The sequence below is a fragment of the Actinomadura rupiterrae genome, from assembly GCF_024172125.1.
Lineage (GTDB): Bacteria > Actinomycetota > Actinomycetes > Streptosporangiales > Streptosporangiaceae > Spirillospora > Spirillospora rupiterrae.
The window spans coordinates 1-230,686 of the sequence record NZ_JAMZEA010000009.1 but is presented as its reverse complement, the minus strand read 5'-3'; the positions used below and the strand labels follow the sequence as shown (position 1 = coordinate 230,686).

At 72.5% G+C, this 230,686-nt stretch carries 190 protein-coding genes, 6 rRNA genes and 3 pseudogenes; 123 read left to right on the top strand and 76 right to left on the bottom strand.

The features are described 5' to 3' along the window. Nucleotides 1-1,611: 1,611 nt before the first annotated feature. On the bottom strand, nt 1,612-2,607 hold the full coding sequence (locus FHU30_RS31225; RefSeq protein ID WP_253880549.1) for a hypothetical protein: 996 nt from the start codon (nt 2,605-2,607) through the stop codon (nt 1,612-1,614). A 304-nt stretch (nt 2,608-2,911) separates the two neighbouring features. On the opposite strand from FHU30_RS31225, the gene FHU30_RS31220 reads away from it, so the two are divergent. Then, nucleotides 2,912-3,127, top strand: coding sequence for a helix-turn-helix domain-containing protein (locus FHU30_RS31220; RefSeq protein ID WP_253880548.1), 216 nt, complete (start codon nt 2,912-2,914; stop codon nt 3,125-3,127). Between the two features lie 655 nt (nt 3,128-3,782). Here the strand turns inward: FHU30_RS31220 and FHU30_RS47315 are convergent. The 4 genes from FHU30_RS47315 to FHU30_RS31200 all read right to left on the bottom strand — a co-directional run bounded on the left by FHU30_RS47315 (nt 3,783) and on the right by FHU30_RS31200 (nt 8,186). Further along, on the bottom strand, nt 3,783-5,087 hold the full coding sequence (locus tag FHU30_RS47315) for a DUF2786 domain-containing protein (protein WP_253880547.1): 1,305 nt from the start codon (nt 5,085-5,087) through the stop codon (nt 3,783-3,785). A gap of 219 nt (nt 5,088-5,306) precedes the next feature. After that, complete coding sequence (locus FHU30_RS31210) at nt 5,307-5,579, bottom strand: hypothetical protein (RefSeq protein WP_253880546.1); 273 nt, start codon at nt 5,577-5,579, stop codon at nt 5,307-5,309. A 319-nt stretch (nt 5,580-5,898) separates the two neighbouring features. After that, a complete protein-coding gene (locus FHU30_RS31205; protein ID WP_253880545.1) occupies nt 5,899-6,990 on the bottom strand; it encodes a winged helix DNA-binding domain-containing protein in 1,092 nt (363 codons plus the stop codon). Further along, nucleotides 6,987-8,186 carry a low temperature requirement protein A gene (locus tag FHU30_RS31200; RefSeq protein WP_253880544.1) on the bottom strand — a complete coding sequence of 400 codons (1,200 nt, stop codon included), beginning with the start codon at nt 8,184-8,186 and terminating at the stop codon, nt 6,987-6,989. The genes FHU30_RS31205 and FHU30_RS31200 overlap by 4 nt, the downstream gene beginning before the upstream one ends. A 355-nt stretch (nt 8,187-8,541) precedes the next feature. Here FHU30_RS31200 and FHU30_RS31195 point away from each other — a divergent pair, with 355 nt between their 5' ends. From FHU30_RS31195 to FHU30_RS31175, 5 genes are all read left to right on the top strand, one after another. Next, a complete protein-coding gene (locus FHU30_RS31195) occupies nt 8,542-9,162 on the top strand; it encodes a hypothetical protein (protein WP_253880543.1) in 621 nt (206 codons plus the stop codon). 1,100 nt (nt 9,163-10,262) lie between these two features. Continuing rightward, complete coding sequence (locus FHU30_RS31190) at nt 10,263-10,892, top strand: RlpA-like double-psi beta-barrel domain-containing protein (RefSeq protein ID WP_253880542.1); 630 nt, start codon at nt 10,263-10,265, stop codon at nt 10,890-10,892. A gap of 322 nt (nt 10,893-11,214) precedes the next feature. Then, nucleotides 11,215-11,538 (top strand): DUF3311 domain-containing protein, encoded by a 324-nt coding sequence (locus FHU30_RS47310; protein ID WP_253880541.1) that lies wholly within the window; start codon nt 11,215-11,217, stop codon nt 11,536-11,538. Continuing rightward, on the top strand, nt 11,535-13,169 hold the full coding sequence (gene mctP / locus FHU30_RS31180) for a monocarboxylate uptake permease MctP (RefSeq protein WP_253880540.1): 1,635 nt from the start codon (nt 11,535-11,537) through the stop codon (nt 13,167-13,169). Before FHU30_RS47310 ends, mctP begins: the two co-directional genes overlap by 4 nt. Before the next feature lie 95 nt (nt 13,170-13,264). Then, nucleotides 13,265-14,161: an oxygenase MpaB family protein gene (locus tag FHU30_RS31175; protein ID WP_253880539.1), complete on the top strand. Its 897-nt coding sequence runs from the start codon at nt 13,265-13,267 to the stop codon at nt 14,159-14,161. Between the two features lie 30 nt (nt 14,162-14,191). Here the strand turns inward: FHU30_RS31175 and FHU30_RS31170 are convergent, their stop codons facing one another. Continuing rightward, on the bottom strand, nt 14,192-15,265 hold the full coding sequence (locus FHU30_RS31170; protein ID WP_253880538.1) for a phosphotransferase family protein: 1,074 nt from the start codon (nt 15,263-15,265) through the stop codon (nt 14,192-14,194). A 241-nt stretch (nt 15,266-15,506) separates the two neighbouring features. Between FHU30_RS31170 and FHU30_RS31165 the strand changes: the two genes are divergently transcribed. Next, entirely contained in the window at nt 15,507-17,102 is a 1,596-nt protein-coding gene (locus FHU30_RS31165) for a hypothetical protein (protein ID WP_253880537.1), read from the top strand. Next, complete coding sequence (locus FHU30_RS31160; RefSeq protein WP_253880536.1) at nt 17,099-18,307, top strand: ARPP-2 domain-containing protein; 1,209 nt, start codon at nt 17,099-17,101, stop codon at nt 18,305-18,307. Before FHU30_RS31165 ends, FHU30_RS31160 begins: the two co-directional genes overlap by 4 nt. 104 nt (nt 18,308-18,411) lie before the next feature. Here the strand turns inward: FHU30_RS31160 and FHU30_RS31155 are convergent, their stop codons facing one another. Further along, nucleotides 18,412-19,230: a PIG-L family deacetylase gene (locus FHU30_RS31155; protein ID WP_253880535.1), complete on the bottom strand. Its 819-nt coding sequence runs from the start codon at nt 19,228-19,230 to the stop codon at nt 18,412-18,414. Nucleotides 19,231-19,440: 210 nt separating this feature from the next. After that, nucleotides 19,441-20,919, bottom strand: a complete 1,479-nt coding sequence (locus FHU30_RS31150; protein ID WP_253880534.1) for an amino acid permease — start codon at nt 20,917-20,919, stop codon at nt 19,441-19,443. Between the two features lie 148 nt (nt 20,920-21,067). Here FHU30_RS31150 and FHU30_RS31145 point away from each other — a divergent pair, with 148 nt between their 5' ends. The 3 genes from FHU30_RS31145 (at nt 21,068) to gltX (ending at nt 23,993) form a co-directional block, all read left to right on the top strand. Next, nucleotides 21,068-21,562, top strand: a complete 495-nt coding sequence (locus tag FHU30_RS31145; RefSeq protein WP_253880533.1) for an HAD domain-containing protein — start codon at nt 21,068-21,070, stop codon at nt 21,560-21,562. A gap of 126 nt (nt 21,563-21,688) precedes the next feature. Next, complete coding sequence (locus tag FHU30_RS31140) at nt 21,689-22,450, top strand: SDR family NAD(P)-dependent oxidoreductase (protein ID WP_253880532.1); 762 nt, start codon at nt 21,689-21,691, stop codon at nt 22,448-22,450. Nucleotides 22,451-22,580: 130 nt separating this feature from the next. Continuing rightward, entirely contained in the window at nt 22,581-23,993 is a 1,413-nt protein-coding gene (gltX, locus tag FHU30_RS31135; protein WP_301323895.1) for a glutamate--tRNA ligase, read from the top strand. Between the two features lie 25 nt (nt 23,994-24,018). Here the strand turns inward: gltX and FHU30_RS31130 are convergent, their stop codons facing one another. The 3 genes and pseudogenes from FHU30_RS31130 to FHU30_RS31120 form a co-directional block, all read right to left on the bottom strand. Next, on the bottom strand, nt 24,019-25,002 hold the full coding sequence (locus tag FHU30_RS31130) for an urease accessory protein UreH domain-containing protein (protein WP_253880531.1): 984 nt from the start codon (nt 25,000-25,002) through the stop codon (nt 24,019-24,021). 629 nt (nt 25,003-25,631) lie between these two features. Further along, nucleotides 25,632-26,057, bottom strand: a pseudogene (locus FHU30_RS47760) (response regulator); the annotation flags it as partial. Nucleotides 26,058-26,191: 134 nt separating this feature from the next. Further along, nucleotides 26,192-30,466, bottom strand: a complete 4,275-nt coding sequence (locus FHU30_RS31120) for a hybrid sensor histidine kinase/response regulator (RefSeq protein ID WP_253880529.1) — start codon at nt 30,464-30,466, stop codon at nt 26,192-26,194. A 280-nt stretch (nt 30,467-30,746) separates the two neighbouring features. Between FHU30_RS31120 and FHU30_RS31115 the strand changes: the two genes are divergently transcribed. Genes FHU30_RS31115 through FHU30_RS31105 form a run of 3 tightly spaced genes read left to right on the top strand, consistent with a single transcriptional unit; the run spans nt 30,747 to nt 33,850 of the window. Next, nucleotides 30,747-33,113, top strand: a complete 2,367-nt coding sequence (locus tag FHU30_RS31115; protein WP_253880528.1) for a SpoIIE family protein phosphatase — start codon at nt 30,747-30,749, stop codon at nt 33,111-33,113. A gap of 30 nt (nt 33,114-33,143) precedes the next feature. Then, on the top strand, nt 33,144-33,473 hold the full coding sequence (locus FHU30_RS31110; protein ID WP_253880527.1) for an STAS domain-containing protein: 330 nt from the start codon (nt 33,144-33,146) through the stop codon (nt 33,471-33,473). Further along, nucleotides 33,470-33,850: an ATP-binding protein gene (locus tag FHU30_RS31105; RefSeq protein ID WP_253880526.1), complete on the top strand. Its 381-nt coding sequence runs from the start codon at nt 33,470-33,472 to the stop codon at nt 33,848-33,850. The genes FHU30_RS31110 and FHU30_RS31105 overlap by 4 nt, the downstream gene beginning before the upstream one ends. 55 nt (nt 33,851-33,905) lie before the next feature. Here FHU30_RS31105 and FHU30_RS31100 read toward each other — a convergent pair whose 3' ends face one another. Together FHU30_RS31100 and FHU30_RS31095 are read right to left on the bottom strand one after the other, a co-directional pair. Further along, the gene (locus FHU30_RS31100; protein WP_253880525.1) at nt 33,906-35,255 is read right to left on the bottom strand and encodes a class II 3-deoxy-7-phosphoheptulonate synthase; all 1,350 of its coding nucleotides are present in this window, start codon (nt 35,253-35,255) and stop codon (nt 33,906-33,908) included. 204 nt (nt 35,256-35,459) lie between these two features. Beyond that, on the bottom strand, nt 35,460-36,473 hold the full coding sequence (locus tag FHU30_RS31095) for a sigma-70 family RNA polymerase sigma factor (RefSeq protein ID WP_253880524.1): 1,014 nt from the start codon (nt 36,471-36,473) through the stop codon (nt 35,460-35,462). A gap of 132 nt (nt 36,474-36,605) precedes the next feature. On the opposite strand from FHU30_RS31095, the gene trxA reads away from it, so the two are divergent. After that, a complete protein-coding gene (gene trxA, locus FHU30_RS31090) occupies nt 36,606-36,959 on the top strand; it encodes a thioredoxin (RefSeq protein ID WP_253880523.1) in 354 nt (117 codons plus the stop codon). Nucleotides 36,960-37,110: 151 nt separating this feature from the next. Further along, a complete protein-coding gene (locus FHU30_RS31085) occupies nt 37,111-37,989 on the top strand; it encodes a putative RNA methyltransferase (RefSeq protein WP_253880522.1) in 879 nt (292 codons plus the stop codon). Here FHU30_RS31085 and FHU30_RS31080 read toward each other — a convergent pair. Then, the gene (locus FHU30_RS31080; RefSeq protein ID WP_253880521.1) at nt 37,919-38,692 is read right to left on the bottom strand and encodes a nitroreductase family protein; all 774 of its coding nucleotides are present in this window, start codon (nt 38,690-38,692) and stop codon (nt 37,919-37,921) included. The two genes, FHU30_RS31085 and FHU30_RS31080, sit on opposite strands and share 71 nt — an antisense overlap. Nucleotides 38,693-39,366: 674 nt before the next feature. On the opposite strand from FHU30_RS31080, the gene FHU30_RS31075 reads away from it, so the two are divergent. The 4 genes from FHU30_RS31075 (at nt 39,367) to FHU30_RS31060 (ending at nt 44,988) form a co-directional block, all read left to right on the top strand. After that, a 16S ribosomal RNA gene (locus tag FHU30_RS31075) occupies nt 39,367-40,895 on the top strand. A gap of 402 nt (nt 40,896-41,297) precedes the next feature. Continuing rightward, nucleotides 41,298-44,409 (top strand): 23S ribosomal RNA (locus FHU30_RS31070). 149 nt (nt 44,410-44,558) lie between these two features. Further along, nucleotides 44,559-44,675 (top strand): 5S ribosomal RNA (rrf, locus tag FHU30_RS31065). The 16S, 23S and 5S rRNA genes sit together here, the layout of an rRNA operon. A gap of 73 nt (nt 44,676-44,748) precedes the next feature. Next, on the top strand, nt 44,749-44,988 hold the full coding sequence (locus FHU30_RS31060) for a hypothetical protein (RefSeq protein ID WP_253880520.1): 240 nt from the start codon (nt 44,749-44,751) through the stop codon (nt 44,986-44,988). Between the two features lie 131 nt (nt 44,989-45,119). Here FHU30_RS31060 and FHU30_RS31055 read toward each other — a convergent pair whose 3' ends face one another. Beyond that, nucleotides 45,120-45,857 carry an SDR family NAD(P)-dependent oxidoreductase gene (locus tag FHU30_RS31055; protein ID WP_301323894.1) on the bottom strand — a complete coding sequence of 246 codons (738 nt, stop codon included), beginning with the start codon at nt 45,855-45,857 and terminating at the stop codon, nt 45,120-45,122. A 99-nt stretch (nt 45,858-45,956) separates the two neighbouring features. Here FHU30_RS31055 and FHU30_RS31050 point away from each other — a divergent pair, with 99 nt between their 5' ends. Beyond that, entirely contained in the window at nt 45,957-46,607 is a 651-nt protein-coding gene (locus FHU30_RS31050; RefSeq protein ID WP_253880518.1) for a TetR/AcrR family transcriptional regulator, read from the top strand. A 3-nt stretch (nt 46,608-46,610) separates the two neighbouring features. Here the strand turns inward: FHU30_RS31050 and FHU30_RS31045 are convergent, their stop codons facing one another. After that, nucleotides 46,611-47,408, bottom strand: a complete 798-nt coding sequence (locus FHU30_RS31045; RefSeq protein ID WP_253880517.1) for an SAM-dependent methyltransferase — start codon at nt 47,406-47,408, stop codon at nt 46,611-46,613. A 143-nt stretch (nt 47,409-47,551) separates the two neighbouring features. On the opposite strand from FHU30_RS31045, the gene FHU30_RS31040 reads away from it, so the two are divergent. Continuing rightward, nucleotides 47,552-48,376, top strand: a complete 825-nt coding sequence (locus tag FHU30_RS31040; protein ID WP_253880516.1) for a glutamate ABC transporter substrate-binding protein — start codon at nt 47,552-47,554, stop codon at nt 48,374-48,376. A gap of 6 nt (nt 48,377-48,382) precedes the next feature. Here FHU30_RS31040 and FHU30_RS31035 read toward each other — a convergent pair whose 3' ends face one another. Continuing rightward, nucleotides 48,383-48,904 carry a GNAT family N-acetyltransferase gene (locus FHU30_RS31035; protein WP_253880515.1) on the bottom strand — a complete coding sequence of 174 codons (522 nt, stop codon included), beginning with the start codon at nt 48,902-48,904 and terminating at the stop codon, nt 48,383-48,385. A 69-nt stretch (nt 48,905-48,973) separates the two neighbouring features. On the opposite strand from FHU30_RS31035, the gene murA reads away from it, so the two are divergent. The 3 genes from murA to FHU30_RS31020 all read left to right on the top strand — a co-directional run bounded on the left by murA (nt 48,974) and on the right by FHU30_RS31020 (nt 52,278). After that, nucleotides 48,974-50,281, top strand: a complete 1,308-nt coding sequence (gene murA, locus FHU30_RS31030; protein WP_253880514.1) for a UDP-N-acetylglucosamine 1-carboxyvinyltransferase — start codon at nt 48,974-48,976, stop codon at nt 50,279-50,281. A gap of 130 nt (nt 50,282-50,411) precedes the next feature. Then, on the top strand, nt 50,412-51,962 hold the full coding sequence (locus FHU30_RS31025; protein ID WP_253880513.1) for an FAD-dependent monooxygenase: 1,551 nt from the start codon (nt 50,412-50,414) through the stop codon (nt 51,960-51,962). Nucleotides 51,963-52,092: 130 nt separating this feature from the next. Beyond that, nucleotides 52,093-52,278: a DUF5302 domain-containing protein gene (locus FHU30_RS31020; RefSeq protein WP_253880512.1), complete on the top strand. Its 186-nt coding sequence runs from the start codon at nt 52,093-52,095 to the stop codon at nt 52,276-52,278. Nucleotides 52,279-52,347: 69 nt separating this feature from the next. Here FHU30_RS31020 and FHU30_RS31015 read toward each other — a convergent pair whose 3' ends face one another. Continuing rightward, nucleotides 52,348-52,995, bottom strand: coding sequence for a pyridoxamine 5'-phosphate oxidase family protein (locus FHU30_RS31015; RefSeq protein WP_253880511.1), 648 nt, complete (start codon nt 52,993-52,995; stop codon nt 52,348-52,350). A gap of 195 nt (nt 52,996-53,190) precedes the next feature. On the opposite strand from FHU30_RS31015, the gene FHU30_RS31010 reads away from it, so the two are divergent. Then, nucleotides 53,191-53,811, top strand: coding sequence for a TIGR03086 family metal-binding protein (locus FHU30_RS31010; protein ID WP_253880510.1), 621 nt, complete (start codon nt 53,191-53,193; stop codon nt 53,809-53,811). 53 nt (nt 53,812-53,864) lie between these two features. Here FHU30_RS31010 and FHU30_RS31005 read toward each other — a convergent pair whose 3' ends face one another. The 3 genes from FHU30_RS31005 to FHU30_RS30995 form a co-directional block, all read right to left on the bottom strand. Further along, complete coding sequence (locus tag FHU30_RS31005; protein WP_253880509.1) at nt 53,865-54,899, bottom strand: MBL fold metallo-hydrolase; 1,035 nt, start codon at nt 54,897-54,899, stop codon at nt 53,865-53,867. A gap of 82 nt (nt 54,900-54,981) precedes the next feature. Then, nucleotides 54,982-55,944: a hypothetical protein gene (locus FHU30_RS31000; RefSeq protein WP_253880508.1), complete on the bottom strand. Its 963-nt coding sequence runs from the start codon at nt 55,942-55,944 to the stop codon at nt 54,982-54,984. Nucleotides 55,945-56,042: 98 nt separating this feature from the next. Beyond that, complete coding sequence (locus FHU30_RS30995; RefSeq protein ID WP_308211434.1) at nt 56,043-57,401, bottom strand: M20/M25/M40 family metallo-hydrolase; 1,359 nt, start codon at nt 57,399-57,401, stop codon at nt 56,043-56,045. A 119-nt stretch (nt 57,402-57,520) separates the two neighbouring features. Here FHU30_RS30995 and FHU30_RS30990 point away from each other — a divergent pair, with 119 nt between their 5' ends. The 7 genes from FHU30_RS30990 (at nt 57,521) to FHU30_RS30960 (ending at nt 66,178) form a co-directional block, all read left to right on the top strand. Continuing rightward, the gene (locus FHU30_RS30990; protein WP_253880507.1) at nt 57,521-59,113 is read left to right on the top strand and encodes a peptide ABC transporter substrate-binding protein; all 1,593 of its coding nucleotides are present in this window, start codon (nt 57,521-57,523) and stop codon (nt 59,111-59,113) included. Continuing rightward, nucleotides 59,114-60,043 carry an ABC transporter permease gene (locus FHU30_RS30985; RefSeq protein ID WP_253880506.1) on the top strand — a complete coding sequence of 310 codons (930 nt, stop codon included), beginning with the start codon at nt 59,114-59,116 and terminating at the stop codon, nt 60,041-60,043. It abuts the gene before it with no gap. Further along, nucleotides 60,036-60,950 (top strand): ABC transporter permease, encoded by a 915-nt coding sequence (locus tag FHU30_RS30980; protein ID WP_253880505.1) that lies wholly within the window; start codon nt 60,036-60,038, stop codon nt 60,948-60,950. Before FHU30_RS30985 ends, FHU30_RS30980 begins: the two co-directional genes overlap by 8 nt. 1 nt (nt 60,951) lies before the next feature. Next, the gene (locus FHU30_RS30975; RefSeq protein WP_253880504.1) at nt 60,952-61,986 is read left to right on the top strand and encodes an ABC transporter ATP-binding protein; all 1,035 of its coding nucleotides are present in this window, start codon (nt 60,952-60,954) and stop codon (nt 61,984-61,986) included. Then, complete coding sequence (locus FHU30_RS30970) at nt 61,976-62,989, top strand: ABC transporter ATP-binding protein (protein ID WP_253880503.1); 1,014 nt, start codon at nt 61,976-61,978, stop codon at nt 62,987-62,989. The genes FHU30_RS30975 and FHU30_RS30970 overlap by 11 nt, the downstream gene beginning before the upstream one ends. A 70-nt stretch (nt 62,990-63,059) precedes the next feature. Next, a complete protein-coding gene (locus FHU30_RS30965) occupies nt 63,060-63,929 on the top strand; it encodes a spermidine synthase (RefSeq protein ID WP_253880502.1) in 870 nt (289 codons plus the stop codon). 209 nt (nt 63,930-64,138) lie between these two features. Further along, nucleotides 64,139-66,178, top strand: a complete 2,040-nt coding sequence (locus FHU30_RS30960) for an ATP-binding SpoIIE family protein phosphatase (protein WP_253880501.1) — start codon at nt 64,139-64,141, stop codon at nt 66,176-66,178. Nucleotides 66,179-66,250: 72 nt separating this feature from the next. On the opposite strand, the gene FHU30_RS30955 is transcribed toward FHU30_RS30960, so the two are convergent. The 5 genes from FHU30_RS30955 to FHU30_RS30935 form a co-directional block, all read right to left on the bottom strand. Further along, nucleotides 66,251-67,435 (bottom strand): VldE C-terminal domain-containing protein, encoded by a 1,185-nt coding sequence (locus FHU30_RS30955; protein WP_253880500.1) that lies wholly within the window; start codon nt 67,433-67,435, stop codon nt 66,251-66,253. Between the two features lie 111 nt (nt 67,436-67,546). Next, nucleotides 67,547-68,383 (bottom strand): DUF4253 domain-containing protein, encoded by an 837-nt coding sequence (locus FHU30_RS30950; RefSeq protein WP_253880499.1) that lies wholly within the window; start codon nt 68,381-68,383, stop codon nt 67,547-67,549. An 85-nt stretch (nt 68,384-68,468) separates the two neighbouring features. Further along, nucleotides 68,469-68,639: a hypothetical protein gene (locus FHU30_RS30945; RefSeq protein WP_253880498.1), complete on the bottom strand. Its 171-nt coding sequence runs from the start codon at nt 68,637-68,639 to the stop codon at nt 68,469-68,471. Nucleotides 68,640-68,664: 25 nt separating this feature from the next. After that, nucleotides 68,665-71,037, bottom strand: a complete 2,373-nt coding sequence (locus FHU30_RS30940) for an ABC transporter permease (protein ID WP_253880497.1) — start codon at nt 71,035-71,037, stop codon at nt 68,665-68,667. After that, on the bottom strand, nt 71,034-71,774 hold the full coding sequence (locus FHU30_RS30935; RefSeq protein WP_372503986.1) for an ABC transporter ATP-binding protein: 741 nt from the start codon (nt 71,772-71,774) through the stop codon (nt 71,034-71,036). Before FHU30_RS30935 ends, FHU30_RS30940 begins: the two co-directional genes overlap by 4 nt. Before the next feature lie 133 nt (nt 71,775-71,907). Between FHU30_RS30935 and FHU30_RS30930 the strand changes: the two genes are divergently transcribed. Together FHU30_RS30930 and FHU30_RS30925 are read left to right on the top strand one after the other, a co-directional pair. Next, a complete protein-coding gene (locus FHU30_RS30930) occupies nt 71,908-73,146 on the top strand; it encodes a sensor histidine kinase (RefSeq protein ID WP_253880496.1) in 1,239 nt (412 codons plus the stop codon). Further along, the gene (locus FHU30_RS30925) at nt 73,134-73,772 is read left to right on the top strand and encodes a response regulator (protein WP_253880495.1); all 639 of its coding nucleotides are present in this window, start codon (nt 73,134-73,136) and stop codon (nt 73,770-73,772) included. The genes FHU30_RS30930 and FHU30_RS30925 overlap by 13 nt, the downstream gene beginning before the upstream one ends. Nucleotides 73,773-73,832: 60 nt before the next feature. Here FHU30_RS30925 and FHU30_RS30920 read toward each other — a convergent pair whose 3' ends face one another. After that, the gene (locus FHU30_RS30920; protein ID WP_253880494.1) at nt 73,833-74,765 is read right to left on the bottom strand and encodes a LysR substrate-binding domain-containing protein; all 933 of its coding nucleotides are present in this window, start codon (nt 74,763-74,765) and stop codon (nt 73,833-73,835) included. A gap of 100 nt (nt 74,766-74,865) precedes the next feature. Between FHU30_RS30920 and FHU30_RS30915 the strand changes: the two genes are divergently transcribed. The 11 genes from FHU30_RS30915 to FHU30_RS30865 all read left to right on the top strand — a co-directional run bounded on the left by FHU30_RS30915 (nt 74,866) and on the right by FHU30_RS30865 (nt 86,416). Then, nucleotides 74,866-76,320 carry a 2-hydroxymuconic semialdehyde dehydrogenase gene (locus FHU30_RS30915; protein ID WP_253880493.1) on the top strand — a complete coding sequence of 485 codons (1,455 nt, stop codon included), beginning with the start codon at nt 74,866-74,868 and terminating at the stop codon, nt 76,318-76,320. Nucleotides 76,321-76,329: 9 nt separating this feature from the next. After that, the gene (locus FHU30_RS30910) at nt 76,330-77,136 is read left to right on the top strand and encodes a 2-keto-4-pentenoate hydratase (protein WP_253880492.1); all 807 of its coding nucleotides are present in this window, start codon (nt 76,330-76,332) and stop codon (nt 77,134-77,136) included. Continuing rightward, a complete protein-coding gene (locus FHU30_RS30905; RefSeq protein ID WP_253880491.1) occupies nt 77,133-77,882 on the top strand; it encodes a 2-keto-4-pentenoate hydratase in 750 nt (249 codons plus the stop codon). Before FHU30_RS30910 ends, FHU30_RS30905 begins: the two co-directional genes overlap by 4 nt. Continuing rightward, nucleotides 77,879-78,322: a RidA family protein gene (locus FHU30_RS30900; protein ID WP_253880490.1), complete on the top strand. Its 444-nt coding sequence runs from the start codon at nt 77,879-77,881 to the stop codon at nt 78,320-78,322. Before FHU30_RS30905 ends, FHU30_RS30900 begins: the two co-directional genes overlap by 4 nt. Beyond that, nucleotides 78,319-78,891: a 3-hydroxyanthranilate 3,4-dioxygenase gene (locus tag FHU30_RS30895; protein ID WP_253880489.1), complete on the top strand. Its 573-nt coding sequence runs from the start codon at nt 78,319-78,321 to the stop codon at nt 78,889-78,891. Before FHU30_RS30900 ends, FHU30_RS30895 begins: the two co-directional genes overlap by 4 nt. Before the next feature lie 76 nt (nt 78,892-78,967). Beyond that, nucleotides 78,968-80,020 (top strand): amidohydrolase family protein, encoded by a 1,053-nt coding sequence (locus FHU30_RS30890; RefSeq protein WP_253880488.1) that lies wholly within the window; start codon nt 78,968-78,970, stop codon nt 80,018-80,020. After that, on the top strand, nt 80,017-81,375 hold the full coding sequence (locus FHU30_RS30885) for a carboxylesterase/lipase family protein (protein ID WP_253880487.1): 1,359 nt from the start codon (nt 80,017-80,019) through the stop codon (nt 81,373-81,375). The genes FHU30_RS30890 and FHU30_RS30885 overlap by 4 nt, the downstream gene beginning before the upstream one ends. Beyond that, on the top strand, nt 81,318-82,235 hold the full coding sequence (locus FHU30_RS30880) for an acetaldehyde dehydrogenase (acetylating) (protein WP_253880486.1): 918 nt from the start codon (nt 81,318-81,320) through the stop codon (nt 82,233-82,235). Before FHU30_RS30885 ends, FHU30_RS30880 begins: the two co-directional genes overlap by 58 nt. Then, entirely contained in the window at nt 82,232-83,248 is a 1,017-nt protein-coding gene (gene dmpG / locus FHU30_RS30875) for a 4-hydroxy-2-oxovalerate aldolase (RefSeq protein ID WP_253880485.1), read from the top strand. The genes FHU30_RS30880 and dmpG overlap by 4 nt, the downstream gene beginning before the upstream one ends. Next, nucleotides 83,245-84,510: a kynureninase gene (gene kynU / locus FHU30_RS30870; RefSeq protein WP_253880484.1), complete on the top strand. Its 1,266-nt coding sequence runs from the start codon at nt 83,245-83,247 to the stop codon at nt 84,508-84,510. Before dmpG ends, kynU begins: the two co-directional genes overlap by 4 nt. Before the next feature lie 127 nt (nt 84,511-84,637). After that, nucleotides 84,638-86,416 carry an LVIVD repeat-containing protein gene (locus FHU30_RS30865; RefSeq protein WP_253880483.1) on the top strand — a complete coding sequence of 593 codons (1,779 nt, stop codon included), beginning with the start codon at nt 84,638-84,640 and terminating at the stop codon, nt 86,414-86,416. Between the two features lie 42 nt (nt 86,417-86,458). On the opposite strand, the gene FHU30_RS30860 is transcribed toward FHU30_RS30865, so the two are convergent. The 3 genes from FHU30_RS30860 to FHU30_RS30850 form a co-directional block, all read right to left on the bottom strand. Beyond that, nucleotides 86,459-86,884: a luciferase domain-containing protein gene (locus FHU30_RS30860; protein ID WP_253880482.1), complete on the bottom strand. Its 426-nt coding sequence runs from the start codon at nt 86,882-86,884 to the stop codon at nt 86,459-86,461. Between the two features lie 107 nt (nt 86,885-86,991). Then, the gene (locus FHU30_RS30855; protein WP_253880481.1) at nt 86,992-88,437 is read right to left on the bottom strand and encodes a threonine/serine exporter family protein; all 1,446 of its coding nucleotides are present in this window, start codon (nt 88,435-88,437) and stop codon (nt 86,992-86,994) included. A gap of 146 nt (nt 88,438-88,583) precedes the next feature. Further along, nucleotides 88,584-89,273 (bottom strand): PH domain-containing protein, encoded by a 690-nt coding sequence (locus tag FHU30_RS30850; RefSeq protein WP_253880480.1) that lies wholly within the window; start codon nt 89,271-89,273, stop codon nt 88,584-88,586. Between the two features lie 120 nt (nt 89,274-89,393). Between FHU30_RS30850 and FHU30_RS30845 the strand changes: the two genes are divergently transcribed. Beyond that, the gene (locus FHU30_RS30845) at nt 89,394-90,899 is read left to right on the top strand and encodes an alpha/beta hydrolase family protein (protein ID WP_253880479.1); all 1,506 of its coding nucleotides are present in this window, start codon (nt 89,394-89,396) and stop codon (nt 90,897-90,899) included. Between the two features lie 240 nt (nt 90,900-91,139). On the opposite strand, the gene FHU30_RS30840 is transcribed toward FHU30_RS30845, so the two are convergent. Both FHU30_RS30840 and FHU30_RS30835 read right to left on the bottom strand, forming a co-directional pair. Beyond that, a complete protein-coding gene (locus tag FHU30_RS30840; protein ID WP_253880478.1) occupies nt 91,140-91,811 on the bottom strand; it encodes a TetR/AcrR family transcriptional regulator in 672 nt (223 codons plus the stop codon). After that, nucleotides 91,808-93,031 carry an acyl-CoA dehydrogenase family protein gene (locus FHU30_RS30835; protein WP_253880477.1) on the bottom strand — a complete coding sequence of 408 codons (1,224 nt, stop codon included), beginning with the start codon at nt 93,029-93,031 and terminating at the stop codon, nt 91,808-91,810. Before FHU30_RS30835 ends, FHU30_RS30840 begins: the two co-directional genes overlap by 4 nt. 48 nt (nt 93,032-93,079) lie before the next feature. Here FHU30_RS30835 and FHU30_RS30830 point away from each other — a divergent pair, with 48 nt between their 5' ends. After that, nucleotides 93,080-93,838, top strand: a complete 759-nt coding sequence (locus tag FHU30_RS30830) for an SDR family oxidoreductase (RefSeq protein ID WP_253880476.1) — start codon at nt 93,080-93,082, stop codon at nt 93,836-93,838. 32 nt (nt 93,839-93,870) lie between these two features. Further along, nucleotides 93,871-94,827, top strand: a complete 957-nt coding sequence (locus tag FHU30_RS30825) for a quinone oxidoreductase family protein (protein ID WP_253880475.1) — start codon at nt 93,871-93,873, stop codon at nt 94,825-94,827. Nucleotides 94,828-94,904: 77 nt separating this feature from the next. Here FHU30_RS30825 and FHU30_RS30820 read toward each other — a convergent pair whose 3' ends face one another. Both FHU30_RS30820 and FHU30_RS30815 read right to left on the bottom strand, forming a co-directional pair. Continuing rightward, nucleotides 94,905-95,564, bottom strand: a complete 660-nt coding sequence (locus FHU30_RS30820) for a response regulator (RefSeq protein ID WP_308211432.1) — start codon at nt 95,562-95,564, stop codon at nt 94,905-94,907. Nucleotides 95,565-95,611: 47 nt separating this feature from the next. After that, entirely contained in the window at nt 95,612-96,880 is a 1,269-nt protein-coding gene (locus FHU30_RS30815; protein WP_253880474.1) for a sensor histidine kinase, read from the bottom strand. A 188-nt stretch (nt 96,881-97,068) separates the two neighbouring features. Here FHU30_RS30815 and FHU30_RS30810 point away from each other — a divergent pair, with 188 nt between their 5' ends. The 4 genes from FHU30_RS30810 to FHU30_RS30795 all read left to right on the top strand — a co-directional run bounded on the left by FHU30_RS30810 (nt 97,069) and on the right by FHU30_RS30795 (nt 102,242). Further along, nucleotides 97,069-98,547: a sugar porter family MFS transporter gene (locus FHU30_RS30810; protein ID WP_253880473.1), complete on the top strand. Its 1,479-nt coding sequence runs from the start codon at nt 97,069-97,071 to the stop codon at nt 98,545-98,547. A 272-nt stretch (nt 98,548-98,819) separates the two neighbouring features. Then, complete coding sequence (gene thrS / locus FHU30_RS30805; protein ID WP_253880472.1) at nt 98,820-100,802, top strand: threonine--tRNA ligase; 1,983 nt, start codon at nt 98,820-98,822, stop codon at nt 100,800-100,802. Nucleotides 100,803-100,936: 134 nt separating this feature from the next. Beyond that, nucleotides 100,937-101,542 (top strand): hypothetical protein, encoded by a 606-nt coding sequence (locus tag FHU30_RS30800; protein WP_253880471.1) that lies wholly within the window; start codon nt 100,937-100,939, stop codon nt 101,540-101,542. Nucleotides 101,543-101,648: 106 nt separating this feature from the next. After that, a complete protein-coding gene (locus FHU30_RS30795) occupies nt 101,649-102,242 on the top strand; it encodes an HIT family protein (protein ID WP_253880470.1) in 594 nt (197 codons plus the stop codon). A gap of 16 nt (nt 102,243-102,258) precedes the next feature. Here FHU30_RS30795 and FHU30_RS30790 read toward each other — a convergent pair whose 3' ends face one another. Next, nucleotides 102,259-103,125, bottom strand: a complete 867-nt coding sequence (locus tag FHU30_RS30790) for a polysaccharide deacetylase family protein (protein ID WP_253880469.1) — start codon at nt 103,123-103,125, stop codon at nt 102,259-102,261. A 112-nt stretch (nt 103,126-103,237) separates the two neighbouring features. After that, complete coding sequence (locus tag FHU30_RS30785) at nt 103,238-105,406, bottom strand: elongation factor G-like protein EF-G2 (RefSeq protein ID WP_253880468.1); 2,169 nt, start codon at nt 105,404-105,406, stop codon at nt 103,238-103,240. Nucleotides 105,407-105,643: 237 nt separating this feature from the next. Between FHU30_RS30785 and pgsA the strand changes: the two genes are divergently transcribed. The 18 genes from pgsA (at nt 105,644) to FHU30_RS30695 (ending at nt 124,843) form a co-directional block, all read left to right on the top strand. After that, on the top strand, nt 105,644-106,396 hold the full coding sequence (pgsA, locus tag FHU30_RS30780; RefSeq protein ID WP_253880467.1) for a phosphatidylinositol phosphate synthase: 753 nt from the start codon (nt 105,644-105,646) through the stop codon (nt 106,394-106,396). Between the two features lie 173 nt (nt 106,397-106,569). After that, complete coding sequence (locus FHU30_RS30775; RefSeq protein ID WP_308211431.1) at nt 106,570-107,499, top strand: phosphatidylinositol mannoside acyltransferase; 930 nt, start codon at nt 106,570-106,572, stop codon at nt 107,497-107,499. Beyond that, nucleotides 107,496-108,737, top strand: coding sequence for a glycosyltransferase family 4 protein (locus tag FHU30_RS30770; RefSeq protein ID WP_253880466.1), 1,242 nt, complete (start codon nt 107,496-107,498; stop codon nt 108,735-108,737). The genes FHU30_RS30775 and FHU30_RS30770 overlap by 4 nt, the downstream gene beginning before the upstream one ends. An 8-nt stretch (nt 108,738-108,745) precedes the next feature. Then, a complete protein-coding gene (locus tag FHU30_RS30765) occupies nt 108,746-109,282 on the top strand; it encodes a LemA family protein (RefSeq protein WP_253880465.1) in 537 nt (178 codons plus the stop codon). A 121-nt stretch (nt 109,283-109,403) separates the two neighbouring features. Next, nucleotides 109,404-110,435, top strand: coding sequence for a DUF3048 domain-containing protein (locus FHU30_RS30760; protein ID WP_253880464.1), 1,032 nt, complete (start codon nt 109,404-109,406; stop codon nt 110,433-110,435). Between the two features lie 251 nt (nt 110,436-110,686). Further along, entirely contained in the window at nt 110,687-111,610 is a 924-nt protein-coding gene (gene pdxS, locus FHU30_RS30755) for a pyridoxal 5'-phosphate synthase lyase subunit PdxS (protein WP_253880463.1), read from the top strand. A 136-nt stretch (nt 111,611-111,746) separates the two neighbouring features. Continuing rightward, entirely contained in the window at nt 111,747-112,361 is a 615-nt protein-coding gene (locus FHU30_RS30750) for a DUF6928 family protein (RefSeq protein ID WP_253880462.1), read from the top strand. A gap of 115 nt (nt 112,362-112,476) precedes the next feature. Then, complete coding sequence (pdxT, locus tag FHU30_RS30745; RefSeq protein WP_308211430.1) at nt 112,477-113,094, top strand: pyridoxal 5'-phosphate synthase glutaminase subunit PdxT; 618 nt, start codon at nt 112,477-112,479, stop codon at nt 113,092-113,094. Between the two features lie 2 nt (nt 113,095-113,096). Continuing rightward, a complete protein-coding gene (locus tag FHU30_RS30740) occupies nt 113,097-113,849 on the top strand; it encodes a YebC/PmpR family DNA-binding transcriptional regulator (RefSeq protein WP_253880461.1) in 753 nt (250 codons plus the stop codon). An 86-nt stretch (nt 113,850-113,935) separates the two neighbouring features. After that, the gene (locus FHU30_RS30735) at nt 113,936-115,093 is read left to right on the top strand and encodes a GNAT family N-acetyltransferase (RefSeq protein WP_253880460.1); all 1,158 of its coding nucleotides are present in this window, start codon (nt 113,936-113,938) and stop codon (nt 115,091-115,093) included. A 153-nt stretch (nt 115,094-115,246) separates the two neighbouring features. After that, nucleotides 115,247-115,858, top strand: coding sequence for a crossover junction endodeoxyribonuclease RuvC (gene ruvC, locus FHU30_RS30730; RefSeq protein WP_253880459.1), 612 nt, complete (start codon nt 115,247-115,249; stop codon nt 115,856-115,858). Beyond that, the gene (gene ruvA / locus FHU30_RS30725; protein WP_253880458.1) at nt 115,855-116,460 is read left to right on the top strand and encodes a Holliday junction branch migration protein RuvA; all 606 of its coding nucleotides are present in this window, start codon (nt 115,855-115,857) and stop codon (nt 116,458-116,460) included. The genes ruvC and ruvA overlap by 4 nt, the downstream gene beginning before the upstream one ends. Nucleotides 116,461-116,477: 17 nt before the next feature. Beyond that, nucleotides 116,478-117,527, top strand: a complete 1,050-nt coding sequence (gene ruvB, locus FHU30_RS30720; RefSeq protein ID WP_253880889.1) for a Holliday junction branch migration DNA helicase RuvB — start codon at nt 116,478-116,480, stop codon at nt 117,525-117,527. Nucleotides 117,528-117,760: 233 nt separating this feature from the next. Continuing rightward, nucleotides 117,761-118,324, top strand: coding sequence for a preprotein translocase subunit YajC (gene yajC, locus FHU30_RS30715; protein WP_253880457.1), 564 nt, complete (start codon nt 117,761-117,763; stop codon nt 118,322-118,324). A gap of 96 nt (nt 118,325-118,420) precedes the next feature. After that, complete coding sequence (secD, locus tag FHU30_RS30710; protein ID WP_308211429.1) at nt 118,421-120,187, top strand: protein translocase subunit SecD; 1,767 nt, start codon at nt 118,421-118,423, stop codon at nt 120,185-120,187. Between the two features lie 2 nt (nt 120,188-120,189). Further along, on the top strand, nt 120,190-121,362 hold the full coding sequence (gene secF, locus FHU30_RS30705) for a protein translocase subunit SecF (RefSeq protein ID WP_253880456.1): 1,173 nt from the start codon (nt 120,190-120,192) through the stop codon (nt 121,360-121,362). Nucleotides 121,363-121,582: 220 nt separating this feature from the next. Next, nucleotides 121,583-122,107, top strand: a complete 525-nt coding sequence (locus FHU30_RS30700; protein ID WP_253880455.1) for an adenine phosphoribosyltransferase — start codon at nt 121,583-121,585, stop codon at nt 122,105-122,107. Between the two features lie 561 nt (nt 122,108-122,668). Further along, the gene (locus FHU30_RS30695) at nt 122,669-124,843 is read left to right on the top strand and encodes a RelA/SpoT family protein (RefSeq protein WP_253880886.1); all 2,175 of its coding nucleotides are present in this window, start codon (nt 122,669-122,671) and stop codon (nt 124,841-124,843) included. Nucleotides 124,844-124,923: 80 nt separating this feature from the next. Here the strand turns inward: FHU30_RS30695 and aspS are convergent, their stop codons facing one another. Genes aspS through FHU30_RS30680 form a run of 3 tightly spaced genes read right to left on the bottom strand, consistent with a single transcriptional unit; the run spans nt 124,924 to nt 128,663 of the window. Then, a complete protein-coding gene (aspS, locus tag FHU30_RS30690; protein ID WP_253880454.1) occupies nt 124,924-126,693 on the bottom strand; it encodes an aspartate--tRNA ligase in 1,770 nt (589 codons plus the stop codon). Next, nucleotides 126,690-127,958 carry a histidine--tRNA ligase gene (gene hisS / locus FHU30_RS30685; RefSeq protein ID WP_253880453.1) on the bottom strand — a complete coding sequence of 423 codons (1,269 nt, stop codon included), beginning with the start codon at nt 127,956-127,958 and terminating at the stop codon, nt 126,690-126,692. The genes aspS and hisS overlap by 4 nt, the downstream gene beginning before the upstream one ends. A gap of 9 nt (nt 127,959-127,967) precedes the next feature. Continuing rightward, complete coding sequence (locus FHU30_RS30680; RefSeq protein WP_253880452.1) at nt 127,968-128,663, bottom strand: MBL fold metallo-hydrolase; 696 nt, start codon at nt 128,661-128,663, stop codon at nt 127,968-127,970. 316 nt (nt 128,664-128,979) lie between these two features. On the opposite strand from FHU30_RS30680, the gene FHU30_RS30675 reads away from it, so the two are divergent. Both FHU30_RS30675 and FHU30_RS30670 read left to right on the top strand, forming a co-directional pair. Continuing rightward, complete coding sequence (locus tag FHU30_RS30675) at nt 128,980-129,777, top strand: peptidylprolyl isomerase (protein ID WP_253880451.1); 798 nt, start codon at nt 128,980-128,982, stop codon at nt 129,775-129,777. 31 nt (nt 129,778-129,808) lie between these two features. Then, nucleotides 129,809-131,110, top strand: coding sequence for a DUF349 domain-containing protein (locus FHU30_RS30670; RefSeq protein WP_253880450.1), 1,302 nt, complete (start codon nt 129,809-129,811; stop codon nt 131,108-131,110). A 70-nt stretch (nt 131,111-131,180) separates the two neighbouring features. Here the strand turns inward: FHU30_RS30670 and FHU30_RS30665 are convergent, their stop codons facing one another. The 4 genes from FHU30_RS30665 to FHU30_RS30650 all read right to left on the bottom strand — a co-directional run bounded on the left by FHU30_RS30665 (nt 131,181) and on the right by FHU30_RS30650 (nt 133,969). Continuing rightward, entirely contained in the window at nt 131,181-131,840 is a 660-nt protein-coding gene (locus FHU30_RS30665) for a TIGR03086 family metal-binding protein (RefSeq protein WP_253880449.1), read from the bottom strand. 149 nt (nt 131,841-131,989) lie between these two features. Then, complete coding sequence (locus FHU30_RS30660; RefSeq protein WP_253880448.1) at nt 131,990-132,676, bottom strand: DUF305 domain-containing protein; 687 nt, start codon at nt 132,674-132,676, stop codon at nt 131,990-131,992. Next, nucleotides 132,673-133,389 carry a thioredoxin-like domain-containing protein gene (locus FHU30_RS30655; RefSeq protein ID WP_253880447.1) on the bottom strand — a complete coding sequence of 239 codons (717 nt, stop codon included), beginning with the start codon at nt 133,387-133,389 and terminating at the stop codon, nt 132,673-132,675. The genes FHU30_RS30660 and FHU30_RS30655 overlap by 4 nt, the downstream gene beginning before the upstream one ends. Before the next feature lie 100 nt (nt 133,390-133,489). Beyond that, entirely contained in the window at nt 133,490-133,969 is a 480-nt protein-coding gene (locus tag FHU30_RS30650) for a hypothetical protein (RefSeq protein ID WP_253880446.1), read from the bottom strand. 261 nt (nt 133,970-134,230) lie between these two features. Here FHU30_RS30650 and FHU30_RS30645 point away from each other — a divergent pair, with 261 nt between their 5' ends. The 7 genes from FHU30_RS30645 (at nt 134,231) to FHU30_RS30615 (ending at nt 142,077) form a co-directional block, all read left to right on the top strand. After that, the gene (locus FHU30_RS30645; protein ID WP_253880885.1) at nt 134,231-135,499 is read left to right on the top strand and encodes a replication-associated recombination protein A; all 1,269 of its coding nucleotides are present in this window, start codon (nt 134,231-134,233) and stop codon (nt 135,497-135,499) included. A gap of 191 nt (nt 135,500-135,690) precedes the next feature. After that, complete coding sequence (locus tag FHU30_RS30640; protein ID WP_253880445.1) at nt 135,691-136,149, top strand: DUF948 domain-containing protein; 459 nt, start codon at nt 135,691-135,693, stop codon at nt 136,147-136,149. Next, nucleotides 136,146-136,466 carry a hypothetical protein gene (locus FHU30_RS30635; protein WP_253880444.1) on the top strand — a complete coding sequence of 107 codons (321 nt, stop codon included), beginning with the start codon at nt 136,146-136,148 and terminating at the stop codon, nt 136,464-136,466. The genes FHU30_RS30640 and FHU30_RS30635 overlap by 4 nt, the downstream gene beginning before the upstream one ends. A gap of 1 nt (nt 136,467) precedes the next feature. Continuing rightward, nucleotides 136,468-139,137 carry an alanine--tRNA ligase gene (gene alaS, locus FHU30_RS30630; protein ID WP_253880443.1) on the top strand — a complete coding sequence of 890 codons (2,670 nt, stop codon included), beginning with the start codon at nt 136,468-136,470 and terminating at the stop codon, nt 139,135-139,137. Continuing rightward, on the top strand, nt 139,134-139,592 hold the full coding sequence (gene ruvX, locus FHU30_RS30625) for a Holliday junction resolvase RuvX (RefSeq protein WP_253880442.1): 459 nt from the start codon (nt 139,134-139,136) through the stop codon (nt 139,590-139,592). Before alaS ends, ruvX begins: the two co-directional genes overlap by 4 nt. Then, entirely contained in the window at nt 139,589-141,259 is a 1,671-nt protein-coding gene (gene mltG / locus FHU30_RS30620) for an endolytic transglycosylase MltG (RefSeq protein ID WP_253880441.1), read from the top strand. The genes ruvX and mltG overlap by 4 nt, the downstream gene beginning before the upstream one ends. Continuing rightward, complete coding sequence (locus tag FHU30_RS30615) at nt 141,256-142,077, top strand: shikimate dehydrogenase (RefSeq protein ID WP_253880440.1); 822 nt, start codon at nt 141,256-141,258, stop codon at nt 142,075-142,077. The genes mltG and FHU30_RS30615 overlap by 4 nt, the downstream gene beginning before the upstream one ends. Before the next feature lie 42 nt (nt 142,078-142,119). Here the strand turns inward: FHU30_RS30615 and FHU30_RS30610 are convergent, their stop codons facing one another. Then, nucleotides 142,120-143,463, bottom strand: a complete 1,344-nt coding sequence (locus FHU30_RS30610; protein ID WP_253880439.1) for a prenyltransferase/squalene oxidase repeat-containing protein — start codon at nt 143,461-143,463, stop codon at nt 142,120-142,122. 131 nt (nt 143,464-143,594) lie between these two features. Here FHU30_RS30610 and FHU30_RS30605 point away from each other — a divergent pair, with 131 nt between their 5' ends. Beyond that, the gene (locus tag FHU30_RS30605; RefSeq protein WP_253880438.1) at nt 143,595-144,275 is read left to right on the top strand and encodes an HIT family protein; all 681 of its coding nucleotides are present in this window, start codon (nt 143,595-143,597) and stop codon (nt 144,273-144,275) included. Nucleotides 144,276-144,342: 67 nt separating this feature from the next. Here FHU30_RS30605 and FHU30_RS30600 read toward each other — a convergent pair whose 3' ends face one another. Further along, nucleotides 144,343-145,350, bottom strand: a complete 1,008-nt coding sequence (locus tag FHU30_RS30600; RefSeq protein WP_301323892.1) for a carbohydrate kinase family protein — start codon at nt 145,348-145,350, stop codon at nt 144,343-144,345. Further along, nucleotides 145,350-145,868: an NUDIX domain-containing protein gene (locus FHU30_RS30595; protein WP_301323891.1), complete on the bottom strand. Its 519-nt coding sequence runs from the start codon at nt 145,866-145,868 to the stop codon at nt 145,350-145,352. The genes FHU30_RS30600 and FHU30_RS30595 overlap by 1 nt, the downstream gene beginning before the upstream one ends. A gap of 515 nt (nt 145,869-146,383) precedes the next feature. Here FHU30_RS30595 and infC point away from each other — a divergent pair. The 8 genes from infC (at nt 146,384) to pheT (ending at nt 154,670) form a co-directional block, all read left to right on the top strand. Continuing rightward, nucleotides 146,384-147,043, top strand: a complete 660-nt coding sequence (gene infC / locus FHU30_RS30590) for a translation initiation factor IF-3 (protein WP_301323915.1) — start codon at nt 146,384-146,386, stop codon at nt 147,041-147,043. Between the two features lie 183 nt (nt 147,044-147,226). Continuing rightward, nucleotides 147,227-147,421 (top strand): 50S ribosomal protein L35, encoded by a 195-nt coding sequence (gene rpmI / locus FHU30_RS30585; protein ID WP_026415009.1) that lies wholly within the window; start codon nt 147,227-147,229, stop codon nt 147,419-147,421. 73 nt (nt 147,422-147,494) lie between these two features. Beyond that, the gene (gene rplT, locus FHU30_RS30580; protein ID WP_026415008.1) at nt 147,495-147,872 is read left to right on the top strand and encodes a 50S ribosomal protein L20; all 378 of its coding nucleotides are present in this window, start codon (nt 147,495-147,497) and stop codon (nt 147,870-147,872) included. 44 nt (nt 147,873-147,916) lie between these two features. Next, a complete protein-coding gene (locus FHU30_RS30575; protein ID WP_253880882.1) occupies nt 147,917-148,729 on the top strand; it encodes a TrmH family RNA methyltransferase in 813 nt (270 codons plus the stop codon). Nucleotides 148,730-149,079: 350 nt separating this feature from the next. Then, nucleotides 149,080-149,631, top strand: a complete 552-nt coding sequence (locus FHU30_RS30570; protein ID WP_253880436.1) for an STAS domain-containing protein — start codon at nt 149,080-149,082, stop codon at nt 149,629-149,631. A 230-nt stretch (nt 149,632-149,861) separates the two neighbouring features. After that, nucleotides 149,862-150,953: a sensor histidine kinase gene (locus tag FHU30_RS30565; RefSeq protein WP_253880435.1), complete on the top strand. Its 1,092-nt coding sequence runs from the start codon at nt 149,862-149,864 to the stop codon at nt 150,951-150,953. 130 nt (nt 150,954-151,083) lie between these two features. Next, nucleotides 151,084-152,193, top strand: a complete 1,110-nt coding sequence (gene pheS, locus FHU30_RS30560) for a phenylalanine--tRNA ligase subunit alpha (protein WP_253880434.1) — start codon at nt 151,084-151,086, stop codon at nt 152,191-152,193. Further along, nucleotides 152,193-154,670, top strand: a complete 2,478-nt coding sequence (gene pheT, locus FHU30_RS30555) for a phenylalanine--tRNA ligase subunit beta (RefSeq protein ID WP_253880433.1) — start codon at nt 152,193-152,195, stop codon at nt 154,668-154,670. The genes pheS and pheT overlap by 1 nt, the downstream gene beginning before the upstream one ends. Nucleotides 154,671-154,737: 67 nt before the next feature. Here the strand turns inward: pheT and FHU30_RS30550 are convergent, their stop codons facing one another. The 5 genes from FHU30_RS30550 to FHU30_RS30525 all read right to left on the bottom strand — a co-directional run bounded on the left by FHU30_RS30550 (nt 154,738) and on the right by FHU30_RS30525 (nt 160,626). After that, nucleotides 154,738-155,532, bottom strand: a complete 795-nt coding sequence (locus tag FHU30_RS30550) for a hypothetical protein (RefSeq protein ID WP_253880432.1) — start codon at nt 155,530-155,532, stop codon at nt 154,738-154,740. Continuing rightward, on the bottom strand, nt 155,529-156,302 hold the full coding sequence (locus FHU30_RS30545) for an ABC transporter permease (RefSeq protein WP_253880431.1): 774 nt from the start codon (nt 156,300-156,302) through the stop codon (nt 155,529-155,531). Before FHU30_RS30545 ends, FHU30_RS30550 begins: the two co-directional genes overlap by 4 nt. Next, a complete protein-coding gene (locus tag FHU30_RS30540; RefSeq protein WP_253880430.1) occupies nt 156,299-157,243 on the bottom strand; it encodes an ABC transporter ATP-binding protein in 945 nt (314 codons plus the stop codon). Before FHU30_RS30540 ends, FHU30_RS30545 begins: the two co-directional genes overlap by 4 nt. A 77-nt stretch (nt 157,244-157,320) precedes the next feature. Then, nucleotides 157,321-160,023 carry an ATP-binding protein gene (locus tag FHU30_RS46455; protein ID WP_301323890.1) on the bottom strand — a complete coding sequence of 901 codons (2,703 nt, stop codon included), beginning with the start codon at nt 160,021-160,023 and terminating at the stop codon, nt 157,321-157,323. Between the two features lie 39 nt (nt 160,024-160,062). Further along, nucleotides 160,063-160,626, bottom strand: a complete 564-nt coding sequence (locus FHU30_RS30525) for a TetR/AcrR family transcriptional regulator (RefSeq protein ID WP_253880429.1) — start codon at nt 160,624-160,626, stop codon at nt 160,063-160,065. A 75-nt stretch (nt 160,627-160,701) separates the two neighbouring features. Between FHU30_RS30525 and FHU30_RS30520 the strand changes: the two genes are divergently transcribed. Continuing rightward, the gene (locus FHU30_RS30520; protein WP_253880428.1) at nt 160,702-161,643 is read left to right on the top strand and encodes a TIGR03620 family F420-dependent LLM class oxidoreductase; all 942 of its coding nucleotides are present in this window, start codon (nt 160,702-160,704) and stop codon (nt 161,641-161,643) included. 254 nt (nt 161,644-161,897) lie between these two features. Next, the gene (locus tag FHU30_RS30515; protein WP_253880427.1) at nt 161,898-163,514 is read left to right on the top strand and encodes an ABC-F family ATP-binding cassette domain-containing protein; all 1,617 of its coding nucleotides are present in this window, start codon (nt 161,898-161,900) and stop codon (nt 163,512-163,514) included. A 94-nt stretch (nt 163,515-163,608) separates the two neighbouring features. Here the strand turns inward: FHU30_RS30515 and FHU30_RS30510 are convergent, their stop codons facing one another. Genes FHU30_RS30510 through FHU30_RS30500 form a run of 3 tightly spaced genes read right to left on the bottom strand, consistent with a single transcriptional unit; the run spans nt 163,609 to nt 165,976 of the window. After that, a complete protein-coding gene (locus FHU30_RS30510) occupies nt 163,609-164,493 on the bottom strand; it encodes an ABC transporter permease (RefSeq protein ID WP_253880426.1) in 885 nt (294 codons plus the stop codon). Then, nucleotides 164,490-165,461 carry an ABC transporter ATP-binding protein gene (locus FHU30_RS30505; RefSeq protein WP_253880425.1) on the bottom strand — a complete coding sequence of 324 codons (972 nt, stop codon included), beginning with the start codon at nt 165,459-165,461 and terminating at the stop codon, nt 164,490-164,492. Before FHU30_RS30505 ends, FHU30_RS30510 begins: the two co-directional genes overlap by 4 nt. Nucleotides 165,462-165,481: 20 nt before the next feature. Continuing rightward, nucleotides 165,482-165,976, bottom strand: a complete 495-nt coding sequence (locus FHU30_RS30500; protein ID WP_253880424.1) for a MarR family winged helix-turn-helix transcriptional regulator — start codon at nt 165,974-165,976, stop codon at nt 165,482-165,484. 157 nt (nt 165,977-166,133) lie between these two features. Here FHU30_RS30500 and argC point away from each other — a divergent pair, with 157 nt between their 5' ends. From argC to rrf (FHU30_RS30440), 12 genes are all read left to right on the top strand, one after another. After that, on the top strand, nt 166,134-167,162 hold the full coding sequence (argC, locus tag FHU30_RS30495; RefSeq protein WP_253880423.1) for an N-acetyl-gamma-glutamyl-phosphate reductase: 1,029 nt from the start codon (nt 166,134-166,136) through the stop codon (nt 167,160-167,162). Beyond that, entirely contained in the window at nt 167,159-168,313 is a 1,155-nt protein-coding gene (gene argJ / locus FHU30_RS30490; RefSeq protein ID WP_253880422.1) for a bifunctional glutamate N-acetyltransferase/amino-acid acetyltransferase ArgJ, read from the top strand. The genes argC and argJ overlap by 4 nt, the downstream gene beginning before the upstream one ends. Nucleotides 168,314-168,336: 23 nt before the next feature. Continuing rightward, nucleotides 168,337-169,299 (top strand): acetylglutamate kinase, encoded by a 963-nt coding sequence (gene argB, locus FHU30_RS30485; protein WP_253880880.1) that lies wholly within the window; start codon nt 168,337-168,339, stop codon nt 169,297-169,299. A gap of 77 nt (nt 169,300-169,376) precedes the next feature. Continuing rightward, nucleotides 169,377-170,522, top strand: coding sequence for an acetylornithine transaminase (locus FHU30_RS30480; RefSeq protein ID WP_253880879.1), 1,146 nt, complete (start codon nt 169,377-169,379; stop codon nt 170,520-170,522). Continuing rightward, the gene (gene argF, locus FHU30_RS30475) at nt 170,519-171,439 is read left to right on the top strand and encodes an ornithine carbamoyltransferase (RefSeq protein ID WP_253880421.1); all 921 of its coding nucleotides are present in this window, start codon (nt 170,519-170,521) and stop codon (nt 171,437-171,439) included. Before FHU30_RS30480 ends, argF begins: the two co-directional genes overlap by 4 nt. Before the next feature lie 8 nt (nt 171,440-171,447). After that, nucleotides 171,448-171,951, top strand: a complete 504-nt coding sequence (locus FHU30_RS30470; protein WP_253880878.1) for an arginine repressor — start codon at nt 171,448-171,450, stop codon at nt 171,949-171,951. Between the two features lie 97 nt (nt 171,952-172,048). After that, the gene (gene argH / locus FHU30_RS30465; protein ID WP_253880420.1) at nt 172,049-173,467 is read left to right on the top strand and encodes an argininosuccinate lyase; all 1,419 of its coding nucleotides are present in this window, start codon (nt 172,049-172,051) and stop codon (nt 173,465-173,467) included. 151 nt (nt 173,468-173,618) lie between these two features. After that, entirely contained in the window at nt 173,619-174,248 is a 630-nt protein-coding gene (locus FHU30_RS30460) for a DNA-3-methyladenine glycosylase (RefSeq protein ID WP_253880419.1), read from the top strand. A gap of 203 nt (nt 174,249-174,451) precedes the next feature. After that, entirely contained in the window at nt 174,452-175,729 is a 1,278-nt protein-coding gene (gene tyrS / locus FHU30_RS30455; RefSeq protein ID WP_253880418.1) for a tyrosine--tRNA ligase, read from the top strand. A 631-nt stretch (nt 175,730-176,360) separates the two neighbouring features. Then, nucleotides 176,361-177,890: ribosomal RNA gene (locus FHU30_RS30450) — 16S ribosomal RNA — on the top strand. A 403-nt stretch (nt 177,891-178,293) separates the two neighbouring features. Then, nucleotides 178,294-181,403 (top strand): 23S ribosomal RNA (locus FHU30_RS30445). A gap of 154 nt (nt 181,404-181,557) precedes the next feature. Then, nucleotides 181,558-181,674: ribosomal RNA gene (gene rrf / locus FHU30_RS30440) — 5S ribosomal RNA — on the top strand. Between the two features lie 59 nt (nt 181,675-181,733). Here the strand turns inward: rrf (FHU30_RS30440) and FHU30_RS30435 are convergent. Continuing rightward, nucleotides 181,734-182,207 carry a hypothetical protein gene (locus FHU30_RS30435; protein WP_253880417.1) on the bottom strand — a complete coding sequence of 158 codons (474 nt, stop codon included), beginning with the start codon at nt 182,205-182,207 and terminating at the stop codon, nt 181,734-181,736. 173 nt (nt 182,208-182,380) lie between these two features. Here FHU30_RS30435 and FHU30_RS30430 point away from each other — a divergent pair, with 173 nt between their 5' ends. The 5 genes and pseudogenes from FHU30_RS30430 to FHU30_RS30415 all read left to right on the top strand — a co-directional run bounded on the left by FHU30_RS30430 (nt 182,381) and on the right by FHU30_RS30415 (nt 185,827). Further along, the gene (locus FHU30_RS30430) at nt 182,381-183,352 is read left to right on the top strand and encodes a hypothetical protein (RefSeq protein WP_253880416.1); all 972 of its coding nucleotides are present in this window, start codon (nt 182,381-182,383) and stop codon (nt 183,350-183,352) included. Nucleotides 183,353-183,502: 150 nt separating this feature from the next. Continuing rightward, nucleotides 183,503-184,174, top strand: coding sequence for a class I SAM-dependent methyltransferase (locus tag FHU30_RS30425; protein WP_253880415.1), 672 nt, complete (start codon nt 183,503-183,505; stop codon nt 184,172-184,174). Next, nucleotides 184,071-184,631 (top strand): annotated as a pseudogene (locus FHU30_RS47755) (fibronectin type III domain-containing protein); the annotation flags it as partial. The gene FHU30_RS30425 and the pseudogene FHU30_RS47755, both read left to right, overlap by 104 nt. A 584-nt stretch (nt 184,632-185,215) precedes the next feature. Then, a pseudogene (locus tag FHU30_RS47750) lies at nt 185,216-185,332 on the top strand (hypothetical protein); the annotation flags it as partial. Between the two features lie 165 nt (nt 185,333-185,497). Continuing rightward, the gene (locus FHU30_RS30415; RefSeq protein ID WP_253880413.1) at nt 185,498-185,827 is read left to right on the top strand and encodes a hypothetical protein; all 330 of its coding nucleotides are present in this window, start codon (nt 185,498-185,500) and stop codon (nt 185,825-185,827) included. Between the two features lie 10 nt (nt 185,828-185,837). Here FHU30_RS30415 and FHU30_RS30410 read toward each other — a convergent pair whose 3' ends face one another. Next, nucleotides 185,838-186,155: a YciI family protein gene (locus FHU30_RS30410; protein WP_253880412.1), complete on the bottom strand. Its 318-nt coding sequence runs from the start codon at nt 186,153-186,155 to the stop codon at nt 185,838-185,840. Nucleotides 186,156-186,162: 7 nt separating this feature from the next. Further along, nucleotides 186,163-186,771 (bottom strand): TetR/AcrR family transcriptional regulator, encoded by a 609-nt coding sequence (locus FHU30_RS30405; protein WP_253880877.1) that lies wholly within the window; start codon nt 186,769-186,771, stop codon nt 186,163-186,165. 132 nt (nt 186,772-186,903) lie between these two features. Between FHU30_RS30405 and FHU30_RS30400 the strand changes: the two genes are divergently transcribed. The 4 genes from FHU30_RS30400 to FHU30_RS30385 are packed head-to-tail and all read left to right on the top strand — an operon-like array spanning nt 186,904 to nt 193,482. Then, on the top strand, nt 186,904-188,787 hold the full coding sequence (locus tag FHU30_RS30400; protein ID WP_253880411.1) for an acyclic terpene utilization AtuA family protein: 1,884 nt from the start codon (nt 186,904-186,906) through the stop codon (nt 188,785-188,787). 56 nt (nt 188,788-188,843) lie between these two features. Next, complete coding sequence (locus tag FHU30_RS30395; RefSeq protein WP_253880876.1) at nt 188,844-190,376, top strand: acyl-CoA carboxylase subunit beta; 1,533 nt, start codon at nt 188,844-188,846, stop codon at nt 190,374-190,376. A gap of 2 nt (nt 190,377-190,378) precedes the next feature. Beyond that, complete coding sequence (locus FHU30_RS30390; protein WP_253880875.1) at nt 190,379-192,331, top strand: ATP-binding protein; 1,953 nt, start codon at nt 190,379-190,381, stop codon at nt 192,329-192,331. Then, on the top strand, nt 192,328-193,482 hold the full coding sequence (locus tag FHU30_RS30385; protein ID WP_253880410.1) for an acyl-CoA dehydrogenase family protein: 1,155 nt from the start codon (nt 192,328-192,330) through the stop codon (nt 193,480-193,482). Before FHU30_RS30390 ends, FHU30_RS30385 begins: the two co-directional genes overlap by 4 nt. 39 nt (nt 193,483-193,521) lie before the next feature. On the opposite strand, the gene FHU30_RS30380 is transcribed toward FHU30_RS30385, so the two are convergent. From FHU30_RS30380 to FHU30_RS30355, 6 genes are all read right to left on the bottom strand, one after another. Continuing rightward, entirely contained in the window at nt 193,522-195,528 is a 2,007-nt protein-coding gene (locus tag FHU30_RS30380; protein ID WP_253880409.1) for a sensor histidine kinase, read from the bottom strand. Nucleotides 195,529-195,581: 53 nt separating this feature from the next. Further along, on the bottom strand, nt 195,582-196,154 hold the full coding sequence (locus FHU30_RS30375; protein WP_253880408.1) for a P-loop nucleotide/nucleoside kinase family protein: 573 nt from the start codon (nt 196,152-196,154) through the stop codon (nt 195,582-195,584). Then, a complete protein-coding gene (locus FHU30_RS30370) occupies nt 196,151-197,212 on the bottom strand; it encodes an enolase C-terminal domain-like protein (protein WP_253880407.1) in 1,062 nt (353 codons plus the stop codon). Before FHU30_RS30370 ends, FHU30_RS30375 begins: the two co-directional genes overlap by 4 nt. Before the next feature lie 88 nt (nt 197,213-197,300). Further along, on the bottom strand, nt 197,301-197,747 hold the full coding sequence (locus FHU30_RS30365) for a hypothetical protein (RefSeq protein ID WP_253880406.1): 447 nt from the start codon (nt 197,745-197,747) through the stop codon (nt 197,301-197,303). Nucleotides 197,748-197,766: 19 nt separating this feature from the next. Continuing rightward, on the bottom strand, nt 197,767-199,371 hold the full coding sequence (locus FHU30_RS30360) for an LCP family glycopolymer transferase (RefSeq protein ID WP_253880405.1): 1,605 nt from the start codon (nt 199,369-199,371) through the stop codon (nt 197,767-197,769). Nucleotides 199,372-199,634: 263 nt separating this feature from the next. Continuing rightward, on the bottom strand, nt 199,635-201,071 hold the full coding sequence (locus tag FHU30_RS30355) for a GuaB1 family IMP dehydrogenase-related protein (RefSeq protein ID WP_253880404.1): 1,437 nt from the start codon (nt 201,069-201,071) through the stop codon (nt 199,635-199,637). 797 nt (nt 201,072-201,868) lie between these two features. Between FHU30_RS30355 and FHU30_RS30350 the strand changes: the two genes are divergently transcribed. Then, nucleotides 201,869-202,789 carry an Lrp/AsnC family transcriptional regulator gene (locus FHU30_RS30350; protein WP_253880403.1) on the top strand — a complete coding sequence of 307 codons (921 nt, stop codon included), beginning with the start codon at nt 201,869-201,871 and terminating at the stop codon, nt 202,787-202,789. A gap of 106 nt (nt 202,790-202,895) precedes the next feature. Here the strand turns inward: FHU30_RS30350 and FHU30_RS30345 are convergent, their stop codons facing one another. The 6 genes from FHU30_RS30345 to FHU30_RS30320 all read right to left on the bottom strand — a co-directional run bounded on the left by FHU30_RS30345 (nt 202,896) and on the right by FHU30_RS30320 (nt 209,200). Further along, nucleotides 202,896-204,497 carry a Na+/H+ antiporter gene (locus FHU30_RS30345; protein WP_253880402.1) on the bottom strand — a complete coding sequence of 534 codons (1,602 nt, stop codon included), beginning with the start codon at nt 204,495-204,497 and terminating at the stop codon, nt 202,896-202,898. A gap of 64 nt (nt 204,498-204,561) precedes the next feature. Further along, complete coding sequence (locus tag FHU30_RS30340; protein WP_253880401.1) at nt 204,562-205,440, bottom strand: LysR family transcriptional regulator; 879 nt, start codon at nt 205,438-205,440, stop codon at nt 204,562-204,564. Nucleotides 205,441-205,545: 105 nt separating this feature from the next. Next, nucleotides 205,546-207,072, bottom strand: coding sequence for an MFS transporter (locus tag FHU30_RS30335; RefSeq protein WP_253880400.1), 1,527 nt, complete (start codon nt 207,070-207,072; stop codon nt 205,546-205,548). Then, nucleotides 207,072-207,335, bottom strand: a complete 264-nt coding sequence (locus FHU30_RS30330) for a UBP-type zinc finger domain-containing protein (RefSeq protein WP_253880399.1) — start codon at nt 207,333-207,335, stop codon at nt 207,072-207,074. Before FHU30_RS30330 ends, FHU30_RS30335 begins: the two co-directional genes overlap by 1 nt. A gap of 152 nt (nt 207,336-207,487) precedes the next feature. Beyond that, nucleotides 207,488-208,525, bottom strand: a complete 1,038-nt coding sequence (locus tag FHU30_RS30325; RefSeq protein WP_253880874.1) for a GDP-mannose 4,6-dehydratase — start codon at nt 208,523-208,525, stop codon at nt 207,488-207,490. Between the two features lie 108 nt (nt 208,526-208,633). After that, nucleotides 208,634-209,200, bottom strand: coding sequence for a CGNR zinc finger domain-containing protein (locus FHU30_RS30320; RefSeq protein ID WP_253880398.1), 567 nt, complete (start codon nt 209,198-209,200; stop codon nt 208,634-208,636). Between the two features lie 379 nt (nt 209,201-209,579). On the opposite strand from FHU30_RS30320, the gene FHU30_RS30315 reads away from it, so the two are divergent. Next, a complete protein-coding gene (locus FHU30_RS30315) occupies nt 209,580-211,181 on the top strand; it encodes a Na+/H+ antiporter (protein WP_253880397.1) in 1,602 nt (533 codons plus the stop codon). A 45-nt stretch (nt 211,182-211,226) separates the two neighbouring features. Here the strand turns inward: FHU30_RS30315 and FHU30_RS30310 are convergent, their stop codons facing one another. Then, nucleotides 211,227-211,799: a hypothetical protein gene (locus tag FHU30_RS30310; protein ID WP_253880396.1), complete on the bottom strand. Its 573-nt coding sequence runs from the start codon at nt 211,797-211,799 to the stop codon at nt 211,227-211,229. A gap of 216 nt (nt 211,800-212,015) precedes the next feature. After that, nucleotides 212,016-213,350 carry a pyridoxal phosphate-dependent aminotransferase gene (locus FHU30_RS30305; protein ID WP_253880395.1) on the bottom strand — a complete coding sequence of 445 codons (1,335 nt, stop codon included), beginning with the start codon at nt 213,348-213,350 and terminating at the stop codon, nt 212,016-212,018. Between the two features lie 165 nt (nt 213,351-213,515). On the opposite strand from FHU30_RS30305, the gene FHU30_RS30300 reads away from it, so the two are divergent. Next, nucleotides 213,516-214,442, top strand: coding sequence for a LysR family transcriptional regulator (locus FHU30_RS30300; protein ID WP_253880394.1), 927 nt, complete (start codon nt 213,516-213,518; stop codon nt 214,440-214,442). A gap of 133 nt (nt 214,443-214,575) precedes the next feature. On the opposite strand, the gene FHU30_RS30295 is transcribed toward FHU30_RS30300, so the two are convergent. Beyond that, nucleotides 214,576-215,046, bottom strand: a complete 471-nt coding sequence (locus FHU30_RS30295) for an SCP2 sterol-binding domain-containing protein (RefSeq protein ID WP_253880393.1) — start codon at nt 215,044-215,046, stop codon at nt 214,576-214,578. Between the two features lie 214 nt (nt 215,047-215,260). On the opposite strand from FHU30_RS30295, the gene FHU30_RS30290 reads away from it, so the two are divergent. The 3 genes from FHU30_RS30290 to FHU30_RS46450 all read left to right on the top strand — a co-directional run bounded on the left by FHU30_RS30290 (nt 215,261) and on the right by FHU30_RS46450 (nt 219,300). Beyond that, nucleotides 215,261-216,448 carry a L,D-transpeptidase gene (locus tag FHU30_RS30290; RefSeq protein ID WP_253880392.1) on the top strand — a complete coding sequence of 396 codons (1,188 nt, stop codon included), beginning with the start codon at nt 215,261-215,263 and terminating at the stop codon, nt 216,446-216,448. A 107-nt stretch (nt 216,449-216,555) separates the two neighbouring features. Next, nucleotides 216,556-217,803, top strand: a complete 1,248-nt coding sequence (locus FHU30_RS30285; RefSeq protein WP_253880391.1) for a L,D-transpeptidase — start codon at nt 216,556-216,558, stop codon at nt 217,801-217,803. A 162-nt stretch (nt 217,804-217,965) separates the two neighbouring features. Then, a complete protein-coding gene (locus tag FHU30_RS46450) occupies nt 217,966-219,300 on the top strand; it encodes a glycosyltransferase family 4 protein (RefSeq protein ID WP_301323888.1) in 1,335 nt (444 codons plus the stop codon). Between the two features lie 148 nt (nt 219,301-219,448). On the opposite strand, the gene FHU30_RS30270 is transcribed toward FHU30_RS46450, so the two are convergent. Genes FHU30_RS30270 through FHU30_RS30260 form a run of 3 tightly spaced genes read right to left on the bottom strand, consistent with a single transcriptional unit; the run spans nt 219,449 to nt 222,626 of the window. Continuing rightward, nucleotides 219,449-220,657 carry an alpha/beta hydrolase gene (locus FHU30_RS30270; protein ID WP_253880390.1) on the bottom strand — a complete coding sequence of 403 codons (1,209 nt, stop codon included), beginning with the start codon at nt 220,655-220,657 and terminating at the stop codon, nt 219,449-219,451. Nucleotides 220,658-220,683: 26 nt separating this feature from the next. Next, complete coding sequence (locus tag FHU30_RS30265; RefSeq protein WP_253880389.1) at nt 220,684-221,850, bottom strand: YncE family protein; 1,167 nt, start codon at nt 221,848-221,850, stop codon at nt 220,684-220,686. Continuing rightward, a complete protein-coding gene (locus FHU30_RS30260) occupies nt 221,847-222,626 on the bottom strand; it encodes a polysaccharide deacetylase family protein (RefSeq protein ID WP_253880388.1) in 780 nt (259 codons plus the stop codon). The genes FHU30_RS30265 and FHU30_RS30260 overlap by 4 nt, the downstream gene beginning before the upstream one ends. 208 nt (nt 222,627-222,834) lie before the next feature. On the opposite strand from FHU30_RS30260, the gene FHU30_RS30255 reads away from it, so the two are divergent. Then, entirely contained in the window at nt 222,835-223,257 is a 423-nt protein-coding gene (locus FHU30_RS30255; RefSeq protein WP_253880387.1) for a hypothetical protein, read from the top strand. 157 nt (nt 223,258-223,414) lie between these two features. Here the strand turns inward: FHU30_RS30255 and FHU30_RS30250 are convergent, their stop codons facing one another. Further along, the gene (locus tag FHU30_RS30250) at nt 223,415-224,518 is read right to left on the bottom strand and encodes a carboxylate-amine ligase (protein WP_253880386.1); all 1,104 of its coding nucleotides are present in this window, start codon (nt 224,516-224,518) and stop codon (nt 223,415-223,417) included. A 243-nt stretch (nt 224,519-224,761) separates the two neighbouring features. On the opposite strand from FHU30_RS30250, the gene FHU30_RS30245 reads away from it, so the two are divergent. The 4 genes from FHU30_RS30245 to FHU30_RS30230 form a co-directional block, all read left to right on the top strand. Continuing rightward, a complete protein-coding gene (locus FHU30_RS30245; protein WP_253880385.1) occupies nt 224,762-226,582 on the top strand; it encodes a methylmalonyl-CoA mutase family protein in 1,821 nt (606 codons plus the stop codon). Then, nucleotides 226,579-228,861 carry a methylmalonyl-CoA mutase gene (scpA, locus tag FHU30_RS30240; protein ID WP_253880384.1) on the top strand — a complete coding sequence of 761 codons (2,283 nt, stop codon included), beginning with the start codon at nt 226,579-226,581 and terminating at the stop codon, nt 228,859-228,861. The genes FHU30_RS30245 and scpA overlap by 4 nt, the downstream gene beginning before the upstream one ends. Continuing rightward, the gene (gene meaB / locus FHU30_RS30235; RefSeq protein ID WP_253880383.1) at nt 228,858-229,838 is read left to right on the top strand and encodes a methylmalonyl Co-A mutase-associated GTPase MeaB; all 981 of its coding nucleotides are present in this window, start codon (nt 228,858-228,860) and stop codon (nt 229,836-229,838) included. The genes scpA and meaB overlap by 4 nt, the downstream gene beginning before the upstream one ends. 256 nt (nt 229,839-230,094) lie before the next feature. After that, the coding region (locus FHU30_RS30230) for a GNAT family N-acetyltransferase (protein WP_253880382.1) at nt 230,095-230,686 on the top strand (592 nt) is incomplete at its 3' end.

The window sequence follows — 230,686 nt, the reverse complement described above, 5'->3', positions numbered from 1 at the left end:
CGGCATGAGTGGGGAGGTAGAGCGCACTTGCCAAGGCCGTGCAACTCAGAAGGCCGCACGTGCAGCGGGGCGGCCCGCCGGGGAGGCGCGCGTGGCCCAGCTTTCCAAGGAAACGGTTCATCTTCGCCCCGGGGGATCGCGGTGGTCACCGTCAGGAAGCCGATCGTAGTCAATTCGGCTACGGAGCGTTGAACATTGGTCACAGTTGATGCCGCCGGAGTTGGCCCGCAGACGAAGGAAGGCCAGCGGTCACCCGCACACAACCTCTTCATTCGCCATAAACCGCCCCGCCACGCCGTCCCCACGGACTCATGCTGCTTCGCCGAGTTCGGTCACTGTGTCCATGGAGTGACGGCCGACGATGACGCGATCATCCCCTGCGGGAGGTGGTGCCTGCGCTGAGAGAGGGCGCATGGGAATAGGGTCCGCCTCTTCCCTTGGGCACCCGTTTCGGGATAGCGGATCCCCAATGCCGTCAGACATCCTCAATGCCGTCAGACGTCCTCAATGCCGTCAGCCTCCCGCGTCGCCAGGCCCGCCTCCTCTCCGCGCCTCCTGCGTGCGCGGAGTGGGTGTTGCGCAAGCTGCTTCACCGTCCTCGGTGACCCCCGTCTCCCGTGCGCGCGGAGTTGGTTGAGAGCGCGCTGTGCTGACGGCACATTCCCGGTGCGCGGGGAGTGTGCCGGAGCAGCCCGTCATCCGGGCCCCTCGCGGACCGTCCTGCCACGCGTAGGGGAGGACGGTTCTGGGGGCGGCATGCCTCTTTCCCCCGCGAGTGTCGCAGCAACAAGATCAACCATGTAGCGGGCAACACGTGCCCTACGCACTCGGGAAGACCCCCGCCGCTGACGGCCCTTCCTCTGGGCCGGTGCGCTCTCTGCATACATCCGCATAGTCCCGCGATGGTCCCGAACACCAGACTTCCTCTGTTGCGCTCCTCGCGCACGTTGTGGACGGTTCGTGAGAACGGCTCGGCGACGCCACAGCGCCCCGTCATTCCCATGCTCCTGGAGGTGGCAGGTTGTCGAGATTGAGGTCTAGGAGTCGCAGTTCGGCACCCCAACGCACCTGGTTGCGGGGCTGTCGAGGGTGGTGGTGAACGAGTAGCCCTCGTGCCCGCGCACGCGACGAAGCTTCCGCCATCAAGCCCGCAATCGGCACAGAGTTCCCGCACTCCCGGTCGCGCGTGGAGGCTGAGGACGCCACGGCACGAGCCGCGCTCCCCCTCGCACGCCGGAACCGCCCCGCGAGGGCTCCGGATACCGGACGACTTCCGTTGCCCGGCACGCGGAGACCGCCCGCGAGGTCGGTCGAATCTGCGGGCATGCGATGTTGCCAGGCGCGCCTGGCGTGAGGTTCGCGGCGTGGAATCTGCGGAGTGGTGGGCTTGTGGGGCATGGAGATGGAGTTGGAGGGACGGCGGGCTTTCGCGTTGGCGGGTCCGAGCGTTTGTGATTGAGGTGATCTTTGTCCTCTCAGCGGTGGCGGGCTGTGGGTTCCAGGTCGGGCGCCTCCGCGTTCGGGTGCTGGCAGGTTCGTAGGTTCGGGCAGGGCGCTGGCGGGGAGTGGGGTGGGCCTGGGGTTTGGGGCGAGGTTAGGCGGCTGGGCGGGTTAGGCGGCTAGGTGGGGGGAGTGGGGGGTTGAGGGGGCTGCTAGGACGGTGCGCATTTCGGGTGGGAGGGCGGGGGAGAGGAGCCAGTCATTGATGGTGCCCTCGTGGGTCGGGGGTGGGCCGACTGCCAGGAGGTGGGCGCTGCGTGGGGTCAGGTGGAGGGGGAAAGCGGTCGTGGGGTTGGCGGAGAGTGATGTGGCGCCCCAGTAGGCGTCGAAGTCGGCCGGGGTGATGGCGAGGTCGGCCGGGAGGGTCCGGGTGCGGTCGGCGGGGCCGGTGGCGAGCCAGGACCAGAGGTCGGTGAGGAGGCGGCGGGCGGTGGTGCGGAGGACGTTGAGGGCGGGGAGGTCGTGCGGGCAGGCGACGTTCGCGATTTCGAGCTCGGGGAGGCCGAAGCGGCGGAGGCCGCGGGTTCTGAGGCGGACGCAGGCGCAGGCGTTGACGCCTTCGGGGTCGAGGCGCGGGTCGGGGGCGGTGCAGCGGCCGTTCGCGCGGTAGGGCGGGAGGACGTCGCCCAGCCAGTGGTCGCCGAGGACGAAGCGGGGGCGCTCGTTGGGGCCGGGGCGCGGGATGGTGCTCGACGTGGGGGCCCAGAGGATGTGGCCGGTGACCATGTCGGCGACGACGCCGCCGGTCAGCCGGGCGAGGGTGTAGGCGGCGGAGCGGGCGACCTGGACGGCGCGGGGCTGGTCGGTGATCGGGGCGCAGGTCGTGACGAGGGCGATGCGGGCGGCGGTGCGCAGGCCGGTTTCGGCCGCGGCGTGCTCGGGGTCCGGCGCCTTGATCTTGGTGGGGTCCCAGCGGTACCAGGTGGCGTCCTCGTTGGTGATCTCCAGCTGCGGGGTGCCGAGGCGGCTGCCGAGGTGGTCGGCGAAGGCGCCGTCCGCCTGCTCCTTGACCAGGTTGACCAGGTCGGCGGGGAGCTTCGCGGCCGCAACGACGAAGCGGGACGTCGTGGTGGCGGGGACGGGCAGGGTGACGACGGTGTCGGTCATGGCGGCTGTCCTTTCGGGAACGGGTGAGCCGCCTCCAGCGTCCTAGCCGGGCCCGCTCCGACGATAGGCGAACGCCGTTCTGTGGATAACTTCGAGAAGGGCCGGGGGATGCTGATCATTGGGGTTCGTCCGACTCCGACACGCCGGGTGCCGTGGAATCGACCACGTGTGGCCGAGAACATGGCGAATCATGCGGAGTGGCGACCGGTTTGCGGGGAATGTGTACGTTGGGGTAGATCATCACTGCTGTGAACTGCGGGGACTTCCCCCGTCGCACGGCACGATCGTCATCCAGGAGGTAACCGTGACCCGCACTCTGTCGAGGGGCACCCGCGTGACCGGTGCCGAGCGCACCAAGCTGGCCGCGGAGCTCGCGCCCCGGTACGCCGGCGGCGAGAGCATCCGTGACCTGGCCGCCGAGACCGGACGGTCCTACGGCTTCATCTACAACGTGCTCAAGGAGGCCGGCGTCCCGCTGCGCGGGCGCGGCGGCAACACCCGGCGCAAGAAGAGCAGCTGACCGAACCGAGCCGACGCGGCCGTCGCCTTCCCTGAGAGGGCGCATCGGCTTCCCGCGACCTGCCGATGGAGCCAGGCGCGTGGAGTCGCCCCAAGTGAAGGCCGGATCCGGGCCATTGGGGCCGAGGTGACGGGCTGATCGTCGGTTGTGGGGGCGTTTCGGGTCTGGGGAGACCGGGAGCGTTGAGGTTCCGCCGCGGGCTCCGGGCGGACGATCACGGGGAGGAGCCGCCGAGAGCGGTTACGGGGAGGAGTCGCCGAAAGGCGGCTGGGCGCGGAGTGAGGCCGCGCGGGGCGAGGAGCATCAGGACGCACAGGTCGACGCGGCGTCCGACCACCGGAGCGTCAGCGCGCACAAGGTGACGCGGCGTGAAGCCGTGGGGGCGTCTGGGCTCGCGGGGTGGCGCGGCGTCAGGCTGCCGGGGGGCAACAGGGCGCACAGGGCGACGTGGCGTCCGGCCGCCGGAGCGTTTGGGCGTGCGGGGTGGCGGATCGTCAAGCTCGCGGAGCGGCGTCAGGGCTCGCGGGCGGTGCGGCGGTAGGCCGCCGGGGATGTCAGGGCGCACGAGGTGGCGCGGCGTGAAGATGTGGGCGCGTCTGGGCGTTCGTGGGGGGATGCGGTGTCGAGGTTGTGCGGTAGTTGTTGTGGGGAGGGGTTAGGACGGGGTGGAGATTTGGTCGTTCGCGTGGAGGGCGGCGAGGTCGGCGGCGGCTCGGCCGGCGACCCAGCCTTCGTAGTTGGTGACGCGGCGGGTGCGGCCTCGGGTGAGGGCGGGGAAGAGGTCGCTCACGGCTTGGTCGACGGCTTCTTCGCGGGCGGACAGGACGGGCAGGAGGTTCTGGTTCGCGGCGGCTTCGCGGGTGGCCCGGGTGCTGGCGGCGTGGAGGCGCTCGCCGATGCGGGCCGCGTAGGCGTTGAGGAAGGCGTGGCGGAAGGAGCGCGTCCGGGAACGGCCCAGGTTGTCCTGGTGGGAGCCGGCCCGAACCATCGCCGAGGTGGCCTGCACCAACAGGGAGGTGAAGAGCATCTCCGTGGCGGCCAGGTCTGCCGAAAATCCCAGGACGGTGGACAGGCCCAGTTCCCGGTGCCATACCGCGCGGCAGCGGTTGGCCTCTGCGACCACCGTCAGTAGGACGGCCTTGGGCGACTCATAGGGGGCGTCTACCGGGATGCGGCAGCCGTCCGGGCCTGTAGGGCCGTCCTCGGAGGCGGCTAGCAGGGCGTGGTCGATCGAGTGTTTCGTGATGAGTTCCTGGGCGCGCGCGCTCAGCGCCTCGGCTTCTTCCGGGAACTCCGTTGACTCGGCCTTGGCCAACAGCGCGCGCACTTTGCTCAGCATCCGCTGGTCCGGTGCGGCAGAAGCGGCTCGCCTACGGGACGCCTCGTTCCGCACAGCAGAACCCGGCGGAGGCCCGATCATCGCCAGCCGCGGTAGGACGGCCAGCAAGCGCAGCAGTTCGAGGACGGACGCCACGCAGACCGAAGCGGAGACGTCCTCGCGGGCGCGCCAGGATTCCAGGCGGTCGTCGTCGGACGCCCACCAGACGTCCGCGCTCAGGGCCTCCAGTTGGGCGCGCCACCGCGAATCCACGGTCGCGGCGCTGTAGGTGCGCATCTCGTCGGCGATGGCGTCCACCAGGAGCGAGCGGTGCCGGACGGTCAGCTCGCGCGCGGAGTGGCGGGCCAGGTCGGACGGCAGCCAGCCGCGCTCCCAGGCCGTCCGGACCGAGCCCCGGAGGGTGCGGATGAGCGCCAGGTCAACGATCCGGGGGTCGTCCTGGACGTCGGAGAGCCGCTCGACGCACCGGGACCAGGTGGACGCGTCGTCCAGGGCGAGGGCGTCGAGCGCGGCGTCGATCAGCCGTTCGGCGGTGTCGCGCGCCGACGCGGCCTGGTCCGGATGGCCCGCCCCGCGCCCGCACGAGTGCGATGCATGCCGCCAGCGCCGCGAATCAGGCACCCTTCGCTCCTCCCCACTCACTCCTCCCGCATCCTGTCACGGAACAACCACAGAACGCGCCCATCCCAGGCAGGAGGCCGGTTTCAGCACCCTCTCGCCTTGATCTTGTGTGGCGCGACCCCGGACAACTGTGGCACCCGTCACGTTCTGGGCGCGGAGTGGCGGGAAAAAGCAGCCGCCCGGGCCGACGGGACCGGGCGGCTGGAAGGGGTGGAAGGGTCAGGAAGCGGCGGAGCCGTCCCCGCGGAGCTCCTCGACGACGACGCTCTGGTACTCGCGGGTCGTGTCGGGCGCGTAGGTGAGCCGGGCGAGGGCGCGGCCGAGCGGGTCGCGGATCTCGAAGCGGTAGTGCTCGCGCGGCTGACCGACGTGGGCGACCGCCTGGTCATGGCGGAGGCGGCACATCGTGTCGACCTTCTCCAGCGCGATCTCGAGACTGCCGGCCTCGGTGATGCGCCGCGGTGGCTCGCCTGTCTCCCAGATCTCGAACATTGTCGCGTCCTGTCGGCGGTACGGGGTGGGGCGTCGGGCCGGGGCAGGCGGCGCGGAGAGGACGGGGTGGGAGTCCGCGCCGGCCACGGCTGCGGGGCCTTGCGGCGCGGACCGCTGTGTTAGGGGCATGTCTGAACTCGCCAGGAGTCATGGGACTGTCGCGGGGTTGACCCAGACAGCTTGCGCCCAATTCGTGGATCTTTCAATCAGCCCAGGTCTCGGCTTGATCACTATTGGAGTCGGGACGCGCGCGGGCGGTGACCGCCCAGGCGCGGTGACCACGCGGGCGGTGGCATCGATGCCGGGCGGCCTCCCGCCCTCATGCGACGTCGATCTGGTGCTCTGTGGCGTCCGGTTCGGCGAAGCGCAGCAGGGATTCGCCTTCGGCGCTCAGGGCGGTGATGGCATCGCGGGGAAGTGGCTCGAAGGGACGCAACCGAAGAGTTGCGGTCTTCCGCTTACGGTCAAGCTCCCAAAGTCCGGCTGCGAAGCCGTCCCATAGGAAGACCGCCCGGACGCGCAGGTTCTTGGTAGTGAGGAGCGGACGGTTCGCATCCGAGATGATGCGCCGCCGGTCGGCATGGGCGAGGACGAGGTTGTCGAACTCGGGAAGGAAACGCGCCGGAGCGGGGACGTCCTCGTGCGGGCGCGGTGCGTCGGGCAGGTCGAACAGCTCGCGTCCACGCTCGTCCTGGAACGTCCGCAGCTTTGGACGCAGCCGCTCCAGCGCCGCCCCGCAGGTCGGAACGCCCGACCAGGTCTGCGCGTCCGTCGCCGTGGCGGGGCCGAAAGCGGCCAGGTACCGCAGGACCAGGGCCTCGTCGTCGGGGACGTCCGAGATCGGCGCGTCGAGCCAGGTGTCCGCGAGGGTGAAGGACGCGGTGCGCGGGAACCCCCAGCGGTCGTCCGTCGGGACCATCGCCAGCGGCAGCCACATCCGGACGGCGTAACCGAGCGCCCGGTCGTTGACCTCCGGGAAGTCCTCCTGGAGGAGGGCGCGGAGCTCGTTGAAGGTGCGCGGGCCGCCGGAGAGGTGGCGGCGCGCCGCGTCCAGGACCGCCGGACGGTCGAGACCCGCCGCGCGGTCGCCGAGGACCTTCAGCGCCCCGTCCAGCATCGGCTGGAGCGTCGTCCGCAAGGCCCGGTAGTCGGCGGCCGACATCAGGTGCAGCGTGCCGCGCAGGGACGTCGCCCGCACCACGGACCGATCATGGACGGCGGCGTGCAGATCCTCGGTTCCGAACCCCTCCACCCGCGACCACAGGCCGAGGAACGGCGGCTTGGGCTCCTGCGCCTGGAGGCCGCCGAGCCGCTCGACCGCCTCGGCCACCGGGACGGCCTCCCGGGCCAGCAGCATCTGGCGCGCGAGCGTGGCCCGGTTCAAGGAGCGCAGGCTGAGGGTTTCGGTCATCCGCGGTCCCCTTCGTTCGGTCGGAGCGGGCCCTTGGTCCCGTGCGCCCAGATGCTCAGCAAGATCAGTAGGGCCATCAGCGCCCCGGTGATCGCGACGGCGTATCCGGTCCAGGACGAGGCTACGGCCAACAGGCCGATCAGGGGCATGCCCCACGCGTAGGGGGCGTTCGCCCCGTGCGGGCGCACGAGCAGCCACCAGACGACCAGTAGATAGAAGAACACCGGAAGCGTCAGCGCCAGTCCTGCCGTTCCGGCCGGGATGTGCGCCTCATGCGTGGCGCGGGCGGCGTTCACCGCGATCCCCGCGCCGACCGCCGCCCCGGACGCGTAGATCACGTAGTGCCCGTAGCCCCAGGCGATCGCCCTGCGCAGGTTCGTGAGCAGGCCGGCCGAGGACATCGAGAAGTACACCCACCACATCCCGAACACGGTCACCAGGCCGCCGGCGGCGATCATGTAGAGCTCCAGCGTGGCCTCGCCGGACAGCGCGTCCCGCACCGCGCCCGTGGACGACAGGACCACCTCGCCCAGCACGATGATCGTCATCAGGCCGTACCGCTCGGTGATGTGGTGCGGGTGCCAGGTCGTCCGGCCGGCGGCCTCGGCCCACGGCGGCACCAGCAGCTCGGCGGCGATCCCGATCACGATCAGCCAGGGCTGCCAGCCCTCCGGGGCGGCGAACGCGAGGACGAGCCAGTAGGCGGCGCAGGCGCTCTCGCCGGCGACGAAGCGCAGCATGGTCGTCCGGTGCGCCGGGTCGCCGCCCGCCGCGCGGAGCCGCTGGGACTCCAGGCCCAGCCGCATGATCGCGTAGCCGACCGCCAGTACCCGCAGGTCCCGGTCGTCGAAGGCCCGCGGGACGCCCGCCGACAGCACCAGCGCGCCCGCCATGACGACCATGGTCGCCAGCCGGTAGTAGGTGTCGTCGGTGTCGTAGGCGGAGGCGAACCAGGCGTAGTTCAGCCAGGACCAGTTGATCGCCGCGAAGATCACCAGGAAGGCGGCGACACCGGACGCCACGTGGCCCTCGGCGAGCGCGTGCTCCAGCCGGGCGGCGTCCGCGCCGACGGCCACCACGAAGCACAGGTCGAAGAACAGCTCCAGCGAGGACGCCACCCGGTGCCGCTCGGCCGGGTCGCGGGCCTCCATCCGCCGCCGCCACGGGCGGCCGACGATCACAGGTCGCTCGGTCATGAGCGCATCGTAGGGAGCCCGTCACGCCCGATCACGGTTCGGGGTCCGTCCGCGCGCCGCCTTCGGGCGCGTCCAGATCTTTCTGGCCCGCCATCGCGCCGGCTCCGGGGCCGCGCGCGTCCCGCCCGGACGAGGCGGGCCGGCCTCCGCATGATCATATCGGCGCTGGTGGCGGACGGTGCGGCACGTTCGAACGGCCCGCCGCGCCCCCTCCGCAGCGGGCTCGAACGAGCCGCGGAGGCGGCGGTGACGCGAAATGTTCCGTGAATCTGCACGTGCATCAGATCTTGCACATGCACGCTATTCCTAGCAGGATTGCCCCGGACCCCCGCACGTGAACTCCCCGGAGATCGCGATGACCGCACACCTGAGCGACAGCGACCGACAGGCGCTCCGCCTCGCCCACGACCTGCGCGAAGAGCTGGCCCGGAACCTTCCGGACCAGGGCGCGGCTCCGTCGATCTCCCCCTACGTCGATCCCGCCGGACGGCCCAGCGTGCTGGTCCGGCTGGACGACGAGACCGCCCGCGCGCTGATCGCGGTGCTGGGCGACCGACGCGTGCCGCTCGCGCCCGAACCACGCCGGACGGACGGGTCCCTCCCCGCACCGCCACCGGCGCCAGGGCCCCAGCAGCCCTATGGCGGACCCGAGCCCCGCTACGGCGGACCGGAGCAGCCCTCGGCGTCGCCGTTCGCGGCCCAGCCGGGCGGGCAGTTCGCGGCGCAGCCCGCCGCGGCCATGCCGTCCGGCTCGCCCTTCGGGGACGCCCCGGCCATGCCGTCGCCGTTCCAGGAGGCTCCGGCGATGCCGTACCACGACGGCCCGGCCGTCCCGGACCCCTTCGCGCCCTCCCCGAGCGTGAACACCGGTGGCTACCCGGCGGTCAACACGGGCGGCTACCCCGCGCCCGCGGTGAACACGGGCGGCTACCCGACGCCGGCCGTGAACACCGGCGGCTACCCCACCTTCCACTAAGCGCCCGACCCGCAGCAATCGGTGGCCCGCCACCCCGCCGCCGGGAACCGCCGCCCGGCGAACGCGAAGCGCGAAGCGCAGAAGCCGCGTTCGGCCGGCCGAGCGCCAGGCCCAGAGGCGGGTTTGGCCCGCCGAGCGCCAGGCCCAGAGGCGGGTTTGGCCCGCCGAGCCCCAAGCCCGAAAGCGGGATTGGCCCGCCGAGCGCCAAGCCCGGTAGCGGGTTCGGTCAGCCGAGCGCCAGGCCCGGAAACGGGGTCGGTCAGCTCAGCGCCAGGCCCGGTAGGCCGGGGGCGAAGCGCGGAAGCGGCGCTTGGCCGTCCTTATGTGCGGCCGGGATGCGGCGCTCCAAAGGCCATTGCGGGCCGCCGAGTCGCGGTGTTCGCCTGGTCGCGGAGGCCCCAGAACGGCGCGGATGACGGGGTGGCAGGGCCTTGCCGAGGGGCCGCGCCACCCCCGCCCGGCCCCGATGATCGCGAAAACTCCGAGCCCGGAAGACGGAAGTCTTCCGGGCTTTCTTGCGTTCACATCCGGGATGCCCTGCTGTCGAGTGCGGCCCTCACCAGGGCCGATGCCGGGCCGAACCGGGCCCCGGCCGGTGTGATCCAGCTGACAGCAAGGCCAAGGTAAAACGCCGGAAACCCTTGTCCAGCAAGGGTTCCGGAAAGAAGATCTACCTTTCGAAAGGTAAAAAAGGCCGAGATTTGGCAGAACCATGGTATTGCCACGTATAGTGGGCCATGGCTTCGGGTCAAGAGCCATTGACCCGAGCCTTTCTGTAGCCGTCACGCCCCGTCCGCCAGTCGGGGCCCCAGGCACCGGCACGCGGCCGTCCATGCAGCGTCCGCCCAGGTAGAGCCAGAGCGCCCCTGGCCGGTGCCCCCCCGCACAGATCCCGTCCCGCCGGAGCGCGGGTCGTCGTCGCGGCCCCTCTATGGGTGCGCGCGGATTCTCCCTCCCTGCCAGTCGCAGGGGCATTCAGCGCGGGTTTCCGTCACCGATGGCTTCCCTCCCGAGCGTCGCCTCGGGGCCGTTTTCCAGTCCCGTCCGGAGTCCACCCCGGCCGGAAACGGCTGCCCCACTCCGCCGAACAAAGGATTTCCATGCAGAAGCGAGCCCTCAACATCGCCATCACCGCCCTGACCGGTTCCACCCTGGCCGGGTTCCTCGTGGCCGGTGTGGCGATGTCCGGGGACGACACCCCCGACCGCGGCAAGCTCACCGCGCAGCAGAGCCGCGCCGAGCTCGACCTCGGCGCCCGCAAGCCGGCCGAGGCCCCGAAGAAGGCCGAGGCCGGCGCGCAGTCGGCCGAGAAGAAGGCCGCCGTCAAGAAGGCGCAGCCGAAGGCGCTGCTGGCCGGTTCCACCATCGCGTCCTACTTCTGGGACGACGGCTCCGGCGTGAACGGCGACACCGGCGCCCCCGCCGGCGGCGAGCCGATGCAGAAGGGCCTGTTCGCCAGCCCGAGCTGGCCGCTCGGCACCAAGGTCAAGGTCAGCTACAACGGCCGCAGCGTCGTCGGCTTCATCGGCGACCGCGGGCCGGGCGAGCCGTCCCGCAGCGGCGTCATGCTCGACCTGGACACCTACACCTTCCGGTACCTGCTCGACGGCGGGAAGCCCGCCAGCAAGTACGAGACCGGCACCGACGCGGGCCACCTGAACGGCGTCAAGTGGGAGGTGCTCTCCTGGGGCACCGGTGCGGGCAGCCGCGGCGCCCCGTCCGCCATGTGACGATCCGCCACGTGACCCACGTGAGGACGTGACGGCAAGGCACGTGACGCCCCACCACGTGACACCCGTCATGTGACGACCGCCGCGAGGCGATCATCGAACGCGCGAAGGGCGTTCCACCGGCATTCGGTCGGCGGAACGCCCTTCGCGCGTCTGCGAACGGACGTCCGGATCGTTCCGGAGCACCGAAAAGGGGGACCGCCGAGGGCTGCGGGGCCGAAAAGGCGCCGCCGAGGGCTGGTTTCGGACGGTCCGAACGATGAGGATGGCGGATGCGCCGTTCCCCCTGACGCGCGCCGTCTCCCAACGGAGGTAGTCACCCGTGACCGAACCGCCGCCCTCCAACGAACCCCCGCTCCCCAACGAGTCCCGGCTCCCCAACGACCCGCCGGTCCCCGGAGAGCCGCCGGTCTCCACCCGACCGCAGCCCTCCGGCGGGCCCGGAACAGCCGCCAAGATCGTCGCGGGCGTCCTGCTGGTCCTGCCGTTCCCCGTGTACCTGGCCGTCCCGTCCTACGCCAAGCTCACCCCGCGCCTCGCGGGCTTCCCGTTCTTCTACTGGTGGCAGCTGCTCTGGGTGGTGCTGACCGCGCTCTGCATCGGCGCGGCCCACCTGCTGACCCGGCGGAGAGGCGGCGCCCGGTGAAGGACGTCAAGGGCATCGAACTGACGATCTTCGTCTTCTTCTTCGTGGCCGTCACCGTGGTCGGGTTCGCCGCCGCGCGCTGGCGCCGCGGCCAGACCCTCATGCACCTGGACGAGTGGGGCCTCGGCGGACGCAGCTTCGGCACGTTCGTCACCTGGTTCCTGCTCGGCGGGGACCTCTACACCGCCTACACCTTCGTCGCCGTGCCCGCCGCCGTGTTCGCGGGCGGCGCGATGGGCTACTGGTCCGTCCCGTACGCCGCGATCGCCTACCCGATCGTGTTCCTCGTCGGGCCGAGGCTGTGGTCGGTGTCGCACCGGCACGGCTACGTGACCACCGCCGACTTCGTGCGCGGACGGTTCGGGTCCAAGGGCCTCGGCCTCGCGATCGCGCTGACCGGCATCCTGGCGATGATGCCGTACATCGCGCTGCAGCTGGTCGGCATCCAGGCCGTGCTGACCGTGATGGGCGTCACCGGGTCCGGCCTGGCCCGGGACCTGCCGCTGTTCATCGCGTTCGCGCTGCTCGCGGCCTACACCTACACCTCCGGGCTGCGCGCCCCGGCGCTGATCTCCTTCGTCAAGGACACGCTGATCTACCTGACGATCATCGTGGCGGTGCTGTACATCCCGTCCAGGATCGGCGGCTGGGGGCACATCTTCGACGCGTCCCAGGCGTCGCTGGCCAAGCCGAACCCGGCGACCGGCAAGCCGTCCGGCTCGCTGGTCACCACGAGCATGACGCACTGGGCGTACGGGACGCTCGCGCTCGGCTCGTCCCTGGCGCTGTTCATCTACCCGCACACCGTCACCGGCGCGCTCGCCGCCGGACGGCGCGACGTGATCCGGCGGAACGCGGCGCTGCTGCCCGCCTACTCGCTCGTGCTGGGCTTCCTGGCCCTGCTCGGCTACATGGCGCGGGCCACGCCCGAGGTGGCGCAGGGCGTGGCCAAGGCGAAGAACCCGCAGCTCGCGGTGCCGCTGCTGTTCGACCACACCTTCCCGCAGTGGCTGACCGGGCTGGCGTTCGCCGCGATCGGCGTCGGCGCGCTGGTGCCGGCGGCGATCATGTCGATCGCCGCGTCCAACCTGTTCACCCGGAACGTCTACACCGCCTTCTTCCGCCCGGACGCCTCGCCGGCGGAGGAGACCCGGGTGTCGCAGCTGGTGTCGCTGCTGGTCAAGGTCGGCGCGCTGGTGTTCGTGCTGGGCTTCGACAAGTCGCTGGCAATCAACCTGCAGCTGCTCGGCGGGATCTGGGTCGTGCAGACCTTCCCGGCGCTCGCGATCGGCGTGTTCACCCGCTGGTTCCACCGGTGGGCGCTGCTCGCCGGGTGGGCGGTCGGGATGGTGTACGGAACCTGGACGGCCTACGGCACCTCATCCCCGACGCAGAAGCACTTCGGCCAGTCGATCGCGGACATCCCGCTCATCGATCACAAGGGCTACATCGCGCTCACCGCGTTCGTGTTCAACATCGCCGTCGCCGTCGTGCTGACGCTGGTGTTCCGGCTGGTCAAGGTCCCGGACGGCCAGGACGAGACCACTCGGGCGGACTACACGGCCGACGCGTCCGAAGCGGCCGCCGAGCCGGGCGACTCCGGCCGGGAGCTGAGCCCCGCCGCCGGCTGACCAAGCGTCCGCTCCGACCAGGCGCCCCGGAGGTCCGCTCCAAGGATCTCCGGGGCTTCCCTTTGCGGGCGTCCTGGGGTAAGTATGTGCTTACCATGGTGGACACCTCGACGCTCATCGTCCGCGGCCCCGAGACCGTCACCTGGCGGGTCGTCCTCGACCCGCTGATGATGGTGGCGGGCGTCCGCGCGCTCATGCTCCAGGCTCTCCAGCCGACCACGATGCGCGGCGTCTGGCAGAACTCCGACTTCCTGGAGAGACCGCTCGAACGGCTCTTCAACACCGCGCACTTCGTGACCGTCACCGCGCTCGGCACGCCCGAGCAGGCCGACGCGCTCGGCGCGCGGGTGCGCGCCGTCCACCGGACGCTGCGGATCAAGGACCCGGAGACCGGCCGCACCCACCGCGTGGACGAACCGGAGCTGCTCCTCTGGGTGCACTGCGCCGAGGTGTCGTCCTACCTGGAGGTCATCGAGCGCGGCGGGCTGCGGCTCACGCCCGCCGAACGCGACCGGTACTACGACGAGCAGCGGCGGACGGCCACCTACGTCGGCCTCCACGCCGAGGACGTCCCGGGCAGCGTGGCGGAGATGGACGGCTACTTCGAGCGCGCCCGCGCCGAGCTGGACCTGCGGGTGACCGACGAGGCGCGGGCCACGATGCGGTTCCTGCTGTGGCCGAAGATGCCGGGCAAGCTGCGCGTCCTGGCCCCGTTCAAGCCCATGTGGCTGCCGATCGGCATGCTCGCCTACTACACGCTCCCGCGCTGGGCACGGGACGAGTACCGGACGCTGCCGGAGGTCCGGGGCGTCCAGCCGGTGGTCACGTTCGGCCTCAAGGTCGGGCGCTTCCTGGTCGGGCTGATCCCGGAGCGGATCGCCGGACGGCCCTTCAAGCCCGAGACCCGCGACCTGATGGCCGACCTGCCGCGCCGCCTGACCGAATCGGGCGTCCGTCCGCACCGCAAGCTGCAGAAGGTCCGCGCCGCCTGACACGCGCCCCTCCTCGGGAGGCCGGGCGGATCAGGTGCGGTCGGCGATGAAGGACTCGGCGCGGCGGAAGAGGCCGAGGGTGATCGAGTGCAGCAGGTCGCCGGTCTCCTTGGGCGCCTTGCCCGCGCAGGCGCGCGCGTGCGTCCCCTCCAGGACGATGCCGAGCTTGAAGCAGGCCAGCACCGCGTACCAGGTGATGGACGCCAGGTCCCGTCCGGCGACGGCCTCGGGGCGCTCGGCGTAGGCGGTGACCAGCTCGGCGGCGGACGGCAGGCCCCCGGCGGCGCCGAGCGGCCCGGCGAGCAGGGCGCTCTCGTCGGCGCCGTCCGGCCAGGTGGCCAGCAGCCAGCCGAGGTCCAGCAGCGGGTCGCCGACGGTGCACATCTCCCAGTCGACGATCGCCGCGACGTCCGGGCCGTCGAAGGAGTACATGAGGTTGGCGAGGTGGTAGTCGCCGTGCATGATCCCGGGACGCCAGGTCTGCGGGCGGTTCGCGTCGAGCCAGCGGGCGACCGCGTCCAGGCCGGGGATCTCCGGGCCAGGGTAGCCCTCCAGGGCCGAATACGACTCCAGTTCGGACGTCCAGCGCGGCACCTGGCGCTCCAGGAAGCCGTCCGGCTTGCCGAAGTCGGCCAGGCCCACGGCCTCGTGGTCGACCGCGCCGAGCGCGGACAGCGACCGCGCGGCCGACAGGCCCATCTCGCGCCGGATCGCGGCGTCGCCCGCGTGCAGGTCGGGCAGGGCGACGGTCGCGTTGAAGCCCTCGACCGGCGTCATCAGGTAGAACACCGCGCCGTCCAGGACGGTCTCGTCCGGGCAGGACGCGATGATCCGCGGCGCGGGGACACCGGTGCCGTCCAGCGCGGTCAGCACCCGGGCCTCCCGGCGCAGCACGTCGTTGGTGCGGGCGCGCAGGTGCTTCGGGCCGCGCCGCAGCACGTAGTCGCGGCCGCCGCGCGCGAACCTGATCAGGATGTTCTGGGTGCCGCCGCTCAGCGGCGCGACGTCCTCGAACGGGCCGCCGGGCAGGCCCTGCCCGTCCATCCACGCGCCGAGGACGTCGAAGTCGACGACGGCGGGGTCGATCTGCTCGGGCTGCGGCACGGTCCGGATCCTTCCCAACGGTCGTCTACCGGAGAGTAACAGCGCGTTCGCCGCGGGCTCGCGGCCGGGTGGCCGGGACGGGGGCGGCAACGGCAAATCGGGGTGAAGCGGGCGGCCCGCCGGTGCTACGTTCACCCTGCCGGCCGCGGGACTCCGGTGCGACTTCCGGAAACCGCCTTTAATGCGATCATTCGCTGCTCGTGCCTCCTTGCCCCGGCCGGCACCCCAGACCTGGAGCACCATGACCGAGACGATCGCCGACCTGGTCGCCTGCGAGGACGTGCTGACCTTCGTCAACGCCGCGATCACCGGGACGGGCCAGCGCGAGTTCCACCACGACGCGGCCGAGCAGACGCTGTCGCTCGGGTTCCTGCACGCCTACATGCGCGAGAACTACCGCGAGCTGTACGCGGCCACGCTCGCGCTGGACGTCAACGACCACAATGCCGCGCTGATCGTCCGCGGCCTGCTGTCCACCGCGCGGGACGCGGACGACGCGCAGCGCCGCCTGGAGGGGAGGCTGGTCGCGCGCAGGCTCGAACTGCTCCCGCCGCAGCGCGTGTACCGGCTGTTCCGCGCGCTGCGCCGCGACGGCGTCAACAACCGGCGCACCCGCGCGATCATGCGCGACTGGCTGCTCGCCCGCCCCGACCTGGCCTTCGACGCGGTCAAGTACCGCGGCGCGCTCAAGGACGCCGTCCGGCACGCCCACCTGAACGTCGAAGACCTCGTCGCGGACGCGCCCGACCACGTCCGGCAGGAGATCGGGCGGATTTTCTACGGCGCGACCGGCCACCCGTTCGTCACGCCGATCTTCGAGACCTGGCGGCAGGCGCACTACGCCCAGGCGGCCGTCTACAAGCTGCCGTTCACCGTCGCCGAGGGCTTCGCCGCCCAGCACGGCATCCCGCGCAAGCGCTTCCTGGAACGCGCCGAGCGGAACATGACCCGGCTGGAGCGGCTGCGGCTCCAGGGGCACGCGGGCGAGAACAAGGCCCGGCTCGACATCGACCTCGCGACGGTGCCGCTGACCCGGCTCGCCACCTACGTCCTGTCCCTGCCGCTGGACGAGCGGTCCGCGCGCCGCGCCGAGCTGACCGGCGCCCTGCGCGCCGCCGCCCGCCGCGCCGCCGGTCCCGACGCCGGACGCTGGGGGCGCGTCGCCGCCGTCCTGGACGACAGCTTCTCCACGATCGGCTCCGCCGAGAAGCGCCGGCGGCCGCTCGCCGTCGCGCTCGGCGGGCACTTCCTCCTGGAGGCCCTCGCGGGCGAGTTCCACCCGTTCTGGACGTCCGGGCGCACCGATCCGCTGCTGCTGTACCCGTTCGGCCCGACCCCGCTCGGCACCCGCCTGCTGGACGCCCTCGACACCGCACCGGACCGCCTCGTGATCGTCTCGGACGGCTTCGACAACGCCCCGCCCGGCCTCGCCGCCGAGGTGCTGCGCGTCTGGCGGTCCCGGCTCGACCCGGACCGGCGCGTCTCGATCACGCACCTCAACCCGGTCTACGACGCCGAGGGCTTCGACGTGCGGCGGCTCGTCCCGACCGTCCCGACGGCGGGTGTCCGCGACGCCGAGGACCTGCTCACCCTCGTCGAGCTGGCCCGCTTCGCCGAGGGCCGCGTCGGCCTGCCCGAACTCCGCGCCCACCTCGACGCCCGCATGGCCCGCTTCCTCACCCCGACCGGCGCCACCGAGCCCCCGACCCCCGAGCCCGAGGACCCCGCATCCGAGGACCCCGCGCTCGACGCCGAGGACTCGACCGCCGACCCCGACGACCCGAGCGGCGACATCCAGGATCCGACTCCCGGCACCGAGCGGACGGAGGCGCCGTGAACACCGACCTTCCGCCCGAGCCGACCTGGGACACCGCGCTCTGGCGCGGGCCGGGCTGGATCCGCGCGTCCGGGCTCATCAGCAAGCCCGCGCAGACCTGGAACTCGGTCCGGCTGGTCCCGCTCGTCCGGGACGAGCCGATCGAGAGCCTTCGGCTCGACCGCCGCGCCTATGACGAGCCGTCCATCGTGGACGTCGGCGACCGCACCTATTACCTCTCCTACATTCCGCACGCCTTCGTCGCCCACTGGGAGGGCGAAGGCGACGCCGCCACCGCCTCCTACGGGACGCGTCTGCTCGCCCGGGACGACAAGGGCATCGGCCCGTCCGGTATGCCGATCCGGGTGCGCCGCCGGATGGCGCGCCGCCTCGCCGGTGACCGGCTCCGGTTCCTGCCGCTGCACCTGGCCGTCGAGGGCTACCTCGCGCTGCATTTCGGCGGTCCGGAGATCGCGTGGGAGGAATGGTCGCGCCGGGCGCTCGCGTCCGGGCTTTCCCCGCGCGAGGAGCGCGCCTACATGGGCGCGTCCGTCCCGGACCTGGCCGACGCGCTGCGGATCTTCGAGATCCACCCCGGCCAGTGCGGCGTGCTCGTCTACGTGGCGGACGCCCTGGCCAGCGCGTTCGTCGTGCCGCACCCGGACGACTACCGGGCGCTGCACCCGACCCTCGTCCAGGACCTGTTCGGCGAGCTGGTCTACCAGTACGGGCTGCTGCGGCTGCCCGTCGAAGACCTGGCCCTGCCGATCGACGAGGGCGCCGTCCGGACGCTGGCCGACCTGCGCACCGAGGCCGAGCGGCGGATGCGCGACTGGGCCGACTTCCACGACGAGGCCATGGCCGAGGAGGTCTTCGCGCCCGGCAGCAGGTTCGAGGACGTCCAGCGCATGCGCGGGGCGCGGCTCTCCCGGTTCCTGCCGCCCTTCACCCCCGGACGGCCCAACCACATCGGCGAGATGATCGACGTGGGGGAGGGGGAGCGCGCCCGGCTCGCCTACCTCAAGACGTTCCGGCTGTCCGAAACCCAGATCCGGCGCGGCTACCTGCTGAAGCGGCTCGCCGCGCACGGCTGGCGGCTCGCCGACACCGCGGCCGAGTTCGGGATCACCGAAGCGGCGTTCGCGCTGCGGCTGGAGCGCGCGGGCTTCGGCCACCTGCTGCGCCAGGACGTCCTCGACCACTACCGCGCGGCCGCCCGCCGCTGATCAAGCGCCGGGCGCCCAGGAGCCCAGCCATCCCGGGCGTCCTGACACCAAGACGGCCCGGACTGCGGGGAGCAGAACCGGGCCAGGCAAGGCGGAGGCAGGGATCAGTCGCGCAGCCCCGCGAACAGGTCGGTCTCCGGGAGGTCGGCGTCCACGCTGCTGGAGCGGCGGACGAACGACTCGGAGCCGAACACCGCGGCCTGCATCTCGTCCGGGAGGCGCAGCAGGAAGATGTTCTCGCCCTGGCTGGCGTGCGCCTCCAGGGCCTTGCGCTTGCGCTCGACGTGCGCCGACACGTCCACTCGGGTCGTGATCAGCTCGTCCGGGGTGCCGAAGTCGTCCGGCAGCTCGGTGTCGTCGAGGTCGAGCCCCGCGTCCTTGGCGGCCTTGAACATCATCTCGATGCCCGAGCGCGGCACGGCCGTCTCGTAGAACTTGCGCGGGATGCCGGTGCTCTCGGACGCCGCGACCGCGATGCGGTGCGCCTGGATGTGGTCCGGGTGGCCGTAGTTGCCGTTCTCGTCGTAGGTGACCACGACGTCCGGACGGTACTGCTCCATCAGCTCGGCGAGCCGGGCCGCCGCGTCCTCGACCGGGATGTTGGAGAACGCGCGCGGGTCGTCGTTGGTGCTCCAGCCCACCATGCCCGAGTCGCGGTAGCCGAGCAGCTCCACGTGCTCGATGCCGAGGATGGAGACGGACTCCTCCAGCTCGGCCAGCCGGACCCGCGCCACGCCCTCGGCGTCGTGCCCCTCGTCCTCCGGCTTCAGCCCGCCGGCGTCGTCGCCCATCTCGCCGTTCGTACAGGTCACCAGGACGGCGCGGTGGCCCTCGGCGACGGCCTGCGCGAGCACGCCGCCCGTCCCGAGGACCTCGTCGTCGGGGTGGGCGTGGACCGCCATCAGGGTCAGTCGTTGCTCCATCGTGCGGATTCTCCTCAGAAGTGGGGGTGCCGCCCTGCCCGGAGGCCGGGCGGCATCCACTCTACGAGCGTCCGGTGACAGAACCCGCTCCGCGCGTCTTGTGACGAAACCCACGCCGGCCGACCGCCGGAAAATCCCCTCCCGGACGGTCGGCCCGCGGACCCCCTAACGGCAGGCCCCCTCGCGGCAGGCCCGCCGAGGCGGGACCCGCTAGAGGCGCTCGTCGGGGGAGCCGCCGCGGGCCTGCGCGGTCGCGCTCACCCGGCCGCGCACGCAGAACCAGCCGATCACCAGGGCCGCGAGGATCACCGGGAAGGCCAGCACCGTCCGGTGCCCCTCGCCGTCGTAGTCGAACCACATCAGCACCACGACCGCGGCGAGGAACGCCAGCGTGACGATCTCGGTGACCGGGGAGCCGGGCAGCCGGTAGGACGGCCGCTCCAGCTCGCCCCGCTTGCACTTCCGGACGAACAGCAGGTGCGACAGCATGATCATCGCCCAGGTGCCGAGGATGCCGATCGCGGCCAGGTTCAGCACGATCTCGAACGCGTTCTTCGGCACCCACGCGTTCAGGCCGACGCCGAGCACGCACACGACCGAGGTCATCAGGATGCCGCCGTAGGGCACGTGGTGCCGGCTCATCCGGGTGGTGAAGCGCGGGGCCGAGCCCGCCGCGCCGAGCGAGCGCAGGATCCGTCCGGTGGAGTACAGCCCGGAGTTCAGGCTGGACAGCGCGGCGGTCAGGACGATCAGGTTCATCACGTCGCCCGCCGCCGGCACGCCCAGCTTGGACAGCACGGTCACGAACGGGCTGACGCCCTCCTGGTACAGGTTGTAGGGCAGCAGCATCGCCAGCAGGACGACCGAGCCGACGTAGAACAGCAGGATCCGCCAGACGATCGAGTTGATCGCCTTCGGCATGATCTTGGCGGGGTTCTCGGTCTCGCCCGCCGCGACGCCGACCAGCTCGGTGGAGGCATAGGCGAACACCACGCCCTGGATGACCACAAGCATCGGCAGCACGCCCTTGGGGAAGATCCCGCCGTGGTCGAGCATCAGGCCCGGCCCGGACGAGTAGCCGCCGACCTTGTGCCCGGTGACCAGCAGCGCGATCCCGATGAGCAGGAACGCGACCAGGGCGGCGACCTTGACCAGGGACGCCCAGAACTCGAACTCGCCGAAGAACCGGACCGAGACGAGGTTGACGGTCAGCACGACCGCGAGGGCGACCAGCGCCAGCACCCACTGCGGGATGGTGGTGAACGCCTTCCAGTAGTGCAGGTAGAGCGCGATCGCGGTGATGTCCACGACGCCGGTGGTGCTCCAGTTGAGGAAGTGCATCCAGCCGGCGACGTACGCGCCCTTCTCGCCCATGAACTCGCGCGAGTAGGACACGAACGAGCCCGAGGACGGCCGGTGCAGCACCAGCTCGCCGAGCGCCCGGACGACCATGAAGGCGAAGAAGCCGCAGACCGCGTAGGCGATGGCCAGGGACGGCCCGGCGCTGTGCAGCCGTCCGCCCGCGCCGAGGAACAGCCCGGTGCCGATCGCGCCGCCGATGGCGATCATGCTGACATGCCGGGTCTTCAGGCTCTTGCTGTAGCCCTCGTCGCCGGCGTCGACCACCGGGACGGCCCCGGAGGGCGACGTGCCGGTGGGCGCGGGCGCCCGGAGATCCTGCTCGCTCACGCTTCGCTGCCGCCTTTCCACGGGGTGTGCTCGGTAACGGCCCGGTGCAGTTTCGGTCAACAGACCGAAACTGTCAAAACGCTGCCCCAAAACTCGGTCACGGAACGAGATCTGGATCACTCCGGCCGCTCCGTCGTACGGTTCGGGCATGGGTGGCCCGCTGGTGCTGGTGGACGTCGACGGAGTCCTGAACCCCTTCCGCAAGCCGCATCGGCGGTTCCGCCGCCACCGCGTGATGCCGGACGGGCGGCTCATCCGGGTCTGGCTGGACGTCCGGCACGGCTCGATGCTGCGCGAGCTGGCCGAAAGGACCGGCGCGGAGCTGGCCTGGGCGACCTACTGGCAGGACGAGGCGAACCAGTGGATCGGTCCGCGCATCGGCCTCCCGGAGCTCCCGTTCGTCCCGCTGCCGCCGTTCCCCGGCATCCAGGAGGGGCGCAGCTTCGGCGCGTGGAAGGCCCGGCACGTCGCCGCCTGGACGCGCGACCGCCCCTTCGTCTGGTTCGAGGACGAGCCCGACGCCGCCGAGTCCGTCGCGGCCGAACCGGGCGTCGGCGACCACCTCCTCGTCGGCGTGGACCCTGTGACCGGACTCACAGAGGAGCACGTCGAGACGGCCGCGTCCTGGCTGACCGGGCGCTGACCTCCGGGCCGCCCGGACCACTGTCACCGGCGGACCATCCGTGAGACGCGGGTTTGCCTCGGCGCGCACTTACGCGGGCGTGCCGATCTGGGCAGGATGAAGGCGCTGTCGAGCTGAAGGAGAACCATGAGTGCTCTCGCCGGACGCGTCGCGCTGGTCACCGGGGGAAGCCGCGGCATCGGCAGGGCCATCGCGCTCGCCCTGGCCGAGGACGGCGCGACCGTGGCCGTCGCCTACCGCCGCGACGAGGACGCCGCGCGCAAGACCCTCGCCGCGCTCGCCGAGCTGGGCGTCGAGGGCCGCGCCTACCAGGCCTCGGTGGACGCCCCGGACGACTGCGACCGCCTGGCGTCCGCCATCGCCGCGGACTTCGGACGGCTCGACATCCTCGTGCACAGCGCCGGGATCGCCAGCCGCGGCCACAGCGTCGCCGACACCGACCCGGCCGAGGTCGTGCGGCTGATGAACGTGCACGCCGTCGGGCCGCACCACCTCACCCGCGTCCTGCTGCCGCTGCTGCGCGGCGCCGACCGCGCCGACGTGGTGTTCGTGTCGAGCGTGATCACCGGCATCCTGCCGCCGTTCAGCGCCCCCTACGCCATGGGCAAGGCCGCCATGGAGGCCCTCGCGCGCACGCTCGCCAAGGAGGAGCGCGCCAACGGCATGCACGTCAACATCGTCGCGCCCGGCCTCGTGGACACCGACATGGGCCAGCGCCTCGTGCGCGCCACGATGGGCGTCGAGGACATCCACCAGCAGGACGCCATGTCCCCCTACGGCCACGTCTGCTCGCCCGAGGAAGTGGCGAGCGTCGTCCGCTTCCTGGTCTCCGACGCCGCGTCCTACCTCACCGACCAGCGCATCGTCGTCGACGGCGGCACCTTCTAGAGCCCGCGGGCGTAGCGGGGGCCCGGCGCGCGAAGGGCGGTCCAGGCACGGAGGTCCCGGCGCGCGAAAGGCGGCCCGGGCGCGCGGGTCCCGGCGCGAGCGGGGGCCGGAGCGCTCTACGCTGGGAGGCATGTCTTCCGCGTCTTCGATCCGAGTACGTTTCGCGCCCTCGCCCACCGGCATGTTCCACGTCGGCGGCGCCCGGTCGGCCCTGTTCAACTGGGTGATGGCCAAGCAGTCCGGGGGGACGCTGGTACTGCGGATCGAGGACACCGACGCCTCGCGCAACAGCCCCGAGTGGACCGAGGGCATCATCCGCGCCCTGGCGTGGCTCGGCATGGACGGCGGCGAGTACGAGGGCCCGTACTTCCAGTCCGCCAACGCCGACAAGCACGCCGAGGCCGCCGCGACGCTCCGCGAGCAGGGTCGCGCCTACTACTGCGACTGCACCCGCGAGCAGATCGTCGAGCGCACCGGCGACTCGCACAAGGGCTACGACGGCTTCTGCCGCGACCGCGGCCTGGAGCCCGGCCCGGGCCGCGCGCTGCGGTTCCGCACGCCGGACGAGGGCGAGACCGTCGTCGTCGACCTGCTGCGCGGCAAGCCGGTGTTCAAGAACTCCGCCCTGGAGGACTTCGTCATCGCCCGCGCCGACGGCTCGGTCACGTTCCTGCTGGCCAACAGCGTGGACGACATGAGCCAGGGCATCACCCACGTCGTCCGCGGCGAGGAGCACCTGTCCAACGCGCCCAAGCAGCAGCTGCTGTGGGAGGCGCTCGGCGGCACCCCGCCGGTGTGGGCGCACGTCCCGGTGATCGTGAACGAGAAGCGGCAGAAGCTGTCCAAGCGCCGCGACAAGGTCGCGCTGGAGGACTACCGCGACGAGGGCTACCTCGCCGAGGCGATGCGCAACTACCTGATGCTGCTCGGCTGGGCCCCGTCCGGCGACCGCGAGATCGTCCCGTGGGACGTGGTGGTCGACGAGTTCCGCATCGAGGACGTGAACACCTCGCCCGCGTTCTTCGACGTGAAGAAGCTGGCCGCGATCAACGGCGACTACATCCGGATGCTGCCGGTGGAGAAGTTCGTCGCCGCGTGCCTGCCGTTCCTGGAGCGCGTCCCGTTCGAGGTCGACATGGCGGTGTTCGACCAGCTCGCGCCGCTCGCGCAGACCCGCCTCACCGTGCTGTCGGAGATCGGCCAGCTGATCGACTTCGCCTTCCTGCCGGAGCCGCCGTTCGACGAGCAGTCCTGGAAGAAGGCGATGAAGGAGCCGGCCGCGCAGATCCTCGCGGACGCGGCGGAGGCCTACCGGGACGCGCCGTGGCGCGCCGACGAGCTGAAGGACCGCCTGGAGGCGGTCGGCGCCGCGCACGGGCTCAAGCTCGGCAAGACCCAGGCGCCGGTCCGCGTCGCGGTCACCGGCCGCACTGTCGGCCTGCCGCTGTTCGAGTCCCTGGAGATCCTCGGCCGCGAGCGCACCCTCCAGCGCATCGAGGCCGCCCGCACCAAGCTGGCCGCGGAGGCCGAGACCGCCGAGTAGCCCGGCCCGCTCCCGCGCGGCGGGGTCACCGGAAGGTGATCTCGCCGGGGGAGTGGCCCGAGGCGCAGACGTAGCGGAGGCGTCCCGGTCCCGGGACGCCGAGGTCGACGCGCGTCTCGCCGGTGACCGGCAGCGCCACGTCCCGGTTCCGGCTGGGGATCGTGAAGGCGCGCGTGTGGCCGTGCGTGTTCCGCGTGCGCAGGACGAGCACGGTGTGCACGCCCGCCCGGGCCGTCAGCGCGGACGGCCGGTACCCCTCGTCCAGTGCCCAGACCATGATCAGCTGCGTCCCGGACGCGTCGGTGGACACGAACCGGGCGGACGCGGCGGCCGTGGCTCCGTCGCCGTTCTCGGGCAGCCAACCGCCCAGGCGCAGCCCGGACAGCAGCGTCCACGCGGCGACCGCGACCAGCGCCACGGCGACCAGCGCGGTGAGCCGCCCGCGCAGGAGCGCCAGCGCGCGGCCGACGGTCACCCCCACCAGCCCGAACAGCGGCGCGGTGCCCAGCACGAACCCGGCCATCCCGGCGGCGCCCGCGAACGGCGACCTGGAGGACACGGCCAGCAGTTCGACCGTCAGCGTCAGAGCGCACGGCACGAGAACCGTCGCCGCCCCCAGCACGACCGGACGCTTCGTCCCGGACCGCTCCGGCGCGCAGTGGGCGTCGCCGTCCTGCCCGGCGTCCGGAGCCCGTCGCAGCAGCTTTCGGGCCGGTCCGAAACCCAGCAGGTCGAGCGCGAAGACCACCATCATCCCCGCCGCCCCGACCAGCAGCACGGCCCGGATCCGCGGCCCCGGCTCGACCGCTGCCCCGGCCAGCCCCAGCATCGCGCCCAGCGCGACATGCGTGACGAGCTTGGCTGAAAGGAACACCGCGACCGGCCGGACGGTCCGCGCCTCGCCGCGCACCGCTTCCGTCAGCAGGCCCAGCTGCACGGCCGCGCAGCTCGTCCCGCCCGCGAGCAGGCCGGTGCCGAATCCCGTGGCGAACAGTGCGGCGGCGTCCATGGGGCATACCTCCGCCGCGTTTCCTTCCCCGGCTCCGGGGACGTCCATACGCGACCAGAAGTGAGCAGACCGTCACCAAACGGCGAACCCGAACCCCCTCACCCGCCTATGGACGCCTGACGCCCCAAGCGTCCCCACAGGTCCAGAGCCCGCGGCGGCCCAGGGCGTCCTGGCCGGTCCAGAATCCCGCGGAGGACTACCGTTCAGCGCGTCCGGAACCTGCGGAGGTCCAGCGTCCCGGCTCGTCGAGAGCCCGCGAAGGCTTACCTACCGTGCTGCACGGCTCATACGCCGGAGTTGGCGCCGTGGTCGGCGTCGGTGTCCGAGTTGGATTCGGAGCCGGTCGAAGTCCGGCCCCCGGCGTCGGCGCCCGCGCCCGGATCCGTGGCGGGCGGTGCGGCGGCCGGGGGCTCGGCCAGGCCCGGGATCGGGGACTGCGGGACGCCTGCGGCGGCCGGCGGCGCGGCGTTGAGGGCGATGGCGGCGTCGGCGAGGTCGCGTTCGAGCTCCTCGACCTCGGGCCGCACCTCGTCCGGGACCTGGTCGCGGACGTGCGCGGCGCGCTCGCGCGCGACGGAGATCCGCTGCGCGGCGGCGCCGGTGGCCGGGGCGGCGCGCAGCAGCGCGGCCTGGTCGCGGAGCAGCGCCGCCTGCTCGCGGAGCTGCCGGTTCTTGTTGTGCAGCTCGACGAACACCGACACCTTCGCGCGCAGCACCCACGGGTCGAACGGCTTGGAGATGAAGTCGACCGCGCCCGCCGCGTAGCCGCGGAAGGCGTAGTCGGGGTCGCTGTCGACCGCGGTCAGGAAGATGATCGGAAGGTCGCGGGTCTTCTTGCGCCGCTTGATGTCCCGGGCGGTCTCGAACCCGTCCATCCCGGGCATGATCACGTCCAGCAGGATCACCGCGTACTCGTCGGTGAGCAGCGCTTTCAGGGCCTCCTCGCCGGAGCGGGCACGGACCAGGTCCTGGTCGAGCGAGCTGAGGATCGCCTCCAGGGCGACCAGGTTCTCGTCCCGGTCGTCCACGAGCAGGATCTTCGCCTTGTCGTCCACGCGTTGCCTTCCCTTTGCGGGGCTGCTTGTGCTGCGGGGCCGCCGTGCGCGGGCACGGCGGGCGCCCGGGGCGTCCGGCGCCGCGCGTTCCCGGCGCCGCGGCCCGCCCGCGGCGGGCCGCTGGGAACGCGGCGTCAGCCGATGACCGAGCGGCCGAGCCAGACCCGCATGACCTCCAGCAGGCGGTCGACGTCCACCGGCTTCGGCACGTAGTCCGACGCGCCCGCGGCGAGGCTCCGCTCCCGGTCGCCCTTCATCACCTTGGCCGTGATCACGATGATCGGCAAGTCGGCGAACTGCGGCATCTCCCGGATCGCGGCCGTGGTGGCGTACCCGTCGAGGCCCGGCATCATCACGTCCATCAGGACGAGCGCGACGTCGGGGTTGCGGTGCAGCAGGTCGATCCCGGCCTGCCCGTCCTCGGCGTAGAACACCTCCATCCCGTACCCTTCCAGCACGCTGGTCAGGGCGAACACGTTCCGCACGTCATCGTCGACGATGAGCACCTTGCGGCCCGCGAGGATGGTGTCGGTGAAGTCGGCGGGCGGTTCGGACATCAGCCCCGAGATCGCCGCGCCGCCCTCGTCGCCGGGCACGCCCTCCGACACGCCGGCCGCCGCGCCGCCGCCCGCCGGTTCGGCCGTGGCGAGCGCGGGCACCAGCAGCTCCGGCGCCGACGCGCCGTCCCCGCCGCCGTTGAGCGGCACCGGGTCGGCCGGGGCCAGCTCGGGCGCGGGCTGCGCCGCGCCCTCCAGCGGGACGGCCGGGCGCCGCCGCCCGTCCGGCTCGGCGTAGTGCGCGGGCAGGTACAGCGTGAACACGCTGCCCTTGCCGGGCTCGCTGCGCACCTGGATCTCGCCGCCGAGCAGCCGCGCGATGTTCCGGCTGATCGACAGGCCGAGGCCGGTGCCGCCGTAGCGCCGGTTGGTGGTGCCGTCCGCCTGGGTGAACGGCTCGAAGATCACCTGGAGCTTGTCCGCGCTCACCCCGATGCCGGTGTCGATCACGCGGAAGGCCAGCACGTCCGGGGTCTGCCACAGGGACGCCAGGGCGAAGTCGGTGTCGCCGGCGGGCTCGATGACCAGCTTCACCTGCCCCTCGGCGGTGAACTTCACCGCGTTGGACAGCAGGTTGCGCAGCACCTGCTGGAGCCGCTGCTCGTCGGTGAACAGCGTCTCGGGGACGCCGTCGGCGACGTCCACGCCGAAGTCGAGGCCCTTGTCGACCGACAGCGGCCGGAACGTCGCCTCCACGTAGTCGACCAGCGCCGACACCGGCAGCCGCTGCGGGTGCAGCTCCATCTTGCCCGCCTCGACCTTGGCGAGGTCGAGGATGTCGTTGATCAGCTCCAGCAGGTCGGTGCCGGAGTCGTGGATCGTGCGGGCGAACTCCACCTGCTTGTCGGTCAGGTTGCCGCCGGGGTTCTCCGACAGCAGCTTGGCGAGGACGAGCAGGCTGTTCAGCGGCGTGCGCAGCTCGTGCGACATGTTCGCCAGGAACTCCGACTTGTACCGCGAGGACACCGCGAGCTGCTCGGCGCGCTCCTCCAGCGTCCGGCGGGCCTGCTCGATCTGGAAGTTCTGGATCTCGATCGCCCGGTTCTGCTGGGCCAGCAGCGCCGCCTTCTCCTCCAGCTCGGTGTTGGAGTGCCGCAGCTCGCCCTGCTGCCGCTGCAGCTCGTCCGAGCGCTCCTGGAGCTCCTGGGCGAGCCGCTGGGACTCGGTGAGCAGCGCCTCGGTGCGGGTGTTGGCCCGGATCGCGTTCAGCGTCACCCCGATCGTCTCGATCAGCTGGGTGAAGAACGCCAGGTGGACGTCGGTGAAGCGGGAGAAGGAGGCCAGCTCGATCGCGCCGAGCACCTCGTCCTCGAACACGATCGGCAGCACGATCACGTTCGCCGGGGACGCCTCGCCGAGCCCTGAACCGATCTTGACGTAGTCGGCCGGGGCACCGGCGATCAGGACTGTACGGCGCTCCAGCGCGGCCTGCCCGACCAGGCCCTCGCCCGGCTGGAAGCGCACCCCGCGCAGCCGGTCGCGGGGGATGCCGTACCCGGCGATCAGCACCAGCTCGCGCTCGCCCGGCTGCCCCTCGGCCAGGTAGAACGCGCCGTACTGGGCGCTGGCGGTCGGGGTCAGCTCGTTCATGATCAGGTTCGCGACCTGGTAGAGGTCGCGGTGGCCCTGCATGAGGCCGCCGATCCGGGCCAGGTTGGTCTTGAGCCAGTCCTGCTCCTCGTTCGCCCGGGTCGTCTCGCGCAGCGTCGCGACCATCAGGTTCACGTTGTCGGACAGCTCGGCGACCTCGCCGCGCGCCTCCACGGTGATCGTCCGGGTCAGGTCGCCGCGGGCGACCGCGCTCGCCACCTCGCCGATCGCGCGGACCTGCGTGGTGAGGTTGGACGCCAGCTCGTTCACGCTCTCGGTGAGCCGCTTCCAGGTGCCGGACACGCCCTCGACCTCGGCCTGGCCGCCGAGGCGTCCCTCGGTGCCGACCTCGCGGGCGACTCGGGTGACCTCCGAGGCGAACGACGACAGCGTGTCGACCATCGTGTTCAGCGTGGTCTTCAGCGACAGGATCTCGCCCTGCGCGTCCACGTCGATCCGCTTGGTCAGGTCGCCGTCGGCCACCGCCGTCGCGACCTGCGCGATGTTGCGGACCTGGTAGGTCAGGTTGGACGCCATGCCGTTGACGTTGTCGGTCAGGTCCTTCCACATGCCGCCCGCGCCGGGCACGCTCGCCTGGCCGCCCAGGCGCCCTTCCGTGCCGACCTCGCGGGCGACTCGGGTCACTTCGTTGGCGAAGGCCGACAGGGTGTCGACCATGGTGTTGATGGTGTCCTTGAGCTGGAGGATCTCGCCCTGCGCGTCGACGCCGATCTTCTTGGTCAGGTCGCCGTGCGCGACCGCCGTGGTGACCTGGGCGATCCCGCGCACCTGGACGGTCAGGTTGTTCGCCATCGAGTTGACGTTGTCGGTGAGGTCCTTCCAGATGCCCGACACGCCGTGCACCTTCGCCTGGCCGCCGAGCCGTCCCTCGGTGCCGACCTCGCGGGCGACGCGGGTGACCTCGTTGGCGAAGGCCGACAGGGTGTCGACCATGGTGTTGATGGTGTCCTTGAGCTGGAGGATCTCGCCCTGCGCGTCAACGGTGATCTTCTTGGTCAGGTCGCCCTCGGCGACCGCCGTCGTCACCTGGGCGATGTTGCGGACCTGGTAGGTCAGGTTGGACGCCATCCCGTTGACGTTGCTGGTCAGGTCCTTCCAGACGCCGCTCACGCCCGGCACCCGCGCCTGGCCGCCGAGGCGTCCTTCCGTGCCGACCTCGCGGGCGACTCGGGTCACCTCGTCGGCGAACGCCGACAGCGTGTCGACCATCTGGTTCACCGTGGACTTGAGCTGCAGGATCTCGCCCTGCGCCCCCGCGGTGACCTTCTTGGTCAGGTCGCCCTCGGCCACCGCCGTGGTGACCTGCGCGATGTTGCGGACCTGGCTGGTCAGGTTGTTCGCCATCGCGTTCACGTTGTCGGTGAGGTCCTTCCAGACCCCGGAGACGCCGTGCACCTTCGCCTGGCCGCCCAGCTGGCCCTCGGTGCCGACCTCGCGGGCGACGCGGGTGACCTCGTCGGCGAACGCCGACAGCGTGTCGACCATCTGGTTCACGGTGAGCTTCAGCTCCTGGAGCTCACCGGCCGCCTCGACGGTCACCTTGCGGGTCAGGTCGCCGCGCGCCACCGCCGTGGTCACCTCGGCGATGTCGCGGACCTGGCTGGTCAGCCGGTCGGCCATCACGTTGACCGCGGCGTTCACGTCGCGCCAGCGGCCGGACATGCCGCGCGCGGACGCCTTGCCGCCCAGCCGCCCCTCGGTGCCGACCTCGCGGGCGAACTGGGTGACCTCCCAGGTGAACTGGTCGAGCAGCTCGACCATCGCGTTCACCGACTTGGCCATCCGCAGCAGCTCGCCGCGCATCGGGCGGCCGCCCGCGCGCAGCTCGACCCGCTGGTTCAGGTCGCCCTTGGCGACCGCCTCCACGACCTTGTACATGCCGGTGGCGAGGTCGGTCAGCTTGTCGAGGATGGCGTTGGAGTCCTCCACGGCGCCCGCCCACGAGCCGCGCAGCGTGCCCGGGGTGAGCCGCCCGCGCAGCTGCCCGTCGCGGCCGATCTCGCGCCGCACCCGGGCCAGCCCCGACGCCACCTGGTGGCCGTTGTCGCGGATCTGGTCCAGCACGCCCAGGGCCTCGGCGACCGCGCCGTCGCCCGCCACCTCGACCGGCGTGCGCAGCCGGCCGTCCCGGACCGCCGTCAGGGCCCGCAGCAGCGGTTCCAGGTCGGCGTCGCTGTATCGCGGGGCGGTGTCTCGGGTGACACCGTCGCCCGGTCGGCTTCGCGTGGCGCTACGGGGCATCAGTCCATCCTCCTGGCCGACGGGCGCCCGCTGGCTCGGGCGCCTCATCAGGCCCGCATCTGTACTCTACGTCGCCACTGGCCCGGCGGCTGCGCGCCAGGGCCCGCCACCCGGCGCGGCACCGCCCGCGATATCGCCGGTGGCGACCTCACCCGCCCCCCGCGGGCTTCGTGTTACGGTCTGTCCCGGCGTGAGCACGGTGGACGGTACCGGCGTCCGGCCGGTTGAGCCAGTCTGTCACGGGGGCAGACTGGGAGATGACGACGAACGAGGGACGGCAGTGGATCGGCAGACGGCGGCGGCCACCTTCCCGTCCGCCGCGGCCTCCGTGGCGGACGCGCGCCGCTTCGTGCAGCACACCCTGCGGGAGTGGGGCATGGCCGAGGCCGTCGACGACGCGGTGCTCGCTACCAGCGAACTCGCCACCAACGCCGTCGCCTACGCGGGCACCGCCTTCGACGTGTCCTGCACCCTCACCGAGGACGAGATCCAGATCGAGGTCCGCGACCGGCACCCCACCCGGACGCCGGTGATGCCCGGTGTTACGGCCGCCAGTGGCCGCGGGCTGCCCTCGATCGCCCGGCTCGCCGCGTCCTGGGGCGTCGACTACGACCACGAGAGCAAGGGCATCTGGTTCCGGCTGCCGCGCCCCGGCGCCGAGCCCGAGGAGCCGCCGACCGACGACTTCGCCCGCCGCCCGGGCTTCCCGGTCCGTCCGGACTCCGGGGGAGCGGAGCCGGCGGCGCCCGGCGCGTCCGGCGGGCGGACCGCCGCCGACCCCGGCTGGGGTGTACCGGAAACCGATTCGGCTTCGGCCGGACGGCCCCGGCCCGACCTCGGCACGTCCAACGGCCGGGCGCACCGCCCCGGCGGCGCCACCCGGCCCGCGGGCGCCAAGACCAGGGCCCGGCCCTCCGGCCTCGGTTCCGGGACGCCCTCTGCGCGGCGCCCAGAGCCTCCCGCGCTGCCCACGGCCAGCGACCGGCTCCTGCGGACCCCCGCCGGTGTCGAGTCGCTTGAGGACGCTCTCACCTCCGTCCGCGACCTGCTGGACGCCGAGGGCGCCGCCATCCTGCTGACCGAGCGCGACGGGACCCTCGTCGTCGCCGCGTCCGCCGGCCTCACCGCCGAACCCGGCCCCGACGAGCTGTCGGTGGTCAACCTCGGCCCCGACGCCCGCGCGGGCGCGCCCTGGATCGCCGCCGACGCGTCCGACCCCGTCGCCGCCGCGCTGCGCGCCCGCTCCATGGCCGCCGCGCCGCTGGAGAGCCAGGGCCGCCTCACCGGCCTGGTCGTCGCCGTCTCCACCGAGCCCGGCCGGTTCGAGCCCGCCGACGCGGCCCGGCTCGGCCGCATCGCCGAAGAGATGGCACTCTCCCTGGAGAAGGCGAGAGTCGGGGAACTGGAACGGTCCTGGCGGGGCTGGCTCAGCTTCGTCGCCGAGGCCAGCGACCTGCTCGCCGGCACCCTGGACCAGGAGCGCACCATGGCCCTGGTCGCCCAGCTCGTCGTCCCCCGCCTGGCCACCTGGTGCGCCGTCTACACCGACACCGACGCCGGACCGCCCGCCCTCGCCTACGTCTGGCACGCCGACGAGACCCGCGCCGACGGCCTGCGCTCCCAGCTCGACCGCGCCGCCCAGGGCCCCCGCCCCGACGTCCCCGGCCCCTGGTACGGCCTCGCCGAGGTCACCGGCCCGGACGCCGCGGGCACCGTCTACGCCTTCCCGCTGGTCGCCCGCGGCCGCCGCATCGGCGCCCTGGTCATCGGCCGCCCGATGGGCGACCGGTTCCCGCGCAGCGCGATCGAGCTCGCCGAGGAGCTGAGCCGCCGCGCCGCCCTCGCCGTCGACAACGCCCGCCTGTACTCCGCGCAGACCGCCATGAGCAGCGCCCTCCAGCGCAGCCTGCTGCCGCCCGGCGTCCCCGACATCCCCGGCCTGGAGGTCGCGGTCGTCTACGAGCCCGCCGGCGAGGGCAGCGAGGTCGGCGGCGACTTCTACGACGTCTTCGAATGCCCGGAGCGGCAGGGCGGCCCCGGCGGACCGCCCGTCCCCGGACCGGTCGACCGCTGGCGCTTCGCGATCGGCGACGTGTGCGGCACCGGCCCGCAGGCCGCCGCCGTCACCGGCCTCGCCCGGCACGCGCTGCGCATCCTCGCCGCCGAGGAGCTGCCGGTGCCCGGCGTGCTGGCCCGGCTCAACCGGCTGATCCTCGGCGAGGGCGAGCGCGGTCGGCTGCTGACCCTGCTGCACGGCGAGATCACCCCGCGCCCGCGCCGGGACGGCGTGACCATCGCGCTGACCAGCGCCGGGCACCCGCCGCCGCTGGTCCTGGACCCCGACGGGAGCGTCCGGGAGGTCGGCACCGCGCAGCCCCTGCTGGGCGTGTTCGACGGCGTCGACTTCCACGCCGACGACGTCGAGCTGCACCGCGGCCAGGTGCTGCTGTGCGTCACCGACGGGGTGACCGAGCGGCGCCACGGGGGCCGGCTGCTCGGCGACGACGGCGGGCTGGAGCGGCTCCTCGCGGGCTGCACCGGGCTGAGCGCAGGCGCCGTCGCCGCGCGGATCCAGCGCGCGGTCCGCGATTTCGGCCCCGAACCCTCCAACGACGACGTCGCGCTCATCGTCCTACGCGCGTCATGATGAGCCCGGCTATCGGTAAGGTGGTGTGGCGTGGGGCTTGCCTTGCACACGACACGAGGTGACGGCCGCGCGACGATCGCCGCGCGCGGCTCCATCGACCTGCACTCCTCCGAGGAGCTGCGGTCCCGGCTGACCGAGCTGCTCGACGCCGGGGAGCGCACCGTGGTGGTCGACCTGACCGCCGTGGACTTCTGCGACTCCTCCGGCCTCAACGTGCTCGTGCGCGCCTACAAGCACGCCCGCGCCCAGAACGCCACCCTCACCCTGACCGGCGCCTACGGCCGGGTCGAGAACGTCCTGCGCACCACCGGGCTCGACCGGTTCCTCCTCGGCGGGGCCGAAGAAGGAGTGGGTTCATGACCGGCGCCGTCACCGAGACGACACTGCGCGCCGCACCGCAGACCGAGGCGGTCGAGTACGCCCGCCGCCTCGCCGCCCGCACGATGCGCACCTGGGCGCTGATGGAGCGCGAGGAGCTCGTCACCGCGATCGTCGCCGAACTGGTCGCCAACGCCGTCCGGCACGCCGGGACGGCCCTGGAGCTGCGGCTCCAGCGCGGCGTCGGGCGCGTCCGGGTCGAGGTCCGCGACCGCGCCAGGCAGCTGCCGCGGCTGACCGTCCCCGGCCCGCTGGACGAGTCGCACCGCGGCCTGTTCATCGTCGACCGCTTCGCCACCGCCTGGGGCGCCGAACCCGTCACCGGCGGCAAGGTCGTCTGGGCCGAGGTTGCGTTGTAGCACTCGGTAAAACGAAGGGGGCGCGGATCTCCGCGCCCCCTTCGTGCTGCCTGGGTCAGGAGCTCTTGCGGTAGAGCTCGGCGACCATGAACGCCAGGTCCAGGGACTGGCCGCGGTTCAGGCGGGGGTCGCAGGCCGTCTCGTAGCGCTGGTGCAGGTCGGCCTCGTCGATCTCGTCGCCGCCGCCGACGCACTCGGTGACGTCGTCGCCGGTGAACTCGATGTGGATGCCGCCCGGGTGGGTGCCGAGCGAGCGGTGCACCGCGAAGAACCCGGCCACCTCGTCCAGCACGTCGGTCACCCGGCGCGTCTTGTGCCCGGACGGCGCCTCGAAGGTGTTGCCGTGCATCGGGTCGCACACCCACGCCACCGGCGAGCCGTTACGGGTCACCTTCTCCACCAGCGGCGGCAGCGCGTCCCTGATCTTGTCCGCGCCCATCCGGGTGATGAACGTCAGCCGGCCGGGCTCGCCGGACGGGTTGAGCTTGTCCATCAGCGCCAGGGCGTCGTCCGCCGACGTCGTCGGGCCGAGCTTCACCCCGATCGGGTTGCGGATGCGGCGCAGGAAGTCCACGTGCGCGCCGTCCAGCTGCCGGGTGCGCTCGCCCAGCCACAGGAAGTGCGCCGACACGTCGTAGGGGGACCCCGTCCGGCTGTCGATGCGGGTCAGCGCCCGCTCGTACTCCAGGATCAGCGCCTCGTGGCTGGAGTAGAACTCCACGCCGTGGAACTCGTCGGGGTTCGCGCCGCACGCCTTCATGAACGTCAGCGCCCGGTCGATCTCGCCCGCGAGCTGCTCGTAGCGGCGCCCCGCGGGGCTCTGCGCCACGAAGTCCTGGTTCCAGGCGTGCACCTGCCGCAGGTCGGCGTAGCCGCCCTTGGTGAACGCCCGGCACAGGTTCAGCGTCACCGAGGACGAGTAGTACGCCTGGAGCAGCCGCCGCGGGTCGTTGCGGCGGGAGACGGCGGTGAAGTCGAGGCCGTTCACCGCGTCCCCGCGGTAGGCGGGCAGCTCCAGCCCGTCGCGGACCTCCACCGGCTTGGACCGGGGCTTGGCGAACTGGCCCGCCATCCGCCCGATCTTCACGACCGGGACGCTGGCGGCGTAGGTGAGCACGACCGCCATCTGGAGCAGGGTCTTCAGCTTGTTGCGGACGTCGTCGGCGGTGGACCCGGCGAAGGTCTCCGCGCAGTCGCCGCCCTGGAGCACGAACGCCCGCCCGTGCGCCACCTCGGCGAGCCTGTCCTTGAGCTGGTCGCACTCGCCCGCGAACACGAGCGGCGGCTGTTTGGCGAGCTCGGCCGTCACGGCCTCGACCTCGGCCCGGTCGTCCCACGTCGGCTGCTGCAGTGCCGGGAGGCCGCGCCAGGCGTCCAGCTCCCCCGTGACGCTAGATGTACTCACGATCGACAAGGCTATGGCACCTCTCGCGTGCGGGCACTAGCAGGACGGCGTACTCGGCATCGTTCCACTGGCCGGTTGGACACCCGCCCGGACCGGACGGGCGCGGAGACGCGGACGCCGCCGCGAGGGGCTCGCGGCGGCGTCCGGCAGGGTCTTCGGGCCTGGGCTGCGGCGTCCGGGCTGCGGGGGACGGCGGCCCGCCGGTCAGGCGGCCCGCACCCGGGAGCGGGGATCGACGGCATGCGGCACCGGACGGTCTCCGGCCGCGGTGAGCGTGCGCGGAGCGGCGTGCTCGTGCTCGCCCGCCATCTGCCGCAGCCGCCGCAGCGACCGGTCGGTGATCTGGCGCACCCGGTTGTGGCTCAGCCCGTAGCGCGCGCCGATCTGCGCGTACGACAGCGGCTGGCCGTTGTCCATGCCGAACCGCGCCCGCAGGATCGCCGACTCGCGCTCCGGCAGCCGTTCCAGCAGGCGGCCGAGGCCCTCCAGATCGTCCAGCGCCATGACCTCCGCCTCCGGCGTCACGGCCTCGGGATCTTCCAACAGGTCACCCATGGCCGTCTCGCCGGCGTCGTCGACGGTCGCGTCCAGGCTGGCCGGGTCGCGGCGCCAGCGCAGCAGCTCGTCCACGTGCTCGGGCTCGGCGCCCACGGCCCCGGCCAGCTCCTCGCGGCTGGGCTCGCGGCCCAGCTCGCGGCTGAGCTGGCGCTCGGCGCGGCGCAGCCGGGACAGCTCCTCCTCCACATGGACGGGGAGCCGGATCGTGCGCGCGGTATGGCTCAGTCCGCGCCCGATGGCCTGCCGGATCCACCAGGTCGCGTACGTCGAGAACTTGAATCCACGTCGGTAGTCGAACTTCTCCACCGCCCGCATCAGCCCGAGGTTGCCCTCCTGGATGAGGTCGATCAGCGGAAGCGAGTCCGTCGGGTACTTGCGGGCTATGGAGACGACAAGGCGCAGGTTGGCCTCGACGAAGCGCTGCTTGGCGCGCAGCCCCGCCTCGACCAGCTCCTCCAGCTCCTCGGGGGAGGCGCCGGAGGGCACGCGGCCCTCTTCGAGCAGCTGCTCGGCGTAGAGCCCGCCCTCGATCGCCTTGGCCAGATCGACCTCCTCCACCGCGTCCAGCAGCGGGGTGCGGCCGATCCGGTCGAGGTACGCCCCGACGAGGTCCTTGTCGGGGGTGTCGACCCTGTCGCCCTTGTTACGGGTTGCAGCCATCCTGACCCTTCTTCGGTGCGATCTCCCTAGGAGGACAACGCTAATTACCGTCCTGTGATTCCCAACTTGGGAATACTTCGGTTGAGTACGCGGCTCTACCTGTCCTGATACCCGTACCGAGGAGAAAACGACATGGCGACGGTCACACTGACCGAGGAGAACTTCGACGAGGTCGCCAAGGGCGACGGCATCGTGCTGGTCGACTTCTGGGCCGCCTGGTGCGGGCCCTGCCGCATGTTCGCCCCGGTCTTCGAGAAGTCGGCCGAGAAGCACGAGGACATCGTCTTCGCCAAGGTCGACACCGAGGCCGAGCCGGGGCTGTCGCAGCGCTTCGGGATCTCCTCGATCCCCACGCTGATGGCCATCCGGGACGGTGTGATCGTCTTCGCCGAGCCGGGCGCCCTGCCGGAGCAGTCGCTGGAAAGCGTCATCCAGCAGGTCGAGGCCCTGGACATGGACGACGTGCGCAGCCGGCTCCAGGCCTGACGCCCCTGCCTGACGCTCCGGCCCGGCGCGCCGGCCTGACGTTTCCGGCAACCCCGGCCCGGGCCTGATCGCGTCGCCTCCACCGGCCGCCCTGAGCGGGGCGGCCGGTCGGTGCGGTCGTGCGTGCCTGGTGGCGCGGTGGCTGAGCGGGATGCACGATGATGGACGGGTGCTCGCCGATGTCGTCCGCTTCCTCACCTGTCCCGTATGCGCCGAACCTCTGGCGCAGGAGGCACGGGAGCTGCGCTGCCCGAACCGGCACGGCTTCGACATCGCGAAGCAGGGTTACGCGAACTTGCTCCCGGGTAACGCCCGTCCCGGCACCGCCGACACGCCCGAAATGGTGAGCGCGCGGGACGTCTTCCTCGCCGCAGGCCACTTCGCGCCCATGGCCGAGGCGCTCGGACACCTCGCTTCGCCATCCCTGGGGGAGGCGCGCCTCGGCTCGGACGGGTGCCTCCTGGACGCGGGGGCCGGCACGGGCTACTACCTGAGCGCCGTCCTGGACCGACCCGAGGCGCAGAAGACCCTCGGCCTCGCGCTCGACATCTCCAAGTACGCCGCCCGGCGCGCCGCTCGTGCGCACCCGCGTATCGGCGCGATCGTCGCCGACCTGTGGCGCCCGCTTCCCGTCGCGGACTCAGCGGCGGTCGCCATCCTCAACGTCTTCGCACCGCGCAACGCCGCCGAGTTCCACCGCGTCCTGCGTCCGGACGGCTCGCTGGTGGTCGTCACGCCGTCCAGCCGCCACCTCGGCTCCCTCGTGGACGTCCTGGGCCTCCTCAAGGTGGACGAGCAGAAGGAAGAACGCACCGACGCGACGCTCGCCGACCATTTCGACCTGGTCAGCAGGGACGAGCTGGAATTCGAGGCCCCCCTCGCGCACGAGGAGATCCTGACGCTCGTGGGCATGGGCCCGAGCGCCCACCACGTCGGAGCCGACACCCTTGCGGCCAGGCTCAGCGAGCTACCCGACCCGCATCCGGTGCCGCTGTCGTTCGTGCTCTCGCACTTCCGCCGCAAGCCCTAGCCCTGCATGCCGGACCCGACGCTTCAAGGAGCACCTGCGGGACGTCCCCGGGGGTCAGCATCGGCCGTACGTCCCGTCCGTCCACGACCTCGTACATGAACGAGACCGACGCCGAACGGACCGACGCCTCCAACAGGATGCGCTGCAGCGCCTGGCCCGCACGCATCCATGATTCAGGCCCGTCGCCACGCGTGCTGAGCACGGCCCTGCGGATGGTCGCGCCCTGGCCGGCCGCGAGCAGGTCCAGTCTCACGCCCTCCAGGCGGGCCGCCTCGGCCAAACCGTTCAGGAACGACGCCGACGGCGCTCTACCAGTACCAGGACGACGCGTGGGTGACGGTCGCATCGTCGCGGCATACACGAGGCGCTCGGCGCGAGACGTGCGATGGCTCCTCGTCAGGCGTACGCGCGCGAGGAGAGTCGGATCCTCGGCATCGGGAAGTAGCCGAACAACCGCGCCGTAGCCGAGCTGCGCGGCCGCCAGCCTGAGATTCGTCAGCGCCGCGCCACTACCGAGATGGAGGCCCCGCCCCCGGGGATCGTCCATGCCGTGGAAACGGGCGGGGTCGGCCTGAACGTCGATCCAGCCGTCCGCGGGCCGGAAGCGCCACGCCTGCACATCGTGGATCGCCGGACCCATGGTCGCGGCGACGACGAGGCGCTCCGCCGACGACCGTCCGCCCGCGGCGAGGGACGGGTACATGCGGCACTCCCTCCAGCCGGCCGGACGAGGTGAGCGGAACCGTACCGCACCCGACCAGCCGTTTCCCAGAGCGGACGCGCAAATCGGCGACCGCCGATTTGACCCTCCCGAACGCTGCTCCTACAGTCGTAGTGCCCCAAGGGGATGCGGGACGCCAAGACCGGCGGACGGCCCCGGGGGGACAGGATCGGAAAATCGGTTCGAGCGCGTCTCGACCTGATGTACGATGGTCCACACAGCCTGAAACGGGATGCAGAACGCCGACACGGCGGCCGGCCCGCCGGGCGAACCTCACAAGGCATCAACGTCAGCCGACTTCGGTCCGGCCGATCTTCGACGCCCGTGAGGCGGTGACAATCACGAGCCGGAAAGTCCGAACGGACCGATTTTGACTCGCGAAAGAAACCGGCTAAGTTTGAAGGGTTGCCCCGGAGCGAGGCCCGCGAGAGCGGGTGGAGCGCGGTGGGTGTCCGTTTCTTGAGAACTCAACAGCGTGTTAAAAGCCAGTGCCTTTATCGATCAGGCAGGTTTGCCTGATCGCCCCGCACTCCGAGCCTCTGGTTCGGGGTGGGGATTTCTTTGAGGCAAGCGATCTTTGGATTGCTTTGCTGGGATCTTCGGATCCTTCATGAGGTTTGGCGGTGCGGGTTCGCCCCCGTGTCCGTCGTTGGACCTTGATGGAGAGTTTGATCCTGGCTCAGGACGAACGCTGGCGGCGTGCTTAACACATGCAAGTCGAGCGGAAAGGCCCCTTCGGGGGTACTCGAGCGGCGAACGGGTGAGTAACACGTGAGCAACCTGCCCCTGACTCTGGGATAAGCCTGGGAAACTGGGTCTAATACCGGATGCGACCGCCCACCGCATGGTGTGGTGGTGGAAAGTTTTTCGGTTGGGGATGGGCTCGCGGCCTATCAGCTTGTTGGTGGGGTGATGGCCTACCAAGGCGACGACGGGTAACCGGCCTGAGAGGGCGACCGGTCACACTGGGACTGAGACACGGCCCAGACTCCTACGGGAGGCAGCAGTGGGGAATATTGCGCAATGGGCGGAAGCCTGACGCAGCGACGCCGCGTGGGGGATGACGGCCTTCGGGTTGTAAACCCCTTTCAGCACCGACGAAGCTAACGTGACGGTAGGTGCAGAAGAAGCGCCGGCTAACTACGTGCCAGCAGCCGCGGTAATACGTAGGGCGCAAGCGTTGTCCGGAATTATTGGGCGTAAAGAGCTCGTAGGCGGCTTGTCGCGTCGGGTGTGAAAGCCCACGGCTTAACCGTGGGTCTGCATTCGATACGGGCAGGCTAGAGGCAGGTAGGGGAGCATGGAATTCCCGGTGTAGCGGTGAAATGCGCAGATATCGGGAGGAACACCGGTGGCGAAGGCGGTGCTCTGGGCCTGTACTGACGCTGAGGAGCGAAAGCGTGGGGAGCGAACAGGATTAGATACCCTGGTAGTCCACGCCGTAAACGTTGGGCGCTAGGTGTGGGGTTCTTCCACGGATTCCGCGCCGTAGCTAACGCATTAAGCGCCCCGCCTGGGGAGTACGGCCGCAAGGCTAAAACTCAAAGGAATTGACGGGGGCCCGCACAAGCGGCGGAGCATGTTGCTTAATTCGACGCAACGCGAAGAACCTTACCAAGGCTTGACATCGCCCATGCCCCCCTGGAGACAGGGGTTCCTTTAGTGGGTGGGTGACAGGTGGTGCATGGCTGTCGTCAGCTCGTGTCGTGAGATGTTGGGTTAAGTCCCGCAACGAGCGCAACCCTCGTTCCATGTTGCCAGCACGCTCCTTCGGGGGTGGTGGGGACTCATGGGAGACCGCCGGGGTCAACTCGGAGGAAGGTGGGGATGACGTCAAGTCATCATGCCCCTTATGTCTTGGGCTGCAAACATGCTACAATGGCCGGTACAGAGGGCAGCGATACCGTGAGGTGGAGCGAATCCCGTAAAGCCGGTCTCAGTTCGGATTGGGGTCTGCAACTCGACCCCATGAAGTCGGAGTCGCTAGTAATCGCAGATCAGCAACGCTGCGGTGAATACGTTCCCGGGCCTTGTACACACCGCCCGTCACGTCACGAAAGTCGGCAACACCCGAAGCCCGTGGCCCAACCCGCAAGGGGGGGAGCGGTCGAAGGTGGGGCCGGCGATTGGGACGAAGTCGTAACAAGGTAGCCGTACCGGAAGGTGCGGCTGGATCACCTCCTTTCTAAGGAGCACATATCAGCCACGACGCCCGCTTCGGCAGGGTCGTGGTTGGTGGCCATCATCAGCGGCGAATGTTCGCTGGGTGGCTGCTCATAGATGTGGAGCACTGGCTACTCAGTCCGCTGGTCATGCGGTCTCGCTAGTACCGCCCCGCAAGGGGAGGGGAACGGGAGTCCCGGGTGGCCGGCAGGCTGGACACGCTGTTGGGTCCTGAAGGAACGGGCACGTTGAGTGTCCGGATCTTCTGGACTGCGGGACCAGACGTCGGCCGGGTGAGTAGTCACCTGGCCGTGCTGGTAGGCCCGGTTGTTTTTTGAGAACTACACAGTGGACGCGAGCATCTCTGAACGAGACTCCTTTGTGAGTTTTGTTCTCTGTTGCGATTTGTTTGATCGTTTTGTGTGTTCAAGTTTTTAAGGGCATACGGTGGATGCCTTGGCATCAGGAGCCGATGAAGGACGTGGGAGCCTGCGATATGCCTCGGGGAGTCGGCAACCAGACTTTGATCCGGGGATTTCCGAATGGGGGAACCTGGCACTCGTCATGGGGTGTCGCCGCCGGTTGAATGTATAGGCCGGTTGGTGGGAACGCGGGGAAGTGAAACATCTCAGTACCCGCAGGAAGAGAAAACAATAGTGATTCCGTGAGTAGTGGTGAGCGAAAGCGGAGGAGCCTAAACCGTGCGCGTGTGATACCTGGCAGGGGTTGCGTGTGCGGGGTTGTGGGACCACCCTGTTGAGACTGCCATCTCGACGAGGAGTTACAAACTGCTGGGATAGTTGAACGGCTTGGGATGGCCGACCGTAGACGGTGAGAGTCCGGTAGACGAAATTCCAGTGGCTTCTGGGTGTGTTCCCGAGTAGCACGAGGCCCGTGAAATCTCGTGTGAATCTGCCACGACCACGTGGTAAGGCTGAATACTTCCTGATGACCGATAGCGGACCAGTACCGTGAGGGAAAGGTGAAAAGTGCCCCGGTGAGGGGTCGTGAAATAGTACCTGAAACCGTGTGCCTACAAGCCGTCAGAGCGTCCTACAGGGAGACTTGTCTTCTTGTTTCGTGATGGCGTGCCTTTTGAAGAATGAGCCTGCGAGTTATGGTGTGTGGCGAGGTTAACCAGTGGTGGGTAGCCGTAGCGAAAGCGAGTCTGAAGAGGGCGTTTGAGTCGCATGCTGTAGACCCGAAGCGGGGTGATCTAGCCATGGGCAGGGTGAAGCGCCGGTAAGACGGTGTGGAGGCCCGAACCCACCAGGGTTGAAAACCTGGGGGATGACCTGTGGTTAGGGGTGAAAGGCCAATCAAACTCCGTGATAGCTGGTTCTCCCCGAAATGCATTTAGGTGCAGCGTTGCGTGTTTCTTGCCGGAGGTAGAGCTACTGGATGGCCGATGGGCCCGACAAGGTTACTGACGTCAGCCAAACTCCGAATGCCGGTAAGTGAGAGCGTGGCAGTGAGACTGCGGGGGATAAGCTTCGTAGTCGAGAGGGAAACAGCCCAGATCATCGGCTAAGGCCCCTAAGCGTGTGCTAAGTGGTAAAGGATGTGGAGTTGCCGTGACAACCAGGAGGTTGGCTTAGAAGCAGCCATCCTTGAAAGAGTGCGTAATAGCTCACTGGTCAAGTGATTCCGCGCCGACAATGTAGCGGGGCTCAAGCACACCGCCGAAGCCGTGGCATTCAAGCGTCTGCTTGGATGGGTAGGGGAGCGTCCTGCATCCTAAGAAGCCGTCGAGTGATCGTGCGGTGGAGGGTGTGGGAGTGAGAATGCAGGCATGAGTAGCGAATCACACGTGAGAAACGTGTGCGCCGGATGACCAAGGGTTCCTGGGGCAGGCTAATCCGCCCAGGGTAAGTCGGGACCTAAGGCGAGGCCGACAGGCGTAGTCGATGGACAACGGGTTGATATTCCCGTACCCGCTGGTACGCGCCAACGCCGAGCCCGTTGATGCTAACCACCCGAACCACCTTACGAGCCTTCGGGCTTGTTCGTGTGGGGAGCGTGGGGCCCGAGACGGTAGTAGGTGAGCGATGGGGTGACGCAGGAGGGTAGCTCAGCCCGGGCGATGGTTGTCCCGGGGTAAGCCTGTAGCCCGGACCGTAGGCAAATCCGCGGTCCATTGAGGGTGAGAGGTGATGCCGAGCCGTTTTTGGTGAAGTGAGTGATCCCATGCTGCCGAGAAAAGCCTCTAGTGAGTGTGCCGGCGGCCCGTACCCTAAACCGACTCAGGTGGTCAGGTAGAGAATACCAAGGCGATCGGGTGAACTGTGGTTAAGGAACTCGGCAAATTGCCCCCGTAACTTTGGGAGAAGGGGGACCATGCCCGGTGACCGGTCTTGCACCGTGAGCTGGGGGTGGTCGCAGAGGCCAGGGGGAAGCGACTGTTTACTAAAAACACAGGTCCGTGCGAAGTCGTAAGACGCTGTATACGGACTGACGCCTGCCCGGTGCCGGAACGTTAAGAGGACCGGTTAGAGCCTTTCGGGGTTCGAGGCTGAGAATCTAAGCGCCGGTAAACGGCGGTGGTAACTATAACCATCCTAAGGTAGCGAAATTCCTTGTCGGGTAAGTTCCGACCTGCACGAATGGCGTAACGACTTCCCCGCTGTCTCAACCACAGGCCCGGCGAAATTGCAGTACGAGTAAAGATGCTCGTTTCGCGCAGCAGGACGGAAAGACCCCGGGACCTTCACTATAGCTTGGCATTGGCGTTTGATGTGTCTTGTGTAGGATAGGTGGGAGACTGTGAAGCGGGCACGCCAGTGTTCGTGGAGTCGTTGGTGAAATACCACTCTGGTCGCCTTAGACGTCTAACCCGCACCCGTGGATCCGGGTGGGGGACAGTGCCTGGTGGGTAGTTTAACTGGGGCGGTTGCCTCCCAAAGAGTAACGGAGGCGCCCAAAGGTTCCCTCAGCCTGGTTGGTCATCAGGTGGTGAGTGCAAGGGCACAAGGGAGCTTGACTGTGAGACCGACAGGTCGAGCAGGTGCGAAAGCAGGGCCTAGTGATCCGGCACCGGCGTGTGGAAGCGGTGTCGCTCAACGGCTAAAAGGTACCCCGGGGATAACAGGCTGATCTTCCCCAAGAGTCCATATCGACGGGATGGTTTGGCACCTCGATGTCGGCTCGTCGCATCCTGGGGCTGGAGTAGGTCCCAAGGGTTGGGCTGTTCGCCCATTAAAGCGGCACGCGAGCTGGGTTTAGAACGTCGCGAGACAGTTCGGTCCCTATCCGCTGTGCGCGTAGGAGAATTGATGAGGGTCTGTCCCTAGTACGAGAGGACCGGGACGGACGAACCTCTGGTGTGCCAGTTGTCCCGCCAGGGGCATGGCTGGTTGGCTACGTTCGGTCGGGATAACCGCTGAAAGCATCTAAGCGGGAAGCCTTCCTCGAGATGAGTTCTCCCACACCTTCGGGTGTGTAAGGCCCCCAAGAGACGATTGGGTTGATAGGCCGGGGATGGAAGCGCGGTAACGTGTGGAGTCGACCGGTACTAATAGGCCGAGTGGCTTGAACACACTGAACGTTCAAACCAATCGCATCTGCTGTGAGATGATTCGCGTCCCTGTGTGGTTCCCAGAAAGCAAACGGGTACCGTACAACAGAATATGCCGAGCCTGGCTCGGACGAGACTTGCCGCACCCTCTTGGGGTGTGTGCGTTGATCGTTCGGTGGTTATGGCGAGGGGGAAACACCCGGTCCCATCCCGAACCCGGTAGTTAAGCCCCTCAGCGCCGATGGTACTGCATGGGAGACTGTGTGGGAGAGTAGGACGCCGCCGGACATTTCTTAGAAAGGCCCCGCCATTTTCATGGCGGGGCCTTTCGCATTTCACGGGCAAGGCATGCTGGTCGGCCTTGTTCGGTGGCATGCTGATCGGCGTGTCCAACTCCTATGCGCAGCCTGTTCTGAGAACAGCGGACCTCTCCGAAGGACTAGCCGTCGTGGAGCGGCTACTGGAGATCGCCGACCTGAGTGGTCTTGAGGTCGACTTCGACGTGCGGGTCACGTCGGTCGAGTCGCTTGCGGCGCTGTCGGCCGTCCTCCCGGAGGCCGAGTGGCACGCGGGATCTCGACCTTATGGAGCCTGCGAATGATCACACGGTGTTCGTCCACGTCAAGCAGGTCGAGGCCGAGCGAGCTCCGTGGCTGGCGGACAAGGTCGGGCTGCAGGTGATCGGCGAGCTGGTGGAGGCGCCGTACTGAGAGCGGCCGCGGGGGTTTCTGCTCAGGGGGTGAGGGCGTTGAAGACGGTCTCGGCGCGGGTTCGGGTGGTGATCATTGACCAGGCCTCGGCCGCGATGTCGTCAGGGCTCAGGGTCTTTGCGGTCAGGTCGCCGTAGCGGTCGGGGTGGGCGGCGACGAAGCGGTGGATGTCGCCGCGCTCGACGAGGCCGCCGATGGTGAGCGTCCCGGCGTACACGCCGTCCTCCGTCAGGGCCGCGTTGAGCGTGAGGGCGTAGTTCCGGAGTGCGGCGAACGAGAGGGCGTATGCGCCCAGGGCTGGAAGTGGCAGTACGGAGCTCAGGCCGCCGGCGAACAGCAGGGCGCCGGACTTGCGGGCCCGCATGCCGGGGAGGACGGCCTGGACGGCTTCCAGGGCCGGGTGGACGAAGGTCATCGCCTCCTCGACGTCCTTGCCGGAGATGTCGGTGATCGGCTTGGGGCGTGCATCGGTGTCGCTGACCGAGCCTGGGCCGTAGTAGAGGACGTTCACCGGTCCCAGCTGGGCGCTGATCGTGGACAGCGTCGCTGCGAGGCGTGCGGTGTCGCGGACGTCCACTGTGAATGAGACGGCCTTGATCCCCGCGCCGGCCAGCTCGTCGATGTACCCGGTGTGGCGCTCAGGGGTGCGGGAGACGAGGGCGAGCGTGTGGCCCCCGCGGCCGAGCCTGTGTGCCATCGACATTCCGAGCCCTGGTCCGACTCCGAGGACGACGGCCGTTCCGTCAACGTGACCTGGCATCCGTGATCCCTTCCAGGCGGCTAACTTGAGGTGAGTCTCAAGTTAGAGAGGACGGTAGCACGAAGTTGAGGGCGGTCTCAGGTTTGTAGGGTGGCCGTCATGACTACGGAATCCCGGCCGCTGCGGGCGGACGCCCGGCGGAATCGCGACAGGCTGGTGGCGGCCGCGGCGGAGGTGTTCGCCGAGCGGGGGCTGGGGGCTCCGCTGGAGGATGTGGCGCGGCGGGCGGGGGTCAGCATCGGGACGCTGTACAACCGGTTCCCGACGCGGGACGACCTGGTCGATGCGGTCTTCCGGGAGCGTCTCGGCGCGCTGGACCGTGTCGCGGCGGAGGCGCTGGCCGATCCGGACCCGTGGAACGGCTTCGTGCTGTTCGTGGAGGGTCTGTTCGAGCTTCAGGCCGCGGATCTGGGGTTGAACGAGGCGCTGGCCTCGATGTTCCCGGCCGCCGCGGGCATGGAGGAGGCGTGCGGGCGGGGGATGCGGGACCTCGGGCTGGTGATCGGGCGGGCGCGGGACGCCGGGGTGCTGCGGGCGGACTTCGAGGCGACCGATGTGGCGCTGCTCGTGCTGGGGATGTCGCGCGTGATCGGGGACAGCCTGGAGGTCGCGCCGGGCGCGTGGCGGCGGTGCCTGGGGTTCGTCCTGGACGGGCTGCGTCCGGAGGCGGCGCGGCCGGGCGGGGTGCCCGCGTTGACCGCCGAGGAGCTCGCGCAGGTCGCGGAGCGGGGGCGCCGGCGCCGGGGGTGAGGGTCAGGGCTTGCGGGCCATGCCCGTGTAGTGCATCTGCTGGGCCAGGGACAGGTCCGCGGGCGGGGGCTCGTCCGGGTGCCAGAGGGGGTTCGGGACGACACCGGGCGGCAGGAGGTCGTAGCCGTCGAAGAAGGCGGTGATCTCGGCGGCGGTGCGGAACCGGCCGGTGCCGAGGAGGTCCAGGAAGCGGCGCTGCAGCTCCTGCGACAGCGGGCCGAAGTCGCAGAAGTGCGAGACGAACAGGTGGCTGCCCGGCGGGACGGCGGACATGTAGGCGTCCACGATGCCCTTGGGGTCCTCGTCGTCGTGCAGGTGGTGCAGGATCGCGACGAACAGCACGCCGACCGGCTCGGAGAAGTCGATCAGGCGGGCGACCTCGGGGTGCCCGAGGACCGCGGCCGGCTCGCGCAGGTCGGCGGTGATCACCGCGGTGTGGTCGTTGTCGGCGAGCAGGGCGCGGCCGTGGGCGAGGACGATCGGGTCCTTGTCGACGTAGACCACGCGGGACTCGGGGACGATCCGCTGGGCGACCTGGTGGGTGTTGTCCGCCGAGGGCAGGCCCGCGCCGAGGTCGAGGAACTGCCGGATGCCGCGCTCGGCCATCAGCCGGACGCCGCGGCCGAGCGTGGCGCGGTTCACCCGGGCCATGCTCATGATCTCCGGGAGGCCCTCCTGGAGGCGGCGGGCGACGGCGCGGTCGACCTCGAAGTTGTCCTTGCCGCCGAGGGCGACGTCGTAGACGCGAGCGACGCTCGGCCTGCTCGTGTCGATGCCCTGGGGCACCCACTCCGCTGACATCGGCCGAACCTCGTTTCCCCGCCACGGACCGTCCGGGAGATCGTATACGCGGAGCCGCCGGGGAGGGTGAGTTTCCGTCGGCAACCCCCACATCTCGCCCGGTGTTCACGGAGTGGACGCGTCCGCCCGTTAGACGTAGGGAGGTGACATCTGTCCTACGGGTCGCCGCCGCGGCGGTGCTCGCAACGGGGTTGGCGGGATGCGCGGCCGACGCGGCGACGGACGGCTCCGTCGCGGCGAAGCGGACGCTGGTCGTCGGGGTGAAGGCGGACCAGCCGGGGCTCGGTCTCGCCGATGCCGGCAGGCGCGTGTTCAGCGGGTTCGAGGTGGAGCTGGGCGGGGAGATCGCCAGGCGGGTCGGGGCGACGCGCGTCCGGTACGCGGAGGTGACCTCCGACGACCGCGAGGCGCTGCTGAACGCGCACAAGGTCGACCTGGTGCTCGCGTCGTACTCGATCACCGCGGAGCGCTCGACGAAGGTGACCTTCGCGGGGCCGTACTACGTGGCGCACCAGGACATCATGGTCAGGTCGGGCGAGCGGCGGATCCGGGGCGTCCGGGACCTGGCCGGGCGGCGGATGTGCGAGGCGAGCGGGTCGGTCTCGACGTCCCGCGTGGTCCGGGGGCTCGGGATCGACGCGACGCTCGTCCGGGAGCGGTCGTACTCGGCGTGCGTGAAGGGGCTGCTGGACGGCTCGCTGGACGCCGTCTCGACAGGTGACCTCGTGCTCGCCGGGTTCGCGGCGCAGAACGGCGGCTCGGTGCGGATCCTGAACCGCCCCTTCACCGAGGAGCCCTACGGGGTCGGCCTGCGCAAGGGCGACGTGGACGGCTGCGAGGCGGTCAACAAGGCGATCACGCGGCTGTACCAGGACGGCACCGCGCCGCGCCTGCTGCGCAAGTGGTTCGGGGCGTCCGGCCTGACGAACCTGGCCGGCACGGTGCCGGAGTTCCAGGGCTGCTCCTGAGAGCCGTCAGGGCTGCGGGTCGGTGCGGAGGATGGCGTAGCGGACCCCGTCGCGCCACGCGCCGTCGCGGAAGGCGACCTGGCGCATGACCCCCTCGCGGGTCAGGCCGAGCTTCTCCAGCGCGCGCTGTTCGGCGACGTTGTCCACCTCGGTGTCGGCCTCCAGCCGGTGCACCTGGCTGTAGGCGAACAGGTAGCGGATCAGCAGCCGCTGGGCCTCGGTGCCGACGCCCTTGCCCCGGTGGCCCGGGTGCAGGCCGATGCCGAAGCTGAAGTGGTGTGTGATCCGGGTCGCGATGACCTTGGACCAGGCGACGAAGCCGAGGCGCTCGTCGCCGCTCACCACCAGCAGGACGCTGCGCTCGTCGTCCAGCAGCCCGGTCTCCTGCCAGAGGCGGCTCCAGCGGCGGCCGTCGGCGAAGCCGTGCCAGCCGAACTCGCCCGCGACCAGCGGATCGGAGAAGAAGGGCTCCAGGAAGGGAAGGTCGTCCTCGCGGACGGGCCGGAGGCGGAGGGACGTGAGATCCATAACGGGACGGTAACCGACCTTCGGTGCGTTCGGGTTGGACGTCCCGGAGGTCGGTCATAGGCTGCTCGGGTGAGCGAGAAGGTATGGGAGATCGAGCCGTCCGGGCCGCTGCGCGGCGACGTCACCGTGCGCGGGGCCAAGAACGCGGTCAGTAAGCACATGGTCGCGGCGATGCTGGGGGAGGGGCCCAGCACCATCACCAACGCGCCCGACGTCGGCGAGGTCGGCATCACCGGCGCGATGCTGGAGGGCCTCGGGATGCGCGTCGAGCGCGCCGACGGGGAGATCACGATCGTGCCCGGGCCGGTCGCGGAGCCGAACGTGCCCAAGGCGTTCACCGGGCTGAACCGGATCCCGATCCTGATGCTCGGCCCGCTGCTGCACCTGGCCGGGGAGGCGTTCGTCCCGCTGGTCGGCGGCGACCCGATCGGCCGCCGGCCGGTGGACTTCCACGTGGACGCGCTGCGCGCGTTCGGCGCCGAGGTGGAGATCGCCGAGGACGGCATCCACGCCCGCGCGAGCCGCCTGGTCGGCACCCGGATCACGCTGCCCTACCCGAGCGTCGGCGCGACCGAGACGGTGCTGCTGGCGGCCGTCCGGGCCGAGGGCAAGACGGTGATCCGCAACGCCGCGACCGAGCCGGAGATCATCGAGCTGGCGCTGTACCTGCAGCGGATGGGCGCGCGGATCTCGTTCGCGCCGGACCGGCGGATCGTGGTGGAGGGCGTGCCGCGGCTGAGCGGCGCCCGCACCCGGCTGGCGGGCGACCGGATCGAGGCGTTCTCCTACCTGGTCGCGGGCCTGGTCACCGGCGGCGAGGTGCGGGTGCACGGCTGCCCGCAGGACCGCCTGGTCACCGCGATCACCACGCTGGACCGGATGGGCGCGCGGTTCGAGATCACCGACGAGTGGATCACCGCGTCCGCGCCGCAGGGGCTGCGGCCCGCCGCGGTGCAGACCGACACCCACCCCGGGTTCGCGACCGACTGGCAGACGCCGCTGATGGTGCTGTTCACCCAGGCGGACGGCATGTCGGTGCTGCACGAGACCGTGTACGAGAACCGGCTGGCCTACGTCCCGGCGCTGCAGAGCATGGGCGCGGAGATCGAGGTCTACGACACCTGCCTCGGCGGCCCGGCCTGCCGGTACCACGACACGGCGGCGCTGCACTCGGCGGTCGTGCGGGGCGTGACCAAGCTGCGCGGCGGCGACGTGACGATGCCCGACATCCGCGCCGGGTTCTCCGCCGTCCTCGCGGCGGCCGTCGCGGAGGGGCCGTCCACGCTGCGCGGCGTCCACCACATCGAGCGCGGCTACCACCACCCGGTCGAGCAGTTCCGCGCCCTGGGCCTCAACCTGCGCGCCCGCGAGGCCTGACGCCGCGCCCGGCCGGCAGGACGGCGGCCGTGTGCGGTCATGGACGGGGTGATCCCTCTCCGGGGCGGTGAGGACGGGCGTTACGGGGAAGGGTCTCCGGCACCGGACTCCACTGGAGAGGGGCGCCGCCATGACCGGCGAAGAGAACGTGGTGATCGTGGGGGCCGGGCCCACCGGGCTGCTGCTCGCCGGGGACCTGGCCGCCGCCGGAGTGGACTGCACGCTGCTGGAGCGGCGCGCGGACGTCCCGAACCTGACGCGCGCGTTCGCCGTCCACGCCCGGACGCTGGAGACGCTGCACCAGCGCGGCGTCGCCGACGAGCTGCTGGCCACCGGCCGCCGGGTCGGGCGGCTGCGGCTGCCCGGCGGCGCCCGGCTCGACCTGTCCGGGCTGCCGACAAGGTTCCCGTTCGTGCTGGTCACGCCGCAGTACGAGACCGAGAAGGTGCTTGAAGAGCGGGCCCTGGCGGCGGGCGCCGAGATCATCCGCGGCGCTGAGGTCGTCGCGCTGTGGCAGGACGGCTTGTCCGTCGAGGTGCGGTACCGGCTGGACGGGCGGGAGCAGAGCATCCGCGGCGCGTACGTGGTCGGCGCGGACGGCGTGCACAGCACCGTCCGCGAGCAGATCGGGATGCTGTTCCCCGGGGAGTCGGCGGTCCGGTCGGTGATGCTCGCGGACGTGCGGCTGGCCGACCCGCCGGACGAGGTGCTGACCGTGGGCGCCTCGGGCGACGCGTTCGGGTTCATCGCGCCTTTCGGGGACGGCTGGTACCGGGTGATCGGCTGGAACCGGGCGCGCCAGCTCCCCGACTCGGCGCCGGTGGACGTCGAGGAGCTGCGCGGGGTGCTCCGCCGCGTCTTCGGCACCGACCACGGGATGGGCGAGCCGCGCTGGACGTCGCGGTTCCACAGCGACGAGCGGCAGGCGCCGCGCTACCGGATGGGCCGGGTGTTCCTCGCCGGGGACGCCGCGCACGTGCACTCCCCGGTCGGCGGCCAGGGCATGAACACCGGGCTGCAGGACGCGGCGAACCTCGGCTGGAAGCTCGCCGCGCAGTTGCGGGGGCACGCGCCGTCCTGGCTGCTGGACAGCTACAACGAGGAGCGGCACCCGGTCGGCCGCCTGGTCCTGCGGGTCAGCGGCACGCTGCTGCGCGGGGTGCTCGTGGAGCGGCGCGCGGTCCGGCTCGGGCGGTCCGTCCTGCTGAGGGCGGTGACCCGGACGCCCCCGGCCGCGCGGCGCATGGCGGGCTTCCTGTCCGGGATCGACATCGCCTACCCCGCGCCGCGCGGTGCGCACCGGCTGATCGGCAAGCGCGCCCCCGACGTCCGGCTGGGCGGCGGCGGACGACTGCACGAGGCGCTCCGGGACGGCCGGTTCGTGCTGGTCGTCGCCGCGAACGACCCGGCGGTCACCTACCTGGCCACCCGGAACTGGGCCGACCGCGTCCGGTGCGTCCCGGCGGGCGGGGCGACGCGCACGACCGCGCTGGTCCGGCCGGACGGCTACGTCGCCTGGGCTACGGACGAGACCGCCCCGGAAAGGCGCGCGCCCGAAATCCGCGAGGCGCTGGAGAAGTGGTGCGGCCCGCCCGCCGAGCACGGGCACGCCCACGGGCCGGCGGACCGCCACGGCGCGCGCGCTCACCTGCACGGGAACGACCAGGGCCGGAACCCCTGAGCGACCCCTGAGCGGGCCTGGAGCGGCCGGGGCGGGAGCGGCCGCTCAGCTGAAAGCGGACGGCCCGGAATCACGGGGAGTCCCCGGACGTGCGAGGCTTGGAACCGCCCTACGAGAGGTGGAGGTCCACATGGCCGACTCGACGGAGTCCGAAGCCGGCGACGACGAGGTCAAGCGCAGGTTCCGGGAGGCCCTGGAGCGCAAGCGCGCCGCGTCCGCGAGCCGGGGTAAGAACGGCGGCGGTGCGGGGTCCAAGGTCAGGGGCGTCCACGAACGCGCCGACCACCAGCGCCAGTTCCGCCGCAAGAGCGGCTGACGACCGGGGCGGCGGCCCCCGCGGACCACGCGGGGGCCGGCGACCACCGGAGCCCGGCGAGGGCCCCCGCTAGCACTTGTAGAGCTGCTCGGCGTAGGACGCCCCGTAGTAGGCCTCCAGCTCCTCCACCGACTCGGGCGTCGCCATGACGTCCTTGGTGATCCGGGCGTGCGACGGCAGCACGCCGGGGTTCCAGGTCCCGGGCGTCCACAGCTCCGAGCGCAGGAACGCCTTCGCGCAGTGGAAGAAGATCGTCTCGATCGCGAGCTCCAGCACCAGGATCGGCCGGTGCCCCTTGACGACCAGGTCGTCGAAGTAGGGCGCGTCGCGCAGCAGCCGCGCCCTGCCGTTGATCCGCAGCGTCTCGTTCCGGCCGGGGATGAGGAACAGCAGGCCCGCGTGCGGGTTGGACAGCACGTTGAAGTAGCCGTCGGCGCGCCGGTTCCCGGGCCGCTCGGCGATCGCGATCGTGGTGTCGTCCAGCACGTGCGCCAGCTGCCCGGCGGGGTCGCCCTTGGGGGAGACGTCGCAGTTGCCCTCGGCGTCGCTGGTCGCGATCAGGCAGAACGGCGAGGCGGCGAGCCAGGCCCGGTCGTGGGGGTGCAGGCGCGGGCGCTCCTTGTCGCGGGCGCGCGGCTTCACCTCCCCGAGCAGTTCGCGCAGCTCGTCCGGGGAGGTGAGCTCGACGCGCGCGGCGGTGTCGGTCTGCTCGGCCATGGGGTGGTCCTTCCTGGAGCCCGGAGGGACCTCCAGCCTAATGAGACGCCCAAGACGTCCCATTCGTCGGGGTGGGGCGGCCAGGGGGCGGTGAGGCACATCGGCCTTCTCCGAGGTTGCGGAGGCGCGCCGAAATCGCGTCAGGTCGATGAATTCCCCGCGTCCCGGCGGTCACATCGGGCGAAGGGGGTGCGCATGGCGGCGAGCGGTGGGCACGGCCGGTTCACGGACACGGCGCGCAGGCAGGGCGCGGACGCCGCGGCGCTGCTGGCGCGCGGCGCGACGTACGCCCTTGCCGTCCTGGACGAGGCCGACTCCGGCATGCTCGGCCGTCCGACACCCTGTGCGGAGTGGGACCTGAGAGCCCTTCTGTGGCATCTGGAGGAGTCGGTGGCGGCGCTCACCGAGGCGCTGATCGGCGGGGTCGTCGCCCCGCCGGGGATGCGGGAGGCGGCGCACGGCACCCCGCTGGAGCGGGCGGACCCGCTCGACGCGGTCCGGGACGGGATCGCGCGGCTGGTGCAGGTGCGCGGGGACGTCGCGGTGGTCGCGATCGGGGACCGCGTGCTGGCGCGGGCCGACCTGGCCGTGGCGGCCGCGATGGAACTGGCCGTGCACGGCTGGGACGTCGGACGGGCGACGGGCGCGCGGCAGCCAATCCCGGCCGGGCTCGCTCTGCGGCTGCTGCGGTACGCGCCGCGCCTCGTCCCGCTGGACGCGCGCGGATCGCTGTTCGCGCCGCCCGTCCCGGTGCCGGACGCCACCGATCCGGGCGACCTGCTCGTCGCCTACCTGGGCCGCGACCCCCGCGCCTGACCGCCCGCGCCCGAACGCCCGCCCGGCGCCTGCTCGGGCGCCTGCCTCGGTGGTCAGGACGCGGCGTACTGGCGGACGCCGTTCGTCTCGTGCGCGACCAGGACGCCCTGGTCGGTGAGGACGTCCAGGTGCGCGTCGATCTCCAGGACGGCCAGCATCCGGCTGAACACGTCCAAGTCGTCCAGCTTCCGCTGCCGCCGCGTCCAGGGCATCGCGGCGGCGACCTCGTAGGCGGTCGCGCAGCCCGCCCGGACGTGCCCGGCGGCGGTGTCGAGGCGCTGCTCGTGGTGGTGCAGCAGCTCGTCCACGCGGGTGTGGACGCTGGCGGTGACCGGGCCGTGCGCGGGCAGCAGGAGCGTGTCCGGCATGTCCCGGACGAGGCGGAGCGAGGCCAGGTAGCTGCGCAGCGGCTTGGGCTCCGGCTCGGTCTCCAGGCCCAGGGACGGGCTGATGTGGGGGAGCACGTGGTCGCCCGCGAACAGCAGCCCGGCGGCGGCGTCGCGGAGCACGATGTGGCCGCGGGTGTGCCCGGGGGTGGCGAAGACGTCGAGCGAGCGGCGGGTCAGCGCGACCTTCTCGCCGTCGTCGAGCCACGCGTCCGGCAGGGTGTGCGGGAGGTCGCGCTCCTCGGTGTTGACGCCGAGCCGCGCGATCTCGTCGGCGATGGCGTCCGCGCCGCAGCGGCGCAGCAGGTCCGCCTGCCGCGGGTGCAGGCCGCGCCGGACGTCGAACGCCTCGATCGAGGTGCGCTCGCCGCGGCCGATCCGGACCCGGCCGCCGAACTCGGCGCGCAGCGCGAGGGCCTGGGAGTAGTGGTCCCAGTGCGCGTGCGTGACCAGGAACTGGGACACGTCCTCGATGCGGTGGCCGAGGGTGCGGAGCGCGCCGGTCAGGGCCGCCCGGCTGTCCGGCATGGCCCAGCCGGAGTCGACCACGACCAGGCCGTCCGGCTCCTCGATCACGTACACGTTGACCGCGTGCAGGGACGCGACGGGCAGCGGCAGGGGGATCCGGTGCACGCCCGCCGCGACCGGATGGGCGCCCGGCTCGGTCCAGTCCGCGGGCTGCTCCGTCAGCGGTTCCGCCACCTGCTCCCCCTCGGGTCCCGAATCTCGTTCGGTCCCGAACCTACTGCATGGTGGCGCCCGGTCCGACCGCCGGGGTAGGTGATTATCCCGAATTGTCCGATGCGGAGCGCGCCCGCGCCGCCGCGCCGGCGGCCTGCGCGCGCCGCTTCTCCGCCCGCTCGGCCCGGCGTCGCAGCTGGTCACGGCGGTGCTCGGCCGCGTCGAGGTCGGCTCGCAGCCGCTCCACCTCGGTCTCGGCCGCGTCCAGCTCCCGGTACGCGTCATCGGCCTCCGCCTCGCGCGACTCCAGCAGCCGCTCGGCCTTCTCCGCGCGCCGCTCGGCCTCCTCGGCCCGCTTCGCCGCCGCGGCCCGCTCCCGGGCCCGCTCCTCCCGCCGCTCGGCGACCCGGGACTTCTCCCGCTCGGCGGACGGGTTGCGCACCGGAGCCGAGTCCGCCCCCGCCGCGCGCTTCCTGCCGGACGAGGCCGCCTCACTCCGCTTCGCAGGCCGTGCCGTCGCGCCCTTCGAGGCCGCCTTCTTTGAAGGTGCGGCGGCCTGGTCGTCCTCGGACGGGACGGGGGCAGCGAGCGCGAAACCCGCCGGGACGAACCCCGAATGGCTCAGCGGACGCGTCAGCGCGCCCTCGCGGACCTGCTCGGCCGAGTCCGGATCCACCGTCGCCGCGTGCAGCGTGTCCTCCACCTCGCGGACGGCCGGGTCGCGCAGCGGCCGACCGGCCTCCGCGGCCAGGCGGCGCGCGGTCCGGACGAGCAGGTCGACCAGCTCGCCTCGGCGCTGCTCCAGCCCGCCGATCGACCGGCCCGCCGACCACGCCTCCCGCAGGTCGGCCCCGGTGTCCAGGAGCCGGTCGAGCTCCGGCGCGGACTCGCGGGACAGCAGGTTCACCGCCCACGCCGACGCGGTCGGACGGCGCAGCGCCCCGACCTGCTTGGCGAGAGCGGCGTCGCCCTCCTGCCGCGCCGCCTTGACGAGTTCCTGGCGCGCGGCCGTGAACTCCTCGGGGGCCACCCCGTAGAGCTTCCGCGCGGCGCTGGTGAGATCCACCCCAGGTCGATACCCCGCCCGGGGCCCGCTCAGCGGCTTCCGGGACGCGGGCTCCGGTCGGCGGCTTCCGGGACGCGGGCTCCGGTCGGCGAGCGCGGTCAGCGCGTGTCGAGGAACCGGTCCAGGACGCGGGTGCCGAACTCCAGCCCCGCCAGCGGGACCCGCTCGTCCACGCCATGGAACATGGCCTGGTAGTCCAGGTCGGACGGCAGCATCAGCGGCGCGAAGCCGAAGCTGCGGATGCCGAGCCGCGCGAACGACTTGCCGTCCGTCCCGCCCGCCATCACGTACGGGACGGGCCGGGCCGCCTCGTCCTCGGCGCGCAGCGCGTCCGCGAGCGCGGTGAAGGTCGGCCCGGACGGGTCGCCCGGCAGCGCCTCCTCGTGGTTGATGAACTCCCGGGTGATCTTGGGGCCGAGCAGCCGGTCCACGGTGTCCAGGAACTCCTCGCCGAGCCCGGGCAGGTACCGGCCGTCCACCTGCGCCGACGCCGAACCGGGGATGACGTTGACCTTGTAGCCGGCGTCCAGCCGGGTCGGGTTCGCCGAGTTGCGGATCGTTCCAGAGAACAGCTTGCCGATCTGCCCGAGCCGCGCCGCCTCGGTCTCCAGCCGGTTCTGGTCGATGGGAGCGCCAAGGATCTCGCCGAGGCTCGCGAGCAGCGCCTGGACGGCCGGGGTCAGCCGCACCGGCCACTCGTACGCGGCCAGCCGCGAGACGGCGTGCGCGATCTCGGCGACGGCGTTGTCAGGGTTGGGCTTGGAACCGTGCCCGGCGGTGCCGCGCGCGGTCAGCCGCATCCATGCCGAGCTGCGCTCGCCGACCGCGACCGGGTAGATCCGGTCGCCCGCCGGGGCGGTGACGCTGTACCCGCCGGACTCGCTGATCGCCTCGGTCACGCCGTCGAACCAGCCGGCGTGCTCGGTCACCACGTACCGCGAGCCGTAGTCGCCGGTGCACTCCTCGTCCGCCAGGAACGCCAGCACCAGGTCGCCGCGCGTCCGGCGGCCCTCGCGGAGCCGCTGCCGGACGACCGCGAGCGTCATGGCGAGCGAGCCCTTCATGTCCACCGCGCCGCGTCCCCACAGGCAGCCGTTCTCGACGTCGCCGGAGAACGGGTGGACCTTCCAGTCGGACGCCTCGGCGGGCACGACGTCCAGGTGCCCGTGGATCAGGAACGCCGGGTGCGAGGGGTCCGTGCCCGGGATGCGGACGAGCGTGCTGGCCCGTCCCGGCGCGGACTCCACCACGGCCGGCTCGGCCCCGGCGTCCGACAGCAGCTCCGCGACGTACTCGGCCGCGGCGCGCTCGCCCTCGGCGTCGCCCTCGCCCCGGTTGGTCGTGTCGATCCGCAGCAGTTCGGCGCAGATGGCGCCCACCTCGGACGACGCGGAAGCGGGGTTTCCGGATGCGGCAGAGGGCGTGGACGCGTTCGTGTCGGTCGCGGATCCTGGCACGAGGCAGACCTTCCGGTGAAGTTGATCTCGAAACGGTGACGAATCCCCCAGGGGACGCGTACCGAGATCGTTCCAACGGTACGAAAGCATCCGCAACACGACGCGCGAGGGAGGGGCACATGACGGGCCTGAGAACGACGGCGACTCTCGCGGCGGTGCTGCTCGCGGTCACGGCCGGCGCCACGGCGTGCGGCGGCGGGGGCAAGTCCGGCGACGGCACCTTCACGATGGGGCACTCCGAACCCGACCACCTCACCCCCGGCAACACCACCAGCAGCTACAGCTTCGACGTCATCACCAACCTGTTCGACAACGTCGAGGGGCTGACCAAGGACGGCAGGCCGTACCCGCTCGCCGCCCAGTCGGTGGACTCCACCGACCAGAAGGTCTGGACGATCAAGCTGCGGCCGGGGCGGAAGTTCCACAACGGCGAGCCGGTGACGGCCGCCAGCTTCGCCGACGCCTGGAACTGGGCCGCCTACGGCCCGAACGCCACCCAGGCGAACGAGTACTTCCAGCACATCGCGGGGTACGCCGACCTGAACCCGGCCGACACCAAGGCCAAGCCGAAGGCCGACAAGCTGTCCGGCCTCCAGGTCGTGGACGACACGACGCTGAAGGTGACGCTCGACGCGCCGTTCAGCCAGTTCCCGTTCCTGCTGACCTACCCGGCGTACGCGCCGATGCCGAAGGCCGCGTTCAAGGACCTGAAGGCCTACGACGACCATCCGATCGGGAACGGCCCGTACGAGATGGACGGCAACTGGCAGCACAACATCGCGATCAAGGCGAAGGCGTACCCGGACTACCAGGGCCAGCGCAAGCCGCACAACAAGGGCATCACCTGGAAGAGCTACTCCAGCGCCGACACCGCCTACACCGACCTGCGCGCGGGCCGCATCGACGTGCTGCAGACGATCCCGGCGGCCAAGGTGCCCGAGGCGAAGCGGCTGCTCGGCGACCGGTTCATCGCGCACAAGAAGAGCACGATCGACTACCTCGGCTTCCCGCTGTGGGACCAGCGCTACGCCAACCCGAAGCTGCGCCAGGCGATCTCGATGGCGATCGACCGGCAGGGCATCAACAAGGCGGTCTACAACGGCGACTACATCCCGGCCGACGGGGTGCTGCCGCCCGCGATCCAGGGCCACCGCGCGGGCGCGTGCGGCGAGCTGTGCACCTTCAACCCGGCCAAGGCCAAGCAGCTGTTCCAGGAGGCCGGCGGGTTCAAGGGCTCGATGGAGCTGTACTTCTCCAACGCGCAGCCGACGTACTACCAGTGGATGCAGATCGTCGCGAACTCGCTGAAGCAGAACCTCGGCATCACCGACGTCCAGTTCCGGCAGGTCCCCGCGTCCGACTACTTCGGGCTGCTGCGCAAGCACCAGGAGAAGGGCCCGTACCGGCAGAACTGGGAGGCCGACTACCCGAGCCCCCAGAACTACCTGGAGAACATGTACGGCCCGGGCAACCGCATGGGCTGGAACAGCCCGCAGTTCAACGCGCTGATCGCCAAGGCCAACGGCGCGGCGAACCAGGACGAGGCACTCAAGTACTACAACCAGGCCGAGGACGTCACGCTCCAGGAGATGCCGCAGATCCCGCTGTGGACCTGGGCGGGCCAGGCCGGGCGGTCGAGCAAGGTGGACAACGTCACCATCACGCCGTTCGCGCTCGGCCTCCTGGTGGACGAGGTCACGGTGAAGAAGTAGATGTGGCGGTACACGCTGCGGCGGCTGCTGCAGGCGATACCGGTCTTCATCGGCACGACCCTGCTGATCTACCTGCTGGTGTTCGCCCTCCCCGGCGACCCCATCCAGGCGATGGCGGGCGACAAGCCGGTCCCGGCGAACGTCCTGCACGAGCTGCGTGAGCGCTACAACCTGAACGACCCGCTGCTGGAGCAGTACGGCAAGTACATGTGGCGGCTGATCGTGCACGGCGACCTCGGCGAGAACTACGACGGGCAGAAGGTCAGCGACATGCTGACCGGCCGCTGGGAGGTGACCGCGAAGCTCGCGGTCACCGCCTGGGTCTTCGAGCTGGTGCTCGGCGTCGCGCTCGGCGTGTGGGCCGGGCTGCGGCGCGGGAAGCTCGCCGACACGCTCGTCCTCGGCGGGACGACGCTGCTCATCGCCGTCCCGGTGTTCGTCGTCGGGTACACCGCGCAGATCCTGTTCGGGGTGCACTGGAAGGTGTTCCCGTCGGCGGGCGTGGACGACGGCTGGCCGTACAGCTACCTGCTGCCCGGCATGGTGCTCGGCTCGTTCGGGCTGTCGTACGTCGCGCGCCTCACCCGGACGAGCCTGGCGGAGAACCTGCGCGCCGACTACGTCCGGACGGCCCGCGCGAAGGGGCTCAGCCGGACGCGGGTGGTCGTCCGGCACGGGCTGCGCACCTCGCTGATCCCCGTCGTGACCTACCTCGGCGTGGACTTCGGGTCGCTGATGGGCGGCGCGATCGTCACCGAGGGCATCTTCAACCTGCCCGGCGTCGGCCAGCAGGTGTTCCAGTCCATCCAGCTGAAGGAGGGGCCGGTCGTCGTCGGCGCGGTCACCCTGCTCGTGCTGGTCTTCATCCTGGTGAATCTCGCCGTGGACCTGCTCTACGGCCTGCTCGACCCGAGGATCCGCTATGACTGACGTGCAGTCCGGGGAGACCGGCGCGGCCGTCGCCGAGGCGGGCGGGCTGGTCGAGGGCCGCGCCGCGTCGCTGTGGCGGGACGCCTGGTACGACCTGCGCCGCCGCCCGATGTTCTGGACCGCGTCGGCGGTGCTGGTGGTGGTCGCGCTGATGGCGGCCGTCCCGCGGCTGTTCACCAGCCGGGGCGTGAACCAGAACTGCGACCCGAACGTGGCCAAGCAGGGTCCGTCCGGCGCGCACTGGTTCGGCACCGACCTCGCCGGGTGCGACTACTACGCGCACGTGGTGCACGGCGCCCGTCCGACGCTGCTGATCGGCCTGGTCGTGACGCTATTCGCGCTGCTCATCGCGCTGGTGTTCGGGCTGCTGTCCGGCTACTACGGCGGCATCGTGGACGCCATCATCGCCCGGCTCACCGACGTGTTCTTCGGGCTGCCGTTCGTGCTCGGCGCGACCGTCGTGCTGGTCGCCTTCCCCGGCCACGGCATCGGCGCGATGACGCTGGTGCTGGTGCTGCTCGGCTGGACGACCATGGTCCGGATCATGCGCGGGCAGGTGATCTCGGTCCGGGACGCCGACTACGTCCGCGCGGCGCGGCTGCTCGGCGCGTCCGACGCGCGGATCATGGCGCGGCACGTGCTGCCGAACGCGATCGCGCCGGTGATCGTGGTCGCGACGCTGAACGTCGGCAACGTCATCGCCGGTGAGGCGACGCTGGACTTCCTCGGCGTCGGGCTGCAGTACCCGAAGGTCTCCTGGGGGCTCCAGCTGAACCTGGCCCAGTCCTACGTCGTGGACCATCCGCACCTGCTGGTGTTCCCGGCGCTGTTCCTGTCCGCCACGGTGCTGTCGTTCCTGCTGCTCGGCGACGCGGTGCGCGACGCCCTGGACCCGAAACTGCGATGACATGACACCAACCGCCGACACACCGGCAGACGGCACGCCGCTCCTTGAGGTCACCGATCTGAGCGTGGCGTTCACCGTGCGCGGGCGCGAGGTGCGCGCGGTGAACGGCCTGAGCTACACCCTGGAGGCGGGGGAGACCCTGGCGATCCTCGGCGAGTCCGGCTCGGGCAAGAGCGTCGCGGCGCAGGCCGTCATGGGGATCCTCGACACCCCGCCCGCGCGGATCACCGGCGGCTCGGTCAGGCTCGACGGGCGCGAGCTGCTCGGCCTGCCCGACCGGGAGCGCCGCCGGATCCGGGGCGACCGGATCGCGATGGTGTTCCAGGACGCGCTGACCGCGCTCAACCCCGTCATCCCGGTCGGCGCGCAGCTCGCCGAGATGTACCGGGCGCACCGCGGCACCGGGCGCAAGGAGGCCCGCGCGAAGGCGGTCGAGCTGCTGGAGCGGGTCGCCATCCCGTCCGCGAGGACGCGGCTCGGCGACTACCCGCACCAGTTCTCCGGCGGGCAGCGGCAGCGCATCATGATCGCGATGGCGCTGGCGCTGGAGCCGGACGTGCTGATCGCCGACGAGCCGACGACCGCGCTGGACGTGACGGTGCAGGCGCAGATCATGCGGCTGCTCGCCCGGCTCCGGGACGAGCTGGGCATGGGCCTGGTGCTGATCACCCACGACCTCGGCGTCGTCGCGGGCATCGCGGACCGGACGGTCGTGATGTACGCGGGGTCGGTGGCCGAGCGCGCGTCCGCGCGGGACCTGTACGCGCGCCCCGCGCACCCCTACACGCACGGGCTGCTCGCCTCGGTGCCCCGGCTCGACCAGGACGCCGGACGGCTCGAACCCGTCCGCGGCGCGCCCCCGGACCCGGCGGCGCTGCCGTCCGGATGCCCGTTCCGGCCGCGCTGCCCGCGCGCCGAGGCGGTCTGCGCGGAGCAGGAGCCGCCGCTGGTGGCCGTCGCGCCGGGGCACGAGGCGGCGTGCCACTTCGCCGCCGAGGTGTTCGCCGGCGAGCTGGAGGTGGACCGTGCCGGATGACCCGATCCTGGACGTGAGCGGGCTGGTCAAGCACTACCCGATCACCCGCGGCGTGGTGGTGAAGCGCCAGGTCGGCACGGTCAAGGCCGTGGACGGCGTGGACCTGTCGCTGCGCCGCGGCGAGACCCTCGGCGTCGTGGGCGAGTCCGGCTGCGGCAAGACCACCCTGGCGCGGCTGCTGCTCGCCGACGAGAAGCCCTCGGCCGGGACGGTGAAGTTCGACGGCCAGGACATCTTCAAGATGCCCCGGGGCGAGCTGCGCGGCCTGCGCCGCCGGATCCAGATGGTGCTGCAGGACCCGTACTCCTCGCTCGACCCGCGCATGACCATCGGCGACATCGTGGGCGAGCCGTTCGCGATCCACTCCGACGTCGCCCCGAAGGGCGAGCGGCGGACGCGCGTCCGCGAGCTGCTGGAGCTGGTCGGCCTCGACCCGAGTCACGTGGACCGGTACCCGCACCAGTTCTCCGGCGGCCAGCGGCAGCGCGTCGGGATCGCCCGCGCGCTCGCGCTGCGCCCCGACGTGGTGGTGTGCGACGAGCCGGTGTCGGCGCTGGACGTGTCGGTGCGCGCGCAGGTGATGAACCTGCTCGCCGACCTGCAGCGCGAACTCGGCCTGTCGTACGTGTTCATCGCGCACGACCTGGCGGCCGTCCGGTACGTGTCGGACCGGGTCGCGGTGATGTACCTGGGGAAGATCGTCGAGACCGGGACCGCGGCGGAGATCTACCGGAACCCGACCCACCCCTACACCCAGGCGCTGCTGTCGGCCGTCCCGGTGCCCGACCCGGAGGCGCCGCCCGCCGGGATCGAGCTGGAGGGCGAGCCGCCGTCGCCGATCGACCCGCCGTCCGGCTGCCGGTTCCGGACCCGCTGCTGGAAGGCCGCCGACGTGTGCGCCGAGCAGGTGCCGGAGCTGGTCGTCCGGGACGGCTCGGACCACCCGAGCGCCTGCCACTTCGCCGCCGCGCCGACCGTCTCGGGCGTCGCCGGGGACGCCTAGCCGAGCCGCCCGGCTGGGGCCGCCCGGCCGCGGGACGCTCTGGTGAGGGGCGGCGCATAGGGTGAGGGGCATGGCGCGCAAGGGCAGCAGGAGCGGGGACGGGCCCCGCGCGGACCGCTACGAGATCACCGGCGGCGAGGCCGAGCTGCTGCGCGACGCCGACCGCGACGGCGGCTGGGTGCTGCTGGTCGGCGGGGTCCCGCAGTCCTACGTCGACCTGGCCGACCCCACCCACCTGGACTTCGAGTACATGCGGCTGCTGGGCGACGCGGTCGACTGCCTCGGCGAGCCCGGCGCGCCGCTCGACGCGGTGCACATCGGCGGCGCGGGCTGCACGCTGCCGCGCTACGTGGCGGCGACCCGGCCCGGCTCCCGTCAGGTGGTGCTGGAACCGGACGGGCGGCTGGTCCAGCTCGTCCGGGAGCAGCTGCCGGTGAAGGACGTGCCCGGCCTCAAGATCAGGATCACCGACGGGCGGTCCGGGCTGGCCGCCGTCCCGGACGGCGCGGACGACCTGGTCGTGCTGGACGCCTTCAGCGAGGCGGCCATCCCGGTCGAGCTGGCGACCGCGGAGTTCACCGCCGAGGTCGCGCGGGTGCTGCGGCCCGGCGGCACCTACCTGCTGAACGTGGCCGACGGCTTCCGGCTGCCGTTCGCGCGCCGCGTCGCGGCGACCCTGCGCTCGGTGTTCCCGCACGCGCTGCTGCTCGGCGACCCCGGGGTGCTGCGCGGGCGCCGGTTCGGCAACCTCATCCTCGCCGCGTCCCGGATGCCGCTGCCGGTGGCGGAGCTGACCCGGCGGGCGGCGGGTGGGGTGTTCCGCGCGCGGCTGCTGGAGGGCGACGACCTGGCCGCCTTCGCCGCGGGCGCGGCCGTGCTGCGCGACGGCGAGGACATCGAGGCGCCCGTCCCGCCGCCGCAGGTCTTCGGCCGCAGCTGACCTCGGGCGCCCGCTGCGCCGGGCCCGAGCGCCGGTCCGCCCAGCCGCCCGGCGCACGACTCCTGGCGCGGTCCATATCGCGGTCCCGTGGCGGTCCGGGCGGAAATGACCGGGTGGCCATTATCGGAGAATGGCCGTGCGGGCGATTTTCAGGAAACTCCAAGGTCATATCGCCGCGCCGGGAAGCGCCAATGTTCCATAATCGAGCGATGGAGTCGTCCACCCGGATTCTGCTGCTCGGCCTGGATTCCGCCGGCAGCGTGATCCAGTCCGACCGGAACGCCGAGGCGCTGTTCGCCGGGCGTCCCGGCGGGCTGCGCGGCGCGCTGCTGGAGGACGTCGTGCCCGGCGGCGCGGCGCCGCTGGCCGAGGCGCTGCGGTCCGGCCGCGAGCGCACGGCCATGCTGCCCGTCGGCTCCCCGGCCGAGCGCGAGGCGGGCGTGGCGCGCGAGGCCGTCGTGACCGTCCACCCGATGAGCCCGGCGGCGCCGGGCGCCACGGCGTGCCCGGCCGCGCTCGCGGTGATCCGGATGCCGACGCCGCTCGCCGACCGGTTCGTCGACCCGGCGCTGACCCGGCGCGCGCTGCTGGAGGACGGCCTGCCCCGGATCGGCGCGACGCTCGACCTGGAGCTGCTCGCGCACGGCCTGATGGACGTGCTGGTCCCGCACTTCTGCAACTCCGGCGCGCTGCTGCTCCTGGACAGCCTGGTCGACGCCGAGGAGCCGCCCGAGTCCGGCACCCCGCCGCTGCGCCGGATGGCGGTCTGCACCGACGACGGCGACTCGGCCTGGGACGCGGCGTTCCCGACCGGCGAGGTGCTGGCCTACCCCGCCGGCACCCCGCACGAGCGGTGCGTGCTGACCGGCGAGCCCGTCCTCACCCTCTACAGCGGCGAGGACGCGACGCTGCTCGCCGAGAAGTGGGGCCGCCCGCCGGTCGCCGACCTGCTCAAGGGCACCTCGATGCTGCTGCTCCCGGTGCGCCTGGACGAGGACGCGCCGGGCGCGGCCGGGTTCTTCGTCTGCACCCGCAACACCGCGCACCGCCCGTTCGACGCCTACGACATCGAGATCGGGATGGAGTTCGCCGCGCGCGCCGCCCGGTTCGTCGACGGCGCGCGCCGCTACGGCCGGGAACGCGCCACCGCGCTCACGCTGCAGCGCAGCCTGCTGCCGACCGGGCTGTCCGCGCCGTCGTCGGTGGAGGTGCACCACCGCTACCTGCCCGGCTCGCGGCTGGTCGAGGTCGGCGGCGACTGGTACGAGTCGATCGCGCTGCCCGGCGGCCGGGTCGCCCTGGTCGTCGGCGACGTCGCCGGGCACGGCGTCCGCGCCGCGGTGACGATGGGCCGGCTGCGCACCGCGATCCACACCCTCGCCGGGCTGGACCTGCCGCCCGCCGAGGCCCTGGAGCGGCTCGACCTGCTGATGTCCACCCTCGGCGAGCGCGAGCCGCACTTCGCCACCTGCGCCTACGTGGTCTACGACGCGGTCACCGGGCGCTGCGAGGTCGCCAGCGCCGGGCACCTGCCGCCGCTGATCGCCCCGCCCGGCGGCGCCGCGACCTACCTGGACGTGCCGCCCGCCCCGCCGCTCGGCGTCGGCGACGGGCCGGTCGCCAGCCGCGAGTTCACCGTCGAGGACGGCACCACCCTGTTCCTCTACACCGACGGGCTGGTGGAGAACCGGGGCCGCGACATCGACGACGGCCTCGCCCGCCTCCAGCGCGTCTTCGACAGGGTGGACGAGCCCACCGTGCCTTCGCTGGAAGACCTGTGCGACGGCGCGCTCGGCGGCGTCTTCGACGACCGGCACCGCGACGACATCGCGATGCTCGTCGCGCGGCTGCGCCGCATCCCGGCGTCCGACCACGTCAGCTGGGAGCTGCCCGCCGAGCCCGCCGCGGTGCGCCGCGCCCGCGGCCTGGTCCGCGACCGGCTGGACCGCTGGGGCCTGCCCGAGCTGGCCGACTCGACGGTGCTGCTGGCGTCGGAGCTGGTCACCAACGCGATCCGGCACGCGGGCGGGCGGGTCACGCTGCGCCTGGTCCGCGAGGGCGGGCTGATGTGCGAGGTGCAGGACTCGTCCGACGGCCGGCCGCGCGTGCACGGCGCGTTCGACCCCGGCGAGCCCGCGCTTGCCGAGACCGGCCGGGGCCTGCACGTGGTCGGACGGCTCGCGCGCCGCTGGGGCGTGCGCCGCACCGCCACCGGCAAGGCCGTCTGGTGCGAGCAGGCCCTCCCGTAGGACCGGTGGTCCGTCCGCGGCAGGGCTCAACGCGGGGCTCGCCGCCGGGTCGGTGCGCGACGCGCGGCCTGGTCAGCGGAGGACGGAGATGTGCACGTGGTCGTAGTGGTTGGCGGTGATGCCGCCGCGGTCGGCCATCGGGCGCCAGCCCTCCGAGGCCCGCGCGATGTTCCAGATGTGCTGCTTCCAGATCACGTACGAGATGCCGAGCCGGGACGCGTTCTGGACGGCGTAGGCGGCCACCTGGTCGCCGTGCCGCTGCGCGGACGCGCTCGGCATCGCGCCGCCGACGCTCTCCATGAAGTCGCAGGCGCGGCCGTCGGCGTGGTCCTGCGCGTCGGCGCCGGAGCGGTAGCAGCCGATCGTCGGGAACGGCCCGAACATGCCGTCGATCTCCAGCACGACGTCCCGCATCGTCGCGGTCATGCGGTTGCCGGTGATCGGGGTGCGGGCCGTGGCGACGCCGTCGGGGCGTCCCGAGACCTCCGGCTGCGAGCGGGGGGTGTCGTCCCTCACGGGTTTGGCCGGTGCATTGAGGACCGCCACCTTCGTGCCCTTGGGCAGGATCTTCTTGAGCTGCTTCTCCAGCTTCGCGGCGTCGAGCTTCGGGGCGCTGAGCAGCAGCGCGTTCCCGTCGGGCATGCCGAGGGCCCGCGCCTGGCCGCGTGAGACGACCGCGTCCACGTCGTCGATGCCGAGCGCGGCGTAGGCCGACACCCGCAGCCGTCCCGGACGCGACGGGCTGCCCGCCGGGACGACCTGCCCGAGCGGCACCGAGCCGTCCTGGGACATCGTGAACGACACGGCGAGCCCGCCGGTCGCGACGGTCTGCCAGAGCTGGTCGGACGCGCCGCTCTGCTTCGGCACGTAGGCGCGGAAGTCGGACGGGTCGACGCCGAGCAGCCCGACCTGGCGTCCGGCGACCTGGGCGCGGGCGGCGTCCACCACGGTCGCCCCGGCGACGCCCTTCATCCGGCGGACCTTCGCCACGGCGTCGGGCGGCAGCGTGCCGGGCCCGGCGACCAGCAGGTGCGGGGTCAGCGTGCGGGTGAGGGGCGCGACGGTCGGCGGCTTGGGGGCGGCCCCGTCGGCGACCGAGACGAGGCGTCCGGTCTTCTTGTCGGACGGGGAGGCGACGCCGGAGACGACCGCTGCGACGTCGGCGGCCAGCGTGGCCAGGACGGCCGCACCCACCACGGCGGGCAGCGCGCGCCGCCGCCTCCGGTCAGGCCCGTGCCCGCGTCCCGTCCAGCGCACCGCGACCGCCGTTCTCCCGTTGATCCCGTCCAGACCGGCATCGTAGACAAACCGGCCACGGGTGATCCAGTGGCGCCCGGCCCGTCCGGACGGGCGGGAAAGGGTGTCCGGTCAGTCCCACCAGAACGACCACCAGGTCTTGCCGCGGATCTCCTCGGCGTATCCGGCCAGCGTGCCGGGCCCCTGGAACAGGATGTCGGGGCAGAACGCCCAGTGCTCGGCGGCGACCTGGACCGCGTGCCGGGTGGTGACCGGGGGAGCCGAGACGCTCAGCTCCAGGGTGTTGAAGCCGAGGCCGACGACCCGGGCGCCGAACCGCTCCTCCCAGCCGCGGACGACGGCGGCGAGCGGCGCGGTCCACTCGTTGTGGTTCAGCGCGCCCTGCCAGCCGATCGCGGCGAGGGCGTCCGCGCCGCGCTCGACCGCGACCAGGCCGAGCGACAGGCCGCGGGCGCTCAGCGCGCGGGCGTGCCGGTCGGCGGCGGCGTCCGGGTCGTCCAGCGGGGTGCCGGGGGCGGCGGGGCCGGGGCAGTGCCGGCCGAAGGGCGCCAGATCCTCGAAGTCGCCGGGCGCGGCCTGCTCGGCGAAGTCGCTCCACACCTCGTACATGAACGCGGCGGGCGCGTAGTTGCCGATGTCGGCGACCGGCTCGGGGGCGACCTGGCCGGCCGCCCACGGCTGGTCCGACTCGTCCAGCAGCACCGGCCATAGCCCGGACCGGTGGTGCTCGGCGCGGACCCGCGACCACACCTCGCCGGTCACCGGGTCGTCGCTGACCCAGAACGCGGGCCGCCGGACGAACTGCCGCTGCGGGTAGCCCGGGTCCGGCCAGACCACGTCCCCGGGCGGGAGCTCCGCCGACAGCGCGCGCTCGGCGCCGCCGTCGGGGAAGAGCTTCGGGAGGTCTCCCGGCAGCCGCTCTCGGAGGTCGAGGTCCACGTCGTCCATATCACGCCGTTCCGGTCCACTTCGTGCCAACACCGATCTTGGCACTCCAGGATCGTAACGGCGACCGCGCGGGCCCGCGCACGGTTCACCGCTCCCGGCGGCCCCGGACCAGATATTCGACGAGGAGGCCGATGATGCCGGCTCCGGTGACGGCGCTGACGACGATCTGGTGCCAGGTTCCGTGGAAGGCGAGCTGGTAGCCGACGTTGACGGCGAGCAGCACGACGAACAGCGTCCAGCGGGTGGTGGAGCTCATGGGAGGGGACCTTTCGTGAGGGTTTTCAGTGGGCGAAGGGCAGGGAGGGGATCGGCTGGCCGCTGACGAACACCGCGAGCGCCGCGGTGGTGACCGCCGCCACGGCCAGCCCGGCCGCCGCGCCGGTGCCGAACACGATCAGGCCCTCCAGCCGGACCGAGCCGCGCACCTGGGCGCGGGTCGCGCCGACCTTGCGCAGCAGCGCCAGCTCGCGGCGGCGGGAGGTGGTCGCGAGCACCCGCGTGGTGACGACGCCGGCCAGCACGAACCCGCCGATGGCGGCGACGATGATCTGGCTGAGCAGCTCCTGGGTGCGCAGCTCGCGCGAGGTCGCCTCGCCGAACGCCGCGTGGTCGACGGCGCGCACGCCGGTGTACCGGGCGGTGACCGCGTCCAGCGCGCGGGACGTCTGCGGGGAGCACGGGCCGGAGCAGCGCACGAGGACGTGGTCGTCCAGCGCCGAGCCGGAGTGCGCGGCGACAAGGTCGCGGGGGAGCAGCACGGAGCCGAGGCCGAGGGCGCGGTCGTAGACGGCGACGACGCGGGCGCTGATCCGGGTGCCGTCGCCGAGCCAGAGCGTCAGGGACGACCCGATCCGCGCTCCGCCCGCGATGTCCTTGCCGAGCGCCACGGACGTGCCGGTCAGGCCGTCCAGGCCGCCCTTGACGAGCTTGGCGTCGACGGTCCTCGCGGCGTCCGCGCCGAGCCCGCGCGCGGGCAGCGAACGCAGCTTCGTGTCGCCCATCTCCTTGCGCGCCATGACCACGGTCGTGCGGCGGACCGGCGTCACGGCCGCCACGCCCGGCACGTTCCGGACCGCCTCGGCGATCTCGGACGGCACGCCCGGCCCGGACGACACGACGACCCGTTCGGCGCGGTCGGCGGCGGACGCCTGCGCGGCCGTCGCGTCCATCGTCGTCGCGACCCCGGACAGCTGCACCAGCGCGAACGCGATCACCAGCGCGACCGGCGTCAGGACCGCTCCGGCGCGCGGCGCGGCGGCCGCGGCGGCATGCCGGGCGAGCCGTCCGGTGGTCGGGGAGAAGCGGACCACGACGCCCCCCAGGATCCGCGCGCCGAACCGGGCGAGTACCGGCGAGAGCAGCGCGACGCCGACCATCAGCGACATGACCATGCTGCTGAGCGAGGCGGCGGCCGCGTCCCCGGACGCCTGCAGCGTCACCCCGAGCGAGGCCAGCCCGCCCGCCAGCATCAGCGCGCCGGCGACGATCCGCCGGCGCCGGGGCTCGACGGGATCGGCGGCGGTCTCGCCGAGCGCCTGCGCCGGGCGGATGCCCGACACGCGCAGCGAGGCGAGCAGTGCCACCACCACGGTCGCCGCGACCGTCAGCGCGAACGAGCCGAGCGCGGGCAGCGGGCTCAGCGCCAGCCCGAGACCGGGCGGCAGCACGCCCTTGCCGTGCATCGCCGCGTGCAGCAGCGCGCCGCCGCCGAGCGACAGCACCCCGCCGATCGCGGCGGCGGGCAGGGCGGTCCGCAGCGCCTCGCGGACGATGGTTCCCCGCACCTGGCCCGGCGTCGCGCCGACCGCGCGCAGCAGCGCGTACTCGCGGGACCTGCGCCGCGCCTGGAGGCCGAGCAGCCCGCCGACCACGATCAGCGCGGTGATCAAAGACGTCCCGCCCACGGCGGCGCCCATCTCGACGACGTCAGGCCGGACGGCCGCGACCGACGGGTCCTCGGCGTCGCCGCGCGCGGACCCGGTCAGAACCGACAGGCCGGGCGCGGCGGCGCGCAGGTCGCCGATCTTGGTGCCGTGGTCGGCGAGCACGCCGAACGCGTTCGCGAAACCGGGGTGCCCGCTCAGCCCGAAGGCGGTGTCCGGGGCGAAGTAGGCGGCCGCCGGGCCGGAGCCCACCAGACCGGTGACCCGGTAGGCCGTCGGCGCGCCGTTCGCCTGGAGCTTGATCGTCTGGCCGACCCGGGCTTCCGTGCCGGCCGGCAGCACGACCTCATCGGACGCCTGCGGAGCCCGTCCCGCGGCGAGCGCGGCCGGTCGCAGCGCCGCCGAGTCCCAGCCGTGCCCGGACAGGACCGCGCCGCCGGACGCCACGACCGGGAACGACACGTCCGGCACGACCGCCCGGACGCCCAGCACCTGGCGCAGCCGGTCGGCGGCGGCGACGGGGATGCGCGGCAGCTCGGTCCGGGGCCGCTTCTGCGTCTTGGGCTTCGCCCCGGGCGACTTCGTCCTGATCTCGACGTTGCCCGGGGCGGTGACGACGGCCTTGGCCGCGCGGTAGCGCTCGACCGGCGCGTGCGCCCGCAGGCCCGATTCCAACAGCACCCCGAACGACCCGACCAGCACGGCCGCCAGCAGAAGGGTCGCGAAGACGCCCAGGGACGCGCCCTGGAAGTCCTCCCGGCGCGGCTTCACGCGGCCACCCCGTCCCAGCGGGCCAGCACGGACGCGACGGTCGGGGAGACCAGCTCGTCCACGATCCGGCCGCCGTCCAGGAACAGCACCGAGTCGGCCCAGGCGGCGGCGACCGGGTCGTGCGTGACCAGCACGACCGTCCGGCCCGCCAGGTCCACCGCCTCGCGCATCAGCCGGAGCGTCTCGCGGGCGGTGCGCGGGTCGAGCGCGCCGGTCGGCTCGTCGGCGAACACCACCTCGGGCTCGGTCACCAGGGCGCGCGCCAGCGCCACCCGCTGCTGCTGCCCGCCGGACAGCTCGCTCGGCCGGTGCCGCATCCGGTCGGCCAGGCCGACCCGCTCCAGCACGGCGGCGACTCGGTCCCGGTCCACCGCGCGCCCGCCGAGCCGCAGCGGCAGCGCGACGTTCTCCTCGACGTCCATGGACGGGATGAGGTTGAACGCCTGGAACACGAACCCGATCCGCTCCCGCCGCAGCTGGGTCAGCGCGGTCTCGCGGAGCCGCCCGAGATCGGTGCCGCCGATCCAGACCGTCCCGGAAGTCGGGCGGTCCAGGCCCGACGCGCACTGCAGGAAGGTGCTCTTCCCGGACCCGGACGGTCCCATCACGGCGGTGAACCCGCCGCGCGGGAACGCCCAGGAGACGCCGTCGAGCGCCCTGAGCGGTCCGTAGGTCCTGGTCACCGTGTCGAGGCGCACCGCCGGAGGGGCGGGTGCGCCGGTCATCGCGCTGTTCACGCCGTCGACGCTACGGAGCCGAAGATCGTCTGCCATCGGGGCGCGCCCCCGGACCCATGGTGTACCCAGCTACACCATCGGACGGGGGCAGGACCGGGACCGTCCGCTCGTCCCGTGACATACGGTGATCGCCATGGGAGGACAGCTCGGGCGCGTGCGGCGCGCCATCGGCTACCTGGCCGCCGGGCTGCTCACTGCGGTGCCCGCGCTGGCGGGCTTCTACCTGGTGCCGCTGGCGCTGCTGTTCGGCGTCCTGTTCGTGGCGCTGCCCTGGCTGCCGCTCATGATCCGGCCCGTGCACGCCCTGGCCGGCATCGAGCGCCGCCGCGCGTCCCGGTTCCTGGGCCGGGAGATCGCCGCGCCCGAACCCCCGCCGCCGTCCGGTTCGGCGCTGGAGGACGGGGTGCGCCTGCTGCGCTCGGCGGCGACCTGGCGCGAGCTGGCCTGGCTGCTGCTGCACGGCGGCTACGGCCTGATCGCCGGGATCTTCGGCACGCTCATGCTGCCCTCGGCGCTGTACTCGCTGACCCTGCCGCTGTGGTGGTGGGCGGCCCCGGACGGCTCGGTGTCGGCGTTCGTCCGGCTGCACACCTGGGGCCAGGCGCTGACCCTGCCGTTCCTCCAGGTCGCGCTGGACCTCGCGCTGGTCGTGTGGGTCGTGCCGCTGCTCGCCCTCGGCGAGGCGAAGCTCGCCGAACTCCTGCTGTCGCCGCCGCGCCGGCGCGTCACCCTGCGCGAGCGGGTCGAGGAGCTGACCGAGACCCGGGCCGGGGCGCTGGAGGCGCACGGCGCCGAGCTGCGCCGCATCGAGCGCGACCTGCACGACGGCACCCAGGCCCAGCTCGTCGCGGTCGCGCTGCGGCTCGGGCTGGCCGACCGCCGGTTCGACGCCGATCCGGCGGCGTCCCGCGCGCTGTTCCTGCAGGCCCGGGAGGGCGTGGAGGAGGCGCTGACGCAGCTCAGGACGGTGATCCGGGGCATCTACCCGCCGATCCTGTCCGACCGGGGGCTCGCCGGGGCGGTCCGCGCGCTGGCCGGGGCGCAGCCGATCCCGGTCGACCTGGACGTCCCGGCGGACGGCCTGCGCGCCCCCGCCGCCGTCGAGGCCGCCGCCTACTTCGTCGTCGCCGAGGCCCTGACCAACGTCGCCAAGCACGCGGGCGCGCGGGGCGTGGCGGTCGCCGTCCACCGGGACGGCCCGCTGCTGCGGATCCGCGTCGCCGACGACGGCAAGGGCGGCGCGGACGAGATGCGCGGCAGCGGCCTGGCCGGCATCCGCCGCCGCGTCGCCGCGCTGGACGGCGCGACCCGCATCGACAGCCCCGAGGGCCGGGGCACGACCCTGGAGGTGGACCTGCCGTGCGGATCGTGATCGCCGAGGACAACGTGCTGCTCCGGGAGGGCGTCACGCTGCTGCTGGAGTCGGGCGGGCACGAGGTCGTCGCGTCCGTGGGGGCAGGGCCCGAGGTCGTGCCGGCGCTGCTGGCCCACCGCCCGGACGCGGCCGTGCTGGACGTCCGGCTGCCGCCCGGCTTCCGCGACGAGGGCCTGCGCGCCGCGATCGAGGCGCGCCGCGCGATCCCGGGCCTGCCCGTCCTGGTGCTGTCGCAGTACGTGGAGGAGACCTACGCGGGCGAGCTGCTGTCGGACGGCGCGGGCGCGGTCGGCTACCTGCTGAAGGACCGCATCGGCCGGGTGGACGAGTTCCTCGACGCGCTCGACCGGGTGGTGGCCGGCGGCACCGCGCTGGACCCCGAGGTCGTCGCGCAGCTGATGTCGGTGCGGCGCGACCCGCTGAGCACCCTCACCCCGCGCGAGCGCGAGGTGCTCGGCCTGATGGCGCAGGGCCTGGACAACGCGACGATCGCGACCACCCTGGTGATCACCGAGCGGTCGGTCGGCAAGCACATCGGCGCGGTGTTCGCCAAGCTCGGCCTGCCGCCGTCCGACAGCGGGCACCGGCGCGTGCTGGCCGTCCTCGCCTACCTCAACGCCTGACCGGCCGCAGCGCCTGGTCCGCCGCAACGCCTGATCCGCCGGGCGCCCGGCACGAGCCGATCAGGCCGGCTGGGTGATCTCGGCGGCCTGCGACCGCAGGTGGTCGAGCATCAGCCGCGCGGACGGCGTGAGCGGCCGGCGGTCCGGGATCGTCACGCCGACCTGGCGGCGCACCGGATCCAGCGGCACCGGGAGCGGCGCGACGCCCGCGTCCGTCCGGGCGACCAGGTCCGGCAGCGCGGCGATCATGTCGGTGTCCCGGACCAGGGTCCGGACGGTCAGCACCGACGTGCACTCGACCAGGTCGGTGGGCAGCGGCAGCCCCCGGTCCCGGAAGATCTGCTCCAGCTCGCTGCGCAGCGCGGTCTGCTGGAGCGGCAGCACCCAGGGGTAGTCGAGCAGGTCGGCGAGGGTCAGGTCCGGCCGGTCGCGGGCGGGGTGCCCGGCCCGTGCGACCAGCCGCACCGGCTCGCCGTACAGCACGATCTGGCGCAGCCCCTGCTCGTCGCCGATCGGGTTGAGGCGGCCGAGGACCATGTCGATCTCGCCGTCCAGCAGCCGCGGCACCTGCGCGTCGAAGGTCGCCTCCTGGACGATCACGGTGATGCCCGGCCGCTCCCGCTTCAGCGCGGCGATCGCGCGCGGCAGCAGCACGTTCGACCCGGCGAGCAGGGTGCCGATGGTGACCGTGCCGACCTGGCCGTCCGCCAGGCCGGTGATCCGCTCCCCGGCGCGGCGCAGCTCGGCCAGCACGGCGCGGGCGTGCTCCACGAACGCCTCGCCGAACAGGGTCGGCGTCACCCCGCGCGGCCCCCGGGTGAACAGCTCCACGCCGAGGATGTGCTCGACCTCGCGCAGGCTGCGGGTGACCGCGGGCTGGGCCAGGTGCAGGTGCTCGGCCGCGCGCAGCACGCTGCCGTGGTCGGCGATCGCGACCACCAGCACCAGGTGCCGCAGCTTCAGCCGCCCGTTGAGCAGGTCGATGGCGCGCATGCCCGCCTTCCTACCAATAACCCTCCTGATATAGCAAGGATGTCATTCGGTATTGGACGCGCATAGCTGGGGGAGGGAGGATCGCTGTGTCGGGACGGCGATGCGGGAGGCGAACGGCATGCGGGTGCGGCACTACGTCGGTGGCGGGTTCCGGACGGACGGCGCGCCCTTCGCCCTGGTCGACCCGGTCACGGGCGACGAGGCCGGCACCGCCCCGGAGGCGCCGCGGGCCCTGGTGGACGAGGCCGTCCGGTCCGCCCGCGCCGCGCTGAACGGCGACTGGGGCGCCACCTCGCCCGAGCAGCGGTCCGCCGCGCTCCGCCGGATCGCCGACGGGATCGACGCCCGCTTCGAGGAGTTCGTGGCCGCCGAGGTCCGCGACACCGGCAAGCCCCGCGAGCTGGCCGCGACCGTGGACATCCCGCGCGCCGCGGGCAACTTCCGCGCCTACGCCGACCTGCTGTACGGACGCCCCGAACGCGCCTACAACACGACGGTCCCCGGCTGGAGCGGCGGCACCGGGCAGGCGCTGAACTACACCGTCCGCCGCCCGCTGGGCGTCGTCGCGATCATCTCCCCCTGGAACCTGCCGCTGCTCCTGCTGACCTGGAAGGTCGCCCCGGCGCTGGCCGCCGGGAACGCGGTGGTCGCCAAGCCGTCCGAGGAGACACCCTCCACCGCGACGCTGCTCGCCGAGGTGATCCACGAGGCCGGGCTGCCCGCCGGGGCGTTCAACCTGGTGCACGGGCACGGCGCGGACGCCGCCGGGGCGTTCCTCACCGGCAACCCCGGCGTGGACGCGATCGCCTTCACCGGCGAGTCCGCCACCGGCGCGGCGATCATGCGGAACGCCGCCGACCACGTCACCCCGGTCTCGTTCGAGCTCGGCGGCAAGAACCCGGCGCTCGTGTTCGCCGACGCCGATCTCGACGCCGCGGTGGACGGCACCGTCCGCTCGACCTTCACTCACTCCGGGCAGATCTGCCTGTGCACCGAGCGCGTCTACGTCGAGCGGCCGGTCTTCGAGGAGTTCGTCGAGCGGCTCGGCGCCCGCGCCCGCGCGCTCGACGGCTACGGCCCGATGATCTCCGCCGATCACCGCGACAAGGTGCTCTCGTACTACCGGCTGGCGGTCGAGGAGGGCGCGACGGTCGTCGCCGGCGGCGGCGTCCCGTCCTTCGGGGACGGCCGCGACAAGGGCTTCTACGTCGAGCCGACCGTGCTGACCGGGCTGCCCGAGCAGGCCCGGACCGTCCGGGAGGAGATCTTCGGCCCGGTCTGCCACGTCGCGCCGTTCGACACCGAGGAAGAGGCCGTCCGGCTCGCCAACGACAGCGAGTACGGCCTGGCCGCCACCGTGTGGACCCGCGACCTGTCGCGCGCGCACCGGGTCGCGCCGCGGGTCGAGTCCGGGATCGTCTGGGTGAACTGCTGGAACCTGCGCGACCTGCGGACCCCGTTCGGCGGCGTCAAGGCCTCCGGGATCGGCCGCGAGGGTGGAGAGTACTCCCTGGACTTCTTCTCCGAGCCCGTCAACGTCTGCATCCAGATCTGAGAGCGAGCCTTGACCGATACCGCGAACCCCGCCGTCCAGCAGGCGGCCGACCGCATCCTGGCGGCGCACGCCTCGGGAACGCCCTGCGCGCCCGTCCGCGACCTGATCTCCACGCCGGACGAGGCGTACGCCGTGCAGGAGCGGCTGACCGCGGGCTGGCTGGCCGACGGCCGCCGGCTCACCGGCCGCAAGATCGGCCTCACCTCGACCGCCGTGCAGGCCCAGCTCGGCGTCGACAGCCCCGACTTCGGGATGCTGTTCGCCGACATGGCCGTCCCGGACGGGGCGGAGGTGCCCGCCGGGGCCGTCCTGCAGCCGCGTGCCGAGGCCGAGGTGGCGCTGGTGCTGGAGCACGACCTGACGCACGAGCGGCACACCGTCGCCGACCTGATCCGCGCGACCGCGTTCGCGCTGCCCGCGATCGAGGTCGTCGGCAGCCGGATCCGCGACTGGGACATCACGCTCGCCGACACCGTCGCCGACAACGCCTCGTCCGGCATGTACGTGCTGGGCAACCGGCCCGTCCCGCTGGCGGACGTGGACCTGCGGCTGTGCGGCATGGTGCTGGAGCGGCGCGGCGAGCAGGTGTCGTCCGGCACCGGCGCCGCCTGCCTCGGGCACCCGCTCAACGCGGCGCTCTGGCTCGCCGACATGCTCGTCCGCGTCGGCCGCCCACTGCGCGCCGGGGACACCGTCCTCACCGGCGCGCTCGGCCCGGTGGTGCCGGTCGCCGAGGGCGATGTCCTGGAGGCGCGCATCGACGGACTCGGCGACGTCCGCGTCGCCTTCGCGAAGCAGGAAGGAGCGGCGGCATGACCGACGCCAGGGGCCTGGCCGCCCGCCTGGACGCGGCGCGGCGCGACCGGACCGCGATCACGATGCTGAGCGCGTCCGAGCCGAAGCTGGACGTGCCCGCCGCCTACGACGTGCAGCGCGCCGGCATCGAGCTGCGGCGCAAGGCGGGCGAGCGGTTCGCGGGCGTGAAGATGGGCTTCACCAGCCGCGCGAAGATGGTCCAGATGGGCGTGGACGACGTCATCTGGGGCCAGCTCACCGACCGGATGCAGGTCGAGTCGGTCGCCGACGTCTCCGGGCTCATCCACCCGCGCGTCGAGCCGGAGATCGTGTTCCTGATCGGCCGGGACGTGACCCGTCCCGCCGACGTGGAGACCGCCGTCGCCGGGGTCGCGGTCGGGTACGAGATCCTCGACTCCCGCTACGCCGACTTCAAGTTCACCCTCGCCGACGTGATCGCCGACAACGCCTCGGCGTCCGGGTTCGGCGTCGGCGCCTGGCACAGCCCTCGGGACGTCTCCAACGTCGGCATGCTCCTGGAGATCGACGGGCGCCCGCTGCAGACCGGCTCGTCGGCGGCCATCCTCGGCGACCCGGTCCGGGCGCTGCGCGCCGCCGCGCGGCTGGCGACCGAGGCCGGGATCGTGCTGCGCGCGGGCGACGTCGTCCTCGCGGGCGCCGCGACCGCCGCCGTCCCGCTGCCGCAGGGCGCCCACGTCCGCGTCACCGGCTCCGGCCTCGGCTCCGTCGAGGTGACCACCAAGTGACCCGGACGAACGGTGACCAAGCGATCTTGGTAGAGGGCAAGGCGAAGCCGCGCGGGAAGTTCCCGCATTTGCGCCGCGCGGGGGACTTCGTGTTCGTGTCGGGGACGAGCTCGCGGCGTCCGGACGGCACGTTCGCCGGGGCGAGCGCCGATCCGATGGGCGTCACCGACCTCGACATCCGCGCGCAGACCCGCGCGGTGATCGAGAACATCCGCGACCTGCTCCGGGCGGCCGGGGGAGGGCTGTCCGACGTCGTCAACGTGACCACCTACCTGGTGAGCATGAACGACTTCGGCGGCTACAACGAGGTCTACGCCGAGTACTTCGACGAGACCGGGCCGGCCCGCACCACGGTCGCGGTGCACCAGCTCCCGCACCCGCATCTGCTGATCGAGATCTCGTGCGTCGCTCACATCCCTAACAAGGAGGCAGGAGCATGACCCTTCCGAAACTGGTGCACGGTCAGCCGTTCAACTTCCAGGCGTGGATCAAGGACCACGAGCACCTGCTGAAGCCGCCGGTCGGCAACAAGCAGGTCTTCGAGGACGCCGGGATGATCGTCATGGTGGTGGGCGGCCCGAACCAGCGCACCGACTTCCACGACGACCCGCGCGAGGAGTTCTTCTACCAGCTCAAGGGCAACATGGTGCTGCGGGTGATGGAGGAGGAGGGCAAGCCTCCGGTGGACGTGCAGATCAACGAGGGCGACGTGTTCCTGCTGCCCCCGCACGTCCGGCACTCGCCGCAGCGGCCCGAGGCCGGCTCGGTCGGCCTGGTCGTGGAGATCTCCCGGCCGGAGGGCGAGCTGGAGTCCTTCGAGTGGTACTGCACCGAGTGCCACCACCTGGTGCACCGCGCCGAGCTGCAGGTCCGCTCGATCGTGGACGACCTGCCGCCGGTGTTCCAGTCCTTCTACGACGGCGACCGGCAGTGCCCGAACTGCGGCGCGACCCACCCGGGCAAGCAGTGGCCCGATGCGATGGTCCCCCAGACGGCGCCCCGCGCCTGACCGAACGACCGCGACCCTTCCGGCGGCCCGCCCCGCCGGAAGGGGGCGCGAGCACGCCCGAAAAACGGAGGTCCCCGTGAGCGTCTTCGATGTCCACGCGCACGTCTTCCCGCGCATCAGCCGCGCGGAGGGACGGGTGCTGAGCGACACCGGCGAGCCGTGGCTGCGCGACCACGGCGACGGCACCGGCATGATGATGAGCGGCGCCGCCGAGTACCGGCCGGTCGAGGAGGGCCTGTGGGAGCCCGCCCGCCGCCTCGCCGACATGGACGCCGGCGGGGTGGACGTCCAGGCCGTCTCGTCCACGCCGCTGATGTTCGGCTACGAGGCCGACCCGGCCCGCGCGGCCGCCTGGTGCGACCTGGTCAACGACCGGATCATGGCGTACTGCGCGGCCGACCCGGCCCGGCTGCTGCCGCTCTGCCAGGTGCCCTTGCAGCACGCCGAGACCGCGTGCGAGGTCGCGACCCGCGCGGCCGCCGGCGGGCACCGCGGCGTGCACATCGGCAACCACGTCGGCGAGCGGAACCTGGACGACGCCGAGATCGCCGAGTTCCTGGCGCACTGCGCCGGGCTCGGGCTGCCCGTGCTCGTCCACCCGTGGGACATGATGGCGACCGACCGGATGCGCGGCCACATGCTGCCCTGGCTGGTCGGGATGCCCGCCGAGACCCAGCTCAGCATCCTCGGCATGATGCTCGGCGGCACCTTCGAGCGGCTGCCGGAGGCGCTGCGGCTGTGCTTCTGCCACGGCGGCGGCAGCTTCGCCTTCCTGCTCGGACGGGCCGACAACGCCTGGCGCAACCGCGACATCGTGCGTGCCGACTCGCCGCGCCCGCCGTCGGAGTACACCGGCCGGTTCCACGTCGACTCGGCCGTGTTCGACCCGCGCGCGCTGCGGCTGCTGGTGGACGTCATGGGCGTCGAGCGCGTCATGCTCGGCACCGACTACCCGTTCCCGCTGGGCGAGCAGGAGCCGGGTGGAACGATCCGGGCCTGCCCGGGCCTGACCGACGCCGACCGCGCGGCCATGCTCGGCGGCAATGCCGAGCGGTTCTTCGCGACCGCCCCGGAGCCGGTCCTGGCGCCGCTCGCCGAAGACCTCCCGGCGGCCGGACTGGCGACATGACCGCGGTGGCGACCGCCGCGGGGACGGTGCGCGGCGGCCCGGACGACGGGACCGTGGTGTTCCGGGGCGTCCCGTACGCCGCGCCCGCCCGCCGGTTCGCGCCGCCGGAACCGCCCGTCCCGTGGGACGGCGTCCGCGAGGCCCGCGCGTTCGGCGCGCCCGCCGCGCAGCGCCCCGGCCGGATGGCGTGGGTGCCGGGCCTGGAGATCGACCCGGAGGCGGGCCGCGAGAACTGCCTCACCCTCAACGTCTGGACGCCCGACACCGCCGGACGGCGGCCGGTGCTGGTGTTCCTGCACGGCGGCGCGTTCGTGTTCGGCTCGGGCGCGCAGCCGATGTACCGCGGGACGGTCCTCGCCCGCGACCACGGCCTGGTCGTCGTCACCGTCAACTACCGGCTGGGCGTGCTCGGCTTCGGCTACGACGACGAGATCCCGGCGAACCTCGGGCTGCGCGACCAGGTCGCGGCGCTGGTGTGGGTCCGCGCCAACATCGCCGCGTTCGGCGGCGACCCGGACCGGATCACCCTCGCCGGGCATTCGGCGGGCGGGATGAGCGTGCTCGCGCTGATGACCGCGCCGAGCGCGCGCGGGCTGTTCCAGCAGGCGGCCGTGATGAGCGGCCTGCCCTACGGGTTCGCGACCGAGACGCGCGCCCGCACGTTCACGACCGCGTTCCGGCGGGCGCTCGGACGGGCGCAACCCCGGTCCGCGCCGCTGAAGGCCGTCCTCGCCGCCGAGGGCGAAGCGGCTCGGTCGCTTCCGCCGGTCGAGGGCGTCCTTCCGGTCGCGCCTGTGGTGGACGGGACGTTCCTGCCCCGCCACCCGATGGACGCCGTCCGCAGCGGCGCGGCCGAACCGGTGCCGCTGCTGGTCACGACCACCGCCGAGGAGATGCGGCTGTTCGCCGCGATCGACCCGGTCACGCTGTCGGCCGCCGGCGCGCGCACCGAACTGGTCATGCAGCGGCCGGCCGACGAGCTGGCCCGCTGGCACGCCGCGCACGGCGGCGAGGTCCGGCGCGTCCGGTTCGCGCACCCCTCGCCGTACGCCCACTCCGGCGTGCGGCTCGGCGCCGCGCACCTGGTGGACGTGCCGTTCCACCTCGGCACCCTGCACGACCGGCGGCTGGCCCCGCTCACCGGCACCGGGCCGGACGTCGCCGCCCTCGGCGCGGAGACCACCGCGGCCTTCGCCGCCTTCTGCCACGCGGCCGATTCCTCACACGCGGCCGATTCGTCCCAGGCAGCCGATTCCTCACACGCAGCCGATTTCGCACAGGGAAGGGAGACCGTGCCATGCCGGACGCGCAGCGCGTCGCGATCATCGGATCGGGCAACATCGGCACCGATCTGATGATCAAGGTGCTCCGGACGTCGGACACGCTCGACGTCGCGGTACTGGCGGGCATCGACCCGGACTCCGACGGGCTCGCCCGCGCGCGCCGGCTCGGCGTCGCGACGACCCACGAGGGCGTCGAGGGCCTGGTCGCGATGCCGGAGTTCGACGGCGTCTCGGTCGTGCTGGACGCCACGTCCGCCAAGGCCCACCTGCACAACGCCAAGGTGCTGGAGCCGTACGGGAAGAAGGTCGTCGACCTGACCCCGGCGGCGATCGGCCCGTACGTGGTGCCCGCGGTCAACCTGGACGAGCACCTGGACGCCCCGAACGTCAACATGGTCACCTGCGGCGGCCAGGCCACCGTGCCGATCGTCGCTGCCGTGTCCCGGGTGGCGCCCGTCCGGTACGCCGAGATCGTCGCGTCCATCGCCTCGAAGTCGGCCGGTCCGGGCACCCGCGCGAACATCGACGAGTTCACCGAGACCACCTCGCGGGCGCTGGAGGAGGTCGGCGGCGCGGCCCGGGGCAAGGCGATCATCGTGCTGAACCCGGCCGAGCCGCCGCTCATCATGCGGGACACCGTGTACTGCGTGACCGGCGACTGCGACCCCGAGCAGGTCACCGCGTCGGTAGAGAAGATGATCGGCGAGGTCGCCGCGTACGTGCCGGGCTACCGGCTCAAGCAGAAGGTGCAGATCCGCCCGCTGGAGGCCGCCGACCCGCTCGCGGCGCTCGCCGGGGGCGAGGCCGGGAACCTGGTCTCGGTGTTCCTCGAAGTGGAGGGCGCGGCGCACTACCTGCCCGCCTACGCCGGGAACCTGGACATCATGACGTCCGCCGCGCTGCGCGTGGCAGAAAGGCTGGCCACCCGATGAGCGTCGAACTGTACGTCCAGGACGTGACGCTGCGGGACGGCATGCACGCCATCCGCCACCGCTACACCGTCGACCAGGTCCGGGAGATCGCCGCCGCGCTGGACGCGGCGGGCGTGGACGCCATCGAGGTCGCGCACGGCGACGGCCTCGCGGGGTCGAGCGTGAACTACGGCCCCGGCGCGCACCTGGACGAGGAGTGGATCGCCGCCGCCGCCGAGGTGATGCCGAACGCGAAGCTGACGACGCTGCTGCTGCCCGGCATCGGCACGATCGCCGAGCTGAAGCGCGCGCACGAGCTCGGCGTCCGGTCGGTGCGGGTCGCCACGCACTGCACCGAGGCCGACATCTCCGCCCAGCACATCGCCACCGCCCGCGAGCTGGGCATGGACGTCGCCGGGTTCCTGATGATGTCGCACATGGCCGACGCCGCCACCCTCGCCGGGCAGGCGAGGCTGATGGAGTCCTACGGCGCGCACTGCGTCTACGTGACCGACTCCGGCGGGCGCCTGACCATGGACGGTGTCCGGGACCGCGTCCGGGCGTACCGGGACGTCCTGGACGACGCGACCGAGATCGGCATCCACGCCCACCACAACCTCGGCCTCGGCGTCGCGAACTCGGTCGTCGCCGTCGAGAACGGCGTGCGCCGCGTGGACGCGTCGCTCGCCGGGATGGGCGCCGGCGCGGGCAACTGCCCGCTGGAGGCGTTCGTCGCCGTCGCCGACCTGATGGGCTGGAAGCACGGCTGCGACGTGTTCAAGCTGATGGACGCCGCCGACGACATCGTCCGGCCGCTCCAGGACCGGCCCGTCCAGGTGGACCGGGAGACCCTCACGCTCGGCTACGCGGGCGTCTACTCGTCCTTCCTGCGGCACGCCGAGGACGCGGCCCGCCGGTACGGCCTCGACACGCGGGAGATCCTGGTCGAGGTGGGCCGCCGGGGCATGGTCGGCGGCCAGGAGGACATGATCGTGGATGTGGCGCTCGACCTGATCGAAGGAAAGAACACGTGACCGACGCGGCCGCCCTTGAGCGCCAGGCGCGCAGCCTGGACGAGACCGACCCGCTGCCGACCCTGCGCGCCGAGTTCCTGATCCCGCCCGCGCCCGGCGGCCGGTACGAGGAGGCCGCCTACTTCGCGGGCAACTCGCTCGGCCTCCAGCCGAAGGCGACCGCCGCGCGGCTGGCCGAGGAGCTGACCGACTGGTCGCGGCTCGGCGTGGAGGGCCACACCCAGGCCCGCCGCCCGTGGGTGTCGTACCACGAGCTGCTGACGGAGCCCGCGGCGCGGCTGGTCGGCGCGCGCCCGCACGAGGTCGTCGCGATGAACTCCCTGACGGTCAATCTGCACCTGCTGATGGCCACGTTCTACCGGCCCGCGGGGGAGCGGACCCGGATCGTCATCGAGGACTCGGCGTTCCCGTCCGACTCGTACGCGGTCGCGAGCCAGGCCGTCCACCACGGGCTCGACCCGGACGAGACGGTCGTCCGGCTGCGCCCGCGTCCCGGCGAGGACGTCCTGCGCACCGAGGACGTCGTCGACTACCTGCGGCGGGAGGGAAACCGCGTCGCCGTGCTGATGCTCGGCGGCGTGAACTACCTGACCGGGCAGCTGATGGACATGGCGACCATCACGCGCGCGGGCCATGAGGCGGGCGCGGTCGTCGGCTGGGACCTCGCGCACGCCGCCGGGAACGTTCCGCTCAACCTGCACGACTGGGACGTGGACTTCGCCGCCTGGTGCACCTACAAGTACCTCAACAGCGGCCCGGGGGCGGTCGCGGGCGCGTTCGTGCACGAGCGGCACGTCCGCGACACCTCGCTGCCGCGCCTGGACGGCTGGTGGAGCACCAGGGCCGACATCCGGTTCCGCATGGACCCGGACGTCGACCATCCGCCGACCGCCGACGCGTGGGCGCTGTCCAACCCGCCGATCATGGCGCTCGCGCCGGTGCTGGTCTCGCTGGAGATCTTCGACCGGGTCGGGATGGGCGCGCTGCGCTTCCGGAGCGAGCGGCTCACCGGCTACCTCGCCGAGCGGCTCGCACCGGTCGGCGGCGTCGAGGTCATCACGCCGGACGACCCGGCGCGGCGCGGCACCCAGCTGTCGCTGCGCGTCGCCGACGCCGGCGGCCTGGTGAAGGCCCTCGCGGACGAGGCGGGCGTCATCGCCGACGCCCGCGAACCCGACGTCGTCCGGCTGGCGCCCGTCCCGCTCTATTGCACCTTCCACGACTGCCACCGCGCCGCCGAGGCGCTCGCGAAACTGACGTAAGGCCCCGGCCCGTCCGGCTGGAAATCCCGGCGATAACCGGTTCGGTATAGCCCGGCCGAAAGTAGGTATTAGCGGATTCTCCTCAACCGGAGCATGCTTTCCGAACCCCCTAGGAAAGGCATTTTCCATGAGGAGAATCCGCCTCGCGACGGCCGCCGCAGGCACGGCCTCCGCCGCCGTCCTCGCCTCGCTCGCGGCGCTCGGCTCCGCGCACGCCGGGCCTACCGACCCCTACATCCCGACCGTCTGCGGCGACCGCAGGCCGCCCGCCGCCGACCCCGGCTCGTACGGGATGCAGCTGGACGGCTCGTTCCGGCACCCGGCCCTGACCCCGGCCGACGAGGAGCGGCACCCGTTCCCGGGCGGGTCGATGGACCTGTTCGGCAAGACCGCGGGCTACGACCCGAACGCGCACCGGTCCGGCCCGGTGCGGGTCGAGGCGTCCTACCGGGGCAAGGAATTCACCCCGGACTACTTCCACTCGTGGCAGAACATCGTCGATTTCCACGGCCGCCGCTATATGTTCCAGTACGACCGGAGCGAGGGCCGCGTCTACGACATCACCGACGTCAAGAAGGTGAAGGTCGTGGAGAAGATGACCCGCGACGACGTGAACGGCGACGAGAACAAGGCGAATGGCGCCTGGGCCGCGCACGACTTCTGGGGCGCGTCCACGATCCAGTGGAACACGAGGCTGAACGCCTACGTCATGGTGCAGAGCTTCGAGGCCAAGCGCCAGATCCCGGACGAGCTGAACGACGACCCCGCGCACAGCAAGTTCGGCAACCCCGAGGGCGTGAAGAAGGTCCGCGCGACCAAGCAGCTCAAGGGCTTCAAGGTGTTCCGCCTGGACGGCCCGCGCAAGAAGGACTGGCACCTGCTGGCGACCGTCAGCACCGACGCCACCCAGAAGGACCCGCTGCACTCCGACGCCAACGCCGCGCAGCAGGGGTCCGGCTCGCTCGACGTCCCGTACTACACGGGCGAGAAGTACATGTTCATCGCCGCCGCGCCGCGCGACTCGTGGGGCAACTCCGAGGTCCCGACGAACCTGTACTCGGCCGGGTACGCCTCCTACGACATGTCCGACCCCGCGCACCCGCGCAAGCTCGGCGAATGGCACCTGCCCGGCCAGGTCAAGGGCGAGGAGGCCGCGTACCGGACGAACCCGCGCTGCGGCAACCAGACGTCCTGGATGGGCGCGCGGATGCCGCTGTTCATTCCCAAGCCCGTCGAGCAGGGCGGGAAGTACGCCTTCGCCGCGCAGGGCGGCTTCGGGCTCTCCATTCTCGACATCTCCGACCCGGCACACATGAAGACCGTCGGGCACCTGGACCTGCCGATGTCGGTCGGCGGCACCGAGGCCGACAACGTGGACGTCTCGCAGTACGCGAAGACCGGCATCGTCTACGTCAGCGGCTACCCGCTCGGCGAGGACTGCTACGAGCCGTACAAGGACGTCTTCCAGGTGGACGTCCGCAATCCCGCCAAGCCGCGCATCGTCGGGACGCTGCCCCGGCCCGTCCCGCCGAAGGGCTCCGGCTTCGCCGACTTCTGCCAGCGCGGCGGCAGCTTCGGTCCCAAGCGCACCGGCTACTACACCTCGCCCGGCACCCCGCCGAACGGCCTGCTGACCTACGGCTTCTACAACGCGGGCGCGCAGTTCTTCGACGTGCGCGACCCCGCCCACCCGAGGATCGTCGCGCAGTTCGTCCCGCAGGGCTACAGCAAGGACGTGCCGGACTGGGCGCTCGGCAACCAGACCCACGGCGTCTACGTCGAGTGGGACCGCAGGATCGTCTGGGTGATGACCAACGACGGCATCTACGCGCTGTCGTCCAGGCAGCTGATCGGCAAGCCGAACCTGGGCGCGCCGAAGACGCCGTTCCGCACCTCGGCGCTCTAGCGGACCGGTCCGGTCCGGCTGGACCGGACCGACCGGGGGTTCTCAGCCGGTCCGGGACGCGGCGTCGCACGGCGCGGCGTCCCGGACCGTCCCGGTCGCCTTGATCGCCACGCTGGTCAGGGCCAGCGCGAGCGCCACGTCGGAGTCGGTGTCGAGCCTGATCGCGACCCACTCGCCGCCGGGGCGCACCCGCACCCGCCCGGATCCGGCGAGCGCCTCGCCGAGCCGTTCCAGCACCGGCCGGGTCAGCCGGAACTCGGCCTCGTCCCCGCCGTGCAGGTGCAGCACCTGCCGGCCGTCCGCGGCCAGGGCCCGGCCGAGCCCGCAGTCGGCCCGCACGACCGAGACGCCGGGCCAGGACCCGACCTGTTCGAGCAGGCGGCCGCCGTTCCCCCCGGCCCCCCACCGTTCGACCGGCCGGGCGGTGCCGCCCACGGCCGTCGTCGCGCCACTCCCGTTGGCTGCCACGCTGGCATCGTCCCGCCGCCGCGACACCGAGGGGAACCGCCCGAGTCGAAATCGTTACGCCAGGAAGGCCAGGAGGTGTGTTGTCACGTACCAACCGGCCGTGCGGGTCAGGCGCGGACGCGGCGCGGGGGGCGCAGCACGCGCCGCGCCGGGCGGAAGAGCCGGAGCAGCTCGCCGCCGATGTAGCCGCCCGCGCCGATCGCGAGCGCCGTGGCGAGCGACTCGGCGAGCACGAGGGCGGCGTGCCCGGTGCGTCCGGTCGTCAGCTCCAGCATGCCGCGGTACATCAGCGTGCCGGGCATCAGCGGCGCGATGCACGGGGTCACGCACACCAGCGCCGGGACGTGCAGGAACCGGGCGAGCGCGGTGCCGAGCAGGCCGACGACGGTCGCGGCGATCGCGGTGGCGGGCGCGGCGGGCAGGTCCAGGCCGCGCATCTCGACCAGGACGCTCCAGGCGAGCATGCCGCCGAGCGCGACCGGCGGCAGCAGGCTCCGCGCCACCAGGTGGTACACCGCGAACGCCACCGAGATCGCCGCCGCGCCGAGGGTCTGCGGAGCGGCGACCGAGGTCGGCGCGGTCGGCAGGTTGTCCAGCGAGATCGGCACGCCGCTGCGCGCGGCCACGTAGGTGACCGCGCCGATGCCGCTGAGGATCGCGATGATGACGAACAGCACCTCGACGAGCCGGGTGGTGCCGGTGACGAGGTCGCCGGCGATGCCGTCCTGCATGGACACCACCAGCGCCCGGCCGGGGATCAGCGCGATGACCACGCCGATGATGACCGTCCCGGACCGGACGGGCGCGTTGGTCGCGACCAGCAGCACGGTGACGAGCGTGCCGATCGCCGCGCCGAGCGCCATCTGGAAGAAGTCGGCGATGCCGCGGCGGCCGAGCCAGCCGCCCGCCCAGTCGCCGAGCAGCGTCGCGACGAACGCGGCGGCGGCCGCCAGGAACCCGCCGCCTACCAGCACCGCGCCCGCGCCGCCGAGCACCGACAGCGCCGCGGCCTGCGTCCAGTGCGGGTAGGCCGTCCGCCGGCCGATGATGTCGCTGAGCCGGAACTTGGCCTGCTGGAGGTCCAGGTGCCCGGCGGCGGCCTCGCGCACCATCTGGTGGACGGCGACCAGCCGCGTGTAGTTCGGCGTCCGCCGCCGGACGCGCCGCTCGGCGGTGACCGGCGGGCGGTCCCCGCGCGGCATGTAGGACATGCCCACGGCGGCGAGCGTCACGTTGTTCTCGGTGTGCGGGAGGCCGTAGGCGCGGGCGATGCGTCCGATGGCGAGGTCCACCGACTCGGCCGTGTCGCCGCCCGCGAGCATCAGCTCGCCGACCCGCAGGGCCAGGTCGATCGTGGCGTAGGCGTCGGTGCCGACGCCCGGCTCGCGCCCGCCGCGCAGCGCGGCCTCCATCGCGGCGAGCGGGTTCTCGGCGGTGGAGGACGCGCCGGACTCCGCCGCCCAGGCCGTGTCGGCGGCCTCGTCGGCGGCCTCGGTCTCGGCGGGATCCGGGTCCTCGTCGGGGGCCGGGTCCGCGCCGTACTCCTCGTCCACTGCCCTCCCGGACTCCGCTGCGGCCTCCGGCGACGCTAGCGGCGCGGGCCCTGCGCTACGGGTCCGGGACGCGGCATGCGGCACACTCTTTGCCCGCCCATGAGCGCGGCAGTATCCGCCCCCCGCGCCGGGGGCGGGCGTGCCGCCTAGGAGCGCCGCTCGGGCAGCGCGGACGCCGTGACGATCCAGCCGGACGGGACGACCTGGCGGACCGCGTCGGCGAACGCCACGGAGTTCGCCTCTGCCTCCGCGCCTTCAAAGAAGAAGATGCTGTGGAACGGCTGGACGTGCGGCTTCCCTGTCGCGTGGTGCCGTATTGCGAGGCGCGCCAGGACGGGCCCGATCAGGTGCTCGTCGCCGCCGTCGTGGTTCACCGTCACCGGATGGGTGTTGTGCTCGCGCCGCCGGACGTCCATGGCCACGGCGAGGGTCTGCTCCTCGCGCGTGCAGCCGGAGGGCTGGTAGCGCATCGCGAACGGCTCGGGCCGCTCGAAGCCCCGGCTTTCCAGCTCGGCGTAGATCTGCTTCTGCGCCGGGCCGGCGTCGTCCGGTTCGAGGGTGTGGGTCCTGAACAGGACGGGCCCTCGGGCGTAGGGCGCCGGGGGCCTGCCTTCGGTGAGGAACCGTCCCGGCTCGGGCGCGCCGTCCTTGAGCACGAGCCGCAGCTGCACCGGGATCGGACCGGTGTGCCTGGTGTGCACGCGGGTGAAGATCAGCCCGGCGAGGTCGTCCCAGCGGATCCGCCGTCGCCGCCACGGCCGGACGATCGTGAGCGCGTCGTCGTCGAACCGCAGGGCGGTGACGGGGCTGAGCCTGACGGACGTCGATCCGGCCACACCGCATCCTAAGCCGGAATGTGGCGGTCGGTCCGCTATTGCCGGTGGTGTCGGCCCTGGTGTATTCCAAGGGTTCTCGAATCAGTTACTGATTACCCCTTGGACCACCGGAGTTCACCCATGCCACGTGGATCCCGCCGCGGCGCCGTCGCCGCGGCGGCGGCGCTGACCGCCGCCCTGCCCCTGGCCGCGGCCATCCCCGCGCACGCCGACGACGCGCCGCCCGCGCCCCGGACCGTGCAGCTCGCCTCGTTCGACGGCGTGCACATCGTGACCAACTTCTTCCCGGCCAAGGGGCTGGCCGCCGGGGCGAAGGCCCCGACCGTCCTGCTCGGCCACGGCTGGGGCGGGCGCGCCGAGACCGACCCCGCCAAGGGCCAGCTCGCGCTGCTCACCTCCGCCGGATACAACGTGGTGACCTGGAACGCGCGCGGCTTCGGCTCCGAGGGCGAGGCCAACGTGGACACGCCCGCGGTCGAGGGCCGCGACGTGATGAAGATCATCGACTGGACCGCGGCGCAGCCCGAGGTCCAGCTCGACCGGCCCGGCGACCCGCGCCTCGGCATGGCGGGCGGCAGCTACGGCGGCGGCATCCAGCTCGTCGCCGCCGGGATGGACCGCCGGGTGGACGTGATCACCCCGACGATCGCGTTCCAGAGCGTCGAGCGCAGCCTGTACCGCGACTCGGTCTACCGGGCGGGCTGGGGCTCGCTGCTGTGCCTCAGCGGTGTCACCAGCGGCAACCGGGTCGCCGGGAAGGTGCTGGAGGGCTGCGCGTCCGGCGCGCTGAGCGGGACGCTGTCGCCGTCGGTGCAGAAGTGGTTCATGCAGGCCGGGGCCGGGTCGCTGGTGAACCGCATCCGCATCCCGACGCTGGTCATGCAGGGCACCGTGGACACGCTGTTCACGCTGCGCGAGGGCCTGTCGTTCTACCGGCCGATCAAGGCGAACGGCGCGCCGGTCAAGATGATCTGGTTCTGCGGCGGGCACGGGTCCTGCACGACCAAGGCCGGTGCGTCCGACCACCTGGCCAAGGCCACGCTCGCCTGGTTCGCCCGCTACCTCAAGGGCGACGCCTCGGCCGACACGGGCGCGGGCTTCGAGTACATCGACCAGGACGGCGTCTACCGGACCGCCGCGTCCTACCCGGCACCGGCGGCGGCGCCGCTGAAGGCGACCGGCAAGGGCCACCTGAACCTGACCCCGCTGGACAACTCGGGCACGCAGATGGTCGCGCAGCCCGCCAAGAACGCCCTGACCGTCCCGATCCCGATGCCCGCCGCGGACGGCCAGGCCGTCGGCGTCCCGCACCTGCGGTTCAGCTACCAGGGCCGCGCGCTGCACCCGCAGACCGCCGTCTACGCGCAGATCGTCGACCTCGACACCGGCCTGGTCGTCGGCAACCAGGCGACGCCGATCCCGATCACCCTGGACGGGCGCCGCCGGACGACCGAGTGCGAACTGGAGGCGGTGTCCTGGAAGGTCGGGCCCGGGCACCGGCTCGCGCTCCAGATCACGCCGGGCACCGCCCTGTTCACCTCGCAGAAGGCGATCGGCTGGCTGGACGCGTCGAAGGTCGCCCTGACCGTCCCGACCGTCCAGCCGGGCCCGGAGGCGGGCTACTAGGCTGTATTTCAAAGTCCCGGCCCACTGCGCTCGCCTAGCGGCTCGCTCCGTGACCGTGCCTGGGCGAACGCTGCATCGCTTCGCGATCAACCCGGGTGCCGCTCGCCTTCGGCGTCGCGGCACCCGGGTTGGTAACGCGTTCGCGCGCGTGGCCGAGGCCACTTCGAAACAGGCCCTAGGCCCGCACGTCAGAAGCACACGTCAGGCCCGCGGGTCAGGCCCGCAGGGCAGGCACGCGGGTTACGAGCGTAGGCGCTCACCGGTGCGGAGGCGGTCCAGGCCGAGCCAGATGAACTCGACCGCCATCGCCTCCGCCCGGTCGCGCGGGGTGTCGGGGTGCTCCAGCCACCAGGACACCATCGACAGCATCGACCCGTGCATCAGCGGCACCAGCAGCCGCGCGCGGTGCTCGTTGACCGCCAGCTCGGCGGGGGACAGGGCCGGGTCGGCGCGGCGGCGGATCAGCAGCAGGTCGGCGAACGCCTCGCCGAGCCGGTCGCGCAGCTCGCGCAGGCCCGGCCCGACCTCCGGCTTGTCCAGGTGCCGGATGACCAGCGTCCAGGCGTCCGGCTCGTCGGTGGCGTAGTCGAACAGCACCCGCACCATCGCGCGGATCCGGTCGACCGAGTCGTCCTCGGCCCGCACCTCGGCGTTCAGCCGTCCGGTCAGCTCGGCCACGACCGAGCCGACGACCTCGGCGAACAGCTCCTCCTTGGACGCGAAGTGCTGGTAGAGCAGCGCCTTGGACACGTCGGCGGCGGCCGCCACGTGCTCCATCTGCGTCAGGTGGTAGCCGCGCCGCCCGAACTCGCGCAGCGCGAGCCCGAGCAGCTGCTCCCGGCGCCGGGCGTGCGGCATCCGCTTGCGGGCACCCGTCTCGCGGGTGCCCGCGTCCCCCGTGGTGTTCGTCATTTCGAGGTGAACTTACCCAACTCCGCGCGCGCGACGGACCGGACGTGCACCTCGTCGGGGCCATCGGCGAGCCGCAGCGTGCGCAGCCCGGCCCACATCGCGGCGAGCGGGGTGTCGTCGGACATGCCCGCGCCGCCGTGCACCTGGATGGCGCGGTCGACGACCTCCAGCGCGACCCGCGGCGCGATCACCTTGATGGACGCGACCTCGGACCGGGCGGCCTTCACCCCGTGCTTGTCGATCAGCCACGCGGTCTTCAGGGTGAGCAGCCGGGCCTGGTCGATCGCCATCCGGGACTCGGCGATCTGCTGCCGGACGACGCCCTGCGCGGCCAGCGGCTTGCCGAACGCGACCCGGTCCACGGCCCTCTGGCACATCAGTTCCAGCGCCCGCTCGGCCATGCCGATCGCCCGCATGCAGTGGTGGATGCGGCCGGGGCCGAGCCGGGCCTGCGCGATGGCGAAGCCGCCGCCCTCCTCGCCGACCAGGTTCTCCACCGGGACGCGCACGTCGGTGAAGGTGATCTCGCAGTGCCCCTGCTGGTCGTGGTACCCGAACACGGGCAGCGGACGGACGATCTCGACGCCCGGCGTGTCCATCGGCACCAGCACCATGGACTGCTGGAGGTAGGGGTGGCCGTCCGGGTCGGTCTTGCCCATCACGATCATGATCTCGCAGCGCGGGTCGGCGGACCCGGTGATCCACCACTTGCGGCCGTTGATGACGTAGTGGTCGCCGTCCCGCTCGATCCGGGTGGAGATGTTGGTGGCGTCGGAGCTGGCCACGTCCGGCTCGGTCATCGCGAACGCGGACCGGATCTCGCCGTCCAGCAGCGGCGCGAGCCAGCGCCGCTTCTGCTCGGGCGTGCCGAACAGGTGCAGCACCTCCATGTTGCCGGTGTCGGGCGCGGCGCAGTTGATCGCCTCGGGCGCCAGGTGAGGCGAGCGCCCGGTCAGCTCGGCGATGCTCGCGTAGTCGGTGTTGCTGAGGCCGTGCTCCGGGTCGGTGCTGTCGGGCAGGAACAGGTTCCACAGGCCGCGCTTGCGCGCCTCGGCCTTCAGCTCCTCGACGACCGGCGGCAGCTCGTGCGCGCGCCCGGCGGCGGTCAGCTCCCGGCGCTGCTCGGCGTAGACCGGTTCGGCGGGGTAGACGTGGGCGTCCATGAAGTCCTGCATGCGGCCGAGGTACTCCTCGGCGCGGGGGCTCAAACCGAAGTCCATTCCGTTATAGTAACTGACGAGTCAGTTACTTGCGAGGATGAGGTGCCCATGACGGCGTTCCAGGAGGCGGGCCCGCGCGCGGGCAAGGTCGCGCTCATCACCGGCGGCGCGAACGGCATCGGCGCGGCGGTCGCCCGGCGGCTCGCGGGCGAGGGCGTCCGCGTCGTGCTCGCCGACGTGGACGAGGACGGCGGCCGCAAGGTGGCCGACGAGGTGGACGGCGAGTTCGTCCTCTGCGACGTGCGCGAGCCCGGCGACAGCGCGCGGGCCGTCCAGACGGCCGTCGACCGCTTCGGCGGGCTCGACCTGGCGTTCCTCAACGCGGGCGTGGCCAGCGGCTTCGGCCTCGGCGACGACTTCGACCCCGACCGCTACCGCCGCGCGATGTCCATCAATGTGGACGGCGTCGTCTACGGCGTGCACGCCGTGCTGCCCGCGCTGCGCGCCCGGGGAGGCGGCGACATCGTCGCGACCGCCAGCATGGCCGCGCTCACCTCCACCCCGTTCGACCCGGTGTACGGCGCGAACAAGGCCGCGGTGGTCGGGCTCGTCCGGGCGCTCGGCCCCGCGCACCAGCCGGAGGGCATCCGGGTGAACGCGCTGTGCCCGTCCTTCGCCGAGACCGACATCATCGGCCCGATCCGGTCCGAGCTGGAGCGCACCGGCTTCCCCATCCTGCCCGTCTCCCACGTCGTGGACGCGTTCATGGCAATCTTGGACGCGGACGGCGCCGGGGACGCCTGGTACGTGGTGCCCGGCCGCCCGTCCGAGCCGTTCCGGTTCCGCGGCGTCCCCGGACCCCGCTGACAGCCCGCGCCGAGCAGCCAGGAAGAGAGCAGATGCGCGCCATCCAGATCACCGAGTTCGGCGGGCCGGAGGTCCTCACCCCGGTCGAGCTGCCCGACCCCGTGCCGGGCGAGGGGCAGACGCTCATCGAGGTGGACCGGGCCGGCATCAACTACGCCGACACCCACCAGGCCGAGAACAGCTACCTCGCCAAGCAGACGCTGCCGCTCGTGCCCGGCGGCGAGGCGGTCGGCCGCACGCCGGACGGCCGCCGCGTCGTGGCGCTGCTCGGCACCGGCGGCTACGCCGAGAAGGCCGTCGCGCCGACCGCGACGATGTGGAACGTGCCCGACGTCATCGACGACCTCACCGCGCTCGGCATGGTCGTGCAGGGCGTCAGCGCCTGGCTGCTGCTGCGCCGCAGCACCCACCTCGCGCCCGGCGAGTCGGTCGTGGTGCACGCGGCGGCGGGCGGTGTCGGCACCCTCGCCGTCCAGCTCGCCCGGGCGTGGGGCGCGGGCCGGATCATCGCCACCGCCTCGTCCCCGGAGAAGCGCGCGCTCGCGCTCGACCTCGGCGCCGACATCGCCGTCGACCCCGCCGAGCCCGACCTCAAGGCCGCGCTCATGGAGGCCAACCACGGCCGCCGCGTCGACATCGTCCTGGAGATGACCGGCGGCAGCGTCACCGACCAGAGCCTCACCGCGCTCGCGCCGTTCGGCCGCCTCGCCTTCTACGGCATGGCGTCCCGGGAGCTGCCCAAGCCCGTCCAGCCCGCCAACCTGATGTCGCACTCGACGACCGTCGCGGGCATGTGGCTGGCGCACGTGTTCCAGCTCCCCGGCGACGTCATGGGCACCGCCCTGGACGAGCTGTTCGGGCTCGCCGCCGCGGGCAGCCTCAAGGTCGTCGCGGGCGGCGAGTACGGCCTGTCCGAGGTCCGCCGCGCGCACGAGGAGCTGCGCTCGCGCCGGACGACCGGCAAGCTCGTCCTCGATCCGTCCCGCTGACCGTCCGCCCTGGCCGCGGCCCGGTCACCGGCCGCGGCTTGGTCGCTGGCTGCGGCCTGGGCGGTGGCGGGGGCTGATCAGTCGCCGACCAGGCCGTTCTCGTAGGCGAACACGACCGCCTGGGTGCGGTCGCGCAGGCCCAGCTTGGTCAGCACGTGTCCTACGTGGGTCTTGACGGTCTGCTCGGCCAGTACCAGGTCGGCGGCGATCTCGGCGTTGGACATGCCGCGCGCCATGAGCCGCAGCACGTCCCGCTCGCGCGGGGTGAGCGCGGCCGTCGCCGCCGGGCTCGGCCGCTGGTGCCGCCTGCGGCGGGCGAAGTCGGAGATCAGCCGCCGGGTGATGGACGGCGCGAGCAGCGCGTCCCCGGACGCCACCACCCGCACGCCCTGCACCAGGTCGGCGGCCGGGGCGTCCTTCAGCAGGAAGCCGCTGGCGCCCGCGCCGAGCGCCTCGTAGACGTACTCGTCCAGGTCGAAGGTGGTCAGCACCAGCACCTTCGGGCCGCCGTCCGGCTCGTCACCGACCAGCTCGGCGGTCGCCGCGAGGCCGTCCATCTCGGGCATCCGGATGTCCATGACGACCACGTCCGGGCCCAGCTCGCGGGCGAGGGACACGGCCTCCCGGCCGTCCCCGGCCTGCCCCACCACCTCGATCTCCGGATCCGACGACAGCAGCGCCGCCAGCCCGTCGCGGATCATCACCTGGTCGTCGGCGATCAGCACCCGAATCGTCACGAGAGCACCCTACGGCGTCCCGCAACCAAGATCGTCGCAGCCGGGGGTCAGTCCGGGTCGCCGTAGGGCAGCTCGGCCTCCACCTCCCAGCCCGGACGGCCGTCCCCGCGCCGGCCCGCCGCCAGCGTCCCGCCCAGCATCGCGACCCGCTCGCGCATCCCGACCAGGCCGTGCCCGCCGCCGGACGACTCGGGCTCGCCGCCCGGCCCCGGCCCCTCGTCCCGGACGGCCACGGCGAGCCGCTCGTCCCCGTAGCCGATCTCCACCCGGACCGTCCCGCCCGGCGCGTACCGGGACGCGTTGCTCAGCGACTCCTGGACGATCCGGAACGCCGACAGGTCCACGCCGGTCGCCAGCGGACGCGGCATCCCCGTCACCGAGCTGGTCACCGCGAGGCCGGAGTGCCGCGCGGCCTCCAGCAGCCCGTCCAGGCCGTCCAGGCCCGGCTGCGGGGCGCGCTCGGCCGCCTCGTCCTCGGCGCGCAGGAGCCCGACCACCCGGCGGGTCTCGGCCAGCGCCTGCCGGGCCGCGTCGCGGACCACCACGAACGTCTCGCGGGCCTGCTCCGGCAGCTCGGGGATCTTGTAGGGCGCGGCCTCGGCCTGCATCGCGATCACCGACATGTGGTGCGCGACCACGTCGTGCAGCTCGCGCGCGATCCGGGCCCGCTCCTCCAGCACGGCCTGCCGGGCCAGGTCGCGGCGGTGCAGCTCCTCCTGCTCGCGCAGCGCCCGCTCGGCGGCCCGCCGGCCGCCGACCGCGTCGCCGAACACCAGCGCCAGCAGCGCCAGCGCGGACAGGATCACGCCGAACCAGACCGGCATCGCCACCGTCACGGCCGGGCCGATGACCCCGGCGACGGTGACCATGCCGACGCCGAGCGCGGCCGTCCGGTCCCCGGCCGTCCCGACGCAGAACAGGATGATCAGGAACGCCAGCCATGCGGTCGGCGACCAGGGCCAGAACCCGGCGTCCCGCACCAGCAGCGCGCCGAGCAGCAGGCCGGCGGCGGAGACCCGCCAGGCGAGCAGCGGCCGGAACAGCGCCACCACCAGCGGAGCCGCCTGGAGCAGCCCGAGCGGGACGCTCTCGTCGGCCGACCGGTGCAGCGTCTCCATCGGCACGGCGATGGACCCGGCCGTGAAGCCGATGGTGAGCAGCGTCAGCGCGGCGATCAGCGGGCCGCGCGCCCACAGGCTGCGGGGCAGCGGCGGGCGCGCCGCGTCGGGCCCGAGCACGGGGCCGTGCAGGACGGCCCGCTGCAGCGCCGCCCGGACGAGGTCGGCGGCGGGGGAGGAGGAGTTCTGGTCGCTCATTTCCCCTGGAGGTTAATCCGCCCGCGCCCGCCGCCGCGTGAACCCGGAGAGGGAGATCCGGGCCGCCGCCTGCGGTATCGGACCCGTCCGAACGCAGGTCAGAGCGGCCGTCCCCGCGGGTCCGGGCCCTGCCGAACCTTGGGCCGGCGGCCAGGATTGCCTGATCGTTTCCTGGGAAGGTCGGCAACATGACGACACAGGGCAGCCCCGACGCCGGCGCCATCGAGGAGCCCGCGGAGGGCTCGCACGCCGCCGTCGCCGCGATGCTCGCCGGCGCCGCCGCGCTCGGCGGGTTCCTGTTCGGCTACGACTCGTCGGTGATCAACGGCACCGTGGACGCGCTGAAGAAGGAGTTCGACCTGAACTCCTTCTGGATCGGCTTCGTCGTCTCCTCGGCGCTGCTCGGCTGCGCCGTCGGCGCCTGGTTCGCCGGGCCGCTCGCGGACCGGATCGGCCGGATCAAGGTGATGATCGGCGCGTCGGTCGTCTTCGTGGTCAGCTCGCTCGGCTCCGCGCTGGCGTTCGCCGCCTGGGAGCTGACGTTCTGGCGGGTGGTCGGCGGCCTGGCCATCGGCACCGCCTCGGTGATCGCGCCCGCCTACATCGCCGAGATCGCCCCGGCGAACCTGCGCGGGCGGCTCGGCTCGCTCCAGCAGATGGCGATCGTGCTCGGCATCTTCGCCGCGCTGGTGGCCAACTACGTCATCGCCCGGGTGTCCGACGGCGGCGCGACCGGCACCTTCCCCTGGGGCGGCGCGGCCTGGCGCTGGATGTTCGCCGTCGCCGTCCTGCCCGCGACGCTGTACGGCGTGATCGCCCTGGTGATCCCCGAGTCGCCGCGCTACCTGGTGAAGAAGGGGGAGATCGCGCGCGCGAAGCAGATCCTGCAGCGGATCGTCGGCGCCGGCACCGACGTCGACCTGAAGGTCGGCGAGATCCTCCGGTCGATCCGCACCGAGCGCCCCGTCCACCTGCGCGACCTGCGCGGCGGGACGCTGGGGCTGCTCCCGATCGTCTGGGTCGGCATCCTGCTGTCGGTGTTCCAGCAGTTCGTCGGCATCAACGTGATCTTCTACTACGGCACCACGCTGTGGCACGCGGCCGGGTTCGGCGAGAACGACGCGATGCTCACCTCGGTGATCAACTCGATGGTGAACGTCGGCTCCACGCTGGTCGCGATCGCGCTGGTCGACAAGGTCGGCCGCCGCCCGCTGCTGCTGTTCGGCGCCGCGCTGATGGCGGTGACGCTCTGCACGATGGCGGTCTGCTTCCAGACCGCGCCGATCGTGGACGGCAACCCCAAGCTCGGCCATATCGCCGGGCCGGTCGCGCTGGTCGCCGCGAACCTGTACGTGTTCGGCTTCGCGTCCACCTGGGGGCCGGTCGTCTGGGTGATGCTGGGGGAGATGTTCAACAACTTCATCCGCGCCGCGGCGCTGGCGGTCGCGGCGGCGGCGCAGTGGATCGCGAACTGGCTGATCACCGTGACGTTCCCGTGGCTGTCGGGGATCTCGCTCGGCCTCGCCTACGGCCTCTACACCGCCTTCGCGGCCCTCGCCTTCGTCTTCGTGTGGCGGATGGTCCCGGAGACCAAGGGACGCGAGCTGGAGGACATGGACAAGCTCCAGGGCCCGACCCGCCGCAGGGCCAAGCCGTCCGCCGCGTAAGGCGCGGTCGCCGGGTCTCGCGGGCGTCCGGTACGGCCGCGTAGTACAGTGGACGCCGTGAGAGCCGTGCTCGCCGCCTTCGAGGCGCTGACGACCACGCCGGGCACGCCCCGGCGCCGCGGCCGCACGTCCTGATCTTCGAACTGCGGTGAGGCCCCGGGAGCTGCTCCCGGGGCCTCACCGCGTTCCGGGCCCCCGCTCGATAGCATTCCGAACCGACCCGACCAGCATTCCGAACCGACCCGTCCGACAACCGACCAGCACCACCAGCAATGCGAGGAGACACCGTGTCAGAGCTGCGCATCACCCTCGACGGAAGCGAGCGAGTGGTGCCCGCCGGCACGACCGCCGGGCAGGCCCTGGACGCCGACGGCCGCACCGTGATCGCGGCGCGGGTCAACGGCGCGCTGCGCGACCTCGCCGCCGAGGTGGCCGAGGGCGACGCCGTCGAGCCCGTGGAGATCGGCTCGGCGGACGGCCGCGCGATCATGCGGCACTCGGCCGCGCACGTGATGGCCCAGGCCGTCCAGGAGCTGCACCCGGAGGCCAAGCTCGGCATCGGCCCGCCGGTCGAGAACGGGTTCTACTACGACTTCGACGTCGCCGAGCCGTTCACCCCCGACGACCTGAAGCGCATCGAGAAGCGGATGCGCGAGATCGTCAAGCAGGGGCAGCGGTTCTCCCGCCGCGTGGTGTCCGACGACGACGCGCGCGAGGAGCTGGCGGACGAGCCGTACAAGCTGGAGCTGATCGGCCTCAAGGGCGCCGCGTCCGCCGACGACGGCGCGGACGTGGAGGTCGGCGCGGGCGAGCTGACCATCTACGACAACCTGGACGCCAAGTCCGGCGAGCTGTGCTGGAAGGACCTGTGCCGCGGCCCGCACCTGCCGTCCACCCGCGTCATCCCGGCGTTCAAGCTGATGCGCACCGGCGGCGCGTACTGGCGCGGCAGCGAGAAGAACCCGCAGCTCCAGCGGATCTACGGCACCGCGTGGGAGTCGCGCGAGCGGCAGGACGAGTACCTGGCGATGCTCGCCGAGGCCGAGAAGCGCGACCACCGCAAGCTGGGCGCCGAGCTCGACCTGTTCTCCTTCCCGCCCGAGCTGGGCAGCGGCCTGCCGGTCTTCCATCCCAAGGGCGGGATCATCCGCAAGGAGATGGAGGACTACATGCGCCAGCGGCAGATGGAGGCGGGGTACGAGTTCGTCAACACCCCGCACCTGACCAAGTCGTCGCTGTTCGAGATCTCCGGGCACCTGCCGTACTACGGCGAGGACATGTTCCCCGCCTTCGAACTGGACGGCACCGACTACCGGGTCAAGCCGATGAACTGCCCGATGCACAACCTGATCTTCCGGGCCCGCGGCCGCTCCTACCGGGAGCTGCCGCTGCGGCTGTCGGAGTTCGGGGCGGTGTACCGGTACGAGAAGTCCGGCGTGGTGCACGGCCTCACCCGCGTCCGCGGCATGACCCAGGACGACGCGCACATCTACGCCACCAAGGAGCAGATGGGCGACGAGATCAAGTCGCTGCTCCAGTTCGTGCTGAGCCTCCTGCGCGACTTCGGGCTCCGCGAGTTCTACCTGGAGCTGTCCACCCGCGACGACTCCGACAAGTTCATCGGGGACGACGCGGACTGGGAGGAGGCCACCGAGGCGCTGCGCGAGGCCGCCCTCGACTCCGGCCTGGACCTGATGGACGACCCGGGCGGCGCGGCGTTCTACGGCCCGAAGATCTCCGTCCAGGCGCGCGACGCGATCGGCCGGACCTGGCAGCTGTCCACCATCCAGCTCGACTTCAACCAGCCCAAGCGGTTCGGCCTGGAGTATCAGGCGGCCGACGGCACCCGGCAGCAGCCGGTGATGATCCACCGGGCGCTGTTCGGGTCGGTCGAGCGGTTCATGGGCGTGCTGATCGAGCACTACGCGGGCGCGATGCCGCCGTGGCTGTCGCCGGTGCAGGTGGTCGGCGTGCCGATCGGGGACGCGCACGTCGCGCACCTGGAGAAGGTCGCGGCGGCGCTGCGCGCGGAGGGCATCCGGGTCGAGGTGGACGCCTCGTCCGACCGGATGCAGAAGAAGATCCGCAACGCGCAGAAGCAGAAGGTGCCGTTCATGCTGCTCGCGGGCGACGACGACGTGAGCGCCGACGCGGTCTCGTTCCGGTACCGGAACGGCGAGCAGAAGAACGGCGTCGCCATCCCCGACGCGGTGGCCGAGATCGTCAAGGCCGTCCGCGAGCGCGTCCAGGTCTGACCGCCCCGCCCGCCCGGACGGCCGCCGATTCCAGAGGCCGCCGGGCGGGGTCCGGGTTGGTAGCCTCGGGCGGCATACGCACGTCAGAGCCGCCCGCGGCCGCCGCCCACGACCGGAGTCCGGGAGTACCCAGCATGAAGACCAGCAGCCCGCCCTCCGCCGGGCCGGGCCGGACCGTGGCCCGGTTCCTCGGGTACGGCGGCGCGGCGCTGCTGGTGTCGGCGGCCCTGGCCGTGCTGGTGTTCCAGGCGTTCGGCGGCAAGCACCGCAGCGACGCGTCCGCCGCCGGGACGGGCACCACCAGCCCGTCCAGCGGCGCGTCCGGCGGGACGTCCGGAACGGTCCCGTCGGGGCCGGTGCAGCAGCAGACGCGGGGCGGCAGCCCCTACCCTTCGAAGTCGGGGGCGCCTGGCACGGGCTCGCAGCCCGGCGACCAGGGCGCGCCCATGCCCGGCACCGGCGGCGGTGTCGGCCCGCAGTTCTGCCCGGCGGGCACGGCCGACTACCGCGCGGCCGGGACGAACGGCATCGACGTCGCGGTGAGCGTCGGCGCGGCGGGCGTGGTGAAGGCCGACGTCACCGTCGCGGGCCACGGCGACCTGAGCGACCAGGCGACCGTGCACCGCGCGGGCACCCAGAAGTTCCACTTCACCGTCGCGCCGGCCCTGGTCCGCCGCGTCAAGATCACCACGATGTCCGTGGGCGTGGACATGCAGTCCTGCTACGCCCGGCCCGCCTGACCTCCGTCCCGCCCGCCGCCCCGTCCCCTGCCCTGACCCGCCCTCGGCCCGTCCGGCACCCCTCTCTATGCTGCTGGTCAGGCCGTCAGTGAAGGAGAGCGCCGCCTTGAGCGTAGAGCCGGAGGGGCCCGTGGGGCCGGAGGCCAGCCAGAACGCGCCCGAGCTGGAGGAGGAGCGCGGCGGCGCGGGCACCCCCGACGGCTTCCAGCGCCTCTGGACGCCGCACCGGATGGCCTACATCAAGGGCGAGAACAAGCCGTCCGGCGAGGACGAGGGCTGCCCGTTCTGCGAGATCCCGAAGATGAGCGACGAGGACGGGCTGATCGTGGCGCGCGGCGGCAGCGTGTACGCCGTGCTGAACCTCTACCCGTACAACTCGGGGCACCTGATGGTCGTCCCGTACCGGCACGTGGCCGACTACACCGAGCTGGACGAGGACGAGTACGGCGAGCTGGCCGTGCTCACCCGCCGCGCGATCACCGCGCTGCGCCGGGCGAGCGGCGCGCAGGGCTTCAACGTCGGGATGAACCTCGGCCTGGTCGCGGGCGCGGGCATCGCCGCGCACCTGCACCAGCACGTGGTGCCGCGGTGGGGCGGCGACACCAACTTCATGCCGGTGATCGGCCAGACCAAGGTGCTGCCGCAGCTGCTCCGCGACACCCGCCGCCTGATCGCCGAAGCCTGGCCGGCCGGCTCCTGAGTCGCGGCGGGGCGGCTCAGTTGCCGGTCAGCGGGGACGGCGGCTGCGCCGGGGCCTGGGCGCTGGTCGGGGGCGGACCGGCCGCCGCGTGCAGCTCGGAGACCGTGACGAACTCGAACCCCTTGTCGCGCAGCCCGCGGATCATCTTCGACAGGTTCCGGAGCGCGACCAGCCGGTCCGGGTTGCCGTGGTCGTGCGCGAGGACGATCGTCCCGGGCTTCACATTGTTGACGATGTAGTCGACCAGGCCCTGCGGATGGTCCTGGTAGGTCTTCTCCAGCATCTTGATGCCCCAGAGCGTCAGGTCGTAGCCGAGCTGGCCCGCCGCGCTCATGGTGGTCCCGCCGAGCTGCCCGAAGGGCGGCCGCAGGTGCCGGGGCTCCTTGCCGGTGATCGAGGCGATCGCCTTGTGCGCGCGGTGGATCGCGTCCACGGCCTCGTCGTGGGTCAGGCGCGACATGTCCTTGTGCGCCCAGGTGTGGTTGCCCGCCTCGTGCCGGTCCATCCGGCCGTGGATGATCTTCGCGTTGGCCACCGCGCGCTGGCCGACCATGAAGAACGTCGCCTTGGCCTTCTCGGCGTCGAGGATGTCGTGCACCATCCCGGTCCAGTTCGGCATCGGCCCGTCGTCGAAGGTCAGCGCCACCAGCTTCTGCGAGGTGTCGACCGACCAGGTCACGTCCACGTGCCCGTGCACCGGGCGCCACGGCCCGGCCACCGGGATGGCCATGGCCGACTTCGGCGTCCCCTCCGGGACCGCCGCGACGGCCCCCGCGCCGCCGGCCGCGCCCACGGCCAGCCCGCCCACGGCCAGACCCGCGCCCTTGATGATGTTGCGGCGGCTCGGCCTGCCCCGGTCCCGCCCGTCCCCCGTACTCGTCACAGCTGAAAAGAATCTCACAGTTCGCAGAGAATTCCCCAGCGGGGTGGACATCGCCGGAGAAAAGCGGCGAAGGGGGCCGTCCGATGGGGACGGCCCCTCGCTCAGCCCCGCGTCACTCGGCCTTCTCCTCCTCGGCGACCCGGTCCGCCAGGTGCGACGGCAGCGGCTCGTACCGCAGGAACGCGCGGTGGAAGGTGCCGGTGCCCTGCGACATCGACCGCAGGTCGATCGCGTACCGGATGATCTCCAGCTGCGGCACCTCGGCCCGGATCAGCGTCCGGCCGCCCGGCGGCACCGCCTCGGTGCCGAGCACCCGGCCGCGCCGCGAGGTCAGGTCGGACATCACCGCGCCCATGTACTCGTCCGCGATCAGCACGCTGACCTCGTCCACCGGCTCCAGCAGCAGCACCGGGACGCGGCTCGCGGCGTCCTTCAGCGCGAGCGCGCCCGCCGCCTGGAACGCCATGTCGGACGAGTCGACCGAGTGCGCCTTGCCGTCGTGCAGCGTCACCCGCACGTCGACCAGCGGGTACCCGGCCGCGACGCCGCGCTCCATCTGCTGCCGGACGCCCTTCTCCACCGACGGGATGAACTGCCGCGGGACCACGCCGCCGACGATGCGGTCCACGAACTCGAAGCCCTCCCCGGACGGCAGCGGCTCCACGGTGACGTGGCAGATGCCGTACTGGCCGTGCCCGCCGCTCTGCTTGACGTGCCGCCCGAGCCCGTCGGCCTTGCCGCCGAACGTCTCGCGCAGCGGCACGCGCAGCTCCACCCGCTCCACCTCCACGCCGTAGCGGGACGCGAGCCGGTCGATCAGCACGTCCGCGTGCGCCTCGCCCATGCACCACAGCACCAGCTGCCGGGTCTCGGCGTTGTTCTCCAGCCGCAGCGTCGGGTCCTCGGCGACCAGCCGGCCGAGCGCCTGGCCGAGCTTGTCCTCGTCGGCCTTCGAGCGCGCCCGGATCGCCACCGGCAGCAGCGGGTCCGGCATCGTCCAGGGCGCCATGACCAGCGGGTTGGACGGGTCGGACAGGGTGTCGCCGGTCTCCGCGCGGGCCAGCTTGGCCACCGCGCACACGTCGCCCGCGCGGCACTCGGCGACCGTCCGCTGGGTCTTGCCGAGCGGCGAGCTGAGCGCCCCGATCCGCTCGTCCACGTCGTGGTCCTCGTGCCCGCGGTCGGTCATCCCGTGCCCGGAGACGTGCACGGTGGTGTCCGGGCGCAGCGTCCCGGAGAACACCCGGACCATCGAGATCCGCCCGACGTAGGGGTCGGAGACGGTCTTGACGACCTCCGCGACCAGCGGCCCCTCCGGATCGCACTTGATCGGCCGCGGCGGGCCGCCGTTCACGGGGGAGACCTGCGGGCAGGAGTGCTCCAGCGGGGACGGGAACGCCTGGGTGACGACCTCCAGCAGCTCGGCCATCCCGATCACCGGGCCCGGCTGCTGGCCGTGCGGCACCGAGGTCGCGAGCACCGGGTAGAAGCTGCCCCGCGCGACCGCCGTCTCCAGGTCCGCGATGAGCGCCTTGACGTCGATGTCCTCGCCGGACACGTACCGCTCCATGAGCGACTCGTCCTCGCTCTCCTGGATGATCCCCTCGATCAGCGACGCGCGCTGCTCGGCGATCCGCTCCAGGTGCGCCGGGTCGGGGTCGCGCTCGGCCCGCCGCCCGGACGAGTAGTCGAAGCAGCGCTGCGTCAGCAGCCCCACCAGGCCGGTCAGCCGCTCGCCCTCGGTGACCGGGAAGTAGCACGGCAGCACGCCCTCGCCGAAGGCGTCCTGCAGGTGCAGCAGCGTGTCGTCGAAGTCGCCGCGCTGCTGGTCCACCTTGGTGACCACGACCGCGCGCGGCATCGACACCGCCGCGCACTCCTCCCACAGCATCCGGGTCAGCCCGTCGACGCCGTCCACGGCGGAGACCACGAACAGGGCGGCGTCGGCGGCGCGCAGCCCGGCCCGCAGGTCCCCGACGAAGTCGGCGTACCCGGGCGTGTCGATCAGGTTGACCTTGATGTCGCCGTGCTCGAACGGGGCGAGGGCGAGGTTCACCGAGCGCTGCTGGCGCACCTCGACGTCGTCGTGGTCGCTGACCGTGGTGCCGTCCTCGACCCGGCCCGCGCGCTGCACGGTCCCGGTGGCGGCGAGCAGCGCCTCGGCGAGCGTGGTCTTCCCCGCCCCCGAGTGGCCGACCAGCGCGACGTTGCGCACCCTGTCGGGCCGGTCGGCCTCCGGTGCCCTGCCATGGCCTCCCGGGTGGTTCGCTCTGTCCGTCATGACACACCTCCTCGGGCGGGCTCCCGCCACGGGAGCCCGGCACGCTCCTCCTGGGGACCTCTGCCCGGAGTGAGCGGCGTCACATCCGTCTCCTCACCCTTTCCCGTGTCGGCGCGGACCACAAGGGGTGAGGTGGTAATGATGAGCACTACGATGGGCGCGCCGCGCGGCGCGCGGATGGGCCGTGTCCGGCCCCGCTGGCGCCCGGCCCTTCGGACTCTCGATGAACGGACGGCGATGCTCAACAAACTGCGGCCTGCGCTGGGCCGCGTCCTGACACCCATCGGACGGGGAGTCGCGCGCACCGGCGTGACGCCCAACGCGATCACGGTCGTCGGGACGGCGGGCACCGTCGCGGGGGCGCTGGTCCTCTTCACCCGGGGGCACTACTTCTGGGGCACGATGGTGATCACCGCCTTCGTGCTGTTCGACATGCTGGACGGCGCCGTCGCCCGGGTCACGGGCACGACCTCCCGGTTCGGCGCGTTCCTGGACTCCACCATGGACCGGGTCGCGGACGCGGCGATCTTCGCCGGGCTGATGATCGGGCTCTCCCGCGACGGCGAGGACGGCCTGGCCGCCGTCGCGCTGTACTGCCTGGTCGCCGGGGTCGTGGTGTCCTACGCCAAGGCGCGCGCCGAGGGACTTGGGTACACCTGCAACGTCGGCATCGCCGAGCGGTCCGAGCGGCTGATCATCGCGCTGGTCGCGGCCGGGTTCCACGGCCTCGGCGTCCCCTACATCCTGACCTTCGCGCTGTGGCTGCTCGCCGTGCTCAGCACGGTCACGGTCGGCCAGCGGTTCGCGACGGTCTACAAGCAGGCGAACGCGCTGCCGCCCGGGGTCCAGGACGCTCCCCGCCCGGCCGAGCCCCGCGGCGGGCGGCCGGAGCCCGCGGCCCCGGCCCAGGAGCGCGCGCAAGGGCCGGAGACGGTCGCGGAGGTCGCCGAGGTGGACGAGGAGCGGCACGCGCCCGGACGGCGCGCATGACCGGCTCCGGGACGGAGGAGGACGGTCCCGGATCCGGCGCCGCCGGTCCCGGAGAACCGGCCCGTCCTGCCGCCCCCGGGCACGGGAAGCGGGGCCGCGCCGGCGCCCGCGCGGCCGGGGCCGGGAAGGCGGGGCGTCTCGGCGCTCGTGCGGCGGGGGTCGGGGGGCGGGCGGTGGCGCGCGTCACCGACGCCGGGTACGCGCTGGGCTGGACGGTCGTCCGCAAGATGCCGGAGCGGCTCGCCCGCGCGCTGTTCACCGCGATCGCCGACCGCACCTGGCGGCGGCGCGGCGAGGGCGTCCGGCAGCTGGAGCGCAACCTGTGCCGGGTGCTCGGGCGGCCCGAGCCCGACGCCTACGTCCGGCTGACCGCCAAGCAGGTCATGCGGTCCTACTTCCGGTACTGGCTGGAGGTCTTCCGGCTGCCGGAGTACTCGCGCGAGCGCATCCTCGGCCACATGGACGTCTCCGGGCACGAGAGGGCCCTGAAGACCCTCGACTCGGGCCGCGGGATCATCCTCGCGCTGCCGCACATGGGCAACTACGAGCAGGCGGGGGCCTGGCTCGTGCACATGGGCTACCCGTTCACCACGGTCGCCGAGCGCCTCAAGCCCGAATCCCTTTTCGACCGTTTTGTCGCTTTTCGTGAGAGCCTGGGAATGGAGGTCCTGCCGCACCGGGGCGCGTCGGCGTACGGCCGCCTCGCCCAGCGGCTGCGCGCCGGACGCCCCGTCTGCCTGGTCGTCGACCGCGACCTCACCGAGTCCGGGATCGACGTGGAGTTCTTCGGCGAGACCGCCCGGATGCCCGCCGTCGCCGCCGCGCTGGCGATCCAGACGGGCGCCGCGCTGCATCCGGTGACACTCTGGTACCAGGGCGAGGACTGGGGGGCCCGGGTGCACGAGGAGATCCCGGTCCCCGCGACGGGCGGCAGACGGGAGAGGGTCCAGGCCATGACCCAGGAGCTCGCGCGGGTCTTCCAGCAGGGCATCGCCGAACACCCCGAGGACTGGCACATGCTCCAGAAGGTGTGGGTCGCCGACCTCGGCGCGGGCGCCGGGCGGGGCCGGGGCCCGGGGCGCCCCGCGGGGGACGCGCGGTGAGGGTCGGGATCGTCTGCCCGTACACCTGGAACGTGCCCGGCGGGGTGCAGCAGCACGTCCGCGACCTCGCCGAGGCGCTGGTCGGGTTCGGCCACCACGTCTCGGTGATCACCCCGGCCGACGACGACGCCCAGCTCCCCGAGTACGCGGTGTCGGCCGGACGCGCCGTCCCGGTGCCCTACAACGGCTCGGTCGCCCGGCTGGCTTTCGGGTTCCGGTCGGCGAGCCGGGTGCGGCGCTGGATCCACGAGGGCGGCTTCGACGTGCTGCACGTGCACGAGCCGGCCGCGCCGTCCCTGGGGCTGCTGGCCTGCTGGGCGGCCGACGGCCCGATCGTCGGCACCTTCCACGCGTCCTACACCAAGTCCCGGGTCGTGTCGGTGACCGCGCCGATCCTGCAGTCCGGCCTGGAGAAGATCACCGGCCGGATCGCGGTGTCCGAGGCGGCCCGCAAGACCCTGGTCGAGCACCTCGGCGGCGACGCGGTGCTGATCCCCAACGGCGTCGCGACCGAGCGGTACGCGATGGCCGACCCGCTGCCCGGCTGGCCCGGCCGCGACGCCACCGCCGGGACCGGCCCGCACCTCGCGACCGCCCCCCACCTCGGGACCGGCTCGCTCCCCGGCCCCGGCCCGCACCTCGGGACCGGCCCGGGGGAGGGCGGCGGCGTGCTCGGCTTCCTCGGCCGCATGGACGAGCCGCGCAAGGGCCTGCAGGTGCTGCTGCGGGCCTTCGAGATCCTCGCCCGGCGGCGGCCCGGGCTGCGGCTGCTGCTCGCCGGGCCCGGCGACGCCGACGACGTCGTGGCGCGCGTCTCGCCCGAGCTGCGCGACCGGGTGGCGGTGCTCGGCATGGTCAGCGAGGCCGACAAGATCCGCGCCTACCACTCGGTGGACGTGTTCGTCGCGCCGAACCTCGGCGGCGAGAGCTTCGGGATCGTCCTGGCCGAGGCGATGTCGGCGGGCGCGCCGATCCTGGCCAGCGACATCGAGGCGTTCGACCGGGTGCTGCTCGGCGGCCGGGCCGGCGTGCTGTTCCCGGTCGGCGACGCCGAGGCGCTCGCCGCGTCCGCCGCCGAGCTGCTGGACGACCCGGCCCGCCGCAAGCAGCTGTCGGCCGAGGCGCGCGCCGCCGTCCGCCGCTACGACTGGTCGGCGGTGGCCCGCGACGTGCTGCGGGTCTACGAGACCGTCACGCTGCCCGGCACGACGGTCGTCGAGTCCGGACGCGGGGCCTAGGACGCGCGATGCTCCCCGACTGGATCTACGACCTGCTCTTCGTCGCCGCCGTGGTGTTCCTGGTCGGCGTGTACGTCTCCTGGCGCGCCACCCGGCTGGACCGGCTGCACGTCCGCGTCGAGACCGCCCGCGCCGCCCTGGACGCCGCCCTCGTCCGGCGGGCGGCCGTCACGCTGGAGCTCGCCGCGTCCCGGCTGCTCGACCCGGCCACCAGCCTCGTCCTGGCGACCGCCGCGCACGAGGCCCGCACTGCCGACGCCGAGTCCCGCGAGTTCGCCGAGAGCGACCTGTCGCGCGCCCTGCGCGCCGTGGTGGACCAGCCCGACTTCGCCGCCACCCTCGCCGCCAAACCGGACGGGCAGGCCGTCCTGGAGGAGCTGACGAGCGCCTCGGCCAAGGTCGTCTACGCCCGCAGCTTCTACAACGACGCCGTCGCGTCCGCCCGCACCGCCCGGCGGAAACTGCTGATCAGGGTGCTGCCGCTGGCGGGACGCGCCGCCTGGCCGGGGTTCTTCGAGATCGACGACGACCCGCCGCGCCCCTGAGTCACCCTCCGTGCCCGCTCGATCGCGATCTGTGGAGGCGGATCGGCGCGGGGTCCGGGGACGGCCGCGGGCGGTCGGCTACCCTCGGGGCCGATCGCCGTCGTCGGAGTGAGGAGAGCGCGTGGGCTTCGTCCGGAACCGGACCCTGCGGACGTGGACGGCCGCCGGGATGGGCGGGGTGCTGGTCTGCGGGACGCTCGCGGCCTGCGGCGGGGGAGGCAAGGGCAAGTCCCCGTCGTCCCAGCCCCTCAAGGGCGGCGCGTCCGCCTCGCCGACCGCGCTCGGCTACCACCCGCTCAACGGCGGCCATACGGGCCTGCACAACCCGGTGCTCGCCGTGAAGGTCGAGAACACCTCCCCGGCGATGCCGCAGAGCGGCGTGTCCGCCGCCGACCTCGTCTACGTCGAGCAGGTCGAGGGCGGCGAGACCCGGCTGATGGCCGTGTTCTCCTCGCACCTGCCGAAGCGGGTCGGGCCGGTCCGCAGCGCCCGCATCTCCGACCTGCACCTGCTGCCGCAGTTCGGCCGCCCGGCGTTCGCGTTCTCCGGCGTCCAGAGCAAGATGAAGAAGTACATCAAGCAGGCGCCGGTGTACGACATCTCCCAGGACAACGGCGGCCGCGCCTACGTCCGGGACAACTCCCGCAAGATCCCCTACAACCTGTACGCCGACCCGAAGGACCTGCTCAAGCAGGCCCCGAAGGCGCAGGGCCCGCAGGACGTCGGGTTCCGGTTCGGCGACGCGCCCGAGGGCGGCAAGCCGACCTCGTCCTTCACGGCCAAGTGGCCCGCCGCCGACATGGAGTTCACCTGGTCGGCCAAGGACAAGCGCTGGCTGGCGTCCTTCCACGGCCGTCCCGACATGGACGCGAACGGCGGACGCGTCGGAGGCCGGACCATCGTCGTCCAGCGCGCGAAGACCACCAGGTCGCAGTTCCACGACTTCCTCGGCGCCTACACGCCGCTGATCCACACCACCGGGACCGGCACCGCCACCGTCTACCGCGACGGCAAGGCCTACGACGCCAAGTGGTCGCGGCCGAGCGAGGACAAGGGCACCACGTTCACGACCGCCGACGGCAAGCCGCTGAACTTCGCGCCGGGGCAGGTCTGGGTGGTCCTGGTGAACGACGGCAAGCCCTACATGCCGTAGCGCTCTCCGCCTGCTGTAGCGCTCTGCGGACTTCGGAGTAGCGCTTCTCGATGGGGAGTAGCGCTTCGCGATAGGTGGCGTAGCGGTTTCCGGCCGTGCGCGGGATTTTCCAATCTGTAAGGCCCGTTCCGGAGATGGCTCCCGTACACGCCGTGGCGGCGGGCCCGGCGGTGCTGACACTCTGCCGGGTCGAGGGGCTGCCCTAGCAGGCAATATCATGGGATCAGACTTGTCGTCCGTTCACGTGAGGAATGCCCGTGTCCACACCCAGCAACGCTCCTGAGAACACCGCTCCCGCCACGGGCACCGCCCGGGTCAAGCGCGGCATGGCGGAGATGCTCAAGGGCGGCGTGATCATGGACGTCGTCACGCCCGACCAGGCCAAGATCGCCGAAGACGCCGGCGCGGTGGCCGTGATGGCCCTGGAGCGCGTCCCGGCCGACATCCGCGCCGAGGGCGGCATCTCCCGGATGAGCGACCCGGACATGATCGAGGGGATCATCGAGGCGGTCTCCATCCCGGTGATGGCCAAGGCCCGGATCGGCCACTTCGTCGAGGCCCAGGTGCTGCAGGCCCTCGGCGTCGACTACATCGACGAGTCCGAGGTGCTCACCCCGGCCGACTACGCCAACCACATCGACAAGTGGGCCTTCACCGTGCCGTTCGTGTGCGGCGCGACCAACCTCGGCGAGGCGCTGCGCCGCATCACCGAGGGCGCGGCCATGATCCGCTCCAAGGGCGAGGCCGGCACCGGCGACGTCTCCAACGCCACCACGCACATGCGCGAGATCCGCGCCGAGATCCGCAAGCTGCAGAGCCTGCCCGAGGACGAGCTGTTCGTCGCCGCCAAGGAGCTCCAGGCCCCGTACGAGCTGGTCAAGGAGGTCGCGCAGAACGGCAAGCTGCCGGTCGTGCTGTTCACCGCGGGCGGCATCGCCACCCCGGCCGACGCCGCGATGATGATGCAGCTCGGCGCCGAGGGCGTGTTCGTCGGCTCCGGCATCTTCAAGTCCGGCAACCCGGCCCAGCGCGCCGAGGCGATCGTGAAGGCCACCACCTTCCACGACGACCCCGACGTGATCGCCAAGGTCTCCCGCGGCCTCGGCGACGCCATGGTCGGCATCAACGTCGCCTCCCTCGGCGAGGACCAGAAGTTCGCCCACCGCGGCTGGTAGGCGTCCCGCGCCGGAACGGCCGGGTTACTTCCCGGTCCGGGCTCCCCGCGCCGCGCGCGAGGGTTTACGCTGGCCGCGCGGCCGGTGGGGGCCTGGTCCCCGTGGGCGGAGCGGCCGCGGGAGGGGATGGACGAGCATGGCTTGGTCGGTCGCTCTGGCCTGCGCGACCGCGGGCGATCCCGCCGAGGTGTTCCGGCCGGGCCTGAGCCCCGATCCGGACGCCGGCGCGGCGCTCGCCCGGCGGCTCTACCCGGCGGCGACCCTGGTCGAGGCCGGCGAGACGGTGCTGGACTTCGCGCTCTGGCCCTACGAGGACGAGCTGTTCGTCGGCGCCTTCGACCGCGCCCTGCTGGTCTGCGACCGGCGGCTGTTCGGCCTGGACGACGACGCCCGCCGGATCGCCGACACGGTCGCGGCGGCCCTGCCCGGCGCGCGCTGCGGCGTGCTGGTGCTGCAGCACGTGGCGGCCGGGTGCTGGTTCCGCTGGTACGAGGCGGGCGGGCTGCGCCGCGAGGTGTTCGTGACCGCCGACGACGGCGTGGTCATCGACCAGGGCGGCCGGATGCCCGCCGAACGCCCCTACTGGGCGGCGATCGACGGCGGCGCGCCCGACGTGCCGCTGCCGTTCTCGCCCGAGGAGTTCGGCCTCGCCATCGCGCGCGAGCACATGGTCGGCCGCGACCTGGCGTCCCTCGGCCCGGACGGCTTCCTGCCGCTGGAACTGCCGCTGCGCCGCTTCAAGCTCTGCTGAGCCCCCGGTTTTACCTCCCTTCCGGGAAGGGAGCGCAGGTCCGGGGGTGTTGTAACCGACGTCTAGGGTTGTGACCGGTCCCCGGAACTCCCTGAAACTCCCCGGAAGGACAAGCGTGACCTCTGTGCCGACCATCGGCGTGCTGGCCCTGCAGGGCGACGTGCGCGAGCACGCGCGCGCCCTTGAGGAGGCGGGGGCGCGGACCCTCCCGGTCCGCCGCCCCGAGGAGCTGGAGAGCGTGGACGGGCTAGTGATCCCCGGCGGCGAGTCCACCACCATGTGGCGGCTGGCCCGCTCGTTCGAGCTGCTCGAACCGCTCCGCAAGCGCATCGAGGCGGGCATGCCCGCCTACGGCTCCTGCGCCGGCATGATCATGCTCGCCGACCGGATCGAGGGCGGCGCCGCCGGGCAGGAGACGGCCGGCGGCATCGACATGACCGTGCGCCGCAACGCCTTCGGCCGCCAGGTCGACTCGTTCGAGGCGCCGGTTCAGCTCACCGGCATGGGGGACACGCCGTACCACGCCGTCTTCATCCGCGCTCCCTGGGTGGAGCGCGTGGGCGAGGCGGTCGAGGTGCTCGGTCGTGCCGAGAGCGGCCCGAACGTCGGTAGGATCGTCGCCGTCCGCCAGGGCCGCCTCATGGCGACCTCGTTCCACCCTGAACTGACGGGCGACCACCGCGTGCACCACTACTTCGCCGAACTGGTGCGCCGGGCGACCGAGGAGGATTAAGCATGTCCGGCCACTCCAAGTGGGCGACGACCAAGCACAAGAAGGCTGCCCTCGACGCCAAGCGCGGCAAGCTCTTCGCCAAGCTGATCAAGAACATCGAGGTCGCGGCGCGCACCGGCGGCGGCGACCCCGACTCCAACCCGACGCTGTACGACGCCATCTACAAGGCGAAGAAGAGCTCGGTCCCGAACGACAACATCGAGCGCGCGCGCAAGCGCGGCGCCGGTGAGGAGGCGGGCGGCGCCGACTGGCAGACCATCACCTACGAGGGCTACGCGCCCGGCGGTGTCGCGGTGCTCATCGAGTGCCTCACCGACAACCGCAACCGCGCCGCCTCCGAGGTGCGCGTCGCGCTCACCCGCAACGGCGGCTCGCTCGCCGACCCGGGCTCGGTCTCGTACATGTTCAACCGCAAGGGCGTCATCATCGTCCCCAAGGAGGGCACGACCGAGGACGACGTGATGCTGGCCGTCGCGGACGCGGGCGCCGAGGACGTCAACGACATCGGCGACCAGTTCGAGGTGGTCTCCGAGGCGACCGACCTGCTCCCGGTCCGCAAGGCCCTGCAGGAGGCCGGGATCGACTACGAGTCGGCCGAGAGCAAGTTCCTGCCGACCATGTCGGTCCCGCTCGACGAGGAGAACGCCCGCAAGGTGTTCCGCCTCCTCGACGCCCTGGAGGACTCCGACGACGTCCAAGAGGTCTACGCGAACTTTGATGTGAGCGACGAGGTCATGGAGGCCATCGACGCCTGACGCGTCGCCGCGCACCTCTGTCGACGGACGCCGCCGCCCGGATACCGGGAGGCGGCGTCCGTCCTGTCGCGCCTAGGGTGGGGATCATGGAGATTCGCGACGTGACCACCGCCGACCTGGACGCGGTGCTGGACAACCGGGTCCGTGCGTTCGGGCCGGTGGACGAGGACGAGGTCCGCTCCTGGCGGCACCGGGCGGATCTGGTCCTGCCCGAGGGCCGGGAGATCGCCGGCTGGGACGGCGACCACCTCGTGGCGACGACCCGGATCTGGAAGTTCCGGCAGTGGTGGCAGGGGCGCGCGGTGCCGACCGGCGGCGTGGCCGGTGTGACGGTGGCACCGGAGGACCGCGGCCGCGGCGCGGGGCGGAAGATCGTCACCGCCGCTTTGCAACGTTCCATCGAGCGCGGTGACGTGCTCGCGGCGCTGCATCCGGCGACGACCGCGTTCTACCGCGGGCTGGGCTTCGAGCACGCGGGCGGGATGCACAAGATCACGATGCCCGCCGAGGTGCTGCGCGGCCTCTCCGCCGAGCGGGTCGAGGTGCACCGCGCGACGCCGGACGACGCCGAGCTGGTCGCCGAGACGATCGCGCGGGTGCACCGGGACGCGCGCGACAGCGGTCCGATGGACCGCGGCGGGGCGTACTGGCGGGTCGTCCTGGCGGACGAGAAGCCGTTCGCCTACCTGGCCGAGGACGGCGTGCTGATCTACCGCTGGTCCAAGGACGGCTCGGCCCTGGAGGTCGAGCGGCTGGTGGCGGGCTCGGAGCGGACGGCGCGGGGGCTGTGGGCGATCGTCGGGTCCGGCGCGTCCACGGCCGAGACGGTGCGGGCGCATCTGGCGCCGTACGACCCCGTCCTGTGGCTGGTGGGGGAGCGCGAGCACGACATGATCGACCGCACCCAGTGGATGCTGCGCGTCCTGGACGCCCCCAAGGCGGTCGAGCTGCGCGGCTACCGGCCGGGTGTGAGCGCCGAGATCCCGGTCCGGATCGAGGACGACCTGGTGACGGCGAACACCGGCGACTGGACGCTGACGGTGAAGGACGGCGAGGGACGCCTCGAACCCGCCTCCGAGGACCCGGCGGCCGTCCGCGTCGGCCCGCGCGGCCTCGCGGCGCTGTACGCGGGCGTCCCGCTGAGCACGCTGCGCCGGTCGGGGCTGCTGCACGGCGGCGACATCCGCTCCGAGGCGCTGGACTCGGTGTTCGGCGCCCAGCCCTTCGCCCTCGACTACTACTGAGGTCCGGACACCCGGCCGGGCCTGCGCGACACCCGGCCGGGCCCGCGCGACACCCGGCCGGGCCCGCGCGACACCCGGCCGGGCCTGCGCGCGCATGTCATGCTGGTCCGATAGCGTGACCGTCGGCCGAACACATGATCGAAAGGCGGGGCCGTGCGGGTGATGGGCGTGGACCCCGGGCTCACCAGGTGCGGTGTCGGCGTCGTGGAGGGGGTTCCCGGCGCGCCGCTGAGCCTGGTGCACGTGTCGGTCGTCCGCACCGACCCGGACGAGGACGTGGCGCTCCGGCTGCTCGGCATCGAGCGCGGCATCGAGGCGCTCATAGAGGAGCTGCGCCCCGAGGTCGTGGCGGTGGAGCGGGTGTTCGCCCAGCACAACGTCAGCACGGTCATGGGCACCGCGCAGGCGGCGGGTCTTGCGATGGTCGCCGCGGCCCGGCGCGGGCTGCCGGTGGCGATGCACACGCCGAGCGAGGCCAAGGCCGCGATCACCGGCAACGGACGCGCCGACAAGGCGCAGGTGACGTCCATGGTGACGCGGCTGCTGCGGCTGGACGCGCCGCCGAAGCCCGCCGACGCCGCCGACGCGCTGGCGCTGGCGATCTGCCACGTCTGGCGCGGCGGCGGGCAGGCCCGGCTGGCCGCGGCGCGGAAGCGCGCGGTCCCGGGCCAGGCCGGGCCCAGCCAGGCAGAGATCAACGCCGCCCGGATCGCCGAGGCGCAGCGGGCGGCCCGTTCCCGTAGTCGAGGAGGTTTCCCGAGGTGATCGCGTTCGTCAGCGGCAAGGTGGCCGCCGCCGGGCCGGACGGCGCCGTGATCGACGTGCACGGCGTCGGGATGGCGGTGCAGTGCACGCCGGCGACGCTCGCCGGGCTGAAGGTCGGCGAGCCGGCGCACGTGCCGACGTCGCTGGTCGTCCGGGAGGACTCGCTCACCCTGTTCGGGTTCGCCGACGACGACGAGCGGCAGATCTTCGAGCTGCTGCAGACCGCGAGCGGCGTGGGGCCGCGGCTGGCGCTGGCGATGCTCGCCGTGCACAGCCCGGACGCGCTGCGCATCGCGGTCGCGCAGGAGGACGTGAACGCGCTCACGAAGGTGCCCGGCATCGGGAAGAAGGGCGCGCAGCGGATCGTCCTGGAGCTGAAGGACCGCCTCGGCGGCCCGGTCGGCGCGGCGGAGGCGCCCGGCCGCCGTCCGGGCGCGGGGCAGGCGTGGCGCGCGCAGGTGCAGACCGGCCTGGTGAACCTCGGCTGGACGGTCCGGGACGCCGACGCCGCCGTGGACGCGGTCGCCGCCGACCTGGACGGCACCGAGGTCCCGCCGGTCGGCGAGCTGCTGAAGGCCGCCCTGAAGAAGCTGAGCAAGTGAGCGAGTACGAGGAGCGCCTGGTCGGCGCCGGGGCCGAGGGGCCCGAGGAGCAGGCGATCGACGCCGCGCTGCGGCCGAAGCGGCTGGACGACTTCGTCGGGCAGGAGCGCGTGCGCGAGCAGCTGTCGCTGGTGCTGCGCAGCGCGCTGCGGCGCGGCCGCACCCCCGACCACGTGCTGCTGTCGGGCGGTCCGGGGCTGGGCAAGACGACCCTCGCCATGATCATCGCCGCCGAGCTGGGACAGCCGCTGCGGATCACCTCGGGTCCGGCGATCGAGCGCGCCGGCGACCTGGCCGCCGTGCTGTCCACCCTCGCCGAGGGGGAGGTGCTGTTCCTGGACGAGATCCACCGGATGGCCCGTCCCGCCGAGGAGATGCTCTACATGGCGATGGAGGACTTCCGGGTGGACGTCGTGGTCGGCAAGGGCCCCGGCGCGACCGCGATCCCGCTCGACATCGCCCCGTTCACGCTGGTCGGCGCGACCACCCGGGCGGGGATGCTGCCCGGACCGCTGCGCGACCGGTTCGGCTTCACCGGCCACATGGACTTCTACGGCCCGGCCGAGCTGGAGGTGATCGTCCAACGCTCGGCGCGGCTGCTGGACGTGGAGATCACCGACGACGGCGCGGCGGAGGTCGCGTCCCGATCCCGGGGCACGCCGCGCATCGCGAACCGGCTGCTGCGGCGCGTCCGGGACTATGCGGAGGTCCGCGGCGACGGGATCGTGACGCATGAGGCCGCCCGGGCGGCGCTCACGCTCTACGAGGTGGACGAGAAGGGCCTGGACCGGCTCGACCGGGCCGTCCTGGGCTCGCTCATGCGCAAGTTCGGCGGCGGGCCGGTCGGTCTCTCGACGCTGGCCGTCTCGGTCGGCGAGGAGCCGGAGACCGTGGAGGTGGTGGCCGAGCCGTTCCTGGTCCGGCAGGGCCTGCTGGCCCGGACGCCGCGGGGCCGCATCGCCACCCCCGCCGCGTGGGCCCATCTGGGCCTCACCCCGCCGCCGTCCGCGCCGATGGCGGGGGCCGCGCTGTTCGACCTCGACGACGCGCCGGACGAGCCCGAATGACGGGCCGTCCGGGGCCCCGGACGCGAGCCGTGATCATGCGGCATGATCACGGTGGCGTGATCGGGGCGTAACGGGTTGGGAACTTCCCGGAAGTGCCGCTCGTCACGTCGTTGCCGGGGTCTCGCGTACTCTCTAGACTCCGGGACTTGGTCACACCGTCCACCAGCCGGCGGTCCCGAGACGCGGCCTACCGGCCACAGGCTGGGCAAACCAATCGGAAGGACGCCCCTCCAATGGGCAGCGACATTCACATCGTGGCGGCGGGTTCCGGGGGCAGCGGGCCATTCAACCTGCTGCTCCTGCTGGCCGTGCCACTGGTTTTCTATTTCCTGCTGATCCGGCCGCAGAGCAGGCGGCGCAAGCAGCAGCAGGACATGCAGAGCAGCATGGAGCCGGGCACCCGCATCCTCACCACCGCGGGCATGCACGCCACGGTCGTCGAGGTCCTCGACGACGGCATCGTGCTGGAGATCGCCCCGGGCGTCCAGGCGAAGTTCGTCAAGCAGGCCGTCATGCAGGTGCTGAAGGACGAGCCCGCCGACGAGGAGCTTGAGGACGACGAGGACACCCCGTCCGACGAGGCCGCGTCCGAGACCGCGTCCGACGACGAGGCCGCGCAGGCGAAGCCCGACGTGAAGGCCGACGCGAAGACCCAGGTCGACGCGGATGTGAAGGACGAGGCCGGCGAGGACGCCGCCGAGGACGGGAAGACCGCCGTGAAGGCGGGCGTTAAGGCCGACGCGAAGGATGAGGACGAGGCCGCCCGCGCGGGCAAGGCCGGCAAGCCCTCCGCCTGACCCGCGGCGGCACCGACAAGACGGGAAGTTCGACGACCAGTGGCATCGTCTCGTAGCAATGTCCCCAGGCCGGGGCGCACCCTCCTAGCGCTCTTCGTGGTCCTGGCAGCCCTCACCGGCGTGATGTTCATGCAGGGGAAGGGCACCCCCAAGCTGGGGCTCGACCTCGCGGGCGGGACGACCGTCACGCTGACGGCGAAGACCGAGAACGGCAAGAACCCGCCGTCGTCCCAGATGGACCAGGCCGTCAAGATCATGACGCAGCGGGTCAACGGGCTCGGCGTCTCCGACGCCGAGGTCGCCAAGCAGGGCGGCAACAACATCGTGGTGAACCTGCCCGGGCAGGGCCAGGGCAAGGCGGCCGAGACCATCGGGTCCACCGCCAAGCTCCAGTTCCGGCAGGTGTTCGCCGAGGCCAGCGGGCTGCCGCAGAAGGCCCCGGCGACCACGCCGTCCCCGACGCCGACCGGGTCGGGCAAGCCGACCGGCAAGGCGACGATCCCGGGCACCGGCGCGAGCCCGTCCGGCACGCCGTCGAGCACGGCCAAGCCGACCGACTCGTCCACGCCGCGCGGCCGCGCGCTGTCGAAGGCGCTGACGGCCCCGACGCCGTCCGGTTCCCCGTCGGCCAAGCCGACCGGGTCGACCACGCCGAAGCCGTCGGGCACCCCGACGCCGCAGACGCCGGTCGCGCCGGACGGCAACGACTTCGCCGGGGTGGACGACAAGGCCGCCATCGCCGAGTTCGAGAAGGCGGTCTGCAGCCCGGGCGGCGGCCCGACCCTCAACGGTTCGGACGACGTGAACCGCAAGTGGGTCGTCTCGTGCGACGACAAGTCCGAGAAGGGGCGCGTCACCAAGTACCTGCTCGGCCCGGTGCGGGTCGTCGGCGAGGACGTCAAGTCCGCCAACGCGATGCCGCCGGACACCTCGCAGGGCCAGTCGAGCTGGTCGGTGAACATCGGCTTCAACGGCCGCGGCGGCAACCAGTTCGCCCAGGTCACGACCGAGGCGTACAAGGCCTACCAGGCCAACCCGTCGTCCCCGCAGGCGCAGGTCGCGATCGTGCTGGACGGCAAGGTCGTGTCCGCGCCGTCCATCAACCAGGGCGCGATCACCGGCGGCAGCGCCCGGATCGACGGCCCGGCCGACAGCTTCAACCAGACCTACGCCGACGACCTGGCGAACAAGCTCAAGTACGGCGCGCTGCCGCTGAAGTTCACCCCGAGCTCGACCGACGAGGTGTCCTCCACGCTGGGCAACGACCAGCTGCGCGGCGGCCTGATCGCGGGCGGCATCGGCCTGGCGCTGGTCGTGTTCTACTGCATGCTCTACTACCAGGGCCTCGGCCTGGTCGCGGTCGGCTCGCTGGCGATCGCCTCCTGGACGACCTACGTCTCGGTGGTGATCCTCGGTGAGAACATGGGCTTCCGGCTCAGCCTCGCGCACATCATCGGCCTGATCGTCTCGATCGGCATCACCGCGGACTCGTTCATCGTCTACTTCGAACGGATCCGCGACGAGCTGCGGCAGGGCAGGGCCCTGCGGCCGTCGGTCGAGGTCGCCTGGAAGCGCGCGCGGCGTACCATCCTGGTGGCGGACGCGGTGACCTTCATCGCGGCGGTCGTGCTGTACTTCCTCGCCGTCGGCGGCGTCGCGGGCTTCGCGTTCGCGATGGGCCTCACCACGCTGATCGACGTCGTGGTGGTGTTCTTCTTCACCAAGCCGCTGATGTCGGTGCTCAGCCGCACCGAGTTCTTCGGCAGGGGGCACAAGTTCTCCGGCCTGGACGCCGCGCGGCTGCGCCGCTCGGCGCAGTCCCGGTCCGCCGGTACCGCCCGCCCGACGAACCAGGAGGCCTGATCATGGGACTGCGCGCGGTCATCTCCCGGATCTACCGGGGCGAGATCAGTGCCGACATCGTCGGCAAGCCGAGGCTCTGGTACTCCATCTCCGGCCTGCTGATCGTGTTCTCCGTCGCCGGGCTGCTCATCCAGGGCCTGAACTTCGGCGTGGAGTTCAAGGGCGGCTCGGTCTTCACCATCAACAAGGCCAAGAGCGCCTCGATCGAGGACGTGCGCGGCGCGGTCAACGGCGTCGCGGGCATCCACGACCCGATCGTGCAGAAGGCCGGTGACGCCTGGCGCGTGACCACCAGGAGCCTGGAGCCGAAGCAGGTCGCCGAGGTCAAGCAGGACGCCTCGAAGAAGCTGAACGTCTCCGAGAACGACATCAGCACGCAGGTCGTCGGCGCGTCCTGGGGCGGTGAGATCACCAAGAAGGCGTGGCAGGCGCTCATCGTCTTCATGATCCTGATCATCGGCTACCTGGCGGTCGCGTTCGAGTGGCGGATGGCGGTCGCCGCGATGGTGGCGCTGCTGCACGACCTGATCATCACGGCCGGCATCTACGCCTGGTCGGGCTTCGAGGTCACGCCGGCGACGCTGCTGGGCTTCCTGACCATCCTCGGCTACTCGCTGTACGACGCGGTCGTGGTGTTCGACATGATCAAGGAGGTCACCCGGCCGCTGAACTCCAAATCGAAGATCACCTACAGCGAGGCCGCGAACCAGGCGCTGTCCAGCACCCTGGTCCGGTCGCTGAACACCTCGCTGGTGGCGATCCTGCCGGTGGCGGCGATCCTGTTCATCGGCACCACGGTGTTCGGCGCGGGCACGCTGAAGGACCTGTCGCTCGCGCTGTTCGTCGGCATGATCGTCGGTACCTACTCCTCGATCTGCGTGGCGACGCCGCTGCTGGTCCAGCTCAAGGAGCGCGAGCCGCGCTTCCGCGAGCTGCGCAGGAACATCGCCGAGCGGGAGAAGAGCCCGAAGCGCCAGGCGAAGGCGGCCAAGCAGGCGATCGCCACCTCCGAGGACGACGACACCCCGCCGTCCGACACGCCCCCGTCCGGCAAGACCGCGTCGGACGGCGGGCAGAGCGAGGCGCCCGCAGGTGTGACGCTGAAGGTCGTGCAGCAGGGGCCGCGCCAGCAGCCCAAGCGCGGCACCCGGCAGCAGCGCCGCGGCGGCAAGTAGCCGGACGCGCCGGTCGCGCCGGCCGGACGCCGCTGTGGCGGAAGGCCGGCGCCGCGGCAAGTAGGCTGCTGGAACGACCTGCTCGAACGAGCACGACGGCCGTGTCCGTCCCCCCGGTTCTCCGGGAGGGCGGCGCGGCCGTCGCATTGCCCGGGGCCGGCCGCCTCCGCCAGGGCGGCCCCGGCCCCGGACCCGCCCGAAGAACCCCAAGAGGAGACCCGTGGACCTCGACAAGCTGATCCAGGACCGGATCCGCGACGTGCCCGACTACCCCAAGCCCGGCGTGGTGTTCAAGGACATCACCCCGCTGCTGGCCGACCACGTCGCGTTCGCCGGGGTGGTGGACACGGTGGTCAACCACTACGGCCGCGGCACCGTCGACAAGATCGTCGGGATCGAGGCGCGCGGCTTCATCCTGGCCGCGCCGGTGGCCTACCACATGGGCGCGGGCTTCGTCCCGGTGCGCAAGAAGGGCAAGCTGCCCTCGGCGACGTTCGAGCAGAGCTACGAGCTGGAGTACGGCTCGGAGACGATCGAGATGCACACCGACGCGTTCCGGCCGGGGGAGCGGGTGCTGATCGTGGACGACGTGCTCGCGACCGGCGGAACCGCCCGCGCGGCGGCGCAGTTGATGCGGCGCGGCGGCGGCGAGGTGGTCGGCCTGTCGGTGCTGATGGAGCTGTCGTTCCTGGACGGCCGCGACAAGCTGGACGGCCTGGACGTGCACGCCCTGGTGACCGTCTGACACCGAACCCCCACCGGAACGTGTGGAATGTCCGGTCCCTCGAGAATGTTCTACTGATCACGCGCCCGAGATCGGGGATTCGGCCGGGTGCGAAAAGGGGGCCGGATACACTGTCCGGATCAGGGGACCGGCGGGGACGGGCGCGCCCGCCCGGCAACCGGGGAGATCGCGCCCGCACGGCTTCGAGGAGGCTGGGTGCCCGGTGAGGTGGTATCGACCGACGCGGTGACCGGCACGCGGACGGACGCGGAGCAGCGTCCTGCCGCGCCGGACGGGACCGCCGTGCGCGCTTCCGCCGCGTCCGCCAAGGGCGCGCCCGCGCAGTCCGGCGCCCGCGTGCCCGCCGACCCGGTCCCTGCCGACCCGGTGCCCGCCGACTCCGCGGCCACCCCTCCCGCCAAAGGCCAGGCGACTCCCGCCAGAACCGGCGCGACGCCCCCACCCGAAGGCCCGAAGCCGTCCGAGCCCGCCGCGGCGGGCTCCGGACAGGCCCCGATCCCACCGTCAGCGGCCAGGGTGCGGCGCAGGCTCGCCCGGCTCGGATCCCAGCGCGGACCAGCCATGAACCCGGTACTCGAACCACTCATCAAGACGGTCCGCAACACCCATCCCAAGGCGGACCTGCGGCAGATCGAGCGCGCCTACGACGTGGCCGCGCACTACCACCGCGACCAGAAGCGCAAGAGCGGCGACCCGTACATCACCCATCCGCTCGCCGTCGCGACGATCCTCGCCGAGCTCGGCATGAACACCGAGACGCTGTGCGCGGCCCTGCTGCACGACACCGTCGAGGACACCGAGTACGCCCTGGAGGAGCTGCGCTCGGACTTCGGCGACGAGATCGCCGCCCTCGTCGACGGCGTGACCAAGCTCGACAAGGTCAAGTACGGCGACGCGGCCGAGGCCGAGACCGTCCGCAAGATGGTCGTCGCGATGTCCCGGGACATCCGGGTCCTGGTGATCAAGCTGGCCGACCGGCTGCACAACATGCGCACGCTGCGCTACATGCCGCGGCACAAGCAGGAGAAGAAGGCCCGCGAGACGCTGGAGGTCTTCGCCCCGCTGGCGCACCGGCTCGGCATGAACACGCTGAAGTGGGAGCTGGAGGACCTCTCGTTCGCCACGCTCTACCCCAAGCGGTTCGACGAGATCGCCCGGCTGGTGTCCGAGCGCGCGCCGCGCCGCGACGTCTTCCTCCAGGAAGTGATCGAGGCGGTCTCCGGCGACCTGCGCGAGGCCAAGATCAAGGCGACCGTGGTCGGCCGCCCCAAGCACTACTACTCGATCTACCAGAAGATGATCGCCCGGGACGTGGACTTCGACAAGATCTACGACCTGGTCGGCATCCGGATCCTGGTGGACACCGTCCGCGACTGCTACGCGGCGCTCGGCACCATCCACGCGCGGTGGAACCCGGTCCCCGGCCGGTTCAAGGACTACATCGCGATGCCGAAGTTCAACATGTACCAGTCGCTGCACACCAGCGTGATCGGCCCCGAGGGCAAGCCGGTCGAGCTGCAGATCCGCACCTGGGGCATGCACCGCCGGGCCGAGTACGGCGTCGCCGCGCACTGGAAATACAAGGAGGAGACGGTCGGCGGCCGCAAGGCGGCCGACATGCAGTGGCTGCGGCAGCTGCTCGACTGGCAGAAGGAGACCGCCGACCCGGCCGAGTTCCTGGAGTCGCTGCGGTTCGACCTGTCGGTGTCGGAGGTGTTCGTCTTCACCCCGAAGGGCGACGTGATCGCGCTGCCGCAGGGCGCGACACCGGTCGACTTCGCCTACGCGGTGCACACCGAGGTCGGGCACCGCACGATCGGCGCCCGGGTGAACGGCCGGCTCGTCCCGCTGGAGTCGGTGCTGGACAACGGCGACACCGTCGAGATCTTCACCAGCAAGGCGCCGGACGCCGGGCCGTCCCGGGACTGGCTGAACTTCGTCAAGTCGCCGCGCGCCCGCAACAAGATCAAGCACTGGTTCTCCAAGGAGCGCCGGGACACCGCGATCGAGTCCGGCAAGGACTCCATCGCCCGCGCGATGCGCAAGCAGAACATGCCGCTGCAGCGGATGATGTCGGGCGAGGCGCTGCTCGTGCTCGCCCGCGACCTGCGCTATCCCGACATCTCGTCGCTGTACGCGGCGGTCGGCGAGGGCCACATCTCCGCGCAGAGCGTCGTGCAGAAGCTCGTGGAGGCGCTCGGCGGCGTCGAGTCCGCCGAGGAGGACCTCGCCGAGATCGCGCTGCCGACGCGGCGCAAGCGCACCCGTCCCGCCGGCGACCCGGGTGTCGTCGTCGCCGGCGACCCGGACGTGTGGGTGCGGCTCTCGCGATGTTGCACCCCGGTCCCGGGCGACGACATCGTCGGGTTCGTGACCCGCGGCCACGGCGTGTCGGTGCACCGCGCCGACTGCGTGAACGTCGCCCAGCTCAAGGAGCAGCCGGACCGGCTCATCGACGTCCGCTGGTCGCCCGGCGAGGACTCGGTGTTCCTGGTCGCGATCCAGGTCGAGGCGCTCGACCGGCCGCGGCTGCTGTCGGACGTGACACGCGTCCTGTCCGACCAGCACGTGAACATCCTGTCGGCGTCGGTCACCACCACCCGCGACCGGGTCGCGGTCAGCCGCTTCACCTTCGAGATGGGCGACCCGAAGCATCTCGGGCACGTGCTGAAGGCCGTCCGGTCCATCGACGGCGTGTACGACGTCTACCGCGTCACCAGCGGCACCAACCGCTGACCACTGCGGAGACGGCGCGAATCTGGCAAGCGAAAGGGCCGGTCCGAGAGTCGGACCGGCCCTTGCTCATGCCCGGGTGATCAGGCTTCGGCGCCCTCGGTCTCGTCCTCGTCCTCGGGGACGAAGTCGATCCCGGCCTCGGCGCGCTGCTCCGGCGTGATCTGCGTCGGCGCGGCGGTCAGCGGGTCGTAGCCGGACGCGGCCTTCGGGAAGGCGATCACGTCGCGGATGGACGACTCGCCCGCCAGCAGCATGGCCATCCGGTCCCAGCCGAACGCGATCCCGCCGTGCGGCGGCGGGCCGAACTTGAACGCCTCCAGCAGGAAGCCGAACTTCGACTCGGCCTCCTGCTTGGACAGGCCCAGCACGTCGAACACCTTCTGCTGCATCTCGGCCTGGTGGATGCGGATCGAGCCGCCGCCGATCTCGTTGCCGTTGCAGACGATGTCGTAGGCGTTGGCGAGCACCGCGCCCGGGTCCGACACGAGGCGGTCGGCGTGCTCGGGCTTCGGAGCGGTGAACGGGTGGTGCACCGAGGTCCAGCCGATCCGCTCGCCCTTGTCGTCCTCGACGGCCTCGAACACCGGTGCGTCGACGACCCAGCAGAACGCCCAGGCGTCCTCGTCGATCAAGCCCTTGCGGCGGCCGATCTCCAGCCGGGCCGCGCCGAGCAGCTCGCGGGTCGCGTGCGGGCGGCCCGCGCCGAAGAAGACCGCGTCGCCGGGCTCGGCGCCGACCTTGGCCGCCAGGCCCGCCTTCTCCTCGTCGGACAGGTTCTTGGCGACCGGGCCGCCGAGCGTGCCGTCCTCCTGGACGAGGACGTAGGCCAGGCCGCGCGCGCCGCGCTGCTTCGCCCAGTCCTGCCAGCCGTCCAGCTCCTTGCGGGTCTGGGCGGCGCCGCCCGGCATGACGACCGCACCGACGTACGGCGCCTGGAACACCCGGAAGGAGGTGTTCGCGAAGTACTCGGTCATGTCGGTCAGTTCGAGCGCGAACCGCAGGTCCGGCTTGTCCGAGCCGTAGCGGGCCATCGCGTCGGCGTAGGTGATGTGCGGGATGTCGCCGATCTCGTGCCCGGCGATGTCGCGCCACAGCCGGCGGACGAGGTCCTCGGCGACGGTCAGCACGTCGGACTGCTCCACGAACGACATCTCGATGTCGATCTGCGTGAACTCCGGCTGCCGGTCGGCGCGGAAGTCCTCGTCGCGGTAGCAGCGCGCGATCTGGAAGTACCGCTCGACGCCGCCGACCATGAGCAGCTGCTTGAACAGCTGCGGCGACTGCGGCAGCGCGTACCAGTGGCCCGGCCGCAGCCGCGCCGGGACCAGGAAGTCGCGGGCGCCCTCGGGGGTGGAGCGGGTCAGCGTCGGGGTCTCGACGTTGACGAAGCCGTGCTCGCGCATCACCTCGTTGATGATGTAGGAGCCCTGCGAGCGGATCCGGATGTCGCGGCCGACGTTCTCGCGGCGCAGGTCGAGGTACCGGTACTTGAGCCGGACCTCCTCGTTGACGTTGACGTCGCCCTCGATCGGGAACGGCAGCGGCGCGGACTCGCTCAGCACCTCGATCTCGTCCGCGGCGACCTCGATCGCGCCGGTGGGCAGCTCGGGGTTCTCGTTGCCCGCGGGCCGGATCCGGACCTCGCCCGTGATCTTGACGCAGTACTCCGACCGCAGGTCGTGCGCGGTGTCCTCCTCGCGGAAGACGACCTGGGCGGTGCCGGAGGCGTCCCGCAGGTCGATGAAGGTGACGCCGCCGTGGTCGCGGCGTCGCGCCACCCATCCGGCCAGCGTCACCCGCTGGCCGGCGTGCTCCGCGCGGAGCGTCCCGGCCTCGTGCGAGCGGATCATCGTGAAAGCCTTTCCTTCAACGTCGAAGTGGTGTCGGCGAGCGCGACGGGGGTCTGCTCCCCGGACGAGAGGTCCTTGAGCTGGACGACCCCGCCCTCGATATCTCGCTCGCCCAGGATCAGCGCGAACCGCGCCCCCGACCGGTCGGCGTCCTTCATGGCGCCCTTCAGCCGCTTGCCCCCGAACGCCATGTCGGCGGCGATCCCGGCCTCGCGCAGCGCGGCGACCAGGTCGAAGACGGTCCGCTCGGCCGCCTCGCCCAGCGGCACCGCGAACACCTCGCAGCGCGGCTTGGCGGTGAACTCGGCGCCCTCGGCCTCCAGCGCGAGGATCGTGCGGTCCAGCCCGAGGCCGAAGCCGATGCCGGGCAGCTCGGGGCCGCCGATGTCCTCCGACAGGCCGTCGTAGCGCCCGCCGCCGCCGATGCCGGACTGCGCGCCCAGCAGCGGGTGGTCGAACTCGAAGGTGGTGCGGGTGTAGTAGTCCAGCCCGCGCACCAGGGTCGGGGTGTCCTCGTAGCCGATGCCGAGGTCGGTGAGCAGCTCGCGGACGCGGTCGTGGTAGGCCTTGCAGTCGCCGCACAGGTGGTCGGCCATCAGCGGGGCGTCCTTGAGCTGCTCCCGGACGGCCGGGCGCTTGTCGTCCAGCACCCGCAGCGGGTTGATCTCGATGCGCTCGCGGGTCGCCTCGTCCAGGTCCAGTCCGCGCAGGAACTCCTGCAGCAGGGCCCGGTAGGCCGGACGGCACTGCTTGCAGCCGAGCGAGTTCAGCAGCAGCCGCATCCGGGTCAGGCCCAGTGTGCGGTACCAGCCCGCCGCGATCGCGATCACCTCGGCGTCGACGGCCGGGTCCTCGCTGCCGATCGCCTCCAGGTCGAGCTGGTAGAACTGCCGGTAGCGGCCCTGCTGGGGCCGCTCGGCGCGGAACGCGGGGCCGCTCGTCCACACCTTGACCGGCAGCGCGCCCTGCTTGTGCAGGTTGTGCTCCAGGACGGCGCGCAGCACCCCGGCGGTGAACTCCGGACGCAGCGTCAGGGACCGCCCGCCGCGGTCGGTGAAGGTGTACATCTCCTTGGAGACCACGTCGGTGGACTCCCCGACGCCCCGCTTGAACAGGTTGGTGTCCTCGAAGACGGCCATCTCCAGGTAGCCGTAGCCGGCCAGCCGGGCGCGCTCGGCGAACGCCTCGCGCACGGCGTAGAAGAGGTCCGCCCGGGGCGGCACGTACTCGCTGATGCCCTTGGGGGCCTGGAAGCTCGAACTCATGTCTGTGGGTCAGAATCCCTTGTGCGGGCCGTCGGTCGGCTTCAAATCCGACAAGAAAGGATTGGTCGCGCGCTCACGGCCGATGGTGGTCTGCGGTCCGTGGCCGGGCAGGACGGCCGTCTCGTCGGGCCGGGTCAGGCACACCCGCGCGAGGCTGTCCAGGATCTGCTCGTAGGAGCCGCCCGGCAGGTCGGTGCGTCCGATCGAGCCGGCGAACAGCAGGTCCCCGCTGAACATCACCTCGGGGACCTCGTCCACGGCCGGCGTCCGGAAGGTCACCGACCCGCCGGTATGGCCGGGGGCGTGGTCGACGGTGATCTCCAGGCCCGCCAGCTCCAGCGTCGCGCCGTCCGACAGCTCCCGGACGTCGTCCGGCTCCGACAGCGTCAGGCCGCCGAGGAACTGCTGCTTGGTGGCCAGCGACAGGCCCTTGCCCGGGTCGGTCAGCAGGTCGCGGTCGTCCGGGTGGACGAACGCGGGCACGTCCTTGGCGCCGCAGACGGGCGCGACCGACCACACGTGGTCGATGTGGCCGTGCGTGAGCAGCACCGCGACCGGCTTCAGCCGGTGCTCGCGCAGGATCTCGTCGATCCCGGCCTCGGCGTCCTGGCCGGGGTCGATGATCACGCACTCCTCGCCCGCGGCGGGCGCCACGACGTAGCAGTTCGCGGCGAACGACCCGGCGGGGAACCCGGCGAAGAGCACGGTCGTCCTTCCTGTGAGTTCGCTGAGTGTGCGGTGGGCGCGGGGCGCCCGTGCGACGTCCGCTTCCGGACGGCGCCGCGGGTCCGGCGCGTTCGCCGGTTCCGGCCCGCCACCGCCGCACACGCGGTGGTACGAGGGTACCGGCGCGGCAGGTCCCGCCGCGAACGAGATCCCGCGATCGCCGTGTCGGGGGCTCCGGCGCCCGGCGGGGGCGGCCCGGGGGGCGGATCCGGGGGCCAAGGACCGCCCCGGTACCGCTACTATGCGCTGCACGTTCACCTGATCACACATCCGACGATTCCGAGGGGCAGGCCACGTGGCGGCGAAGGACCGCAAGAAGCAGCTCGCGCGGCAGCGCTACGAGCGCCAGCAGGCGCGCCGGCAGGCCGAGGAGGCCCGTGCCCGGACCCTGAAGATCGTCGGGGCGGCGGTGGCGGCCGTGGTCGTCATCGGCGGCGGCACGGCGGCGGCCCTGGTGCTGGGCAAGGACGACAAGAAGAAGCCCGCCAAGCCCGAGGCGCAGGCCACCCAGTCCAAGGCCAAGCCCGGCGAGTGCGCCTACAACGCCTCGCAGGACCAGGGCGCCCTGAAGGACGGCTCGAAGCCGCCCGCCAAGCCCGCCTACAACGGGCCGGTGAAGGCGACGATCAAGACGTCCCAGGGCGACATCGGGCTCACCCTGGACGGCGCGAAGGCGCCCTGCGCCACCAACTCCTTCGCGTTCCTGGCGAGCAAGAAGTTCTGGGCCGGCAGCCACTGCCACCGGCTGTCCACCAGCGCGGGCCTGCAGATGCTCCAGTGCGGCGACCCGACCGGCACCGGCCAGGGCGGCCCCGGCTACAAGTTCGCCAACGAGAACACCGCGGGCGCCAAGTACGACGCCGGTACCCTCGCCATGGCCAACGCCGGGCCGGACACCAACGGCAGCCAGTTCTTCCTGGTGTACGGCAACTCCCAGCTCTCCCCGGACTACACGGTGCTGGGCAAGATCACCTCGGGCCTGGACGTGCTGCAGGCGGTCGCCAAGGGCGGGATCGCCAAGGCGGGCGACGACGGCACCGGCGAGCCCAAGAAGCGGGTGACGATCGAGGACGTCGCGATCGCCGGGAAATAGGGGATCGGGATACTAAGGTGTGGAGGGTCCGATGAGTGTGAACACGACCGCGCACTCGGGCGCGCACGCGATCGGACCCGCGATTCAGGAGGCAAGGGTGTCCAGCGCGACCGATCCCTGGGGCCGGGTGGACGAGGACGGCACGGTCTACGTGCGGACCGCTGACGGCGAACGCGTCGTCGGGTCCTGGCAGGCCGGCGCTCCGGAGGAGGCCCTCGGCTACTTCCGCCGCAAGTACGACGCTCTCGCGACCGAGATCGGCCTGCTGGAGCAGCGGGTGCGGACCACCGACCTGCAGCCGCAGCAGGCGCAGCAGAGCATCGCGCGGCTGCGCGAGCAGGTCACCGACGCGCACGCCGTCGGCGACCTGGACGCCCTGGTGCGCCGCCTGGACGCGCTGGACGGCCTGGTCGGCAAGCGCCGCGAGGAGGTCAAGGCGCAGCGCGAGCACGCCCGGCACGAGGCCAAGGAGATCAAGGAGCGGATCGTCGCCGAGGCCGAGCGGATCGCGGCCGAGGAGACGCACTGGAAGAACGGCGGCGAGCGGCTCCGCCAGCTGGTCGAGGAGTGGAAGGGCGCCGAGCGCGTCGACCGCCCCACCGAGACCGCGCTGTGGAAGCGGCTGTCGGCCGCCCGCAACGCCTTCACCAAGCGCCGCAAGGCCTACTTCGCCACCCTGGACGACCAGCGCGAGGACGCCCGCCGCGAGAAGGACCGGCTGGTCGCCGAGGCCGAGGCGATGTCCGGCTCGACCGACTGGACCGAGACCGCCGCCGCCTACCGCGACCTGATGCGCCGCTGGAAGCTCGCCGGCCGCGCCGCCCGGGACGCCGAGGAGGAGCTGTGGGCCCGGTTCAAGGGCGCGCAGGACGTCTTCTTCCAGGCCCGCAGCGCCGCGTTCGCCGAGCGCGACGCCGAGCTGCGGGTGAACGCCGAGGAGAAGGAGCGCATCCTCGCCGAGGCCGAGAAGCTGCTCCCGCTCACCGACGTGCGGGCGGCCCGGCAGGCGCTGCGCGGCATCCAGGAGCGCTGGGAGGCCGCCGGGATGGTCCCGCGCGACATGCGCGACCGGCTGGAGGGGCGGCTCCGCAAGATCGAGGAGACCGTCCGGACGGCCGAGGAGTCGGAGTGGCGGCGCACCAACCCCGAGGCGCGCGCCCGCGCCGAGGCGACGGTGAACCAGCTCCGGTCCTCGATCGAGCAGCTGGAGAAGCGGCTGGAGAAGGCCCGCGCGTCCGGCCGCGAGAAGGACGTCCGGGACGCCGAGGAGGCCCTGGCCGCCCGCCGCGCGTGGCTGTCGGAGGCCGAGCGCACCCTCGCGGAGTTCTCCTGACCGCGTTCTGATCAAGAGAGCCGAGCCCGGTGGCCGTGTGGCGGTCACCAGGCTCGCGCGCGTCCGGAGGTCAGGGGCGCTGCAGGCCGTCGGGGCTGCGGCCGAGGAAGGACAGCAGGCGGGTCTGCTCGCCGGCACCGGGCGGCGCGGTCAGCGGCGGGCCGAGGTGCCCTGCCGCGCGCATCGGTGTGGCGATCACCCGGGCGGTCGCGAAGGCGTGGTGCACCAGGTCCGGGTCCAGGCGGCACGGCTGCCCGGTGGCGACCGCCAGGTCCCAGGTGTGGACGAGCGGCTCCAGGATGTATCCGGCGAGGTAGTCGCCCAGCGGGACCTCCCCGAGCGGGCCCAGCGGGACGGGACGGGCGAGCGCCTCGCCGGTCAGCGCCGCCGCGCACTCCTTGCGGGCGTAGCGCCAGGCGAGCAGCACGTCGCCCGGGCAGAACCGCTCGGGACCGGTGTTCACGTCCGGCCGGTCCGCGCCGGTGGCGAGCGACCTGATCATGTGCTGGCCGCCGATGACGTGCCCGGCGACCTGCCGGGCGGTCCAGCCCGCGCAGGGTGAGGGCGCGGCCCAGGCGTCCGGGGTGACCGCGCCGGCCACGTGCTCGAACAGGTCCAGCGCCCGTTCGTAGCCGCCGAGGCGCCGGTCCGCGGTGTCCGGCACGCGTTCTGGCCCGCGCTCCCGGCCGTGCTCGCCGCCTGTGCCGCCGCTCGCCGCGCTGCCCGCCATGCCGCCCAGTCACCCGCGATCGGCGGGCGGTGTCAAGCAGGACGCCGGGGCCGGTCGGCTTGCCCGCCGACCCGGAACCGGCCGGGCTCTGCCCTGGAACCGGCCGGGGTTCGGCCGGTTCCAGGGCGGGCGGCCCCGTCGTGTCCGGGTCACACCGCCGGGGAGCCGCGCTCGGTGAGCATCCGCTCCATCAGGTCGATCTCCGCGCGCTGGCCCTCGACCATCGTCCGGGCCAGGCGCTTGACCTGCGCGTTCCCGGTCCGGCCGAGGACGGCCTCGGCCATCGCGACACCGCCCCGGTGGTGGGCGATCATGAGCCGCAGGAACAGCGTCTCCGCCGGGCGCCCGGACGCCTTCTCCAGCCCGGCGAGCTGGGCGGGCGTGGCCATGCCGGGCATCGCCCCGTCCGCAGGCACCGACGCCCCAGCCCCAGCCCCAGCCCCGGTCCCTGTCCCGGCTCCGTGGCCGCCGTGGCCCATCCAGCGCATCGGCCCGGCAGGGTCGGTCTTCGGCAGGTCCCAGCCGTCCAGCCAGGCCGTCATCATGCCGATCTGGGCCTGCTGGGTGTTGATGATGTCGTAGGCGAGCAACCGGACGGCCTTGTCCTGCGTCCGGTCCCGCACGGTGAACGACATCTGGACCGCCTGGGCGTGGTGGACGCTCATGTCCCGGGCGAAGCCCGCCTCGGGGCCTTCGGCGGCGGGCCGTCCGGACCGCTGCGTCCAGCCGTACAGGACCGCGGCGACCGCCACCACGGCCACCACCAGGAGGACGGCGGTCCGGCGCCCGCGCGGGGCCACGGGCGGGGCCTCGGCCTCGGTGCCGGCGGCGGTCACGCCGTGGCCTTGCCGCCGGTGCAGGGCGCTCCCGGCTCGGGCGTCTGCGGGCCGCGGACGAACGCGCGCAGGAACTCGTCCACCCGCTTGTCACCGGCGTCCTGGACCTTGACCTGCTTGCCCCAGGCGCTCAGCACGATCGGGGCGTCCAGGCCGGGGTAGGGGCTGAGCAGCGTGTAGGCGGTGGCCCCGACCTTCGCCGACAGCTTGACCACCTGGTCCTTGGGCAGGTCGGGCCGGTAAGTGATCCACACCGCGCCGTGCTCCAGCGAGTGCACCGCGTTCTCGTTCCGGAGCGCGCTGCCGTAGACCCCGCAGTTCTGCCAGACCGGGTCGTGGTTGCCGCCCATGGGCGGGGTCGCGTCGTACTTCACCGAGGTGGTGACGTGCTCGCGGCCGGGCTCGTCCTTGCTGACCAGTCCGGCGATCTTGCCGGCGTCGGCGGACGAGCGGGTCTGCATGAAGGCGAAGCCGATCGCGACGGCCGCGACCAGGCCGATCACGGCGAAGAAGGTGATCGTGCCCCACGGCGTCTGCCGCTCGGTCAGGGCGTTCTTGCGCGGAGCGGGCTTGCGCGCGCCCGCCTTGCCGGACGCGTTCTTGCCGGACGCGTTCTTGGCGGGCGTGTTCTTACCGGGCGAATTCTTGCCGGATGCGCCCTTCCCAGGGGTGTTCTTGCGGGCGCCGGGCTTGCCCGGCCCGTTTTCGGGCATGCGTGAACGGGCGTTCGTGGACATGGCTGGAGAGGTCCTCTCGGATGGCCTTGGTCAGGGATGTGGAGGCAGGGCCGCCGCAGCGGCGGCCGAGGGGCCTCTACAGCCGCAGGACCTGCAAGGAGGCCAGCGAGAGGGGCGAGGGGGACGGGCGGGCCGGCTCGGCGGACCGCCAGCCCAGTCGCGCGGGCAGCAGCAGCGCCCACCGGCCCGGACGCGCGGCCAGCGCGAGCAGCATCAGGCCCAGCAGGACGGCCAGGCAGAGGCAGGTGTCGATGGGCGCGGGCGGCGTCCGGTCATGGGAGCTGATCGAGGTCGGCGGCGCGCCGTCCACGCCGACCAGGCGCAGGTGCGGGCTCCCGTCGGCGGCGGGCGCGAGCCAGGTGATCGAGTGCGCGTGGCAGATGTCGGGCGGCGGGACGTGCTCCAGCCCGTAGCTGAACACGAGCCCGGCGAACGCGAACAGCACCACGAGCAGTCCCGCCATCCCGTGGCGGCGCTGTGGTGTGCCCTGTGGCGGGCGCTGTGCCGTGCCCTGATCCGCGCGCTGCGGCGCGTGGTCGGCCGCGGTTCCGGTCACCTGCTCGGATTCACCTCCGCGACGTCCCAACGCCTGCGACGTCCCGTGCGTTCCCGATCATCCTGAGTTGTCACCGGTCCGAGATAGTGTCGGAGGGTGACGAGCAGCCTGGGAGCGGGGGAGCCGGAGGGGCTCTTCGATGATCCGGCGGCCGGCGGCGCCGAGCCCGCCCGCCGCCCCGAGCCCGTACCCGGAAACGGGGCCGGCGGGCCCGGGGGCGCGTCGGGTGCTGCGGGCGCGCACCAGCCGCTGGCGGTGCGGATGCGCCCGCGCGGCCTGGACGAGGTCGTCGGCCAGCGGCACCTGCTCGGCGCCGGCACCCCGATCCGCCAGCTGGTGGAGCGCGACGCCCCGATGTCGCTGGTGCTGTGGGGCCCGCCTGGCACCGGCAAGACCACGCTGGCGACCGTGGTGAGCCAGGTCACCAGCCGCCGCTTCGTGGAGATCTCCGCCGTCACCGACGGCGTGAAGCGGGTCCGCGCCGAGATCGACCTGGCCCGCCGCGAGCTGGGCATGGCCGGCCGGCAGACCGTCCTGTTCGTGGACGAGGTGCACCGCTTCAACAAGGCCCAGCAGGACGCGCTGCTCCCCGCCGTGGAGAACCGGTGGGTGTCGTTCATCGGCGCCACCACCGAGAACCCGTTCTTCTCGGTGATCAGCCCGCTGCTGTCCCGGTCGCTGCTGCTCACCCTGGAGCCGCTTGGCGAGGACGACCTGCGCGAGGTGATCCGCCGCGCGCTCGCCGACGAGCGCGGCCTGGGCGGCGCGACCGAGCTGGAACCCGCCGCCGAGGAGCACCTGGTCAGGCTCGCCGGGGGAGACGCCCGCCGCGCGCTGACCTACCTGGAGGCGGCCGCCATGGTCGCCGAGGAGGGCGCGCCGGTCGACGTCGCCGTGCTGGAGCGGGCCGTCGACCGGGCCGCGGTCCGCTACGACCGCGACGGCGACCAGCACTACGACGTGATCAGCGCGTTCATCAAGAGCATCCGCGGCAGCGACGCCGACGCCGCGCTGCACTACCTCGCCCGCATGATCGAGGCGGGCGAGGACCCGCGGTTCATCGCCCGGCGGCTGATCGTGCACGCCAGCGAGGACGTCGGCATGGCCGACCCCACCGCGCTCCAGACCGCCGTCGCGGCCGCCCAGGCGGTGGAGTTCGTCGGGCTGCCCGAGGCGCGGATCAACCTCGCCCAGGCGGTGATCCACCTGGCCGTCGCGCCCAAGTCGAACGCCGTGATCACCGCCGTGGACGAGGCGCTGGGCGACGTCCGCAAGGGCCTGGTCGGGCCCGTCCCGCTGCACCTGCGCGACGCCCACAACCGCGGCTCGCAGAAGCTCGGGCACGGCAAGGGGTACAAGTACGCGCACAAGTTCCCGGGCGGGGTCGTCGAGCAGCAGTACGCCCCCGACAACGTGCACGGGCGCGAGTACTACCGCCCCACCCGGCACGGCGCGGAGGCCCGCTTCACGGAGGTTCTGGGACGAATCAGGGCGGTGCTGCGCGGCACCGCCCGCCCCAAGGAGAACTGACCCGGAGGCGGGACGATCTCGTGCCGGGGCCCCGGGCGGGTGGCCCGCCGCCGGGGCCGGACCACGGTAAGGTCTGTCAGACCAGCCCGGCCGCGGCCGAAAACCGCGTACCGAGAACCGCGCGGCGAATACCGCATCGCGGTCCGCGTACCGGCGACCGCCGCAGACGACACAGCGAACGGAAAGCCCTGATGCTCACTGGTGGACAGCTAGCAGGTCTCATCGTGGCCGTGTTCTGGGCCGTGCTGGTCTCCTTCCTCGCCTACACGCTCCTCAAACTCGCCCGGCTGCTGCGCGAGGCGACCAAGATGGTCGCCGATATCGGCGAGCAGGCCGGGCCGCTGATGGACGACATGGCCCGCACCGTCCGGCGCGCCAACGAGCAGCTCGGCCGCACCGACGTGATCACCAAGCAGGTCGGCACGGTCACCCAGAACGTCTCGGCGGTCACCACCGTGATGTCCTCGGTCGTCGGCGGCCCGCTGGTCAAGGCCGCCGCGTTCTCCTACGGGGTGCGCAAGGCCCTCGGCAACCGGTCCGGCGAGGAGCGTCCGCCGAGCCGTCCGCAGCTCCCGGCCCAGGCGTCGCGGAGCAACGGCGCGAACGGCGGCCGCGGGAGCACCGGCGGCGGACGCGGGAGGCGGCGGTGAAGCGGCTGTTCTGGCTCTCGGTCGGCGCGGGCGCGGGCGTCTACGCCTCCCACCGGGTCAAGCGGCGGGTCGAGCGCCTCGCCCGCGAGTGGTCGCCGGAGGGCGTCGCGGTCCGCGCGGTGAACGCCGGGCAGGGCGCGGGACGGCGGCTGCTCGACTTCGCCGCCGAGGTGAAGGCCGAGACCGCCGCGCGCGAGCAGGAGCTGCGGGAGGCCGTCGGGCTCGACGGCACCCTCCCGGGCCCCGAGGACCCCCGCCCCGCCCGCCGGGTCCTGCGGGCGCGTTACACGATCGTCAACGACAAGGATGGCCACTGATATGGAGTCGGCAGAGGTCGCGCGCCGCTTCCTCAAGTTCTTCGAAGAGCGCGGGCACCTGGTGGTGCCCTCGGCCAGCCTGGTCGCGGAGGACCCGACCCTCCTGCTGGTCAACGCCGGGATGGTCCCGTTCAAGCCGTACATGCTCGGCCAGCGGACCCCGCCGGCGCAGCGCATGACCAGCTCGCAGAAGTGCGTGCGCACCCCGGACATCGAAGAGGTCGGCAAGACCACCCGGCACGCCACGTTCTTCCAGATGCTGGGCAACTTCTCGATCGGGGACTACTTCAAGGAGCAGGCGATCCCGTTCGCCTGGGACCTGCTGACCTCGCCGCGCGAGCAGGGCGGCTTCGGGTTCCCCGAGGAGCGGCTCTGGGTCACCGTCTTCCACGACGACGACGAGGCCGCCGAGATCTGGAACAAGAAGGTCGGCGTGCCCGCCGAGCGCATCCAGCGCCGCGGCATGGCCGACAACTTCTGGTCCATGGGCGTCCCCGGGCCGTGCGGCCCGTGCTCGGAGATCTACTACGACCGCGGCCCGGAGTACGGCCGCGAGGGCGGCCCGGTCGTCGACGAGGACCGCTACCTCGAAGTGTGGAACCTGGTGTTCATGCAGTTCGAGCGCGGCCCCGGCCAGGGCAAGGACGACTTCCCGATCCTCGGCCCGCTGGCCCACAAGAACATCGACACCGGCATGGGCCTGGAGCGGATGGCCGCCATCCTCCAGGGCGTCGACAACATCTACGAGACCGACACCCTGTGGCGGGTGCTCGACCGCGCCGCGCAGCTCACCGGCACCACCTACGGCGCCGAGCACCGCGCGGACGTGTCGCTGCGGGTCGTCGCCGACCACGTCCGGTCCGGCACGATGATGGTGTCCGACGGCATCCGGCCGGGCAACGAGGGCCGCGGCTACGTGCTGCGCCGCATCCTGCGCCGCTCGATCCGCAACCTGCGGCTGCTCGGCGGGCAGGACGCGGGCCTGATGCACGAGCTGACCGACGTGGCGATCAAGGCGATGGGCGAGCAGTACCCGGAGCTGATCCGCACCGCCGCCAACATCCACACCGTGATCGACGCGGAGGAGGAGTCCTTCCTCTCCACGCTGCGCACCGGCACGACGATCTTCGACACGGCCGTCGCGGAGACCAAGGGCTCGGGCGCCAAGGTGCTCGCGGGCGACCAGGCGTTCAAGCTGCACGACACCTACGGCTTCCCGATCGACCTCACCCTGGAGATGGCGGCCGAGCAGGGCCTGTCGGTGGACGAGGAGGGCTTCCGCCGGCTGATGAAGGAGCAGCGCGACCGGGCCAAGCAGGACGCGCGCGACAAGAAGACCGGCAACCTGGACGTCTCGGTCCTGGACGCGCTGCTCACCGAGGCGGGCGGCAAGGTCGACTTCATCGGCTACGGCCAGCTGGTCGGCGAGGCCCGCCTGGTCGGCCTGCTGGTGAACGGCGCGAACGTGCCCGCCGCGGGCGAGGGCGCCGAGGTCGAGGTCGTCCTGGACCGCACCCCGTTCTACGCCGAGGGCGGCGGCCAGCTCGCCGACACCGGCGTGATCCGGCTCGGCGGCGGCGCGTCCATCGAGGTCCGCGACGTCCAGTCGCCGCTGAAGGGCCTGGTCGTGCACCGGGGCGTGGTGCGCGGCGGCGAGGCGCGGGCGGGCGACACCGCCTACGCCGAGGTCGACGTCGAGCGGCGGCACGCGATCTCCCGCTCGCACTCGGCGACCCACCTGGTGCACGCCGGGTTCCGGCGCGCGCTCGGCGAGTCCGCCGCGCAGGCCGGGTCGGAGAACTCGCCCGGCCGGTTCCGGTTCGACTTCACCGCCTCCGGCGCCGTCCCGGTGAGCGTGCTGCGCGACGTTGAGGACGAGGTGAACGAGGTCCTGGTCAACGACCTGGACGTGCGCGCCTTCCACACCTCCATCGACGAGGCCCGCGCGATGGGCGCGCTGGCCCTGTTCGGCGAGAAGTACGGCGACGAGGTCCGGGTCGTGGAGATCGGCGAGTACTCGCGCGAGCTGTGCGGCGGCACGCACGTCGCGCGGTCCGGGCAGCTTGGCCTGGTCAAGGTGCTCGGCGAGTCGTCCATCGGCGCGGGCGTGCGCCGCGTCGAGGCCCTGGTCGGCATCGACGCCTTCCGCTTCCTGGCCCGCGAGAGCGTGCTGGTGAACCAGCTTTCCGAGCAGCTCAAGGCGCGCAAGGAGGAGCTGCCCGAGCGGATCTCCGGCCTGGTCACGCGCCTGCGCGACGCCGAGAAGGAGCTGGAGAAGGTCCGCGCCCAGCAGGTCCTGCAGGCCGCGGCCGGTCTCGCCGACTCGGCGCAGGACGTCAACGGGATCGCCTTCGTGGGGCACCGCGCCCCCGACGGCACCGGCGCGGACGACCTGCGCAAGCTCGCCGTGGACGTGCGCGGCCGCCTCCAGGGCCGTCCGGCCGTGGTGATGGTCGCCGGCGCGCCCAAGGACCGGCCCGTCGTCGTCATCGCCCTCAGCGAGGGTGCGCGCGAGCGCGGTCTCAAGGCGGGCCAGCTCGTCGGCCTGGCCGCCAAGACCCTCGGCGGAGGCGGCGGCGGCAAGGACGACCTCGCACAGGGCGGAGGCGCGGACGCCGGCAAGATCGGCGAGGCGCTGGCCGCCGTGGAACGAGCCGTAGGGGCCGCATGAGGAACGGAGTCCGACTGGGAGTCGATGTGGGGAGCGTCCGGATCGGCGTCGCCCGCAGCGACCCCGGCGGCATCCTCGCCTCCCCCCTGGAGACCGTGAAGGCGGGCAAGGGGGACGTCGACCGGCTGGTACGGCTGGTCGCCGAGAACGAGGCGATCGAGGTCGTCGTGGGACTTCCGACGTCGCTGTCGGGCCGGGAAGGCCCGGCGGCGGCGTCCGCCCGCAAGTTCGCCGCGATGCTCGCGGAGCGTCTACCCCCCGGGGCCGTCCGCCTCTACGACGAGCGGCTCACCACCGTCACGGCCGAGAGCGGCCTGCGCGCGGGCGGGATCCACGGCCAGGCCCGGCGCAAGGTCGTCGACCAGGCCGCCGCGGCCGTCCTGCTCCAAGCGGCCCTGGACGGCGAGCGATCGACAGGTCGCCCGCCCGGTGAGATCGTCCGGGAGAGCCGATGAGCGACGTGGACCTGTTCTCCGAACCGCCGAACGGCCGCGGCCGTCCCGGCCGCGGCCAGTCCGGCCGCGGGCGCTCGGGGGGCGGGGGCCAGTCGGGACGCGGGCGGCGCGGCCGCGGCCGTCCGGCCCAGGACCAGCGGTACGAGCAGGAGCAGTACGACCAGCGGCACGGTCAGCAGCAGCAGTACGAGCAGCAGGGCTATGACCAGCAGCAGTACCGCCAGGACCAGTACGACCAGCACCAGCAGTACGGCCAGGCCGGGCAGCAGCGCGACCAGTACGGCCGCCAGCAGCAGCACGGCCAGCAGCACCCCGGGCAGCAGCAGGGGTACGAGCAGCAGCAGTACGACCAGTACGGGCAGCAACACCCAGGTCAGCAGCAGTACGAACAGCCGCATGGCCAGTACGACCAGCAGCAGGGTCAGTACCAGCAGCAGCACGGCCAGTACGAGCAGTATGAGCAGGACGAGTACTACGACGACGAGTACTACGACGATGAGGAGCAGGCGCAGGGCCAGGGCGGCGGGCACCTCCTCGACGACCAGCTGAACCGGGGCGACCGGCTCACCCGCGAGGACCAGCGGCGGGCGCGCTCCAAGCAGCGCCGCCGCAAGGGCAAGGGACGCGCGGCGGTGCTGTTCGCGATGGCGTTCCTGGTCGCGATCGTCGGCACCGGCGGCGTGCTCGGCTACGCGTGGCTCGACAACCGGATGCACCCGCCGGACTACCCGGGCCAGGGGTCGGGGAACGTGATCGTCCAGGTGAAGGACGGCGACTCCGGTTCGGTGATCGCCTCGACGCTGCAGAAGCACGACGTGGTGAAGAGCGTCCGCGCGTTCCTGAAGGTGTACTCGCACGAGCCGAAGGCGTCCAGCCTCCAGCCGGGCTACTACCAGATGCGGCTGCGGATGTCGTCCAAGGCGGCGATGGCGCTGCTGCTCGACCCGAAGGCCCGCGCCGGCAACATGATCACGCTGCCGGAGGGGCTGCGCGCCAACGAGGTGTTCGAGAAGCTGTCGAAGAAGACCGGCATCTCGGTGAAGAGCTTCCAGAACGCCGCGAAGGACGGCAAGGGCCTCGGCCTGCCGTCCTACGCCAAGGGCAAGGTGGAGGGCTACCTCTACCCGGGGCAGTACAACCTGAACCCGAGCGCCCCGGCCAAGGACATCCTCAAGCAGATGGTCGACCGGTTCAACCAGGAGGCCCGCGACCTGGACCTGGTCAACAAGTCCAAGGGCGTCGGGCTCGACCCGGGGCAGGTCGTCACGCTCGCGAGCCTGCTGCAGGCCGAGGGCGGCACCAAGGCCGACTACCCGAAGATCGCGCGGGTGCTCTACAACCGGATCAGGGCCGGGCGCCCGCTGCAGCTCGACACGACCGTGCTGTACGCGCTGAACAAGCGGACCCTGCACGTCACCTACAAGGACACGCAGGTCAAGTCGCCCTACAACTCCTACCTGGTGAAGCCGCTGCCGGTCGGCGCGATCGACAGCCCCGGCGCTGACGCGCTCAAGGCGGCGCTCGACCCGGCCAAGGGCCCGTGGCTGTTCTTCGTCACGACCGACCCGTCCAACGGCTACACCGAGTACGGCACGACCGAGGCCGAGTTCACCCGGATGAAGGCCAAGCTCGACAAGTGGCTGGCGGCGCATCCGGAGGGCAAGTGAACCGGGCCGCCGTCCTGGGCTCGCCGGTCGCGCACTCGCTGTCGCCGGTGCTGCACCGCGCCGCCTACGCCGGGATGGGCCTGGACGACTGGTCGTACGAGGCGTTCGAGGTCGGCGAGGAGGGCCTGGCCGGCTTCCTCGGCGACCTGGACGGGTCGTGGCGCGGCCTGTCGCTGACGATGCCGCTGAAGCGGGTGGCGCTGTCGCTCGCCGACTCGGTGTCGGACTTGGCGGCGAAGGTCGGCGGCGCGAACACGCTCGTCCTGCGGGACGGGCGGCGCTCCGCTGACAACACCGACGTGCACGGCATCGTCACGGCGCTGCGCGAGGCGGGCCTGGACAGCGCCGGGTCGGTGCTGGTGCTGGGCGGCGGCGCGACCGCCGCGTCCGCGCTGGCCGCGCTGTCGCGGCTCGGCGCGTCGCGGGTGACCGTCGCGGTGCGCAGCCCCGAGCGGGCGGCCGAGGCGGTCGAGGTGGGGGAGCGGTTCGGGGTGTCCGCGCGGGTCGTCCGGCTGGACGATCTTGACGCGGCGCTCCCCGCCGAGCTGGTCATCTCCACGCTGCCGGGCCGGACCGCCGACGCGTTCGCCGAGCCGGTCGCCGCGTCCGGTGCGGCGCTGTTCGACGTGGTGTACGCGCCCTGGCCGACCGCGCTGGCCCGCGCGGTCGGCGCGGCGGGCGGACGCGTGGTCAGCGGGTTCGAGATGCTGCTGCACCAGGCCGTCCGGCAGGTGGCCCTGATGACCGGCCGCGAGGACGTCCCGGTGGCGGCGATGCGGGCCGCGGGCGAGGCCGAACTGTCCCGCCGCGCCGCCTGAACGCGCCGCCTGACTCCGCCGCCTGATCCAGGCTCCGGGCGCTTACTGTTTGGCCTTGCGGCGGCGCAGGGACTCGTGCCCGGTGGTCATCGCCATCGGGATGATCACGCTGAGCCAGAAGTCGCGCCAGCCCCACGCGTGCCCCTCGACACCGCCGAGCCCGCCGATCACCACCGAGGCGAGCAGCAGCGACGACCAGTACCGCTTGACGAACCGGACCGGGTCCGGGCGCGGCCGGGCGGGCAGCAGCGCGGGCAGCGGACGGTCCCGGGCGTGCGCCCGCTGCACGACCGTCGCGTCCGGCAGCCAGTGCAGCACGTCGCGGGCGCGGGCCAGCGGCATCCGGGCCAGCTCGATCAGCGCGTCCAGCCGCCACCACAGCGTCCACAGCGAGGTGCGCCCGTCCACCGGGTAGCCGGACCAGGACGGCGTCGGCGCGGCGGTGGCGAGCAGGGTCCGGACGGCGCGTCCGAGCAGCGGCCCCGGGACGCCGCGCGGGTCGTGCACCAGGGCGGTCACGGCCAGCGGGAGCCCGTAGTGCCACAGCGCCATCCGCCAGATCGGCGCGGCGATCGGGCCGTGCGGCATGACGTCGTAGGTCTCGATCCAGGTGTGGTCGTCGGTCGGGTCGAGGTGCGCGGCGAGCCAGTCGTAGGCGGCCAGCAGCCGGTCGTCCTCCTGCCCGGGCCGGGCCTCGGCGAGCGTGACCAGCGCGAACGCGGTGTGCGCGACGGTCGGCGCGGCCGCCGGGGTGGACCCCCAGCCGGGGCGCAGCGCGGTCCGGTCGCCGGTCAGCCACTCCACGCCGCGCTCGACCGCCGGGTCGTAGGGGTTGAGCCGGGCGAGGGCGCGCAGCGCCAGGCAGGTCAGCCAGGTCCGGGACGGCGCGCCGCGCAGCGACCCCCAGCCGCCGTCGGTGTTCTGGTTGCGCAGCAGCCAGCCGTAGGCGCGGCGCAGGTCCGGGGCGTCCGGGCGCAGGTCGCAGCGGGCGATGGCGAGGAACCGGGCGATCCACGCGGTCGCCTCCACGACCGGCATTCCGAGGCTGGTCTTGGTGGCCCAGCCGCCGTCGCGCAGCGGGTCGGACGACTCGACCTGCCGGGCGGCGAGGAACGCCAGGCCCGCGTCGAAGTGCTCGAAGGGCCGTCCGGCGGCGGTGAAGGCGAGCAGCCCGAGCGCGGTGGCGGTCGCGCCGGGTTCGGGCCGGGCCAGCTCGTGGTACCAGCCGCCGCCGGTGCCGTTCGCCGGCGCGTAGGTGTCCCGCAGGACGTCGAGGGACTCGTCGAGGGTGCGGTGGAGGAGCGCCATGTCGAGCCGGTCGCCGGTGGACCGGGTGTTCGGCGGCTGTTCGGTGCGCTGTCGCTGCTGGTTCAGGGGAGTGTTCACTGTGGGGGCCTTCTACCGGGTATGTGCCCGGAAGGACAGGTGCTCTACCGTCCGGGCGCCACGGTTGTGGCGGTTCCGCGCAGATCGCGGACGCCCCGGCGGGCACTCTCCGTGGCGACGGAGGAGGCGGCATGACGGCGGATCGGGCGGTGCCGGACGAGGACTGCGTCCTGTGCCCGCCCCTGCGGTTCCGGTTGAACACGATCGCCGGGCTCCCGGGGCGGGACGCGGTGCTGGCGGAGGACGACGCGTTCTTCCTGATGCCCGACCTCGCGCCGCTGGCCGAGGGGCACCTGCTGCTCGTCGCGGCGGCGCACCTGCCGTGCGCGGGGGCGTTCGGCCCGGACCTGTGGGACCGCGCGGTCGCCTGGCGCGGCATGGTCGCGCGGCTGTTCCAGCGCGCCTACGGCGATACGGGGCTGCTCGTCCTGGAACACGGCCCTGCGTCCCCGCAGGGCGGCGGGGCGTGCGTCGACCACTTCCACTGGCACCTGCTGCCGGGCGTCACCGGCGTCCGCGCGGTGCTCGCGCGCGACGGGCTGGACGGCGTCCCGGCCGGCCACGCCCTGCTGCGCGAACGGCAGCAGACCGGACGCTCCTACCTGCTCGTCGAGGAGTCGGGGACGGCGACGGTGCATCCGGGCGAGGGCGTCCCGGGGCAGTACCTCCGGCACGCCGCCGCGACCGCGATGCGCGCTCCAGGCCCGTGGCGCTGGCAGGAGGTCTTCGCGACGGACGCGAGCCGGGCGCGCTTCCACGACACCCTGGACACGCTGCGCGCGGCGGTCGAAGACACCGACCAGGCCGCCTAGCCGGAGACGTTCGCCAGCCGGAGACGGTCACCCAACCGTTGACGGTCGCCTAGCCGTTGATGGTCGTCTAGCGTGCTCCTGCGGCGCGCCGTGCGAGCCACCAGTACAGTTCGGCGGCGGCCAGGCGGTCGCCGAACCCGATGCGCTCCACCCCTTCCGCGTACCCGGACGCGTAGTGCAGGGTCAGGTCGCCGCGACGGTGGGCGAGCACGCCTTCCAGCGAGGACGGCCCGAACCGCAGCAGCCACAGCGGACGTCCGGGGACCAGCGCGTCCAGCGCCGGGACGAGCGCGAGGGTGTCGTCGGCCGTCCTCGGGCCCGGCCGCCCGAGGAGCCGCGCCAGCGTCGGCGCCTCGCTGGTCACGATGTCGGCCAGAGCCAGTGGGGCGAGCGCCTCCTCCGGCGGGAGCCGGCCGTCCACGTCGTGCGGCACCAGGTCGAACAGCACGAGCGTGCCCGCCGCCCGCGCGGCCTCCATCGCGGTGCGCAGCGCGGCCCGCGAGGCCGCCGCCAGCGAGGCGTACCCGTCGCAGCACAGCGCGTCGGCGCGGCGGATCGGGCGCACCGCGTCCCGGACGTCGGAGGGGGAGAGGCGGCGGTCCGGGGCGTCGTGCTCGGCGATGAGCAGCCGCGCGCCGCGCCCGCCGCCCGGGGCCAGGTCGCGCAGCATGACCGTCACGCCGTTCGCGGTGCCGGGCTCGGCGCGCAGCAGGTCGCGGGCCCCGATCCGGCGCAGCTCCCGCCGGACGACCGGGGTGAAGTCGTCGTCGCCGATCCGGCCGAGCACCGCCACCCGGCGGAAGTACTCCACCGCGCAGCGCGCCATGTTGACCGCCGTCCCGCCGACCACGGCGCTCGCGGGCGCGTACGCCAGCCGGTCGGCCGACACCTCGGCGAACCGGACCCCGCGCAGCGTCGCCCGCACCTCGATCCGCACGTCGCCCAGCACCACCACCGAGAACCGCCGCCGCGCCGCGCCCGCGAGCCCCGGGGTGGCGACCGGCGTCCCCACGTCCGGGGGCGGCCCCGGAGCGCCGGGCGGCGCCGCCCGCCCGTCCGGACGCCCCCGCGGCATCAGCGCGCGGCCGGGTGGAGGCGCAGGAACTCCCGCAGCACCGGGCGCAGGCTCGGGATCAGGTCCAGCGAGGACGCCCGGCCGAGCGGGACCCACGCCGACTCGTCCAGATGGTCGTCGGCCACCCGGTGCTCCAGGCTCACGTCCAGGGTGAGCGGGCGGCACGTGCGGGCGGCGGCCACCACCCGGACCTGCTCGCCCGGACCGTCCGGCATGAACCACTGCCACAGGTGGAACGGCGGCCCCGGATCGATCTTCAGCCCGACCTCCTCCCACACCTCGCGGCGGATGTGGTCGTCGAGATCGAGGTCGCCGGCGACGTGCAGCCGCCCGCCGGGCACCTCCCAGCGCCCGGGATGGTGCGGGTCGGTGGTGGACTTGCGCACCATCAGCAGCCGGTCCCCGGCCGCCGGGTCGCCGGCCACGATGAAGGCCTTCTGCGCGAACTCGAGCCGGACCGGCGCGCCGGGCGGGGCGGTGAGCGCGGTGATCGCGGTGGGGGCGGCGGGTGCGGGCATGGCGGGAGACCCCTCGCAACGCGGCCCCGTCGGGCCGTCCTGGTCCAACCGTAACCCCGCCGGGGGTCGGGTGCCCCGAACCGTCCGGGCACATGCACCTCACCTCGGCGGCACCCGCGCCCCGCGGCGGCCGGCCGCGCCGCCGCCCGGGGCCCGCGGACAGGACGATCATGGTCCGGACGGCCGCGGCGCGGCCGCTCCGCCGGTCCGGCACGGCCGCGCCGCCGGTCGCGGTACGGTTTCGTGACGAGATCGTGGGGCGGGGTGGAACAACCAGTCCCCGAAGGGTGTTAGTCTTGGTGGTCGACCGGTCCTGTGCGTCCCTCCTCGCGGAGGAGGCGTACCGGACGTTCAAGCGGAGGCCACCTCCCACCTGACCGGCCACACGGCCGGTGGGTCCCGGTCCGTGAACGGCGCCCCGGCGCCCGTTCCGTGGTCGCCGTCCCCGTAGGGCGACGACCCGACCGAAGGTGGCCCCGCATGCGCGTCGTGCGGGGCTTTTCGCATGAGGGGCCCTGGGGTACAACCGGTCGCAAGCTTGCCACGCACGGCTCCTAGGAGGTCCCATCAGCGCCGAACCGCGTATCAACGACCGCATTCGCGTGCCCGAGGTCCGGCTCGTCGGCCCGAACGGCGAACAGGTGGGCATCGTGCCCATCGCCAAGGCCCTTGAACTCGCGCGTGAGTCGGACCTCGACCTGGTCGAGGTGGCGCCCACCGCGCGCCCGCCCGTCGCCAAGCTCATGGACTACGGCAAGTTCAAGTACGAGTCCGCGATGAAGGCGCGTGAGGCGCGGAAGAACCAGGCGCACACGGTCATCAAGGAGATCAAGCTCCGGCCGAAGATCGACCCGCACGACTACGAGACCAAGAAGGGTCACGTGGTGCGGTTCCTCAAGGCCGGGGACAAGGTCAAGGTGACCATCATGTTCCGCGGTCGCGAGCAGTCCCGGCCCGAGCTGGGCTACCGGCTGCTCCAGCGCCTCGCCGAGGACGTCGACGAGCTCGGCTTCGTCGAGTCCCGGCCGAAGCAGGACGGCCGTAACATGATCATGGTGCTCGGTCCGCACAAGAAGAAGGCCGAGGCGAAGGCCGAGGCCAAGGCGGAGCGCGCCGCGCGCGCCGAGGAGCGCGCGCAGGAGTACGCGCAGGAGCAGGAGTCCGCGCAGGGCTGAGTGCTCCGCGCCCCGGTCCGCCGGGCCCCGCGCGAGCGGGGTGGTGCCCTGCGGCAGCAGGGCAGAGACGCACGTACATTGAGCCTGACCTGGCGTCGCACCGCGCGACCCGTGGTGCCACGCCGATCAGGCGCGCCTCCGTGCCGAGCACGGGGGTCCGAACGAGAGGGAGACGACGGCGCCATGCCGAAGACCAAGACCCACAGCGGGGCCAAGAAGCGGTTCAAGCTGACCGGCTCCGGCAAGGTGATCCGCCGCCGCGCCAACAAGAACCACCTGCTCGAGCACAAGCCCACCAAGCGGACCCGCCGTCTCGACGGCACCGTCGTGGTGTCGCCCGCCGACGCGAAGAACATCAAGAAGCTGCTGCGCAAGTAAGCAGCCGCCAGACCAGCAGTCCGTACGACCGGCCGGCGCCTGAGCCGCCGGCCCCCACGAAGGAGTTCGAAACGTGGCACGCGTGAAGCGGGCGGTCAACGCCGCCAAGAAGCGTCGGGTCGTCCTGGAGCGGTCGAGCGGCTACCGCGGCCAGCGGTCGCGCCTGTACCGCAAGGCCAAGGAGCAGCAGCTCCACTCCATGACCTACGCCTTCCGTGACCGGAAGGACCGCAAGGGCCAGTTCCGCCGGCTGTGGATCCAGCGCATCAACGCCGCGGCCCGCGCGAACGGCATGACCTACAACCGGTTCGTCCAGGGCCTGAAGGCCGCCGAGGTCGAGGTCGACCGGCGCATGCTGGCCGAGCTGGCCGTCAACGACGCCGCCGCGTTCGCGGCGCTCGTCGAGGTCGCCAAGGCCGCGCTGCCGGCCGAGGGCGAGAAGGCCGCCTGAGCGCGGCCCGGACGACGAGCACGGGCACGAGTACCGGCGTGAGCATGGCGGGCCGCGAGCTGACCTCGATCCGATCACCACGGGTGAAGGCCGCTCGGCGGCTCGCCAAGCGGGCCTTCCGGCGCAACGAGCGCCGGTTCCTCGCCGAGGGACCGCAGGCCGTCCGGGAGGCCCTGGCCATCCCCGGCGGCCTGGTCGAGCTGTTCACCACCGCCGAGGCGGAGAGCCGCCACCCCGAGCTGGTCGCGGCCGCCGAGAAGGCGGGCGCGCCGGTGCTGCGGGTGAGCGGCGAGGTGATGGCCGAGCTGGCGCAGACCGTCACCCCGCAGGGGCTGCTGGCGGTCTGCGGGTTCCTGGACGTCCCGCTCGCGGAGGCCCTGGCGGGCGCGCCGAAGCTGGTGACCGTCCTCGCGCACGTGCGGGACCCCGGCAACGCCGGCACCGTCCTGCGCACCGCCGACGCCGCCGGGTCGGGCTCGGTGGTGTTCACCGACGCCTCGGTCGACCCCTACAACGGCAAGTGCGTGCGGGCCTCGGCGGGCAGCCTGTTCCACCTCCCGGTGGTGACGGGCCCGCGGTTCGAGCCGCTGGCCGCCGAGCTGAAGGCCGCCGGGCTGACGGTCCTGGCCGCCGACGGCGCGGGCGACCGCACCCTGGACGAGGCGATCGACGGCGGGCTGCTGGCCCGCCCCACGGCCTGGGTCTTCGGCAACGAGGCCTGGGGCCTGCCCGAGGAGACGCTCCGGCACGCCGACGAGGTGGTCAGCGTGCCGATCTACGGCCGCGCGGAGAGCCTGAACCTGGCGACCGCGGCCGCCGTCTGCCTGTACGCCTCGGCGCGCGCCCAGCGCGCCTGACCACTGCCCCCGGGCCCTGCCCCGACCCTTGCGCTGAGCGCCGCCCCGGGCGGCGCGCGGTTCGGAGCGGACGGACGCCCGGGCCTTCCGGTTCGGTGCTGACCGCAACCGGACGGTTCGCGCCGTACGGCGCCCGCACCCATCGCGGCCTGCGAAGATGGACCCGCCCGGAAGGCGCGGCGGGGGCCGCGCCGCCTGCCGGATCCGGCGGGCGGGGGAGACGGGCGCGGTACCGGCGGTTCCTTCCATCGGAGGAGGGCCGAACCGGTCCAACGGGGGATTCACACGCGTTGACGGCTGCCTACGGTGGAACCGTGGGACGGCGGCGACGCCGCGAGATGGGGGATCGAATGACCGACCACAGGGGGACGGCGGGCCGGCGCGCGGTCCGGCGCGGACCCGAGGTCCGATGCCGCACCGGCGTCCCCGCGGGCCGTCCGGCGGCCGCACCGGCCGCCTCGGCCGTCCTGGGCGGGCCGTCGCACGGCGCGTCCGCGCACGGCGCGGCGACCTGCGCGGGGCCCGCGCAGCTGCGCACCGAGCTCACCGCCGCGCACGGCACGACCACGGTCGTCGCCGTCGCCGGCGAGATCGACCTGCGCACCGCCGACGCGCTGCGCGCGGAGCTGACCGGCCTCGCCGGGCTGAAGGACGGCCCGGCCTGCACCGACCTGGTGCTCGACTTCGGCGGCGTGCGGTTCTGCGACGCGAGCGGCGTCGGGGTGCTGGTCTCGGTCCGCAACGCGCTGGTCGCGCGCGGCGGGCGGCTCCGGCTGGCCCGGGTGCGCCCGGCGCAGCTGCGGCTGCTGCGGGTCGTCGGCCTGGACACCCTGTTCCCGCTGCACGCCGACGTGGCCGGCGCGGTCGCGGCGGCCGAGGCGGCCACCGCGGGCCGCGGCTGACCGGCCCCCGGTAAGGGCGGGTACAGCCCGCCCGGGCCGGGTCCCGGAGCCCCGCGCGGCCGCGTGCCGCGCAGGGGCGCGAGGGACACAAAACGCTTGCCCCGCAGAGCTTCTCGGGTCCCGCGGCGCCGCCGTCTCCGGATAGAGTCTGTTGTCGTCAGGCCGCGTCCCGTCCGGTGTTCTGGAGGCCGTCCGTGGGTGGAGAGGACTCCCCGACCGCGCGTCGGCGCGTGCCCGGTCGCAGGGCCGGGCACGCCGATCCGCCGGTCCCCGGGGCGGTCGAGCCCGACGACCTGCCGGACGGCCTGCTCGTCGCCGGCCCGGACGGCCTGGTCGAGGTCTTCAACGCCGCCGCCCGGCGCCTCACCGGCGTCGCGGCCGACGCGGCGCTCGGGAGCGACTTCCGCGACGTCCTGCCGCTGCACGACGCCGAGGGCCGGGACTGGTGGAAGTGCGCCGCGCCCTACGACGGCCTGAACACCCGCTCCCGGCACCCCGAGCAGACCCTGTTCCTCCCGGACGGCACGGAGCTGCTGGTCAGCGCCGCCTACCGGCGGGACGGGGCGGGACGGGTGGAACGCTTCACCGTCACCCTGCGGGACGCCGCCCGCCGCGCCCGCCGCGAGCGCGACCGGGCCGACCTGGTCTCGACCGTCGCGCACGAGCTGCGGTCGCCGCTGACCAGTGTGAAGGGCTTCACCGCGACGCTGCTGGCCAAGTGGCACCGGTTCAACGACGACCAGAAGCTGGTCATGCTGGAGACGGTGAACGCCGACGCCGACCGGGTGACCCGGCTGATCACCGAGCTGCTGGACGTGTCCCGGATCGAGGCGGGGCGGCTGGAGATGCGCCGCCAGGTCGTCGACCTGGCCGAGGAGGTCCGCAAGATCATCGCGGGCCGGGTCGCGGCGGGCGACCCGGCCGACCGGTTCCGGTTCGAGGCACGCGGCGAGCTGCCCGAGCTGTGGCTGGACCCCGACAAGATGGACCAGGTGCTCGGCAACCTGGTGGAGAACGCGGTGCGGCACGGCGCTGGTACTGTCACGATCGTGGTGGAGCCGGACGCTCACAAGGAGGGGGCCGCGGTGTCGGTGCGCGACGAGGGCGAGGGCATCCCGCCCGAGGCCGCCCAGCGCGTGTTCCGGCAGTTCTGGCGCGGGCCCGCCTCCGGCCGCCGCGGCGGCACCGGCCTCGGCCTCTACATCGTGAAGGGCCTCGTCGAGGCGCACGGCGGCACGATCACCGTGCGGCGCGCGCCCGGCGGCGGCGCCGAGTTCCGATTTACCGTGCCCGCCGGGGCGCCCGACCACGCCACCGCCTGAGCGCCCGCTCAGCGGTCCGGCGCCCGGGCTCCCCGCGCGGGCGGCGCGCACCGCGCACGCTTTTCCGGATCTTCACCGTCCGCGCACTAGACTGCGGACGTCCCACGCCGACCGGAGCTATCACATCACCATGTCTGCACCCAACAAGTCCTACGACCCCGTCGAGGTGACCGCGTTGCAACCCGCGGAGCTCGACCGGGCCCGCGACGCGGCGCTCGCCGCGATCGCCGAGGCCACCGACCTGGACGGCCTGAAGGCCGTCCGGCTGGCGCACGCGGGCGACCGCTCGCCGCTGGCCCTCGCCAACCGGGAGATCGGCGCGCTGCCGCCGCAGGCCAAGGCCGAGGCGGGCAAGCGCGTCGGCGCCGCCCGCGGCGCGGTCGCGCAGGCGCTGAAGAAGCGCCAGGCCGAGCTGGAGGAGGAGCGCGACCAGCGCGTCCTGGTCGAGGAGACCGTCGACGTCACCCTTCCCTGGGACCGCGCGCCGCGCGGCGCCCGGCACCCGCTGACCACCCTTCAGGAGCGGATGGCCGACGTCTTCGTCGCCATGGGCTTCGAGGTGGCCGAGGGGCCCGAGGTCGAGGCGGGCTGGTTCAACTTCGACGCGCTGAACTTCAAGCCCGACCACCCCGCGCGGTCCATGCAGGACACCTTCTTCGTGGAGTCGGAGGAGTCCGACCTGGTGCTGCGCACGCACACCTCGCCGGTGCAGATCCGCTCGCTGCTGTCGCGCGAGCTGCCGGTCTACGTGGTCGCGCCGGGCCGCACCTTCCGCACCGACGAGCTGGACGCGACGCACGCTCCGGTCTTCCACCAGCTCGAAGGGCTCGCGGTTGACGAGGGCCTGACGATGGCCGACCTGCGCGGCGCGATCGACGCGTTCGTCACGGGCATGTTCGGCGGCGGCCTGAAGACCCGGTTCCGCCCGTCGTACTTCCCGTTCACCGAGCCGTCCGCCGAGGTGGACATGCAGTGCTTCGTGTGCCACGGGGCGTCGGCCGAGCCGGGCGGCGAGCCGTGCCGCACCTGCTCGTCCGAGGGCTGGATCGAGCTGGGCGGCTGCGGCATGGTCAACCCGCGCGTGCTGACCGCCTGCGGCATCGACACGGGCCGGTACAGCGGCTGGGCGTTCGGCCTGGGCGTCGAGCGCACGCTGATGTTCCGGCACGGTGTGGAGGACATGCACGACATGGTGGAGGGCGACGTCCGGTTCACCCTCCCGTTCGGGATGGAGATCTGATGCGGGCCCCGCTTTCCTGGCTGCGCGAGTACGTCGAGCTGCCCGAGGGGATCACCGGCCGGGAGCTGGCCGCCAGGCTGATCGACGCGGGCCTGGAGGTCGAGACCGTCGACCGGGCGGGCGCGGACATCGTCGGCCCGCTCGTGGTCGGCGAGGTGCTGACCATCGAGGAGCTGACCGGCTTCAAGAAGCCGATCCGGTTCTGCACGGTGGACGTCGGCGGCGCCAACGGCACGGGCGAGCCGCAGCAGATCATCTGCGGCGCGACCAACTTCGCGGTCGGCGACCACGTGGTGGTCATCCTGCCCGGCGGCGAACTGCCCGGCGGGTTCAAGATCGGTGCGCGGAAGACCTACGGGCACATGTCCGAGGGCATGATCTGCTCGGTCCGCGAGCTGGCGATCGGCGACGACCACGACGGCATCCTGGTGCTGCCGCCGGAGACCGGGGTCGGCGCGGACGCGATGGAGCTGCTCGGCCTGCGCGACGACGTGCTCGACATCGCCGTCACGCCGGACCGCGGCTACGCGCTGTCGATCCGCGGCATCGCCCGGGAGGCCGCGACGGCCTACGGCGTGCCGTTCCACGACCCGGCCGACGTCGAGCTCCCGGACGACGCGGGCGAGATCTACCCGGCCTCGATCGCCGACGCGTCCGGCTGCGACCGGTTCGTCCTGCGGGAGGTGCGCGGGTTCGACCCGTCCGCCGAGACGCCGCTGCGGATGAAGGTGCGGCTGTTCCGCGCCGGCGTCCGCCCGGTGTCGCTGGCAGTGGACGTCGCCAACTACGTGATGCTGGAGCTCGGCCAGCCGCTGCACACCTTCGACCGCGCCAAGCTGACCGGCCCGATCGTGGTGCGCCGTGCGGAGGCGGGGGAGCGGCTGGAGACCCTCGACCACGTCGAGCGGAAGCTGGACGCCGAGGACCTGCTGATCGCCGACGCGTCCGGGCCGATCTCGATGGCCGGCACGATGGGCGGGCTGAACACCGAGATCGACGAGAAGTCGACCGACATGGTGATCGAGGCCGCGCACTTCGACGAGGTCGCGATCGCCCGGATGGCGCGCCGGCACAAGCTGCACAGCGAGGCGTCCTACCGGTTCGAGCGCGGCGTCGACCGCGAGCTGCCGCTGTACGCGTCGGCGCGCGCGGCGCGGATGCTGGCCGAGCTGGGCGGCGCGGAGGTCGTCCCCGGCGTGACGAGCGCCGAGGCCGAGGTCGCGCCGCGCACGATCACGATGGCGCTCGGGCACCCGTCGCGCGTCGCGGGCGTGGTGTACGACCGGCAGGCGGTCGTCGGCCGCCTGGAGCAGGTCGGCTGCACCGTCGAGGGCGACGACACGCTGACGGTGACGCCGCCGTCGTGGCGTCCGGACCTGAACGACCCGAACGACCTCGCCGAAGAGGTCATCCGGCTGGAGGGCTACGACAACATCCCGTCGCACGCCCCCCGTCCGGTCGCGGGCCGCGGGCTGACCGCCGACCAGCGGCTGCGCCGCCGGATCGGCCGCGCGCTCGCCGGGTCCGGGTACGTGGAGGTGCTGTCCTTCCCGTTCACCTCCGCGAAGGACGCCGACGACCTGCAGCTCCCGGCGGACGACGCGCGCCGGGTGGCGCTGCGCCTGGCCAACCCGCTGTCGGAGGACGAGCCGCTGCTCCGCACGACGCTGCTGCCGGGCCTGCTGAAGGCGCTGGCCCGCAACGTCGGGCGCGGCTTCGGCGACGCCGCCGTGTACGAGGTCGGCCGCGTGTTCCGGCCGCGTCCGGGCGCGCCGAAGTCCGCGCCGCGGCTGCCGGTCGACCGCGGCCCGTCCGCCGAGGAGATCGCCTCGGTCGACGCGGCGCTGCCCGACCAGCCGCTGCGCGTCGCGGCCGTGCTGTCCGGCGAGCGCGCCCCGTCCGGCTGGTGGGGCGCGGGCGAGCCCGCGAACTGGGCGGACGCGGTGGAGGCCGCCCGCACGGTCGCGCGCGAGGCGGGCGTCGAGCTGACCGTGAAGGCCGACCGGCACGCGCCGTGGCACCCGGGCCGCTGCGCCGCGCTGTACGCGGGCGACACGCTCGTGGGCCACGCGGGCGAGCTGCACCCGCGCGTGGTGAAGGCGTTCGGGCTGCCCGCCCGCAGCTGCGCGATGGAGCTGGAGATCCGGCTGCTCGGCGAGCCGCGGGACGTCCGGGCGCCGCACGTGTCCGGCTACCCGGTCGCGACGCAGGACGTGGCGCTGACGGTGGACGCCGCGGTGCCCGCCGCCGAGGTCGCCACCGCCCTGCGGGACGGCGCGGGCGAGCTGCTGGAGTCGCTGCGCCTGTTCGACGTCTACACCGGCGAGCAGGTCGGCGAGGGCCGCAAGTCCCTCGCCTACACGCTGCGGTTCCGCGCGTCCGACCGGACGCTGACCGCCGAGGAGGCGAGCGAGGCCCGCGATGCGGCCGTCGCCGTCGCCGCCGAGCGCACCGGCGCGGTCCTGCGCGGCGCGTAAGCGCATACCCGCGTCAACGCAAACGAGAAACGCCCCCGGTCTTGCGGCCGGGGGCGTTTCCCGTTGGTCAGCCGGCGTAGTCGAGGGTGCCGGTGCGGCGCCCGACGCTGACGAGGCGGTCCATGGACAGCCACGCGACCAGGTACCAGCCCGCGCCGACGAGCGCCTCGATCCCGATGAGGCCGAAGACGTGCCCGACCGGCGCGCCGTCCAGGATTCCCCGGACGGCTTGCAACCCGTGGACGAGCGGCAGGAACTCCAGCACCGCGCGCAGGGGAGCGGGCCAGAACGACAGCGGCACGTTCGTCCCGCCGAAGGTCAGGACGATCCCGTAGGCGACGTTCAGGACGAGCCACTCGACTCCGCGCAGCCGCAGGGCGACGCCGGCGAGCGCGCATCCGTACCCGTAGCTGCTGATGACCACGAGCACGATGACCGGGATCGCGTAGGCGGCGCGCGGCCAGGGGAGCGGGACGCCGAGCAGCGGCGGCAGGACGGTCCAGCCGACCATCGAGCTGATCAGCCCGGTCGTCGTCCACTGGAGGCCGCGCCCGAGGTAGACCGGCAGGTGCCCGGCGGGCGCGATGGCGAGCAGCGGGAGCGTCCCCATCGCGCGCTCGCCCGCCAGCGAGATCACCACGATCGTGGACTCCAGGCAGGCCAGCCCGACGGTGTTGCCGACCAGCACGTACCGCATCAGGTGCGGGTCGCCGAGGTAGGAGCCGAGCAGGGCGTAGAAGGTGACCTGGCACAGCAGCCGCATGAGCCAGCCGAACGTCCAGGTCTTCCAGGTGTAGACGCGGCGCATCTCGGCGAAGCCGAGGATGACCGCCTGCCAGACGATCCGGAGCACGTCCCTCATGCGAACCCCACCGTCCCCTTGCGCCGGGCGCCGTCCACGACGCGGCGGGTCAGCCACATCCCGCCCGCGAGGGCCGCCGCGCCGAGCGCGAGGATCACCGCGAGCGAGACGGCCCAGTGCCGGACCGTCCCGTGCGCGGCGTCCCTCAGCAGCTGCGCGCTCCACGACAGGAACACGACCCGGCTGAACGGCCGCACCCACGCGGGCAGGACCGTGATCGGGAACACGACGCCGCCGAGGATGTAGAACGGGTAGCTCAGCGAGTTCTGCAGCACGTCCCGCGCCCGCGACAGCGCGATCACCCCGGACAGCAGCATCGCCGTCCCGACCGCGGCCAGGCAGGTCGCCAGCACGGCCGCGGCGAACACCCCGGGTTCGGCCACGGTCAGCACCCGGCCGAAGCCGACCGCCGCGGTGAGCCACGACTCGGCGAACGCGACCGCGCCGACCAGCACGACCGCGGCGACCCGCCCGACGACGACCACGGTGAGCGGGACGGGAGCGGCGACCATCGGCGTGAACCGTCCGGCCCACTGGTCTTCGGGGACGACCCTCCCGGCGTAGTCCAGCGCCGCGACCCACAGCCCGATCATCCCGGGCGCGATCACCGCGTTGACCAGGGCGTCCGGCCGGTGGCTGTGCAGCGTGAGCGCCAGGAGGCTCGCGGTCTGCATGGGCGTGACCAGCAGCATCAGCAGGTGCTGCGGCCCGCGCCGGGCGAGTTCGGCCTGGAGCCGGAACGCCTGCCACACGACTCTGAGGTACGTCATACCCGCATCCCCCGGTCGCCGACGGTCCGCAGGTAGACCTCTTCGAGGGTCGGCTGGGCGTGCCGCGCGGTGAGCACGTCCCGTTCGACGAGCCATGCGAGGACGCGCCGGGACCCGTCGCGGTCGGCGGTGTGCACCCGCCACCGGTCGTCGAGCCGCTCCACGTCGGTGACCTCCGGAAGCAGCGCCAGCGCCTCGGCGTGCGTGCCGTCGTCGTGGACGAAGTCGACGCACTCGCGGTCCCCGAGGATGCGCCCGATGCTCGCGGTGTCGTCGGTCAGCAGCAGCCGTCCGCGATCGATGAGCGAGACCCGGTCGCAGAGCGCGGTCGCCTCGTCCATGTCGTGCGTGGCGAGCAGGAACGTGCGGCCCTCGTCGCGCAGCTCCAGCACGAGCCGCCGGAACGCGACCGCCGCGACCGGATCGAGCCCGGACGTGGGTTCGTCCAGGAAGAGGACCTGCGGCTCGTGCAGCAGTCCGCGCGCGAGATGCAGCCTTTGGCGCATGCCTCGCGAGAACCGCTCGACCGGGTCGTCCGCCCGCTCGGCGAGGCCGACCCGCTCCAGCAGGGCGTCGGCGCGGCGGCGGACGGTCCGGGCGTCCAGCTTGTAGAGCGCTCCCCAGAACAGCAGGTTCCGGCGGGCGCTCAGCCGGTCGTACAGGCCCCGGTCCCCGCCGAGCACCAGCCCGACGAGCGTCCGGACGGTCCTGGTCTCGGCCACGACATCGTGGCCGAGCACCCGGGCGGTCCCGGCGGTCGGCAGCAGCACGGTCGAGAGGATCTTGACGAGCGTGGTCTTCCCCGCTCCGTTGGGCCCGAGCAGCCCGTGGATCTCGTTCCGGGCGATCGAGAGCGTGAGGTCGTCCAGGGCGACGACGGCGTCCTTGCGCTTGCGCTCGTAGGTGCGGCGCAGCGCGGACGCGGAGACTGCGGCTTCCATGCCCCGACGGTGACCGTAAGGCGGCCCCCGGAGCCCTAAGACCGCGCCTTAGATCCGGCCCGGCGGGGCCGGACGTCCTAGAGCAGGCCGCGGTCGTGGGCGATGGCGGCGGCCTGGGTGCGGGAGGACGCGTCGAGCTTGGCCATCAGGTTAGAGACGTGGACGCTGGCCGTCTTGGGGGAGATGAACAGCTCGGCGGCGATCTCCTTGTTGGAGCGGCCGCGGGCGAGCAGCCGCAGGACCTCCGACTCGCGCGGGGTGAGCGGGCCGCCGGTGGAGCCCGCCAGGCCCGCGCGGCGGGAGCGCTCGGCGATCTGCCGCCGCAGGGGGGCGGCGCCGAGGCGTTCGGCGATCTGCTCGGCCCGGTGCAGCCGGTTGGCGGCGGACTTGCGCGCGCCGGCGGCGAGATCGGCGCAGGCCGCCTCGAACAGCGTGCGCGCCAGGTTGTAGGGGTGGTCCAGGCGCTCCCAGGTCTCCAGGGCGGTGTCCCAGCCGGACGGGTCGCCGGTGCGGGCCGCGACCGCCGCCGCGTGCGCGGTCGCGATCGCGCCCTGGACGGGCGCCGCCGCGATGGTCTCGGGCGCGGCGAGGACGCCGGCGCGCGCGGCGGCTTCGAGCAGCGGCCAGGTGAAGATGGGCTGGACGGTCAGCTCGGGATGCCGCAGCGCGGCCTCGGCGGTCGCGCGGGCGGCGGGACGGTCGTCCTCCGACAGCCGCAGGTTGATGAGTGCCTGCGCGAGCGGCAGCGCGGTCTGCGGGTATCCGGAGTCGACCGGTTCGGCGAGCGCGATCGGTTCGGGCGCGGGGCCGGTGCCGGTCGCGGCGCGCAGCTCGGCGGCCCAGATGCCGAGCTGGATGCGCATCGCGGGGTTGTGGTACCGGTCGAGGGCCTGCCGGAGCCGGCCCGCGGCCTCCTCCCACCGGCCGAGCAGGAACAGCGCCTCGATCCGGTTGGTGACCAGGGCGAGGCCGACGCTGTGCGTGAGGCCGGTGCGTTCGGCGAACGCGAGCCCCTCATCGACCACCGCGAGCGAGTCGGCGACGCGTCCCGCGCCGCCGTAGGCGTGGGACAGGTTGGTGAAGGCGCGGACGCGGGCGTCGTCGCGGAGGTCGGCGGTGCGCAGCCGTTCCAGCGGCGCGAGGTCGCCGAGGCCGTCGCGGGCGGCGGCGGACGCCACGACGACGCGCAGGCCGTCCACGGCGGGGTGCCCGCCGAGCTCGGCGGCGAGCTTCAGGCCCTCCAGGCCCAGCCGTTCGGAGGCGGCCTTCTCGCCGCGCACCGACAGCCGCGAGCTGAGGTGGGTCAGCACCCAGACCCGCTGCGCGTTGGGACGGGAGGCGAGGCGTTCGGCCTCGCGGTAGTCGTCCAGGTCGTCGCTCTGCCCGGCGAAGCCGCGGAAGGTCCCGCGCAGGCACAGCAGCTCGGCGGTCTCGTCGGGGTCGTCGGTGCTCTCCAGGAGCGTCCGGACGATCCGCATGCCGTACTCGAAGTCGGCGACGGTGATCGCGACCCGGGCCGTCCGGAGCATGACCTCGTCGCGGTCCACGCCGACCAGCCGCTCGGGGCCCGGGACGCGGTCCCACAGGTCCAGGACGCGTTCCAGCAGGGCGAGGCATTCGGCGTAGGCGGCGGCGTGCCCGCTCTCGTCCGCGGCGTGCCAGGCGGCCTCCAGCGCGCGGGCGTGGTCGCCGCAGGCGTTCCAGTGCAGGGCGAGCGCGCTGGTGGGGGCCTCGGCGAGCGCCGGATCGGCCTCGATCGCCTCGGCGTAGCGGCGGTGCAGGCGGATGCGCTCGCCGGGCAGCAGGTCCAGGTGGACGGCCTCGCGGATGAGCGCGTGCCGGAAAGCGTAGCCGTCCTCGTCGACGACCAGCAGGCCGCGCTCGACCGCCGGGCGCAGCGCCTCGTCGAGCCCGGCGTCCCCGGCGACGGCGGTGAGCAGGCCGTGCCCGACCCGGTCGCCCGCCGCGCTCGCGATGCGGACGGCGGCGCGGGTGGTGTCCGGCAGCGTGCGGAACCGGGCGAGGAGCAGGTCGCGCAGCGAGCCGGGCACCGCCTCGCCGGGGTCCTCGACCAGGGCCTCGACGAACAGCGGGTTGCCGCCGCCGCGCGCGTGCGCGTCCCGGATCAGAGCCGGGGCGGGGCCGCCGACCAGGCCGCGCACCTGGGCGGCGACCTGCGTGCGGGTCAGCGGCGGCAGGTCCAGCCGGGTCACGTGCGGGAGCCGGGCGAGCTCCCCGAACAGCGCGCGGACGTCCGGGTCGTCCACCCGCGAGGTGGCGATGAGCAGCACCTTGGCCGGGACGGGGTTGCGGACGAGGAAGGTCAGCAGGTCGCGGGTGGAGCGGTCGGCCCAGTGCGCGTCCTCCACGACCAGCACGACCGGTTCGTCCGCGCCGAGCCGCTCGATCAGCCCGAGGACGTGCTCGAACAGCCGCACCTGGCCCGAGCCGGCGTCGGGCGCGGCGTCGCCGAGCGCGGGGAGCAGCCGGGCCAGCTCGCCGCGCGCGGCGGGGGAGGCCAGCCGCGCGACGGTCTCCGGGCCGAGCCGCCGCAGGATCGCGGTGAACGGCGCGTACGGCAGGCTCGCCGCGCCGAGGTCCAGGCAGCCGCCGATCAACGCGCGCTTCCCCTGGACGAACTCCTCGACCAGGCGAGACTTGCCGCCGCCCGCCTCGGCGGCGAGCAGGATGACCGCCGTCTCGCCCGCCTCCGCGCGCGCGTAGGCGGCCCGGAGCGCGGCCAGCTCGGTGGTCCGGCCGACGAAAACCCTGCCCTTCATCCGGACAGAATGCCCAGATTGCTGCGTACCGTCCACCGGCTATCGGGGCCGCAGGCCGTCGAGCATGAACGTGAACAGCCGATCGCGCAGTTCTGGATCGGCGGGGGACCGCTCGGTGGCCGAGGCGATCATCGCCGCGAGGTACAGCGCGTCCAGTGGCTCCACCTCCGGACGCACCTGGCCCGCCTTCTGCGCGCGCACGAGCAGCGCCTCGCCCGCGGCGCGCATCCCATGGCAGGAGGCGTAGAGGTCGGACGACTCGTCCTGGATCGCGGACATCATCGCCTGCGCGAGGCCCTGGTAGGTGAGCGCGCCCGCGCCCAGGCGGCGCAGCCAGTCCGCCAGCGCCTCGAACGGGTCACCGGCGCCGAGCAGCTCCTCGGCATGGGCGCGCAGCCCGTCGAAGCGGTCGTGCAGCAGCGCCTCCAGCAGCGCCTCGCGGGTGGGGAAGTGCCGGTAGAGCGTGCCGATGCCGACGCCGGCCCGGCGCGCGACCTCCTCCAGGGAGGCGTCGGTGCCCTGCTCGGCCACCACGTCGCGGGCCGCGGCGAGCAGCCGCTCGTAGTTCCGGCGCGCGTCGGCGCGCATGGGCCGGTCGGGCATGCGGGTCCCCTTGCTAATCGGAGGGGCCCTCCGATTAAATGGAGGACCCCTCAGTTTAATGGTTCGGAGGCGCTCATGGCGGACGTGGAAGTGGTGCGGGAGACCCGGCGGCGGCTCGGCCGCGTCGGGGTGTGGCTGAACAAGGCGGTCTACGGCGCCGTCCCGGCGGACGTCGAGCGGCGCGAGATCGCGCGGATCGAGGCGCTCGGCTACGGCTCGGTGTGGGCGGGCGAGACCCTCGGCGGCAAGGACGCGCTCGTCCAGCACGGACTGTTCCTGGCGGCCTCGAAGACGCTGGTCGCGGGCACGGGCATCGCCAACGTGTGGTCGCGGCACGGCGCGACCGCGCACGCCGGCGCGGCGACCCTCGCCGACGCCTACCCGGGACGGTTCGTCCTCGGCATCGGGGTCGGCCACCCGTTCCAGGCCGAGGCGGCCGGCGTGAACGAGTGGCGTCCACTGGAGAAGATGCGCACCTACCTGGACGAGCTGGACGCCGGGCCGCCGTTCCCGCCCGGCAGTCCCCGGCTGTCCGTCCTCCCCGACGCGCCCTACCCGCGCGTGCTCGCCGCGATGAATCCGCGCATGATGGAACTGGCCCGCGACCGGGCCGACGGCGTCCAGCCGTTCTTCGTGCCGGTCGCGCACACCGCCGAGGCGCGCCGCGTGCTCGGTCCCGGCAAGCTGCTCATCCCGCAGCAGACCGTCCTGCTGGAACCGGACGCCGACAAGGCGCGGGCGATGCTCCGCGAAACGGCGGGCTACGGGTTCCGGGTGCCCTCGTATGCGCGCAACCTGGCCCGGCTGGGATTCGGTTCCGACGACATCGAGAACGCGTCCGACCGCATCATCGACGCGATCTACGGCCACGGGGACGAGAAGGCCATCGCGCGGCGCGTCGCCGAGCACCTGGACGCCGGCGCCGACCACGTCCTGATCACACCGCAGGCGACCAGCCTCACCGGCATGGTCGACCTGCTCGAACGGCTCGCCCCGGCGGTGCTCGCCGAATCCTAATGCGACAAGTGTTGCTTTAGTCGTGGGGTTCGGTTATACTGATCACCGTCACATCGTCGTCCGGTTGGGGAGTCCCTTGAAGAACTGAGGTCGCAGGCACCGCGCAGTCGCCTCGCCCGTCTCGGGCTCGAGGATGCGCAGCGATCTCAGCGGACTCTCCCGGCCGGGCTTTTCCATGCCCGCGCGCGAACGCGCGACGGCCGCGGTGCCTCCATGTGCCCCAGCACGCACCGACACGTTCCATGGAGGCCCCTATGTCTTTTGCCATCGTCTGCAACGACCTCACCTTCGCCTGGCAGGACGGCACGTCCGTCCTCGACGGCCTAGATGCCGCGTTCGGCACCGGCCGCACGGGCCTGATCGGGGTCAACGGCTCCGGCAAGTCCACGTTGCTGAAGCTGGTCGCGGGCGAGCTGCGCCCGGCGTCCGGATCGGTGTCGGTGCAGGGGCGGATCGGCTACCTGCCGCAGACCCTCCCGCTCGGCACCGCCAGCACCGTCGCCGACCTGCTCGGGATCTCCCCGGCCCGCGCCGCGCTGCACGCCATCGAGCGCGGCGAGGCCACCGAGGAGAACTTCGCCGCGGTCGGCGACGACTGGGACGTCGAGGAGCGCGCCCGCGCCGAGCTGGACCGGCTCGGCCTGGACCACCTCGGCCTGGACCGGACGGTCGGCACGCTGTCGGGCGGCGAGACGATCCTGGTCGGGCTGGCGGCGCTGCTGCTCGCCCGCCCGGACGTGCTGCTGCTGGACGAGCCGACCAACAACCTCGACCTGGACGCCCGCCGCCGTCTCTACGACGCGGTGGACGCCTGGTCCGGGGTGCTGGTCGTGGTCAGCCACGACCGCGAGCTGCTGGACCGGATGGACGAGATGGCCGACCTGCGCGACGGCCGGATCCGCACCTTCGGCGGCAACCTCACCGCCTACGAGGAGGTGCTGGAGGTGGAGCGGGAGGCCGCCGAGCAGCGCGTCCGCACCGCCGAGAGCGACGTGCGCAAGCAGAGGCGCGAGCTGGTGGAGGCGCAGACCAAGCTGGCCCGGCGCGTCCGGTACGGCAAGAAGATGACCGAGCAGAAGCGCGAGCCGAAGATCATCATGAACGAGCGCAAGCGCCAGCAGCAGGTGTCGATGGGCAAGCACCGCATCATGCACGAGGAGCGGCTGGCGGGGGCGCGCGAGCGGCTCGCCGAGGCCGAGGAGCTGATCCGCGATGACAACCAGATCAAGGTGGAACTGCCCGCCACGCGCGTCCCGGCGGGCCGGACGGTCCTGACCGTCTCCGGCCTGACGGCGTCCGAACCGGTGCCGGGCACGCTGGAGGAGCTGATCGTCCGGGGGCCGGAGCGGATCGCGCTGGTCGGTCCGAACGGCGCGGGCAAGACCACGTTCCTGCGCGCGCTGACGGGGGAGCGCGTCCCCGAAGGCGTGGCGGTCAAGGTCGGCGTGGACGGCGTCCGTTACCTGCCGCAGCGGTTGGACGTCCTGGACGACGAGTTGAGCGTGCTGGACAACGTCCGCGCGGTCGCGCCGGAAGCGCCGATCAAGACCGTCCGGAACGGCCTGGCGCGGTTCCTGTTCCGCGGCGACCGGGCCGAGCGTCCGGCCGGGACGCTCAGCGGCGGCGAGCGCTTCCGCGCGGTGCTGGCGTCGCTGCTGCTGGCCGAGCCCGCCCCGCAACTGCTGCTGCTGGACGAGCCGACCAACAACCTCGACATGGCCAGCGTCCGGCAGCTCGGCCAGGCGCTCGACGCCTACGAGGGCGCGCTGATCGTGGTGAGCCACGACCTGCCGTTCCTGCGGAGCCTCGGGATCACCCGCTGGCTGCGCGTGGACCGCGCCGAGGGCCTGTCCGAGACCGAACCGATGTAAGCGGGAAGAGCGGCGCCCGCCGCGTCCTCACCCGGAGGACGCGGCGGGCGCTGCGCTTGCGCGGTGCCGACTACGGCACGACGCAGTGCCGCTGCTACTGCAGGACGCGGCGGGTGAACGTCCGCATCGCGCCCCAGGTCAGCAGGACGGTCCCGACGACGAGCACGCTCAGGTACGCCCACGCCGACATGTGCCCGACCTGCGGGGTGAGCGCCGCGCGCAGCCCCTCGTTCACGTACACCATCGGGTTGACCAGGACGAGGATCTGCAGCCAGCGGATGTGGCCCATCGCCGCCCACGGGTAGTAGACGCAGCCGAGCATCGACATCGGCAGCAGGACCAGCGCGAACATCATCTGGACCTTCTGCGGGTCGAGCAGGGTGCCCAGCCACAGCCCGGCCGCCGACGACATCAGCGAGCCGAGCACCAGCACCACGACCAGGGTCGCCCAGTTGCTCACGTGGATCTTCGGGCCCTGCCCCGAGGCGTGCACGAACAGCACGCACGGGAACACCAGCAGCCCGCCGATGAGCGCCTGCACCCCGGCCGCGGTGATCTTCTGGACCGCGAGCATCGGCACCGACAGCGGCGCGAGCGCCCGGTCGGTGATGGAGCGCTGCCAGTTCAGCTCCATCATCAGCGGGAAGATCACCGCCATCATCGCCTGCATGACGATGGCCGAGCCGACCAGGCCGGGGACCAGCACGGTGGAGAAGGTGCCGCCCGAGCCGCGCGAGGCGGCCGACATGGTGCCCGCGCCCGCGCCGCCGATCTTCGGCAGCACGTAGGAGAAGACGAACACGAACAGCACCGGCTGGGCGAGGACGCGGGCGAAGGTGGCGACGAAGTTCTTGCGCATCACCCGCATCTCGCGCGCCATCATCGCCAGGAAGGTGCGCGGCAGCGTCGGCCGGACCGCGGGCGCGGCGCTCGCGGGGCTCGGCGCGGGGCTGGACGCGGGGGTGGAGACGGCGGTCATTCCCGGTACTCCCGTCCGGTGAGGGTGAGGAAGGCGGACTCCAGGCTGGGCCGCAGCTGGGAGGCGTCGGTGACGCCGGTCCCGGCGGACGAGCCGATCGCGACCAGCTCGCCGAGCAGGCCGTCGGCGGCCTGCGCGAACACGCGCACCTGCGTGCCGGTCACCTCGACCTTGGTGACGCCGCCGCGGTCGCGCAGCTTCGCCACGCCGTCGGGGACGGGCCCGTCGTAGGAGACCGTGATGACGGTGTCGGCGCCCGCGGACGCCTTCAGGTCGTCCACGGTGCCGCTGGCGAGGACCTTGCCGTGGTCGATGACCGCGACGCGCTCGCACAGCGCCTCGGCCTCCTCCATGTAGTGCGTGGTCAGCAGGATCGTCTGCCCGCCGCTCTGCAGCTCGCGCAGCACGTCCCACAGGTTCACGCGGGTCTGCGGGTCGAGGCCGGCGGTCGGCTCGTCCAGGAAGAGCACCTCGGGGTGGTGCACCAGGGCGCGGCAGATCATCAGCCGCTTGGCCTGCCCGCCGGACATCTCGAACGGCTTGCCCTCGCGCCGGTCGGTGAGGTTGAACATCTCCATCAGCTCGCCGGCGCGGCGGCGCGCGTCGCGGGCCGACAGGCCGAAGTAGCGGCCCCGGAACTCCAGGTTCTCGAAGGCGTTCAGCTCGTTGTCCAGGGTGTTGCCCTGCGACACCATGCCGATGCGGCGCTTGACGTCCACCGGGTGCTTGGCGACGTCGAAGCCGCACACCGTCGCGCGCCCGGAGGTGGGCACGACCAGCGAGGTCAGCATGCCGATGGTGGTGGACTTGCCCGCGCCGTTCGGGCCGAGCAGGCCGTAGAACTCGCCGTGCGCGATGGACAGGTCGATGCCCTGGACGGCGGGGACCTCGCCGCCCGGGCCCTTGTAGGTCTTGTGCAGGTCGACGGTCCGGACGGCGGCCCGGATCTCGTCGATCGGCTCATCCATCCGCTTTATGGGGGGTCGGTCTAGCACTCCCGGTCTCCCTTCGAGTACTCCTCGAACCGGTTGATCAGGCGGATCAGGAAGCGGCGGACGGCCGGTTCGTCCTCGGGGTCCACCACGTCGTACAGCTGGTACAGGTCGGCGCCGATGTCGGGGCCGACGTCCCGGAGCAGCGCGATGCCCGCCTCGCTGGCGTGCAGCAGGACGGCCCGGCGGTCGCCCGGGTCGCTGCGGCGCTCGACGTAGCCGTCGCGCTCCAGGGTGTTGACGACCGAGGTGAGGGTGGCGGGGGTGACGCCGAGGCGGCGGGCGGCCTCGCCGGCGCGCAGGCCGTCCGGGGTGTTGTGGAGCATGCGCAGCAGGAAGAACCCGGCCGGGCTCATCCCGTGCTTCTCCACCACCTTCGCCATGACCGGGCCGCCGAGCCGCATCGCGGCGCCGAACAGGCGGCCGATCGGCCAGTTCTCGGGCGGCCCCAGCGAGCTGAGGTCCCCGAAACCCAACTTCTCGGAGTCCATGCGGACATTCTTAGCCAACATACTTTTAGCCGTCAAATCATTAGTGGGCTAACAAACCAGAGGATGTCTCACATCGTGAGCGGCCGTGCGGCCCGGTGTTGAATAATCATCCATACCCGTGCATACTTTTGCTGATTGCTTCGGGAGGGCGGGAGAGATGGGAATCCGAGCGGCGGTCGCCGGTGCCAGCGGGTACGCGGGCGGCGAGCTCCTTCGCGTGCTGGCGGGACATCCGGAATTCGAGATCGGCACGGTCACCGCGGGCTCCAACGCGGGACGTACCCTAGGCGAGCTCCAGCCGCACCTGCGTTCGCTGGCGGACCGCGTGCTCGCCCCGACCAGCCCGGCCACGCTCGCCGGCCACGACGCGGTCTTCCTCGCGCTGCCGCACGGCGAGTCCGGCCCGATCGCCGGACGGCTCGGCGACCGGACGCTCGTGGTCGACTGCGGCGCCGACTTCCGGCTGGGCAGCCCGCTGGAGTGGGAGTTCTTCTACAACTCCCCGCACGCGGGCACCTGGCCCTACGGCCTGCCCGAGCTGCCCGGCCACCGCGAGGCCCTCCGCCGGACGAACCGGATCGCCGTCCCCGGCTGCTACCCGACCTCGGTCGCGCTCGCGCTCTACCCGGCGTTCCAGGCGCACCTCGCCGAACCGGACGTCGTGGTGGTCGCCGCGTCCGGGACGTCCGGCGCGGGCAAGGGCGCCAAGCCGCACCTGCTCGGCAGCGAGGTGATGGGCTCGGTCAGCGCCTACGGCGTCGGCGGCGTGCACCGGCACACCCCCGAGATGGAGCAGAGCCTGTCGGCCGTCGCGGGCGAGCCGGTGTCGGTGTCGTTCACCCCGACCCTCGCCCCGATGAGCCGCGGCATCCTCGCCACCTGCACCGCCAGGGCCAGGCCCGGCGTCACCGCCGCGCAGGTGCGCGACGCCTACACCGCCGCCTACGACGGCGAGCCGTTCGCGGAGCTGCTGCCCGCGGGGCAGTGGCCCGCCACGGCGATGACCCTCGGCGCGAACACCGCGCTCGTCCAGGTCGCGCTCGACGAGCGCGCCGGGCGGATCGTCGCGGTCGCCGCGATCGACAACCTCGTCAAGGGCACCGCGGGCGGCGCCGTGCAGAGCGCCAACCTCGCCCTCGGCCTCCCCGAAACACTCGGCCTCACCACGATCGGAGTCGCCCCGTGAGCGTCACCGCCCCCCAGGGTTTCCGCGCCGCAGGCGTCAGCGCCGGCCTGAAGGACAGCGGCGGCCGCGACGTCGCCCTCGTCGTCAACGAGGGACCGTCCCGCGCCGCGGCCGGGGTCTTCACCCGCAACCGCGTGAAGGCCGCGCCGGTGCTGTGGTCCGAGCAGGTGCTCCAGGGCGGCCGGCTGCGCGCAGTGGTGCTGAACTCCGCCGGCGCCAACGCCTGCACCGGCCCGGACGGCTTCGCCGACACCCACGCCACCGCCGAGAAGGTCGCGGACCTGCTCTCCGACTCCGCCGGGGAGGTCGCGGTCTGCTCCACCGGCCTGATCGGCACCCGCCTGGACATGGACAAGCTGCTGCCCGGTGTCGAGGCGGCCGCCGCCGAGCTGTCCCGCGGCGACGGCGGGCTCGCCGCCGCCGACGCGATCCGCACCACCGACACCGTCGCCAAGATCGCCTTCCGGCAGGGCGACGGCTACATGATCGGCGGGATGGCCAAGGGCGCCGGCATGCTCGCGCCGTCCCTGGCGACCATGCTGTGCGTGGTCACCACCGACGCCGACCTGCCCGCCGAGGCCTTGGACCGTGCCCTGCGCGCCGCGACCGGCGCGACCCTGGACCGGCTCGACGCCGACGGCTGCATGTCCACCAACGACACCGTCCTGCTGATGGCGTCCGGCGCCGCCGGCACCACCCCGGACGAGGCCGCCTTCACCGACCTGCTGACCGACCTGTGCGCCGACCTCACCCGCCAGCTGCTGGTGGACGCCGAGGGCGCGTCCAAGGCCATCGCGATCGAGGTGGTCGGCGCGGCCAGCGAGGCCGACGCGGTCACCGTCGGGCGCACCGTCGCCCGCAACAACCTGCTCAAGTGCGCCATCCACGGCGAGGACCCCAACTGGGGCCGGGTGCTGTCGGCCGTCGGCACCACCGACGCCGCCTTCGAGCCGGACGAGCTGAACGTCGCGATCAACGGCGTCTGGGTCTGCCGCAACGGCTCGTTCGGCGACGACCGCGACAAGGTGGACCTGCGCCCCCGGGACGTCACCATCACCGTCGACCTGTCGGCGGGCCCGCACAGCGCGACCGTCTGGACGACCGACCTCACGGCCGACTACGTCCACGAGAACTCGGCGTACAGCTCGTGAGCGGGCTGGTCTCCGGGGAGCGGATGCGCCGCCGGCGCGAGGCCGTGCTGCCCAAGGCGAGCACGCTGATCGACGCGCTGCCGTGGCTGGAGCGCTTCCACGGCAAGACCGTCGTCATCAAGTACGGCGGCCACGCCATGACCGACCAGGCGCTGCGGCACCGGTTCGCCGAGGACATCGTGTTCCTGCGGTACGCCGGGCTGCGGCCGGTGATCGTGCACGGCGGCGGCCCGCAGATCAACGCCGCGCTCGAAGCGCACGGCATCGAGTCCAGCTTCACCGCCGGGCTGCGCGTCACCACCCCCGAGGCGATGGAGGTCGTCCGGATGGTGCTGGTCGGGCAGGTGCAGCGGGACGTCGTCGGGCTGATCAACCGGCACGGCGCGTTCGCGGTCGGGATGTCCGGCGAGGACGCCAACCTGTTCACCGCCGAGCGCAAGCACGCCGTCGTGGACGGCGCGGAGGTCGACATCGGCCAGGTCGGCGAGATCGTCGAGATGGACGTCGGCGCGGTCACCGCGCTGATCGCCGACGGCCGCGTCCCGGTGGTGTCCAGCGTCGCGCGCGGCGACGACGGCGAGGTCTACAACGTCAACGCCGACACCGCCGCCGCCGCGCTGGCCGTCGCGCTCGACGCCGCCAAGCTGGTCGTGCTCACCGACGTGGAGGGCCTGTACGCCGACTGGCCCGCGTCCGACGACGTGATCGACCGGCTGACCGCCGACGAGCTGGCCGCGCTGCTGCCGGACCTGTCGGCGGGCATGGCGCCCAAGATGGAGGCGTGCCTGGCGGCGGTGCGCGGCGGTGTCCCGCAGGCGCACGTCCTGGACGGGCGCGTCCCGCACGCGCTGCTGCTGGAGATCTTCACCGAGGAGGGCATCGGCACGATGGTCACGCCCGGCGTCCCGGGCGGGCCCGTCGTGCCGGAAGGACGGGCCGCAGAGGCCGAGGAGGAACCGGCGGTGCCGGAGGGAGAACCCGCGTGACCACCCCCCAGAACGACGCGAAGCAGAACGACCCGAAGCAGAACGACGACCTGAAGCGGCGGTACGGGGCCGCCTTCATGCCGAACTACGGCGTCCCGCCGCTCGCGCTCGCGCGCGGCGAGGGCTGCACCGTCTGGGACGTCGACGGCAACGCCTACCTCGACCTCATCGGCGGCATCGCCGTCTCCTCGCTCGGGCACGCCCACCCCGCGCTCGTCGCGGCCGTGACCGAGCAGGTCGGGCGGCTCGCCCACACCTCCAACCTGTTCCTGAACGAGCCGGAGATCCGGCTCGCCGAGCGGCTGCTCGGACTGGCCGGCGGCGACGGGCGCGTGTTCCTGGCCAACAGCGGCACCGAGGCCAACGAGGCCGCGCTGAAGCTCGCGATCAAGTACGGCAGGATCCACGGCAAGTCGTACTTCGTCGCCACCGAGGACGGCTTCCACGGCCGCAGCCTCGGCGCGCTGTCGCTCACCGGCAAGGCGGCGATCCGCGAGCCGTTCGGGCCGTTCGGGCAGGACGTCCGGTTCGTCCCCTACGGTGACGCGGACGCGCTGAAGGCCGCCGTCACCGAGGACTGCGCCGCGGTCTTCCTGGAGCCGACCCAGGGCGAGGCGGGGGTCGTCCCGCCGCCCCCCGGCTACCTCGCCGCCGCCCGCGAGATCTGCACCGCCAACGGAGCGCTCTACGTCGGCGACGAGATCCAGTCCGCGATCGGCCGGACCGGCGCCTGGTTCGCCTTCCAGCACGAGGACGCCCGCCCCGACATCCTCACCCTCGCCAAGGGCCTCGGCGGCGGCCTGCCGGTCGGCGCGGTCGTCGCGTTCGGCGCGCACGGCGAGATCTTCGCCAAGGGCGACCACGGCAGCACCTTCGGCGGCAACCCCGTCGCCGCGGCCGCCGCCCTCGCCGTCCTGGACACCCTGGAGGCCGACGGCCTGCTCGCCAACGCCGCGCTCGTCGGCCGGGTCTTCACCGACGGCATCGCCGCGATCGACCACCCGCTGCTGGCGGGCGTCCGCGGCCGCGGGCTGTGGCAGGCGATCGTGCTGACCGCCGACGCGTCCGCCGCCGTCCAGGACGCCGCGCTCGCCGCCGGGTTCCTGGTCAACGCGCTCCGCCCGAACGCCGTCCGGCTCGCCCCGCCGCTCACCCTCACCGCCGCGCAGGCGCGGACCTTCGTGGACGCCCTGCCCGCCATCCTCCAGGAGGCGTCGCAATGACCGTCCGGCACTTCCTGCGCGACGACGACCTGACGCCCGCCGAGCAGGCGCGGGTGCTCGACCTCGCCGACGCGATGAAGAAGGACCGCTTCGCGCACAAGCCGCTCGCCGGGCCGAAGAGCGTCGCGGTGCTGTTCGACAAGTCGTCCACCCGCACCCGGGTCTCCTTCGCCGTCGGCATCGCCGAGCTGGGCGGCAACGCCCTGGTCCTCGACACCGGCAGCAGCCAGATGGGACGCGGCGAGACCATCGCCGACAGCGCCCGCGTGCTCGAACGGCAGGTCGCCGCGATCGTCTGGCGCACCGGCGACCAGTCCCGCATCGAGGAGATGGCGGACGGGACGGCCGTGCCGGTCGTCAACGCGCTGACCGACCGGTTCCACCCCTGCCAGATCCTCGCCGACCTGCAGACCGTCCGGGAGCACAAGGGCGTCCTGGCCGGCCGCACCCTCGCCTACTTCGGCGACGGGACGAACAACATGGCGCACTCCTACCTGCTCGGCTGCGCCACCGCGGGCATGCACGTCCGGATCGCCGCGCCCGCGTCCCAGCCTCCCGCCCCGGACGTGGTCGCGCGCGCCGAGGAGATCGCCGCGACCACCGGCGGCTCCGTCCTGGTCACCGCCGACCCCGCCGAAGCCGCGGCCGAAGCCGACGTCCTTGCGACCGACACATGGGTCTCCATGGGGCAGGAAGGAAAGGACACCGGCCTCTACGAACCCTATTCTGTGGACGAGGCGCTGCTCGCGCACGCCGCCTCGGACGCGATCGTGCTGCACTGCCTGCCCGCCTACCGCGGCAAGGAGATCTCCGGCGCCGTCCTGGACGGCCCGCACAGCGTGGTCTGGGACGAGGCCGAGAACCGGCTGCACGCGCAGAAGGCCCTGCTCACCTGGCTACTGGAGAACACTGCGTGACGACCCCGATGACCAAGGCCGCCCGGCACGCCCGGGTGATCGAACTGCTGTCCCGGCACCCGGTGCACTCCCAGGGCGAGCTCGCCAAGCTCCTCGCGGACGCCGGTGTCGAGGTCACCCAGGCCACCCTGTCCCGGGACCTGGTCGAGATCGGCGCGGTGAAGCTGCGCGCCGAGGATGGCAGCCTGATCTACGCCGTGCCGGGGGAGGGCGGGGAGCGGATCCGCCGCGTCCCCACCGGCACCGCCGAGACCTTCGACGGCCGGCTCACCCGGCTCGCCGCCGAACTGCTGGTCTCGGCCGACGCGTCGGCCAACCTGGTCATCGTCCGCACCCCGCCCGGCGCGGCCCAGTACCTCGCCTCCGCCATCGACCACGCCGAATGGCCGTCGGTGCTCGGCACCGTCGCGGGCGACGACTCCATCCTGGTCATCTCCCGCGACCCGACCGGCGGCCACGACCTCGCCGAGGCGCTGCTCCGCCTGGCCACCGGGCGCGAGCGACGAAGCTAGCCGCGGCCAGCGCCGGCACGACCGGCCGCGCGCGGCGGCGGCGGCGGAAGCAGCGGGACCACCGACCGACAACGGTAGAAGTGAAGAGGACTTACCAGTGACGAAGGCACCGACGCGCCTGTGGGGCGGCCGGTTCGAAGGCGGCCCGTCGGACGCGCTCGCGCGGCTCTCGGTGAGCGTCCAGTTCGACTGGCGGCTCGCCCCCTACGACCTGATGGGCTCGCGCGCGCACGCCCGCGTGCTCAACCGCGCGGGCCTGCTCACGGGCGACGAGCTCGGCAAGATGATCGGCGCGCTGGACGACCTCGAAGAGGCCTGCAAGAACGGCGAGTTCCGGCCCGCCGTCGCCGACGAGGACGTGCACACCGCCCTCGAACGCGGCCTGCTCGAACGCCTCGGCGCGCTCGGCGGCAAGCTCCGCGCCGGCCGCTCCCGCAACGACCAGGTCGCCACCGACCTGCGCCTCTACCTGCGCGACCACGCCCGCCAGGTGGTGTCCCGGCTGGTCGAGCTGGAGACCGCGCTGATCGCCCAGGCCGACCACAACCTCGGCGTCGCCGCGCCCGGCATGACCCACCTCCAGCACGCCCAGCCCGTGCTGTTCTCCCACCAGCTGCTCGCCCACGTGCAGCCGCTGACCCGCGACATCGCCCGGATGCGCGACTGGGACAAGCGCGCGGCGGTCTCCCCGCTCGGCTCCGGCGCGCTCGCCGGGTCGTCCCTGCCGCTCGACCCGGAGGCCACGGCCGCCGAGCTGGGCTTCGACTCGGCCGCGCCCAACTCCATGGACGCGGTGTCCGACCGGGACTTCGTCGCCGAGTTCCTGTTCGTGGCCGCCCTGGTCGGCGTGCACCTGTCCCGGCTCGGCGAGGAGATCTGCCTCTGGGCCTCGCAGGAGTTCCGCTGGATCGAGATGGACGACACCTACGCCACCGGGTCGTCGATCATGCCGCAGAAGAAGAACCCCGACGTCGCCGAGCTGGCGCGCGGCAAGGCCGGCCGCCTCATCGGCCACCTCGTCGGCCTGCTCACCACACTCAAGGGCCTGCCGCTCACCTACAACCGCGACCTCCAGGAGGACAAGGAGGGCGTCTTCGACGCCGTCGAGACGCTGCTGCTGGTGCTGCCCGCGATGTCCGGGCTGATCGCCACCATGCGGATCAACACCGAGCGGCTGGAGGCGCTGGCCCCCGACGGCTTCGCCCTCGCCACCGACCTCGCCGAGCTGCTCGTCCGGCGCGGCGTCGCCTTCCGCGACGCGCACGAGATCGTCGGCCACCTGGTCGTGTGGTGCCAGGTCAACGACAAGGACTTCGGCGACCTCACCGACGACGAGCTGGCCAAGGTCTCCCCGCACCTGACCCCGGACGTCCGGGAGGTGCTGAACGTCCCGGGGGCGCTCGCGTCCCGCAAGGCGCACGGCGGCACCGCGCCCGAACGCGTCCGGGAGCAGCTGGCGTCCCTGCGCGCCCAGGTCGACGAGCACGCCGCCTGGGCCGCCGGCTCCGACTCCTGACCCGGGGGAGTCCATCCTCTCGGGCGGAGCGCCGCCGCCGGGCCTGCGTGCGGGCCCGGCGGCCGTCCGGGCGCCTGCGTGATCTTCGTCCGCGGGCGTCCGGGCGGCCGGTACGGTGGGGACGGCCCGAAACGGACGACCTGGTGGGGAAATGAACGGAGCACCACTGCCGCGGACCTTCTTCGACGCACCCGTCGAGACGGTCGCGCCCCTGCTGCTCGGCAGCGTCCTCGTCCACACCACCGCCGAGGGCTCCGTCGGCGTCCGGCTCACCGAGGTCGAGGCGTACGCCGGACCCCGCGACCCCGCCTCCCACGCCTACAACGGCCAGACCGCCCGCAACGCCGTGATGTTCGGGCCGCCCGGGCACGCCTACGTGTACTTCACCTACGGCATGCACTTCTGCGCCAACCTGGTCTGCGGGCCGGCCGGCACCGCGTCCGGGATCCTGCTGCGCGCGGGGGAGATCATCGAGGGCGCGGAGCTGGCCGCGTCCCGGCGGCCCAACTCCACCGTCCGCGACCTCGCCCGGGGACCCGCGCGCCTCTGCAACGCGCTGGCCATCGCCCGTCCGGAGAACGGCCTGGACGTCTGCGACCCCGGCGGAGCCCTGCGCATCCTTCCCGGCGACCCGGTGGCCCCCGCCCGCGTCCGGTCCGGACCCCGCGTGGGCGTGAACGGCGGCAAGGACACCCCGTGGCGGTTCTGGATCGACGGCGAACCGACCGTCTCGGTCTACCGGCCGCACGTCCCGCGGCGCCGCGCCACCGCCGGCTCCTGACCTCGCGGGGAACCGCCGCCGGACGCCGTCGATGATCGCGCCCGGCCGCCGTCCGGTGCCGTCAGGCAGGCCGCCGGGACAGCCGCCTGGGGCCCGTCCACCTGCCGGAACCCGCTCGGTCGGGGCCGAATATCGTTAGCCTGTGCACCGTCCATCGGGAATGCTGGTGGACGTAGGAAAGCAAGCCGGAGACGAGGGAGACCGTGACCGACATCCTGGACGATCTCGCATGGCGCGACCTGATCGCGCAGTCCACCGACCTGAGTGAACTGCGGGCGCTGCTCGCCGCGGGGCCGGTCACGCTCTATTGCGGGTTCGATCCGACGGCTCCGTCGCTGCACCTCGGCAACCTCATCCAGATCCTCACCCTGCGCCGCTTCCAGCGCGCCGGGCACCGGCCCATCGGCCTGGTCGGCGGCGCCACCGGCCTGATCGGCGACCCCAGCGGGAAGAGCACCGAGCGCGTCCTCAACACCGAGGAGACCGTCGCCGGATGGGTCGAGCGGATCCGCGGCCAGGTCTCGAAGTTCCTGGACTTCGGCGAGGGCCCGACCGGCGCCACCATGGTCAGCAACCTCGACTGGACCGGCCCCATGTCGGCCATCGAGTTCCTGCGCGACATCGGCAAGCACTTCCCGGTCAACCGGATGCTGGCCCGCGAGACCGTCAAGGCGCGGCTGGAGTCGTCCGGGATGAGCTACACCGAGTTCAGCTACGTCCTGCTCCAGTCCATGGACTTCCTGGAGCTGTACCGCAGGCACGGCTGCCTGCTGCAGACCGGCGGCAGCGACCAGTGGGGCAACCTCACCGCCGGCGTCGACCTGATCCGGCGCGTCGAGGGCGGCACCGCGCACGCGCTGACCACCCCGCTGCTCACCAAGGCGGACGGATCCAAGTTCGGCAAGACCGCCGGCGGCGAGACCTACTGGCTCGACCCCGAGCTGACCTCGCCGTACGCGTTCTACCAGTTCTGGATCAACGCCGACGACCGGGACATCGAGAACTACCTCAAGGTGTTCTCGTTCCGGTCCCGCGAGGAGATCGAGGCGCTGCTCAAGGAGGGCGCGGAACGCCCCGCCGCCCGCATCCCGCAGCGCGCGCTGGCCGAGGAGATGACCACCCTGGTGCACGGCGCGGACGAGATGGCCGCCGCGGTCGCCGCGTCCCGGGCCCTCTTCGGCCAGGGCGAGCTCGGCGAGCTGGACGAGCGGACGCTCGCCGCAGCGCTCTCCGAGGTCCCGCGCACCGAGGTCGCCCCGGGCGACCTGCCTCCGGTTGCGGACCTGCTCGCCGCGTCCGGCCTGTGCAAGAGCAAGTCGGAGGCGCGCCGCGCGATCGCCCAGGGCGGCGCGTACGTGAACAACGCCAAGGTCGAGTCGGAGGACGCCGTCCCGTCCGCCGGCGACCTGCTGCACGGCCGCTTCCTGGTCCTGCGGCGCGGCAAGCGCAACATCGGCGGGGTCGAGGTCGTCCGCTCCTGACCCGTCCCCACCGCGCCTGACCTCGGACGACGAAGGCCCCCTCCGGATCGGCGGAGGGGGCCTTCGGCATGGATGCGGAAAAAGATCGGTAGATCCACGTCACATTGAGGTCACGGGGAGCGCCCGAGAACCGCCTTCTGGGCCGTCGAAAGAGGCTCTGAGCTGCGATTTTAAGGTCGCGGCGGCTGATTTGACGGTCCCCGCGACCGGACCTAGTGTTTTACCTGCCCCAAGGGGAGCGGGACGCCGGAGACGGTGGCCGACCCGAGGGGAAACCCACAGAGCGACGCCGAAGGCCTCCGGCCTTCGATGACGCATCTGCGGGCACCCGAACCGGACGAAGTTGAACAAACCGGACGGATCGGGTAAGCTAGCAGGGTTGCCCCGGAGCGAGGCCCGCGAGAGCGGGTGGAGCGCGGTGGGTGTCCGTTTCTTGAGAACTCAACAGCGTGTTAAAAGCCAGTGCCTTTATCGATCAGGCCATGTGCCTGATCGCCCCGTGGCCCTAGTTTCGGCTGGGGTCGGGGATTTCTTTGAGGCAAGCGATCTTTCGGGATTGCTTTGCTGGGATCTTCGGATCCTTCATGAGGTTTGGCTGCCTGGGGTTCGCCCCCTGGGTGGTCGTTGGACCTTGATGGAGAGTTTGATCCTGGCTCAGGACGAACGCTGGCGGCGTGCTTAACACATGCAAGTCGAGCGGAAAGGCCCCTTCGGGGGGTACTCGAGCGGCGAACGGGTGAGTAACACGTGAGCAACCTGCCCCTGACTCTGGGATAAGCCTGGGAAACTGGGTCTAATACCGGATGCGACGCACTCTCGCATGGGATGTGTGTGGAAAGTTTTTCGGTTGGGGATGGGCTCGCGGCCTATCAGCTTGTTGGTGGGGTGATGGCCTACCAAGGCGACGACGGGTAACCGGCCTGAGAGGGCGACCGGTCACACTGGGACTGAGACACGGCCCAGACTCCTACGGGAGGCAGCAGTGGGGAATATTGCGCAATGGGCGGAAGCCTGACGCAGCGACGCCGCGTGGGGGATGACGGCCTTCGGGTTGTAAACCCCTTTCAGCACCGACGAAGCTAACGTGACGGTAGGTGCAGAAGAAGCGCCGGCTAACTACGTGCCAGCAGCCGCGGTAATACGTAGGGCGCAAGCGTTGTCCGGAATTATTGGGCGTAAAGAGCTCGTAGGCGGCTTGTCGCGTCGGGTGTGAAAGCCCACGGCTTAACCGTGGGTCTGCATTCGATACGGGCAGGCTAGAGGCAGGTAGGGGAGCATGGAATTCCCGGTGTAGCGGTGAAATGCGCAGATATCGGGAGGAACACCGGTGGCGAAGGCGGTGCTCTGGGCCTGTACTGACGCTGAGGAGCGAAAGCGTGGGGAGCGAACAGGATTAGATACCCTGGTAGTCCACGCCGTAAACGTTGGGCGCTAGGTGTGGGGTTCTTCCACGGATTCCGCGCCGTAGCTAACGCATTAAGCGCCCCGCCTGGGGAGTACGGCCGCAAGGCTAAAACTCAAAGGAATTGACGGGGGCCCGCACAAGCGGCGGAGCATGTTGCTTAATTCGACGCAACGCGAAGAACCTTACCAAGGCTTGACATCGCCCATGCCCCGGTAGAGATATCGGTTCCTTTAGTGGGTGGGTGACAGGTGGTGCATGGCTGTCGTCAGCTCGTGTCGTGAGATGTTGGGTTAAGTCCCGCAACGAGCGCAACCCTCGTTCCATGTTGCCAGCACGCTCCTTCGGGGGTGGTGGGGACTCATGGGAGACCGCCGGGGTCAACTCGGAGGAAGGTGGGGATGACGTCAAGTCATCATGCCCCTTATGTCTTGGGCTGCAAACATGCTACAATGGCCGGTACAGAGGGCAGCGATACCGTGAGGTGGAGCGAATCCCGTAAAGCCGGTCTCAGTTCGGATTGGGGTCTGCAACTCGACCCCATGAAGTCGGAGTCGCTAGTAATCGCAGATCAGCAACGCTGCGGTGAATACGTTCCCGGGCCTTGTACACACCGCCCGTCACGTCACGAAAGTCGGCAACACCCGAAGCCCGTGGCCCAACCCGCAAGGGGGGGAGCGGTCGAAGGTGGGGCCGGCGATTGGGACGAAGTCGTAACAAGGTAGCCGTACCGGAAGGTGCGGCTGGATCACCTCCTTTCTAAGGAGCACCAACTGGCCAGGACGCTCAGGGCAACCTGGGGTCATGGTCGGTGGCCATCATCAGCGGCGCACGTCCGCTGGATGGCTGCTCATAGATGTGGAGCACTGGCTACTCAGTCCGCAGGTCATGCGGTCTCGCTAGTACCGCCCCGCAAGGGGAGGGGAACGGGAGTCCCGGGTGGTCGGCAGGCTGGACACGCTGTTGGGTCCTGAAGGAACGGACACGTTGAGTGTCCGGGACTTCTGGACTGCGGGACTGGATGACGGCCGAACGGGATCCGTTCGGCCGCGCTGGTAGGCCCGGTTGTTTTTTGAGAACTACACAGTGGACGCGAGCATCTCTGAACGAGACTCCTTTGTGAGTTTTGTTCTCTGTTGCGATTTGTTTGATCGTTTTGTGTGTTCAAGTTTTTAAGGGCATACGGTGGATGCCTTGGCATCAGGAGCCGATGAAGGACGTGGGAGCCTGCGATATGCCTCGGGGAGTCGGCAACCAGACTTTGATCCGGGGATTTCCGAATGGGGGAACCTGGCACTCGTCATGGGGTGTCGCCGCCGGTTGAATGTATAGGCCGGTTGGTGGGAACGCGGGGAAGTGAAACATCTCAGTACCCGCAGGAAGAGAAAACAATAGTGATTCCGTGAGTAGTGGTGAGCGAAAGCGGAGGAGCCTAAACCGTGCGCGTGTGATACCTGGCAGGGGTTGCGTGTGCGGGGTTGTGGGACCACCCTGTTGAGACTGCCATCTCGACGAGGAGTTACAAACTGCTGGGATAGTTGAACGGCTTGGGATGGCCGACCGTAGACGGTGAGAGTCCGGTAGACGAAATTCCAGTGGCTTCTGGGTGTGTTCCCGAGTAGCACGAGGCCCGTGAAATCTCGTGTGAATCTGCCACGACCACGTGGTAAGGCTGAATACTTCCTGATGACCGATAGCGGACCAGTACCGTGAGGGAAAGGTGAAAAGTGCCCCGGTGAGGGGTCGTGAAATAGTACCTGAAACCGTGTGCCTACAAGCCGTCAGAGCGTCCTCACAGGGTTTCGGCTCTGTGTTCGTGATGGCGTGCCTTTTGAAGAATGAGCCTGCGAGTTATGGTGTGTGGCGAGGTTAACCAGTGGTGGGTAGCCGTAGCGAAAGCGAGTCTGAAGAGGGCGAAATAGTCGCATGCTGTAGACCCGAAGCGGGGTGATCTAGCCATGGGCAGGGTGAAGCGCCGGTAAGACGGTGTGGAGGCCCGAACCCACCAGGGTTGAAAACCTGGGGGATGACCTGTGGTTAGGGGTGAAAGGCCAATCAAACTCCGTGATAGCTGGTTCTCCCCGAAATGCATTTAGGTGCAGCGTTGCGTGTTTCTTGCCGGAGGTAGAGCTACTGGATGGCCGATGGGCCCGACAAGGTTACTGACGTCAGCCAAACTCCGAATGCCGGTAAGTGAGAGCGTGGCAGTGAGACTGCGGGGGATAAGCTTCGTAGTCGAGAGGGAAACAGCCCAGATCATCGGCTAAGGCCCCTAAGCGTGTGCTAAGTGGTAAAGGATGTGGAGTTGCCGTGACAACCAGGAGGTTGGCTTAGAAGCAGCCATCCTTGAAAGAGTGCGTAATAGCTCACTGGTCAAGTGATTCCGCGCCGACAATGTAGCGGGGCTCAAGCACACCGCCGAAGCCGTGGCATTCAAGCGTCTGCTTGGATGGGTAGGGGAGCGTCCTGCATCCTAAGAAGCCGTCGAGTGATCGTGCGGTGGAGGGTGTGGGAGTGAGAATGCAGGCATGAGTAGCGAATCACACGTGAGAAACGTGTGCGCCGGATGACCAAGGGTTCCTGGGGCAGGCTAATCCGCCCAGGGTAAGTCGGGACCTAAGGCGAGGCCGACAGGCGTAGTCGATGGACAACGGGTTGATATTCCCGTACCCGCTGGTACGCGCCAACGCCGAGCCCGTTGATGCTAACCACCCGAACCACCTTACGAGCCTTCGGGCTTGTTCGTGTGGGGAGCGTGGGGCCCGATGCGGTAGTAGGTGAGCGATGGGGTGACGCAGGAGGGTAGCTCAGCCCGGGCGATGGTTGTCCCGGGGTAAGCCTGTAGCCCGGACCGTAGGCAAATCCGCGGTCTGTGAAGGGTGAGAGGTGATGCCGAGCCGTTTTTGGTGAAGTGAGTGATCCCATGCTGCCGAGAAAAGCCTCTAGTGAGTGTGCCGGCGGCCCGTACCCTAAACCGACTCAGGTGGTCAGGTAGAGAATACCAAGGCGATCGGGTGAACTGTGGTTAAGGAACTCGGCAAATTGCCCCCGTAACTTTGGGAGAAGGGGGACCATGCCCGGTGACCGGTCTTGCACCGTGAGCTGGGGGTGGTCGCAGAGGCCAGGGGGAAGCGACTGTTTACTAAAAACACAGGTCCGTGCGAAGTCGTAAGACGCTGTATACGGACTGACGCCTGCCCGGTGCCGGAACGTTAAGAGGACCGGTTAGAACCCGTGAGGGTTCGAGGCTGAGAATCTAAGCGCCGGTAAACGGCGGTGGTAACTATAACCATCCTAAGGTAGCGAAATTCCTTGTCGGGTAAGTTCCGACCTGCACGAATGGCGTAACGACTTCCCCGCTGTCTCAACCACAGGCCCGGCGAAATTGCAGTACGAGTAAAGATGCTCGTTTCGCGCAGCAGGACGGAAAGACCCCGGGACCTTCACTATAGCTTGGCATTGGCGTTTGATGTGTCTTGTGTAGGATAGGTGGGAGACTGTGAAGCGGGCACGCCAGTGTTCGTGGAGTCGTTGGTGAAATACCACTCTGGTCGCCTTAGACGTCTAACCCGCACCCGTGGATCCGGGTGGGGGACAGTGCCTGGTGGGTAGTTTAACTGGGGCGGTTGCCTCCCAAAGAGTAACGGAGGCGCCCAAAGGTTCCCTCAGCCTGGTTGGTCATCAGGTGGTGAGTGCAAGGGCACAAGGGAGCTTGACTGTGAGACCGACAGGTCGAGCAGGTGCGAAAGCAGGGCCTAGTGATCCGGCACCGGCGTGTGGAAGCGGTGTCGCTCAACGGCTAAAAGGTACCCCGGGGATAACAGGCTGATCTTCCCCAAGAGTCCATATCGACGGGATGGTTTGGCACCTCGATGTCGGCTCGTCGCATCCTGGGGCTGGAGTAGGTCCCAAGGGTTGGGCTGTTCGCCCATTAAAGCGGCACGCGAGCTGGGTTTAGAACGTCGCGAGACAGTTCGGTCCCTATCCGCTGTGCGCGTAGGAGAATTGATGAGGGTCTGTCCCTAGTACGAGAGGACCGGGACGGACGAACCTCTGGTGTGCCAGTTGTCCCGCCAGGGGCATGGCTGGTTGGCTACGTTCGGTCGGGATAACCGCTGAAAGCATCTAAGCGGGAAGCCTTCCTCGAGATGAGTTCTCCCACACCTTCGGGTGTGTAAGGCCCCCAAGAGACGATTGGGTTGATAGGCCGGGGATGGAAGCGCGGTAACGTGTGGAGTCGACCGGTACTAATAGGCCGAGTGGCTTGAACACACATAGCGTTCAAACCAATCGCATCCTGCTTAACGATGTTCGCGTCCCTGTGTGGTTCCCAGAAAGCAACCTGGGTACCGCTACAACAGAATGTGCTGAGCCTGACGGCTCGGACGAGACTTGCCGCACCCTGTCGGGGTGTGTGCGTTGATCGTTCGGTGGTTATGGCGAGGGGGAAACACCCGGTCCCATCCCGAACCCGGTAGTTAAGCCCCTCAGCGCCGATGGTACTGCATGGGAGACTGTGTGGGAGAGTAGGACGCCGCCGGACATTTCTTAGAAAGGCCCCGCCATTTTCATGGCGGGGCCTTTCGCATTTTCAGGGGCTTCTCAGGGGGAGTTCGGGGCGCAGGCGGGCGGGGCGAAGGGCAGGGTGACCGTTCCGTCGATGACCTCGCCGGTGTCCTTGCGGACGGCGTGGGCGTTCATCGTCTGCGTGGTGTTGTGCAGCGCCGAGGTCATGTGGACCTCGCGGATCCCGGTGGCCGTGGACACGTCGTCCGAGTTGGAGAAGAACACCGTGCCGTTGTGGGTGAAGGTGACGCTCCAGTGCTGCCCGGCGCCCTGGGTGAAGATCTCGAACTCCTCGCCGACGACGAGCTGGCCCTGGACGGGGCCGTCATCGTCGTACATGGACTTCAGGGACCAGCCGGTGCCGAGGGACCCGGAGCCCGTTTTGGATACGCCGGGACCGCAGCGGCGGCCTTGGGCTAGGGCGGCCGTGCCGTCCATCGCTGTAGCGGCCACGCCGGTGAGCGCCATGACGCCGGCGGTCAGAAGAGCCGTGGGAATGCGCATCCGCATGAAGGATCCTCCCTGTGTAGGGGATGCACTGTCGGTAGTAGATAGGGCCACGGTTACGGGCGCGCACCTCGGAGGGCTTCGAGGGACCGTGCAGTGGCCCCCATCGCTGCCCGTCGTGGGCCCGTTCTGCGAACTGCCGCCGGGCTCCGCGATCTTGTGGCTACGCTGCCCCGATGGGTTCCGACGCCTGCGATCACGTCCTCTATGCCGACGACCGGGACGAGGAGGCGGAGCTGCATCTCACACTGGAGTGCGGCAGGCCCGGCGTCGCGACGCGGCACGACGTGGACGCAGATCATTGCGCGGCGGCGCTCGACGGCTGGTTGGCGGCGAATCGGGGGAAGGCCCTTTCGGAGCTTCTCGTGACCACGAGCAGGGTCCATCATGGCTCGCTTCGTCCGGTTGCGAGCGTCCTGGCCGCGCATCGGCCGGAAGTGCGGAGGCTCGGGCTGGGTGCGCTTGCCTTTCCGGACTTTGGGCGGGGCGATCACATCCCGGGGGATCTGACGCGCGACGGGTCGTCCTGGACGCTGTCGGTGCCGCTCGAAGCGGTGTTCGCTGCCGTGCCGACCGTCGAGCAGCTCGTCGTTCAGTGCAATGACATCAGCGTCAACCAGGGCGCCTTGCCTCAGATGGCGCGGTTGCAAAGGCTAGTGCTGCGGGATAGCGCGTGCGATCCCGAGGTGGTGGACGCGCTGGCGGCGTCCGCCTTCCCGCGGCTGGAGTCGCTCGAACTCTGGCTCGGACGCTTCGAGTTCGGCTGGGGGCGTTCGGCGCGGGACCTGGTTCCGCTGCTGAACAACCCGGGGTTCGGGGCCCTCCGGCGGCTGACCCTGGTGAGCGACCTGGATGACGCACTGGTCGACGTGCTCGCCGACAGCAGGCTTATCGGACGGTTGGAATCCCTGAGCCTGCCCTTCGGCGTGTTCGGCTCGTCCGCCGCAGCGCGTCTCCGCGACCGCTGGTCCGTCTTCGGCCACCTGCGGATGCTGGACGTGAGGGGGAACGCCATCCCCGAGGACGCGGCTCGCGCGCTTCTTGAGACGGAGCCGGACGTCGTCGCCTTGGGAACCCAGCGGATGTGCCTTGACGGTGCGCGTTTCGCGCCGCCGCTGGTCTCCTTCTTCGACGCCTGGCGGCGCTGACGCGGGCGTCAAGATCACAACTCGCCAGCGGCGGTGGGCCCGCGTCGCGCACTCTTGCTCTTCCTCGCCCGGGCCGTTCCGCTGATATTTGCAGGGCGGCCGCAGGAGCCGGCACCGGGCCGGTCCGGCCGCCGTGAGGAGGACGGCAGCGTGAGCCACGGAACCGGCCCCGGTCCGATCGCGGCGGACGGCTCGGCCGTCGAGTACTACCTGGTGGCGCCGCCGGACGAGACGAGCGCGGCGCTCGTGCACGAGGCGCTGCCGGACGGCGCGTCCGTCCTCGAACTGGGCGCGGGGACCGGCCGCGTCACGGTCCCGCTGAGCGCGCGCGGGCACGAGGTCACCGCGGTGGACGCCTCGGCGGAGATGCTCGCGCACATCCCGTCCGGTATCCGGACGGTGCGCAGCAGCATCGAGGAACTGGCCCTGGACGAGCGGTTCGACGCCGTCCTGCTGATGTCCTACCTGGTCAACTACGGCGATCGGGACATGCTGCTGCCCGCCTGCCGGCGGCACGCGCGTCCCGAGGGGCAGGTGCTGATCCAGCGGGAGCCGGCCGGCATGTTCGACGGCGGCCCGCGGGCGTGGACGCGCGGCGGACTCGGCTACCGGCTGCGCGATGTGGAGCGGGTCGCGCCGGACGCGGTCACCGCGACGATGGAGTACAGCGACGGCGACCGCACCTGGACCCATACCTTCACCTCGCGGCGGCTGGACGATGACGACATCCCGGGCGTCCTGGCGGCGGCGGGGCTCCGCTTCGACCGGTTCCTCACCGAGGACCGCACCTGGCTGGCGGCGCGCCCCGACCTGGCGAACTAGCGTTCCGGGTACCTCCACCGCACGACACGAAGGACGGCACATGGTGATCGCACGCAGGTCGTTGCTGACCGGATCGGCGGTGGCCGCGACGGCCGCGGCCCTCGGCGCCGGACCGCGCGCCGAGGCGGGCGTGCCGTCCGGGAGCCCGATGCTCCAGACCGGCCCGGGCCGCCTGGACGTCCCCGGCGTGACGGGCCTGCACCTCCAGTTCGGGAGCGACCCGTCCAGCGAGATGGTGGTGTCGTGGATCGGACCGCGCTCGGTGCGGCGGCCGCGCGTCCGCTACGGCTCGCCCGAGGGCGGCCTCGGCCGGGTGGTGGACGCCGAGACCCGCACGTACCGGGACGGCCTGTCCGGGCAGGAGGTGTACGTCCAGCATGCCCGCCTGACGGGGCTGCGGCCGGGCACCACCTACATGTACGCGGCCGAGCACGACGGGACGGCGCCGGAGACGGGCGCGTTCACCACCGCGCCGCGCGGCCGGTCGGCGTTCACCTTCACCAGCTTCGGCGACCAGGGCGCGCCGAACCTGCGCCGGTCGGTCACCTGGCCGTCGGGCGGCACGCCGTCCCCCACCGGACGCTGGCCGCTGTACACCAGCAGCCAGGCGGGCACGCAGGCGTCCGCCGACATCGTGGCCGCGATCGAGCGCGTCTCGCCGCTGTTCAACCTGGTCAACGGCGACCTGTGCTACGCCAACGGCGCGGGCATCCTGGGCCTGGACCGGGCGGCGACCTGGGCCGACTGGTTCATCGGCAACAGCCGCTCGGCACGGGTGCGCCCGTGGATGCCGTGCGTGGGCAACAGCGAGAACGAGAAGGGGAACGGTCCGATCGGGCTGACGGGCTACCAGGCCTACTACTCCCTGCCGCGTTCGGCGGCGGACGACTCGGCCGAGACGCGCGGGCTCTGGTACGGGTTCACGGTCGGGTCCGTCCACTTCATCAGCCTTGCCAACGATGACGTCGCCATCCAGGACAGCGCCGAGACCACGTCCGCGGGTACTCGGGCGGTGCGCAGCTCCGCTGGCTGGAGCAGGAGTTGCGGGCCGCGCGGGCCAGCGCGCACATCGACTGGATCGTGGTGTTCATGCACCACCCGATGGTCTCCAGCAGCAAGTCGGGCAGCGGGAGCGACCTCGGCATCCGGGAGGCGTGGGGGCCGCTGTTCGACCGGTACGGCGTCGATCTGGTGCTGTGCGGGCACGAGCACTACTACGAGCGGTCCCTGCCGGTGCGCGGCGTCCTGCCGAACGACACCCGGACGCCCGTCCCGGTGTCGACGGGCACCGACATCGCCGACACGGGCAAGGGAACCGTCCACATGATCATCGGGAATGGCGGCAACTACGCGACCACGCAGGACTCGCTGTTCGACGAGCCCAAGGGCCGGGTGGTGGTCGCGCTGACCGACGAGACGGAGGGCCGGCACCGCAAGCCGGTCATGGTCACCGAGGACGCCCCGTGGCGGGCCGTCCAGGACCGGACGCACACGCACGGCTTCGCCGCCTTCCGCGTGGACCCCGGCGACGCGCGCACCGGCCGGACCCGGATGCACGTCACCTACTACACTTTCGACGGCCCGTACGGCGATCTCACGCCGGTCGACCAGTTCGTCCTGGATCGTCCGCGCGGCGACGCCCGCCACCACTAGGCCCCCGCGTTTAGGCTGGGCCGCCTTGGTCGCCTGCCAGCAACGCCTTGAGGGCGGGGTGGACGCGGCCGGGGTCGACCGTGGTGATCTCGTAGCGGGCGACGCCGGCGCGGACGAACGGGTCGTCCTCGGTGAGGCGGCGGGCGGCGGCGGTGTCCAGGTCCCCGGCGGCCAGGATCACGCCGCCGTCCTCGGTCGGGACGGTCTGCCCGGACAGCAGGAACGTGCCGGCCGCGTGGTGCCGTTCGAGGAAGGCGACGTGGCCGGGGACGTGCGGGGCGGCCTCCGCCTCGGAGCCGGTGTAGGTCAGCCGGAGGATGTGCAGCATGTGATCATTATCGGCCGAGCGCGGCGTCCAGGGTGGCGGCCCACTGGCGGAGCAGCCGGGCGCGGCGGGCCGAGTCGTCGGTGAGCAGGTCGGCGAGGCCGAGGCCGCGGACCAGGTCCAGCGTGGCCTGCACGGTCTCGCGGACACCCGGGACCGACTCGTCCGCGCCGAGCGCCTCGACGGTCAGCCGGTGCGCCTCGCGGCCGAACCGGGCCTCCAGCGGGACGACCTGGGCGCGCAGCTGCTCGTCGGAACTGGCCGCGACCCACAGCTGCAGCGCGGCCTTGAACAGCGGGCTGGAGTACATGTCGCCGAGCAGGGTGACCACTTCGAGCGTGTCCGGGCGGCGTCCGGCCAGGTCGTCGAGGTGGTCGCGCATCTGGTCCATGCGGACCTCGGTGCCGTACTCGACGGCGGCGGTGACCAGCTCCTCGCGGGTGCGGAAGTGGTGCTGGGCCGCGCCGCGCGACACGCCGGCGCGCTCGGCCACGACGGTCACGGTCGTCCCAGCCCAGCCCGCCGACGCCAGGCACTCGACGGCGGCCTCCAGCAGCCGGCGGCGCGTGGCGCGGCTGCGGTCCTGCCGGGGTTCGCGGGGGACGGCCGGGGCGGTCATGGTCTCCTTCGGGCGGCGGATGTGCTGCTTTGGGCGGAGGATCTGCTGCTCACGCCAGTCAAGCAGAACGGCCGCCAAGAAAACAATCAAGCGCGATTGATTTTTTCCTGCCGGGCTGGCAGGGTGCGGAGCATGAGTCGACCGCTGTGCGTCGGGAACGCCTCGGGCTTCTACGGCGACCGGTTCAGCGCCGTCCGGGAGATGCTGGAGGACGGCCCGCTGGACGTCCTCACCGGGGACTACCTGGCCGAGCTGACCATGCTGATCCTCGGCCGGTCGCGGCTGAAGGACCCCGGCGGCGGGTACGCCTCGACGTTCCTGCGGCAGCTGGAGGACGCGCTCGGGCTCGCCGTCGAGCGCGGCGTGAAGATCGTGGCGAACGCGGGCGGGCTGAACCCGCGAGGCCTGGCGGAGCGGCTCGGCGAGCTGGCGGACCGGCTCGGGCTGGACGTGCGGGTCGGATTCGTCCACGGGGACGATCTGCTGCCGCGCGCGCAGGAGCTCGGCCTCGGGGACGAGCGGTACGGCGCTCCGCTGACCGCCAACGCCTACCTTGGTGCGTGGGGGATCGCTGAATGCCTGAAGGCGGGCGCGGACGTCGTGGTGACCGGGCGCGTCACGGACGCGTCGCTGGTGGTCGGGCCGTCTGCCGCGCACTTCGGCTGGGCGCGGGACGACTGGGACGCGCTCGCCGGCGCGACCGCCGCCGGGCATGTCCTGGAGTGCGGCGCGCAGGCGACCGGCGGAAACTACGCCTTCTTCGAAGAAATCTACAACGTAAAGGCGGCGGGTTTTGTGCGTCCGGCGGGGTTCCCGCTGGCCGAGATCCACGCCGACGGGTCGTCCGTCATTACCAAGCACGCCGGGACGGGCGGCGCGGTCACCGTCGAGACGGTCACCGCGCAGCTCCTGTACGAGATCGGCGCGCCCGCCTACGCCGGACCCGACGTGACGACGCATTTCGACACAGTCGAGCTGGCGCCGGACGGCCCCGACAGGGTGCGGATCAGCGGCGTGCGCGGCTCGCCGCCGCCGCCGGCCACCAAGGTCTGCCTCAACCATCTCGGCGGGCACCGCAACGAGATGACGTTCGTCCTCACCGGGCTGGGCATCGAGGCCAAGGCCGACCTCGTCCGCGCGCAGATGGACGCGGCGCTGGGCAAGGACCGTCCGGCCCGGGTCGAGTGGACGACGATCGGCGCGGCGAAGCCGGACGCCGGAACGCAGGGTGAGGCGACGTCGCTGCTCCGCTGCGCCGTCCTGGACCCGGACCCGGAGAAGGTCGGCCGCGCCTTCAGCAACGCCGCCGTCGAGCTGGCGCTGGCGGGATACCCCGGCTTCACGATGACGTCCCCGCCGGGCAAGGGCAGCCCGTACGGCGTGTACCGCCCGGCCTTCGTGCCCAACGAGGAGGTCCGCCACCTGGCCGTCCTCCCCAACGGCACCGAAGTCCCCATCCCCCCGGCGCCCGTCACTGCGCCGAGCCCGAGTGCTCCTTCGGGCGTGAGTGCCTCCTCGGGCGCGAGGGCCAAGGAAAATCCCGTGCAGCAACCCCCGCCCGCCCAGGGGGGCGACCCCATTACTAGTGTCCAACCCGCAGGTCAGCCGCGGGAAGGGCTTGCCGCGCCTGTGGATAACCCGCCCGCGCCCACCTCCGCGCCCGCCCCCGCAGCCCGCGAAAGGGCCACGCGAACCGTCCCGCTCGGAACCATCGCCGGGGCTCGCAGTGGGGACAAGGGTGGGGACGCCAACATTGGGGTTTGGGCCCGCACCCCCGCCCAGTATGAGTGGCTCGAAAGCCACCTCACCGAAGCACGTCTGCAAGAGCTGCTGCCGGAGACCAGGGACCTGCGGGTCGTCCGGTATGCGCTGCCGAACCTCCGCGCGGTGAACTTCGTGATCGAAGGGCTGCTGCAGGAGGGCGTGTCCGCCTCGACCCGGTTCGACCCGCAGGGCAAGGCCCTCGGGGAGTGGCTGCGGTCCCGTTCCGTCATCGTCCCGGAGGCCGTCCTTTGACCCTCAGAAGCACGCTGGACGCCGCCGGCCCCGAGTACCGGGAGCGCCGGGCGGCGATGCTCGGCAAGATCGCCGAGCTGGACGCCGAGCACGCCAAGGCCCTGGCGGGCGGCGGCGAGAAGTACGTGCAGCGCCACCACAAGCGCGGCAAGCTGCTGGCGCGGGAGCGGATCGAGCTGCTGCTCGACCCGGACTCGCCGTTCCTGGAGCTGAGCCCGCTGGCCGGGTGGGGGAGCGACTTCGCGGTCGGCGCGTCGGTGGTGACGGGCATCGGCGTCGTGGAGGGCGTCGAGTGCATGATCGTCGCGAACGACCCGACGGTGCGCGGCGGGTCGAGCAACCCGTGGACGGTGAAGAAGAGCTTCCGGGCGTCCGACATCGCGCTGGAGAACCGGCTGCCGGTGATCAACCTGGTCGAGTCCGGCGGCGCGGACCTGCCGACGCAGAAGGAGATCTTCATCCCGGGCGGGCGGATGTTCCGCGACCTGACCCGGCTGTCGGCGGCGGGCATCCCGACGATCGCGCTGGTGTTCGGCAACTCCACCGCGGGCGGCGCGTACATCCCGGGCATGTGCGACCACACCGTGATGGTGAAGGAGCGCGCGAAGGTGTTCCTGGGCGGGCCGCCGCTGGTGAAGATGGCGACCGGTGAGGAGTCCGACGACGAGTCGCTCGGCGGCGCGGAGATGCACGCGCGCACGTCCGGGCTGGCGGACTACATGGCGGTGGACGAGCACGACGCGCTGCGCCTGGGGCGGCAGATCGTCAAGCGGCTCAACCACCGCAAGCTCGGCCCGGCGCCGGGTCCGGTCAAGGAGCCGCTGTACGACGCGGAGGAGCTGGCCGGGATCGTGCCGGAGGACCTGAAGGTCCCGTTCGACCCGCGCGAGGTGATCGCCCGGATCGTGGACGGCTCGGAGTTCGACGAGTTCAAGCCGCTGTACGGGACGAGCCTGGTGACCGGGTGGGCGCGGCTGCACGGGTATCCGGTCGGGATCCTCGCCAACGCGCAGGGCGTGCTGTTCGGCGCGGAGGCGCAGAAGGCGGCGCAGTTCATCCAGCTGGCGAACCAGGCGGACACGCCGCTGCTGTTCCTGCACAACACGACCGGCTACATGGTCGGCGCGGAGTACGAGCAGTCGGGGATCATCAAGCACGGCGCGCTGATGATCAACGCGGTGGCGAACTCGAAGGTGCCGCACCTGACGGTGGTGATGGGCGCGTCCTACGGCGCCGGGAACTACGGCATGTGCGGGCGGGCCTACGACCCGCGGTTCCTGTTCGCCTGGCCGAGCGCGAAGTCGGCGGTGATGGGCCCGCAGCAGCTGGCCGGGGTGCTGTCGATCGTCGCGCGGGCCGCCGCGGAGGCGCGCGGCCAGGTGTACGACGAGGAGCAGGACCGGGCGATGCGGGAGCTGGTCGAGACGCAGATCGAGGCCGAGTCGCTGCCGTTCTTCCTGTCCGGGCGGCTGTACGACGACGGGGTCATCGACCCGCGCGACACCCGCACCGTGCTCGGCCTGTGCCTGTCGGTGGTCCACAACGCCCCCGTGCGCGGCGCGGACGGCTTCGGCGTCTTCCGGATGTGATGATGATCGAGAAACTGCTGGTCGCCAACCGCGGCGAGATCGCCCGCCGCGTCTTCCGGACCTGCCGCGACCTGGGTGTCGCGACGGTCGCGGTGTTCTCCGACGCCGATGCCGGCGCGCCGCACGCGCGGGAGGCCGATGCGGCCGTCCGGCTGCCGGGGGACGCGCCGTCCGGCACCTACCTGCGCGCCGAGAGGATCATCGAGGCGGCGCGGGCGGCGGGCGCGGACGCGGTCCATCCCGGCTACGGGTTCCTGTCGGAGAACGCCGGTTTCGCGCAGGCGGTGATCGACGCGGGGCTGACCTGGGTCGGGCCGCCGCCCGCGGCGGTCGCGGCGATGGGCTCCAAGATCGAGGCGAAGCGGCTGATGGCGGCGGCCGGGGTGCCGGTGCTGCCGGAGCCGGACCCGGCCGCGGTGATCGCGACGGACCTGCCGATCCTGGTGAAGGCGTCGGCGGGCGGCGGCGGGCGCGGGATGCGGGTCGTCCGCGACCTGGCCGAGCTGGACGAGCAGGTCGCGGCGGCCGGGCGCGAGGCGGCGTCGGCGTTCGGCGACGCGGCGGTGTTCTGCGAGCCGCTGCTGGAGCGCGCCCGGCACATCGAGGTGCAGATCCTGGCGGACGCGCACGGGACGGTGTGGGCCCTGGGGGAGCGGGAGTGCTCGATCCAGCGCCGGCACCAGAAGATCGTCGAGGAGGCGCCGTCCCCGGCGGTGTCGCCGGAGCTGCGCGCCGAGCTGTGCGCGGCGGCGGTGAACGCGGCCAAGGCGATCGAGTACGTCGGCGCGGGCACGGTCGAGTTCATGCTCGCGCCGGACGGCCGGTTCTTCTTCCTGGAGGTCAACACCCGGCTGCAGGTGGAGCATCCGGTGACCGAGTGCGTGTACGGGCTGGACCTGGTCCGGTTGCAGCTGGAGGTCGCCGAGGGCGCGCGGCTGCCGGACGAGCCGCCCGCGCCGCGCGGTCATGCGATCGAGGTCCGGTTGTACGCCGAGGACCCGGCGCTGGACTGGCGTCCGGCCAGCGGCGTCCTGCACGCTTTCGACGTCCCGGACGTGGACGCGCGTTTCGCGGTTCCGGCCGGGAGCGGGCTGAGGCTGGACGCGGGGTACGAGACGGGCGGCGAGGTCGGCGTCCACTACGACCCGATGCTCGCCAAGCTGATCGCGTTCGCGCCGACCCGCGCCGCCGCCGCGCGCCGACTCCGTCAGGCGCTCGCGCAGGCGCGGCTGCACGGCGTCACCACGAACCGGGACCTGCTCGTCCGGGTGCTCGGCGAGGCGGCGTTCCTGGCCGGGGACACCCACACCGGCTACCTGGACGAGGTCGGCCTCGACAAGCTGGCGCAGCCGCTCGCGGACGAGCGGGCCGTCAGGTTGTCGGCGCTGGCGGCGGCGCTCGCCGAGGCGGCGGCCAACCGCGCGAGCGCGCCGGTGCTGGGCGGGTTGCCGTCAGGGTGGCGGAACCTGCCGTCCCAGCCGCAGCGCAAGGCGTTCGAGGGCGGGATCGAGGTCGCGTACCGGCTCACCCGTAACGGCCTGGTCGCCGAGGACGGCGTGGCGCTGGTGGAGGCGTCCCCCGAGCTGGTCGTCCTGGACGCAGCGGGTGTCCGGTACGCCTTCGACGTGCAGGCGGCGGGCGGCCGGGTGTTCGTGGACTCGGCGCTCGGCCCGGTGGCGCTGACCCCGGAACCGCGTTTCGCCGACCCGAGCGACCTGGTCGCACCCGGTTCGCTGCTCGCGCCGATGCCGGGCACCGTCGTCCGCGTCGAGGCCGAGCCGGGCGCGGACGTCGCGGAGGGGCAGACGCTGCTCATCCTGGAGGCGATGAAGATGGAGCACCGGATCGCCGCACCGGCCGCCGGGACGCTGGCGGAGCTGAACGTGACGCAAGGGCAGCAGGTCGAGGCCGGATCGGTCCTCGCTGTGATCTCCGAAGGGACCCCCCACAAGTGAGCTTCATCGAGACCGAGGAGCGGCGGGCGCTGCGCGCGGCGGTCGCCGAGCTGGGCGGAAAGTACGGGCCGGACTACTACGTCCGCAAGGCCAAGGCTGGGGAGAAGACCGACGAGCTGTGGGCCGAGGCAGGACGGCTCGGCTACCTCGGCGTGAACGTCCCGGAGGAGTACGGCGGCGGGGGCGGCGGCATCGGCGACCTGGCCGCGGTGTGCGAGGAGCTGGCCGCGGCCGGGTGCCCGCTGCTGCTGATGGTGGTGTCCCCGGCGATCTGCGCGACGATCATCGCCCGGTCCGGCACCGAGGCGCAGAGGAAGCACTGGCTGCCGCGGTTCGCCGACGGCTCGGTGAAGATGGCGTTCGCGATCACCGAGCCGGACGCCGGGTCCAACTCGCACCGGATCACCACGACGGCGCGGCGGGACGGCGACGGCTGGGTCCTGTCGGGGCAGAAGACCTTCATCTCCGGCGTGGACGAGGCCGACGCGGTGCTGTTCGTCAGCCGCACCGAGGACCAGAAGGGCAACCTGCGGCCGTCGCTGTTCATCGTCCCGACCGACGCGCCCGGCTTCACCTACACCCCGATCGAGATGGAGATCCTCTCGCCGGAGAAGCAGTTCATCTGCCACCTGGACGAGGTGCGGCTCCCGTACGAGGCGCTGGTCGGGGACGAGGACGGCGGGCTGCTGCAGTTGTTCGCCGGGCTCAACCCCGAGCGGATCATGGCGTCGGCGATGGGCGCCGGCATCGGCCGCCTCGCCCTCGGCAAGGCGGTCGGCTACGCCAAGGAGCGGCAGGTCTTCAAGACGCCGATCGGCGCGCACCAGGGCCTGGCGCACCCGCTCGCGCAGGCGAAGGTCGAGCTGGAGCTGGCCCGGCTGATGGCGCAGAAGGCCGCCTGGCTGTACGACGAGGGCGACGACATGGGCGCGGGCGAGGCCGCGAACATGGCCAAGTACGCCACCGCCGAGGCGGCGATCCACTGCGTCGACACCGCCATCCAGACGCACGGCGGCAACGGCCTGACCACCGAGTACGGCGTCGGGATGCTCGCCGGGGTCGTCCGGCTCATGCGCATCGCCCCGGTCAGCCGCGAGATGATCCTCAACTTCGTCGCCCAGCACTCCCTGGGCCTGCCGAAGTCCTACTAGTCCTCGCGAGGCCTACCGGCCCCCGCGCCCCGTCCGGCGTTAGGTGGAGGCGGGCTCGGTGTCGGGGGCCGGGCGGAGCGCGTCCAGGAGGGCGCGCATGTCGGTGAGGGCGGCGCGCGCGTGCTCGGCGACCTCGCGGAGCGCGGCGGGATGGTCGGCGTCCGGGTCGGCGAGGGCGTCCTCGGCCACCCGGACGAACCGGGCCGTCCGCTCCAGGACGGTCCCGCGCAGCCCTTGCGTGACGCGATGCCGTTCGGCCGTGACGGCCGCGCCGGTGCGCGCCGCCATGGTCTCCAGCGCCGCGTTCTCCCAGCGGTGCCCGCGCGTCACGACGGCCTTGCCGACGATCCAGGCGGGCAGGAAGCACACCAGACCGGCGCCGTAGCCGATGAGCAGGCCGGGCACGAGCATCGAGCCGCCGGACAGCCGGACGAGCATGGCGGCGAGCGTCGCGGCCCAGGCGAGCGCCGCGACGAACGGCGCGGGCCAGGCAGGGACGCCGCGCCGGGCGTAGGCGGCGACCGCGTACACGGCGCTGACCAGCGTGGTCGCGCCGATGAGCAGCAGGCCGGTCATGGCCGCCCGGGACGTCCCGGCCGTCGCCGACCACAGCACGTCGAAACCGGTCGTCCAGGCCAGCACGGCGTAGGGGGCGTGCCGCCGCCACCACAGCGGCAGCGCGCGCAGGACGAACGCGGCAACCAGCAGCATCCCCGACCAGGCCGACCAGCCGGGCAATACCTGCTCGGGCGGGACGAACGCCACGAACGCGGGCAGCAGGACCGACTGGGCGATCAGGACGCCGTCCACGACCTCGGGCCAGCCGTGGCCGCGCCGCCCGTCCGCCAGCGTCGTCGGCAGGACGGCCCGGACCCGCCAGCCCCCGCCGGCGCGCGGCCCGGCGTCCAGCGTCCCGCCCAGCGCCTCGGCGCGCGAGCGCATCCCGGCGACGCCCCGGCCGGTCCCGAGCGGCGGCACGTACCCCTCGACCGCAGGCAGGCCGTTGCCGACCTCGATCTCCACCGCGCCCGGCAGGTACCGGACGGCGACGTCCACCGCCGCGCCGGAGGCGTAGCGCATCGCGTTGGTCAGCGACTCCTGGACGATCCGGTACGCCGCGGTCACCACCTGCGGCGGCAGCCGCCGCGCGCGGCCCTCCACGTCGAGCGCGACCGGCGTGCCGAGCCGCCGGATCCCCTCGCAGAGCGGCGGCAGCAGCCCCGGCAGCCCCTCGGCGGCCTGCTCCTCGGGCTCGACCTCGTCCACCAGCCGGGCCAGCGCCGCGAGCACGTCGCGGCCGGTCCCGGCGGCGGTCTCCAGCGCGTGCGCGGCCAGCGCCGCGTCCGGGACCGCCGCGGCCGCGCCGCTGTGCACGATCACCGCGCTCAGGTGGTGGCCCGCCACGTCGTGCAGGTCGCGGGCCAGCCGCTCGCGCTCGGCAGCGCCCGCGGCGGCGTGCTCGCGCTCGGCCGCCGCCAGCTGCTCGGCCAGCCCGGCCCGGCGCGCCCGCCGCTGGCGGCGCAGCTGGCCGAGCGCGGTGAGGGCCAGGAGCATCAGCGCGTCCACGACCGTGTCCAGGGCCCAGTCGCCGACGCCGTCCGCGCGGAACGCGGCGGCGACCTCGTGGATCACGTATGCGGCCGCGCAGCCGAGGAGCGCCTTGCGCCGGTCGCTGTGCGCGGCCAGGGAGAACAGCGCGACCCACAGCGCGAAGTCGGTCGCCGGGACCTCCATGGCGTGGATCATCACGGTGCCCGCGTCCCCGACGACCACGATCATCATGAGCACCGGCAGCGGCCGGACGCGCCGCCAGACCAGCGCGGCGTCCATGAACAGCACCAGCGCGACCAGGGCGATCCAGCCCGTCCGGTCGCGCGGCACCAGGAAGTCGTCGCCGAGGGACATCAGCGCGGCGATGCCCAGCTGCGGCGGGACGAGCAGCAGCGGCACGCCGACGTCGGCGGGACCCGGCCACCCGGGCGGCCTTCCCCGCAGGCCGCTCGCCGCCGTCCTCCCGTCCAGTGTGAGATTCCCCCGAAAAGTCACTCAATGACCCTAGCGTCCGGGGATGGCAGCTCGCGCCGCCGTAAAGGGCCAGGTCAGGTGAGGTGCGCGACCTGCTCGGCCAGCGGGACGGGCGCGCCGAGCCGGTTGTCGATCTCGTCGTGCGGGACCGGTGGCGGCTCGTCCGGGCGCATCCGGGCGGTGAACGCCCCGAACCCGGCCAGCTTGCCCGCGTCGCGCGGCAGCCCGCGCGCCTCCAGCCGGTGCCGCAGCGTCGCCGCGTCCGACCTGATCCACACCAGCCGGACGGGCGGGCCGCCCAGCCCGTCCACCCACGCCGCCCACCGCTCCGGCGAGCGGATCTGGCCGGTGAACGGGCCGCTGAGCAGCACCGGGCAGCCGTAGGAGCGGATCTCCCGCGCCGTGGCGGTCAGCCCCGCGTACTCGTGCGCCTTGACGTGCTCGTCGTACCAGGGCCCCTCGCGCTCGCCCGGGTCCCGCCCGGCCGCGGCGAGCGTCGCGGCGACGAACGGCCCGTACAGGGTGTCCTTGTCCAGCAGCGCCGGGACGGGCCGCAGCCGCGCCAGCAGCAGCCCGGCGACCGTGCTCTTCCCGCCCCCCGGCGCGCCCGCCACCACCCACACGGTGGCGGGCGCGGTGCGCGTCATGCGGGGAGGCGGTGGTGCTCGCGGGCCAGCCGGACGATCGCGTCCTCGTCGATCACGTGCCCCAGGCCCGGCTGGGTCAGCGGCACGCCGACCACCCCGCCGGACGAGCGGACCGGCGGCGTCACGAACACCGGGCCGCCCGCCGGGTCGGTCACCTCGCTGGGCAGCGTCACGCCCGGCATGGACGCCAGCGCGACCGCCGCGGCCTGCCCGATGCCGAAGGCGCCCGCGCCGGTGCACCACACCTCCCAGCCCGCCGCGTACGCGCGGTCGTGCGCCGAGCGCGCAGCCGTGAGCCCGCCGAACCGGGCGGGCCGCAGGTTCAGCGCCCGGCCCGCGCCGAGGTCGATCGCGGCCTCCAGGGTGTCGCGGTCGCCGATGTCGGGCGCGACCGCGGCGTCCACCCGGCCCTGGAGGCGGGCGTGCGCGGCCAGGTCGTCGGCGTCGAAGGGCCGCTCGACGGCGGTGACGCCGTAGCCGTCCAGCGCCGCCAGCGCGTCCAGGTGCGCGGAGGACTCGGTGTAGCCGTGCCGGCCGTCCACCACCAGCGCCAGCGCCGGGTAGGCCGCCCGGATCTCCCGGATCGGCTCCACGTCCCAGCCGGGCCGGATCTCCACCGTCACCCGCGTGTGGCCCGCGCCGATCGCCCGGTTCACCCGTCCCACGACGGTGTCCAGCATCGCGTCGGGGGAGATCCGCGCGGCGGTCACGATGGAGGTGCGGGTGCCACCCAGCGCGTGCGCGAGCGGCTCGCCGCGCCCGCGGCACCACAGGTCCCAGCAGGCGGTGTCGACCGCGGCGGCGGCGCCGCTGGTGCCGAGGTCGGCGACCGCCGAGACGTCCTCGGGACGGTCCCAGTCCAGCCCGATCAGCGCCGGCGCCATCCGCTCGGCGATGTCGGCCCACGCCGGGCCGGCGCCCGCCGCCTCCTCGGGCACCGCGACCTCGCCCCACCCGACCGCGCCGTCCGCGCCGGTCAGCCGGACCAGGATGCTCTCCGGCCGCCGCCCGCGCGGCATCGCCACCCGGAAGGTCTCACAGCCCTCGATCTGGGGCACCCGCACCCGTCCTCACGCTCGTCGAACCGTTCCCACCATGATCCCCCCTGCCGGGCCCGTCCCGTCCACCGCCCGTCCGGGGGCCGCCTCAGCGGCGCAGCAGCCGCCGGAACAGCGGACGCGGCGGACGGCGCTCGTACCCGCCGTCGGAAAGCCCCGCCAGCCGCTCGAACGGGTTGTAGCTGGCAGCGTCCCCGCAGACCACCAGCGACACACCCGCGCAGGCCAGGTAGGGCACCAGCATGACCGGGCCGAGGCACCAGGCGTACTGGGTCGCGTGCCGCGCCTCGTGCGCCAGCAGCGGCGGATCGGCGGCCAGCCCGGCCGCGTCGCCGCGCGCGATGACCACGTTGCCCATCGTGAACGCGGGCGCCGCGGGCACGGGCAGCCGGTAGCCGCCCGCCAGCAGCAGCCCCTCCGGGCCCCGCGCCGGCGCCGCGCGGGGCCGGGTGCCGGCCCGCGCGAGCAGCAGCCCGAGCGGGGTCGACAGGTTCGCCCAGTTCGCGATCCGCCGGAGGCGGTGCACCGCCCTCACACCGGGAGTGTTCCCCGGATCACGACGGGCAGATCGAGTCGAGCGAGATCGGCTTGGCCCGGTCGTGCCCGGACGCGTCCGTGCCGCCTCCGCCGCTTCCCGAGGGGGAGCCGGACGGCGTGTCCGAGGGCGACTCGGAGGGCGAGTCCGACGGGGACGCCGACGGCGACCCGGACCCGGCGGGCGATGCCGCGTCCGACGGCGAGCCCGACGGCGACCCCGACGGCGAGGGCGACGGGGACGGGTTGGACTCCATCACCTTGGCCGCCAGCTTGCGGATCAGCGCGAAGTCGGGGTTGCCGGTGCTGATCAGCGGCGGGACGAAGGCGAGGGTGCTGATCTGCGCGCCGTCCTTGACCTTCTCCGACAGCTTCACCAGCGCCGGCAGCAGCTCCTGCGGGATGTCGGTGGAGATCGCCCGCTTGGTGGCCTCGGCGAGCTTGTCGAAGCGGGTCAGCACGGTCGTCGGGTCGGCCTGCCGGGCGATCGCGCGCAGCAGGCACTTCTGCCGGCCCATCCGGGTGTAGTCGTCGCTGTCGGTGCGCGAGCGCCCGTACCAGAGCGCCTCCTTGCCGTGCAGGACGCGGTCGCCCGGCTGCAGCACGCCGCCCTGCAGCCCGTACGGGATCGGCTGGGTGATCTTGATCTTGACGCCGCCGACCGCGTCCACGATGTCGGCGAAGCCGAACATGTCGACCATGATGTAGTAGTCGATGCGCTGGTGGAGGATGCCCTCCAGGGTCTGCTTCAGCAGCGTCGGGCCGCGGTGGTTCTTGGCCACCCCCGGCACCATGTCCGGGTGGTCCTCGGCGTACTGGAAGACCTCGTTGAGCAGCCCGGGCGTCTCCGGGCCGTCCCCGGTGAAGCCGTCGGGGAAGCGGTCGCGGGCCGGGCCAGGCGGCATCTGGAAGTGCTCCAGGTTGCGCGGCATGCCGAGCAGGACGGTCTCGCCGGTCTTGGTGTCGACGCTGGCGACCGTCATGGAGTCGGTGCGGGTGCCCTCGCGGTCGTAGGCCGAGTCGCTGCCGAGCAGCAGCACGTTCACCCGCGACTGCCCGTTCCAGGGGTCGCTGGCGTCGATCTCCTTGGCGCCGTTGGTGCCGCCGGCGTGGAAGATGCTGGTGAGGGTCGAGCGCGCGACGTAGGTGGTGTGCGCGGCCCAGGACACCGGGACGGCGACCGCGAAGCACAGCACCGCGACCACGGCCGCGCCCGCCGTCCGCGCCGGCGCCGACATGCCGCCCGGGCGGGTGATCTGGTACGAGCGGATGATCACGCACAGCCAGACCAGGCCGACCACCAGCATCCCGGCCGCCGCGGCCGACAGCAGGTCCGGGCGCACGGCCAGGTGCAGCAGGTCGGGGCGGTAGACGGTGTACCAGACGGCCAGGCCGACCACCAGCGCGACGAACAGCCCGACCAGCGTCCCGCCGAACCTGCGGCGGCCCGTGCACAGGTGGGCCACGCCCCACACCAGCGTGGAGGCCGCGGTGAGCCCCAGCGCGCGGGGGAGCCCGCCGGACCCGGAGTCCCCGGGGTCGCCGGCGGAGCCTCCGGCCGCCTCGTCCGGCCCCGGGCCCGCCTCCGCGTTCCGGCGGTTCCGCCGCGCCGGTCGACTCGTCATGGACGCTCCACTTCCCTACGCGCACTCAATTCAGGCATAGAACTACATTTAGGACGCGCAAATCCGGGTCAAGGTTGCGAAAGTAGTCGTCCGAATACGTGCGGTACGTGCTCCTGCCAAGTGCCGCCAAGAATAGGCACTTCGCCGGGCTTGCGCGCGTCCGGACGGCCCCCGCCGCACGGAATATTCGATCATGTCCGTACCCCCGGCGCGGCCCGGATCGGCCGCCCCGGGGAAACAGTGCAGGTCAGCGGAGCGAACGGTTACCAGGACGTGGCGAGCGGCATGCCCTCGGCATAGCCCGAGGACGACTGGACGCCGACCACCGCGCCCTCGTGGAACTCCTCCAGCGTCCGCGCGCCCGCGTAGGTGCACGAGCTGCGCAGCCCGGCCACGATCGAGTCGACCAGGTCCTCCACGCCGGGCCGCTGCGGGTCCAGGAACATGCGCGAGGTGGAGATGCCCTCCTCGAACAGCGCCTTGCGGGCCCGGTCGAACGGCGAGTCCTCGGCGGTGCGCAGCCGCACCGCGCGCGCCGAGGCCATCCCGAAGCTCTCCTTGTACAGCCGCCCGTCGGCGGCCCGCTGCAGGTCGCCGGGCGACTCGTAGGTGCCGGCGAACCAGGAGCCGACCATCACGTTGGACGCGCCGGCGGCCAGCGCGAGCGCCACGTCGCGCGGGTGCCGGACGCCGCCGTCCGCCCAGACGTGCCGGCCCAGCCGGCGCGCCTCGGCCGCGCACTCCAGCACCGCCGAGAACTGCGGCCGGCCCACGCCGGTCATCATCCGGGTCGTGCACATCGCGCCCGGGCCGACGCCGACCTTGACGATGTCGGCGCCCGCCTCGATCAGGTCGCGGGTGCCCTCGGCGGTCACCACGTTGCCCGCCACTACCGGGACCGACGGGTCCAGGCCGCGGACGGCGCGCAGCGCGCCGATCATCTTCTCCTGGTGGCCGTGCGCGGTGTCCACCACCAGCAGGTCGGCGCCCGCCTCCAGCAGCGCCTTGGCCTTGCCGGCGACGTCGCCGTTCACCCCGACCGCCGCCGCGATCCGCAGCCGTCCGGCGGCGTCCACGGCGGGCTTGTACAGGGTGGCGCGCAGCGCGCCGGTGCGGGTCAGCACGCCCACCAGGCGGCCGCCGCCGTCCACCACCGGGGCGAGCCGGTGGCCGCGGGCGTGCAGCCGCTCGAACGCCTCGCGCGGGTCGATGCCCGCCGGCAGCGTCACCAGGTCGCGCGACATCACATCGCGCAGGTTGGCGAACCGGTCCACGCCCATGCAGTCGGCCTCGGTCACCACCCCGACCGGGCGGTCGTCCTCGACCACCACGACCGCGCCGTGCGCCCGCTTGGGCAGCAGCGCCAGCGCCTCGCCGGCGGTGTCGGACGGGGACAGCGTGATCGGGGTGTCCACGACCAGGTCGCGGGACTTCACCCAGGAGATCACCTCGGACACCACGTCCACCGGGATGTCCTGCGGGATCACCGCGACACCGCCCCGGCGGGCGATGGTCTCGGCCATGCGGCGGCCCGAGACCGCCGTCATGTTCGCCACCACGAGCGGGATCGTGGTGCCGCTGCCGTCCACTGCGGACAGGTCCACCTCGAGGCGGGACCCGACCGACGAGCGGCGCGGGACCATGAAGACGTCGTTGTAGGTGAGATCGTGAGCGGGTCGCTCACCGTTCAACAGGCGCACGGCTGTTCTACACACCAATCGCGGTTCCGGGTGGCTGGGCCACCGTACATTGTGAGCCATACCCGACCATGCTCGAACCAAGCGCCTAGATCACTCGAACCAAGCGCCTGGATCAGCCGTTCCCGCTCGTGACGGCGCCGCTGAGCCGCCGCGGGACCCGTCCGGGAGTGTCCGCACGGCGCCGGGCGGCGCGCGCGCCTGCGGGCCGCTCAAGGGGCGCTCAAGGGCGGCTCAAGGGGCGCGGGGTGGACGGCGAGGTCTCGCACGGTGACGAAAACGTGGCCGCGAGGTGATCGTCCCTTGGGTTCCGCGGGCCGCCGCAGGCCGCTGCCGACCAGCATGGACACCCCTGCGGCACGGGGCTTACGGGGCCTTGCTCTCTGTGAAGTCACCTCTTGACGTTCTTGCGCGCTCGATGCACTTTTCTTACATGAGCCTCGCGCGGACGGCCCATGCGCCGTAGCAGGCGTCACAGCAGAAGACCGGGAGCCAACGCATGCCAGTGACGCTCGTCGCCCCGGTCCGGCATGCCCGCCGCCGGGGCGGGAGTGACGATCGCCACGCCCGCGCGCGTCCGGCCCGGGCGCCGTCCCGCGCGGTGCGGCGGGGCGCGTTGCGCTCCCGCGCGCCCGCGCGCCGCCCCGCATTCGTCGCCGTGCGGGCCGTACGCCGACGCTTCGACGGCGGCCGGGACCGGCGAACACGAGCAAGATCAATATTTGACGGCAGACCGCCGTGAAATGGAATGATCTTGCAGTTCCGACAAAAAGTTTCATCGCATCGCGAGGAGGACAGCCGTGCTGGATGCGGTCGACGCCGTGCTCGTCCGCGAGCTCCAGCGGGATGGCAGAGCGACCTTCCAGGCGCTCGCCGACCGGGTGGGGCTTTCCCGCACGGCAGTGCGGGCACGGGTGCAGAGCCTGCTGGAGACCGGGGTGGTCCGGGTCGTCGGCATCGTGCACTCGGCGGTGGTCGGGGCGGAGGCGGTCGGGCACGTCTCGATCACCGTGGCGGGCCCCGCCCGCGACGTGGCCACCGCGGTCGCCGAGCGGCCCGCCGTCGGGTTCACCGCGCTGACCGCCGGGCCGCACGACCTGGTCGCCCAGGTCCGCACCCGGGACGACGCCGCGCTCGCCGCCGAGGTGGACCACATCCGGTCGGTGCCGGGCGTGGAGGCCACCGAGGTGTTCCGCACCGTCACCACCGTCCGGGACGCGCACGCGGTGGTCCGCCCCCTGGACCGGATCAGCCTGGACGACATCGACTGGCGCCTGCTGCAGGAGCTGCAGCGCGACGGCCGCGCCCCCTACACCCGGCTCGCCGACATCATCGGGCTCTCGCAGGCGGCCACCCGCGCCCGCGTCGTCCGGCTGATGCGCTCGGGCGTCATCCAGGTCACCGGCCTGGCCGACCCCCTCGCGCTCGGCGCCGCCGAGCTCGGCGGGTTCGGGCTGGTGGTCACCGGGGCGCTGCGCCGGGTCGCCGAGGCCGTCGCCGAGCAGGAGGGCGTGCGGTACCTGGCCACCGGGTTCGGCCGCTACGACATCGTCGGCCAGGCCGAGGCGTCGTCGCGGGCCGAGCTGGTCGGGGTGCTGGACGCCGTCCGGGCGATCCCCGGCGCGACGGTCCGCGAGTCCTGGCACCACCTGGACGTGGTCAAGGAGTCCTACGCCGTCGAGCTGCCGGACAAGCCGCCCAACGGCGACACCCCGGCCTGACCCCGGGCCCCGGACGCCCCCGGCGTCCGGGGCTCACTCACGCGATACGCGGGTGCCGCTCGGTCGTACGGGCTCGGCGCTCGGTTGCGGCCCCGGGTGCCGGGGGTCAGTCGCGTTGCAGGGAGGCCTCTTCGAGGTCGAGTTCGTGCAGGACGCGGGCCAGCACCGCGTCGTCGATCCGGCGGTCGTCGCGCATCCTGACGAACGTGGCGCGCTCGGCGGTGAGCATCTCGCGGCGCAGCCGCCGGTAGGTCACGCTCGGCACCTCGCCGCCGTCCGGGCCGGTGCCGCCGCCGAGCCGCTCCCAGGCGCGCAGCTGCCGGTGCTCGGCCAGCTGCCGCAGCCGCGCGACCACGTCCTCGTCCAGGTCCTCCTCGGCGGCCAGCTCGTCCAGCCGGTTCAGCGCCGCCGAGGCCGCCGCGTGCTGCGCGCCCGCCTCGGCGACGGTGTCGGTGTACTCCTCGCGGCCGCCGCGGATCCGCAGCATCCGGATCAGCGCGGGGAAGGTGAGCCCCTGCACCAGCAGCGTCGCCAGGACGGTCGTGAAGGTCAGGAACAGCACCAGGTCGCGGTCGGGGAACGGCGCGCCGGACCGGGTCGTGAACGGGATCGCGAACGCCGCCGCCAGCGACACCACGCCGCGCATCCCGGCCCACCCGACCACCACGTGCCCGCGCCAGCCCGGCGAGTGCGGGTCGTCCACCGACCGCGTCGGGTTCAGCTTGGACGGCACGTAGGACACCGCGAACAGCCAGGCGAACCGCGCGACGACCGTGACCGCGAAGGTCACCAGCGCCCACCACGTCAGGCTCGTCCAGGACCGCTTCGCCACCGCGTCCAGCACCGGCGGCAGCTGGAGGCCGATCAGCAGGAACACCACCGACTCCAGCAGGAAGACGACGACCTTCCAGAACGAGTGCCCGATGAGCCGGGTGATCGCCGGCGAGTCGGTGAACCGGTGCCCGAGGTACAGGCCGCTGACCACCACCGCGATCACGCCGGACGCGTGCACCGCCTCGGCGATCAGGTACGCGCCGTAGGGGGCGAGGACGGCGGCGGCGTTCTCCACCAGCGGGTCGCGCAGCCGCGTCCGCAGCCAGTGCAGCGGCGGCCCGAGGACGAGGCCGACCAGCGTGCCCGCGACCGCCGCGTAGGCGAACCGGCCCGTGCCGTCCAGCCAGGTGAACCCGGCGCCGGTCGCGGCGGCGACCGCGACCCGGAAGGCGGTCAGCGCGGTCGCGTCGTTGAACAGGCTCTCGCCGACCAGGATCGTCACCGTCCGGCGCGGCAGCCCGAGCCGCTGCGCGACGCTGACGGCCGCGACCGCGTCCGGCGGCGCGACGATCGCGCCGAGCACCAGCGCGACCGGCAGCGGCAGCCCCGGCACGGTCATGTGCATCACCCAGCCGACCGCCAGCGTGGTGAACAGCACCAGCCCGACCGACAGCAGCGCGATCGGCCGGATGTTGTCGCGCAGGTTGACGTAGCTGCTCTGCCAGGCCGCCGAGAACAGCAGCGGCGGCATGAACACGAACAGCACGAACTCCGGGTCGAGCTGGAAGTCCGGCACCCCCGGCACGTAGGAGAGCAGCAGGCCGCCGATCACCAGGGCCAGCGGCGCGGCGATCCGGGTCCGGCGGGCCAGCGCGGCCACGGCGAGGGCGGCCACCGGCACCGCCAGCAGCCACAGGGCGTGCGTCGTCTCCACGCCCCGATCATGGCACGCCCCCCGCACCGCTCGGACCGCCGGCAGTGCGGGTCAGGAGCGCAGGTCAGGGGTGGTGGACGGGGCGGGGGTTGTCCTTGGCGAAGGCCAGGAAGTCGCGGGCGGCCGGAGGCAGCTGCCGGTGCGCGTGGACGATCCCGACCAGCCGGGTCAGCGGCGGCATGAACGAGCGGACCGCGAGGCCGCCGGTGTCGTCCAGCTGGTTGCGGTACCAGAGCAGCGAGCCCATGCCCGCGCGGACGCAGCCGAGCCACGCGCCGCGCTCCTCCGACTCCACCGCGGCGACCGGGGACGCCCCGGCACGCTCCAGCATCATGTCGATCTCGGCGCGCGGCGCGGTGCCGCGCGCGGGCAGGATCAGCTTCATCCCGTTCAGCGCGGCGGTCGGGACCGGCTCGCGCAGCTTCAGCCCGGGCGGCGACACCAGCACCACCTCGCGCTGGTCGACCGGGTGCGCGACCAGGTCGCCGGGCACCGGCAGGTCGGTCAGCGCCAGGTCGGCGCGGCCCTGCCGCAGTGCCGCCGCCGCGTGCGTGGCGCCCGGGCAGCGCACCACCCGGACCCGGACGGCGGGCTGGTCGCGCGCGAACCGGGGGATCAGCCGCCCGGTCAGCTCCGGCTCCAGCGACAGCGTGGTCGCGATCCGCAGGTCCGCGCCGCGGCCGCCGGCGCCGCCCGCCGACAGGCTCTCGATCGACTCGACCGCCGACAGCGCGACCCGCGCGTGCCGGACGACCTGCTCGCCCGCCGCGGTCAGCACCACGCCCCGCCCGGACCGGGCGAACAGCTCGACGCCGAGCTCGCGCTCCAGCTCCCGGACCGCCCGGGACAGGGCGGGCTGGGCCACGTAGAGGGCCTGGGCCGCCGACGTCATCGTGCCGTGGTCGGCGGTCGCCACGACATAGCGCAGCTGCCGCAGATTCATGCCCTGACCGTATGACAACGAACTGATCCGGTCCTGGACATAGCCGGAATCGGCCCGAGATTCGCGAAGTCGCCACCGACCGTGACGACATCACGGACGAATCGGTCAGGCCGTCCCGGCTTCGGCGGCGGCGCCGGCCGTGGCGGGGTGCTCGGACTCCAGTGGGGGAGCGCCCACCGCGCAGTGCGTCTTGCACTCCGGCTTCTGCGAGGGCGGCGCGGCCTTCAGCGTGTCCTCCTTGACGGTGAACAGCGTCAGGACGGCCCCGGCGACCAGCATGCCCGCGCAGACCAGCATCGCCTGGTGGAACCCGTGCGAGAACTTGGCCGGGTCGCGGTAGGCGTCGCCGGTCAGCCCGACCAGCGGCGGGATCGCCGCGACCGCCAGCAGGCCCGCCGCGCGCGCCACCGCGTTGTTGACCCCGCTGGCGATCCCCGCGTGCCGGACGTCCGCGCTCGCCAGCACCGTCGCGGTGAGCGGCGCGACCATCGCCGACAGGCCGAGCCCGAACACGAGCACGCCGGGCAGGACGTCCCGCCAGTAGGAGGCGTGCGCGCCGACCCGCGACACCAGCGCCATGCCGCCCGCGGCCAGCAGCAGCCCGACCGTCATCGGGATCCGCGGCCCGATCTTCTGCGCCAGCCCGCCCGCGCGCGACGACAGCAGCAGCATCATCGCCGTCGTCGGCAGCAGCGCCGTGCCCGCCTCGATCGGCGTGAACTTCGCGACCACCTGGAGGTTCAGGACGAACAGGAAGAACATCACGCCCATCGCGCCGTACACGATGAAGGTGACCGCGTTGACCGCCGAGAACTCCCGGTTGGCGAACATCGTCAGCGGCAGCATCGGCTGCGGATGGTGCCCGCCCGGACGGCCCAGCCGCCGCTCCACCAGGACGAACGCGACCGCGCAGCCGATCCCGACCGCCCCGGCGACGGCGACCGAGGCGCCCGAGCCCTTGTTGGGCGCCTCGGTGAGCGCGTAGGTCGTCCCGGCGAGGGTGAGCGCCGCCAGCACCGCGCCGGCGAAGTCGAACCGTCCGGTCGCCTCCGGATCGCGGGTCTCCGGGACGTGCCGCAGCGCGACCAGCACCACGATCACCGCGAGCGGCGCGTTCAGCAGGAACACCCAGCGCCAGCCGGCGACCTCCACCAGCCAGCCGCCCGCGAACGGCCCGATCGCGCCCGCCACGCCGGACAGCCCGGACCAGGCGCCCACCGCGCGCGGCCGGTCGTCCTTGTCGAAGGACGCCTGGATGATCGCCAGCGAGCCAGGGGTCAGCAGCGCGCCGCCGACGCCCTGCAGCGCCCGCGAGGCGATCAGCATCCCGACGTTCTGCGCCGCCCCGCACAGCAGCGAGGCGACCGCGAACCACACCACGCCGATCACGAACACCTTGCGGCGGCCGAACCGGTCGCCGAGCGACCCGCCGAGCAGGATCAGCCCGGCGAGGGTGAGGGTGTAGGCGTTGACCGTCCACTGCAGCCCGGCCATCGAGGCGCCCAGGTCGCCCGCCAGTTTCGGCAGCGCGACGTTGACGACCGTGGCGTCCAGCGACGCCACGCCCGACCCGAGCACCGTCGCCAGCAGGATCCACCGGCCCTGCGGCTGCGACAGCCGGACCCCGCTCATCAGACGATCATCTCGTCCGCGTAGCACCAGCGCCAGTCCTCGCCCGGCTGGAACGACCGGATGACCGGGTGCTTCGCGTCGGCGGCGTGCGCCGACGCGTGCCGCATCGGCGACGAGTCGCAGCAGCCCACGTGGCCGCACTCCAGGCACAGCCGCAGGTGGACCCAGCGGGTCCCGTCCCGCAGGCACTCCTCGCACCCCTCCGGCGTCTGGGGGGCGGGCTCGGGGACGGGCAGCCCCGCGACGTGTTCACAAGTGCTCATGACCGCATCGTCGCATGCCGCCCCGAGCCCGGTCACGCCGGAGGTGATCTTCGCCGCGCGCGGGGCTCAGCGGCGCGGCGTGGTCACCGGCGGCGGGCGGTCACCGGCGGCGGGCGGTCACCGGTGGCGGGCGGTCACCGGTGGGGGCGTGGTCACCAGTGGTCGGGGCTGAACGGCTCGTCCTCGGGACGGGCCGACCCCGACAGCAGCCGCAGGTCCGACTCGACCATCATGGTGACCAGCTCCTCGAAGGTCACCTCCGGCTCCCAGCCGAGCTGCGCGCGGGCCTTCTTCGGGTCGGCGCACAGCAGGTCCACCTCGGCCGGGCGGGTGTACCGCTCGTCCAGGACGACGTGCTGCTCCCAGTCCAGCCCGGCGGTGCGGAAGGCGAACTCGACCAGGTCCCGCACCGACTGGGTCTTGCCGGTGCCGATCACGTAGTCCTCGGGGGTCTCCTGCGCCAGCATCAGCCGCATCGCGCGCGCGTAGTCGCCGGCGAACCCCCAGTCCCGGCGCGCCTCCAGGTTGCCCAGCCGCAGCTCCGACGCCAGCCCGAGCTTGATCCGGGCCGCGCCGAGCGTCACCTTGCGGGTGACGAACTCCGCGCCGCGGCGCGGCGACTCGTGGTTGAACAGGATGCCGCTGACCGCGAACATCCCGTAGGACTCGCGGTAGTTCTGGGTGATGTAGTGCCCGTAGGTCTTGGCGACCCCGTACGGGCTGCGCGGGTGGAACGGGGTCCGCTCGTTCTGCGGCGTCTCCCGGACCATGCCGAACATCTCCGACGAGGACGCCTGGTAGAAGCGGATCTGCTCGTCCCGGGACGGGGTGCGGGACCCGCCGATCCCCGACACGACCCGGATCGCCTCCAGCACGCGCAGCACGCCCATGCCGGTGACCTCGGCGGTCAGCTCCGCCTGCTGCCAGGACATCGGGACGTAGGAGATCGCGCCGAGGTTGTAGACCTCGTCGGGCTGGACCCGCTCGACCGCGGAGATCAGGCTGCCCTGGTCGAGCAGGTCACCGGTGGTGATCCTGATGTCGCCGACGTGCTTGCGCAGCCGGGCGACGTGCGGGTTGGCCTGCCCGCGCACCAGCCCCCAGACCTCGTAGCCCTCGGCGAGCAGGTGCTCGGCGAGGTACGAGCCGTCCTGCCCGGTGATCCCGGTGATCAGTGCTCGCCTGGACAGGGGTTCCTCCAAGGCTTCTCAAGGTCTTCGTGGGGCCCATCTGGCGGCCTGGGCCGGAGATGAACGAGATTCTGGTTCACGAGGTTAGCGACCTCGCGGGGTATTCGCCTAGGCGGGGGCCTGGGCGTCCTTGCGGCGGGCCCGGTAGGCGGCCACGTGCATGCGGTTGCCGCAGGTCCGGCTGTCGCAGTAGCGGCGGCAGCGGTTGCGGGACAGGTCCACCAGGACGCGCCCGCAGTCGGGGGCCTCGCAGGTGCGCAGCCGGTCCAGCTCCCCGGCGGCGACGACGTAGGCCAGCGCCATCCCGCAGTCGGCCGCCAGGTGCTCGCCCAGCGGCGCGCCGGGGGCGAAGAAGTGCACGTGCCAGTCGTAGCCGTCGTGGTCGGTCAGGTGCGGGGTGGTGCGGACGCCGCCGACCACCTCGTTCACCAGCGCCACGGCCGCAGGCGGGTCGCCGGCGGCCAGGAACACCGCGTGGAAGCGGTCGCGCAGGCCGCGCACGAACTCCAGGTCGCGGTCGGTGAGCTCGCCGACGTCGCTGGTGCGGTGCCGGTGCAGCAGGTCGCGCAGCGCGGCGAGGTCGGGCAGGCCCTCCTCGCCGGCCGCCGCGGGCGCGGTGTTGACGAGATCGACCACCGCGGTCAGCGCGTGCTCGGTGTCATGAGTGAAGATCACGGTCACTCCAGTCTCGGAGACCGGGGGCGGTCCGTCCCGTCGCCAGGGGCCGGCGAGGACGCGCCACGCCGCGGTCGGCGCGGCACGAGTCGCCGCGGTCGGCGCGTACACGCGTCGCCACGGCTGGCGCGGACCTTACCGTGGGGGAACGCGCGACGCGCTCCCACCCTAGTCGGCCCGCCCGGCGATCGGCCCCCCTCCGGTCATCCCTCCGTCGCGCCCCGTCCCCCTCCCGTCCCGCCCCCCGCCACCCACCCCGCCCGTCCCCTGCCGGACGCCCGGCAACCCACCCCGCCGTTCGGCCTGCAGGGCGCCTCGGCGGGCGCTTGGCGGGGCGGGGGGCGCATACTCCGGGGGGCGGACGGGAAACGATCTTCTCGTGGGGGAGGACCGCCTGTTCATCGTGCTGCTGGTCGTGGCGATCGTGGTGCTGCTGGCCCGCGCGCTGGCCCGCAGGCTCGGCGTCCCGGACGCGATCCTCCTGGTGGTGCTGGGCATCGCGGCCGGGTTCATGCCCGGGCTGCCGACGGTGACGGTCTCGCCGCGGGTGGTGCTGCTGGGCTTCCTGCCGCCGCTGGTGTACCACGCGGCGTTCTTCTCCGCGCCGCGCGAGACCCGCACCAACGCCGTCCCGATCTTCGCGCTGGCGGTCGGGCTGACCCTGGTCACCACCGCCGCCGTCGCCGGCACCGCGTACGTGCTGCTGCCCGGCACCGGCTGGCCCGCCGCGATCGCGCTCGGCGCGGCCGTCGCGCCCACCGACGCCGTCGCCGCGACCTCGGTGATGCAGCGGCTCGGCGCCGCGCCCCGGCTGGTGACGATCCTGGAGGGCGAGAGCCTGATCAACGACGGTGTCGCGCTGACCGTGTTCGGCCTCGCCGTGGAGGCGATCAACGCGCCGTTCACGGTCGGGCACGGGGTGGTCCGGCTCGTCCAGGTGGTGGTCGGCGGCGTCGCCTACGGCCTGGCGGTCGGGCTGGTCGTGCGGCGGGTGCGGCGGTGGATCTCCGATCCGAGCAGCCAGATCATCGTGTCGCTGATCACCCCGTACATCGCCTACGTCCCGGCGGAGAGCCTCGGCGCGTCCGGGGTGCTGGCGGCCGTGGTGTCCGGGTTCTACCTCGGCACCCACGGCGAGGGCCTGCTGCAGCCCGCGTCCCGGCTGCTGGGCATGACGTTCTGGCGGATCCTGACGTTCCTGCTGGAGTCGGCGCTGTTCGTGCTGCTCGGCCTGGAGATCCGCGAGCTGCTGCACCAGCCGGGCGGCAAGTCCTGGTGGGACGTGGCCTGGATCGCGCTGGCGGTCTCGGTGGTCGTGATCGGCGTCCGGGTGGTGTGGGAGCTGGGCAACGGCCCGATCGCCGACCTGCTGCCCGGCGGCAGGCAGAGCCAGGAGGGCGTGGGCTGGCGGCAGCGCCTGGTCGTCGGCCTGGCCGGGATGCGCGGCGCGATCTCGCTCGCCATCGCGCTGTCCATCCCCGCCGCCGCGGGCCCCGACCGCGAGCTGATGGTGCTGCTGACCGCGCTGGTGGTGCTGGTCACCCTCGTCGGGCAGGCGCCGCTGCTGCCGGTGCTGCTGCGCCGGTTCGGGCTGGTCGAGACCGACCGGCGGCGGCGCGAGGCGATGACCGCCCGGCAGGCCGCCGCGAACGCCGCGCTGGTCCGGCTGGACGAGATGGCCTCGGCGGACGAGGTGGACGAGCGGACCGCCGACACCTTCCGGCAGATGCTCGAACTGCGCCTGGAGCGCGTCGAGTACTTCCTGGACGAGATGGACGAGGACGGCGGCGAGGGCGAGGGGAGGCGCGAGGACCGCGGCGAGCCGCCGGGGAGCCAGCGGGTGCGGGCCGAGCTGGTCCGGGCGCAGCGCGCCAAGCTGAACACCCTCTACCGCAAGGGGAAGATCGGCGCCGCGACGGTCCGCCAGGTCGGCAACGAGCTCGACTTCGCCGAACCGGTCTCCCTCCGCCGTCCCACCTGAGCCGTCCCACCTGAGCCGGCGGCGGGGACGTGCGCCGGGGGAGGGTCAGCGGGCGTAGTTGGGGTCGGCGATGACCGGGTAGGTGGCGCCCTCGTGCTGCACGCGCATGGTGATGGTCTGGCCGTCCAGGACGTAGTCGGCCTTGATCTGCCGGAACATCGAGTCGCCGGCCCACGGGTTGTAGAAGCGGCCGACCGTCGCGCCGTAGCGCAGGTGCACCACGTCGTAGCCGCCGGACGGCATCGCCTCCAGCGCCAGCCCGTCCGCGAGGGAGATCGGGAAGCGGAACTCCATCGGCGCGTTCGGGCCGTGGATCACGGTCAGCAGCCGGACGCCGTGCGCGGTGGTCTGCGCCACCAGGTCGGTGTCGACGTCCACGCCGACGAACACCCGCAGCGTCGGCCGCAGCACCTGCGGGACGGTGTCGGCGGCGGTCAGGTCGACGCCGATGTGGATGCGCTGGCCGTCCTTGGTGGGGACCCACACCCCGTCGCGCGCCCGCTGCCCCCAGGCGACGTCGGGGTTCTCCACCTCCTGGGGCTCGGCCTTGCCCCGGGCTACGAGCACTCGGGAAGCGGCGTTCATCGCGGCCGCCGCACCGTCCCGTGCATGCCTCATGGCGGGCCCCCTCGCCTCCATTGATCACATCCGTGGCATCGCAGTGGTTCTTGGATTCTCACCGGGCAATCGCGGCACGGAGTGCTTGGAACGCACTTGGTGCTTTTCGGCGATTGCCCCACGCGACGACGCAGATTACACCACCGGAAACCGGCCCATCCCGTGATGGCGGCGGGATGGGCCGGTGCTGCCGGGCAGGGGACGGGCCGGAACCGGTCAGCACACCTCGGGAAGCGGTTCCAGGGCGCCGTCGGTGAGGTCGGCGAGCGCTCCGGACAGCCGGTCGAGCGCCTCCGCGACCCAGGGCAGCGCCGCCGGGTCGGGGGAGGCGAGCGCGGCGAGGCGGTGCTCGTCGTCGGGGCCGTAGAGCAGGCTCGGGGCGACCCGCATCCGCAGCGCCTCGGCGTCGTCGCCGAAGGCCGAACCGGGCAGGACGCCGACCCCGTGCCGCTCCAGCAGCAGGGCGGTCAGCCCGGCCCCGGTGGTCACGCCGTGCACGGCCCGCAGCCGGTCCCGGACGGGGTCGAGGTCCGGGTAAAGGTAGAACGCGCCCTGGGGGCGGGGGACGCGCGCCCCGGCGGCGGTGAAGCGCTCGCCGACCGCGCGGACGACCGCGGCGTGCAGGCGGCGGCTCGCGTCGATGTGCGCGACCAGTTCCGGCGGTTCGCCGAAGGCGTAGGCGGCGGCGTGCTGGACGGGCGCGGGCGCGCTGGACCAGATCTCGCTGGCGATCCCGGTGAGCGAGTCGCGCAGCTCCGCGCCGAACGGGCCGTCCGGGAGCCGGGCGACGCCGAGCCGCCAGCCGCCCGCGCCAAGGCTCTTGCTCAGCGCCGTGGTGACGACCGTCCGCTCCGGGGCCCACAGGGCGGGGCTCTGCACCGAGCCGTCCGGGTCGTGCAGCAGGTCGCGGTAGATCTCGTCCGAGATGATCACCAGGTCGTGGTCGCGGGCGGCCTCGCAGAGCCGCTGGACCGTTCCGGCCGAGGCGAGCGTCCCGGTCGGGTTGTCCGGCAGCGTCACCACGACCGCGCGCAGCGGCCGGCCCGCCGCCCGCGCCCTGACGCACGCGTCGGCGAGCAGCGCGGGGCTGGGCACACCGCCCTCGCCCGGCGGGGTGGCGATCAGCACGGGGTCGGCGCCCAGCAGCGCCGCCTGCGCGGCGTAGGACACCCAGCTCGGCTTCGGCACCGCGACCGCTCCGCCCAGCGACAGCAGCAGCGCGAACAGCAGCGGCTTGCTGCCGGGGCCGGCGACGATCCGGTCGGGCGCGGTGGGCATCCCGCGGCGCGTCCAGTAGCCGGCGACCGCCTCGCGCAGCTCGTCGGACCCGGCGACCGGGCCGTACCCGCCCCGTCCCGCGGCCTCCGCCAGCGCCGCGGTCAGCGCGGGATGGATCGGGATTCCGGCCTCGCCGAAACCCAGCGGCAGCACCGGGAGGCCCGCGCGGGCACGGCGGGCCAGCGCCTCGTTGACGGCGAGCGTGGCGGACAGCGGGACGGCTCTGGGCGTGGTGGCGACCGGCCGGACGGCGGACGGACTGAGGGCAGGCATCAACGCTCCTGGGCGGAGTGAGTGGATTTCGGTTAGTGCTCGGCGGGGATGCGCGGAGTGAAGGCGCGACCCCCGGGAGTGACCCGGCCGGGTTCGACTCCATGCTTGCTCGTCCAGAGCATCACCACAAGCGCCTCTCGACGATGCTCACCGTAAGATGTGCTTATGCTCGAAGTCCGCCGACTGAAACTGCTGGCCGAGTTCGCCCGCCGCGGCAGCATCGCCGCGACCGCCGCGGCCCTCGACTACACCGCCTCCGCGGTCTCCCAGCAGCTGGCCGCGCTGGAGCGCGAGGCGGGCGTCCCGCTGCTCGACCGCACCGCCCGCAGCGCCGAGCTGACCGATGCCGGACGCCGCCTCGCCGCCCGCGCCGAGGAGATCCTCGGACTCGTGGAAGTGGCCGAGGCCGAACTGTCCGCCCAGGCCGGCGCGCCCATGGGCCGGATCGCGGTGACCGCGTTCCCGACCGCCGCCGTGGCCTTCGCCCCGGCCCTGGCGCACGGCCTCGCCGAGTACCCCGGCCTCACCTTCGTGCTACGCCAGACCCGCCTCGGCAACGGTGTCAACCAGGTCCGCGGCGGGGAGGTCGACATCGCCCTGGTGGACGACTGGACCGGCTCGCTGCCCGACCAGGCCCCCGCGTCCCTGGAGGTCTTCCGGCTGCGCCGCGACCCGCTGGTGCTGGTCGTCCCGGCGGGCCACGAGCTGTCCGACCCGGAGCGCCCGGTGGACCTGCGCAGGCTGCGCGACGAGCCGTGGATGGCGGCCCCGCCCGGCGAGCCGTCCCGCCAGGCCGTGGACCGGCTGCTCGCCGACGTCGGCGGCACCGGCCCGGTCCCGTGGGAGTTCGAGGGCCTGCACACCATCCTCAGCCTGGTCGAGCGCGGCCTCGGCATCACCGCCGTCCCCGCGCTCGCCCTGGCCGCCGAGAACCGCGGCCTCGCCGTCCGCCGCATCCCCGGCTGCACGCTGGCCCGCGAGGTCTACGCCGTCACCCGCGCCGCCAGCGTCCGCCGCCCCGCCGTCGCCGTCACCCTCCGCACCCTCTACGCCGCCGCCCGCCACGCGACCCCCGCCCTCCCCGACACCTGACCCGCCCGGGTCGGATCGCCCGGGCGTGACCGCGCCCGGCGAAGACCCTGCGGCTGCGTTCGAGATGCCCCGAACGTGCCCCCGGGGCCTGGCGCCGGCGGCAGGCGGCGGGCGGCGGGTGCGCAGGCGCCGGTCAGGAGTAGTCGAACCAGCCCTGCATCTTGGCGCCGAACATCAGGTCGCCGGAGATCTTGATCTTGCCGGTCATCACGCCGGTGACGCCGTTGAGCTCGCCGGTGCACAGGCGCAGCAGGCTGATCAGGGAGACGCCGAGGGTGACGGTGGGCTTGGCCGGGGCGCCGCGGCCGCCGGTCGCGCGGCCGCCGGCGATGTCGAGGTGGTAGGTGCGCGGGCCGTCGGGGGTCTTGACGTTCCACTGGACGCTGCCGGCGCCGTCGCCCGCCTTCTCCGGGACGAACCGGCCGCCCATGAGGCCGAAGATGCGGTCGAGCACGTCGTCCACCCCGGCGGCCCGGACGAACTCGGCGACCACCTTGTCGTCGACGCCGTCGGCGTGCAGCAGCTCCCGCAGCTCGGCCGGGGTGCTCACCGCCTCCAGCATCTGCTTGAAGCCGTCAGCGTCGGACGGGATCTGCACACCCATGGCGCCTCCTCGGTGAGACCTGGTCCCCGCACTATTAACGAGGGGTCCAATACGGGTCAAGGGGGACGACCGGATCGGTCCAGGTGCCGCCTGCGGCAGGGGCGCGCGGTGGCGGCGAGGGGGAGTCGGGCGGCCCGTAAAGCGGTTCCAGGCATGTCCCAAAATCGTCTAGATTTGTCCTTCGTATGCCATCTGGGGGATTCGGGGGGAATTCATGGCGAACGGGCGTCTCGGCATGGCCGCCGCGGGGGCGGGGGCGGTGCTCGTCCTGGTGTCGGCGTGCGGCGGCAGCGGCGGTGGCGGGGGGACCGCGCGCGGCGAGCTGGCCGCCGAGTCGTCCAACCCGGTGACCGTCACCCCGGCGAACGGCGCGACCGCCGTGAAGCCGGACGGGACGGTCGAGGTGAAGACCTCCGCCGGGACGCTGGACGCCGTGACGCTGCAGGGCGGCGGCAAGGCCGTCGAGGGGCAGGTCTCGGCCGATCGCAAGAGCTGGCGCTCGTCCCGGACGCTCATCCCGGGCACCGACTACACCGTCACCGCCCAGGGCAAGCGGAACGGCAAGCCCGTCACGTTCACCAGCCGGTTCAGCACGCTCAAGCCGTCCAAGACGCTGAAGGTCGTGGACATCACGCCCAACCGGTCCGGTGAGAAGGTCGGCGTGGGCATGCCGATCTTCGTCCGCTTCAACCGCGCCGTCACCGGCAAGGCCGCCAAGGCCGCCGTCGAGCGCACGCTGACCGTCACCCCGGAGAAGCCCGTCGAGGGCGCCTGGCGCTGGATCGGCGACAGCCAGGCCGTCTACCGCACCAGGACCTACTGGGCACCGCACCAGACCGTGAAGATCGACGCCAGGCTGGCCGGGGTCGACGCGGGCAACGGCGTCTACGGCGCCAAGGACTCCGCGGCCACCATGCAGGTCGGCGCGGAGCAGATCACCAAGGGCGACATCTCCGAGCACGAGATGACCGTCTACCGGGACGGCCGGAAGGTGCGCCGCATCCCGTTCAGCGCGGGTAACGGCACCACCCGCGAGTACACCACCACCAGCGGCGCGCACCTGCTGATGGAGCGCGAGAGCCACGTGACGATGGTGTCCCCGGGACGCAAGCCCGGCGACCCCGGCTACTACAAGACCGACGTCGACTGGGCCGTCCGGTTCTCCAACAGCGGCGAGTACACCCACTCGGCGCCGTGGAACGTCGGCATCCAGGGCTCGGCCAACACCAGCCACGGCTGCCTGAACCTCAGCCCGGCCAACGCGCGCTGGTACTACGACCACGCCCAGCGCGGCGACGTCCTCAACCTGACCGGCAGCACCCGCAAGGTCGAGTGGGACAACGGCTGGAGCTTCTGGCAGATGCCCTTCGACACCTGGAAGCAGGGCAGCGCGCTCGCCTGACCCGGTCGGCCGGGTTGGCAACGCTTTGATCTCGGACGCCGGAGATGCCCATCTCAGGCCCCACGGCAACCACATTTGTCGCTAATGTCTGGCCCATACGGCGGGGCATGGAGGTTGACGTGGGGCGGACGCTCACCGCGGGGGTGCGGACGGGCGCGGGGCTGACCGCGATGGCGCTGGCGCTGGCGGCGTGCGGCGGCGGCGAGAAGCACAGCGGCACGAACGTGGACGGCAAGGCCGAGGCGGGGTCGCCGCAGCTGACCATCACACCGGGCAACGGCGACGGCAAGGCCGCGCCGGAGGCGGGCGTGGTCGTCAAGGTCGCCGGCGGCACGCTGGACCAGGTCGTGGTCACCCGCAAGGGCAAGCCCGTCGAGGGCGAGATGTCGGCGGACAAGACCACCTGGCAGTCCCGCACGCTGCGGCCCGGCAGCCAGTACCAGGTGCAGGCGTCGGCGCGCAGCCCCAAGGGCAAGACCGCGACCGCCAGCAGCGCGTTCGGCACCGTCAAGGCCGGCAGCGAACTGGAGATCACCGACGTCACCCCGAACTCGGGGGAGAAGGTCGGCATCGGCATGCCGATCATGGTGACCTTCAACCGGGACGTGGACGACCGCAAGGCCGTGGAGAAGTCGCTCCAGGTCCGGTCCGAGAAGCCGGCCGTCGGCGCGTGGAAGTGGATCGACGACTCGCACGTCACCTTCCGCACCAAGAACGGCCAGTACTGGCAGGCCAACCAGAAGGTCACCTTCACCGCGAGGCTGTCCGGCGTGAAGGCGGGCAAGCGCACCTACGGCGTGGACGACTTCACTCGCGCGTTCAAGATCGGTGACGCGCACATGGTCACCGTGAACACCAAGACGCACCGCCTGGTGGTGAAGAAGAACGGCGTCAAGGTCAACGGCTGGGGCATCAGCGCCGGCCGCGGCGGGATGATCCGCGACGGGGTGGACGTCTACCAGACCACCAGCGGCGTCCACCTGACCATGGGCAAGGAGAACCCGGCGATCATGACGTCCGAGTGGATGGGCGTGAAGCCGGAGGACAAGGCGCACGGGGGCTACAAGGAGGTCATCCCGTTCGCGGTCCGGATCTCCGACAGCGGCGAGTACATCCACTCGATGGCCTCCACCGTGTGGGCGCAGGGCGAGGAGAACGTCAGCCACGGCTGCGTGAACTCCCCGCCGGAGAAGGCCGAGTGGTACTACGGCTTCTCCTACCGCGGCGACCCGGTGGTCATCACCGGCACCGACCGGGACCTGCCGTGGAGCAACGGCTGGGGCTTCTACCAGCAGTCCTGGGCCAAGTGGCTGCGCGGCAGCGCGCTCGGCCAGGAGGTCAGCACCACCGGCTGAGCTGAGGGCCGACTCTTCGCCGCATTCGCCGTATAAGCGGACACGGCGCTGTCGGCGCACGCGGATTCGGCGCGCCAGGATCGGGAAAGCCCTTCGGTTCGGCCGTTCCGTCGACCAGGATGGGCGCGGGAGCACTGAGTCTGCCCGGAACCGGGGGTCCGGATGGTGGCACGTCAGGCAGCGAAGGCGCCCGCGGGCGCCGGGGCCGCCAAGCGGCGCAGGAAGCTGAGGGCACGGCTGAAGGATCCGGGGCGCGCCGCGCACCGGGGCCTGCGGCGGCTGGCGTTCGCGCTGCTGCGCCTGACCGCGCGCGGACGGCCCGCGCCCGCCCGCGCCGGACGCCCCGTCGTGCGCGTGCTGCTCCAGCACGCCAACGGCACCGGCGGGACGATCCGGACCGTCCTCACCACCTGTGCTCACCTCGCCGAGGACCACGACGTCGAGATCGTCAGCGTGCTCCGGTGGCGGGAGGACCCGTTCTTCCCCGTCCCTGACGGCGTCCGGGTCAGCGTCGCCGACGACCGGCTCACCCCGCCGCGCGGGCCCGTCGCGCGCTGGGCGCGCCGCGTGCTGCGCCGCCTGCCGAGCGTGCTGACCCCGCTGGAGGACGCCGCCTTCCGCGACATGAACCTCTGGACGGACCTGCGGCTCGTCCGCGCCGTCCGGTCCCGGCCCGCCGACGTGCTGGTCGGTACGCGCCCGTCGCTGAACCTGCTGCTCGCCGAGCTGGCCCCGAAGGGCGTCATCACGATCGGGCAGGACCACCGCCACCTGCCCGGATACCGGCCCGCCCTGCGCGCCGAGATCGTCCGGCGGTACGGGCGGCTGACCGCGCTCACCACCCTCACCGCCGCCTCCCGCGCCGGGTTCGCCGAGGCCCTGGCGGGCACGCCGGTCCGGATCGTCACGATCCCGAACGCGCTGACCGAGCTGCGTGGCGGCCCGTCCCAGCGGGACGAGCCGGTCGTGCTGGCCGCCGGGCGCTTCGTCCGCGCGAAGGGCTTCGACCTGCTGATCAAGGCGTACGCGCCGCTCGCGGAGAAGTACCCGGACTGGACGTTGCGGATCCACGGCGGCGGCGCCCGTGAGGAACGCCTCCGCAAGCAGATCGCCGAGCTGGACGTCGGCGACCGGATCGAGCTGCTGCCGCGCACCGACATGGGCGAGGCGCTGGAGCACGCCTCGGTCTACGTGCTGTCGTCCCGGATGGAGGGCATGCCGCTGGTGCTGCTGGAGGCGATGAGCAAGGGCCTCGCGGTCGTCGCGTTCGACTGCCCGGCCGGCCCCGCCGAGATGATCGAGGACGGCGTGGACGGCCTGCTCGTCCCGGCCCGCGACGTGGACGCCCTCACCTCCGCGCTCGACCGCGTCCTGTCGGACCGCGACCTGCGCGACCGGCTCGGCAAGGCCGCGCCCGCCAGCACCGACGCCTACCGCCTGGACCGCATCGGCCCGCTCTGGTCCCACCTCCTGGACGACCTCCTCCACCGCCCCTGACGCCAGGGTCGGCGCTGAGGCAAGGCCCACGGCCGGTCAGGGCCGCCCGCGCCAGAGGCGGCGGTCGGCCGGGACAGGCCGCCGGTCAGGGAAAGCAGCAGGTCAAGAACACCGGCGGCTCAGCGTCAGCGACGGCCGGACCCGGGGATCAGTGGCGGGAAAGGGCGGTGCGGGGGCGGTGGGTGGCGGGGGTCTGGCCGGTGAGGCGGTCGCCGCCGGCGCGCGGCTGGCGGGTCGGCGACGGCGCGGGACCGGTGCCCGTCCCGCCCTTGAGGTGCTCGGTCATCCACTGGAACATCGGGCGCAGCGCGTTGCGCCACGTCCGGAAGTCGTGGCCGCTGCCCTTCAGCACCGTGAGCGGCGCGACCTGCCGGTGCTCGCGCAGCAGCGCCACGAAACCGCGGGCCGCGGTGGTGTCGCCCGCCGCCTCCGAGCCGGAGGCCAGCCAGAACAGCGGCAGGTGCGCGCCCGCGGACATGCGCTCCAGCGCCCGCATCGGGGTGTTCTGGTCGCGGGCCTTCTGGTCGCCGGCGAACGGGTCGCGGCGTCCCGCCGGGGTCCGGTTGGTGGGCAGCGGCTGGAAGTAGCCGCTCAGCACGGCCGCCACGCCGTAGGTGCGGGTGTGCCGGAGGGCGAGGTTCGCCACGCAGTAGCCGCCCTCGGAGTACCCGGCCAGGCCCCAGCCGTCGCCGGGCGGCCGGACCCGCAGCGTCCCGGAGACGTAGTCAGGGACGTCGCGGGTGAGGAACGTCTCGTCCTGCGGGCCGTCCTTGGCGTTCAGGCACTGCCCGGACAGCCGCCGCCCGCCGCTGATGTCGGGCATGACCAGCACGGCCGGGTCGGCGCGGTGCTCCCGGACGGCCAGCGCGAGCGTCTGCGGAGCGGGGATGTGCCGGGTCCAGTCGGTGGGGGTGCCGGGGGAGCCGTGCAGCAGCTCCACGGCCGGGAACCGGTAGGAGGAGTAGGCCGGGTCGAAGTACTGCGGCGGCAGGTAGACCAGCACCTGGCGGACCAGCCCGCTGGCGCGGCCGTTCATCCGGACGTTCACCAGCCGCCCGCCCGCCACGGTCTGCCCGTGCGCGTTGGGGAACCCGGCGCTGAAGGCCTTCACCTCGGGGACGCCGTGCCCGTTGCCGCTGGAGTCGTCGGCCACGTCGCGGTAGATGTCGGTCCAGCCCTGGTAGTAGCCGTAGTAGCGGTTGACGGCGGCGATCCCGAACAGCGCGGCGGTGAGGAAGGCGCAGAACGCCGCGACGACGCGCAGCGCGACGTTGCCGGTCCGGTACTGCCACCAGGTGGCCGCGACGAATCCCAGTAGCAACAGCAGGAACACCAGAATGTTCTGCGGCCCGATCATGCCGATCCCCGATCCCCGTTTTGTGACTAGCGCAGTACCCCCGTGTGCCCCAGGGAGTAACGGCCCGGCTGAGGATAGACGCACAAACCGTGCGGTCCTGCACCGACCCTAATCTTTCGGATCATCCTCCCGTCAACGGTCGAGATCGCGTAGACGACCCCGTCGTACCGTCCTGACAGCCAGAGCACCCTCCCGTCCGCGGAAACGCCGCCCATGTCGGGCGAGCCGCCGCCGGGCAGCCGCCAGGTGCGTTCGACCCGGCCGGAGCCGAACGCGACCAGCGAGACCGACCCCTCCCCTCGGTTCGAGACGTACAGCACTTTCGAGTCCCTGCTGACGTACAGGCCGTGCGCGCCCTTTCCGGTCGGGATGAACCCGGTTTTCCGGAAACTCCGGGCGTCGATGGCCCACACCCCGTTCGTCGCCATGTCCGCCACGTAGAACGTACGACCGTCCGGTGACAGTTTCACGTCCTGCGGCATCGCGTGATGCGTCAGCGAGAGCATGCCGGTCAGGCGCTGCCCGGCGGTGTCGATCCGCAGGACGTCGCCGGAGAACTCGCAGGCGGTGAGGAAGAAGTCGCCCGAGGCCGAGAAGTCCGCGTGGTTGGGGCCCCGGCACGGCACCTTCACCGACTTGACCAGCTTCATGGTGTGCGCGTCGCGGAAGTCGATCCGCTCGTTCCGCTCGGCCATGACGACCGCGTATTTCCCGTCCGGCGTGAAGTAGAGGTTGTACGGATCGTCCACGTGGACGGGTTTCCCGTGCTTGCCCGTACGCGGGTCGATCGGGACGAGGTCGTTGGAGTCGTTGTCATTGACCCAGAGCGTCGTCAGGTCCCAGGACGGGACGACGTGCTGCGGCAGCCTGCCGACCTTGAACCGGTCCACCTGCTTGAAGGTGTTCTGGTCCAGGACGATCACGTCGTCGCTCTTGGTGTCGGGGACGTAGACGCGGGCTGGCATGTCCTTCACGGCGGGGCTGAGCATGCCGGGCCGGTCGTGCTCGTACACGTCGGTGCCGTTGGCGCTCTCCTTGGACGAGGGCGGCGGCGGCATCGGCGGAGCGGCCCTGCCATGCCCGGCGTGGTCGCCACCATGGTGGTCGGAGCCGCCGCACGCCGCGAGCCCCGAAGCGGCAACCAGGGCAAGGCAGAGCGCGGCGACGCGCCCCGCCAGGGGTGATCCGCTCATGAGGCCAGCAGAGTCGAGACGGTGACGGGTTTCAAGCCCCGGCGCCCCAGGCCGTCCAGGATGGCGGGCATGGCGCGGACCGTTCCGGCGTGGCCGAGGTGCATGCTCACGATCGACCCGTTGGCGATCTTGCCGAGGACGGTACCGGTGACGGCGTCCGCGCCCGGGTCGGTGTTGTCCAGCGAGTCCAGGTCGTAGGACAGGCACGAGTGGTACCCGGCGCGGGCCGCCTGCGTGCGGACCGTTTTGGACGCGTGCTGCGTCTGCGATGGACGGAACCAGCGTCCCGGCGACCCGGTGAGCTTGCGCAGCCGGTCCGCGCAGCCCGCGATCTCCGCGTAGGCGCGTTCGGGCGTCATCGCGGTGATGTCGCCGTGGCTGAGGGTGTGGTTGCCGAGCTCGTGCCCGGCCGCGACGATCGCGCGGGCGGTGTCGGGCTGCTCGTCCAGCCACGTCCCGACCGCGAGGACCGTCACCGCCGCGCCGCCCTTGGCGAACTCGGCGAGCAGCCGTCGCGCCAGCCCGGGGTCGCCCGCGCCGTGGAAGGTCAGCGCGACCTGCGGGACCCGGCGCGGGCCGTGCGTGATCTCCCCGGCCACGTGCACCGGCCCGGTCGGCGCGGCAGGGCCGGACGGGCCGGACGTCGGGTCGGCCGAGGGCGGAGGAGAAGGGGACGCGGACGCCGCCCGGCGCCCGTGCGCGCCGCACGCGGCGGCGAAACCGGTGGCCAGCGCTCCCGCTGCCACGCCCAGGATGCTGCGTCGCTGCACCGTCACGCGAGCCAGCGTACGGACCTCCGGATGAGCGCTCGGTTAACGTCCGATTCCGCCGCGTGTCCACGTCGTGGCCCGCGGGCTCCGTCCGCCACTCGCCGCGCCGCCCCGGTGCTTAACCCATTACTAACCTTTGCTGTGCTCTACTGCGGACCCTGCGTGCGCCCGACTGATCGCGATCCCGGGGGAATCGGGAGGCAGGGGTTACCTCATGCACAAGCCAGTACTCGCCATCGGAGCGGTGGCCACGGCGCTGCTCCTCACCGCCTGCGGGGGCGGCGGCAAGAAGACCGCGGCGCCCTCGCCGTCCGACTCCGGCTCGCCGAGCGCCTCGCCGTCCGACAGCGGCGGGCCGTCCGGCACGCCGAGCGGTCCGGCGACCGGGCCGACCAAGCCGGGCAAGACCACTCCGTCGGACGGGCCGCTGGTCGGCCCGGGCACCAAGTGCGGCACGGTCACCGTGAAGGCGGGCCGGATCAGCTGCGCCCACGCCGAGAAGGTGTTCGGCATCTACGCCCAGAAGAAGACCGCCACGGGGTCGGCGTCGTTCAGCGGCTGGGTCTGCCACCACACGACCGCGCCGAAGGGGACGTCCTGCACCCGCAGCGGCGTCACCATCCACTCGCCGGAGTGACCGGCCCGCCCTTGCTGAGTTGATCGGCCCGTACTGAGTGATCGGCCCGCGCCGAGCCGGGTGCGGGCCACGGACGGGAGCGGCGCGGCCTGCCGGGGCCGCGCCGCTCCCTTTTCCGTAGCGGCCGCTCCCTCTCCGGTCCGGCCGCTTCGTCCTCTCAGCCGCGCCCGCCGGGGCCGCAGGACAGGGCCGCCGCGTCCACGACGTCGGCGAGCCGGCCATTGCGCCGGTGGACGCGGCGCTGCCGGTCCGCGCCGGTGCCGCCGGCGATCAGCCGGTCCAGGCCCGCCGCGACCCGGTCGAAGTCGCCCGCGTCGTCCAGGGCGGGCCGGGCGTGGTCGAGCAGCCCGGCCGCCAGGTCGGTGAACCGCGCCGGACGGCCCGTTCGAACGTCCATCCCGTTGCCGGCCAGGCCGTCGCGGGCCGCCAGCCAGTAGGCGGCGCGCAGCATCTCCTGGGACGGCGCGGGCGGGTCGGCGCCGTCCTCGGCCGCCGCGAGCGCGACCTGCGCCAGCGCCCGGACGAGCGCGGCGAACAGCGCGGCCTCCTCGGCGGTCAGCGCCACGTCGGCCAGCCGCACCTCCAGCGTCGGCAGCCGGGACGAGGGCCGGACGTCCCAGAACACCGTCGCGGCGTCCATCAGCGCGCCGCAGGCGAGCAGCGTGCCGACCAGTTCCTCGTAGTGCGCCAGCGACTCGAACAGCGGCGGTGGACCGGCCACCGGCCAGCGCGCCCACGACATCACCCGCCAGCACGCGTGCCCGGTGTCGCGGCCCGCCCAGAACGGCGAGTTGGCGGTCATCGCCAGCAGCGTCGGCAGCCACGGCCGCAGATGGTTGCTGACCTGCACCGCTCGGGACCGGTCGGGCATCTCCACGTGCACGTGGCAGGAGCAGATGCACTGCTCGTCGTCCAGCGCGCGGTAGGTGGCCAGGCTGTCGGCGTAGCGCGGACCAGGGCTGATCGGCGGCGGCAGCAGGTCGCCAAGGACGGGCGTGCCCGTCGCGACCAGCATCAGGCCCTCGGCGCGCGCCGCGTCGGCCATCGCCGCCCGCATCGCGCGGATCTGCTCGGCCAGCTTGTCCAGGTCGTCGCACGGGGGCGTCTTGGCCTCGGCCAGGAAGCACACCAGCTCGGTGGAGGCGCGCTCGCCGAGGCTGCCCGCCGCGCGCGCCACGACCCGGCCGGCGCGCGGCACCACCTGCCGGGAACGGGGATCGACGACGAAGTACTCTTCCTCGATGCCGAACCTGGGGGCCATCCCACCACCTCGGTGCCGGGGCCGGCGCGGCGCGGCCCTGCTGCGGCCCCGCCGAGCTCGGACGGTCACCTCGACGGTACGTGCCGGACCGTCCGGTTGCACCCCCGGGGTCGGGGTGCGGTCAGGGAGGTGTCAACCCCGCCGCGGTACGGGTTCGGGCCGGACGAATCTGGGGTACCGGACGCGGACTTGCGGGCACCCCGGTCGTCCGCGGGGTGCAAGTGCTCGCCTACCATCCCTGCCATGACGGTGCCGCCTGAAGAACTCGAACTGGCCGCCGCCTTCCCCCCGGCCGAGCGCGACCGGTGGCGGGAGATGGTGAAGGGGGTGCTGCGCAAGACCGGCGCGGCGTCCGAGGACACCCCCCTCGACGAGATCGAAGGGCTGCTCGCCCACGAGACCTACGACGGCGTTCCTATCGCCGCGCTCTACACCGCCGAGGACTCCGCCCCCGGACGCCCCGGGCTCGCCCCGCGCGTGCGCGAGGTCAGGCCGGACGGCGAGGGCCTCGCGGGCTGGGACGTCCGCCAGCGGCACGGCGACCCCGACCCCGAGACGACGCGCGCGGCGATCCTCGCCGACCTGGAGAACGGCGCGACCTCGGTGTGGCTGACGCTCGGCGCGGGCGGCATCCCGGTTCCGGCGCTGCCGGAGGTGCTGCGGGACGTCCACCTGCACATGGCGCCGGTCGTCCTGGACGCGGGCGCGGAGACCGGCGAGGCCGCCGAGGCGTTCCTGTCGCTCGCCGCCGAGCGCGGCACCGAGCCGTCCGGGAACCTGGGCGCCGACCCGCTCGGCCTGGCCGCCCGGACCGGCGTCCCGGCCGTCCTGGACGATGTGGCGGTGCTGGCGATCCGGTGCGTCCGGGAGTTCCCGAAGGTGCGCGCCTTCACCGTCGATGCGACGCCGTACCACGACGCGGGCGGCGGCGACGCCGACGAGCTCGGCGCGGCCGTCGCCGCCGGGGTCGCCTACCTGCGCGTCCTCACCGATGCCGGGCTGAGCGTGGACGAGGCGTTCGGGCAGATCGAGTTCCGGTTCGCCGTCAACGCCGACCAGTTCGCCTCGATCGCCAAGCTGCGCGCCGCGCGCCGGCTCTGGCAGCGCGTCGCCGAGGTCTCCGGCGCCTCGGACGGGACGGACGCGCGGATCCACGCCGTCACGTCCTCGGCGATGATGACCCGGCACGACCCGTGGGTGAACATGCTGCGCACCACGGTCGCGGCGTTCGCGGCCGGGGTCGGCGGCGCGGACGCGGTCACCGTCCAGCCGTTCGACGCCCGCCTCGGCCTGGCCGAGGACTTCTCCCGGCGCATCGCCCGCAACACCCAGACGCTGCTGCTGGAGGAGTCGAGCCTGGCGCGCGTGGTCGACCCGGCGGGCGGCTCCTGGTACGTCGAGCGCCTCACCGAGGACCTGGCCCAGGCCGCGTGGAGCTGGTTCACCGAGATCGAGAAGGCGGGCGGGCTCGCCGCGGCGCTGGCGTCCGGGCTGGTCGCGCGGCGCGTGGGGGAGACCTGGGAGCGCCGCCGCCGCGACATCGCCCGGCGGAAGGCCCCGCTGACCGGTCTCAGCGAGTTCCCGAACCTCGCCGAGGAGCTGCCCGTCCGCGAGCCCGCCCCTGCCGCTCCGAACGGCGGCGGGCTGCCGGTGGTCACCTACGGGCAGGACTTCGAGGCCCTGAGGGAACGCTCCGACGCCCACCTCGCCGCCACCGGCGCGCGCCCGCGGGTCTTCCTTGCCACCCTCGGCCCGGTCGCCGCGCACACCGCCCGCGCGTCCTTCGCCGCCAACCTGTTCCAGGCGGGCGGCGTCGAGACCGTCAGCGGCCCGCCGGAGGAGTTCGCCGCGTCCGGCGCGACGATCGCGTGCCTGTGCTCGTCCGACAAGGTGTACGAGCAGGACGCGGCGGACGCCGCCCGCGCGCTGCGCGACGCCGGAGCGGTAAAAGTATGGCTCGCGGGTAAGGGCGCCTTCGACGGAGTCGACGCGCGGATCTTCGCCGGATGCGACGCGGTGGAGGTCCTCACGACCACCCTCACCGATCTGGGAGTGAACCGATGATCCCCGACTTCTCCGAGATCGACCTCGGCGCGCCGGTCACCGCCGACGAGGCCGCCAAGCGCTGGCGCTCGGCCGCCGGTGACGAGGCCTCGGTGTGGGACACCCCCGAGGGCATCGCCGTCCCGTCCCTCTATACCGGCGACGACCTGGCCGAACTGGACTTCCTGCACACCCTGCCGGGCATCGCGCCCTACCTGCGCGGCCCCTACCCGGCGATGTACGCCACCCAGCCGTGGACGGTCCGCCAGTACGCGGGCTTCTCCACCGCGAGCGAGTCCAACGCGTTCTACCGGCGCAACCTCGCCGCCGGGCAGAAGGGCCTGTCGGTCGCGTTCGACCTGGCCACCCACCGCGGCTACGACTCCGACCACCCGCGCGTCGCCGGGGACGTCGGCATGGCGGGCGTCGCGATCGACTCGATCTACGACATGCGGCAGCTGTTCGACGGCATCCCGCTGGACCGGATGTCGGTGTCGATGACCATGAACGGCGCGGTGCTGCCGGTCATGGCCCTGTACATCGTGGCCGCCGAGGAGCAGGGCGTGGCGCCCGAGGCGCTGGCCGGGACCATCCAGAACGACATCCTCAAGGAGTTCATGGTCCGCAACACCTACATCTACCCGCCCGCGCCGTCCATGCGGATCATCTCCGACATCTTCGCGTTCACCTCGCGGCGGATGCCGAAGTTCAACTCCATCTCGATCTCCGGCTACCACATCCAGGAGGCCGGGGCCACCGCCGACCTGGAGCTGGCCTACACCCTCGCCGACGGCGTCGAGTACATCCGCGCCGGCCGCGACGCGGGCCTGTCGATCGACGCGTTCGCGCCGCGGCTGTCGTTCTTCTGGGCGATCGGGATGAACTTCTTCATGGAGGTCGCCAAGCTGCGCGCGGCGCGGCTGCTGTGGGCGAAGCTGGTGAAGGGGTTCGGCCCAGAGAACCCCAAGTCGCTGTCGCTGCGGACGCACTCCCAGACGTCCGGCTGGTCCCTGACCGCGCAGGACGTCTACAACAACGTCGCCCGCACCTGCATCGAGGCGATGGCCGCCACGCAGGGCCACACCCAGTCGCTCCACACCAACGCGCTGGACGAGGCCCTGGCCCTGCCGACCGACTTCTCCGCGCGGATCGCCCGCAACACCCAGCTGCTGCTCCAGCAGGAGTCCGGGACGACCCGCACGATCGACCCGTGGGGCGGCTCGGCCTACGTCGAGCGGCTCACCTACGACCTCGCGCGCCGCGCCTGGGGCCACATCGAGGAGGTCGAGCGCGCCGGCGGCATGGCCCGCGCGATCGACGAGGGCCTGCCCAAGCTGCGCATCGAGGAGGCCGCGGCGCGGACGCAGGCGCGCATCGACTCCGGCCGCCAGCCGGTGATCGGCGTGAACAAGTACCGTCCGGACGCCGACCAGGACATCGAGGTGCTGAAGGTCGACAACGCCTCCGTCCGCGCGCAGCAGCTCGACAAGCTGCAGCGGCTGCGCGCCGAGCGCTCGGGCGACGACGTGCGCACCGCGCTGGACGCGCTGACCCGCGCCGCGTCCGCTGCCGAGGCGGGCACCCGCGGCTCCGGACTGGACGAGAACCTGCTCGCGCTGGCCATCGACGCGGCCCGCGCCAAGGCCACCGTCGGGGAGATCTCCGACGCGCTGGAGCGGGCCTACGGACGGCACTCCGCGCAGATCCGTACGATCTCCGGTGTGTACCGGGAAGAGGCGGGCCGGGTGTCGGCGATCGAGAAGGCGCGCGCCCTGACGGCCGCGTTCGAGGAGGCCGAGGGGCGGCGGCCGCGCATCCTGGTCGCCAAGATGGGGCAGGACGGCCACGACCGCGGCCAGAAGGTCATCGCGACCGGCTTCGCCGACCTCGGCTTCGACGTCGACGTGGGCCCGCTGTTCCAGACCCCGGCCGAGGTCGCCCGGCAGGCGGTCGAGGCGGACGTGCACGTCGTCGGGGTCAACTCGCTGGCCGCCGGGCACCTGACGCTCGTCCCGGCGCTGCGCGCCGAGCTGGCCGCGCTGGGCCGCGACGACATCATGATCGTCGTCGGCGGGGTCATCCCGCCGCAGGACTTCGCCGAGCTGCGTGCCGCCGGCGCCGCGGCGATCTTCCCGCCCGGCACCGTCCTGGCCGACGCCGCGCAGGACCTGCTCCGCGACCTGGCCGCGAACCTGGGCCACACCGACCTGTCCGCCGAAGCGCCGGAGCGCGGAGAGGCCGGCCGCGCTGAGGCCGGCCGCGAAGGGGCGGAGCGCGCGGAGCCGGGGTCGGACGGGTGAGCCCTGCGGCGCTCGAGGACTACGTCACCGGCGTCCGGGACGGCTCGCGCGCGTGGATCGCCCGCGCGATCACGCTGGTCGAGTCGTCCCGCCCGGACCACCGCGACCTCGCCCAGCGGCTGCTGGTCGAGCTGACGCCGTTCACGGGCAAGGCGCGCCGGATCGGCATCACCGGCGTTCCGGGCGTCGGCAAGTCCACCTTCATCGATGCGCTCGGGACGAACCTGACCGGGGCGGGCCACCGCGTCGCGGTGCTCGCGGTGGACCCGTCGTCCACCCGGTCCGGCGGGTCGATCCTGGGCGACAAGACGCGCATGAACCGGCTGGCCGTCGACCCGGCCGCGTTCATCCGGCCGTCCCCGACCGCCGGGACGCTCGGCGGCGTCGCCAAGGCCACCCGCGAGGCGATGGTCGTCATGGAGGCCGCCGGGTACGACGTCGTCCTGGTCGAGACGGTCGGCGTCGGGCAGTCGGAGACCACGGTCGCCGAGATGGTGGACACCTTCCTGTTCCTCACCCTCGCCCGGACCGGCGACCAGCTCCAGGGCATCAAGAAGGGCGTCCTGGAACTGGCCGACGTCATCGCCGTGAACAAGGCCGACGGCCCGCACGCGATGGAGGCCAAGCGCGCCGCGCGGGAGCTGGCCGGGGCGCTGCGGCTGCTGCGCAGCGAGGAACGCGCCCACGACACCCCCGTCCTGACCTGCAGCGCCATCGAGAACACCGGCCTCGACCAGGTCTGGGACGCGCTGGTCGCCCACCAGGACCGGCTCGCCGCCTCGGGCGAGCTGGACCGGCGCCGCCGCGCGCAGCAGGTGCGCTGGACCTGGGCCATGGTCCGGGACCGGCTCCTCGCCGAACTGCATGCGCACCCGGCCGTGCGCGAGATCGCGCCGGACCTGGAGGCCGAGGTGACCGCCGGAACCCTCACCCCCGCGCTGGCCGCCGACCGCATCCTGCGCGCCTTCGACCGCTGACCCGGACACCGCCAGGGGACAGGACCGGCGGCGCTGGGGGACGGGACCGGCTGCGCCGGGGGACGGACGGGCGGCGCTGGAGGACGGGACAGGCCGCGCTGGAGGGACAGGACAGGCCGCGCTGGAGGACGGGACAGGCCGCGCTGGGGGACGGGACAGGTGAGATCGGGCCGAAGCGCGCGCCGGGTTCCGGCCGTGTCGTATCGGTTGGGTCGCGTCCGGCTCGCGCGACGCCCGGATCCGGTACAAAGTCCTGATGGACGTCATCGCGCTCGATGATCCGACGGACCCGCAGATCCGCGGCTGGCACGCCGTCCTGGCCGCGGTGCACGCCGCCGAGCCCGACGGCGACCCGGCGCCGCAGCCGCACCAGACCGCCGCCCGCCTGCTCGGCCCCGAGCAGGGCTCCCGGCAGCGGCTCTGGGCCGCGATGTCCGGACCGGCCATGGTCGGCGTCGCCGCGCTGCGGCTGCCCGGCGAGCCCGGAGCCGACCGCCCGGGCGAGATCGACATCCGCGTCCACCCGGCGCACCGGCGGCACGGCGTCGCCGCGCGCCTCCTCGCCGCCGCCGCCGACGGCCTGCGCGCCGACGGCCGCACCAGCGTGATCGCCCAGGTGCTCGCGCGCCCGCCCGCGGTCGGGTTCCTGGAGGCGCAGGGCTTCCGGCTCGTGCTCACCCTCCAGGGCCTGCTGCTGCGCCTGTCGGACCTGCCGCCCGGCCGGGTGGACGAGCTGCTGGCGAACGGGCCCACCGGTTACGAGCTGCTCCGCTGGCGCGGCGTCGTCCCGGACGGGTTCGCCGACGCGCTGGCCAAGGCCAAGCACGCCATGGCCGACCTCGCGAGTA

Coding starts and splice junctions, on each gene's coding strand:
- FHU30_RS31225 (WP_253880549.1), bottom strand. CDS start 2,607: ATGACCGACACCGTCGTCACCCTGCCCGTCCCCGCCACCACGACGTCC.
- FHU30_RS31210 (WP_253880546.1), bottom strand. CDS start 5,579: ATGTTCGAGATCTGGGAGACAGGCGAGCCACCGCGGCGCATCACCGAG.
- FHU30_RS31205 (WP_253880545.1), bottom strand. CDS start 6,990: ATGACCGAAACCCTCAGCCTGCGCTCCTTGAACCGGGCCACGCTCGCG.
- FHU30_RS31200 (WP_253880544.1), bottom strand. CDS start 8,186: ATGACCGAGCGACCTGTGATCGTCGGCCGCCCGTGGCGGCGGCGGATG.
- FHU30_RS31195 (WP_253880543.1), top strand. CDS start 8,542: ATGACCGCACACCTGAGCGACAGCGACCGACAGGCGCTCCGCCTCGCC.
- FHU30_RS31190 (WP_253880542.1), top strand. CDS start 10,263: ATGCAGAAGCGAGCCCTCAACATCGCCATCACCGCCCTGACCGGTTCC.
- FHU30_RS31175 (WP_253880539.1), top strand. CDS start 13,265: ATGGTGGACACCTCGACGCTCATCGTCCGCGGCCCCGAGACCGTCACC.
- FHU30_RS31165 (WP_253880537.1), top strand. CDS start 15,507: ATGACCGAGACGATCGCCGACCTGGTCGCCTGCGAGGACGTGCTGACC.
- FHU30_RS31155 (WP_253880535.1), bottom strand. CDS start 19,230: ATGGAGCAACGACTGACCCTGATGGCGGTCCACGCCCACCCCGACGAC.
- FHU30_RS31145 (WP_253880533.1), top strand. CDS start 21,068: ATGGGTGGCCCGCTGGTGCTGGTGGACGTCGACGGAGTCCTGAACCCC.
- FHU30_RS31140 (WP_253880532.1), top strand. CDS start 21,689: ATGAGTGCTCTCGCCGGACGCGTCGCGCTGGTCACCGGGGGAAGCCGC.
- gltX (WP_301323895.1), top strand. CDS start 22,581: ATGTCTTCCGCGTCTTCGATCCGAGTACGTTTCGCGCCCTCGCCCACC.
- FHU30_RS31130 (WP_253880531.1), bottom strand. CDS start 25,002: ATGGACGCCGCCGCACTGTTCGCCACGGGATTCGGCACCGGCCTGCTC.
- FHU30_RS31120 (WP_253880529.1), bottom strand. CDS start 30,466: ATGCCCCGTAGCGCCACGCGAAGCCGACCGGGCGACGGTGTCACCCGA.
- FHU30_RS31105 (WP_253880526.1), top strand. CDS start 33,470: ATGACCGGCGCCGTCACCGAGACGACACTGCGCGCCGCACCGCAGACC.
- FHU30_RS31095 (WP_253880524.1), bottom strand. CDS start 36,473: ATGGCTGCAACCCGTAACAAGGGCGACAGGGTCGACACCCCCGACAAG.
- trxA (WP_253880523.1), top strand. CDS start 36,606: ATGGCGACGGTCACACTGACCGAGGAGAACTTCGACGAGGTCGCCAAG.
- FHU30_RS31085 (WP_253880522.1), top strand. CDS start 37,111: ATGCACGATGATGGACGGGTGCTCGCCGATGTCGTCCGCTTCCTCACC.
- FHU30_RS31080 (WP_253880521.1), bottom strand. CDS start 38,692: ATGTACCCGTCCCTCGCCGCGGGCGGACGGTCGTCGGCGGAGCGCCTC.
- FHU30_RS31055 (WP_301323894.1), bottom strand. CDS start 45,857: ATGCCAGGTCACGTTGACGGAACGGCCGTCGTCCTCGGAGTCGGACCA.
- FHU30_RS31050 (WP_253880518.1), top strand. CDS start 45,957: ATGACTACGGAATCCCGGCCGCTGCGGGCGGACGCCCGGCGGAATCGC.
- FHU30_RS31045 (WP_253880517.1), bottom strand. CDS start 47,408: ATGTCAGCGGAGTGGGTGCCCCAGGGCATCGACACGAGCAGGCCGAGC.
- FHU30_RS31035 (WP_253880515.1), bottom strand. CDS start 48,904: ATGGATCTCACGTCCCTCCGCCTCCGGCCCGTCCGCGAGGACGACCTT.
- FHU30_RS31025 (WP_253880513.1), top strand. CDS start 50,412: ATGACCGGCGAAGAGAACGTGGTGATCGTGGGGGCCGGGCCCACCGGG.
- FHU30_RS31020 (WP_253880512.1), top strand. CDS start 52,093: ATGGCCGACTCGACGGAGTCCGAAGCCGGCGACGACGAGGTCAAGCGC.
- FHU30_RS31015 (WP_253880511.1), bottom strand. CDS start 52,995: ATGGCCGAGCAGACCGACACCGCCGCGCGCGTCGAGCTCACCTCCCCG.
- FHU30_RS31010 (WP_253880510.1), top strand. CDS start 53,191: ATGGCGGCGAGCGGTGGGCACGGCCGGTTCACGGACACGGCGCGCAGG.
- FHU30_RS30990 (WP_253880507.1), top strand. CDS start 57,521: ATGACGGGCCTGAGAACGACGGCGACTCTCGCGGCGGTGCTGCTCGCG.
- FHU30_RS30985 (WP_253880506.1), top strand. CDS start 59,114: ATGTGGCGGTACACGCTGCGGCGGCTGCTGCAGGCGATACCGGTCTTC.
- FHU30_RS30980 (WP_253880505.1), top strand. CDS start 60,036: ATGACTGACGTGCAGTCCGGGGAGACCGGCGCGGCCGTCGCCGAGGCG.
- FHU30_RS30975 (WP_253880504.1), top strand. CDS start 60,952: ATGACACCAACCGCCGACACACCGGCAGACGGCACGCCGCTCCTTGAG.
- FHU30_RS30965 (WP_253880502.1), top strand. CDS start 63,060: ATGGCGCGCAAGGGCAGCAGGAGCGGGGACGGGCCCCGCGCGGACCGC.
- FHU30_RS30960 (WP_253880501.1), top strand. CDS start 64,139: ATGGAGTCGTCCACCCGGATTCTGCTGCTCGGCCTGGATTCCGCCGGC.
- FHU30_RS30950 (WP_253880499.1), bottom strand. CDS start 68,383: ATGGACGACGTGGACCTCGACCTCCGAGAGCGGCTGCCGGGAGACCTC.
- FHU30_RS30945 (WP_253880498.1), bottom strand. CDS start 68,639: ATGAGCTCCACCACCCGCTGGACGCTGTTCGTCGTGCTGCTCGCCGTC.
- FHU30_RS30930 (WP_253880496.1), top strand. CDS start 71,908: ATGGGAGGACAGCTCGGGCGCGTGCGGCGCGCCATCGGCTACCTGGCC.
- FHU30_RS30920 (WP_253880494.1), bottom strand. CDS start 74,765: ATGCGCGCCATCGACCTGCTCAACGGGCGGCTGAAGCTGCGGCACCTG.
- FHU30_RS30915 (WP_253880493.1), top strand. CDS start 74,866: ATGCGGGAGGCGAACGGCATGCGGGTGCGGCACTACGTCGGTGGCGGG.
- FHU30_RS30905 (WP_253880491.1), top strand. CDS start 77,133: ATGACCGACGCCAGGGGCCTGGCCGCCCGCCTGGACGCGGCGCGGCGC.
- FHU30_RS30895 (WP_253880489.1), top strand. CDS start 78,319: ATGACCCTTCCGAAACTGGTGCACGGTCAGCCGTTCAACTTCCAGGCG.
- FHU30_RS30885 (WP_253880487.1), top strand. CDS start 80,017: ATGACCGCGGTGGCGACCGCCGCGGGGACGGTGCGCGGCGGCCCGGAC.
- FHU30_RS30880 (WP_253880486.1), top strand. CDS start 81,318: ATGCCGGACGCGCAGCGCGTCGCGATCATCGGATCGGGCAACATCGGC.
- dmpG (WP_253880485.1), top strand. CDS start 82,232: ATGAGCGTCGAACTGTACGTCCAGGACGTGACGCTGCGGGACGGCATG.
- FHU30_RS30865 (WP_253880483.1), top strand. CDS start 84,638: ATGAGGAGAATCCGCCTCGCGACGGCCGCCGCAGGCACGGCCTCCGCC.
- FHU30_RS30845 (WP_253880479.1), top strand. CDS start 89,394: ATGCCACGTGGATCCCGCCGCGGCGCCGTCGCCGCGGCGGCGGCGCTG.
- FHU30_RS30840 (WP_253880478.1), bottom strand. CDS start 91,811: ATGACGAACACCACGGGGGACGCGGGCACCCGCGAGACGGGTGCCCGC.
- FHU30_RS30835 (WP_253880477.1), bottom strand. CDS start 93,031: ATGGACTTCGGTTTGAGCCCCCGCGCCGAGGAGTACCTCGGCCGCATG.
- FHU30_RS30830 (WP_253880476.1), top strand. CDS start 93,080: ATGACGGCGTTCCAGGAGGCGGGCCCGCGCGCGGGCAAGGTCGCGCTC.
- FHU30_RS30825 (WP_253880475.1), top strand. CDS start 93,871: ATGCGCGCCATCCAGATCACCGAGTTCGGCGGGCCGGAGGTCCTCACC.
- FHU30_RS30815 (WP_253880474.1), bottom strand. CDS start 96,880: ATGAGCGACCAGAACTCCTCCTCCCCCGCCGCCGACCTCGTCCGGGCG.
- FHU30_RS30810 (WP_253880473.1), top strand. CDS start 97,069: ATGACGACACAGGGCAGCCCCGACGCCGGCGCCATCGAGGAGCCCGCG.
- thrS (WP_253880472.1), top strand. CDS start 98,820: ATGCGAGGAGACACCGTGTCAGAGCTGCGCATCACCCTCGACGGAAGC.
- FHU30_RS30800 (WP_253880471.1), top strand. CDS start 100,937: ATGAAGACCAGCAGCCCGCCCTCCGCCGGGCCGGGCCGGACCGTGGCC.
- FHU30_RS30785 (WP_253880468.1), bottom strand. CDS start 105,406: ATGACGGACAGAGCGAACCACCCGGGAGGCCATGGCAGGGCACCGGAG.
- pgsA (WP_253880467.1), top strand. CDS start 105,644: ATGCTCAACAAACTGCGGCCTGCGCTGGGCCGCGTCCTGACACCCATC.
- FHU30_RS30765 (WP_253880465.1), top strand. CDS start 108,746: ATGCTCCCCGACTGGATCTACGACCTGCTCTTCGTCGCCGCCGTGGTG.
- pdxS (WP_253880463.1), top strand. CDS start 110,687: ATGCCCGTGTCCACACCCAGCAACGCTCCTGAGAACACCGCTCCCGCC.
- FHU30_RS30750 (WP_253880462.1), top strand. CDS start 111,747: ATGGCTTGGTCGGTCGCTCTGGCCTGCGCGACCGCGGGCGATCCCGCC.
- FHU30_RS30740 (WP_253880461.1), top strand. CDS start 113,097: ATGTCCGGCCACTCCAAGTGGGCGACGACCAAGCACAAGAAGGCTGCC.
- FHU30_RS30735 (WP_253880460.1), top strand. CDS start 113,936: ATGGAGATTCGCGACGTGACCACCGCCGACCTGGACGCGGTGCTGGAC.
- yajC (WP_253880457.1), top strand. CDS start 117,761: ATGGGCAGCGACATTCACATCGTGGCGGCGGGTTCCGGGGGCAGCGGG.
- secF (WP_253880456.1), top strand. CDS start 120,190: ATGGGACTGCGCGCGGTCATCTCCCGGATCTACCGGGGCGAGATCAGT.
- FHU30_RS30695 (WP_253880886.1), top strand. CDS start 122,669: ATGAACCCGGTACTCGAACCACTCATCAAGACGGTCCGCAACACCCAT.
- aspS (WP_253880454.1), bottom strand. CDS start 126,693: ATGATCCGCTCGCACGAGGCCGGGACGCTCCGCGCGGAGCACGCCGGC.
- hisS (WP_253880453.1), bottom strand. CDS start 127,958: ATGAGTTCGAGCTTCCAGGCCCCCAAGGGCATCAGCGAGTACGTGCCG.
- FHU30_RS30670 (WP_253880450.1), top strand. CDS start 129,809: ATGAGTGTGAACACGACCGCGCACTCGGGCGCGCACGCGATCGGACCC.
- FHU30_RS30665 (WP_253880449.1), bottom strand. CDS start 131,840: ATGGCGGGCAGCGCGGCGAGCGGCGGCACAGGCGGCGAGCACGGCCGG.
- FHU30_RS30655 (WP_253880447.1), bottom strand. CDS start 133,389: ATGCCCGAAAACGGGCCGGGCAAGCCCGGCGCCCGCAAGAACACCCCT.
- FHU30_RS30645 (WP_253880885.1), top strand. CDS start 134,231: ATGCGCCCGCGCGGCCTGGACGAGGTCGTCGGCCAGCGGCACCTGCTC.
- FHU30_RS30640 (WP_253880445.1), top strand. CDS start 135,691: ATGCTCACTGGTGGACAGCTAGCAGGTCTCATCGTGGCCGTGTTCTGG.
- alaS (WP_253880443.1), top strand. CDS start 136,468: ATGGAGTCGGCAGAGGTCGCGCGCCGCTTCCTCAAGTTCTTCGAAGAG.
- ruvX (WP_253880442.1), top strand. CDS start 139,134: ATGAGGAACGGAGTCCGACTGGGAGTCGATGTGGGGAGCGTCCGGATC.
- mltG (WP_253880441.1), top strand. CDS start 139,589: ATGAGCGACGTGGACCTGTTCTCCGAACCGCCGAACGGCCGCGGCCGT.
- FHU30_RS30605 (WP_253880438.1), top strand. CDS start 143,595: ATGACGGCGGATCGGGCGGTGCCGGACGAGGACTGCGTCCTGTGCCCG.
- FHU30_RS30600 (WP_301323892.1), bottom strand. CDS start 145,350: ATGCCGCGGGGGCGTCCGGACGGGCGGGCGGCGCCGCCCGGCGCTCCG.
- FHU30_RS30595 (WP_301323891.1), bottom strand. CDS start 145,868: ATGCCCGCACCCGCCGCCCCCACCGCGATCACCGCGCTCACCGCCCCG.
- rpmI (WP_026415009.1), top strand. CDS start 147,227: ATGCCGAAGACCAAGACCCACAGCGGGGCCAAGAAGCGGTTCAAGCTG.
- FHU30_RS30575 (WP_253880882.1), top strand. CDS start 147,917: ATGGCGGGCCGCGAGCTGACCTCGATCCGATCACCACGGGTGAAGGCC.
- FHU30_RS30570 (WP_253880436.1), top strand. CDS start 149,080: ATGACCGACCACAGGGGGACGGCGGGCCGGCGCGCGGTCCGGCGCGGA.
- pheS (WP_253880434.1), top strand. CDS start 151,084: ATGTCTGCACCCAACAAGTCCTACGACCCCGTCGAGGTGACCGCGTTG.
- pheT (WP_253880433.1), top strand. CDS start 152,193: ATGCGGGCCCCGCTTTCCTGGCTGCGCGAGTACGTCGAGCTGCCCGAG.
- FHU30_RS30550 (WP_253880432.1), bottom strand. CDS start 155,532: ATGAGGGACGTGCTCCGGATCGTCTGGCAGGCGGTCATCCTCGGCTTC.
- FHU30_RS30545 (WP_253880431.1), bottom strand. CDS start 156,302: ATGACGTACCTCAGAGTCGTGTGGCAGGCGTTCCGGCTCCAGGCCGAA.
- FHU30_RS30540 (WP_253880430.1), bottom strand. CDS start 157,243: ATGGAAGCCGCAGTCTCCGCGTCCGCGCTGCGCCGCACCTACGAGCGC.
- FHU30_RS46455 (WP_301323890.1), bottom strand. CDS start 160,023: ATGAAGGGCAGGGTTTTCGTCGGCCGGACCACCGAGCTGGCCGCGCTC.
- FHU30_RS30525 (WP_253880429.1), bottom strand. CDS start 160,626: ATGCCCGACCGGCCCATGCGCGCCGACGCGCGCCGGAACTACGAGCGG.
- FHU30_RS30520 (WP_253880428.1), top strand. CDS start 160,702: ATGGCGGACGTGGAAGTGGTGCGGGAGACCCGGCGGCGGCTCGGCCGC.
- FHU30_RS30515 (WP_253880427.1), top strand. CDS start 161,898: ATGTCTTTTGCCATCGTCTGCAACGACCTCACCTTCGCCTGGCAGGAC.
- FHU30_RS30510 (WP_253880426.1), bottom strand. CDS start 164,493: ATGACCGCCGTCTCCACCCCCGCGTCCAGCCCCGCGCCGAGCCCCGCG.
- FHU30_RS30505 (WP_253880425.1), bottom strand. CDS start 165,461: ATGGATGAGCCGATCGACGAGATCCGGGCCGCCGTCCGGACCGTCGAC.
- FHU30_RS30500 (WP_253880424.1), bottom strand. CDS start 165,976: ATGGACTCCGAGAAGTTGGGTTTCGGGGACCTCAGCTCGCTGGGGCCG.
- argC (WP_253880423.1), top strand. CDS start 166,134: ATGGGAATCCGAGCGGCGGTCGCCGGTGCCAGCGGGTACGCGGGCGGC.
- argB (WP_253880880.1), top strand. CDS start 168,337: ATGCGCCGCCGGCGCGAGGCCGTGCTGCCCAAGGCGAGCACGCTGATC.
- FHU30_RS30480 (WP_253880879.1), top strand. CDS start 169,377: ATGCCGAACTACGGCGTCCCGCCGCTCGCGCTCGCGCGCGGCGAGGGC.
- argF (WP_253880421.1), top strand. CDS start 170,519: ATGACCGTCCGGCACTTCCTGCGCGACGACGACCTGACGCCCGCCGAG.
- FHU30_RS30470 (WP_253880878.1), top strand. CDS start 171,448: ATGACCAAGGCCGCCCGGCACGCCCGGGTGATCGAACTGCTGTCCCGG.
- FHU30_RS30460 (WP_253880419.1), top strand. CDS start 173,619: ATGAACGGAGCACCACTGCCGCGGACCTTCTTCGACGCACCCGTCGAG.
- FHU30_RS30435 (WP_253880417.1), bottom strand. CDS start 182,207: ATGCGGATGCGCATTCCCACGGCTCTTCTGACCGCCGGCGTCATGGCG.
- FHU30_RS30430 (WP_253880416.1), top strand. CDS start 182,381: ATGGGTTCCGACGCCTGCGATCACGTCCTCTATGCCGACGACCGGGAC.
- FHU30_RS30415 (WP_253880413.1), top strand. CDS start 185,498: ATGATCATCGGGAATGGCGGCAACTACGCGACCACGCAGGACTCGCTG.
- FHU30_RS30410 (WP_253880412.1), bottom strand. CDS start 186,155: ATGCTGCACATCCTCCGGCTGACCTACACCGGCTCCGAGGCGGAGGCC.
- FHU30_RS30405 (WP_253880877.1), bottom strand. CDS start 186,771: ATGACCGCCCCGGCCGTCCCCCGCGAACCCCGGCAGGACCGCAGCCGC.
- FHU30_RS30400 (WP_253880411.1), top strand. CDS start 186,904: ATGAGTCGACCGCTGTGCGTCGGGAACGCCTCGGGCTTCTACGGCGAC.
- FHU30_RS30395 (WP_253880876.1), top strand. CDS start 188,844: ATGCTCGGCAAGATCGCCGAGCTGGACGCCGAGCACGCCAAGGCCCTG.
- FHU30_RS30390 (WP_253880875.1), top strand. CDS start 190,379: ATGATCGAGAAACTGCTGGTCGCCAACCGCGGCGAGATCGCCCGCCGC.
- FHU30_RS30375 (WP_253880408.1), bottom strand. CDS start 196,154: ATGACGCGCACCGCGCCCGCCACCGTGTGGGTGGTGGCGGGCGCGCCG.
- FHU30_RS30360 (WP_253880405.1), bottom strand. CDS start 199,371: ATGACGAGTCGACCGGCGCGGCGGAACCGCCGGAACGCGGAGGCGGGC.
- FHU30_RS30340 (WP_253880401.1), bottom strand. CDS start 205,440: ATGAATCTGCGGCAGCTGCGCTATGTCGTGGCGACCGCCGACCACGGC.
- FHU30_RS30335 (WP_253880400.1), bottom strand. CDS start 207,072: ATGAGCGGGGTCCGGCTGTCGCAGCCGCAGGGCCGGTGGATCCTGCTG.
- FHU30_RS30330 (WP_253880399.1), bottom strand. CDS start 207,335: ATGAGCACTTGTGAACACGTCGCGGGGCTGCCCGTCCCCGAGCCCGCC.
- FHU30_RS30310 (WP_253880396.1), bottom strand. CDS start 211,799: ATGAGGCATGCACGGGACGGTGCGGCGGCCGCGATGAACGCCGCTTCC.
- FHU30_RS30305 (WP_253880395.1), bottom strand. CDS start 213,350: ATGCCTGCCCTCAGTCCGTCCGCCGTCCGGCCGGTCGCCACCACGCCC.
- FHU30_RS30300 (WP_253880394.1), top strand. CDS start 213,516: ATGCTCGAAGTCCGCCGACTGAAACTGCTGGCCGAGTTCGCCCGCCGC.
- FHU30_RS30295 (WP_253880393.1), bottom strand. CDS start 215,046: ATGGGTGTGCAGATCCCGTCCGACGCTGACGGCTTCAAGCAGATGCTG.
- FHU30_RS30290 (WP_253880392.1), top strand. CDS start 215,261: ATGGCGAACGGGCGTCTCGGCATGGCCGCCGCGGGGGCGGGGGCGGTG.
- FHU30_RS30285 (WP_253880391.1), top strand. CDS start 216,556: ATGGAGGTTGACGTGGGGCGGACGCTCACCGCGGGGGTGCGGACGGGC.
- FHU30_RS46450 (WP_301323888.1), top strand. CDS start 217,966: ATGGTGGCACGTCAGGCAGCGAAGGCGCCCGCGGGCGCCGGGGCCGCC.
- FHU30_RS30270 (WP_253880390.1), bottom strand. CDS start 220,657: ATGATCGGGCCGCAGAACATTCTGGTGTTCCTGCTGTTGCTACTGGGA.
- FHU30_RS30265 (WP_253880389.1), bottom strand. CDS start 221,850: ATGAGCGGATCACCCCTGGCGGGGCGCGTCGCCGCGCTCTGCCTTGCC.
- FHU30_RS30255 (WP_253880387.1), top strand. CDS start 222,835: ATGCACAAGCCAGTACTCGCCATCGGAGCGGTGGCCACGGCGCTGCTC.
- FHU30_RS30250 (WP_253880386.1), bottom strand. CDS start 224,518: ATGGCCCCCAGGTTCGGCATCGAGGAAGAGTACTTCGTCGTCGATCCC.
- FHU30_RS30245 (WP_253880385.1), top strand. CDS start 224,762: ATGACGGTGCCGCCTGAAGAACTCGAACTGGCCGCCGCCTTCCCCCCG.
- scpA (WP_253880384.1), top strand. CDS start 226,579: ATGATCCCCGACTTCTCCGAGATCGACCTCGGCGCGCCGGTCACCGCC.